This is a genomic window from Paracoccus subflavus, from assembly GCF_004310345.1.
In the GTDB taxonomy this organism is placed as follows: Bacteria; Pseudomonadota; Alphaproteobacteria; order Rhodobacterales; family Rhodobacteraceae; genus Paracoccus; species Paracoccus subflavus.
In genome coordinates, this window is record NZ_SISK01000001.1 from 110,149 (window position 1) to 335,023 (window position 224,875).

The window sequence follows — 224,875 nt, forward strand, 5'->3', positions numbered from 1 at the left end:
GGTCGCCGGGGCCATGTCCATGGCAGCCGGAGAATATGTGTCGGTCAGCTCGCAAGCCGATACCGAAGCCGCCGACATCGCCCGCGAAAGGCGGGAGCTTGCCGATGAACCGGCATCGGAACTGTCCGAACTGACCGCGATCTATATCAAAAGGGGCGTCCATCCCGATCTGGCACAGGCGGTCGCCGAACAGATGACGGCCAAAGACGCGCTTGGCAGCCATTTGCGGGACGAATTGGGCCTTTCCGAGATCGCGAATGCCGCCCCGGTGCAGGCGGCCCTGGTTTCGGCGGCGACCTTCGCGGCCGGAGCCGCCGCACCGGTCGCCATCGCGGCCCTGGCGCCCGCCGCAACGATCATTGTCTGGGTCATGGCGGGGACCATCGTTGCCCTGGCCGCCTTGGGCGCCCTGGGGGCCGCGGCCGGTGGCGCTTCCCGCTTTCGGGGAATGGTCCGGGTCGTGTTCTGGGGCGTGCTGGCCATGGCGATCACCGCAGGGGTGGGCCGGGTCTTCGGCACGATAACCGGATGAGGCTTCCGCATCCGCGTTATGTGGGGTTCTTTGCGGTCTTCGCCGTCTGCACGCTGGCGTCGTCTCGTCTGCTGTCGATCGAGGAAGCCACGATCCTCGGCTTCGATCTGGCGGCCGCCGCCTTCATCCTGACCTGCCTGCCGCTCTGGCACGGGGACAGGGTCGATGCGGCCCGCGCCCGCGCCGCGCGCGACGATGGCGGGCGGTTTTTCCTGCTCGTCTCGGCGGTCGCGGTGATCGCAGCGATCCTGCTGGCGCTTGGCCGGCTGGTAGGGGGGAGAAACACCCTGACAGGGGTCGATTTCGCAGCCGTGGCGGGAACACTGGTCCTGGCCTGGCTGTTCTTCAATCTGATCTACGCCTTCCATTACGCGCATCTCTATTATGACCAGCACCGGACAGGCGATGCGGGCGGCATCATCTTTCCCGAGGGCGGCGAGCCTGTCTTTGCCGATTTCGTCTACTTCGCCTTTGTCATCGGCATGACCTGCCAGACCGCAGACCTCGACATTTCCGCGCGGGCGATCCGGCGGGTGGTGACCGGGCACGGGGTTCTGGCGTTCTTTTTCAATCTGGGCGTGCTGGCGATGACCATCAACGTGCTCTCAGGCGTCATCTGACGCCAGCGGCGGGACGCCGACCGTTCCTGCGCCAAAAGGCTCCGGCTCGGCACGATTACAGGAATTTAATGCGGCGGACAGGCGGCTGCATCCATTCCTGCCCAGATGATGTGATGGAAACGCTATCAAAGGGAAAAATACCATGATCCGCAAACTCAGATCGTTCGCCGCCCGCAGCGTGCTGCTGGTTGTGATGGTTGTCGGGCTTGGCTTCGGCCTCATCGCTGCCGCGATGGGGGCAGTCATCGGCGGCCTTCTGCTTGTCGGTGTCCGGCTTGCGCAGGTGCAAGACGCGCCGGTCATGCCCAACACGCCCGATCAAGCCGCAGCAGCGGCCGGTGCCGCCGGGGACCAGGGGGCAATCTCGGCCTGACCGGCAGCCTCGATCCTTGTCATCCGGTCCGCAGGCTTTCCGGATCGCGCGCAGAACCCTAAGCTGTGCGCGTCCGGCTTTCAGGAAGGCATTCCACGCATGAAACTCTTGGTCATCGAGGACGACCGTGCCACGGCCGATTATGTCGCGAACGGACTTCGGCAGGAAGGGCATGTCGTCGATCATGTCGTCGACGGGCGCGAGGCGCTGGGGCAGGCCATGAGCGGGGGCTATGATGCGCTTGTCGTCGACCGAATGCTGCCCGGTCTGGACGGGCTGTCGCTGGTCAAGGCGCTGCGGGCGGCAAAGGTGACGACGCCCGTGATTTTCCTGACCACCGTCGGGGGGGTGGACGACCGGATCGAGGGGTTGCAGGCCGGAGGAGACGACTATCTCGTGAAGCCCTTTGCCTTTGGCGAGTTGTCGGCCCGAATACAGGCCTTGGCCCGACGCCCGGCCGCCGCCATCCAGGAAAGCGTCCTGACGGCTGGAAACCTGTCGATGGACCTGCTTCGACGCAAGGTCACGCGCGCCGGACAGGAGATCGACCTTCTGCCCCGTGAATTCGCGCTGCTGGAACATCTTCTGCGTCGGAAAGGGCGCGTGCAAACCCGCACCATGCTGCTCGAGGCGGTCTGGGACATCAGCTTCGATCCCCAGACCAATGTCGTCGAAACCCATATCAGCCGCCTGCGGGCCAAGATCGACAAGCCCTTCGACAAGGAACTGATCCAGACCGTCCGGGGTGCGGGATACCGGGTCGATGGGTAAGCCGGGGCGCTTGACGCCCCTGTCCCGTCTGCTCGGCTCCACCCCTATCAGGCTGGCGGTCGGGCTGATCGCCGTTTTCGCCACCGTCAACATCCTCAGCCTCGGGTTCGCATGGCTGCAACTTCGCAGCAATGTCGAAAAGCAGATCGCCACCAACCTCGACCAGCAGATTGCCGGATTCCGGATGGCCGACGATCCCGGAACGCTTGCCGCACGGGTTGACACCGAAGCGATGGCCGTCGATCCCGAAACACGCATCCTGGTCTTTGTCGCGCCGGGCGGCGAGAGCTTTGGCAATGCTCGGGTCCAGATGCGCGGCCGCGAGATCGACCTGGAGGAACGCGAGGGGGGCCGCGACCTGGGGGACGACGGCTACAGGCTGCGCAGCGTGGCCATGGCGCAGGGCCTTCTGGTGGTCGGAGAGAGCCTGGCCCCGATCAGGGACATGGAGGAAACGTTTCTGGGGCTTCTTGTCCTCAGCATCATCCCGACCCTGCTCATCTCGCTTGGGGCGGGTGTCTGGATGGCGCTCGCCTCTGCACGGCGGGTGGGGCATGTCGAGGCTACGCTGGAGCAACTGGCGCGAGGAAACCTTTTTGCGCGGGTCGCTGACGATGGCCGCGACGATGACCTGTCCCGGATCGGAGCCGGGATCGATCGCATGGCCGAGGCGCAAGGCGCGGCCATGTCGGCGCTGCGGCAGGTGTCCACCGACATTGCGCATGATCTGAAAACGCCGATCCAGCGGATGTCCGTCCTTCTTTCCGACCTTCGGGCAAGGCTTGCCGAGGGTTCTGCCGAGGCCGGGATTGCCGATCAGGCGGTCGCCGAGGCCGATCATGCGGCATCCGTGTTTCAGTCCCTCTTGATGATCGCCCAGATCGAGGGAGGGAGCGCGAAGTCGCGCTTTGTGTGCGTCGACCTGGCCCAGGTCGCGGCAACCTTTGCCGAGATCTATACGCCCGCCGCCGAGGACAGCGGGTATCACCTGACATTGGAGCCATTGCCCGGGGGGCCGGTGCCGGTGCGAGGGGACAAGGTGCTTCTGGGCCAGTTGATCGCCAATCTGATCGAGAACGCGCTCCGGCACACTCCGACCGGGTCGCGGATCGTGCTGGGGATCGCGCGCGATTCCCAGGACGTGGTGTTGACCGTCAGCGACGACGGGCCGGGAATTCCCGCGCCCGAACGTGCGAACGTGCTGCGGCGTCTGTACCGTCTTGAACATTCGCGCACGACGCCGGGAAACGGGCTTGGCCTGTCGCTGGTCCAGGCCGTCGCAGACCTCCACGACGCGCGGTTGATTCTGCGGGACAACCATCCTGGTCTGCGGGTCGAGGTCCGTTTCCCGGTCCCTGGGGCCAAAGGGGTCGGAATCGCGGGCTCTTTCCAAAAGGATGATCCACCCCCCACGGACCGGCGTCAGTGACGAGCCCCGGTCGCGGGCCTGATGAACCCGGCGGCGCGGCATTGCCGGCGGGGGACCAGCAACAGGCCAAGGCGGTCCCTTTCGGTCAGATCGAAGCCCTTGTCGCGGCGGGATCGGGCCCGCGCGGTGCAGCGACCGCACCAGCGGCAAGACGGTCAGCAGAGCATCGACGGACCAAGCCAATCGCAGACCGGCAGGTCAGCCCAGCATCCGGCGTATCTTTGGGATGGTATAGCGCCGATCCTCGTGGAAATCGACGATGCCGCCGAAACGCCCGTCCCGATGGAACAGGAACACGCCGGCAGTGTGGTTCATCGTATAGTCCTCACCCTCGCGCGGGACCTTTTGATAGGTCACACGAAAGCCTTCGGCTGCGGACCCGACCTGATCGGACGTTCCGGTAAGCCCGGTGATCCGCGGGTCGAAGTTCGCGAGATAGTCGGCCAGCACCTCGGGCCTGTCACGCTCCGGGTCCACGGTGATGAGCGCGACGGTCAGGTCGTCGGCATCGGAACCGAGCTCTTCGAGCCAGTCCGAAATATCCAGAAGCGTCGTCGGGCAGACATCCGGGCACCAGGTGAAGCCGAAAAACACCATCGCCGGACGCCCGATCCAGTCGTCGGGGGAAACCGCGTTGCCGCGATGGTCGGTCAGGCGCCAGTCCATCAGCGAAAGCGGCAACGGCAGGCGCGGGTCCTGTCGGGCCAAGACACCCTCTCGCGAGCGCCAGGCGCCAAGACCCAGCGTGAACGCCGCCGCGCTGGCGGCGCCCCCCAGTCCCAGAAGGATCACTGACCGTCGTCGCATTCCGGTCCCTCGGCCCTCATCGACAGGACTTGGACGGGGATCGTGATTTCGCCCGCAGTGGCGAATGTCAGCGTGACGGGGAATGTCGCGCCTTCCTCAAGCGGTCCGGTCAGACCCATGAGCATTCCGTGATAGCCGCCGGGGCGAAGTTCCACCGTCTCACCGGCCGGCACCGGAACCTGCATCACATGGGGCATCGAGGCGATACCGTCCGAAACCACCGTTTCGTGCAGCATGGGAGTCTCGGCCGCCGGGGTCGAAACCGCTGTCAGGGCGTCATCGGCGGGCCCGTCGTTGCGGATCGTCAGATAAAGAACGCCCGGCCGCTGCGTGCCGATCGACACGCGCGACCAGGGCTGCTGCACGGTTATTCCGCCCACCGAGACGGATTCGCACGCAAAGGCGGCCGGCGCGGCCCCAAGAAGAACGAAGGCTAGGATCAGGGTTTTCATGGTTTTCTCACAATCGCGATTCGAGATCCGCCAGTATTTCGGCGGCTGGCGTGCCGTAGGTGAACTGCTTGATCCAATTGCCTTCGGGTCCGATCAGATACAAGGCCGGGCTGTGCGACATGCTGTAGCCATCGGGGGCCGCGGCATCGTCGTTGCGCTCGAAGAAGATCTTGAAGCTTTCGGCAGCGGCCCGCGTTTCCTGAACCGTGCCCGCAAGGCCAAGGATCGAGGGATGAAACGCCGTGGTGAATTCGGCAAGCCCCAACCGGCGGTCGCGTTCGGGGTCGATGGAAATGAACAGCGGCTGCACGCGGGCCGCGTCCCCGCCAAGGTCATCCATGACCTGCGCGACTTCTGACAAGGTGGTCGGGCAGACGTCCGGACAGTTTGTGAACCCGAAAAACACAAGAAGGTATTGCCCTCGGAATTCCTCGACCGTGCGGGTGCGTCCCTCGGCATCGGCAAGGGCAAAGACGGGCTGAAAGGTCGCGTCGGTGACAGGCTCGCCGTCTCGCGCCTTGATCGTCAGCCCCAGATAGCCCAGCAGGGCCACGGCCACCGCGGCCCACAAAACGATTTGCACTTTCCTCAGCGACATTCTTTCCGTCTCTTCTTGTCTCTCTCGGGGGCAATAGGACGCGAATTGCCCGGGGTTGAAGCCTGGAACCGCGCTCTCACGCAGTTGTCACCCCTCGGGTTCGGGGCATTCGCGCCGGTTCGCCAATGTGCACAGCCTCACCGAAAGTCCCTCCTCGCGACGCAGGCTTGTTTCCGCTGAATCGGCAGCCTAATCTCTCTAGCAGCTAGAGGTTCAAGAGGCATCTGATGCTCATGATCGGAAAATCGGCCGATGCCGCCGGGGTGCAGGTCGGGCTTTTGTCACAGCCGGGGCAGGGCGCCAGAGCGGTCGGGCGTCATCCGATGACGGCACCCCGATGACCGGGCCGGGACCGCGGCCCCTGCGGCTGTTCGCGTCGGCCGCCCTGCTGATGGGGCTGTTGCCGCAGCCTGCGGCGGCGTTCCTGCACGCCGCCACGGCGGCTGCGGGATCGGGTCGCGCGCTTTACGTCGAATATTGCGCGGCCTGCCACGGCGCCGAGCTTGAGGGGCAACCGGACTGGCGCAGCCCCGATGCCAACGGCCTTTATCCCGCGCCCCCCCATGACGAGACCGGTCACACCTGGCACCACGACGATGCGATGCTGACCGACTATATCGCCCGCGGCGGTCAGGCCGTTCTGGACGACATGGGCGTGACCTTCGACTCGGGGATGCCGGGCTTTGGGTCCGTGCTGGACGCGCGTGAAATCAAGGCCGTTCTGGACTATATCAAGTCGACCTGGCCCGAACGCATCCAGGCCCTGCAGGCGCAGAGATCGGCCGCCGGGGCCGAGTGACGGCGCCCTGACGCTTGTCAGATCTTCTGGAAGAGCCCGAAATGGAACCGCTGCACGCGGCCCCGGGGCGTGCGGTGATCGTGCATCAGGGACCGGCGCAGCAGGTAACCGGGGCCAAGCCGTTGCGCCAGAACGGCGGCATCGTAGCGCACGACCGGCAGGCCGCTGCACGAGGCCGGCCCGCCGGGCGCGAAGGTTCCGATGACGGCATGGCCGCCGGCAAGCAGGGCGCGATCCATAACCTTCAGATAGGTGTCCTGATCGGCGGCTTCGGTCAGGAAGTGGAACGTGGCCCGATCATGCCAGACATCGAAACCGCCGGAGGGTTGCCAGCGCAGGACGTTCGCGACCACCCATTCGACCGGCGCATCCCCAGGCAATCGCGCGCGCGCCTTTGCAAGAGCCGCTTCCGACAGGTCCAGCACGGTGATCCGGCGAAAGCCCTGACCCAGCAGGCAATCCACCAGCCGCGACGCTCCTCCGCCCACATCGACGATGGCTGCATCAGGGCCTATGCCCGTCGCGGCGATCAGGTCGAGCGACACCTGCGGTCGTGCCTCGAACCAACTGGCCTCGGCCTCCTCCTTGCTTCGGTGGATACCCTCCCAAAGATCCGCTTCCATGGCACCATCCTTTTACATCCTGATCCACCGCAGGCGCAGCGCGGGGCTGATCGCCGGGGCGGACGCCGGATTCATCGCTGCCGCCACGATCATCGGCGACAGCGACATTCCGGTGAAGGGGTAAAGCGGCGCCGCTGCGACGGGCGCCCCAACGCGGTCCGATGGACTTTGCCTTGCACCTGGTCCATCGGAACCTGCCGGCGACTGCGGGGGAATGTGGTGCGCGGCGAGGGACTCGAACCCCCACGCCGAAGCGGTTGGACCTAAACCAACTGCGTCTACCAGTTCCGCCAGCCGCGCACGCGCCCAGCCTTACGGCAGGACGGGCAGGGGGGTCAACGGGTCATCGCGATGGCGATCCGCGCGGCAAGGCGGGCATTGTTCAGCACCAGGTCGATGTTGGATCGCAATGAGCGGCCATCGGTCAGTTCGAAGATTCGTTGCAGCAGGAACGGCGTCACCTCCTTGGCGGCGATGCCCTGGGCCTCGGCCTCGGACAGGGCCTGTTCGATGACCGGCATGATCTGGTCGCGCGGGATTTCGGCATCGGGCGGGATCGGGTTGGCGACAAGCTGGCCGCCCTTCAGTCCCAGGCGCGCGCGCATGCCGGCGGCGGCGGCGATTTCGGCGGCACTGTCCATGCGCAGGGGCGCCCGGATGCCGCTGCTGCGCGACCAGAAGGCGGGCAGGTCGTCCTGGCCATAGGCGATGACCGGCACGCCCAGCGTTTCCAGCACCTCCCAGGTCTTGGGCAGGTCCAGGATCGCCTTGGCGCCCGCCGCCACCACCGTCACCGGGGTCTGCGCCAGTTCCTGAAGGTCGGCGGAAATGTCGAAGCTGGACTCGGCCCCCCGATGCACGCCGCCGATGCCGCCGGTCGCAAAGACGCGAATCCCCGCCAGATGGGCGCAGATCATGGTGGCGGCGACGGTCGTGGCCCCGGTGCGCCCGTTGGCCAGGCAGACGGCCAGATCGGCGCGCGACAGCTTCATCGCCTGACCGGGCGGGGTCTGCGCCAGCGTTTCCAAGGCCTCATCGGTCAGTCCGACATGAATCTGCCCGCCCATCACGGCGATGGTGGCGGGCACGGCGCCGTTGTCGCGGACCGTGCCCTCGACCCGGCGCGCCATGTCGAGGTTCTGCGGCCAGGGCATCCCGTGGGTGATGATGGTCGATTCCAGCGCCACGACCGGGCGCCCTGCGGCCAGGGCATCCGCGACTTCGGGGGAATGGGTCAGGGGGGCGGTCATGGCCAGGGTCATGGGACATCCTTTCCGGAAACATGGGCGGCGGCGGCATCCACCGCGCGGCGCAGGGCCGCATCGCGCGGCTGGCCCGCCAGTTCGGCGGCCAGATGGGCGGCCAGGAAGCAATCGCCGGCGCCGGTCACGCGGGCCACGGTGACGGCGGGCGGGGCGACGGTCAGGGTGGGGCCGCCCGATATGGCCTCGGCCACGGGGCGGGGTCCGTCGGTCACAAGGACGCGGGCCGCGCCGCGCGCCACCACGGCCTGCGCGGCGGTGGCGGCGTCGGGACAGGCGCGTCCGGCCAGGATCTCGGCCTCGAGCCGGTTGAGGTAGAAGCAGCCCCGGCGGGCGGCGATCAGCGGTTCCAGCCGTTCGGCCTTGCCGGGGCTGGCGGGCACGACGCGCAGGTCGGCGCGCGACAGGCGCGGATCGCGGGATACCGTGGCCAGCAGATCCTCGGTCAGGTTGCCGTCCAGCACCACGGGGGCGGTCCAGTCGGCCAGGGCGGCGTCCAGGGCTGCCAGAATCGCGGTGCCCGCGTCTTCCAGGCTGTGGACATCGGCGACGGCGGCGATCAGACCCTCGCTGTCCTCGATCCCCATATAGGTGTCGGTGGGCAGGCCGGTGTCGCGGGCCAGATGCGCGGTGATGACGCCCAGCCGTTCTGCCTCGGCCACCAGGGCCTCGCCCTCGGGGTCGCGGCCCACGGCGGACAGGACGGCGGGGCGCAGTCCCCGGCGGGCAAGTGCGACCGCCACGTTCAGCGCCACGCCGCCGGGGATGTGGCGGATCCGGCCCGGCACGTCGGCGCCGGGCGCCATGCGGCGCGGCGCGCGGCCGATCACGTCCCACAGCATCGCGCCGATGCACAGGATGTCGGGACGGCCCGTATCCGCGGGGTCGGTCATTCGCGGGTCCAGTCCTGCATCTCGGCCATCAGAAAGCGTTCGAAATCGTCCAGATCGACCGGATCGAACTGCCCGAACCCCCCCATCCAGACCGAGGCCGCGCGCATCCCGTCGGGGTCCAGCTTGCACCAGGTGATCCGGCCCCGCCGTTCCTGCCGGATCAGCCCCGCCGCCGCAAGCACGGACAGGTGCTTGGAAATCGCCGCAAGGCTCATGTCAAAGGGCGCCGCCACGTCGGTCACGGCCATGTCGTCCTCGAGCAGCATCGACAGCACCCGCCGCCGCGTGGGGTCGGCCAGGGCCGCAAAGATCAGGTCCAGCCGGTCGGGCGATGGGGCGGTCATAGGGCTCCATGCCGCCAAATCGCGGCAATGGTCAACCACGCGGTTGAATGATCTGAAAAGAGGGCCGGGGGACGCAGGCCGCAGGGCGAGGTCACACAATCCGGAATAGACCGCGTTTTCAGCGGCTTGTCTGGATATTCCAGTTGCTTGACTTGGCGCCCGATCCACCCTAGACACCGCGCCAACCGAATGACGGGGGCGTGACAGATGGCCGAAGGGCCTCGGGACGACAGCAGGGATGCGGATGCAGCCCGGTTGCGCGAACTGGAGAACCGGCTGTCCAGGCTGACCGAAAAGCCAGAGGCGAACATGCCGATGGCGGGCTATGACAAGGCGCATGTCGCCTGGCGCATGGTGACAGAGATCGTGACGGGCATCCTGATGGGTGCCGGGATCGGATACGGGTTGGATTGGCTGTTCGGCACGCTGCCGGTGATGCTGATCCTGTTCATAATGATCGGCTTCGTGGCCGGCATCAAGGTGATGATGCGCACGGCGGCCGAACTTGGCAGAACCTCCGGCCCCGCGCCGGGCACCGACAAGAGGGATTGATCGTGGCGACAGAAGCGCAAGGCGAGGCAACCGACCTGTCTTTCCACCCGATGGACCAGTTCATCGTGCGCCCGCTGTTCAGCGACGGCCCGGTCCACTGGTACACGCCGACCAATGTGACCCTGTGGCTGTTCCTGATCGTTCTGGCCACGCTGGGCCTGCTGGTGCTGGGCACCCGGGGCCGCGCCATCGTGCCGACCCGCGGCCAGTCCATCGCCGAAATGGCCTATGGCCTGGTCCACAAGATGGTATCCGACATCGCGGGCAAGGACGGGCTGAAGTATTTCCCCTATGTCATGACGCTGTTCATGTTCATCGTGTTCGCAAACTTCCTGGGCCTGCTGCCCATGGCCTTCACCGTCACGTCGCATATCGCGGTGACGGGCGTCTTGGCGCTGTCGGTGTTCCTGACGGTCACCGCCATCGGCTTTATCAAGAACGGCGCGCATTTCCTGGACCTGTTCTGGGTCCGGTCGGCGCCCCTGGCGATCCGGCCGGTGCTGGCGGTGATCGAGGTCATCAGCTATTTCGTGCGTCCGGTCAGCCACTCCATCCGACTTGCCGGCAACATGATCGCCGGTCACGCGGTCATCAAGGTGTTCGCGGGCTTCGCGGCCATCGCCGCCGTAGCCCCCGTCGCGATCGTCGCGGTGGTCGGCATGTATGCCTTTGAAATCCTGGTGGCCTTCATCCAGGCCTATGTGTTCACCATCCTGACCTGCGTTTACCTCAAGGACGCGCTGCACCCGTCGCACTGACGCGGCAGCCCTAGGGCGGCGCCGATCCGCGCCGCCGTCACACCAATCCACAACTTCCAACCGCAAGGAGCATCATCATGGAAGGCAATATCGGAGATCTGGGCCAGTACATCGGCGTCGGCCTGACCGCCATCGGCATGGGCGGGGCCGCCATCGGGGTGGGCAACGTCGCCGGCAACTTCCTGGCGGGCGCCCTGCGCAATCCGTCGGCCGCCGCCGGCCAGACCGCCACGCTGTTCATCGGCATGGCCTTTGCCGAAGCCCTGGGGATCTTTTCGTTCCTCGTCGCGCTTCTGCTGATGTTCGCGGTCTGATCCCACGCCATTCCTTGCGGCGGGGTGGGGGTTCGCCCCCGCCCCTTCGTGACTTGCAGGGCCTGGGGGTTTGGACATGATCAGCCTGTTGGAAGTGGCCGCCACCGTCGCGGCCGACGAATATACCGAAAGCGTGGCGAGTTCCGTCGCCTATGGCGAGAGCGAGACGGCAACGGGCCTGCCCCAGTTGGATCTCTCGACCTTCGGAAACCAGATCTTCTGGCTGATCATCAGCCTGCTGGTTCTGTACTGGGTGGTTGCCAAGATCGCCCTGCCGCGCATCGGCGCGGTCCTGTCGGACCGCCAGGGCGCCATCACCGGCGACCTGATGGCGGCCGAGGAGTTCAAGCTGAAGGCCAAGGAGGCCGAGGCCGCCTATGACAAGGCCCTGGCCGACGCCCGGGCCGAGGCCGGCAAGATCGTTGCGGCGAACCGTGCCGAGATCCAGAAGGACCTGGATGCGGCCATCGCCCATGCCGATGCCGAAATCGCGGCGCGCGCCTCGGAATCGGAGGGGCGTATCCGCCAAATTCGCGATTCTGCCGACAGCGATGCGCGCGACGTCGCCCGCGACGTGGCGGCCGAACTGGTGCGTGCCTTTGGCGGCACCACCGATCAGGCCGCCATCGACCAGGCGGTTGACCGCCGCATGAAAGGGGTTCTGCAATGAGGATGATTGCCGCGATTGCCGCCCTGGCCGTCGGCGCTGGTCCCGCGCTGGCCGCGACGGGGTCCTTTGTGTCGCTGCGGAACACCGATTTCATCGTCCTGATCGCCTTTCTGGTGTTCGTCGGGGTGCTGCTGTACTTCAAGGTGCCCGCGATCGTGGGCAACCTGCTGGACAAGCGGGCCGAGGGCATCCGCCGCGACCTGGACGAGGCCAAGCGCCTGCGCGAAGAAGCGCAGGAGATCTATGCCAGCTATGAACGCCGTCAGCGCGAGGTGGCGACCCAGGCCGACCAGATCGTCGCCAATGCCAAGCGCGAGGCCCAGGCGCAGGCCGCCAAGGCCCAGGCCGACCTGAAAACCTCGATCGAACGTCGCCTGAAGGCGGCCGAGGACCAGATCGCCAGTGCCGAAGCCGATGCGGTGCGCGCCGTGCGCGACCGGGCGGTGCAAGCGGCGGTCGCCGTCGCCTCGGAAATGTTGATGGCGCAGGTCGGATCGGGCCAGCGTTCGGCGGGCATCGACGACGCTATCGACGATGTGGCCAGACGCCTGAACTGACGGGCGCAAGCCGGATTTCCAGGGACGATATTTCCAGGAACAATGCAAAACCCCCGCCGCGTCAAAGCGGCGGGGGTTTCGTGTTGGCGGACCCGAGGTTCGGCCGGCGTCAGTTGGTCGGACGGATCAGGATCTCGACCCGGCGGTTCTGGGCGCGGCCGGCGGCCGTGTCGTTCGAGGCGACCGGCTGGCTGAAGCCCGCGCCCCGCGCCACCAGGCGCGATGACGACACCCCTGCCGCCGACAGGATGCCCGCGACCGACTGGGCGCGGCGCTGGGACAGGTCGGCGTTCAGCGCGGCGCTGCCGGTGTTGTCGGTATGGCCCACCACCTCGACCAGGCTGTTGGGATACTGGTTCAGGTTCTGCGCCACGGCATACAGATCGTTCTGCGCGGCGCCGGATACGGCCGCCGATCCGGTGGCGAACAGGATCCCCTCGGGCATGACGACCTGGAGATAGGAGCCGCGGTTGATCACCTGGATGTTCGGGTTGGACAGCGACTGCTGCAACGCCTGCGCCTGGCGGTCGAGGACGTTGCCCGCAACGGCCCCCGCCGCAGCCCCCAGGATCGCACCCCGCGCCGCATCGCGGCCTTCGTTGTTGCTGTCGCTGTCGCGGGTGGCGCCCAGAACGGCGCCGACCGCAGCCCCGGCAAGCGCGCCCTGCTGGGTGCGGCTCATCCCGGCCGTGCCGGTGCCGTCGGTGGGCGCGCAGGCGCCAAGGGCGACCAGGCCCGATGCGGCCAAAAGGGTGATGACACGGAGGTTCATGGAATTTTCCTTTCCTCGACTGCGGTATTCCCGGCTACCGCTCAACGTCCCGATGCTGGCGCAGTTCCGGGGGAAAGAAAAGTCACGGCTGCGTGGAAGCCGCTGGATTGGCGTAAAAATCCCCCTGCGCCCGGCCGGGCTTGCAATGCCGGGCGGGGCCGGTCAAAAGCGGGGCGCCATGGTCCGGACCCGCCGCGTGAATCAGCCCTTGCCCTTTGCCCAGCAGGTCGCGATCTTCTCGCGTCTGGCCGCGGCGAATCCGGTGCCCGTGACCGAACTGGAATTCACCACTCCCTTTACCCTGGTCGTTGCGGTCGCCCTGTCCGCGCAGGCGACGGACGTGGGCGTGAACAAGGCCACCAGGGGGTTGTTCGCGGTGGCCGACACGCCGCAGAAGATGCTGGCGCTGGGGCTGGACGGCGTGACCGAGCATATCCGGACCATCGGCCTGTTCCGCCAGAAGGCCAGAAATGTCATCGCCCTGTCGCGCATCCTGGACGAGGAATTCGGCGGCGAGGTTCCCGACAGCCGAGCCGCGCTGATGCGCCTGCCGGGGGTGGGTCGCAAGACCGCGAACGTGGTGCTGAACAGCGCCTTCGGCCATCCCGCGCAGGCCGTCGATACGCATATCTTTCGCGTCGGCAACCGCACCCGCATCGCCCCCGGCCGCGACGTGGACGAGGTGGAGCGCGCCATCGAGGACAATGTGCCGGTCCGGTTTCAGGACCATGCCCACCACTGGCTGATCCTGCATGGCCGATACATCTGCCAGGCCCGCCGGCCGCGCTGCGCGGTGTGCCCTGTCCACGACCTGTGCCCCTTCGAGGAGAAGACCCCATGACCACCCCCTATGTGATCGGCATCGGCAATGCGGTGATGGATGTGATCTCTCCCACCGATGATGCACGGCTGGCGGCCCTGGGCGTGCGGAAGGGCATCATGCAGTTGATCGAGCGCGAGCGGTCGGAATACCTGATGGCCGCGCAGGCCGATGACCATGGGCCGGGCCGTGCGCAATCGCGCCTGGTGCCGGGCGGGTCGGTCGCCAACACCCTGGCGGGCATCGGGATGCTGGGGCTGCGCACGGCCTTTATTGGGCGGGTGGCCGATGACGCCCTGGGCCTGTCCTATGCCGAACAGACCGAGGCGGCGGGCACGGTGTTCGTCAACCCGCCGGTCGGCGGGGATCAGTTGCCGACCTCGCGCAGCATCATCTTTGTGACGCCGGACGGCGAGCGGTCGATGAACACCTATCTGGGGATTTCCGCCGAACTCGGGCCGGAGGACGTGAATCCGTCGGTCTTTCAAGGGGCTGGGTGGCTTTTCCTGGAAGGTTATCTGTTCGACAAGCCGAAGGGAAAAGAAGCGTTCCTGAAGGCCGCGCGGTCCTGCCATCAGGCGGGCGGGCAGGCGGGGATCGCCCTGTCGGACCCGTTCTGCGTGGACCGTCATCGCGAGGATTTCCGCCGTCTGGTCGCCGGACCGATGGATTACGTGATCGGCAATGTCCACGAATGGGAATCGCTCTATCAGGTCACGGATCTGGAGAAGGCGCTGCGGCTGGCATCCGCCGATTGCGGAACGGTGATCTGCACGCGGTCCGGGAATGACGCGATCCTGATCCGGGATGGGGAACGGGTGACCGCGCCGGTTCACCGGATCGTGCCGGTGGATGCGACCGGGGCGGGGGACCAGTTCGCGGCGGGGCTGATCTATGGCCTGGCCCTGAACCTGCCGCTGGCGGTGGCAGGGCGGATGGGCTGCATCGCGGCGGCCGAGGTGATCGGGCATGTGGGGCCGCGGCCCGAACGGGATCTGCGGGCCGATTTCCGGGCCGAAGGGCTGACCTGAGGCGCGACGCCGCACAAGGCCCCAAGCGGGCCATGCCCCCGGCGTTGCGCCGTTCTGCCGCCGCGTGTATCAGGGCCGGAACGAACGGGCAGCGAAAAGGACATCGTGGATGCGCAGGGTTGTTGTCACCGGGTTGGGGATGGTCACGCCGCTGGCCTGCGGCGTCGAGGCGACGTGGGAACGGCTGCTGGCGGGGCAATCCGGCGCCGGGCCGATCACGCGGTTCGATTCCAAGGACGTGGTGACAAAATACGCCTGCGAAATTCCCCTGGGCGACGGCAGCGACGGCACCTTCAATCCCGACGACTGGATGGAGCCGAAAGACCGGCGCAAGGTCGATGATTTCATCCTGTACGGGATGGCCGCGGCCGAGCAGGCCGTGAAGGATTCCGGCTGGGAGCCGCAGACCGAGGAGGACCGCGAGCGGACGGGCGTGATGATCGGGTCGGGGATCGGCGGGCTGACCTCGATCGCGGAAACGGCGGTGCTGATCAAGGAGCGCGGCCCCAAGCGGGTGTCGCCGTTCTTCATTCCCGGCGCGCTGATCAACCTGGTGTCGGGGCAGGTGTCGATCCGCTTCGGGTTCAAGGGTCCGAACCATGCGGTCGTCACGGCCTGTTCGACCGGCGCGCACGCGATCGGCGATGCGGCGCGGCTGATCGCGCTGGGCGATGCCGACGTGATGGTCGCGGGCGGCGCGGAAAGCCCGATCAGCGAGATCGGCATCGCGGGCTTCAATGCCTGCAAGGCCTTGTCCACCAAACGCGACAACGATCCGCAGGCGGCCTCGCGGCCCTATGACGCGGACCGCGACGGGTTCGTCATGGGCGAGGGCGCGGGCTGCGTGGTGCTGGAGGAATACGAGCACGCCAAGGCGCGCGGGGCGCGGATCTATGCCGAGATCCTGGGCTATGGCCTGTCGGGCGACGCCTATCACATCACCGCGCCCAGCGAGGATGGCGATGGCGGGTTCCGGGCGATGAAAAACGCGCTGCGGTCTGCGGGACTGGAGCCGTCGGCGGTGGATTACATCAACGCACATGGCACCAGCACCATGGCCGACACCATCGAACTGGGCGCGGTGGAACGCCTGCTGGGCGATCATGCGGGTAACGTGGTGATGTCATCCACCAAATCCAGCATCGGCCACCTGCTGGGCGCGGCCGGCGCGGTCGAGGCGATCTTCTGCGTGCTGGCGATCCGCGACCAGATTTGCCCGCCCACGATCAACCTGGACAACCCGGCGGTGGAGCCCAGGCTGGATCTGGCCGCCAATGCCGCCGTCCGGCGGCGGGTCGATGTGGCGCTGTCCAACAGCTTTGGTTTCGGCGGCACGAATGCGTCGCTGGTTCTGGGGGCGGTCCGCGGATGATGTGGCGCAACATCGCCTCGAATTTCCTGACGCTGCTGATCGTGCTGCTGATCGCCGCCGCGGCGGCGGTGGCCTGGGGCAAGCATCAGTTCAGCGGGCCGGGGCCAAGCGCGGTTGCCCAGTGTGTGCAGGTGTCGCGCGGCGCCAGCCTGAACGCCGTCAGCCAGCAACTGGTGGAACAGGGGGCGATCAGCAATGCCTATGTCTTTCGGGCCGGAACCGACTATCTGGACAAGGCGCGGGACCTGAAGTTCGGCAGCTATCTGGTGCCGCCCGCCGCCAGCATGGCGCAGATTGTCGAGGCGATCACGGCGGGCGGGCCTTCGACCTGCGGGACCGAGGTTCTGGTCCGCGTGGGCGTGCGCGAGAACACCGTGCTGCTGCGCGACCTGAATCCCGACACCGGCGCGTTCGAGGAAATGGCGCGCTATGACCCGGCGACCGAAACCGCGCCCGAGGCGATCCTGGCGGCGGTGGACCGCCCCGGTGCCCGGCTGCGCGTCGCCATGGCCGAGGGCGTGACAAGCTGGCAGGTGGTCGAGGCGCTGAAGGCCGCGTCGTTCCTGACGGGCGAGGTCGATGACATCCCTGCCGAAGGCAGCCTGGCGCCCGACACCTATGAGGTCGAGAAGGGCAGCGACCGCAACGCGTTGCTGGCCGAGATGGCGCAGCGGCAGGCGACGATTCTGGCCGAGGAATGGGAGGCGCGCCCCTTTGGCCTGCCCTACGAGTCGCCCGAGGAGGCGCTGATCATGGCGTCCATCGTGGAAAAGGAAACCGGCGTCCCCGAGGAACGCCCGCAGGTCGCCAGCGTCTTTGTCAACCGGCTGGAGCGGGGGATGCGGCTGGAAACGGACCCCACGGTGATCTATGGCATCACGAACGGGCAGGGCATCCTGGATCGCGGGCTGCGGCGATCCGAACTGGCGGCCACGACGCCCTATAACACCTATCGCATCGACGGCCTGCCGCCCACGCCGATCGCCAATCCGGGGCGGGCGGCGATCCAGGCGGCGCTGAACCCGGATACCACGGACTATATCTTTTTCGTGGCGGACGGGACCGGCGGGCACGCGTTCTCGCGCACGCTGGAGGAACACAACGCCGCCGTTGCCCGCTGGCGCGAGATCGAGCGTCAGCAGGGCGGCGATCCGTCCAGTCCCGTGCAGGGCGACGGCTGAACCGCAAGCCGTTCAAAGGGTTTGACAAAGCCCGCCCCCGGTCGCAGGCTTGCGGCAGAGGGCGGGCTTTTGCGATCCGGCCCGGCGACCATTGCAGGAGGATGAGCCATGAAACTGTCGGACATGTTTTCCACGCTGGCCGAAAACGCGCGCACCTATGAGCAGCGCATGGCCGAGTGGCAGGACCAGATGAACGCCCGCAACGAGGAAATGATGGCCGGCGCCCGCAAGTGGCAGGAAACCACCATGCAACGCCAGGACGAGATGAACCGTCAGATCCGCAGCTATTTCGAGGAAGCCGGGGAAAATGTCCGCAACCAGTGGCAGACCATGCAGTCCGCCTGGGAGGATCAGTTCCAGAAGATGCGCGAGAAGGGCGAGGAAATGCGGGCGGCGGCGATGAAATCGGGGCATTTCCCCGAATGGGCCGAAGCCTATGCGGCCCAGATGGTCGGCTTTGCCCAGAAGATGCAGGACGAGGCGGCAAACGCGATCGCGACCGCCACCGAGGCCCACAGCAAGCCCAAGGACAACAACAACAAGACCGGATGATTCCCCCTTCCCATGGGGCGCGGACGGTCGGGAAACAGGGCTGACGCATCCGTCCGACCCTTGGTGTTGCGCGGGTGTTGCGCCATTTAGGGCTTTGTTCTGAAAGGTGAATATACTGCAACCTGTGCGCGCCATGGTTTAGTGATTGACTAACCGAACGCCCTCAGGTAGAACATACCTATGCTGGGAAAGTTGAACGAGCGGCCGGGGGCGACCCCAAGGCCGCTTTTTCGATTTTCGGCTCGTGCGGACAGGACACGAGGCGGGACAGTTTGCATGAACGATATGGAATGGCGCGGGGTCGGTGATCCCGAGGGACCGTTCGTGGCCGGGCACGACCGGGTTCGGGCGGATACAGTGCCGATTGCCAGTGCGGCGGCGGAGATGGACCCAAGCGAGGCCATCGCCGTCGCCGAGGGGTTGTTCTGGTCCTATGTCAAGGATCTGAAGCGTCACGAGGCCGCGTTGGAGGCCAAGCAAAGCGGGGCCGTCGACCCTGCCGAGCTGAAGGAAGCCATGCAAACCGCAAAGGTCGTCCGCGAGGCGGTGGGCCTTTTGATGGCGGAAAGGAACAGGGTTGACAAGCTACGCAAGGATATCGCCGGAGGGGTCGGAGGCGGCAGCCTCGACCTTGACGGGGCAAGAGATGAAATCGGGCGCCGCCTGGCTTGCCTCCGCCGCGCCGGATGAGGTTGACGCATTCCTGGGCGGTCTGTCCGAGAATGCACTGATGGCACTGCCCTGGCTGTTCGAGTTCTGGGCCTTGCCCCACCAGTTGCCCCCCGAGGGCTGCTGGAAGACCTGGGTCATCATGGGCGGACGCGGCGCGGGCAAGACCCGTGCCGGGTCCGAATGGGTGCGGCGGATGGTCGAGGGACCGACCGCCGCCGCACCGGGGAAATGCCATCGTCTGGCGCTGGTGGGGGAAACCTTCGACCAGGTGCGCGAGGTGATGGTGTTCGGTGAATCGGGCATCCTGGCCTGTTCGCCCCCCGACCGGCGCCCGGTCTGGGAGGCCGGTCGGCGGCGGTTGGTCTGGGCCAATGGTGCGACTGCCACCGTCTATTCCGCGCATGAGCCAGAGGCCTTGCGCGGGCCCCAGTTCGACGCGGCCTGGGCCGACGAGCTGGCCAAGTGGAAGAAGTCAGAGGATGTCTGGGACATGCTGCAATTCGCGCTGCGGCTGGGGGATCATCCGCAGCAGGTCGTCACGACGACGCCGCGCAATGTGGGCGTGCTGAAGCGCATCCTGGGCAACGCCTCGACCGTGACGACGCACGCGCCGACCGATGCGAACCGCGCCTATCTGGCGGAAAGTTTCCTGGCCGAGGTGGCATCGCGTTACGGCGGCACGCGGCTGGGGCGGCAGGAACTGGACGGCGTGCTGCTGGACGATGTCGAAGGCGCGTTGTGGACCACAGCGATGCTGGAAGGTGCGCGGATCGAGCGGGCGCCCAAGCTGTCCCGCGTTGTCGTGGCGGTCGATCCTGCCGTGACGGCGGGCAAGGCCAGCGACGAATGCGGGATCGTCGTGGCAGGCGTTGTCACCAATGGTGAGCCGGGCGCCTGGACGGCCTATGTCCTTGAGGACGCCACGATCAAGGGCGGGCCGCTGGACTGGGCGCGTGCCGCCATCGCGGCAATGGATCGCCATGGCGCCGAGCGTCTGGTTGCCGAGGTGAACCAGGGCGGCGATCTGGTCGAGAGCGTGATCAGGCAGGTGGACCCGCTGGTCCCGTTCCGGGCGCTGCGGGCAGGCCGCGGCAAGGGACTGCGGGCCGAGCCTGTTGCGGCGTTGTACGAGCAGGGACGCGTCAAGCACCTGCGGGGCCTGGGCGCGCTGGAGGACCAGATGTGCCAGATGACGGTGCGCGGGTTCGAGGGCCGTGGCAGTCCCGACCGGCTGGATGCGCTGGTCTGGGCGATCCATGAACTGGTGATCGAGCCGGGGGCAAGCTGGCGGCGGCCGCAGATGCGGCGGCTGTAAGAAAGCCGGGGCGCTGCCCCGGACCCCGGGATATTTGGACCAAGATGAAAGGGCTGCCGTTTGGCGGCCCTTTTTCGTTGGCATGGAGGCGAGCTATGGCGTTTCGGTTGTTTTCGCGGGAGGAGAAGCAGGCTTCCCCGCCAGAAAGAAAGGCCAGTGCGACGGGCCGTGTTGTGGCGCTGGCCAGCGGCGCGGGCCGCGCGGTCTGGTCGTCGCGCGATACCGCCAGCCTGACGCGGGGCGGTTTCGTGGGCAACCCGGTCGGTTTTCGCTGCGTCAAGCTGATTGCCGAGGCGGGGGCCGCGGTGCCCCTGATCTGCGAGGATCGCGACCGGCGTTATGACATTCATCCGGTGCTGGATCTGCTGCGGCGGCCCAATCCGGGGCAGGGGCGGGCCGAACTGTTCGAGGCGCTGTTCGGCCAGATGCTGCTGTCGGGCAACGGTTATGTCGAGGCCGCGGGACTGGGCGCGCAGGGTCTGCCCGAGGAACTGCACATCCTGCGTTCCGACCGGATGAGCATCGTGCCGGGCGCGGATGGATGGCCCATCGCCTATGATTATTCGGTGGGCGGGCGCAAGCACCGGTTCGATATGACCGGCAGTCCCGACCCGATCTGCCACGTCAAATCCTTTCATCCGCAGGACGACCATTACGGCCTGTCCCCCATGCAGGCGGCAGCGGTGGCGCTGGACGTGCACAACAGCGCAAGCGCCTGGTCCAAGGCCCTGCTGGACAATGCGGCCCGGCCCAGCGGCGCCATCGTCTATAAGGGCGTGGACGGGCAGGGGGTTCTGTCGCCCGAGCAGTACGACCGGCTGGTGGGCGAGATCGAGATGAACCACCAGGGCGCGCGCAACGCGGGGCGCCCGATGCTGCTGGAAGGCGGGCTGGATTGGAAACCAATGGGGTTTTCGCCCAGCGACATGGAATTTCATGAAACGAAGCTGTCGGCGGCACGCGAAGTCGCACTGGCCTTCGGCGTGCCGCCGATGCTGCTGGGCATTCCCGGTGACGCGACTTATGCCAATTATGCCGAGGCGCACCGGGCGTTCTATCGCCTGACCGTGCTGCCGCTGGCCACGCGGGTGGCGGCGTCAGTCGCCTGGTGGCTGTCCGAGCATCTGGGTGCCGAATTCGAGCTGCGCCCCGACCCCGACCGCATTCCGGCCTTGGCCGAGGAGCGAGACCAGCAATGGGCGCGGATCGGCGCGGCGACATTCCTGACGGATGCGGAAAAGCGGGCGCTGCTGGGCCTGCCGCCGCTGGCCGAGGCGTGATCCCATGGAGGGGTCGCGTTTTGTGAAGGACAGCTTCGGTTGGCACGACCAGCGATTCGAGGCTCAGGAACGGATCATGGCGCTGCAATTCGGCACCGTGGAAAAGCGGCTGGAGCGGATCGAGGCCCTGATCGAAGGGCTGGAGAGGCGCCTGTGGATGACCGTCTATGGCGTCGTGGCCGTGATCCTGACGCAGGCAGTGCAGGGCATTCTTGAATTCGCGCCCAAAGGAGGCTGAGGCATGGTTCCGGGACTTGAGGTGAAATTCGCAGGCGGGGCGCCGGTCCTGACGGATGGACAGATGATCGAGGGCTATGCCAGCCTGTTCGGCCTTACCGATCAGGGAGGGGATGCCGTGGCGCCAGGGGCGTTTGGCGCATCGCTGGCAAGGCTGGCGGCCAAGGGCGACAAGGTGCGGATGCTGTGGCAGCATGATCCGCAAAAGCCCATCGGCGTCTGGGACGAGATCAGCGAGGACGAGAAGGGCCTGTGGGTCAAGGGACGGCTTCTGCCAGAGGTCGCCCTGGCGCGGGAGGCTGCCGCGCTCATCCAGGCGGGCGCGATCGACGGCTTGTCGATCGGCTATCGCACGATCCGCGCCGAGCGCGACCAAAAGGGCCGCCGCGTGCTGGCCGAGGTCGAGTTGTGGGAAGTGTCGCTGGTCACGTTCCCGATGCTGCCCGAGGCCAAGGTGGGTCGCAAGGATTCGGACGATCTGCGCGAATTTGCGGCATTGTTTTCTGCCGCGACCGAGGCGCTGCGGGTTTGATGGTTTCGGGGGGATGAAGCCCCCCCGGTCTGTGGGTTTTGGATCGCCATGGTGGTCCGAAAACAAGGGGCGGGTCGGCCCCGATCATCGCGATGAGGAGAAGATCATGACCGAGGTGAAAGCCGCGGAGGGTGGCGGCACGGCCGTCGACCTGAAGGAAGCCATGCGGGGGTTCGTCGGCGAGCTCAAAGGTTTCCGCAATGACATCCAGACGAAACTTGCTGCACAGGAAGAACGCATGACCATGCTTGAACGCAAGACCATCCGCGGCCGCGCGCCCTTGTCCACCGTGGCCGAGGTCGAGGCGCCGCATCAGAAAGCCTTCAGCGCCTATCTGCGCAGCGGCGACGATGACGGCCTGCGCGGCTTGGTCATCGAGGAAAAAGGGCTGACGGTCGCTGGCGACGGCGGTTTCCTGGCAGCGCCGCAGGTTGCGGAAACGGTCCAGAACGTGCTGCGGTCCGGTGCTTCGCTGCGCAAGCTGGCCAATGTCGTGACCATCGAGTCCGCCACCTATGAGGTGCTGGTCGAGAAGAACGAGATGGGTGCGGGCTGGGCGGACGAGGATTCCGCCGCCGACACGGCACCAGGCAATGTCGAGCGTATCTCGATCCCGCTGCATGAACTGTCGGCCATGCCCAAGGCTAGCCAGCGTCTGCTGGACGACGCGGCCTTTGATGTCGAAGCCTGGCTGGCCGAGCGCATCGCCGACAAGTTTGCCCGGTCCGAGTCGGCCGCATTCGTCGTGGGTGATGGCCAGTCCAAGCCGCGAGGCATTCTTTCCTATCCGACTGCGTCGAATTCGACAGCCGGGGCCAATACCATCGGGGTGATCGAAACGGCTTCGCTTGGCGGCTTTGATGCAGCGGCTCCTGCCGATGCATTGATCGATCTGATCTATGCGCTGGGCGCCGAATATCGGGTCAACGCCAGCTTTGTCATGAATTCGAAGACAGCGGCTGCGATCCGCAAGATGAAGGATGCCGATGGCCGGTTCCTGTGGACCGATGCGCTGGCTGCCGGGCAGACTCCGCAACTGCTGGGCTATCCGGTCATGATCAGCGAAGACATGCCCGACATCGGTCCCGATTCCCTGGCCGTCGCATTTGGCGATTTCCGCGCCGCCTATACCATCGTCGAGCGCCCCGACCTGCGCGTCCTGCGGGATCCCTTCAGCGCCAAGCCGCATGTCTTGTTCTATGCCACCAAGCGCGTGGGCGGCGGGGTGACCGATTTCCGTGCTGTCAAGCTGTTGAAGTTCGCCTGACCCCAAACGACGGGTTCGGGTGAAGGGAAAGACCGCGCGCGGGTGGCCGGCCATCCCGGCTTTGCAACTGTCCGCGCGTGCTGATGGCTGGCGCGCGGGCGCGGTCTTTCCCGTCCTGACACAAGGTCAAGGCCCCGGCCGGGGGCCTTGTTTCGGTGAATGACAGGCGGACAGCAAGACGGGAGGTTCGCGAAATGTTGCTGATCGAGGAAACGGCGCCGGCAGCCGAGGCGCTGCCTGTTGCGGCGCTGCGCGAGCATTTGCGGCTTGGAACGGGGTTCGAGATCGCCCAAGACAACGCCGAGGACGTCGCGTTGGCCGGTTTTTTGCGGGCCGCCATCGCCACGATCGAAGCCCGTACCGGCAAGGTATTGCTGACGCGCCGCTTTCGGATGCAATTGGACGACTGGCGCGACAGGCTGGGCCAGACCTTGCCCCTGGCGCCGGTGATTGCCGTCGAGAAGATCGAGATCGACGATGGAATGGGCACCGTGACAGAAGTGCCGCCGGACAACTGGCGGCTGCTGCCGCATGGACAGAGGCCCATGATCCTGCCCGCTGGCGTGATCCTGCCGCATGTACCCCGCCGGGGTTTGGTCAATGTGACCTTTACTGCAGGATTCGGCGATCGCTGGGATCAGGTGCCTGCTGATCTGGGACAGGCGGTCCTCATATTGGCTGCCCGCTACTATGAAGATCGCGGCATGGACGGAAACAGGGGTGCAATGCCGTTTGGCGTCAGCACACTGATCGAGCGATGGCGTCAGGTGCGCACGCTGGCTGGACGCGGCAGCCGCGAGGCAAGCCGATGAATACACCCCGGCTGAATGTTCAACTGGATCTGGAAACTCCCGTTCGCCAGTCCGACGAGATGGGCGGCTATCGCATCGTCTGGCAGAGGATAGGATCGTTGTGGGTCGAGATGAAAGCGACCACCGGAACGGAACGCGGAGCCGAGGTCGGACCGGAGAGTGTGGTGTTCTGGCGCATCACAACGCGCGGCGCACGATACGGCGATCCACGGCGTCCTGCTGCCGGCCAGAGGCTGCGGATGGGACCACGCCGGTTTGTCATCGAAGCTGTGGCCGAACGTGATCCGACCGGTCTGTGGCTGACCTGCTTTGCCCGAGAAGAGGAACAAACATGAGCTTTGCCGCAAGCGTCGCCCTGCAAGGGGCGGTCTATCAGCAGTTGCGTACCGATCCCGCCCTGCAAGACCTTGTGGGAGATGCGATCTTTGATGCGATGCCGGTAGAAACGCCGAATGGAGTTTTTGTTTCGCTTGGTCCCGAAGAGGTTAGGAATGCGGGTGACGTGACGGCGGCAGGATCGAGACATGATTTCATCGTGTCGGTTCTGTCTGGCGCGGATCAGGGGGTAGGTTTTGCAGCCGTCAAGGCTGCGGCTGCCGCTGTTGCCGATGCACTGGATCAGGCGCAATTGGCGCTAAGCCGAGGGCGACTTACCGCTTTGTGGTTCCTGCGCGCCCGCGCGCGGCGGGTTGAAAACGGGGCTGCGCGTCGGGTCGATCTGACCTTTCGCGCACGGATTGATCTGGCTGAGGAGTAGGGCCAATGGCGGTACAGAATGGACGCGATCTGCTGATCAAGATGGACATGACCGGGAGCGGAGCGTTCGAGACGGTTGCAGGGCTTCGCGCCTCGCGATTGTCGTTCAATGCTGAAACCATCGATGTGACCAGCCTGGAAAGCCAAGGTGGTTGGCGCGAGCTGCTGGGTGGCGCGGGGGTGCGCAGCGCCTCGATTTCCGGGTCGGGGGTTTTTCGCGACGCTAGTACCGATGGCCGTGCACGGCAGATTTTCTTTGACGGAGAAGTGCCTCGGTTCCAGGTCGTTATCCCGGATTTTGGCACGGTCGAAGGACCATTCCAGATCACCGCGCTGGAATATGCCGGGAGCTACGATGGCGAGGCGACCTATGAGGTGACGTTAGCCTCGGCTGGGGCCCTGAGTTTTGTGGCCATGTGATGGCAAACCCGATGCGCGGAGAGGTCGAAGTAGTATTGGACGGCACCCTCCACGTCGCCCGTTTGACGCTGGGCGCCCTGGCAGAGTTAGAGCATGACCTGGGTGCCGACAGCCTGATGGCCATTGCAGAACGGTTCGAACAGGGCCGGTTCAGCAGCCGCGATGTGCTGGCTGTGCTTGTCGCAGGCCTGCGGGGCGGGGGCTGGAGCGGCTCGGCCGCGGAACTTCTGACAGTGGACATCGGCGGCGGGCCGGTGGCGGCGGGCCGTGCCGCTGCCGAACTTTTGGCACGGGCATTTCGGATCCCGGCATGACTGGCGGTCTGGACTGGCCGGGGTTGATGCGGGCCGGGATGCGGGGGCTTGGTTTGCGCCCGGATCAGTTCTGGGCGCTGACGCCCGCGGAATTGGCGCTGATGCTGGGTGTCGAGGCGGGGCCGCCTGCCATGACGCGCAACCGGCTGGCGGAACTGGCGGCGCGCTATCCCGACCGGCCGACGGAAACATCTGGATAAGAGGCGAGGGCGATGGCCAACAAGAACGGGTTCGGCTCTGCGCTGGACGACTTGGACGAGGGACTCGGCAATACCGGGCGCATGACGGCTGCCTTTGAGGCCGAACTGGAGCGGCTGCGCCAATCGGTAACCGTGACGGCGCGCGAGGTCGGATCGCTGAGTTCGGGTATCGAGGGCGGCTTGCGACGGGCCTTTGACGGGCTGGTTTTTGACGGCGAAAAGCTGTCCGAGGCGCTGAAGGGCATAGGTCGTTCGATTGCGGACACCGTGTTTTCGATGGCAATGAAGCCCGTGGAAAATGCCCTGGCCGGATCGTTGGCCCAAGGGATCGGCGGCATGCTGTCAGGAGCAATGCCATTTGCCAATGGCGGGGCTTTTGTCCAAGGGCGTGTGATGCCCTTTGCCAAGGGCGGTGTCGTCAGCCAGCCGACGCACTTTCCCATGCGCGGGGCGACCGGCCTGATGGGCGAGGCAGGTCCCGAAGCCATCATGCCACTGCGCCGGGGGGCGGACGGAAGGCTGGGGGTTGCGTCGGCCGGGGGTGGTTCGCGGCCGGTGAACGTCACGGTGAACGTCTCTACGCCCGATGTTGCGGGCTTTCAGCGCAGCCAGGCCCAGATCGCGGCGCAACTTGGTCGTGTCATGGCCCGTGGCGAACGTAACGGCTGAACACAGGATCGGCTCATGGCTTTTCACGATGTAAGATTTCCGGCCAATCTGTCCTTCGGATCGCTGGGCGGGCCAGAGCGGCGGACCGAGATCGTTGCGCTGGCCAGCGGGTTCGAGGAGCGCAATACCCCCTGGGCCCATGCCCGGCGGCGTTATGACGCCGGAATGGGGCTGCGGTCGCTGGACGATCTGGCGGCCCTGATCGCCTTTTTCGAAGCCCGTGCGGGTCAGTTGCACGGGTTTCGCTGGAAGGATTGGTCCGATTACAAGAGTTGTTTGCCATCGCGCGCGCCGGCCTTTGACGATCAGGTCATCGCCCGGGGGGACGGCGTGCAGAAGGTCTTTGCGTTGACCAAAATCTATTCCTCGGGTCCGGGCAGCTATGTCCGGCCGATCACGAAGCCTGTGCGCGACAGCGTCCGGGCCGGGGTCGGCGGAAGCGAAGTGTTTGCCGGTAGGCATTATTCGGTAGATCACGCAACAGGAGTTGTCAGTTTTGCCGATGCCCCCGAGGCTGGAGCGGAGATAACGGCAGGTTATGAGTTTGACGTACCCGTGCGCTTCGACACCGACCGCATCGCTGTTTCCGTTGCCTCTTTTCAGGCAGGCGAGATCCCCGACATTCCCGTTATCGAGGTGCGGGTATGACTGCGACGACGATTGCGCGGGCCTGGATGGTGCGCCGCGCCGATGGGATGGTGCTGGGCTTTACTGATCATGACGCCAGCCTGACCTTTGAGGGTATCCGATTTCTTCCGGACCATGGCATGTCGGCCCGCGCGCTGGTTCAGGCAACCGGTCTTTCGGTTGACAACTCTGAAGCCGAAGGTGCGCTATCGGATGATGCAATCACCGAAAAGGATGTCCTTGCGGGTCGGTGGGACGGTGCCGAGGTCCGTATGTGGGAGGTAGATTGGACCCGTGTCGCATCACGCCGCCTGATCTTTGCCGGCAGCCTGGGAGAGATTGCTCGTTCCCGTGGCGCCTTCCGGGCCGAACTAAGGGGGCTTTCCGAGCCTCTCAATGCAGCCCGCGGTCTGGTGTTTCATCCGCGCTGTTCAGCACGGCTGGGTGACAGCAATTGCAAGCGTATCCTGACTGGCGCGACGTTCATGACCGAGGCAAGCATTGCAAAAGTCAGCGATGGCAGCGTTTTGGGTTTTACGGCTTTTCCCGCCTACGGCCCCGGCTGGTTCGAGCGGGGCAATATTCTGGTTCTGAGTGGTAAGGCCGAGGGGCTTCATGCCTCAATCAAGGACGACGTTGCCAGCCCGGGTGGACGCCGCGAGATCGCACTGTGGCAGGCTTTGGGCATCTTGCCCGACATCGGCGATCGGGTGCGCATCGTGGCGGGCTGCGACAAGCGTGCGGAAACGTGTCGCAAAAAGTTTGATAATTTCCTGAATTTCCGCGGGTTTCCTCACATACCTTCCGAAGACTGGATCATGGCGCCGCAGACGGGGGGACGACGTGGTTGATGTTGTGCATCTGGCGCAGGCCTGGATCGGAACACCTTATCATCACCAGGCCAGCGTGAAGGGAGTCGCTTGCGATTGTCTTGGGCTGGTGCGGGGCATCTGGCGCGAACGCTATGGGTCCGAGCCCGAGGTTTTGCCCCCTTATACGCCCGATTGGGGCGAGGGAGGCGGCCACGAGGTTCTGTTTTCGGCCGCGCTGCGCCATCTGGTGCCGGTCGCACAGGTGGAACCGACGCGTCCAGGGGATGTATTGCTGTTCAGGATGCGGGCGGGCGCCATTGCCAAGCATCTGGGCGTCATGTCCGCCGTCGGCGAGGCCCCGCGCTTCATTCACGCCTACAACGCCCATGGCGTCATCGACAGCCCCCTGACGATGCCTTGGCAGAACCGGATCGTGGCCCGGTTCCGCTTTCCCTGAATTCAAGACCTTTAGGAGACCGTGATGGCAACCATCGTCCTGTCCGCTGTCGGGGCGTCGCTTGGCGGAAGCTTTGGCGGCGCGGTTCTGGGCCTGTCTGGCGCGGTGATTGGCCGCGCCGTCGGCGCGACGGTGGGCCGGGCGATCGACCAGAAACTGCTGGGCAACGGGTCGCGGGCGGTCGAGACGGGGCGCATCGACCGGCTGCGTCTCCAGACCGGAGGCGAGGGCATGCCCATTCCGCGCATCTGGGGACAGATGCGGGTGCCGGGTCATGTCATCTGGGCCTCGCCCCTCGAGGAAATTGCGCGCTCCGAAGACGCAGGGGGCGGTAAGGGATCGCCCAGATCCACGGTTATGCAGATCAGCTATCGTCTGTCGGCTGCGCTGGCCTTGTGCGAGGGGCGCATCCTGGGGGTGGGCCGAGTCTGGGCCGATGGCGAGGAAATCTCGGCCGACGATCTGAACATGCGGGTCTATAAAGGCGATGAAAATCAATACCCCGATCCGGCCATTGCCGCGCACGAGGGCCAGATGGCACCGGCCTATCGCGGCCTGGCCTATGTGGTGCTGGAGGATCTGAATCTTGAACCCTGGGGCAACCGGATGCCCCAGCTAAGCTTCGAGGTGACGGCGCCCGCGCAGGACGGCAGCGGTCTTTGCCGCGACATTCGGGCGGTTGCGCTGATACCGGGCACGGGCGAGTATTCGCTGGCGACGACGCCGGTCAATCAGGATCTGGGGCTGGGCGAGTTGCGTTCCACGAACGTCAACACGCCGATGGGCGGCACGGATGTCACTGCCTCCCTGAATATTCTGGGGCGGGAACTGCCCAATGTCGGGTCGGTTTCCGTTGTCGTGTCGTGGTTCGGAAGCGACTTGCGCATCAACCATTGCGCCCTGCGTCCCAAGGTCGAGCAGCGCGAGGTGGACGGGGCCGAAATGCCCTGGTCGGTGACCGGCATCCAGCGCGCGGATGCCGCCCAGGTCGCGCGCGTGGATGGCCGCCCGATCTATGGCGGCACGCCGTCGGATCGGTCGGTGATCGAGGGACTCAAGGCAATCGCCCAGTCGGGGCGCAAGGCTGTTTTCTATCCGTTCATCCTGATGGAGCAGTTGTCGGGAAATCGTCTGCCCGACCCCTATGGCGCGACCGAACAGCCGGTCATGCCGTGGCGGGGCCGCATCATCACATCGGTTGCGCCGGGCGGCGGCGGTTCGCCCGACGGGACTGTTGCCGCAACAGAGGAGGTTGCGGCCTTTTTCGGCGCCGCTGCCGTAACGGATTTTGTCCGCGATGGCGACGACGTGCGCTATACCGGGCCAGAGGAATGGTCCTATCGCCGGTTCATCCTGCACTATGCGCATCTTTGTGCCGTCGCAGGGGGGATCGATTCCTTTCTGATTGGGTCAGAGATGGTCTGCATGACGCAGATCCGTGGTGCCGGAAACAGCTATCCCGCAGTCCAGCAATTATGCCGTCTGGCAGCCGATGTGCGGCAAATCCTGGGTCCATCGGTCAAGATCGGATATGCTGCCGACTGGTCGGAATATTTCGGTCATCATCCGGGCAAGGGCGAGCTTTTCTTTCATCTCGATCCGCTGTGGGCCCATCCCGACATCGATTTTGTCGGCATCGACAACTATATGCCGCTATCGGACTGGCGCGATTCCGAGGATCATCTGGACGCCCACTGGGGGCGCATCGGCAATCCAGACTATTTACAGGCCAATGTTTGCGGCGGAGAGGGATTCGACTGGTATTACGCCAGCGAGGCCGATCGGGATGCGCAGGTTCGGACGCCGATCACCGACGGTACCTATGACGAGGCCTGGGTTTGGAAATACAAGGATTTGAAAAGCTGGTGGAAAAACCAGCATTTCGACCGGCCCAACGGAGTCCGGAGCAGCAAGGAGACGGCTTGGCTGCCGGGATCCAAGCCAATCTGGTTCACTGAATACGGCTGCGCTGCACTGGACAAGGCGACGAACCAGCCAAACAAGTTTCTGGATGCGATGAGTTCGGAAAGCACGCTGCCGCATTATTCAAATGGTCAGCGCGACGATGCCATCCAGGCCGCTTACATTTCGGCAGTTAACGCATATTGGTCACAGGCCGCCCACAATCCTGCGATGGCCGACGGTCGGCGCATGGTCGATCTGGGCCGGGCGCATGTCTGGTGCTGGGATGCACGACCGTTCCCTGCATTCCCCGGAAGAACCGATCTGTGGTCGGATGGTCCCGCCTGGCAGCGTGGGCACTGGCTGAACGGTCGGGCGGGGGCCGTTATGCTGGCATCGGTCATTGCCGATATCTGCCGCGAGGCGGGTGTCAGGGATGCCGATGTCAGCGCAGTGACCGGCCTGGTTCGTGGTTATCAGGTTCATGGCGGCGAAACTGCACGCGCTGCCTTGCAGCCCTTGCTTCTGGCCCATGGACTGGATGTTGTAGAACGTGAAGGGCAACTGCGCTTTGTTCATCGCGATGGCCGGATTGCGCGCGACCTTGGTCCCGATGATCTGGCGATCGGAGAAGATATTTCGGGTTTCGAAACGATTCGCCAGCCGCAGGCCGAACTTTCCCAGCGGGTCCGGCTGACGCATATAGAGTCGGGCGCCGACTATGGTGTGGCGACGGTCGAGGTCAGCTTATCCGATACAGGCGGCGATACGGTCAGCAACAGCGAATTTTCGATGTCCCTTACCCGTGCCGAGGGCCGAGCCATCGCCGAGCGCTGGCTGTCAGAGGCACGTGTTTCCGCAGATTCCACACGGTTTTCCTTGCCGCCTTCTGCCGCGGATCTTGGCCCAGGGGACGTGATCCGCATGAACATCGGAAACGCAGAACCCAAGAGATGGCGTATCGACCGGGTCGAGCGCGCAGGTGCCATCACCGTGGACGCTGTGCGGATCGAGCCAAGAGTTTATCGACCTGCCATGTCGAACCCAGATGATGGTATCACCAATCGCTATACGCCTTTGCTGCCGGTCTGGTCGGTCTTTCTGGATCTGCCGCTGCTGAAAGGGGATGAGCAGCCTCATGCACCCTATCTTGCGTCAACGGCCAAGCCGTGGCCGGGTTCGGTCGCGGCCTATGCGTCGATCGAAGCCGAAGGCGGGTTTGATCTGAATACCGTTCTGACACGTCGAGCATTCATCGGGCGGACCGAATCCCCGCTGCGTCGCGCGCGCCCTGCCGTTCTGGACCGTGGGGCACCGCTGCGGCTTCGGATCAAGGATGCAACCTTGCGCTCGGTTGGACAAAAGGCTTTGCTGGCTGGCGCGAACGTCATGGCTGTTGGCGACGGGTCGATGGAGAACTGGGAAGTGATCCAGTTTTCAAAAGCGGTTCCCGTCGAAAGGGACCTGTGGGAGATCAGCGACAGGCTGCGCGGTCAGGCCGGCACGGATGCAATCATGCCGGATGTCTGGCCAGAGGGCAGCATTGTCGTGATAATGGATGGTGCGCCCCGGCAGGTCAGCCTTCCGCCGTCCGCCCGTGGCCAGGAACGGTTCTGGCGGATCGGGCCGGCGAAGCGGGCCTTCGACGATCCAAGTTACCGTACACAAATCACGCAGGCGCGCGGGGTGGGGCTTCGCCCCTATGCCCCTTGCCATCTGCGCGTCGAAAACCGGACGGCGACATGGATTCGCCGCAGCCGGATCGACGGCGACGGCTGGGACGGCCTGGACATACCGTTGGGAGAGGTTCGGGAAAGCTATCGACTTCGGATCATACAAAGCGGGGCGATTCTGCACGCGGCGGATATCGAATCCCCCCGATATGTCATTCCGGACGATATCTGGAATGCCGCCAGGCAGGCCGGAGCCTTTACGCTGGCCGTATGCCAGCTTTCCGACCAGTTCGGCCCCGGGCCCTTTGCCAAGAGGACAATTCATGTCGACTGAAACCGCACGTCTGCAACTGCCGCTTCTCCAGTCAGCGCAGGCCCAGAAGCATGTGACCGTCAACGAGGCGCTGATGCGCCTGGACGGGATGGCGAACATCGTTCTGGAAAGCACTTCCACGCTGAACCCTCCAGAAGCCGTGATCGAGGGTCAATGCTGGGGTGTTCCTTTGGACGCATCGGGCGCCTGGGCTAGACGATCCGGAAAGATTGCCATCGGGGCCAACGGAGGCTGGATCTTTGTTGACCCCACGCGCGGGTTGCGGGCCTTCGTTGCCGATACCGGTTTGCAGGCCATCCATACCGGCCAAGGCTGGTTTCATGGCGGTTCCACCCTGGGCGCCACCGGCGCGGGGCTGGCGCACGGGATGGCCGATGACGAGGTGACGGTGGGAACGGGCACGGTCTTTGACACAAGGATCGCGATCCCCGCCAATGCCATGGTTATCGGGGCCGTGGCCCGTGTGACCCAGACGCTGACCGGCAGCCTGCAAAGCTGGCGGCTGGGCAGCCCCGGATCGGACAATCGCTTCGGGCAGGGTTTGGGCAAGGCCGCCGGGTCTTGGGCAAGAGGAATGCTGGGAACACCAATGACCTATTATTCGGATTCAACCCTGATCATGACGGCTGAAGGGGGCATGTTTGACGGCGGCAATGTCAAGCTGGCCGTGCATTGGATGGAGCTTCGCCTGCCCGACTGACAGGCCTTCTTTCATTGGCCGGAACTTCGCGTTACAACGAGCCATGACTCACGCGGAGCCCGCCATGACTATTCAAGGCAGCAAGAAAGCCCTGGGACTGGATCGCGATGCGATCTGGTCGCAATTGCGCGACGAGGCACGGGCAGCCGTTCGCGACGAACCCCTGCTGGGGGCCTTGATCCATGCCGGGCTTCTGCATCATTCCGATCTGGAATCGGCGCTGGCTTATCGGTTTTCCTTGAAACTGGCCAGCGGCGAGATGAGCGAGCAGATCCTGCGCGAGATCGCGGATCAGGCCTATCGCACTTCGCCCGCGCTTGGGGATGCCGCGCGTGCCGATCTTCTGGCTGTCTATGACCGCGATCCGGCAACGCATCGTCTGTTGCAGCCTGTCTTGTTCTTCAAGGGCTTTCAGGCGTTGCAGGCCTATCGCATGGCTCATTGGCTGTGGCAGCAGGAACGCCGCGATATGGCGTATTTCGTTCAGATGCGGTGCTCGGAATGCTTTGGAGTCGATATCCATCCTGCGGCCACGATTGGAACAGGCGTGATGATCGACCACGCGCATTCCATCGTGATCGGGGAAACGGCGACCGTCGGCAATGACGTGTCGATGCTGCATTCCGTCACGCTGGGCGGCACCGGCAAGGAAGATGGCGATCGCCATCCCAAGATCGGCGATGGTGTCATGATCGGGGCCGGAGCCAAAGTATTGGGCAACATCCGCATCGGCCACCATTCGCGTATTGCCGCAGGATCGGTGGTTCTGCACGATGTTCCTTCGTGCAAGACCGTTGCGGGGGTTCCGGCTCGGGTCGTTGGCGATGCCGGTTGCGCGGAGCCGTCGCATAGCATGAACCAGTTGCTGGGTCTGGGCGAGAATTATTTCTGAGCCCAGTCTGCCGCCCCGCTTCCGCGCAGGTCATTCAGCGTCATTCCCTCGGCCCTCAGCCTGCCGTCCAGTCCGTGCGCAATATGTGCTGCAAGAGACAAGCCGTGGTAAACGAGGGCGGAATAAATCTGAACGGCTGAGGCGCCGGCGCGGATCTTTTCCCAGGCATCCTCTGCAGAACTGATGCCGCCCACCCCGATCAGGGGAATGGCGCCGCCAGTTGCCCGCCATAACTTTGCCAGAACCACGGTTGACCGCATACGCAGCGGTTGCCCTGACAGGCCGCCCGTTTCAGCCGCCTGCGGATCGAGCAGGCCTTCCCTCGACAAGGTGGTGTTGGTGGCGATTATCGCATCGACGCGGCAATCTCTGGCAACCGCCGCAATTTCTTGAATCGCCATGTCATCCAGATCGGGCGCGATCTTCAGAAAGATCGGCGGGCGCTGTTCAAGACTGTCGCGCGTGGCGATTACCCCCTCAAGCAAGGCAGCAAGAGCCTCTGCCCCTTGCAGATCCCTCAATCTTTCCGTGTTCGGAGACGAGACGTTCACCGTCAGGAAATCTGCTACCGGTCCCGCCGTAGCGACGACGCTGGCAAAGTCCGCCGCCCGGTCCCGGCTGTCCTTGTTCGCGCCGATATTGAGCCCGACCGGTATCCCCGCGGGTCTATCTGCCAGACGGGATGCGATGATACGCGCGCCGTCATTGTTGAAGCCGAACCGATTGATGACGGCCCGATCCTTGGCCAGGCGGAACAGTCTTGGCTTGGGGTTGCCCGCCTGGGGATATGGCGTGGCGGCCCCCACCTCGACAAAGCCGAAGCCCGCCTTCATCAGTGACGCGACTGCCTTGGCGTTCTTGTCATAGCCTGCGGCCAGTCCCACCGGGTTGGGAAGATTGAGACCTGCGAGCGTGGATCTCAGCCGCTCGGAAGTGACGGGTCCTCCCTGAAGGGGGACCAGACCCCAGGACAGCGCCTTGATGGACAGGTCATGCGCCCGCTCAGGGTCGATCCGGTGCAAAGCCGCCAAACCGATTTTTTCAAGAACATTCATTCCAGCGGTCCTGTTTCATGACCCCTGGGGGTTCGTGCAACATCGCGCGACCAAGCGATATCGTCCATCGTCAGGGCCCTGTAGAGGTGGGGAAACAGATCCCCGCCACGGGACCGCTCCCAGCGGAGGGCCTCGCCAAGGTCCGCATCGCGGCAGGCCAGCAGGACCAGATCCCCCTCCTTGGAAAAATGCCGGCGTAGCGTTTCCCCAAGCTGCAGCGCGGTGGAGAAATGCACGAAGCCGTCCACCCGGTCGACAGGCGCACCGTGCGTTTGTCCGTCAGACTGGAATTGTGACCATTCCGGGTGGCGCAGAATCTTGTAGATCATCATGACCGCATTTGCCTTTGCCCTGTGCGGCCGGTCAAGGCGCCCCAGTTTCGGATTGCGTCATTTGACCCGCGGAATTGCCTGCGCCATCCTTTTGGCGATCGGCATCCCGGAAAGGAATCAACCATGCCTCTTCGCCTTTTGACCGTTGTGTCCATCGCGGCGCTTTTTGCGGGTTCTGCTCAGGCCGAGACGGTGCTGCACATTCTTCATACGAACGATCTGCACAGCCGGATCGAGGCGATCAACGAATACGACAGCACGTGCGAACAAGAGGCGCGCGATGCCGGCGAATGCTTTGGCGGGGTTGCGCGGCTTGCCGCAAAAGTGCGCGAAATTCGCGACCAGATCCAAGCCGAGGGCGGGAACGTGATCGTGCTGGACGCAGGCGACCAATATCAGGGATCGCTGTTTTACACCACCTACAAAGGCGCAGAGGTCGTGGAATTCATGACCTCTATCGGCTATGATGCGATGGCGGTCGGCAATCACGAATTCGACGATGGGCCCGAGGGGCTGGCCGTACTGGCGGACGGAGCGGATTTTCCGGTCGTTTCGGGCAATCTCGATCTGTCCCGATCCAATGTCCTGAACGGCAAAGTGGGCGATATCGCAATTCTTGATGTCGGCGGCGAACGGATCGGTATCGTTTCGGCCCTGTCCATGGACACCCCTGAAATTGCCTCGCCGGGGCCGGGCGTGATCTTTCAGGACGATGTCGAGAGCCTGAGGGCCGACGTTCAGGAACTGACCGACCAGGGCATCGACAAGATCATCGCGTTGACCCATGTGGGGTATCGTCGCGACCAGTATTTCGCCCGCGAGGTGCCGGGGCTGGATGCGATCATCGGCGGGCATTCCCATACGCTTCTGGGCGACATGGAAGGGGCGGAAGGACCCTATCCTACCCTGGTGGGCGGACCGGGCGGGGTCGAGGTTCCGGTGGCAACCGCCTATGCCTATTCAAAATACCTGGGTCACCTGACGCTGACCTTTGATGACGGGGGCAATCTGGTCAAGGCCGAGGGCCAGCCGATCCTTCTTGACAGTTCGATCCCCGAGGACGAAGCGATTGCCGCGCGTGTGACTGAAATGGCGGCCCCCATCGAAGAATTGCGCCAGACGGTCGTGGCCCAGGCCGCAGCCCCCATTGACGGAGACCGGACGAATTGCCGGGCGCGCGAATGCCAGATGGGCAACCTGGTTGCCGATGCGATGCTGGACCGGGTCAAGGATCAGGGCATCACCATCGCCATTGCCAATGGCGGGGGTTTGCGCGCCTCGATCGACCAGGGGCCGGTGTCGATGGGCGAGATTTATACCGTTCTGCCGTTCCAGAACACGCTGGCAACCTTTCATCTCAGGGGAGCGGACGTGATTGCCGCGCTCGAGAACGGCGCCAGCCAGTATGAGGATGCGGGGGGTCGATTTGCTCAGGTGGCCGGGCTGAAATACACCGTTGATCCGGCGGCCGGGACCGGCAGCCGCATCAGCGACGTCATGGTCATGGACGAGGGCGAATGGAAACCCATCGATCCTGACGCAACCTATGGGGTCGTGTCCAACAACTATATGCGCGGCGGCGGCGACGGCTACGAGGTTTTCGAGACGAGGGCCGAAAACGCCTATGACTTCGGACCCGACCTGGCCGAAGTCGTCGCGGAATATCTGGCCGGTCTGGACGAAAGCTATCGACCCCTTCTGGATGGACGCATCACGGTCAGGCAGTAGGCGATCCCCCGGTGCGGCTGTGGGGCCTATATGGCCTCGACCAGACGACGGGCGCCCCCATTGTGCTGCTGGCGCTGCGCCAACTGACGGGCCTCGCGCCCCGTCAGCAGGCGGCGGGCAGGGGCTGGCGGCCCGCCTGAGGCCAGTTCGGGAAACAGGCCCAGGATTTCGCGACGTGCCGCCGGGGTCAGCGACAGCAGTGCTTGCGGGCCGGTGTAAAGGCTTTCGGTCCAGCAGCCTTCCGACAGGATGATCTCATGCCGGTCGAACAGCAGGTGGTGATAGGTGACACCACCCGGCGGGTCGGCAGCGGCGATGCCCGGCAGGCCGACCAGATGCTTGGCCGCTACCATCACTTCGGCATCCCGAAACAGGCGGTGCGAAATGCGCGACCGGACAAGAACCCGATGCTGCGGCGAAACCAGCAGGTCACGGGCCGGGACATTGGCACCAAGCGCACCTGCACGGATCAGGATCGGCCTGAGGTTCGGGCGTTCCTCCAACCCGGATGCCGACACATGCGCGCCCCCTGCCCACCGAACCGTCTGTACCCCGTGATCGCGCGTCAGAACCAGATCCCCGGGCCGCAGGGTTTCCACCCCGCAGGCCCCGCGGGCCGTCTGGATCAGGGTGCCCGCCGCAAAGCACGGCACCGCCGCGGGCACATAGGGCGTGGCGTTGTCCAGCAGGCCGATGGTCTGCACGCTGGCGAAGGAATAGGGCCGTGAAAGGTCGAAGGTCGGATATGACCCGTCCGGTCGGGCGACAGGCATCAGAAGAACAGCGAATCGCCCCCCAAGCTCGACCCCGATGATACCGGCCTGAAAGTGTCGGGGAAACAACGCCAGGAACTGGTCAAAGCTGCCGTCAGGGTTCGGGGTTCGGATGACGCTGCTGGTGTGAAAGGACAGGGCCGTGCCGGCGGGGGTGGGGGCAGGATCGTTGCCGAAAGTGACGGCTGCGGTCAGGGTCTGGCCCGTTTCCAGAGGGTTGTAGCGTCCCGACTCAAAGGCTTGATCGTCGTCGCGGAGGGTGACTGACGACAGCGTGGCGCCGGGCAGGGCGAGGGTTGCATACGTCTTTTGATCCGCCCACGGCGCCTGTACAGCAGCCCCGGACGTTCCGGTCGTGATCCGCTGGGTGACAGTCAGGAGAGTGAACCGGTGGTCATTCATTTCTGCGGTCCGTCGCAACAGTTGAGCCGGCAGGCCACGGACGAAATGCAAAGCCCGCACAGCAGGCTAGGCGGAAAAGGTCTAATATCCGATTAAGGGGCCAGAAGCCTCAGTCATGATTTTGACGGCTCACGGGCTCCAGCCAAGAAAGTTCCGGATCAGCCGCAGGCCGGTTTCCTGCGACTTTTCCGGGTGAAACTGGGTGCCGACGATGTTGTCGCGTCCGATAACGGCTGTCACCGGCCCGCCGTAATCGACATGGGCCAGCAGGTGGGCCGGATCACGGACCTGAAACTGCCAGCCATGAACGAAATAGGCATGATTGCCCGTTGAAATCCCGTCCAGCACCGGATGCGGCCGGTCGATCACCAGATCGTTCCACCCCATGTGCGGCACCTTCAGCCCCGGTGCAGCAATCGCGGTCACCGCTCCGCCGATCCAGTCGAGGCCCGGCGTTTCGCGGTATTCATGCCCCGTCGTCGCCAGCATCTGCATTCCCACGCAGATCCCCAGGAACGGCACGCCGCGCAGCAGCACGGCCTCGCGAAGGGCCTCGGCCATGCCGTCCACCTCGCCCAGGGCGTGGCGGCAGGCGGGAAAGGCCCCGTCACCCGGCAGCACGATTCGGTCGGCCCGGGCGGCCAGGGACGGGTCCGACGTAACGATCACCTCGGCCCCCGCATCCCGGCCCATCAACTGGAACGCCTTTTCCGCCGAATGCAGGTTGCCGCTGTCGTAATCAATCAGCGCGACCCGCATCACAGCGCACCCTTGGTCGAGGGCAGGACGCCGGCCATCCGGGGGTCGGGCTCGACCGCCTCGCGCAGCGCGCGAGCTACGGCCTTGAAGGCCGCCTCGGCGATGTGGTGGCTGTTGAGGCCATGGAGGCGGTCCACATGCAGTGTGATGCCGCCATGCGTGGACAGCGCCTGAAAGAATTCGCGCACCAGTTGCGTGTCGAAGGCGCCGATTTTTTCGGTCGGAAAATCGACGTTCCAGACCAGGAACGGTCTGGCGGACAGGTCCAGGGCGGCGCGCAGCAGCGCATCGTCCATCGCCAGCAGAAAGCTGCCATAGCGGCGGATGCCCTTTTTGTCGCCAAGGGCGCGGGTCAGGGCCTGTCCGATGGCGATGCCCGTATCCTCGACCGTATGGTGGTCGTCCACATGCCGGTCGCCCTTGGCGCGGATGGTCAGGTCGATCAGCGAATGGCGCGCCAACTGGTCCAGCATGTGATCGAAAAAGCCAACGCCCGTCTGGTTGTCGTAAACCCCCGTCCCGTCAAGGTTCAGCGCGACCTCGATCTGGGTTTCGGCGGTGGTTCGGGTGATGGTGGCTTCACGCATGACAGGTCCTTTCGTCGCCTGCCTTATAGGGCGCGGCGCCCGCAACGCCAAGCCGGCAGGCTTGTCATGAGGCGGTGGCGATGCCACAACCGGCCAAAGGCCACGAAAGGACTGTGGATGAGCGATATCTCGATCAGCGAACGGCGGCTCAGCGCGGCGCTGGATCGCATCGGCCAGTATCTTGACCGGGGGGGCGTGGGGCATGGCCCGGCCGGGTCGGACCTGCGTGCCGAACTGGACGCCGCACATGCGCGGATCGCGGAATTGACTGACCGGATGCCGCATCCCGCAGCGGACGGGGCCGGTGTGGGTGACATGGCCGAACATGCGGCGCGGCTGGCTGCCGCCAACGACAGCCTGTCGGCGGCGAACCGGGCGCTGATCGCCGCGATGGCCGGAGAGGACGACCGGATCGAGGCGGTCAGCCTTGCGCTTGAGGCCGAGATCGAGTCCCTGCGCGCCGCCCGCGCTGCCGAGGCCGCGCAACTGGCCGCCCTTTTGGCCGAGGTCGAGCAGCTTCTGGGCGATGACAGGGATCATTCGGACGCACGGGCCACGGACGATCCGGACCGGGACAGCAGCGATACGGAAAAAGGGGGCATCTGAATGGCCGAAGTCGATTTCACGGTCGGGCACAAGGAATACCGCGTCGCCGCCCAGGATGGAGAGGAGCGCCTGCTGCAACGGGCCGCCGCCCTTCTGGATTCCGAGGCGCAGCAGATCCTGTCGCAGGCAGGCCGCGTCCCTGAACCGCGCCTGCTGCTGCTGGCCGGGCTGATGCTGGCCGACCGGGTAGCGACGCTGGAGGAACGGGCCGAAAAGGCCGAACGCCACCTGAACCGGCTCCAGGCCAATCCCACCAGGGTCGAGGTTCCGGTGATCCCGTCCGACCTCAAGGAAGCCATGGCCGAACTGGCCGCCCGCGCCGAATCGCTGGCCGACCGGTTGCAGGAACAGAACGGGCGCTGACCGGGTCTTCCACGGCCGGGCGCGATAGGGGCGCCATGCGCGGGCCTGCCGTCAGCCCGGCGCCCGGGATGCCGGCGCCTTGCGTCATGGCCTCACCGGCACCGCCCGCTGCGATCGGGTAAGCCGGGGATGCTCAGCCCTCTCCCAGAAAGCCGACAAGGATCTGGGCCACCGCCTGGGGGGCATCGGCGTGCAGCCAGTGTCCGGCCCCCTTGACGCGCACGACCCGCGCCTGCGGAAAATGCTCGCGCAGCGCCGCCTGTCCTGCCTCGGACACGTAATCGGATCGTTCGCCCGCGATCTCGAGCATCGGGCCATCGAAGCTGCCTTTCGGCAGATCGTCCGGCCAGCCGACCAGCCGGTCCATCTGGTCGCGCAAGGCACAGAGGTTCATCCGCCACGCCGCCGGATCGGATTTCAGATCCAGCGATTGCAGCAGAAAGGCGCGGATGCCGGGGTCGTCGACATGCCGCGCCAGGGCCGCATCGGCCGCGCTGCGGCGGTCGATCGCCGACAGGTCCAGCGATTCCATGGCGACAATCAGGCCGATCTGGGAATGCTTATAGGACAGGGGCGCGATGTCCATGACGGCCAGCTTTCGCACCATCCGGGGATGGGTCAGCGCCAGGGCCATGGCCGCCTTGCCGCCCATCGAATGGCCGACCACATCGGCGCGCCCCCCAAGCCCGGCGATGGCATCGGCCAGATCCCCAGCCAGGGCCGGATAGCCGTGGTCGGGATCGTGAAAGCTGTCACCGTGGTTGCGCATGTCCACCACGACAACGCGCCGGCTTTCGGACAGCCTGCGTGCCAGCGCCCCCAGGTTGCGGGCCTGCCCGAAAAGGCCATGCGCCATCAGGATGGGCACCCCTCCCTCGGGGCCGTGGGTCTGGTGACTCAGTCTCATGCCGGCCATTCTAGACGCTCTGGCATGGCCGGACCAGAGCCGCTAGACAGCGGGACATGACACGGCATGCAACCGGCCCCGATGACATACGCGACATGGCGGACGAGGTGTCGCGCCTGATGGCCAGCCGTTTTGGGGGCGCGCGGCGCGGCGAACAGCCGCCGCTGGCCGTCATGCTGCGGCGCCGGGGCGGCGCCCTGCCACGCCGGTTGCGGCGACAGGCTTTGGCCCTGGCCCGCGCCGACCAGATGTCCGCGCAGCCCAAGATCGCCCGGCAACTGGACCTGGCAGGACTGTCCCGCGCCCATGGTGCCCTGACGGCCCATCTGCAGCCACTGGGGGAACTGTCCCGCTGGCGGAACCGTGCCATCGGCTTCGGCGCCTCGGTGGCGCTGGGCCTGCTGGTTCTGGCGGCGGTTGGCGTCTGGATCATGATCCGCCGCGGCTATTTGTGACACTTGCACGGGCTGCAAGGCAGTTCTGCCGGCTTGCGCCTTGTCATTGCCGCAGGGGGTCGTGATGTTGGCGCCATCAGCCACAGGAATGCATCCATGACCGAATCGGGCAATCTTCGTCATGCCATTCTGGCTCTGGCCCTCGGGGCCTTTGCCATCGGCACGTCGGAATTCGCAGCCATGGGGCTGCTGCCCTTTTTCGCGGGCGACCTGGGCATATCCGAGCCACAGGCGGGCCATGTGATCAGCGCCTATGCCCTGGGGGTGGTGATCGGTGCCCCTGTGACGGCCATTCTGGGCGCCCGGTTGCCCCGGCGACGCTATCTGGCGGCCCTGATGGCCTTTTACGGCGTCATGAACCTGGCTGCCGCAGTCCTGCCGGGGCTGGCGGCGCTGACGGGGATGCGCTTTCTGGCCGGCCTGCCGCATGGCGGCTTTCTGGGGGTGGCGATGCTTTATGCGGCTGATGCCCTGCCGCGTGAACATCGTGCGCGCGGTGCGGCCCAGATCATCATGGGACTGACCATCGCCAATATCGTTGGTGTTCCGCTGGCCGGATGGCTGGGGCAGGGGATCGGCTGGCGCTGGGGCTTTGCCCTGCCGGGCGTCATCGCGCTGCTGTCGGCCTGGCTGATCCTGACATTGGCCCCCCGCGTCGGCGGCAATCGCGATGCGCGCCCCTGGGACGAGGTGCAGGCCCTGCGCAACCCCCGCGTTCTGTGGCTGCTGGCGGTGGGGGCGATCGGTTTTGGCGGCCTGTTCGCCGTCTATGCCTTTCTGACCGCCGCCATGATGGCCACCACCGACGCGCCCGACTATGCCATTCCCCTGACGCTGGGATTGTTCGGGGTAGGGGGCACTCTGGGCACCTGGGCCGCAGGCCGGCTGACGGAACGGCTGGGCCAGATCCGCGCGGCCTATGTCAGCCTTGCCGCAATGGCCGCGACCCAGGGCTTTGCGGCGCTGTCCGTGGGCAACTGGCCGATGATGGCGCTGTCGTCGTTCATGATCGCGGCGGGGGCGGGGCTGGTGATCCCCCTGCAGACGCGGCTGATGGATGTCGCGGGCCGGGCGCAGAACATGGCAGCGGCCATGAACCACGCGGCCTTCAACGCCGCCAATGCGCTGGGTCCGTTCCTGGCGGGGCTGGCGCTGGCGGCCGGCTGGGGATGGGCCTCCAGCGGGCTGGTCGGCATGGCGCTTACGGCGGCGGGGGCCGTCGCTCTGACTCTGGCAGTCTGGCATGATCGGGCCAGCGGGGCGGTGGCAGACTGCGCATGATCACCTGCCGCGAGGTCGAAGCGAATTCGCGCCGCCAGGTCACGAACAACACCACACCCGTGCCCGCCACCAGCATCCAGGGTCCGGCCAGCCATCCCAACGATCCGAGCGCGAAATAGACGCTGCGCAGCCCCGCGTTGAAGCTGCGCGCGGCGGTGATGTTCAGATCCGCTGCCTGCATCGCCCGTTCGGGTGCCACGGGATCGTCCGGTTCATTGGGAACCGCTGCCATCATGATCGCGCAGTAGCCGAACAGCCGGTGCGCCCAGACGAATTTCAGAAAGGCATTGACGACAAAGAACATCGTCACCAGCAGCTTCAGTTCCCACAGAACGTCTGCCGTGACCTCCAGCGACAGTTCCTGCACCAGTCCCTGCAACCGGTCGCCATTGCCGATCAGCGCCAGGATGCCGCCCGTCGCGATCATGCAGGCCGAGGCGAAGAACGCCGTTCCCTCGCGCAGGCTGGTCAGGATGTTGCCGTCGAAAATCCGCGGATCGCGAGAGATGAAGCGGGTCATCCACTCGCGCCGGAACCGCTTCATCAGGACCGACACCGACGGCTTGCCGGGCGGAGGCCGCTCGATCAGCCAGCCGATGCCGAACCAGACCGCGAACAGCAGCGCCACGGCTGCCAGATCGGCCAGCGGGATACGGGCGGGAAGGGCAAGATGCAGGTCCATGCCATGGGTTTAGATCGCGCAGACCCGCCATGAAAGCCCTGTTGTCGGTCAGGGGGGATCATCGGCAGATGCTGTCAAAAATGTTTGAAATCCTCTTGAAGGCACTCCGGTCCATCCTAGATTTTCGTCACCGGCGGCCGCCATGGCGCCGGTTCGACCGCCCGCCCGGATTTCGGGGGGCACCTGTGCATCGCTTGTGAAGGATGTGACCAATGCGCAACTTTGACCTGACCCCGCTTTATCGTGCCTCGGTCGGATTCGACCGTCTGGCCGACATGATGGACCGCGCGCTGACCGCCGATGTCTCTGCGCCGACCTATCCGCCCTACAATATCGAAAAGACGGGCGAGGATGCCTATCGCATCTCGATCGCCGTGGCCGGTTTCGCCCCCGAAGACCTGAATGTCGAGGTTCGCGACGGGGCCGTGATCGTGTCCGCCCGCAAGGCCGAGGAAGACGACGGACGCACCTATCTGCACCGCGGCATCGCCACCCGCGCGTTCGAACGCAAGTTCACCCTTGCCGACCATGTCCGCGTCGATGGCGCCAGCCATGTGGACGGGATGCTGCATATCGACCTGGTCCGTGAAATCCCCGAGGCTTTGAAGCCCCGCCGGATCGACATCGCCAAGACCGCGCCTCAGGTCGAAAAGAAGGCCGGAAACAAGGTGGAAAAGCTGGCCTCGTAAGCCGCCTTTCCGCGCCGTTCATGACGCACATGCCCGTCGGATTCCGGCGGGCATTTCTCATGTGAATGGTAGGCCCGGAGGGACTCGAACCCCCAACCAAGGCGTTATGAGCGCCCTGCTCTGACCATTGAGCTACAGGCCCACACAGCGCCTTCGGGTTAATCGTCCACGGCCATTGGGTCAAGCGCCGATCGGCGTTGCCCAGGATGACGGCTTCCGCTATCGGGGGCGCAGCATTCAGCCGGGGGGTCGACATGACACGGAACGGGATCAGCTATCGCGATGCGGGTGTCGATATCGACGCGGGCAATGCCCTTGTGGACCGCATTAAGCCCGCCGCCGCAGCGACCGCACGGCCCGGTGTGATGGATGCCCTGGGGGGCTTCGGCGCGCTGTTCGACCCGCGCGCGGCGGGATACGACGACCCGGTCCTGGTGGCGGCGACCGATGGCGTGGGCACCAAGCTGCGCATTGCCATCGACACCGGCCATCTGGACGGCATCGGCCAGGATCTGGTGGCCATGTGCGTGAACGATCTGGTCTGCCAGGGCGCGGAACCCCTGTTCTTCCTGGATTATTTCGCGACCGGCAAGCTGTCGGTCGATCAGGGCGCGCGCGTCGTCGAAAGCATCGCGCGGGGCTGCAAAGCCTCTGGCTGCGCCCTGATCGGCGGAGAGACGGCGGAAATGCCGGGCATGTATCACGACGGCGACTTCGATCTGGCCGGTTTCGCAGTGGGCGCCCTGCAACGCGGCACGGCGCTGCCTCGGGGCGTGGTCGAAGGCGACATCCTGCTGGGCCTGGCCTCCGATGGCGTCCATTCCAACGGCTATTCGCTGGTCCGCAAGGTCGCGGAACATGCGGGGCTTGGCTGGGACGCGGCTTCGCCCTTTGGCGACGGCAATCTGGGGGGGGCTCTGCTGACGCCCACCCGGCTTTACGTCAAGCCCGTCCTGGCGGCGATCCGGGCGGGCGGGGTTCACGCGCTGGCCCATATCACCGGCGGCGGCATCACGGAAAACCTGCCGCGCGTGCTGCCCGAAGGCCTGGGCGCGGACATCGACCTGTCGTCCTGGCCGCTGCCGCCGGTGTTTCGCTGGCTGGCCCAGGCGGGCGGGATCGATCAGGCCGAGATGTTGAAGACCTTCAACAGCGGCATCGGCATGATCCTGGCGGTCGCAGCCGACCGCGCCGATCCCCTGACCGACCTGCTGAGCGGGCAGGGCGAGACGGTCCACCGTCTTGGCCGCGTCACCGCTGGGCCGGGCGTCCGTTACAGCGGGACGCTTGCATGAAACGCGTCGCCATCCTGATTTCGGGGGGCGGATCGAACATGGTGCGGCTGGTCCAGGACATGCAGTCGGGCGATCATCCCGCGCGTCCGGTGCTGGTCGCGTCGAACGATCCGGCGGCGGCGGGGCTTGCGAAGGCCGCGGCCCTGGGGGTGCCGACGGCCGCGGTCGACCACCGCGCCTATCGCGGCGACCGCGCCGCGTTCGAGGCAGCCCTGCTGGAACCCTTGCTGGACGCGCGGCCCGACATCCTGTGCCTTGCGGGGTTCATGCGCATCCTGACGCCCGGCTTCATCAACCGCTTCGACAGCCGGATGATCAACATCCATCCTTCTCTGTTGCCCAAATACCCCGGCCTGCACACCCACGCCCGCGCCATCACGGCGGGTGATGCCGAAGCCGGCGCCACGGTCCATGAGGTCACGACTGAACTGGATTCAGGCCCGATCCTGGGCCAGATCCGTGTTCCCATCAAAGCGGGCGACACACCGGACAGGCTGGCCGCCCGTGTACTGGAACGCGAACACCGGCTTTATCCCCTGATCCTGCGCCGGTTCGCGGCGGGGATCCGCGACCGCGTCGATCTCTAGCTCCACAGGGCGGACAGGGCCGTTGCCGGATCGTCCTGCGACCAGATTTCCGGCCCGATGGCAACAAAGTCGCTGATCGGGGAAAGTTGCTTCAGCAGTTCGCGCGTGATCGCCCCTTCCGCGACGACCGGCACCTCGACCGTTTCGGACCACCACTGGAACAGGTCCAGGTCCACAGGCTCTCCACGATACAGGGTGGATGCGCCGACCGGGCCAAAGCTGACGTAATCCGCGCCCGCCTCGCCCGCGTTCATGCCGTCGTGGCGCGAGTTGCCGCAAAAGCTGCCGACGATGGCGTCAGGGCCCAGTTCCTTGCGGGCATAGCGCACGGTGCGCGCGCCGTCGGTCAGATGCACCCCGTCCAGCCCGTGCCGCAGCGCCAGCGCGACGTGATCGTCGATCACCACCGCCACGTCGCGGGCGTGCGCTATTTCCCGCGCCAGATCGGCGATGCGGCCCAGCTCGTCCTCCTCGGCGCCGGCACGGATGCGCAGGCAGGCCACCGGAAAGGCATCCATCACCGCCGCCAGCCGCGGCCCCAGGACCGAAGCCTGCACCCCGGCGGGCGTCATCAGGTAAAGCTGCGGGGCATCGGGGGCGGCATCAGGCATGGCGGAACTCCTTTATGCCGCAGATAGCGCAGCTTGCCGCCCGCCGCCAGACGCACTATCTGGCCCCCCATGGAAAGCCACCGCCAGCCCGTCATCATCCTGGTCCGCCCGCAGATGGGCGAAAATATCGGCGCAAGCGCCCGCGCCATGCTGAATTTCGGCCTGACCGAGATGCGTCTGGTCGAACCGCGCGACGGCTGGCCCAATTCCCGCGCCATCGCGATGGCATCGGGCGCGGCGGGGCAGGTGCTGGACCGCGCGCGTGTCTTTGCCACGCTGGCCGAGGCGATGGAGGGCATCGACTTTGCCTTCGCCACCACCGCACGGGGCCGCGAACTGTCCAAGCCCGTCCACACCCCCGCCACCGCGATGGAGATGGCCCGCGCCCATCCGGGACGCTGCGCGATCATCTTCGGCCCCGAACGCACGGGGCTGGAAAACGACGACGTGGCCCGTGCCAATGCCATCGTGACGGTGCCGGTCAACCCCGGCTTTCCGTCCCTGAACCTGGCGCAGGCGGTGCTGCTGATGGGCTACGAATACGGGCGCGACCTGCTGCCCGCCGAACCGTCCCCGCACCACGGCCGCCCCGAGGCGATCCAGCCCGCCGACCGCGTGGAAATCGAAAAACTGGGCGATCATTTCGAAGAGCGGCTGACCCAGGCAGGCTTCTTCTTTCCCGAAACCAAGGCCGCGTCCATGCGGCTGAACCTGCGCAACATGTGGGCGCGGCTGGACCTGACCCGTGGCGACGTGCGCATCCTGCACGGGATGCTGCGCCAGTTGACCCGCCGCTGACCCCCACCTACTGTCCGCCTGAAGGAGCATGCGATGGCCAAGCGCCCCGTTTTCGAGGAAGTCTCGGACCCCACCGCCCCCAGCCGCCCCGTCACCAGAACCGGCATGATCGACGCCGCCCGCAATGGTGCCTCGCGCGGCGCGCGACGGGCGATCCGCATCTGGCTGATGATCCTGTTCGCCATGGTCGTGTCGATGATCGCGCTGGGCGGGGCCACGCGCCTGACCGGATCGGGCCTGTCCATCACCGAATGGGCGCCGGTCACGGGCACGATCCCGCCGCTGTCAGAGGCGGATTGGCAAGCGGAATTCGACGCCTACAAGCAGATCCCGCAATATGCCGAGGTGAACCCTGACATAGACATGGCGGGGTTCAAGCAGATCTATCTGTGGGAATGGGCGCATCGATTGCTGGGCCGTCTGATCGGTCTGGTCTGGGCGGCGGGCTTTGTCTTTTTCATGGCGACCCGGCGCATTCCGACCGGCTGGACGCCGCGCCTGCTGGGCCTCGGCGCTCTGGGCGGGCTGCAAGGCGCCATCGGCTGGTGGATGGTCAGTTCCGGCCTGGTCGAGGGGATGACCCGCGTTGCGTCCTATCGGCTGGCGACGCATCTGGGGCTGGCTTTCGTGATCCTGGGCCTGATCGCCTGGTATGTCCTGCTGCTGGGGCGCAGCGAGGCCGATCTGCTGCGCGCCCGTCGCGCGGGTGAAGCCAAGCTGTTTTCCATGTCCACCGGTCTGATGCACCTGGCCTTTGTCCAGATCCTGATCGGCGCCCTTGTGGCGGGCATCGACGCGGGGCGCACCTATACCGGCTGGCCGACCATGGGCGGCGAATGGATCCCGTCGCTGATCTGGGACGCGGCCCTGGGCTGGCGCAACCTGTTCGAAAACCCCGCGCTCGTGCAGTTCGTGCACCGCATGGTGGGCTATCTTCTTGCGATCTTTGCCGTGGTGGTCTGGATCCGAGCGCGCCGGTCGCCCCATCCGGTGACGCGGGGGGCGTTCACGGTCATGCTGGTGGCGGTGGCGGTCCAGGTGGCGTTGGGTATCATGAACGTCATCCACGCCTCGCCCTTGCCGTTGGCATTGGCCCACCAGATCGGCGCGGTCGCGCTGTTCGCGCTGATCATCCGGGGGCGGCATCATGCACGCTATCCGCATGAAACTTCGGTCAGGGGGACCATCCGATGACGGCCATCAACGACCTGCTTGCCTTTCAGCGCCAGACCGAGGCGCTGTCATCCGTTGCGGAGCGCCTGGGTTGGGACCAGGAAACCGTCATGCCGCGCGGCGCCGTCGAACAACGCTCTGAAGAAATGGCCGCGATCGAATCCGTGCTGCACGAACGCCGCACCGATCCGCGCATCGGCGAATGGCTGGAGGTCGCCGAACCCCGGTCCGAGGCCGAGGCCCGGTCCGTCGAACTGATCGCCCGCGATTTCGGCCGGGCCAGCCGCGTTCCGGCCCGGCTGGCGCAGGAACTGGCGCGCGTCACGTCGCTGTCCCAGGGCATCTGGGCCGAGGCGCGGGCCAATGACGCGCCCGACGATTTCCTGCCGACGCTGGACCAGGTGCTGATGCTGAAGCGCGAGGAAGGGGCGGCCATCGCGGACGGCGGCGATCTGTATGACGCCCTGCTGGACGATTACGAACAGGGCATGACGGGAACCGAGATCGCCGCGCTGTTCGACGCCATGCGGCCGCGCCTGGTGGCCCTGCGCGAACAGGTGCTGGACGCGGATCGTCAGCCGCAGCCGCTGACCGGCCATTTCCCGCAGGAAACCCAGATCCGGCTGGCGCGCACCTGTGCCACGGCCTTCGGTTACGACTGGACGCGGGGGCGTCTGGACATCGCCGTCCATCCCTTCAGCAGCGGCCGTTGGCAGGACAGCCGCATCACCACGCGGGTGGTGGAAACCGATCCGTTCAACTGCATCTATTCCACCATCCACGAGGTCGGCCATTCCAGTTACGAACTGGGCATCGACCCGGATTACGCCTTCACGCCGCTGGGCCGGGGCGTGTCGATGGGCGTCCACGAAAGCCAGAGCCGCATCTATGAAAACCAGATGGGCCGGGGCCGGGCGTTCACGGACTGGCTGTTTCACCGCATGTCGGATGCCTTTGACGGGCTGAACATCGCCGATCCCGATGCCTTCTATGCCACCGTGAACCGCGTCACCCCCGGATTCATCCGCACCGAGGCGGACGAGATCCAGTACAACCTGCACATCATGATGCGCTTCGATCTGGAACGGGATCTGGTTGCCGGACGCCTGGACACGGACGATCTGGTCGAGGCGTGGAATGCCCGTTTCCAACGCGACTTCGGCGTGGCGGTGGACCGCCCGGCCAACGGCGTCTTGCAGGACGTGCATTGGGCGGTGGGGCTGTTCGGCTATTTCCCGACCTATGCCCTGGGCAACGTCTTCGCGGGCTGCCTGGACCGGGCCATGCGCGACGCCGTGCCGGACCTGGATAGCGCCCTGACTGCGGGCGACGCCGCGCCCGCCGTCGAATGGCTGCGCGAGAACGTGCAGCGCCACGGCGGCCTCAAGCGCCCCCGCGCCCTGATCGAGGAGGCGAGCGGCGGCGACGTGTCGCCCGAGCCGCTGCTGGCCTATCTGGAGGACAAGTTCGGCCGGATCTACGATCTGTAAGGGCAATGGCCGGGCGCGTTGCCCGGCCATTGCCTACCGGTTCGGCGCCTACCGGTTCGGCCACAAGGGCGCGTGGCGGTTCACATCCTTGTAGAGCAGGTATCGGAACGGCCCCGGCCCGCCCGCGTAACACGCTTGCGGACAAAAGGCGCGCAGCCACATGTAATCGCCCGGCCCCACCTCGACCCAATCCCGGTTCAGGCGATAGACGGCCTTGCCCTCCAGCACGAACAGGCCGTGCTCCATCACATGCGTTTCGGCAAAGGGGATCGAGCCGCCGGGTTTGAAGGTTACGACCGTGATGTGCATGTCGTGGCGCAGATCGGCCGGGTCCATGAAGCGGGTGGTGCCCCAGGCGCCGTCGGTGTCGGGCATCATCGAGGGCGCGATGTCCTGTTCCTGAGCGATGATCGGATCGGGCCGGTCCACCCCGTTGCAGGGCTGCCACCGCTTGCGCCACCAATGAAAACCGGTATTGCCCGGCGTGGTATTGCGCACCGACCAGGGGGTGCCGGGGGGGACATAGGCGAACCCGCCGGGCCGCAGCAGGTGTTCGGTGCCGTCGATGGTGACGGACATTTCGCCCCCGGTGACGAACAGGGCGTGCTGGATTTCCGGGTCGTCGTCGGGGTTGTCCGCGCCGCCTCCTTCGGCCAGTTCGACGATGTACTGGCTGAAGGTCTCGGCAAAGCCCGACAGGGGCCGGGCGATCATCCACATCCGCATTCCCGTCCAGCCCGGCAGATAGCTGGTCACGATGTCGCGCATCACCGTTCGCGGAATGACCGCATAGGCTTGGGTAAAGACCGCCGTGTCGGTGGTCATGCCGGTCTGCGGCGGCAGGCCCGCGACGGGACTGGCATAGGGGATGCGCCGGGTTTCCGGCTGCGGAACGGGGGCGATGTCGCCGGTGGGGGCGCCGGCGGGCGGTTGGTCGGGGGACAGGTCGGTCATGTCAGGGCCTCGTTCAGGCGAAGTTCCGCGATGCGCATCACCTGGCGTTCGGCCTCGGCGCGCTCGGTCAGAGTGTCGTTCTGGGCGCGGGCCTGCATGGCGGCCATGATGCCCGGCTTGTCGTGGTCGCGCACGGCGATGATGAAGGGAAAGCCGTGCTTGGCGACATAGGCATCGTTGAGCCGGGTGAAGGTCGCGCGTTCGTCGTCGGTCAGGCTGTCCAGACCCGCGCTGGCCTGTTCGGCGGTGCTCTCCGCCGTCAGCCGTTTCGCCTGCGCCAGCTTGCCCGCCAGGTCGGGATGGGCCACCAGCACGCCCAGCCGTTCTTCGTCGCTGGCAGCGCGGAACACCTGCGCCATGCGCGCGGCAAGGCCCGCAGGGCTGTCATGAACCGCGCCCATTTCCCCGTCCCAGACGCGCTCGGCGATGAAGGGGGAATGTTCATAGATGCCGCCGAACCTGTGCACAAAGTCGTCGCGGTTCATCTGCGAGGGTCGCAAGCGGGACCGATAGGGATGGACCCTGGCCCAATGGCGCGCGATATCCAGGCGCGAGGCGAACCAGACGCCCTCATGCTGGCGGCAGTGATCCAGGAACCGCTGGATCGCCATGGCCCGGCCCGGCCGTCCGGCCAGACGGCAATGCAGGCCGATGGACATCATCTTGGGCGCGCCCGCCGCGCCCTCGGCATACAAAACGTCGAAGCTGTCGCGCAGGTAGTCCAGGAAATCCGTGCCCGTGCCAAAGCCCTGTCCGCTGGAAAAGCGCATGTCGTTGGCATCCATCGTATAGGGCACCATCAGTTGCGGCTTGCCGTCGTGGACATGCCAATAAGGCAACTCGTCCGCGATCGTGTCGGACAGATACTCGAACCCGCCTTCCTCGCAGCCAAGCGCCACCGTGTTCATCGAACAGCGGCCCTGATAAAATCCGCGCGGGCGTTCCCCGGTGACGCGGCTGTGCAACTCGACGGCCTGGGCGATGTGGTCGGCCTCGATTTCTCGCGGAATGTCGCGATAGTCGATCCATTTCAGGCCATGGGTCGCGATCTCCCACCCCGCGGCCTTCATCGCCGCCACCTGTTCAGGGCTGCGTTCCAGGGCGGTCGCCACGCCATAGACGGTCACGGGAATGCCCCTCAGCATCCGGTGCAGGCGCCAGAAGCCCGGCCGCGCGCCATAGTCATAGATCGATTCCATGTTCCAGTGCCGCTTGCCCGGCCAGGGCTGGGCGCCGATGATCTCGGACAGGAACGCCTCGCTGGCCGCGTCGCCGTGTTCGATGCTGTTCTCGCCGCCTTCCTCATAGTTGACGACGAACTGGACCGCGATCCTTGCGCCGCCGGGCCATTGCGGGTCGGGGGTGTGCTCTCCATATCCTCGCAGGTCGCGGCTGTAGCGCATCGGGCATCCTTTCCGTGGCAGTGCGGGCACAGGAAAGCGCGTGCGGACCTGCGCGGCAAGCGGGCAGAGGCAGAATTCTGTATCAAGGAATCGGAAAAGATCGCCTGCGGTTTCAAGCGGCCATTGAAAGACTTGCGGGCTGGCACCGATTGTTGAGGCGATCGCGGTCCCCATAAGCTGCGCGGAGTGCGGCCAGAGGAGCCGCGGGAGGGAACCCATGGAACGCTACTTCAAGCTGGCCCGGCATGGCACGACCGTCAGGACCGAGGTGATCGCCGGGATCACCACCTTCCTGACGATGGCCTATATCATCTTCGTCAACCCCGACATCCTGTCCACCACCGGCATGGACCGCAACGCCGTGTTCGTCGCGACCTGCCTGGCCGCCGCCATCGGATCGGCGGTGATGGGGCTGTGGGCCAACTGGCCCATCGGCATGGCGCCCGGCATGGGGCTGAACGCGTTCTTCGCCTTTACCGTCGTGGGCGCCATGGGCTTTACCTGGCAACAGGCGCTGGGCGCGGTCTTTATCAGCGGGCTGATCTTTCTGTTCCTGTCGGCCACGGGCATCCGCCGCTGGCTGGTGGCGGGCATTCCGGTGTCGATGCGCAGCGGCGTCGCGGCCGGGATCGGGATGTTCCTGGGCATCATCGCGCTGCAATCGTCGGGCATCGTGGTGGACAGCCCGGCCACGCTGGTGACGCTGGGCGACCTGACCGCGCCCGGCACGCTGCTGACCATCGCGGGCTTTTTCATCATCGTGGCGCTGGATGCGCTGCGGGTCACGGGCGCGATCCTGATCGGCATCCTGGTCATCACCGTCGCCGCCATCGGGCTGGGCGTCAGCCAGTTCGGCGGCGTGGTGTCGATGCCGCCCTCCATCGCGCCCACGCTGCTGCAACTGGACGTCTGGGGCGCGCTGGGGTTCGGCATCGCCCAGGTTATCCTGGTGATGGTCCTGGTCGAGGTGTTCGACGCCACCGGCACCCTGATCGGGGTCGCGAAACGCGCGGGCCTGCTGAACGAAGGACCGGCCCACACCAATCCCGGTCTGTCGCGCGCGCTGATGGCGGATTCGACCGCGATCACCGTGGGGTCGATGCTGGGAACCTCATCGACAACCGCCTATGTCGAAAGCGCATCGGGCGTGCAGGCGGGCGGGCGCACCGGCCTGACCGCGCTGGTGGTGGCCGTTCTGTTCCTGCTGGCGATGTTCTTTGCCCCCCTGGCCGGGTCGGTGCCCGCCTATGCCACCGCGCCCGCGCTGCTGTATGTGGCGACCCTGATGGTGCGCGAACTGTCCGAGATCGCCTGGGACGACGTGACCGAGGCTGCCCCCGCCGTGCTGACCGCCCTGGTGATGCCCTTCACCTATTCCATCGCCAACGGCCTGGCATTCGGGTTCATCAGTTATGCGGCGATCAAGCTGCTGACCGGCAAGGCGTCACAGGTCCATGCCGCGACCTGGATCGTGGCGGCGCTGTTCGTCATCAAGTTCGCGTTCTTCGGCGGGCATTGACGGATCAGGTCGTGCATGGCGTTTCATGCGGGATCGCCATGCCCCTATGCTGTTCGCTTCCGGAAATCCTGATCGGCTTTCGACCACGATTGAGCAGCTTGTCCCTGCGCGGATCACCGGATGGGGCGATGGGATTTTTCAGGCGTCGGCTGTGAACACCCCCCTCGGGCAGGCGATGCTTCGCGCTGAGGGGCCATCCGGCAAGCCCTTGCGGTCAGTCGCCGATGATTTCGAACCGCGCGACGTCCACCATGCCGCGGTCGGTGATCTTCAGGGCCGGGATGACGGGCAGGGCCAGAAAGGCCAGTTGCAGGAACGGCTCGTCCAGCACGACCCCCAGATCGCGCGCGGCGTGGCGCAGAACCATCAGCGCGTCGCGCACGGCCTCGAAGGGCTCCAGGCTCATCAGGCCGGCGACGGGCAAGGCCAGTTCGGCCACGACACGCCCCTCGGCCGCGACGACAAAGCCCCCCTCGATCCGGGTCAGCCGGTTCGCGGCCAGGGCCATGGCGTCATAGTCCATCCCCACCACGGCGATGTTGTGATGATCGTGGCAGACGGTCGAGGCGATGGCCCCGCGCCGGAGGCCGAACCCTTTTACAAAGCCTGTCGCGATGTTGCCGTTTTTCCCGTGCCGTTCGATCACGGCGATCCGTGCAAGGTCGCGGGCCGGATCGGGACGCTTGTCGCCATCGCGGGGCGGGATGTCGCAGGTCAGGTGTTCGGTGATGATCCGGCCCTCGACGATGCCGATCACGGGCGTTTCCGCCCGGTTTCCGCCGCTACGGAAATCCTGCGGCTTCAGCGGGGGCGCCTTGACCGACTGTCGGCCGATCGGGGGCAGGGCGTCCCGCCCTGCGAATGCCGCGTCATCCGCCACACGCCCCCCGCACAGAACCAGCCGGGCATGGCAGCCCGCCAGACTGTCCACTGCGACGATATCGGCCCGCAGCCCCGGAGCGATCAGACCGCGATCCTTCATCCCGAAGGCCTCGGCCGCCGACAGCGAGGCCGCGCGATACACGGCCAGCAGCGGGGTGCCGCGCCGGATCAGCTCGCGGATCATGTGGTCCAGATGCCCGTGTTCCGCGATGTCCAGCGGGTTCCGGTCATCGGTGCACAGGCACATATAGGGTGCGGTGATGTCGGTCAGCACCGGCTGCAGGGCGGCCAGATCCTTGCTGACCGACCCTTCGCGGATCAGCACGCGCATCCCCTTGCGCAGCTTTTCCAGGGCCTCGGCGGCGGTCGTCGCCTCGTGTTCGGTGCGGATGCCGGCGGCGACATAGGCGGACAGGTCGCGGCCCGACAGTTGCGGGCAATGGCCGTCGATATGGCTGCCCTGGAACAGCCGCAGCTTGGCCATGGCCTGGGGGTCGCGGTGAATCACGGCGGGATAGTTCATGAATTCGGCCAGCCCGATAGCCGACGGGTGGCCCATGACGGCGCGCAGATCCCCCGCCTCGATCCGCGCGCCCGAGGTTTCCATGTCGGTCGAGGGCACGCAGGACGACAGTTGCACCCGCAAATCCATCAGCGTCCGTTCGCTGGCCTGCTGAAACCAGCGGATGCCGTCGAGGCCGATGACATTGGCGATTTCATGCGGGTCGCAGATCGCCGTGGTGATGCCGCGCGGGGTGACGCAGCGGTCGAACTCCAGCGGCGTGACCAGGCTGCTTTCGACATGCAGATGCGTGTCGATAAAGCCCGGCACCAGCGTCAGGCCGGAAACGTCGATGACCCGCGTGCCCTGGCAGGGCTCGCCCACCCCGACGATACGGTCCCCGCAGATGGCGACATCGCCCGCGATCATGGCCCCGGTGATCAGGTCGAAAACCTGTCCCCCCCGCAAAACCAGATCCGCGGGTTCGTCCCCGCGGGCCTGAGCGATACGCCGTTCCAGATCGTCCATGACATCCCCTGCGGTTTTGTCCGACAAGACCCGACAGGCGCGGCATCGTCCAGTGGCCTCGTGCGACGGGCGCTGTCCGGGGCTTGCGGGGTCAGAACACCTTTTTCAGTTCCCGCACGGCAAAATCGGCGAACATCCGCACCTTGGGATCCTGCAGCCGCCGGTGCGGGGTCAGGCATCCGAATTGCGCGGGCAGGGGGCGGTTCCGGGGCAGAACCTCGATCAGGCGTCCGGTCCTGATGTCGTCCGCAACCTCGTACAGGGGCCGATTGGCGATCCCTTCGCCGCCAAGCGCCCAGGTGGTCAGCACATCGCCGTCATCCGTATCGAACCGCCCGCCGACCATCATCTTTTGCGGCCCGTCATCCGACTGCAGCACCCAGTAATATTCGGGGCTGCGAGGATAGCGCAGCAGCAGGCAGTTATGGTCCACCAGATCCTCGGGGACATCGGGTGTGCCATGACGCGCCAGATAGCCGGGCGACGCGACCAGCACCCGTGGGCAATCCGCGATCTTGCGCCATTTCAGGGCGGAATCGGCAGGCTCGCCCAGAAAGAAGGCCAGGTCGATGGCGTCCTCGACGATATTGACGTTGCGGTCCGACAGCCGCAGCCGGAAATCCACGCCGGGATTTTCCGCACAGAATGGCGGGATCAGCGGCGCGATCAGCCGCCGCCCCAGGCCCAGCGGCGCCGTCAGCCGGATCACCCCCTGCGGGCGTCCGGAAAAGCTGGACACCAGTGCCTCGGCCTCGTCCAGGGTCTCGATCACGCGGCGGGCGTTGTCGTAAAAGGCGCGGCCGATCTCGGTGGGGGTCAGCTTGCGGGTGGTCCGGTTCAGCAGCCTGACGCCAAAGCGGTTTTCCAGATCCTTGATGCGATTCGAGGCAACTGCCGGCGAAAGCCGCAGATCGCGGCCCCCGGCGGTGATCGACCCCAGTTCCACCACCCTGACAAAGACGCGCAGGCTTTCAAGATAGGACATGGGTGATAGGCCGTTTTCAAGGATTCGTGTAAAGTCTTCCGGGTCGGCGCCGATTTCGCAACCGTTTTTTTCCGCCTAGGATTCTCATCGGGTCACAGCCACAAAGGAATGCCATGACACCCGCGCTGCGCTTTCTGCTGAACGGTCAGCCGATCACCCTGGCCGAGGTCGGGGCATCCGACACGCTGCTGGATTTCCTGCGCATCGACCGCCGCCTGACCGGCACCAAGGAAGGCTGTGCCGAGGGCGATTGCGGCGCCTGCACGGTGCTGGTGGGGCGTCTGGCCGATGACGGGCTGGTCTATGAGCCGGTGAACGCCTGCATCCGCTTTCTGGCGTCCTGCCACGGCTGCCATGTGGTGACGGTGGAACACCTGCGCGGCCCGGGCGGCGGGCTGCACCCCATCCAGGCGGCGATGGTAGAACACCACGGCAGCCAGTGCGGGTTCTGCACGCCGGGCATCGTGATGGCGCTGTACGCCCTGTGGATGGCCAATCCCGACGCATCCGTCACCGACATCGAGATCGCCCTGCAGGGCAACATCTGCCGCTGCACGGGTTACGAGCCGATCGTCAAGGCGGCGCTTGCGGCGGGCCGGGCGGGCGGTCAGGCCGCCGATGCGCTGGCGGTGGAACGCGAACTGGTGGCCGCAAAGCTGCGCGCCATGCGGGGTGAACGGGTCGAACTGTGCAGGGGCGGCGAACGCGCCATCATCCCCGCCGACGTGGACGATCTGGCCGCCCTGCTGGAGGCGGAACCCAAGGCCACCATCATCGCGGGGGCGACCGACGTGGGCCTGTGGGTGACGAAATTCATGCGCGACATTTCTCCGGCGGTCTTCATCGGGCATCTGATGAAATCGCGCCGGGTCGAAGGCGGGGAAATCCGTCTGGGCGCGGGCGTGACCTATTCCGAGGCCGCGCCGCTGATCCGCGACCATATCCCTGCCGCCTATGACTATTGGCTGCGCATCGGCGGCTGGCAGGTGCGCAACATGGGCACCATCGGGGCCAATATCGCCAACGGATCGCCCATCGGCGACACGCCGCCCTTGCTGATCGCCCTGGGCGCGCGGATCGTGCTGCGCAGGGGGACCGCGCGCCGCGAGGTGCCGCTCGATGCGTTCTTTATCGAATATGGCCGCCAGGACCGCGCGTCGGGCGAATTCGTCGAGGAGGTCATCATCCCCACCCGCCCCGATGCCCGCGTCGCCGCCTACAAGGTCAGCAAGCGCCGCGACAGCGACATCACCGCCGTCGCCGCCGGGTTCTGCCTGACGGTCGAAAGCGGCACCATCGCCGAGGCGCGCGTCTGCTTTGGCGGCACGGCGGGCGTTCCGAAACGCGCCACGGGGGCCGAGGCCGCGCTGACCGGCCAGCCCTTTGCCCGCGATACCTTCGAGGCCGCGGCGCGCGCCGTCGCCGACGACTTCCGGCCCCTGACCGACATGCGCGCCAGCGCCGAATACCGCAGCGCGGTGGCCGCCAACCTGTTCCGCCGATTCTGGCTGGAACAGTCCGAACCCGGCCTGCCCGTCCGCCTGACCCAAGCCGTAGGAGCGTGAGATGAAAGACGACACCACCCTCGGCGGGCAGGCGCATCAGGACACCGTCCACGACAGCGCCATCAAGCACGTCACGGGCCGCGCCGACTATACCGACGACCTGGCCGAGCCTTACGGGCTGCTGCATGCCTATCTGGGCCTGTCGCAATGCGCGCATGGCACGATCACCGGGATGGATTTCACCGAAACGCTGGCCGCGCCGGGCGTGATCGGCGTGCTGACGGCCCAGGACATTCCCGGCGTCAACGACGTGTCGCCCAACGGCAAGAACGACGACCCGATCTTTGCCGAGAAGAAGGTCCTGTTCTGGGGCCAGCCGGTCTTTGCCGTGATCGCGGAAACCCGCGATCAGGCCCGGCGCGCGGCGCACAAGGCGCGCATCAGCTATGACATTCTGCCCCACGCGCTGGACCCCATCGCCGCGCGCGACGCGGGCATGGGCTATGTCACCGACCCCCTGACCCTGCGCCGGGGCGACGCGGATGCGGGCATGGCCGCCGCGCCCCGGCGCATCAAGGGCCGTTTCGCCATCGGCGGGCAGGATCATTTCTATCTGGAAGGCCAGATCGCCATGGCCATCCCCGGCGAAGACGAAGATGTCACGGTCAATGTCTCGACCCAGCACCCGTCCGAGGTCCAGCACATGGTGGCGCATGTCCTGGGATGCCGGAGCAACGCGGTGGTGGTGAACGTGCGCCGCATGGGCGGCGGTTTTGGCGGCAAGGAAACGCAGATGAACCTGTTCGCCTGCGTCGCGGCCATCGCCGCGAAACGCTGGAACCGGGCCGTCAAGATCCGCCCCGACCGCGACGACGACATGACCGCCACCGGCAAGCGGCACGATTTCGTCGTGGATTACGAGGTCGGCTTTGACGACGACGGCACGATCCGCGCCGTCCGGGGCGACTGGTATGCCCGCTGCGGCTTTTCGGCAGATCTGTCCGGCCCGGTGACGGACCGTGCGCTGTTTCACTGCGACAATGCCTATTACTATCCGGATGTGCGCGTCAGCAGCCATCCGATGCGGACCAATACCGTCAGCAACACCGCCTTTCGCGGCTTCGGCGGCCCGCAGGGCGTGATCGTCGCCGAACGCATGATCGAGGAGATCGCCTATGCCCTGGGCCGCGACCCGCTGGAGATCCGCAAGCGGAACCTTTACCGCAACGGCCAACTGACCCCCTATCATCAGGAGGTCACCGACCAGATCCTGCCGCGCATCTTCGAGGAGCTGGAAGCCTCCAGCGACTATCACGCGCGCCGCCAGGCGGTGCTGGACTGGAACGCGAAAGGGGGCGTGATCCGCAAGGGCATCGCCCTGACGCCGGTCAAGTTCGGCATCAGCTTCACCGCGACCTGGTTCAACCAGGCGGGCGCGCTGATCCATGTCTATAACGATGGGTCCATCGCGCTGAACCATGGCGGGACCGAGATGGGGCAGGGGCTGAACACCAAGGTCGCGCAGGTCGTGGCCGAGGCGTTCCAGTGCGACATCGGCAACATCAAGATCACCCGGACGACCACGGAAAAGGTGCCCAACACCTCGGCCACCGCCGCCTCGTCGGGGACGGACCTGAACGGCATGGCGGCGCTGGACGCGGCGGAACAGATCAAGGCGCGGCTGGTCGAATTCGTCGCCGAACGCTGGCAGCAGCCGCGCGAGGATGTGCACTTCGTTCCCGGCCATGTCCGCGCGGGCGACCATCTGATCCCGTTCCGCGACGTGATCGCGGCGGCCTATAGGGCGCGCATCCACCTGTCAGCGGCGGGTTTCTATAAGACGCCCCAGATCCATTGGGACCGGGCGACCGGACGGGGGCGGCCGTTCTATTACTATGCCTATGGCGCGGCCGTGTCCGAGGTGTCTGTGGACACGCTGACGGGCGAATATGTCATCGACCGTTCGGACGTGCTGCACGATGTGGGGCGCAGCCTGAACCCCGCCATCGACAGGGGCCAGATCGAGGGCGCCTTTGTCCAGGGGGCGGGCTGGCTGACGATCGAGGAACTGTGGTGGGACGACAAGGGCCGACTGCGCACGCACGCGCCCTCCACCTACAAGGTGCCTCTGGCGTCGGACCGGCCGCGCGTGTTCAACGTGCGCCTGGCCGACTGGTCCGAGAACAGCGAACGCAGCATCAAGCGGTCCAAGGCCGTGGGCGAGCCGCCCTTCATGCTGGGCATCAGCGTGTTCGAGGCGATCAACATGGCCGTCGCCTCCTTTGGCGATTACCGCGAGCCCGCGCGGCTGGACGCGCCGGCCACGCCCGAGCGCGTGCTGATGGCGATCGAGAGGCTGCGTCACGGATCGGGGCGGGGATGATCCGCGTCCGGATCATGTCGGCCCTGGGTTCCACGCCCCGCGACGCGGGGGCCGAGATGTTCGTCGGCCCCAACCGCGTGACCGGCAGCATCGGCGGCGGCCAGTTGGAATACATGGCCATCGACCGGGCGCGGCAGATGCTGGCATCCGGCGAAGCCGAGGCCCGGATGGATGTTCCGCTGGGCCCAGAAATCGGCCAGTGCTGCGGGGGCAGGGTGGTCCTGCACCTGGATCGCCATGGCCCCACGCCCGAGGATCATCCCGATGTGCTGGTCTTTGGCGCCGGCCATGTCGGGCGGGCGCTGGCGCGGGCCCTGCAGCCCCTGCCGGTCAATGCGGTGCTGATCGACCAGCGACCCGAGGAACTGGCCCTTGCCGCACCCGGCGTCGATACCCGCCTGACCCCCTTGCCCGAGGCCGAGATCCGCGCCGCGCGCCCAGGCAGCGCCGCCGTGATCCTGACCCACGATCATGCCCTGGATTTCCTGCTGGCGGCCGAGGCGCTGTCGCGGACCGACCTGTCCTATGTCGGCATGATCGGCAGCGCCACCAAGCGCGCGCAGTTCACCCGCCTTGCCCGTGAACGCGGACTTGATCCGACGCCGCTGATCTGCCCGATAGGCGCGGGATTTTCCTGCGACAAGCGTCCGGCGGTCATCGCCGCCTTCACCGCCGCCGAACTGATCGGGCGGCTATCTGCCACGTCTTCGTTGAAAAAATACCCATGCAACAGTTGATCCGGGGCCGCGTCCTGTCCTTTTACGCCGACCCGCACGATACCCAGGACAACCACCGCTATTTCGAAAACGGCGCGGTCCTGATCGGGGACGGCCGCATCCAGGCCGTGGACGATTACGCAAAGCTCGCCCGCCCCGACCTGGCCGAGATCGATCACCGCCCGCACCTGATCCTGCCGGGGTTCATCGACACGCATATTCATTTCCCGCAGGTGCAGGTGATCGCCAGTTGGGGCGCGCAGCTTCTGGACTGGCTCAACACCTATACCTTCCCCGAGGAATCGCGCTTTGGCCAGCAGGGTCATGCACCTGCCATGGCCGACGCCTTCCTGAACCTGCTGACCGACCACGGCACCACCACCGCCGTCGCCTTCTGTTCGGTCCACCCGGAATCGGCCGAGGCGCTGTTTTCCGCGGCCCATGCGCGCAACATGGCGATGATCGCGGGCAAGGTGATGATGGATCGCAACGCCCCCCCCGAGGTTCTGGACACGCCCCGGCAGGGATACGACGACAGCAAGGCGCTGATCGACCGCTGGCACGGCACGGGCCGCCAGCGATATGCGATCACGCCGCGCTTCGCCATCACCTCGACGCCCGACCAGATGGAGATGACCGGGCAGTTGGCGCGCGAGCATCCCGATTGCCATGTCCAGACCCACCTGTCCGAGAACCTCGACGAGATCGAGTTCACCCTCGGCCTCTATCCGCAGGCGCGCGACTATCTGGACATCTACGAAACCTACGGCTTGCTGTCCGACAGGCTGCTGCTGGGCCATTCCATCCACCTGCGCCCGCGTGAAATCGCCCGCATGGCCGAAACCGGCAGCCGGGCGGTGTTCTGCCCGACCTCGAACCTGTTTCTGGGGTCTGGTCTGTTCGACGAGGCGGGACTGCGGGCGGCAGGCATCACCAGCGGCATCGCCACCGATGTCGGCGGCGGCACCAGCTATTCCATGCTGCAGACGCTGAACGAGGGATACAAGATCCTGCAATTGCGCGGCCAGAAGCTGACGCCCTTGTCGGCCTTTCACTGGATCACGCGCGGCAATGCCCTCGCCCTGGGAATGGCCGACCAGATCGGCACGCTGGACCCCGGAAGCATGGCGGACCTGGTGGTGCTAGACAGCCGCGCCACCCCGGCGATGGCCCTGCGCATGGCAAGGGCCGAGACGCTGGAACAGGAACTGTTCATTCTGCAAATCATGGGCGACGACCGCAGCATTCGCCAGACCTATGTGGCTGGCCGGCCGATGAAACCTACAGGTTGAACGACGCGCGGCCTTCCCCGCCGCGGCCTGTCGCGCTATCCCTGTGCCGATGCGGACCACAAGGGACAGTTCCATGACCAAGATCACCCCCGTTCTGATGGCCGGCGGATCGGGAACGCGGCTGTGGCCCGTGTCCCGCAAAAGCTTTCCCAAGCAGTTCGCGCCCCTGGTGGGGGATCAGACGCTGTTTCAGGCATCCGCCCGCAGGCTGTCGGGACCGGATTTTGCCGATCCGGTGGTGATGACCAATGCCGATTTCCGCTTCATCGTGGCCGAACAACTGGAACAGGCGGGCATCCGACCCGGCGCCATCGTGATCGAGCCGTCGGGCCGCAACACCGCGCCGGCGATTCTGGTCGCGGCGCTGATGATCGCGGCCAAGGACCCCGAAGGGCTGCTGCTGGTCGCGCCATCCGATCATGTCATTCCCGACGACGCGGCCTTTGCCCGCGCCGTGCGCCACGGTGCCGGCCCGGCCCGCGAAGGCCGGATCGTCACCTTCGGCATCACCCCCGACCGCCCTGAAACCGGCTACGGCTATCTGGAACTGGCGGGGCAGGGCGACGGACCCCAGCCGCTGGCGCGCTTTGTCGAAAAACCCGATGCGGCGACGGCGGCGCAGATGCTGGCTCAGGGCAACTTCCTGTGGAACGCGGGGATTTTCCTGTTCCGCGCGGATGCCATGATCCAGGCGTTTCGCGCCCATGCGTCCGAATACCTGTCGCCTGTTCTGGCGGCCCTGGACGAGGCCAAGGACGACATCGGCTTTCTGCGGCTGGCCAAGGCGCCGTGGAACAGCCTGCCCGACCAGTCCATCGACTATGCGGTGATGGAAAAGGCAGACAACCTGACCGTCGTGCGGTTTTCCGAACGCTGGTCCGACCTGGGCGGCTGGGATGCCGTCTGGCGCGAGGCGCTGTTGGAACGCCCGTCCGACAGCGGCGTGGTCGCTGACGACAATTCGACTGCCATCGACTGCCACGACGTGCTGCTGCGGTCCGACAGCGACGACCTGCAGGTGGTGGGCATCGGGCTGACGGATGTGATGGTGGTCGCCACCGCCGATGCGGTGCTGGTGGCCGACAAGAGCCGCGCGCAGGACGTGCGCCATGCCGTCAGCGCGCTGAAGGCCAGGGGCCGCAAACAGGCCACCGCCTTTCCGCGCGATCACCGCCCCTGGGGCTGGTTCGAGACGCTGGCCCTGGCGGACCGGTTCCAGGTCAAGCGCATTGTCGTCAAGCCCGGCGCGGCGCTGTCGCTGCAAAGCCATGTCCACCGGTCCGAACACTGGATCGTGGTCAGCGGCACCGCCAGGGTCACGGTCGATGACAAGGTGACGCTGGTCACCGAAAACCAGTCGATCTATGTCCCGCTGGGTGCCGTGCATCGGATGGAAAACCCCGGCAAGGTGCCGATGGTCCTGATCGAGGTGCAGACCGGCAGCTATCTGGGCGAGGACGACATCATCCGATACGAGGATGTCTATGCCCGCAGCAGCGCGGACTGAGGCGGGGGCCGACCCCGGCACCCCCTTGGACATTGATGCCGCCACAAGACGGGTTTATCGCGATGCCTCATAATCTTCTGTAGGATTATGAATTTGCCGATACCGGCATAGGCCGCTATATCTGCGCCTTCCTGACGAAGGCGAGACGATGACCGGCAGACTTTCCCCATCCCCCGCATTTGCCGCGCTTGACCGCGCGGCCGCCGACCGGATTCTGATCCTGGACGGAGCGATGGGCACGCAGATCCAGCAGCTTGGGCTGGGCGAGGATGATTATACGGGGCACGGATCGGGCCATGCCTGCCGCCACCATTCCGACCATCCGCAGCAGGGCAACAACGACCTGCTGATCCTGACCCAGCCCCGGGCGGTCGAGGAGATTCATTACCGCTATGCCGTGGCGGGCGCCGATATCGTGGAAACCAACACTTTTTCCGCAACCACCATTGCCCAGGCCGATTACGGGATGGGGGCTGCCGTCCATGACCTGAACGTCGAGGGCGCGCGGATCGTGCGCCGCGCCCTGGATCGTGCCACCGCTCAGGACGGGCGGCCGCGTTTCGTGGCGGGCGCGATCGGGCCGACGAACCGCACCGCGTCGATCAGCCCGGACGTGAACAACCCCGGATACCGCGCGGTGAGCTTTGACGACCTGCGCGCCGCCTATCTGCAACAGGCGCAGGGTCTGATCGAGGGCGGGGCCGACATCCTGCTGATCGAGACGATCTTCGACACGCTGAACGCCAAGGCCGCGATCTTTGCCTGCATCCAAGCGATGCAGGGGCACGGACAGGCGCTGCCGCTGATGATCTCGGGGACGATCACGGATGCGTCGGGGCGCACGCTCTCGGGGCAGACGCCGACGGCCTTCTGGCATTCGGTGCGCCATGCCCGGCCCTGGTCGGTGGGGCTGAACTGCGCGCTTGGCGCCGCCGCGATGCGCCCGCATCTGGCGGAACTGGCGGGTGTCGTCGATACCAAGATCTGCGCCTATCCCAATGCCGGGCTGCCCAATGCATTCGGCCAATACGACGAAGGGCCGGACGACACCGCCGTTCAGGTCGCGGAATTCGCGCGTGAAGGTCTGGTGAACGTGGTCGGCGGCTGCTGCGGCACGACGCCCGACCATATTCGCGCCATCGCCGAGGCGGTCGCCCAGTACAGCCCGCGAAAGGTGCCCGAATATGTCTGATCGCCTGCTGCGCCTGTCGGGGCTGGAACCCTTTGTCCTGACCCCCGACATTCCCTTCGTCAACATCGGCGAACGCACGAACGTCACCGGGTCGGCCAGATTCCGCAAACTGATCACCAACCGCGACTATGCCGCGGCGCTGGAGGTCGCGCGCGACCAGGTGGAAAACGGCGCCCAGATCATCGACATCAACATGGACGAGGGTCTGATCGATTCCAAGGCCGCCATGGTCGAATTCCTGAACCTGCTGGCGGCCGAACCCGACATCGCCCGCGTGCCGGTGATGATTGACAGTTCGAAATGGGAGGTGATCGAGGCGGGCCTGCAATGCGTCCAAGGCAAGCCGGTCGTCAATTCCATCAGCATGAAGGAAGGCGAGGAGCAGTTCCGCCACCAGGCCGGGCTGTGCCTGGCCTATGGCGCGGCGGTGGTGGTCATGGCCTTCGACGAACAGGGCCAGGCCGACAGTTTTGCCCGCAAGACCGAAATCTGCGCCCGCGCCTATCGCATCCTGACCGAGGAGGTGGGGTTCCCGCCCGAGGACATCATCTTCGATCCCAACATCTTTGCCGTGGCGACGGGGATCGAGGAGCACAACAATTACGGCGTCGATTTCATCGAGGCCACGCGCTGGGTCCGGGCGAACCTGCCTCATGCCCATGTGTCGGGAGGCGTGTCGAACCTGTCCTTCAGCTTTCGCGGCAACGAACCCGTGCGCGAGGCCATGCACGCGGTATTCCTGTATCACGCCATCCAGGCGGGCATGGACATGGGCATAGTCAACGCGGGCCAGTTGGCGGTCTATGACCAGATCGACCCCGACCTGCGAGAAGCCTGCGAGGATGTGGTCCTGAACCGCCGTCCTGACGCCACCGAACGGCTGCTGGACATCGCCGAACGCTTCAAGGGCGACGGGGGCGCACAAAAGCGCGAAAAGGATCTGTCCTGGCGCGAATGGACGGTGGAAAAGCGCCTGGAACATGCGCTGGTCAACGGCATCACCGAATATATCGAGGCCGATACCGAGGAGGCCCGGCAATCGGCCGAACGCCCCCTGCATGTCATCGAGGGTCCGCTGATGGCGGGGATGAACGTGGTGGGCGACCTGTTCGGCGCCGGCAAGATGTTCCTGCCGCAGGTGGTGAAATCGGCCCGCGTGATGAAGCAGGCCGTGGCCGTCCTGTTGCCCTACATGGAGGAGGAAAAGCGCCTGACCGGCGGATCCGACCGGGAAACGGCGGGCAGGATCCTGATGGCGACGGTCAAGGGCGATGTCCATGACATCGGCAAGAACATCGTCGGCGTGGTTCTGGCCTGCAACAATTACGAGGTCATCGACCTGGGCGTGATGGTCCCCGCGCAGAAAATCCTGCAGGTCGCGCGGGAACAGAACGTCGATGTGATCGGACTGTCGGGCCTGATTACCCCGTCGCTGGACGAAATGGTGCATGTCGCCAGCGAAATGGAGCGCGAGGGTTTCCGGGTGCCGCTGCTGATCGGTGGGGCCACGACGTCCAAGATCCATACGGCGGTCAAGATCGCGCCGCGTTACAGCAAGGGCGCGGCGGTCTATGTCACCGATGCCAGCCGGGCGGTGGGGGTGGTGTCGGCGCTGCTGTCGCCGTCGCAGCAGGCGGATTACGTGGACGCGATCCGTGCCGAATACCTGGATGTGGCCGAACGCCACGAACGGGCCGAGGCCGCCAAGCAGCGCCTGCCGCTGGCTGCCGCGCGGGCCAATGCGCTGAAGGTGGACTGGTCCGATTATTGCGCCACGCCCCCGCAATTCATCGGCACCCGCGTCATTGAGGACTGGGATCTTGGGGAAATCGCCCGCTATATCGACTGGACGCCGTTCTTCCAGACATGGGAGCTGAAGGGTGTCTATCCCCGCATCCTTGACGACGAAAAGCAGGGTGAGGCGGCGCGGGCGCTGTTCGCCGAGGCGCAGGAGATGCTGGCCCGGATCATCGAGGGCCAGTGGTTCAACCCGCGCGCCGTGGTGGGCTTCTGGCCGGCCAACGCGGTCGGCGACGACATCCGCCTGTTTGCGGACGATGATCGGAAACAGCCCTTGGCGACCCTGCACACCCTGCGCCAGCAGGTGACGAAACGCGGCGGTCGCCCGAATGTGGCGCTGTCCGATTTCGTGGCGCCGGAAGGCCGACCCGATTACGTCGGCGCTTTTGTCGTCACAGCAGGACCGGAAGAATCCGAGATTGCCGCGCGATACGAACGCGCCAATGACGATTACGGCGCGATCATGGTCAAGGCCCTGGCGGACCGCATTGCCGAGGCCATGGCCGAGATGCTGCACGAACGCGTCCGCAAGGAGTTCTGGGGCTATGCGCCTGACGAGGGGTTCGACCCGCAGGATCTGGTCGGCGAACCCTACAAGGGCATCCGCCCCGCGCCCGGCTATCCCGCGCAGCCCGATCATACCGAAAAGCTGACCCTGTTCCGGTTGCTGGACGCGGAAGCCGCCACCGGCGTGCGACTGACGGAAAGCATGGCGATGTGGCCGGGATCGTCCGTGTCAGGACTTTATATCGGCCATCCCGACGCCTACTATTTCGGCGTGGCGAAGATCGAGGAAGACCAGGCCCGCGATTATGCCGCCCGCAAGGGCATGGATCTGGCCGAGGCCGAACGCTGGCTGGCCCCGATCCTGAACTATATCCCACGGAAAAGGCACGAAGCCGCGTAGGCTGTAGGTTTTCGTTTGAATATCCCGCAGGGGGGTCCGGGGGACGTGACGCCCCCCGGTGTCCGGTCAGAACCCGGCCTTGATCTTTTCGAATTCGGCCAATTGCTTCTCGCGCTGCGCGGGGTCGTTGGGGGTCTGGGCCAGGATCGGGGCATCGACCTCGCTCAGACCGTCCTTCACGGCCGGTTCGTCTGCGATGGTCGCCATCGCCTCGGTCGAGGTGTGGCCATAGCCGATCGTGTCCAGCAGCGCCTTGCCTGCGGACGGCTCCAGCCAGGCATTGATGAAGTCATAGGCCTTGTCCTCGCTGCCCGGCCCGTCTTTCATGTTGATGTATCCGCAGAAGAAGGTGGACGATCCTTCCTTGGGCGCCCGCTGGAAGCCCACCGGATAGTTGTCGGCCTGCAGATAGACCACGCCGTCGTTCCAGGACCAGGCGATGTCCACCGCGCCCGACGCCATCAGTTGCGCCTGTTCGGACGGATCCGCCCAATAGGCCGCGACGTTCTGGTGCGCCTGGCGCAGCCAGTCGGCGGCGGCGGCGAACTGTTCGTCGGTCACGTCGGTCCAGTCGGTCGTTCCCGTTGCCAGATAGGCAAGCGCCCACACATCGTCGGACGAATCCGGCAGAGAGGTGCGGCCCTGGTATTTCGGATCGACAAAGACCTGCAATGTCGAGACATCCTCGGCTGGCACGGTTTCCGTGTTATAGGCAATGGCCGTGGCGCCCCAGTCGGTCGGGATGAACCAGACGCCCTCGTCATCGCGGATGGTTTCGGATGCCAGGAATTCCGGCGCGATCTTGTCGAAGTTGGGTATCTTCGACGTATCCCAGGGTTCGATCAATCCGGCATCGCGATATTTGCCGACCATCTGGCTGCACGGATGGACCACGTCGGCCTTGAACCCCGAGGCGATCTTCTGGAACGCCTCGTCGTCGTCGCCGTAAAAGGCATAGGTCGGGCTGTCGCCATGCTTGTCGACATAGGACTGGAAAATCGACGGCTCCTCGAACCCCGCCCAGTCAAAGACGGTCAGTTCCGGATCGGCCGCAAGAACAGGCACGGCAATGGCAGAGGCGAGGGCGGTGGTAGTCAGCAAGCGCATGAAATCGGACCTTCCTGTTGGGCGGATTTGCCTTGAACGCTAACGGGGCGGCCACGGGCGCGCAAGGGTATCGCAGGACGGTGATCGGCAGGGGGGATCGGCAGGGGCACGTCCACAGTGCCGAGGCCGCCGGCATGGGCGCCCGGATTATCGGTCCAGCAATTCCGGCCCGCCTGCAATCGCCATGTCAGGCGTGCCGATTGCCTCTGTGTCCTTGCCCGCGAAATCCACGCCGTTCAGCACGGTCTGGATGGCGGCCAGATGTGCCCGCCGCTTGTCGTCGGACCGGATCACATGCCATGGCGCGACCGGGGTGTGCGACCATGTAAGCGTGTCCCGGATCGCCGCGGTATAGTCGTCCCACCGCAATACGCCGTCCACGTCGATGGACGACAGTTTCCATTGCTTCAAGGGATCGCGTTCCCGGTCGAGGAACCGGCGCATCTGTTCGGCGCGTCCCACATTGAGCCACAGCTTGATCAGGATGATGCCGTCATCGACCAGCATCTGTTCGAACAGGGGAAGCTGGCGAAAGAACACTTGCCGCTGTTGTTCCGTCGAAAACCCGAAGACGCGCTCGACCACGCCCCTGTTGTACCAGCTTCGGTCGAACAGGGCGATTTCGCCCCGGGCCGGCAACCAGTCCGCATAGCGCTGGAAATACCATTGTCCCGCCTCGCGCTCGGTGGGCCGGGGCAGGGCGACGATATAGGCCGAACGGGGGTTCAAATTCTGGCGCATCCGCTCGATGGTGCCGCCCTTGCCGGCGGCGTCGCGGCCTTCGAACAGGACCACCAGCCGCTTGCCGGTCGCCACGACATCATGCATCAGCCGCACAAGCTGCAATTGCAGCCCTTTCATGCGGGTCTTGTACAGGTCCTTGTCCAGCACGGTGCGATAGGGATAGGCCGGGTCGAGGATGTCGTCCTTGTCCGGGCCGTCCAGCACCTTGCGGATATCCCTGGGCGCGGCCGTCAGCGCCTCGGTGATCTTGCCGACAAGCGGCAGGTCGGGGTTGGAGGGCACGGGTCTATCCTTTGCCGATGCGTGACAGGTCGTAATGGGTGGTCTGGTAGATCTCGTTGATCCAGTTTCCGTAGAGCAGATGCGCATGGCTGCGCCAGCGGTTCGCCGGCGCGCGGGACGGGTCATCGCCGGGATAATAGTTCGACGGCACGTTGATCGGCTTTCCTGCGGCAATGTCGCGGTCGTATTCATCCTTGAGCGTGGTGCTGTCGTATTCGAAATGGTTGAACACATACAACGCGCGATTGGCCGGATCTTCCAGCAGGCAAGGGCCGACCTGATCGCTGGCCAGCAGCGTCCGCAGCGCGGGACGGGCATCGACGTCGTCCTGCCGGACCTCGGTCCAGCGGCTGACGGGAACCAGCACATCGTCAGAAAAGCCCCGCAGATAGGGCGAGGCCGGCGCGAGGTTGCGATGGCAGAAACAGCCAAAGGCCTTGCGGTCCAGGGGACGTTTTTCCAGCCGATGAAAATGCCAGGCCATCGCCATGCCGCCCCAGCAGACGCCGAAAGTCGAATGGACATGCCCCTGGGTCCAGTCAAAGAGCCGGGTCAGTTCGTTCCAGTAGGTCACCTCCTCGAACGGCAACTGCTCGACCGGGGCGCCGGTGATGATCAGGCCGTCGAATTTCTCGCCCGTCGCCTCGACCTCGCGGAAGGTCCGATAGAAGCTTTCCATATGGTCGGCCGCCGTGTTGCGGCTTTCGTGGTCCGACATGCGGATCAGTTGGAAGTCGATCTGCAGGGGCGTCGCGCCGACCAGCCGGGCGAACTGGTTTTCGGTCTGGATCTTCTTGGGCATCAGGTTCAGAAGCCCGATCCGCAGGGGCCTGATGTCCTGGGTTGCCGCCCGGCCCGGAGACATGACCATCACGCCTTCGTCCGACAGGATGCGATAGGCGGGCAGGTTCTCGTTCAGGGTGATGGGCATGTCAGGATTCCTTGCGGTCAATGGCACGGGCAATCAGGCGGTCGAAGTCGGCGGGGGTTTTGACCTCGGCCACCTCCTCGGCCAGGATGGTGACGCCGCGCCGGGCCATGGCTTCGTATCGCGGCTGGCGATGGGCCAGGGCGCGGGCATAGGTCCAGCGGATGAAATCGTCGGGGTTCACCTGATCGCCCTCCAGGCCCTTTTCGACACGATAGGAAACCCACGCCTTTTCCAGAAATTCAGGCTGGTAATACATGGGCTTGGGGGCACGGTCAAAACGGCGCACCAGTTCGGCGGTATGGGCGTCCGACCCCTTGATCCAGACCATCAGCAGGTCGCGTTCCAGCGCGGACAGAACCGGATCGGCGGCATCGTCGGGGTCCACCACCTCGCAGATGGACCCGCCGCTGTCGCAGACGAAATGCGGGATGGCATAGATGTCACGGGCGCGGTCCATGAAATGCCGCGTGTCCAGCAGGGCCGCGATTTCGGCCCGGCGGTGCTGGTTCTGGCGCAGGCAATATTCGTCGAAGGGCAGGCCGCCGCGGCTGGGACTGCCGGGCTTGCCCAGATAGGTGGACAGGGGGGCAAGGTTGTCGAAGGTGATGTTGCTGGCGATATAGACGCTGTCCGACAGCAGCAGGTCGCGCAGGAACGGAACCCTCATCGCCTCGCGCTTGAAGTTGTCGGCGATGAATTCCCCCATATAGCGGGTGCCGATGCGGTAATCGACGCTGTAGTGGAACCACTCGCCCGCCTCGCGCAGCATGTTGGCCAGATAGGTCTTGCCCAGCCCCGACATGCCGAACAGCACCACGCGCTTGGCACCCGCTTTCAACCATTCGCCGCCGCTGCCATAGATCATCGGATGCCCCTTCGCTGCAGGCGCATAGGTAATCCCGCCCCCCGGAAAAGCAAAGGCCCCGCCGGGGCGGGGCCTTGCTGGTGCCAGGATGAGCGTCTGTCAGAAGCTGTAGCCGACGCGGACGCCGACGCCCCAGGCATGGTTGTCATCCATCGTGGCAACCCGCGTCTTGTTGCCGGTTTCCCCGATCCCCAGGTCCGAGCCGCCCAGCCTGGTATAGTTGATGCCCGTCGTGACCTTGACATTGTCCATCGTATAGATGGCCGCCAGCGTCACGCCCTTGCGCCCGTTGCTGGGCGCAAGCGGCGAAACCGTGTCCCCTTCGCTGGACTCGTACAGGAACGACAGCGAGCCGGACCAGTTCTCCGTGAACTTGCGGCCGACGCCGATCGTGTAGGTCGTCGTATCCTCGACCTCGACCAGCGGAACCGTGCCGCCTGTCGGGGTCGCGATCGGAAACACGGCGTTGTCCACGATGAATTCGGACCATTTGACCCACCGGATCGAACCGAACACCAGCGTGCCCTCGGCGATGCCTGTCTGACCTTCCAGGGTCCAGCTACGCGGCGTCTTGACCGTGTAGCGTCCCGAAATCGTATCCGTCAGGCCACCGGTAGCACCCAGGATGACCCGCCCCGTTTCGGTCATGTCGAAGTCATGCTCGATAGGAGAGTTGTAGGTCAGCGACACGCGTCCGGCGATTTCGGGTATCTCATAGGCCGCGCCGATGACATAGCCCGTGCCCCATTCATCCTCGATTTCCAGGTCATAGGGCGGTGCGATCCGGCTGTACCCCGCTCCGTCCAGGGTCACGCCGCCATCGGCCTTCGAGGCGCGGATCCCCCCATGGATCGAAAAGTTGTTCTGGAACTTGTAGCGGGCCAGTGCCGTCAGGGTCGTCGAATTGACCTCGACCCGCGTTCCGCCCAAGACAGGAGAGCCGGCCGGCGCCGTCGGATAGAGGATGTCCGCCCCGAACGGCTGCTCGGCGATAACGGCAGCCGACAGGTTGTCGTTGAACTGATGCTTGTAGGACAGGCCGAAAAAGCCATAGCCCTGCGCCACGTCGCCGGTCGGGAATCCGGCGATATCGGTCCCCTCGACCGTCGGATCGACGGCCCCGAAGCTCAGCTCGGCATAATTCCCTTGCTCGAACAGCACGGCCAGCGATTGCGGCGCGCGTTCGATGCCGCCGGCCATGACCGGCGCGGTCGTCATCAGCATCACCGCGCCGCCCGACAGGATCTTGTGCATGAGGTTCCCCCTTCTGAAATTTCTCCGCCCCTCGGGTCAGCTTTAATGCGCATATCCCTTGGATCAATGAAGCATTCATGTGACGCGGCGTCCCCAGGCGCGATAAGGTGTGCCAGTTGCATTAGAGCAACTGGAAATTGCAGAAGGCCTGCCCGGACATTGAACAATTCCGCCCGGCCAGGCTGGACAAACTGCGCTGCTCGTGAAAGGGGAAACTGCCAAACGATGTTGCCGCAAGGACACCCGCCATGCAGATTCGTGAGGCCCTGACCTTTGACGACGTTCTTCTGGTTCCTGCCGCATCGACGGTTCTGCCATCGACCGCGGACGTGACCACGCGCGTGACGCGCGACATCGCCATGAACATTCCGCTGTTGTCATCGGCCATGGATACCGTCACCGAAAGCCGTATGGCCATCGCCATGGCGCAGGCAGGCGGCATGGGGGTTATCCATCGCAACCTGACCACGGATCAGCAGGCCGACGAGGTGCGCCGGGTCAAGCGGTTCGAATCGGGGATCGTCTATAATCCGATCACCCTGCGCCCCGGCCAGACCCTGGCGGACGCCAAGGCCCTTCAGGACCGTTACAACGTCACGGGTTTTCCGGTTGTGGACGAACGGGGCAGGGTAGTCGGCATCGTCACCAATCGCGACATGCGCTTTGCCAGCGACGACCGCACCCCGGTCCGGGCCATGATGACATCCGAAAACCTTGCCGTTCTGCGCGAGCCCGCCGACCGGGCCGAGGCGATCAGCCTGATGAAGGCCCGCCGGATCGAAAAACTGCTGGTGACGGACGGGCAGGGCAAGCTAACGGGATTGCTGACCCTCAAGGATACCGAAAAATCCGTCCTGAACCCGCTGGCGTGCAAGGACGACCTGGGCCGGCTGCGCGTCGCGGCCGCATCGACCGTGGGGGATGAGGGTTTTGAGCGCAGCCAGGCGCTGATCGACGCGGGCGTGGACATGGTCGTGATCGACACCGCCCATGGGCATTCGGCTGGCGTGGCCCGCGCGGTCGAACGGGTCAAGCTGTTTTCGAACCAGGTGCAGGTGGTCGCAGGCAACGTCGCCACGGCCGAAGCGACGCGTGCCCTGATCGATGCGGGCGCCGACGCGGTCAAGGTAGGCATCGGGCCGGGGTCGATCTGCACCACGCGGATCGTCGCGGGTGTGGGCGTGCCGCAACTGACCGCCATCATGGATGCGGCATCGGCGGCCGGCGACGTGCCCATCATCGCCGATGGCGGCATCAAGTTTTCGGGCGATTTCGCCAAGGCCATCGCGGCAGGCGCAAGCTGCGCCATGGTAGGCAGCGCCATCGCCGGCACCGACGAATCCCCGGGCGAGGTGATCCTTTACCAGGGCCGGTCCTTCAAATCCTATCGCGGCATGGGCAGCCTGGGCGCCATGGCGCGCGGATCGGCCGATCGCTATTTCCAGAAGGACGCGGCCAGCGACAAGCTGGTCCCCGAGGGGATCGAGGGACAGGTGCCCTACAAAGGGTCCGCCAGCGCGGTGATCCATCAGCTTGTGGGGGGGCTGCGCGCCGCCATGGGATACACCGGCTGCGCCACGGTCGAGGACATGCGCAAGAATTGCCAATTCGTGCGCATCACGGGGGCCGGACTGAAGGAAAGCCATGTCCATGACGTGCAGATCACGCGCGAAAGCCCGAACTATCGTCTTGGATAAGGTTCCAGAGAAGTTGTCGAGAGGGTGAGAGCTGATGCTGTCAGTTCCGTGATAATCTGTATTATGGAATATAAAGATTGTCAGTTTCGGATCAGAGCTGTAACTGTCGTGCCGCCGTCGTCCCTCATCGAGGGGTAGCAAGCTCATCATTCCCCCGCCCAGCGCCGACGCTTGCCAGGACCTGATTTCCACGACAAGACCTGCGTGCAACGCGCGGCGAGCGTATCTTTGCCACCAGCAAGATTGTGGAGCTTGCCCAGAAGGTGGAAGCAATCGCCACCAAGCGAAGCAGGGTCAAGGCCACCCTGCCCCGTCTCGTCTTGAAGCCGCTTGGTAAGGCGTTATCCGCTGCCACGGCGCTGGCGGCATCGCCTGATGCTACAGCAGTGCTCCAGAAGGCCGGCAACAAGGCAGCTCCGGCTAGCCGTGGCGATGTTTGGAGATGAAAGTGAACCTCCCGCGCGAAAAAGTGGCTGCCTTCCCGAGGATGTTACGCTCCGCACGAAGATGCACGGCCTCTTTCCTCAGCGCTGCGAGCTGGGCCAGATCGGCCCGCGTCTGCCAGTTCCCGGGAAAGGCCGCAGGAGGGGTCGCGGTCAGTTCCCGCATTCAGCGGCGCGACCCGCTCTCCGCCACAAATCTTACGGCCTCGATCCCGAATTCGCGGCTGAACTTCCGTCTCGTCATATCCACTCTCTAGTCCCGTGGTCGGGATCCTGTCTTCATGCCCACAAAACGGGCAGCCGTTCATGCAGGAAAGCCAGATATCCGCTGCACCACGGCGCGCCCCCTCCCCGCTGGCCTGATGATCAAGATATCGCTTAGCTGCCCCTTGCAGACCTGAATATTACATCCATATACCATCCATACGGATGGAAAGGCAGAGGATGTCAGATAAAGTGGTGCCGTTGCGGCCTCCTGTTCCCGAAACCGAGAAGATCACCATCAATCTGGGCTACGTCGATCTTGGTCGGATTGATCTGCTGGTCCAGGAAGGCTTCTTCTCGAACCGGACCGACTTCATCAGGACGGCGATCCGCAACCAGCTGGGCAGTCAGGCCACAGAGGTGTCGCGTTCGATCGAGCGGCACAGGCTGGAGGTCGGCCTTCTGGAACTTGGGACGGTTGAACTGGAGGCCGCAAAGGCTGCCGGCGAAACCCTTCATGTCAGGGTCGTGGGCCTTATCCGCATTGCCCCCGATGTCACACCGGAGCTTGCTCTGCAGACGATCGGCTCGCTGACGGTGCTCGGCGCACTGCAGGCAAGCCGCGAGATCAAGGCCGCATTGGCCTCACGGATCAAATAGCCGCGCGAGCGGCAGGAAAGGTAGACAAAATGACCACTGATTACGTCGCGGAGATCCTCCGCGCGACCGGCACCCTGCGGTCCGGTGATCCGGCCGGCGTGACGGCAATCGTTCAAAACGCCTTGGCACTCGCAGGTCTGAAAGACCCAGGTGCCGGGATCGCTGCCGGTGCCTCGGCCAGGACCACGCCAATGCCGCAGCCGCTGTTGCCGGGCCCAGTGCATACTGACCATCACTCCTTCGGGGCCGGCCGGCTGCGCAAACCCCTGGGCGAGGTCATCCGGGCCTTGCGAGAAGGCGGAAAGGGGCTGAAGCTTGAAGGATTGCCGGGAATGGGCCGTCCCGTGCAGGCTCCAGAACTGCCGTTGCCAGAGGGCGCAAGGTTCCTGGACGAGCGGTATTCCTGCGCGGCTGGCGCGCGCCGCTACCGGCTTTATGTTCCCTCACCTGCGAAAAAAGGCCTGCAGGGTATGATCGTGATGCTGCACGGCTGCACGCAGAACCCGGAAGACTTCGCTGCCGGCACCGGGATGAACGCCCTGGCCGAAGAGCACCGGCTGCTTATCGTCTATCCCGCGCAAACCGGCGGCGACAATTCCATGTCCTGCTGGAACTGGTTCCGCCCCAGCGACCAGATGCGGGATGCGGGTGAGCCTGCGATCATTGCCGGGCTGACCGAAGGTCTTCGCGACCAGTACGCCGTTCCCGCGGACCGGATCTTCGTGGCCGGTCTTTCCGCAGGTGGCGCGATGGCGGTGATCATGGGGGAAACCTACCCAGAGCTTTATGCTGCTGTGGGGGTTCACTCAGGCCTTGCCTACGGCTCTGCCAATGACGTCATGTCGGCCTTTGCGGTGATGCGGGGGCAGGCAAGCCTTGGCGCAGTGCCCTTGAGGAAACCCGGTGCGGGACTGGAGACGGGGCCGCGGATGATCGTGTTTCAGGGCAGCGCCGACACCACGGTCCATCCTTCCAATGCCGAACGGATCATTGCCGGCAAAGGCGCCGGTGCGGGGACGACCTCTCGGGTCGAACCCGGAGCCTCGGAGGGAACCCGCGGATACACGCGCCTTGTCGCCCGGCGCGAGGACGGCACGCATGGGGTCGAGAGCTGGATCATCGAGGGCGCGCAACACGCCTGGGCCGGCGGACACCCAAGCGGCTCCTATACCGATCCGCGCGGACCCGATGCCTCGGCGGCAATGGTGCGCTTCTTCCTTCATGGCGCATCCGAGCTATCCAACGCATGACAATCGCGGCGCCCGACTCTCCAGGCAAATGCCTGGAGAGTTGCGGCGTGGGCGGAAGCGTACTCTATATCCCGTTGAGCATTGCTTCCAACGAAGGGATGCTCGCTGGATCGGCTGGACTGCGGCTGAATGTTTGTCGCTACCAGGCGTCGCGCAGGCGGCAACAATCAGACGTAATCCACCCAGATCCCACCGGCATCGGCGGACCGCACGCAGGTTTCCACCCAGCGAACCCCCTCGACTCCCGCCGCGATGCCGGGATAGCGCAGATCGGCCACGCGGGCGGGATCGCCGTCCTCATGCGCCTCGATGGCCAGGGCAAAACGGTAATGCAGGTTGGCCCAGGCCTCGAACAGTCCTTCGGGATGGCCTGCGCCGATGCGGTCGTCCGCCAAGGACTGCGGGTGCAGATAGGGCATCCCCCGGTCCAGCAGGCGCGCAGGTTCGCCCTGGATTTCCAGGCGCAACTGGTTCGGATGTTCGTCCCACCATTCGATCGATCCCCTGGATCCCACGATCCGCACCTTTTGGCTGTGCATCGCGCCCGCGTTCACGGCCGAGGTCCAGCAGGTGCCCACCGCGCCGCTGTCGTATTCCATCAGCACGGTGGCGTTATCCTCCAACGGCGCGCGCGATGCGACGAAGCTCTGCCGGCTGCACAGCAGCCGCCTGATCTTCAGATCAGGGCAGATCACCTGCGCGATATACAGCGGATGGGTGGCCAGATCGCCCAGCACATAGCTGGGACCGGCGGATGCCGGATCGACGCGCCAGCGGGCGGCGGGGCTGTCCAGTTCCACCGCGGCGCTGTGAAAGCCGTGGGCGAATTGCAGGTTGACGATGCGGATCTCGCCCAGGGTGCCGTCTGCGACAAGCCGGGCGGCTTCCTCGATCATCTGGTGGCCGGAATAGCCATAGGCAACGCCCACGACCAGGCCGCGTTCGGCAGCGATGGCTTGCAAGTCCAGGGCCTCGGCGGTGGTGAAGGTCAGGGGCTTTTCGCAGATAACATGGATGCCCGCCTGCAACGCGGCCTTAGTAATTGGATAGTGCGTGTTGTTGGGCGTGGCGATGGTCACGCAGCGGATGCCGTCCGGGCGCGCGGCCTCGGTCGCGAACATCGCCGCGTAATCGGGATAGCAGCGGTCGGGGTCCAGCCCCAGTTCGACGCCGAAGGCGCGGCCTCGGCCGGGGTCCAGGTCGAATGCCCCCGCGATCAGGTCGAAGTATCCGTCGCGCATCGCGGCCGATCGGTGGACATAGCCGATCTGGCTGCCCTTGCCGCCGCCCGCCATGCCCCAACGGATCGCGGATTTCGTCAGGCGGTTGCTGTCGATCATCCTATGGCCTCCAGGGCGGGGCGGGCAAAGCCCACGGTTTCCAGATAGCGGCGGGATTTCGTCACGTCGGCCAGCGAGCCGCCTGCGTTGCGCGGGTCGCGTTCCTGTTCGACGGTGATAAAGCCCGCATAGCCGCGCCGTTCCAGCAGGGCCAGGATCGCCCGATAATCGATGCAGCCGTCGCCGAGGGGGCACATCACGCCCATCGCGCAGGCATCGAAGAACCGGATCCGGCGGGTCATCACCTGGGCGAATTTGGCCGCGTCGATGTCCTTGAAGTGGATGTAGTCCAGCCGGTCCCAGTATCGGTCCAGCATGGTAACCGGATCCATTCCGGCATAGAGGGTATGGCCCGTGTCCAGGCACAACCCAGCCTCATCGGCAGGAATGCTGCGGGCGATGCGTTCGATCTCGTCGGCGAATTCGACATGGCCGCCGGCATGGGGGTGGATCACCGCGCGGACGCCCCATTCGTCGCGCGCGATGCGGGCGATGGCGCGGATGTTGGCGATCATCCCTGCCCAGGCGGCGTCGTCCAGCCGGGTCGCGCGGTTGGAATGGCCCGCCGCATAGTCGCGCGCGTCGTGGCCCCAGTCCATCACCGTCAGATAGGGCGCGGCGAACCGCTGGCCGGGGGCCATGGGGGGCTTGGGCAGGGCAGAGATCACCGCGCAGATCCGGCGGGCCTGGCATTCCAGGTTCTTGCGATTGGCCGGATCGACCAGATTGTCGAAGATGGTGCCAGCCACGACATACAGCCCGTTCTGTCGCAGTTCGGCGGATACCGCATCACCAACCAGCGGCATATAGCCGTACGGCCCCAGCTCCAGCCCGCCATAGCCTGCCGCCGCGGCCTCCCTCAGGACCAGCCGCCAATCGGGCAAGTGGGGATTGCGAATGTCGTCAACGCCCCAGCAGCAGGGCGCGGTCGTGATGGTGATGGTCATGGGGTTCCTCCGGCTCCATGCAGGATCGTTCGGCAGGCCGCACCACGCAAAGGAAGACTTGAGGGGAAACCATCAATCCGCCACTGTGGCACAGAAAAAGAGGAACCGATGGCCAAGGTGACGCTGGAGGATGTGGCCCAGGCGGCGGGCGTGTCGGTCGCGACCGTGGACCGGGTGGTGAACCGGCGCGGGGGCGTGTCTGCCGACAAGGAGGCCGCGATCCTGCAGGCCGCGCGCCGCCTGGGCCTGGACCGTACCCTGACCGTCAAGCCGACGCTGACCAAGCGCATCGCGATCCTGATCCAGCCGCCGTCCAATCCGTTTCACGATCAGTTGCGGCGCGGCATCGACCAGGCCCGCGCCATCCACCGCGACCTGAACCTGCTGTTCCAGATTGAACAGATCGACCCGGCCCGGCCCGACCGCATCGCCGCCCAGATCGCCCGCGCCGGGACATGGGCCGACGGGATGATCCTGACCGTCCCCGCATCCCCCCAGGTTGTAACAGCGATCGAGGCCCTGCCCCTGCGCATTCCGGTCGTGACCATGGCCGACGATGTACCCACAACGCGCCGGGCCGCCTTCGTCGGTCCCGACGACCGCCAGTCGGGCCGCGTCGCGGGCGACCTGATGGGATACCTGATCGGTCAGGCGGGGGGCGAGGCCTTGGTCCTGATCGGCCGTTTCGACATGCCGGGCCACGGCGCGCGCAGCGGCGGATTCATCGACGTGCTGGCCGAACGCCACCCCGCCATCCGCGTGACCGAGGTTCTGGAAACGCACGAGGACAAGGCCACCGCCGCCGCCATGGCCCTGCGCGCCGCGCGGACAAATCCGGATTTGCGCGGCATATACCTGTGCACCACCGGCTGTTCGGACCTGGTGACGGCGCTTGCATCCCTGCGCAAGTCGCGCCCCATTGCCATCGTTACCCACGAACTGACACCTGAACGCCGGATCATGCTGCGGGACCGCAAGGTTCAGGCGATCATCGACCAGAGACCCATGCTGGAGGCCCGGCTGGCCGTCGAAGCGGTGGCCCGCCTGGTCGGACGGCTGGAGGGCGAGGCCGGGTCCATCGCCACCGAGATCCAGATCGTCATGCCCGAAAGCGTCTGAGGGCGTCCCCCTGGCGTCGGGCAGGGGCAACGGGGACACATGGCGGATATATCGGCTTGGGTGTCATCGGCGCGGGCTACATGGGCAAGGCCCATGCCATCGCCCTGTCGCAGGTCTCGCCCGTTCATGAATCGCCGCGGTGGAGGCGGTGCTGGCCTCTTGCGATGCCCAGGCCTGGGCCAGTGCGACCAAGCGATCCACGGTTCCGACCGGGCGCGATATATGTGCGCCGAGGAGATCGCGTCCGTCTATGCCGTCGGCAATTGCCGGATCGACCCGGCCATCCGGGCGGCAGGCGACATCGACACGCTGGTGGTGACGATGCTGACGGAATCCGGCCGGATGGTCCCGATGACCAACAACCGCCGCGGCCCCTGGGATACGACCAGCGGCTGGCGGCCTTGACGCGGCCCCGCATGATGTGAAACCGTCACGATCCTGACGGATTACATCATGCACGGGGAAACCGATGCGCCGCCCCACCATCGCCGACCTGGCAAAGGAAGCTGGCGTCAGCCTGGCCACCGCCGACCGCGTGCTGAACGGCCGCCTGAAGGTGCGCGAGGAAACCGCCCGCCGCGTTCAGGACGCCGCGCAGCGCATCGGATACCACGGCGCCAACGCAATCCGCGCACGGCTGATGGCGGACCTGCCCGAACGGCATTTCGCGCTGATCCTGCAAAAGGAACGCCACCCGTTCTATCAGGACTTTGCCCGTGAATTCCAGGATCACGCCGCGCAGGTCGCGTCGCACCGGATCCGGGTGACGGTGCGTTTCGCCCAGTCCACCCTGCCGGGCGAACTGGAACAGATGCTGATGTCCCTGGCGGGCAAGGTTGATGCCGTGGCGGCCACCGGGCTGGATCACCACAAGGTCACGGCGGCGGTCAGCGACCTGCGCGCGCGGGGCATCCCGACGTTTTCCCTCCTGTCCGATTTTGCCCAAGGCGTGCGCGAAAGCTATGTCGGAACCAACAACATCAAGGTCGGGCGGTCCGTCGGCTGGCTGATTTCCAAGATCGCGCTCCGCCCCGGCAAGGTCGCGGTGTTCATCGGCGGGCACCGGTTCCATGGGCACGAACTGCGCGAAACCGGCTTTCGTAGCTATTTCCGCGAATACGCGCCGGAATTCGACCTGCTAAGCCCGCAGGTCAACCTGGAAACCCGGCAACTGACCTACGAGGCCGTGACCGAACTGCTGGAACGCCATCCCGACATCGTGGGCATCTATTGCGCGGGTGGCGGGATGGAGGGGGCGATCGCCGCCTTGCGCGAATCGCGCAAGCCCGGCGACGTGACGCTGGTGGTCAACGAACTGACCCCCGACACGCGCGAGGCCTTGCAGGATCGCACCTTGGCCGTCGTCATCAGCACGCCGCTGCGCCAGGTCTGCCAGGAAACCGTTGCGCTGATGATCCAGGCCTGCGACCAGGGCATGACCGACAACCCCGGCCAGCGGTTCCTGCCGTTCCAGATCTGGACGCCGGAAAGCCTTTGACCATGACGTAAAACCATCATTGAACGCATCATTTTGCGTCATGAATGATGGTTTCGCAGGCGACGGGATGATTGACCGGATGGCGCGCATCGGTGATCTTGCCCCTGCGACACGCTGAGGAGACGCGTCGCCGCCTGCCAAGACCGGACGTAACCGAAACCCTGCATTCGCCGGGGTCTCTGCGTGCACCCCGATGTCTGGCACAAGTCAAGGAACAAGGTGCCCACGCACCACCAGTGGAGGACTGACAATGAAGCGACTGCTGACGGCGACCGCAATCTGCGCGGTGATGGGAACGGCGGCCCAGGCCGAAAACATCGGTGTCTCGATGGCGCTGTTTGACGACAACTTCCTGACCGTGCTGCGCAACGGGATGCAGGATCACGCCGCCAGCATGGAGGGCGTGACCTTGCAGATCGAGGATGCGCAGAACGATGTCGGCAAGCAACTGAACCAGATCCAGAACTTCGTGGCCTCGGGCGTGGACGCGATCATCGTCAATCCGGTCGACACCGACGCCACCGTCGCCATGTCGCAGGCCGCCGCCGACGCCGGCATCCCGCTGGTCTACGTGAACCGCGAACCCGTGAACGTGGACACCCTGCCCGAAAAGCAGGCCTTCGTGGCTTCGGATGAAAGGGAATCCGGCACGCTGCAAACCCAGGAAATCTGCCGCCTGCTGAAGGACGCCGGCAAGACCGAGGCCAAGGCCCTGGTGCTGATGGGCGAATTGTCGAACCAGGCCGCGCGGATGCGCACCCAGGACATCAAGGATGTGATCGCCACGCCGGAATGCAGCTTCATCACCATCGTCGAGGAGCAGACCGCCAACTGGTCGCGCACCCAGGCCGCCGACCTGATGACCAACTGGATCACCTCGGGGCTGGAATTCGACGCGGTGATCTCCAACAACGATGAAATGGCCATCGGCGCGATCCAGGCGCTGAAATCGGCGGGCATGTCGATGGACGACCTGATCATCGGCGGCATCGACGCGACGCAGGACGCGCTTGCGGCGATGGAAGCGGGCGATCTGGACGTGTCGGTGTTCCAGAACGCGGCGGGCCAGGGTCAGGGCGCGGTGGACGCGGCGCTCAGCCTGGCGCGGGGCGAAACCGTGGACACCAAGGTCTACGTGCCCTTCGAACTGGTGACACCCGCGAACCTGGCCGACTATCAGGCCAAGAACTGATGCCCTCGCGCCGGGGCGGCCTGCCCCGGCACCCTTTCCCCGACCGGAGGACAAGCGATGGTCAGTGCCAGGACGGCCGCGGCGATCGACCGCGTGAAGGCCATAATCGACCGCGAAGGCGTTCTGTCGATCAGCGGCATCCGCAAGGAATTCCCCGGCGTGCTGGCGCTTGACGACGTGCAACTGCGCATTCGCCCCGGCACGGTCCACGCCCTGATGGGCGAGAACGGCGCAGGCAAGTCCACGCTGATGAAGATCATCGCCGGGGTCTATCAGCCCGACGCGGGCGAAATCCGGCTGCGGGGCCAGGTCGTCGCCCTGAGATCGCCGCTGGACGCGCTGGAGCAGGGGATCTCGATGATCCACCAGGAACTGGCGCTGATGAACTGGATGACGGTGGCGGAAAACATCTGGATTCGCCGCGAACCCAAGAACCGCCTGGGCCTGATCGACCACGCGAAGATGGCGCAGATGACCGCCGACCTGTTCGCCCGGTTGAACATCGGGCTCGACCCGACCGTACAGGTCAGCGAACTGACCGTCGCGCAAAAGCAGATGGTCGAGATCGCCAAGGCGGTGAGCCACAATTCCGACGTGCTGATCATGGACGAGCCGACAAGCGCCCTGACCGAACGAGAGGTCGACCACCTGTTCGCCATCATCCGCGACCTGCGCGAACGCGGCATCGGCATCGTCTACATCACCCACAAGATGAACGAACTGTTCGAGATCGCCGACGAATTCACCGTCTTCCGCGACGGCAAGTACGTGGGCACCCACAACGCATCCGACGTGACCCGCGACGACATCATCCGCATGATGGTCGGGCGCGAGATCACCAACATGTTTCCAAAGGTCGATTGCCCCATCGGCGACACGATTCTGGAGGTGCGGAACCTGACCCTGCCCGGCGTCTACCACGACGTGTCCTTTTCCCTGCGGCGGGGCGAGATTTTGGGCCTGGCGGGTCTGGTCGGGTCCAAGCGGTCTAACGTGGCCGAGGCGCTGTTCGGCGTCCATCCTGCGGAAAGCGGAGAGATCCTGATCGACGGCAAGCCCGTCACCGTCGCCAATCCTGCGCAGGCGATGGCGCATGGCATGGCGTTCCTGACCGAGGACCGCAAGGAAACCGGCTGCTTCCTGACGCTGGACTGCCTTGAAAATATCCAGTCTGCGCTGATCACCCGCAGCCATGTCAGGAACGGCTTCGTCCAGCAGGCCGAGGTCAACCGCCTGGCCGAGGACATGGCCCGCACCCTGCGCATCAAGACCCCGAACCTTCAGGAGACCGTGGAAAACCTGTCGGGCGGCAACCAGCAGAAGCTGCTGATCGCCCGCTGGCTGCTGACCAAGCCGCGGATCCTGATCCTGGACGAACCCACGCGCGGCATCGACGTGGGCGCGAAATCCGAAATCCACCGCCTGATCACCGAACTGGCCGCGCAGGGCGTGGCGGTCCTGATGATCTCCTCGGAACTGCCCGAGGTGCTGGGCATGTCCGACCGCATCATGGTCATGCACGAGGGCCATGTGTCGGGCTTTCTGAACCGCGATGAGGCGGATCAGGTCAAGATCATGTCGCTTGCGGCGAAGTAAGGGAACCATTCGCATGAGCAGCCAAGACATCACCGCCCGCGCCCCGCGCACGCAGCGCAAGCTGCCTTCGGAAGTGAACATCCTTCTGGTCCTGATCGGCATCGCCGTCGTGTTCGAGATCCTGGGCTGGATCTTCCAGGGACAGTCCTTCCTGTTTTCCTGGAACCGCCTCAAGATCATGATCCTGCAGGTCTCGGTCATCGGCATCATCGCCGTGGGGGTGACGCAGGTCATCATCTCGGGCGGGATCGACCTGTCCTCGGGGTCCGTCGTGGGCGCGGTGGCGATGGTCGCCATGTCGTTCGCCCAGGTTTCCACCTATGCCCGCGCGGTCTATCCGGGGCTGACCGACCTGCCGATGATCGTGCCGCTGCTGATCGGGCTTGGCTGCGGGGCCATCGTGGGGCTGATCAACGGCTGGCTGATCGCCTATACCAAGATCCCGCCCTTCATCGCCACGCTGGGCACGATGGTCACGGTGCGCGGGTTCGCCAAGTGGTACACCAAGGGCCAGCCGGTCAGCTTTCCGACCGAAGGCTTCGCCTGGATCGGCAGCGGGATGATGCCGGTCGTCATCTTCATCCTGGTCGCCGCGATCTTCCACGTCGCGATGAAATACACCCGCTATGGCAAGTTCACCTATGCCATCGGCGCCAACGCCCAGGCCGCCCGCGTGTCGGGCATCGACGTGGAACGCCATCTGGTCAAGGTCTATGTGATCGCCGCGATGCTGGCCGCCCTGGCCGGGATGGTGGTCGCCGCCCGCGGCCAGACCGCACAGGCAGGCATGGGCCTGGCCTACGAACTGGACGCCATCGCCATGGCGGTGATCGGGGGCGTGTCGCTGAACGGCGGGCGCGGATCGATCCTGGGTACAGCCATCGGGATGGTCATCTTCGGGGTCATCATCTCGGGTTTCACGTTCCTGCGGCTCGACGCCTATTACCAGGAAATGATCAAGGGCGCGATCGTCGTTGCCGCCGTGGTGGCCGATGTCCATCGTCAGAACAAGCGCCGCAAGACAAGCTGATCCATCGGCGCGGCCCCTGCTGCGGGCCGCCCCCTTCCCCCTGTCCGACAAGGAAACCGCGATGATCCGACTGACCGCCACCACCGCCCTGTGCCTGTCGCTGGCCGTCCCGGCCCTGGCCGACACGCAGATCGGCGTCACCATGACCTCGTTCGACAGCCCGTTCCTGACGATCCTGCTGGACGGCATCCGGTCCGAAGCCGGAAAAACCCAAGGCGTCACCCTGTCGGTCGAGGATGCCTTTGCCCAGCCGGACTGCCCGATCCAGATCATCGAAAAGCAGGTCGCCAACTGGAACCGCGTGCAGGCGCAGGATCGGGTCACGTCCTGGATGACGGCGGGCCTGGAATTCGACGCCATCGTCGCCAACAACGACGAAATGACCATCGGCGCCGCGCAGGCCCTGGCCGCCACCACCGGCCAAGGCAGACAGGTCGAGGCCGAACACGGGATCCCGTTCGAGCCGGTCACGCCCGCCAGCATGGCCGATTACCAGATGTAACCGGCCTTTGCCGGGCGGGGCGTCTTCTCCTCCCCACCCCGCCCGGCCCCTGCCCCCCTTCCCAGAGACGCCCGATGAAACACACCCTCGACCCGCACATGATCCGCCACCTGTCGCTGGAGGATACCGTCCGCAAGGTGGCCGAGCTTGGCTATGACCATGTGGAAATGTCGCCCCGCCCGGACTTCTTTTCCTGGTGGACGCGGCCGAAGCTTTACCCGGAACGGATCAAGTCCTTCAAGCAGGCGCTGCGCGACAACAAGGTGGGCCTGGCCTCGATCCAGCCGATGTATCGCTGGGCCAGCCCCTATCCCGACGAATGGGAGGTGGCGATCGACAACTGGAAGCGCGCCATCGAGTTCGCGGTGGAACTGGAATGCCCGCTGTTCGTCAGCGAGTTCGGCCGCGGCGGCAGCCCCGACCGCAGCCTGAACGACCGATCCGGCCTCCACCGCCCTGAAACCTGCGAGGGCGCGTTCTTCCGGTCCATGGACGTGCTGGTGCCGATCCTGGAACGCGAGGGCATCACCCTGTCGCTGGAAGCCCACCCCGAGGACTGGCTGGAGGAGATCGCCCCCGCCGTCGACATCATCCGCACCATCAACTCGCCCAGGGTGCGCGCATCCTTCATCGCGCCGCATACGTTCTTTTACGGGCCGGACATGGTGGCGAACCTGCGTGCGACCGAAGGGTATCTGGAACACGTCCGGCTGGCCGACACCTATGACCACACCAAGTCGTCGCAACTGCGCTACATCGTCAACCCGCCGGGTTCCAAGGTGCGCGTCCACCAGCACACCGACTTTGGCCAGGGCGAGATCGACTGGGACAGCTTCTTCGCCACCCTGGCCGACATGAAGTTCGACGGCGTGCTGTCGAACTGCGTCTTTGCCTGGGAAGACCGGGCCGAGGACAGCGCCCGCTTCATGCTGTCGGAAACCAAACGATACGTCGAAAAATACTGGAAGTGAGATCCTGAAATGACCGTCAGAATTGGTGTCATCGGCACCGGAGCCATCGGCCGCGACCACGCGCGGCGCATCCAGCAGGTGCTGTCCGGCGGCACCATCACCGCGCTGTCCGACGTGAACCGCGCATCCGCCGAGGCCGTCCGCGCCGACATCGCCCCCGAGGCCACGGTGTTCGACACGGGCGAAGACCTGATCGCCAGCACCGATGTGGACGCCGTCCTGGTCACGTCCTGGGGCGCCACGCATGAACAATACGTCCTGGCCGCCATCGCCGCCGGCAAGCCCTGCTTCTGTGAAAAGCCGCTGGCCACGACCGCCGAAGGCGCCAAGCGCATCGTCGATGCCGAGGTGGCGCACGGCAGGCGCCTGGTGCAGGTCGGCTTCATGCGCCGCTATGACGAAGGCTATGTCGCGCTGAAGGCGGCGCTATCCCAGACCGGCGCCCCGATCATGGTCCATGCCGCGCATCGCAACCCCACCGTGCCGGAAGCATACACCACGCCGATGGCGATCCACGACACGCTGATCCACGAGATCGACGTGTTCCGCTGGCTGCTGGAGGACGACTATGTGTCGGCCCGCGTGACCTTTCCCCGGTCCTGCGCCCGCACACATGCGAAACTGCGCGACCCGCAGATCGTCACGCTGACGACCGCCAAGGGCGTGGTCATCAACACGGAAATTTTCGTGAACTGCCATTATGGCTACGACATCCAGTGTCAGGTCGTGGGCGAGGATGGCGTGGCGTCCCTGCCCGAACCCATGGCGATCCGGATGCGGCTGAATGCCAGCCTGCAAAATCCGATCCTGACCGACTGGAAGGACCGCTTCGTCGCCTCCTACGATGTGGAATTGCAGGATTTCCTGAAGGCTGCCGCGCAGGGCACCGCATCCGGCCCGACCGCCTGGGACGGCTACATGGCGGCCGTCGCGTCCGACGCCTGCGTCCGGGCGCAGGAAGCCGAGGGCGAGGCCATCGCCATCACCTATCCCGACCGTCCCGACCTTTACACTCAAGGCTGACCCCATGCGCTTTGCCCTGAACCACATCGCCGCGCCCACCCTGTCGCTGCCCGACTTCTTCGCCGCGGCCCGCGACCTGGGCGTGACCGAGGTCGAGATCCGCAACGACCTGCCCGACGTGCTGTCCGCGTGGCGCCCCGAGGACGTGAAGGCCGAGGCCGAGAAGGCAGGCGTCACCATCGCGTCGATCAACGCGCTGTATCCCTTCAACGTCTGGGAGGGCGCCCTGCCCGCGCGGGCCGAGGCGATGGCCGATTACGCCGCCGCCTGCGGGGCCAAGGCCCTGGTCATGTGCCCGCTGAACGACGGCACGCCGGTCGCCTTCGACAGCCTGGTCGGCGCGCTGACGGCCATGAAGACGATCCTGGACACGCGCGGGCTGATCGGTCTGGTCGAACCGCTGGGCTTCCCGATCTCGTCCCTGCGAACCAAGCCCGAGGCGATCCGCGCCATCGAGGCGGCGGGGGCCACCGGCACCTACAAGCTGATGCACGACACCTTCCATCATCATCTGGCGGGCGAGACCGAGTTCTTCCCGGACTGGACCGGGCTTGTCCACATTTCGGGCGTGACCGACCCGGACGTGGCGGTGGCGGACATGCTGGACGCGCACCGGGTGCTGGTGGACGGTGCGGACCGGCTGGAAAACCTGCCGCAGATCCGGGCGCTGCTGGACGCGGGCTATGACGGCCCGTTCAGCTTCGAACCCTTCGCCCCCGAGGTGCATGAGGCCGCCGATCCCAAGGGCGCGCTGAAGACCAGCATGGCCTTTGTTTCCGCGCAGCTTTGATCCCAAAGACAAGGACCGATCCGATGACCAAATCCCTTGACCTGATCACCATCGGCCGTTCCAGCATCGATCTTTACGGCGCGCAGGTTGGCGGACGGCTGGAAGACATGGGGTCGTTCCGCAAGTATATCGGCGGAAGCCCGACCAACATCGCCTGCGGGACGGCGCGGCTGGGGCTGCGCTCGGGGCTGATCACGCGCGTCGGCGACGAGCACATGGGCCGCTTCATCCGCGAACAACTGGCGCGCGAAGGCGTGGACGTGCGGGGTGTCAAGACCGATCCAGACCGGCTGACCGCCCTGGTGATCCTGGGGATCCGCGATCAGGAACAGTTCCCGCTGATCTTCTATCGCAGCGACTGCGCCGACATGGCGCTGTGCGAGGACGACATCGACGAAGCCCTGATCGCCGATGCCCGCGCGGTCCTGGCCACCGGCACGCATCTGTCCCATCCCCGCACCGAGGCCGCCGTCATCAAGGCGCTTGATCTGGCCCGCAAGCACGGGGCGCGGACGGCGCTGGACATCGACTATCGCCCGAACCTGTGGGGTCTGGCGGGACATGGCGCGGGCGAAAGCCGCTTTGTCGAAAGCGCGGCCGTGACGGCCAAGCTGCAAGGGACGCTGCATTTCTTCGACCTGATCGTGGGAACCGAGGAGGAATTCCACATTGCCGGCGGGTCGACCGACACGGTCGCCGCCCTGCGCGTGGTGCGGGGGGTGACGGATGCCACGCTGGTCTGCAAGCGCGGTGCTGCGGGCGCGGTGGCCTTTACCGGCGCCATCCCCGACATGCTTGACGAAGGAGAGGCGGGACCAGGCTTTCCCATCGAGGTCTTCAACGTGCTGGGGGCGGGCGACGGTTTCTTTTCCGGGCTGATGAAGGGCTGGCTGGACGACGAGCCATGGCCCAAGACGCTCGAATACGCCAATGCCTGCGGTGCCCTGGCGGTTTCCCGCCACGGCTGCACGCCCGCCTATCCCAGCCTCGCGGAACTGGAATTCTTCCTGAAACGCGGCGTGGTGCGGCCCGATCTGCGCAACGACCCCGAACTGGAGCAGGTCCACTGGGCCACCAACCGCCACCGGCGCACCGGCGGCGACTGGTCGACGATGCGGGTCTTCGCCTTCGATCACCGGATGCAGCTCGAGGACATGGCGGGATACACCCCCGAACGGGGCGGAGCCTTCAAGAACCTGTGCCTGAAGGCCGCCTTGCAGGTCCAGGCGGGCCAGCCCGGCCATGGCATCCTGTGCGACAACCGGATCGGGCGCGACGCGCTGCACGCGGCATCCGGCACCGGCCTGTGGATTGGCCGGCCCGCGGAATGGCCCGGATCGCGGCCCCTGGAATTGGAACCGGAACTGGGCGACGATTGCGGGGGCCTGGAAGGATGGGCGCGCGAGAACGTCGTGAAGGTCTTGTGCTTCTGCCACCCCGCCGACGACGCAGCTATGCGGGCGGGGCAGGAGGAGACGGTCAAGCGCCTGTTCCAGGCCGCACGCCGCAACGACCTGGAGTTCCTGCTGGAGATCATCCCCTCCAAGGTCGGACCCGTCGACAACGAGACCACCGCCACCCTGATCCGGCAGTTCTATGCGGCAGGGATTTATCCCGACTGGTGGAAGCTGGAGCCGATGGTCTCGCCGGTGGCCTGGCGCAAGGCCATCGCCGCCATCGAGGAGAATGACCCTCATACCCGCGGCATCGTGGTGCTGGGCCTGGATGCGCCCGAGGCGGAACTGAAGGACAGCTTCGCCGTCGCGGCGGGCTTTCCGCTGGTCAAGGGTTTCGCGGTGGGGCGCACGATCTTCGGCGCGGTGGCGCGGGCCTGGCTGGACGGCGATCTGACCGACGACGAGGCGGTGGCCGAGATGGCCCGGCGATACGGCCGGTTGTGCGGCCTGTGGGACAAGGCGCGGGCCGGGGCACGGGTGGCGGCATGAACCGTCCCCTGGGCATGGGCGACGGGCGTTGCATCTGGCAGATCACACAAGAGGAACAAAGATGAGCGCAACGATCCGATTGACGGCCGCGCAGGCCATGATCCGCTGGCTGTCGGTCCAGATGACCGAGGACGGCGAACGCTTTATCGAGGGCTGCTGGGCCATCTTCGGCCACGGCAACGTCGCGGGCATCGGCGAGGCGCTGCACGGCATCGGCAACGCCTTCCCGACCTGGCGGGGCCAGAACGAACAGACCATGGCACATGCGGCGATTGCCTATGCCAAGGCAAGCGCGCGCCGCCGCGCCCATGCCGTGACCGCCTCAATCGGGCCGGGATCGACCAACATGGTGACGGCCGCCGCGCTTGCCCATGTGAACCGCTTGCCGGTCCTGTTCATCGCGGGCGATGTCTTTGCCAGCCGCCGCCCGGACCCGGTCTTGCAGCAGGTCGAGGATTTCGACGACGGCACGGTTTCGGCCAACGACTGCTTCCGTCCGGTGGTACGCTATTTCGACCGCATCCAGCGGCCCGAGCAATTGCTGACCGCCCTGCCCCGCGCGCTGCGGGTGATGACCGATCCGGCCAACTGCGGCCCGGTCTGCCTGGCCTTCTGCCAGGACACCCAGGCGGAAGCCTGGGACTGGCCCGAGGCCTTCTTCAAACCCCGCGTCTGGCGCATCCGCCGCCCTGAACCCGACGCGCAGGAACTGGCCCAGGTGGCGGGCATGATGCGCGCCGCGAAACGGCCCGCCATCATCGCGGGCGGGGGCGTGATCTATTCAGGCGCCGAAGCCGCGCTGTCCGCCTTTGCCGCACGCCACGGCATCCCGGTGGCCGAGACGCAGGCGGGCAAGTCGGCGCTGGCGCAGTCCGACCCGATGAACTTTGGCGCATCCGGCGTGGATGGGTCGGCGGCAGCCAATGCGGTGCTGCGGGACGCGGATCTGGTGATCGGCGTCGGCACGCGCTTGCAGGACTTTACCACCGGGTCGCGGACGATGTTCGCGCCCAATGCGAAGCTGGTGGCGATCAACGTGCAGCCCTATGACGCGGCCAAGCATGGTGGGGTATCGCTGGTGGCCGATGCGCGCGTGGCGCTTGAGAAGCTGACGACCTTGCTGGGCGATCACAAGGCGGCCTTCGACCCCGCACCGCGCGCCGACTGGCTGGATGCCGTCGATGCCCATTGCGCCGCGCCCGCGCCGGGGAATGACCTGCCCAGCGACGCGCAGGTGATCGGCGCCGTGCAGCGCGCCGCCCCCGACGCCATCGCCATGTGCGCCGCAGGCACCATGCCCGGTGCGCTGAAGCTGTTGTGGCAGCCCGCCCAAGGCGGATATCACATGGAATACGGCTATTCCTGCATGGGCTACGAGGTCGCGGGCGCCATGGGCATCAAGCTGGCCACCCCCGACCGCGAGGTGATCTGCTTTGTGGGCGACGGCAGCTACATGATGGCCAACAGCGAACTGGCGACGGCGGTGATGCGGCGCATCCCCTTCACGGTCGTGCTGACCGACAACCGGGGCTATGGCTGCATCAACCGCCTTCAGCAGGTATCGGGCGGCGTTCCGTTCAACAACATGTATGTGGACTGCAACGTCGCCGACCAGCCCCGCATCGACTATGTGGCCCATGCGGGGTCCATGGGCGCACACGCGGTCAAGGCGGGCAGCATCGCCGAGCTGGAGGGGCAGATCGCCGCCGCGCGGGGGCGCGACATCCCCACGGTGATCGTGATCGACACCACCGCCAAGGACGGACCGGCCCACGGGCTGACACATGAGGCCGGGCACTGGTGGGACGTGGCCGTCCCCGAAGTGGGCGACACCCCCCGCCTGCGCGAGGCCTACACGACCTATCTGGAAAACGCCGCCCGTGCGCGGCTGGTGAACTGAGGAAAGCACCCATGATCCGCTATGGCACCAACCCCATCGCCTGGGCCAATGACGACGACCAGACGATCGGCGCCCATATTCCGACCGAACAGATCCTGCGCGAGGCGGGCGAGGTGATCGGTTTCGACGGCATCGAGAACGGCCACCGCTGGCCCGACGACCCCCAGGCATTGAAAGACCTGCTCGGCCGCTATGGCCTCCAGTACATCTCGGGCTGGTATTCGACGAACCTGCTGGCCGGATCGGTCGAGGACGAGATCGCGGCGGTCCAGCCGCATCTGGCCAAGCTGAAAGCAAACGACTGCACCGTCTGCATCGCCTGCGAGTGTTCCAATACCGTGCATGGCAGCCCCGACGTGGCCGTGAACGACCGCCCCCGCCTGACGCCCGCCGAGATGGCCGGGTTCGGCGCCAAAGTCGAGGAATTCGCGGCCTACATGGCGTCCCAAGGCATCACATTGGCCTATCATCACCACATGGGCACGGTGGTCGAATCGCCCGAGGAGATCGACGCCTTCATGGCGGCGACCGGACCTGCCACGCATCTTTTGTTCGACGCGGGCCACTGCACCTTTGGCGGCGGCGACCCCGAGGCCGTGCTGCGCCGGCACGCGGGACGTGTAGCGCATTTCCACGCCAAGAATATTCGGCGCGCGGTAACGCAGCGGGTGCGGGCCGAGAACCTGTCCTTCCTGCAGGGCGTCCTCGCCGGCGCCTTTACCGTGCCGGGCGACCCGGAGGGCGCCATCGACTTCGTGCCCCTGTTGCGCATCCTGGCCGAGGCCGGATACGACGGCTGGCTTGTGATCGAAGCCGAACAGGATCCCGACTTGCGCAACCCGCTGGAATACCAGGCCCTGGGGCTGAAGTCGCTGAAGGCTGCGGCAGCCGAGGCGGGGCTGGACCGCGCAGCGGCGGCCTGACGGCGGCGAAGGCCGGGGCGCTGCCCCGGACCCCGCGATATCTAACCTAACGTCCAAAGCAGGAGCAGGCCCGATGAGCCATCTTCTTCGCAAGCCCTTCGGCACCCATGGCGAGGTGCATCGGATCACGCCGCAATCGGCGGGGTGGCGTTATGTGGGCTTCTCGCTCTATCGCCTGCGGCCGGGCGAAACGGCGGCCGAGGCCACGGGCGACAACGAGGCGATCCTGGTGATGGTCGAGGGCCGCGCGCGCATCCACGCTGCCGACCGGGACTGGGGCGAATTGGGCGACCGCATGGACGTCTTCGAAAAGACCCCGCCGCATTGCCTTTATGTCCCCGACGGCCAGGACTGGCGGGCCGAGGCCACGACCGACTGCACCCTCGCCGTCTGCACCGCGCCCGGACGGGGCGGGCATGGCGCGCGGCGGATCGGACCCGACGGCATCGCCCTGATGCAAAGGGGCACAGGGTCGAACACCCGCTGGATCAACAACATCGCCATGGAGGCCGAGGACTGGTGCGACAGCCTGCTGGTGACCGAGGTCTTCACGCCTGCGGGCAACTGGTCCAGTTACCCAAGCCACCGCCATGACGAGGACGACTTTCCTCGCATCACCTATCTGGAGGAAACCTATTACCACCGCCTGAACCCTCCGAACGGATGGGGCGTCCAGAGGGTCTATACCGACGACGGGTCGCTGGACGAGGTGATCGTCGTCAGGGATGGCGAGGTGGTGCTGGTCCCGCGCGGCCACCACCCCTGCGCCGCGCCCCACGGCTTTGAATTGTACTATCTCAACGTCATGGCCGGTCCGCGAAGGGCCTGGAGGTTCGTCGTTGCGCCAGAAATGGAAAGCGTCATCGCCAAGGAGGCGGGCTGAGGCAAGACTCAAGGAGAGGTGAAATGCTGTCGCCGACGCTTCAGCAAGTTCGCTGCCTGGCCTATGCAGGGACGGTTTTCCAGCGTCGCGACCCTGAGCAAGCTTCCTGGGTTTCGGAGGGCTCGCAAGGGGCCTGCCCTATGTTACATACCCATAGACGGGCTTCCCAATCGAAACCTATTGTGATTCCTTCCCTGCAGTCGGCAGGAGGCGATCATGGCGCGTTTCGATCTGACGGATTTCGAGTGGTCTGTGATCCAGCCGCGGCTTCCCACGAAGGTGCGCGGGGTGCCGCGCGCGATGACCGAAAGGTCCCGAACGGCATCTTCTGGGGCTTTGAACGGGTGCGCCATGGGCCGACAGTCCGGCGCGCTACGGTCCGCACACGACCTGCGTAAACCGCTTCAACCGGTGGCGCAGGGCTGGCCACTGGGTGCGCATTCTCGAAGCGGTATCAGCCGCTTGCGACGGCGACGTGCAGATGATCGACCCGTCCTCGATCGGGGTTCACCAGCACGCCGCCAACGGCCAAAAAAAGACCAGCGATCCTGTTGCATGGGTCGCTCGCGCGCCGGCCTGACCACCAAGATTCCTGCGCGTGTCGATGCCGAGGGCCGTCCGATCCGGCTGAAACTGACCGAGGGCCAGCCGACGCCGCCAGGGTCTACAACGACGGGACAATCGGCCTGCGACGATTGGTCGCGCGAATGCGGTGATCTGGCGTCAGACCCGTCGGGAACCATCGCCCAGACCAGACATTCACCTCATGTTCCGACCGGCATCGACGACAGACGTCCGTCGGCGGTTCCTTCGTGAAAAGGAAACCTCATGCATTTTACCCATCTGGCTGCAGCGATCGCATCGCTTGCCCTGGCGGCAACAGGCGCCTCGGCCGACGATCTTGTCAAACTCTATGGACCCGGCGGTCCCGCCCCTGCGATGACCGCTGCGGCCAAAGCCTATTCCGAGGCCAACGGCATCAAGGTCGAAGTTGTGGCCGGTCCCACCGGCAAGTGGGCCGAGGATGCCGCAAAGGATGCCGACATCATCTTCAGCGGTGCAGAAAACATGCTGCCGGGCTATGCCACGGCCATGCCGGGCCTTTTCGACATGGCCGAGGCCCGACCGATCTATCTGCGTCCTTCGGCCATTCTTGTGCGCAAGGGCAATCCCGAGGGCATTACCGGGTTTGCCGATCTGCTGAAGCCGGACATGAAAGTGATGACGGTGGGCGGCGCCGGCCAGACCGGCTTGTGGGAAGACATCGCGGGACGGGCGGGACGCATCGCTGACGTGCAGGCGCTGCGCACGAACCTGATCTTTCCCGAACCCCCGAACAGCGCCGCAGCAAAGGACGTTTGGGCCAGCGACCAGAGTATCGACGCGTGGCTGATCTGGAACATCTGGCAGATCGCCAACCCCGATGTTGCCGACCTTGTCGAGATCGAACCCGAATATCGCATCTACCGTCCGGTTTCCGTGGTCACGACGATCCATTCGGACGACGATGCCGACGCCTTCATCGCCTTTCTGACATCGACCGAGGGACAGCGAATCTTTTCGCAATACGGTTGGGAAACGGGGCAATAGACCTGTCCACTTGCGGGTCATGGTCAGAATACCGTCGCATACCGATTGCACGCGAGCCGCATGGTGGCTAGAACCCCCGCACGACCGTGAGGGAGCCATTCCATGACCAAGACCCGCACCGAAACCGACAGCTTCGGCCCGCTGGAGGTTGATGCCCTCAAGTATTGGGGGGCGCAGACGCAGCGGTCGATCCGGAACTTTCCCATCGGCTGGGAACGCCAGCCGGTGGCGATCATCCGCGCGCTTGGCGCGATCAAGCTGGCAGCGGCGCGGGTGAACCAGATCAACGGCGATCTGGACCCCGCCATCGGCAAGGCCATGGAACAGGCCGCGACCGAAGTGTTCGAGGGCAGGCTTGACGACCATTTTCCCCTTGTCGTCTGGCAGACGGGCTCCGGCACGCAGTCGAACATGAACGCCAACGAGGTCATCTCGAACCGCGCGATCGAGATCTTGGGCGGCGAACTGGGCAGCAAGAAGCCTGTCCATCCAAACGACCATGTGAACATGGGCCAATCGTCGAACGATACCTTTCCCACCGCGATGCATGTCGCGATCGGCATGATGGCGCGCGACACGCTGATCCCCGGACTGGAAAAGCTGCATGCGGCCCTGGACGCCAAGGCCCAGGAATTCAAGAACATCATCAAGATCGGCCGCACCCACACGCAGGACGCGACGCCGCTGACGCTGGGTCAGGAATTCGGCGGCTATGCCCATCAGGTCGCCAAGGGAATCGAACGGGTCAAGGCCTGCCTGGGCGACATCTACGAACTGGCGCAGGGCGGCACCGCGGTCGGCACCGGGCTGAACACGAAAAAGGGCTGGGACACCGCCATCGCGGCCGAGATCGCCGAGATTACCGGCCTGCCTTTCGTGACAGCACCCAACAAGTTCGAGGCCCTGGCCGCGCATGATGCGATGGTCATGTTCTCGGGTGCCTTGAAGACCGTCGCGGCCTCGCTGTTCAAGATCGCCAACGACATGCGCCTGCTGGGATCGGGGCCGCGTTCGGGCCTGGGCGAACTGATCCTGCCGGAAAACGAGCCGGGATCGTCGATCATGCCGGGCAAGGTCAACCCCACGCAGGCCGAGGCGCTGACCATGGTCTGCGCGCATGTGATGGGCAACGACGCGGCAGTCGGCTTTGCCGGGTCGCAGGGCCATTTCGAACTGAACGTCTATAACCCGATGATGTCCTATAACGTCCTGCAATCCATGCAGCTTCTGGGCGACGCGGCGGGATCGTTCACGGACAACATGGTTGTGGGCACCCAGGCGAACGTCGCCCGGATCGACAGGCTGATGAAGGAATCGCTGATGCTGGTGACGGCCCTGGCGCCGACCATCGGTTACGACAATGCGACCAAGGTGGCCAAGACGGCCCACAAGAACGGCACCACCCTGCGCGAGGAGGCGATCAACCTTGGCCTTGTCGATGCCGAAACCTTTGATCGTGTCGTGCGCCCCGAGGACATGATCGGTCCCAGGGATTGAACGTGGCTTGACCGGATCCGGCGGGCGCGCGGTATGATGAACGCGCCCTTCTTGTCCTGGACCCGCATGACCAAGATCATAAACCTGCGACAAGCCCGCAAGCAACACCATCGCGATGCAAAACGCGCGGCGGGCGATGCCAATGCCGCGAAATTCGGCGAAGCGAAACCCGCGCGCGACGCCCGCCAGGCCGAGGCCGACCGCGCCGCCCGTGCCCTGGATGCCCATCGCCGCGACGATCCTCCTGCCGATGATTGACCTGCCGTCCATGACGCCGCCGATCAAGCGGTCGGTGATGATCGACGGGCACCGGACTTCGGTTTCGCTCGAGGATGCGTTCTGGCGCGGCATGGCAGAGGCGGCGCAGGCACGGGGCATCACACGGGCGCAATTGATCGGCCAGATCGACCATGCCCGCCCGCCTGAAGTCGGCCTGGCAACGGCCCTGCGCCTGTTCGTGATTGCCGAGCTGCGGCAACAGGAGTGACTCTGCGCCCGGCATGTCCGGGGTTTCGGCCGCCATCCGGGGGCGCCGAACGAAGATCAGGCGCGCAGGGTGCCTCCGGTGGCCTTTCCGACCTTGTCGATGATCTTCTGACCGACCGCCTCGATTTCAGCATCCGTCAGGGTCTTGTCGCGCGGTTGCAGGCGCGCGGTGATGGCAATGGATTTTCGGCCGTCTTCAAGACCGGTGAACTCGTCAAAGACCGAAACCCTGTCGATCAGGGCCTTGTCGGCTACGGCCGCGGCGTTGACAAGGGTCAGCGCCTCGACATGGGCATCGACCACAAAGGCGAAATCACGCTCGACCGGCTGCAATTCGGATGCCCCGAGGGCGGGACGTGTTGTACTGCGGACCTTGGCAAGCGGAACGTTCGCAATCCTGACCGTAAAGGCCACGGCGGGCCCCTTTACATCGAATGCGCGCAGCACGCGGGGATGCAACTCGCCAAAGGTCGCAAGCGCGTTCGCACCCAGCGCGATGGTCCCTGCCCGCCCGGGATGCCACCACGGGTCCAGCCTGCGGGTGATCTGGGCCTTGGCCGGCGCGCCGATGGCGGCCAGGATGCTTTCCGCATCGGCTTTGGCATCATAAAGATCGACCCTGCGACGGCTGCCAAAGGGATCGCGCGGGGCAGTATGCCCGACCATCAGGCCTGCGATCTGCGTTGCCTGATCGCCTGGCTCTCCGCCTGCGAAAACAGGGCCCAATTCGAACAACGCAAGGTCGGCAAAACCCCGTGCCTGATTGCGTGCAGCAGCCGACAGAAGGCCGGGCAGCAGATCGGGACGAAGATGCGTCATCTCGCTGCTGATGGGATTTTCGATCAGAACCTTTTCGGAACCGCCGCCGAACAGGGCAGCCGATGCGTGGTCGATAAAGCTGTAGGTGACGCATTCGTTATAGCCCAGGGCCGCGGCCTGGCGGCGCGCAGATCTTTCGCGGACCTGCACGGCAGTCAGCACGGGCCGCGGCACGCCGGGCCTGGGCCGCGGCAGCGGCTGGCCCTGCAATCGGGACAGGCTGGCGATGCGGGCGATTTCCTCGACCAGATCGGCCTCGCCCAGGATATCGGGGCGCCAGGATGGCACATGGGCCATATCGCCATCCAGGCGAAACCCCAGATCGGTCAGGGTCTTGCGCTGGGTTTCCGCAGGAATGTCCAACCCTACGAGACGCGCGGTGCGGGCGGTATCCAAGCGATAGGCTCGCGCGGTATCGGGCACAGCGCCCGCCTCGACGACATCCGAGGCCTCCCCCCCGCAGAGATCAAGGATCATCCGGGTCGCGTGTTCCAGTCCGGGTCGTGCAAAGGCCGGATCGACGCCTCGTTCAAAGCGATAGCGCGCATCGCTGTTGATCCTCAGCGCGCGGCCGGCGGACGCGATGGCGATGGGGTTCCAGAAAGCGCTTTCCAGGAAAACATCGGTGGTTGCGTCCGAGCAGCCGGAATGCTCGCCTCCCATGATGCCGGCGATGCTTTCCGGGCCATGGTCGTCGGAGATCACCATCGTGCCTTCGGACAGGGAATGGGTCTTGCCGTCGAGCGCAAGAATTTCCTCGCCCGCGCGGGCGGGACGCACCTTAAGATCACCGGATACCTTTGCCATGTCAAAGACATGCAGCGGCCTGTTCAAGTCATGGGTGAACAGGTTGGTGATATCGACAAGCGTGTTGATCGGGCGAAGGCCGATGGACCTGAGGCGCGACCTCAGCCAGTCGGGCGACGGACCGTTCACGACGCCCCGGATGACCCGGCCGGCGAAATACGGTGCCTTGTCCGCGATGGCCGGGTCGATCGATACTGCCAGGGGACAGGCAAACTGTCCGGGCACCACGACATCCTCCAGCGGCCTCAGCGTGCCGAGCCCACGAGCCGCAAGGTCGCGGGCAATGCCCCGAACCCCCAGGGCATCAGGGCGGTTGGGGGTGATCTTGATGTGGATCATCGGATCGACCTTGGCGGGGTCATTGGCAGCCAGCCAGTCCACGAACCGCTCGCCCACCTCGCCCGAGGGCAGTTCGATGATGCCGTCATGCTCCTCGGACAGGTCCAGTTCCCGTTCGGACGCCATCATGCCGTGGCTTTCGACACCGCGGATCCTGCCGATGCCCAGGGTCACGTCGATGCCTGGGACGTAATCTCCGGGCTTGGCCAGCACCACGGTGATACCCGCCCGCGCGTTGGGCGCCCCACAGACGATCTGCTTTTCGCCCTCGTCCGTCAGGACACGGCATACGCGCAGGCGGTCGGCATCGGGATGCTGTTCGGCTGACATCACGCGGGCCAGGGTAAAGGCGCCCAATCCGGCTGCGGGATCGCGAACCTCCTCGACCTCGAGGCCGATATCCGTCAGCGCCTCGGCAATCTGGTCCACGGTAGCAGAGGTTTCGAGATGCTCTTTGAGCCAGGACAGGGTGAATTTCATGGCGCGGTGTTTCCGTATCGCATCGGGGCGGTTTCCGCCTTGAACCGATCCCCGGGGGAATGGTCAAGCGCCAAGAAGGACCGATACCCTTGTTCCGGGCCTCGGCGATCCTATCTATCGTCGCGACGGCGCGATGATCCGTCAAACGCGAAGGAGATGTTCTTGTCCGACCGAGTCCAGCAGCAACTGCTGATCGAACAGCGGATCGCAAACGAATCGAAGTCCCAGATTGTTGCCTATCTGCTGGCGATCCTGCTTTGGGGCTTTGGCGTGCATCGCATGTATCTGGGTCGCTGGATGAGCGGGCTGCTGATGCTGGCGATGTGGGGGATGGGCTGGCTGACGGCGCCGATCCTGATCGGCTGGGTGCCTATTGCCGCCGTTTGCCTGTGGGCATTTGTCGACCTGTTCCTGATTCCCGGAATGATTCGAAACGATCAGGCCGTGATCCGTCAGCGACTGATGGCAGGACGCCTGTAGGATAAAAGACCGCGCGGCCCCTGCCGACGCGGTCTTCTTGCAAAAGCCCCTATCTGGGGGCAATCATCATGACCATCTGCCGGCCTTCCAGCTTGGGCATGGCTTCGATCTTGCCGGCCTCGCCCACGTCGTCCCTGACCCGGTTCAACAGCTCAAGCCCCAGATCCTGATGGGCCATCTCGCGCCCGCGAAACCGCAGCGTGACCTTGACCTTGTCGCCTTCGCCCAGAAACTTCATCACCGAGCGCATCTTGACATCGTAATCGTGGGTGTCGGTTCCGGGACGGAACTTGATCTCCTTGATCTCGATGATCTTCTGTTTCTTGCGCGCTTCGGCTTCGCGTTTCTGCTGTTCGTATTTGAACTTGCCCAGATCCATGACCTTGCAGACGGGCGGAGCGGCGTTCGGGGAAATCTCCACCAGATCCAACCCGGCGTCCTGCGCCATCTGCAGCCCGACCGACGGCGGCACGACGCCGACATTTTCGCCATCAGGGCCGATCAGACGGATTTCCGACACACGGATGCGTTCGTTGACGCGGGGGCCGGTGTCGCGGGTGGGCGGTGCGTTATGGGGTCGACGGGCTATGGCGATGCTCCTTGATGGCCAAATCGGAATGGACGGAAAATAAGCCTCAAGACGGCGTGATTCAACCGGATTTGCAGCAGCGTGCCCCGGAAACGCATGGTTGACCTGCCTGATGGCTGACTTTTCCACGTGTCCGAGCTGTGTCATACCGTCCTGAGCGATCTGAAAGGATAATCCCGCCATGCGCATTCTCTTGGCTTTTGTTGCGATCCTTGCCGTGGGCCTTGGCGTCTGGTGGATCGGGCAACGCCAGCCCGCCGGGCCGATTCCGGAACAGCCCCCAGCCGAAACCGCGCAGGCCAACGCGGTCGCGACCGAGGCCGCCGCCGACGCTGCCGCCGATGCGGCGGCGATTGCGGCCGATGTGGCGGCCGAGGCTGCACAGGCGTCGCAAGAGGCCAGCGTCGCCCCCGCCAGCGATGCCGCCGCCGAGGCCGAAGCCGCTGCCGAGGCCGCCCTGCAAGCCGCCGATCGCGCCGCCGAGGCCGCCGCAGCCGCAGAGACCGGAACGACCGATGCGGCGGCACGGGACGCGGCCTCGGCTGCCCAGGATGCCGCGGCAGCCACGACCGAGGCCGCCGGCGCGGCCATCGCGGCGACGCAGATCCAGGCCCTTTTGACGCCCGAAGGATTCGACGCCGACAGGGTCGGTCGCATCATCGACACCGCGGCCATCAGCGACCAGCAAAAGGCCACCCTGCGACGGCTGATCGAAACCGCTGGAAACGATCCCGACCTGCTACGTCAGGCCCTGGATCAGGTCAGGGCCGTGATGCCGTGAGGGCGTTTTTGCCTTTGCAAGACTTTCTGCGCAATCGTCCTGCCGTCCTGATGCGCGGTCCGATTGCGATCATCCTGATCGAGGACGGGGCCGTCGTACCGGAAACCCTGCGCCACCATGTCCGGCTGGGGTTTCGCCATGTGCTGGCCCTGTCGGCCCAGCCGATGGAGATCCCCGGCGATCTGACGGCGCATGTCACGAATGTGGCTTGGCACAGCCGCCAGCCGGGCGCCTGTCAGGACGGCGTCAACGCCATCATCCGGGCGGTGCCCGCAGGCACATGGCTGTATGTCTGCTTCAACGCGGAATTCCTGTTCTTCCCCTTTTCGGAAACCCGCAGTGTGGGCGAGCTGCTGGCCTTTCATGCCGAAGAGCGCCGGGATGCCATGCTGTGCTATGCCATGGACCTCTATGCGCCCGATCTGACCATCGCGCCCGATGGCGTCAGCCTGTCCGATGCGATGTTCGACTGCACGGGATATTTCGCCCTGGGTCGCAAGGGCGATGACGGCATCCCGCTGGAACGGGAACTGGACTTCCACGGGGGCCTGCGTTGGCGTTTCGAGGAGCATGTCCCAGCGGCACGGCGCAGGATCAACCGCATCGCACTGTTCCGCGCCGCCCGCGGATTGCGGATGGATGCCGATCACCGCTTTTCCGTTCAGGAATACAACACCCATTCCTGCCCCTGGCATCACAACCTGACGGCGGCGATCGCGTCCTTTCGCGCGGCCAAGGCCTTGGCGACCAATCCCGGTTCGCGCGACGCCATCAGCAGCTTTCGCTGGGCCAATTCGCATCGCTTTGAATGGCGTTCCCAGCAACTGATGGATCTGGGCCTGATGGAACCGGGCCAATGGTTCTGACGGAACCGGAACCCTGACCCGTCCCTGCGGTTGGGTTGCCAGTCCCACAGGAGCATGGCCATGACCGACACCCGCCCCGACCTGTCCTGCGATGTGGCCATCATCGGCGCGGGCACTGCCGGCCTTGCCGCCGAACGGGCCGCCCGGAAGGCCGGGGCACGGACCCTGCTGATCGACGACGGGTTCAAGGGAACCCTGTGCGCGACGACCGGCTGCATGCCGTCCAAGCTGCTGATCGCCGCCGCCCAGGCAGCCGCCGACATCGCCCGCGCAGGCGTGATGGGGATCGAAGCCGGGCCTGCGCGGATCGACGGCAGGCGCGTCATGGCGCGGGTCAGGGCAGAGCGCGACCGATTTGTCGCAGCGACCAAGGAAAGCTACACGGCCCTGCCCGGCGAGACCTGCATCGACGCCCGCGCGCGGTTCCTTGAACGAACCCGTCTGGAACTGGACGATGGCCGAACCGTCGGGGCACGATCCGTCGTGATCGCCACCGGCTCGATCCCGGTTGTTCCAAAGGCGTTCCGGGATCTCGGCCCCCGGGTGCTGACAAGCGATACCATTTTCGCCTTGGACGATCTGCCGGACCATCTTGCGGTCATCGGGTCAGGCCCGCTTGGCGCGGAACTGGCGCAGGCCATGGCGCGGCTGGGCGTCAGGGTGGCGCTGTTCGACAAGGGCGACCGGCTGGTCGGCATCCGCTGCGACAAGGTTCACGACGCCTTCGGGCCGCTGTTCGCGGGCGACGTGACCCTGCATCTGGGATGTTCGCCCGAACCCTCGCCGCTACCTGACGGCATCCGCCTGACCTGGGACGGCGGGCAGGAGGATTTCAGCCATGTGCTGGTCGCCACCGGGCGCAGGCCCGCGCTGGACGACCTGAACCTTAGCGAAACCGGGCTGGATCTGAATGACAAGGGCGTTCCGCGCTTTGACCGGTCCACCATGCAATGCGGCGATTCCTGCATTTTCATTGCCGGTGATGCCGATGCTGACGCCCCCGTTCTGCACGAGGCATCGCTGGACGGCGCGACCGCAGGAACCAATGCCGCGACCTGGCCGGACCTGTCGCCCATCGACCGGCCCCCGATGTTCGCCATCGCCTTTACCGATCCGCCCGTGGCGACGGTGGGCGCATCCCCCCAGGACTGTGCGATCAATGCCTTTCGGGACTATTCGCGACAAGGGCGTGCCCAGGTCGAGGCGCGGGCCGGGGGCATGGCGCGACTGGGCGCCGATGCCCGCGGACGCCTGATCGGCGCCGACCTGGCCGTTCCGGGCGCCGATCACCTGGGGCATCTGCTGGTTCTGGCCATCATGAACGGCGCCAGCGCGGCCGACCTGCTGAACATGCCTTTCTATCACCCCACGCTCGAGGAAGGGCTGAAACCCGCCTTGCGCGAGATTTGCAGGCAGGCAAGTCTGGCTATCCGGAACGACGGTAATCCGCCGGGGGCATGATGACCGAACAGATGATCGACCTGGGCCACGGATTCTGGAACATTCGCGGCAACCTGCGCATGGCAGGCGTCCTGAATGTCGGCACGCATTGTTCGCTGGTCCGGCTGGCAAACGGAGCCTTCGTGTTCCTCGATTCCTATGCCTTCGACGACCCCATCGCGCGGCAAGTCATGGCGCTGACAGACAATGGGCGGGCGGTCCAGGCAATTCTGAACCTGCACCCGTTCCACACCCTGTCCTGCCGATGGATGCACGACCGGTTTCCCGATGCGCTGCTGTTCGGGTCAGAACGCCACCGCCGCAAATGGCCCGACCTGCCGTGGCAGCCCGATCACGTCGAATCGGCTGCCGTGGCCCTGCGCTTTCCCGACCTGTCCTTCGCCTTGCCTGACGGCATCGACTATATCTGCCGGAACGAGCGGGTTCACGCGGGATCGCTGCTGGCCTATCACCCGGCCAGCGGCAGCCTGCATGTGGACGATACCCTGAATGTGCTGCCGATCCCCGGTTTTTTGCGCCGTCTGCTGCGCATGCCCCGGCTGACCTTTCATCCCATGCTGGGGCAGGCGTTGCAGGATCGTCCGGGTGCCGCGCGTGATTTCCGGGACTGGGCGCGCAGGACCGCACGCACCTGGCATGCTGTCCGCACCGTCTGCGCCGCGCATTCCGATATCCTGGACATCCCGCCGGGCAGCTTTCCCGGTTTGATGGAGGCAGCCCTGTCCCGTGCCGAACCGGCGCTGAGACGCGCCGAGATCCGGCAGGCACGAAAGTCAGCCCAGCCGCGCGATCAGCGATGACGTATCCCAGCGCCCGCCGCCCATCCGCTGCACGTCCTTGTAGAATTGGTCCACAAGAGCCGTGACCGGCAAGGATGCCCCCACCTCGTCTGCGGCCGCCAGACAGATGGCCAGATCCTTGCGCATCCAGTCCACCGCGAAACCATGGTCGAAATGGCCCTGCTTCATGGTCTTGTGGCGGTTGACCATCTGCCAGCTTGCCGCGGCGCCCTGACTGATGACCTCGACCACCTCCTCGATATCCAGGCCCGACTTGCGCGCAAAGGCCAGCGATTCGGAAAGACCCTGCACCAGGCCGGCAATGGCGATCTGGTTGCACATCTTGGTGATCTGGCCGGCCCCCGTATCGCCCATGCGGCGGCAGATCCGGGCATAGGCGGCGATGATGGGTGCGGCGCGATCGTAATCCCCGATGGGCCCGCCACACATCACGGACAACTGTCCGTTCTGGGCGCCCACCTGCCCGCCCGACACCGGCGCGTCCACATAGCCCAATCCGGCGGACCGTGCCGACTCGGCCAGTTCACGCGTCACGGCGGCCGACACGGTGGTATGATCGACCAAAATCGCACCCGGTTTCATTCCTGCAAAGGCGCCGTCGGCACCCAGGCAGACCTGGCGAAGATCGTCGTCATTGCCCACGCAGACCATCACGAAATCCGCATCCTCGGCTGCCTTGCGCGGGGTATCGGCCCAGGAACCCCCATGCCTTTCAGACCAGGCCACGGCCTTTTCCACTGTGCGGTTGAACACGGTCACCTTGTGACCGGCCGCGGCCAGATGGCCCGCCATCGGGGCACCCATGACGCCCATTCCCAGAAATGCCACCTTGGCCATAGTCACCCCCCTGCACTGTTCCCGTCCCGCATTGTGCGGCCTGCGTTGAACTGCCGGCGCGCCTGAATTATGCAGCACCCCAGCATCCCGGCGCACCATGGTCAAGCGCCCGTTCATCCCAGAAGCCCAAGGCCAGCGGACTTGTTCATGGAAAATCGCCCGACATGCTGATCCTGTTCCGCTGGCTGCTGCGGCTGACCATCGGGCTGATCCTGATGCTGGTGGCGGCCCTGATCCTGGCCTGGTATTTCGCGGTCCGGTCGCTGCCCGATTACAACGCCACACTGCGCGTGCCGGGCATCTCGGCGCCGGTGGAAATCGTCCGCAGCACCGAAAATGTCCCCCATGTGTTTGGCCAGACGGACGAAGACGTGTTTTTTGCCCTGGGCCTGGTCCACGCACAGGACCGGCTGTTCCAGATGACGCTGCTGCGCCGTGCGGCGCAAGGCCGCCTGTCCGAGGTGTATGGCGCAGGTGCCCTGGCCGCCGACGATCTGGCCCGGCGGCTGGAACTGTACAGGACCGCCGCCGCATCGGTCGAGGCACAGGACCAGGCGACCCAGGCGGCGCTGACCGCCTATGCCCGGGGGGTCAACGAATGGATCGGCCAGGTCAACGCCAGGGCCATGGGCCGCGGGGCGCCGGAATTCTTTGTCCTGCCCCAGGATATCGCTTATTGGCAGCCCGCCGATTCGCTGGCCATTCTCAAGCTGCTCGCGGCGTCCACCAGCAATGCGGTGGCGGACGAGGTGCTGCGCGCCCGCCTGTCGCTGACATGGCCCGAACGGGGGACCGACCTGCTGGCGGAAACGGCCCCCGCCGCTGCCCTGCCCCGCTATGCCGACCTGTTTCCCGGCGCGCGGTTTGCCCCTGTGGAAGCCCGCCTGGACCCAACGCCGGACCGCGACGTCACCCAGATGCTGCGCCCGAATGGCGGACTTGGCGGCAATGTCTTCGCTGCCGAGGCCGGCCGCACGGCGGCGGGCGGGGCCTTGCTTGCCAGCGACCCGCAGGCGCCGCTTGTGGCGCCCTCGCTTTACTATCTCGCCCGGCTGGAACTGACATCAGGCGGGGTGATCGGTGCCACCATTCCGGGGATGCCGGTGATCTTTTCGGGCCGCAATCCGCAGTTGGCATGGGGGATCGCCCCGGCGCCGATGGATGATGCCGACATCGCCATCGAGGAGATCGAGCCGGGCCGGGTAGACCGGTATCGCGGCCCCGATGGCTGGACGGATTTCGCCACCCGGCGCGAAACCATCCGCATCCTGGACGAACCCGCCCGCACCGTGACCCTGCGCGGCAGCCGCAACGGTCCCATCGTGCCCTTGCTGGACCCAGGACTGGCCGACGCCACGCCCAGGGGACATGTGCCGGCGCTTCGCTGGACGGGCCTGTCCACCAGCGATACGACAATGTCGGCCCTGATCGGCATGATGCGGGCGGCCGATACGGGCAGCGCGGCGACCGCCCTTGGCCGCGTCGTTGCCCCGCCGATGGCGGTTGCCTTGGCCGATGAGGACGGCATCCGGCAGATCACCGTGGGCGCGGCCCCTCAACGGGCATCCGATCATCCGACGGGCGGGGCCATGCCCGTTCCCGGCTGGCTGCCCCAAGGCGAATGGAGCGGCCAGTTGTCGGCGGTCATCGACAATCCCACCCCCGACGGAATCGCGTTCGCCACCGAAGAGCGAAGCCCCCTGGGGTTGCGCCGCAGCCGCCTGGGCTGGCTGCTGGGCGACCGCGAGGTTCATTCCCGGGACAGCTTTGTCGCCGCGCAACTGGATATCGTCAGCCCTGCCGCGCGCAGTCTTTTGCCGCTTGTCGGGGCCGACCTGTGGTTCACGGGCGAACCCGCCGCCTCTGGCACGCCCGAACGCCAGCGCCAGGACGTGCTGAACCTGCTGGCCGAATGGGACGGCGCCATGAGCGAGCATCTGCCCGAGCCGCTGATCCATTCCGCCTGGATGGCGGCGCTTCAGGATCGGCTGATCCGCGACGAACTCGGCCCCTTGGCCGATGACATCCGCACCCTCCAGCCCGGCTTTGTCGATGCGGTCTTTCGCAACCGGAACAGCGCGGGGGTCTGGTGCGACATCGTGCAAAGCGCCCCGGTCGAGGATTGCACCACCATCGCCCGGCAGGCGCTGGACCGGGCCATCCTGGACCTGACGCAGCGATTTGGCGCCGATGTCGCCAGTTGGCGGTGGGGCGACGCCCATCAGGCCTATCAGGTCCATCCGGGGCTGGGCCGGATGGCGGTGCTTGGCTGGATCGTGAACCTGTCGCAGCCCTTGTCTGGGGGGGCTTTCTCGGTTTCCCACACGGGGATGATGGCGGCGGGGGCCGAACCCTTCCAGGCGCGGACCGGCCCCGGCTATCGCGGCGTCTATGATCTGGCCGATCCAGACAGTTCGGTCTTTATCCTGTCAACCGGACAGTCGGGACATCCGCTGTCGCGTCATTACGACGATCTGGCCGAATTGTGGCGCCGGGGCGAGTACATCGGCATGTCGCTGGACCCGCAGCTTGCGCGCGCAGCGGCAACCGGGGTGACGGTTCTGCAACCCGTGGAATAAACGTCTATGTCGCCGATAGCCTGCCCCAGCGGTGAAACAGGTCGGGGCCGACCCGGCGGGTTTCCAGCAGTCTGAAACGCGGCGCATCGGCCAGGCGGGGAAAGGACATCCCCCCGACCGAAGGCAGTCCGTCGGCGCCCAGCACCACCCCCGCCGTATAGCCGATGACCTGATCCACAAGCCCGGCTTGCAGCAGCGATGCAGCCAGAACCCCGCCCCCTTCGCAAAAGACCCGCGTGATACCCCGTTCCGCAAGCTGATCCATGGCCTCGGCCACAGGGGCATCGACGACCCACAACGGGCCATGCGACGGCCCCTCGGGCGGCAGGTCCGGCACGGGCCCCGAGGTGAGGATGATCCGCACCGGCTGGCGCGGCGTGGCGAACCCCCTGACGTTCAGCGAAGGCCGGTCGGCCCGCGCCGTCCGCCCCCCCACCATGACGGCATCATGGGCCAGACGCATGGCATGGACATGCAGACGTGCGGCGGGACCGGTGATCCACTGGCTTTCTCCCTGGGCGGTGGCGATCCGGCCATCGAAGCTGCCGGCCAGCTTCAGCGTCAGGAAGGGGCGCCCGCGCCGGATCCGCGACAGGAACCCGGCCTGCATCTGGCGCGCCTGATCCTGACCCACATCCTCAGTCACGGCGATCCCGGCATCGCGCAGGATTTGATGCCCTCGTCCGGCGACGCGGGGGTCCGGGTCGGTCATCGCGGACACGACCCTGGCAATACCGGCCTTTACCAGAGCCTCGGCGCAAGGGGACGTGCGGCCGTGATGGGCGCAGGGCTCGAGCGTGACATAGGCCGTTGCCCCCCGGGCAAGCATCCCCGCCTGATCCAGGGCCATGCGTTCTGCATGGGGCCTGCCCCCGGGCTGGGTCCAGCCGCGCCCCACGATCCGCTCGTCCCGCAGGATCACGCAGCCTACGGCTGGATTGGGCCAGGCATTTCCCAGGCCCCGGCGCGCCAGACGCAGCGCGTGGTTCATGTGGCGCAGATCGTCGTCCTGGGTCACGTCAGTCCGCGGTCGCACCGGGACGCAGCTCGGACACGAACTTGTCGAAATCGTTGGCGTCCTGAAAGTTCTTGTAAACGCTGGCAAAGCGGACATAGGCCACGTTGTCGATGCGCGACAGGGATTCCATGACGATCTCGCCGATCATCTTGGACGGAATATCGGTTTCGCCCGTGCTTTCCAGGCGGCGCACGATGCCGCTGATCATCTGTTCGATCCGCTCGGGTTCGACCGGGCGTTTCTGCATGGCGATGCGGATCGAGCGGGCCAGCTTGTCGCGGTCGAAATCCTCGCGCCGGCCGCTGGACTTGACGACCACCAGGTCGCGCAGTTGCACCCGTTCATAGGTGGTAAATCGTCCCCCGCAAGCGGCACAGAACCGGCGGCGCCGAATGGCGACGTTATCCTCGGCTGGACGGGAATCCTTGACCTGCGTATCGATGTTTCCACAAAACGGGCAGCGCATCCGGTTGTCCCCTTTGTCCGCCGGGATACCGCAACTATAGGAAACCGGGCACGTCTTGGGTAGCGTAATCGTGAAGCCACAAGATGTTTGCGCGGGTCGGATTATCCGGGTGTCTGCCAAACGGGCTGAAAGGCCAGGACCACCTGCCGGCTGTGCGGCGCGCGGCGATGTTCCACCAGAAAAATTCCTTGCCAGGTTCCCAGCATCATGCGTCCAGATGCCACCGGAACGTGCAGGCTTACCGGCAGGATCGCCGCCTTGAGATGCGCGGGCATGTCGTCCGGCCCTTCGTCACGATGGCGCAGCCAGGCCATCGCGGGGTCGTCTGCCGGCGGAGCGATACGGTCCAGCCAGCCCAGCAGATCGGTCTGCACATCGGGATCGGCATTTTCCTGAATCAGCAGCGAACACGAGGTATGGCGCACCATCAGTGTCACCACCCCATCGCCCGCGCCAACCTTGCGCAGCCAGTCGGCCACCCGCCCGGTGATGTCGTGGCAGGCGGGGCCATGGGTGTCGATCGTCAGGCTGGCAATCATTCGGCAGGCTCGGCACTGTCCAGCAGGGGAAGGTCGTCCCCCCCGTCGTGATCGACGGACAGCCGTTTCTGGTTGCGCGCGCCAAGCTGGCGCAGCATCTCGGCCTGGCGGATCACGTTGCCCGGTCCCCGTTTCAGTCGGTCAAGGGCGGTCGCATGGCTTTGCTGCGCCTTGTCCAGAGCGAGGCCCACCTCGTCCATCGCAGCAACGAAGCCGTGCAGCTTGTCGTAAAGATGACCGGCGCGACTGGCGATGGCGGCGGCATTCGATTCCCGGCGCTCGACCGTCCAGATATGATCCACGGTGCGCAGGGTCAGCATCAACGTGGTGGGCGTTGCAATGCCCACACGATTTTCGATGGCATGGCGGGTCAGGTCGGGATCGACCCGCAGCGCCTCGGAAAAGGCGCCCTCGACCGGGATGAACATCAGGACGTAATCGACCGACCCTTCGTCCAGGATATGATAGCCCTTGCCGGCAAGCTGGGCGATATGGGTGCGGATCGACGCCACATGACGACGCAGGGCCAGATCGCAGAGTGCCGGATCTTCGGCGCACACGGCCTCTTCGTAGGCGACCAGGGAAACCTTGCTGTCCACCACCAGCACCTTTTTCTGCGGCATCTTGATGATGACATCGGGTCGCCAGATCCTGCCTTCCTGGTCGCGATGGCTGGCCTGCGTGACGTAATGCGTCCCGGCCAGCAAACCCGAATCCTCGAGGATGCGTTCCAGGATCATCTCGCCCCAGGCGCCACGCTTCTGGCTGTCGCCCTTCAGGGCGCGGGTCAGGTTCACCGCTTCCCTGGAAATGGCCTCGGACCGGCGGTAGAGCCCTTCGATCTGTTCGCGCAGGCGGGCGCGTTCCTCGTCGGTGGCCTTGTTGCGGGCCTGCAATTCGCTCTGAAACCGATGGACCTGATCGCGAAAGGGGGTCAGCATGGCGTTCAACTGATCGCCATGCGCCCGCTGCATCTCGGCGCCCTGGGTCTTCAGCGTCTCATTGGCCAGCAATTTGAACTGACCCGTCATCTCCTCGCGCAGTTCCTTGAGCATGGCAATGTCGCGCCGCGCGGATTCCAGATCCTTCTGCGCCGTCAGGCGGGTCTCAGCCAGGTCCCGTTCCAGGCCCGCGATGGTCTGTCGTTCGGCCTGCAGCGCCTCGTCCAGGGCCTGACGGTCGGCGGTCAGCCGGGACATCGCCTGATGCAGGTCGTCCTGCACCGCGTTCAGGCGGGCGATCTCGCGGCGCTCGGCTGCCAGATCCTTGTCGGCCGCCAGACGAGCCTGCGCCAGATCGCCTTCGATCCGCGCGGCATTCCGACGCTCGGCCTGCAAGGCATCCGACAGCGCGTCCCGCTCGTCCACCACCTCGGCCAACCGGGCCGAGAGGTGTTCCACCCGCGCATCAAGCCGGCCTGCGTTCAGGCGGTGAGTGTCAAGGGCCGCGGCCTGTTCCGCCAGCCTTTGTTCCAGTTCGGCCGTCCGGGCATTGTCACGCCCCGATCCTTCGCCCTTGCGCTGCATCAGAAGCAGCAGAACCAGGGCTGCCAGAAAAACGCAGGCGGCGATCAAGAGGATGTCGGCGGACATGAAGGCACCTTTGGCGATACACGTCCAGCGTTCACGATTTACCCCTGGATTGCAAGACGCAACGACACCGGGCCGCCCCCGCAACGAAAAGGCCGCCCCCTGGCGGCCCCTTCATCATTGATCCAGGAAGGACCGCAGCTTGCGGCTGCGCGAGGGGTGCTTCAGCTTTCGCAGGGCCTTGGCCTCGATCTGGCGGATGCGTTCGCGGGTCACGCTGAACTGCTGGCCCACCTCCTCAAGGGTGTGGTCGGTATTCATGCCGATGCCGAACCGCATCCGCAGCACCCGTTCCTCGCGCGGGGTCAGGCTGGCCAGAACACGGGTCGTGGTTTCCTTGAGGTTTTCCTGAATGGCGCTGTCCAGCGGCAGGACGGCATTCTTGTCCTCGATGAAATCGCCAAGCTGGCTGTCCTCCTCGTCCCCGATCGGGGTTTCCAGGGAAATCGGCTCCTTGGCGATCTTCATCACCTTGCGGACCTTTTCCAGCGGCATCTGCAGCTTTTCGGCCAGTTCCTCGGGGGTCGGTTCGCGGCCGATCTCGTGCAGCATCTGGCGGCCGGTGCGAACCAGCTTGTTGATCGTCTCGATCATGTGCACCGGGATGCGGATCGTGCGGGCCTGATCGGCGATGGATCGCGTGATCGCCTGTCGGATCCACCAGGTCGCATAGGTCGAGAACTTGTAGCCGCGGCGGTATTCGAACTTGTCCACGGCCTTCATCAGGCCGATGTTGCCTTCCTGGATCAGATCAAGGAATTGCAGGCCCCGGTTGGTATATTTCTTGGCGATCGAGATGACCAGGCGCAGGTTGGCCTCGACCATCTCCTTCTTGGCCTGACGCGCCTCTTTCTCGCCGCGCTGGACCTGGGCGACGATGCGGCGGAATTCCTCGATGTCCACGCCGACATACTGGCCCAGCTTGGCCATGTCGTTGCGCAGCTCCTCGACCTTGTCGCGGGACCGTTCGAACAGCGCCTGCCAGCCGCGACCCGACTGTTGGGCCATGCGATCCACCCAGGTCGGGTCCAGTTCCGTCCCGCGATAGGCGTCGATGAATTCGCGGCGATTGATCCGGGCCGCGTCGGCCAGTTTCACCATGCCGCTGTCGATGGTCACGATCCGGCGGTTGATGCCGTAAAGCTGATCGACCAGGGCCTCGATCCGGCTGCTGTTCAAGTGCAGCTCGTTCACCAGGCCCACGATGCGACTGCGCAGAACTTGATAGTCGGTTTCCGCCTTGGCGGAAAAGCTGTTGTCCTCGTTCAGGGTGGCCGACATGCGCTGGTCCTGCATGGCCGCCAGCGATTCGTAGTCGTGGGCGATCAGTTCCAGCGTTTCCAGAACCTTGGGCTTGAGGCTGGCTTCCATCGCGGCCAGCGAAAGGTTGGTTCCGTCGTCATCGTCCTCTTCATCGTCGGCACGCATCGGATTGCCGTCAGCGTCCAGTTCCTCGCGCGTCTGGGATGCGTCCGACTGGACGGTGTCGTCGGACAGGACGTCCTCGCCCTCCTCCTCGTCGTCCAGCGACTGACCGAAGGTCGTTTCCAGGTCGATCACATCCCGCAACAGAATGTCTTCGGCCAGAAGCTCCTCGCGCCACATGGTGATGGCCTTGAAGGTCAGCGGGCTTTCGCAAAGCCCGGCGATCATGGTGTTGCGCCCGGCCTCGATCCGCTTGGCGATGGCGATCTCGCCCTCGCGCGACAACAGCTCGACGCTGCCCATCTCGCGCAGATACATGCGGACAGGATCGTCGGTGCGGTCCAGCTTTTCGGTTTCCGAGGTCGAAACCGCCACCTCGCGCGAACCCGATCCCACCACCGCGACGGCGCCGCCCTCGGTTTCCTCGGCCCCGTCCTCGTCCTCGATCACATTGATGCCCATTTCGGACAGCATGGACATGACATCCTCGATCTGTTCGGACGAGGCATGTTCGGGCGGCAAGGCCGCGTTCAACTGGTCATAGGTGATATAGCCCCGCTCGCGCGCCTCGGCGATCATGCGCTTGACGGCCGCCTGGCTCATGTCCAGGGAATGGGCGTTGTCGTCCTTGTCGGACTTGTCGTGATCGTCGTCCTTGGCGGCCATCCAGGGCTTCCTTTATTCAACGGTGATTCGCGGGCACGGCCGAATCAGTGAATGGAACTTCAGCTTTATCGCGCCGATCGCGCGAATCAAAGAGGAGGCGGGGCGACCGATTCGCTTTGTCGTGAAATCGGGTCCCAAAACCTCAGCGTCGCGGCGGCTTGCGCCAGATATGGTTGGAAAGGAACTCGGACAACTGTCGGGACAATTCGGTCTGATCCTCTCCGAGATCCTTGGTGTCGTTGTCGTCGAAACGCTCGATCCGATGACGCGCCTGGCCAAGCTGACGGAACCGCCAGGTCAATCCTTCGTCCGCCTCGCCGTCCAGATCCGTCTCGGCGCGGGGAACCTCGCGGTCGAAGATTCTTTTGGCTTCCAGGCGATCCAGCACCTCGCGCAGATACGCCCCCGCCTCTCCGACCGTTTTTTGTTCCACCTGCATCGGGACCAGATTGGGATCGGCGCGCAAGGTTTCAAGACCGCGTCGGCCTGCCGCGCTGTCGCGATTGGTCAACAGATCGAACAACAGGGCTGCGCGGTCGGGGTCACGGGGGCCAAGGCGTTCCAGCCTGGTCTCGGCCTCGGACACCAGGGCGGGATGAAGGGCGCAGATCAGCAGGATCGCCCCTTCCAGGAGCGAATCGGCAGCCTGTGCATTTGCCGGAACCGGGGCCACCGGGGGCGCCAGCCGACGTTCACGGACCGTCCTGGTGCGGCCGCCTCCCATCCGTCCTTGGCGCAGATCGCGTCCCGATGATCCGCCGAACAGATCCTGCCGCTTGCGGCGCAGTTCCTGGGCATAATGGGCACGGGTCGATTCGTCGGGAATGCGGCCAATGGCATCGCGAAGACGCTTGTCCAAGGCCGCACGGCGTTCGGGACTGTCAAAAACATGCCCTTCGGTTTCCCGCAGCCAGAGCAGATCGACCAAGGGGCGCGCCGCGTCCAGAAGGGCACGCATGGCCCCGGGTCCGGCCGCCCGTATCAGATCGTCGGGATCCTGCCCGGCTGGCAGCATGACGAAACGCAGGGCCTGCACCGGACCCGTCATGGGCAGCGCCAGATCGATCAAACGCTGCGCCGCGCGCTGTCCGGCCGCATCGCCATCCAGGGCGATCACCGGCTCGGGCGAGACGCGCCACATCAGCCCCAACTGCTCGGGCGTGATTGCCGTGCCCAGCGGGGCCACCGCGCCGGTGAAGCCCGCGCGATCGAGGGCGATCACATCCATGTATCCCTCGGCCACGATCAGCGGCTGACCCCTGGCCACCGCCGCCCGCGCCGGCCCGAGGTTGTAGAGATTCCGGCCCTTGTCGAACAGCGGCGTTTCCGGGCTGTTGAGGTATTTGGCCCGCGCATCGGGGTCCATCGCCCGGCCGCCGAAGCCGATGCAGCGGCCCTGCCCGTCCCGGATCGGGAACATGATGCGCCCCCGGAACCGGTCATAGGGCGTCCCGCCGCCATCGGGCCGCGCCGCCATCCCCGATTCGACGATCAGCGCATCGTCGAAACCCTTGTCGCGCAATGCCTGCATCAGCGCGGTGCGGCTGTCGGGCGCAAAGCCCAGTTCGAACCGATCCTCGGCCTCGCGGTCCAGACCGCGCCGTTTCAGGTAATCGCGGGCCTCGGCGGCAGGCGCGGTCTGCAACTGCAAGCGAAACCAGCGGCAGGCCGCCTCGGTCACCTCCAGCAGCCGGGTGCGCCGGTCGGTCCGTTCCCTGACCCGAGGGTCCGGTTCGGGCATCTGAAGCCCGGCCTCGGCCGCCAGCAGCTTGACCGCGTCGATGAATTCCATCCCCTCGGCCTCGCGCAGAAAGCCGATGGCGTCGCCCTTGGCGTGGCAGCCGAAACAGTAATAGAATCCCTTCTGGTCGTCGCAGTGAAAGCTGGCCGATTTTTCCTGATGAAACGGGCATGGCGCCCACCAGTCGCCCCGCGCCTGGTTCGACTTGCGCAGATCCCATACGACCTTGCGCCCGATCACGCGGCTGATCGGGACACGGTTGCGAATCTCGTCAAGAAAGCCGGGGGGAAGACTCATGGCGGGGATTATCGGGGCTGGGCCATCCGGCGGCAAGCGATCCGTCACACGGCCCTGACGGCGCCCCGCACCAGACCCCAGTAGATCTCGCCGATCCGGCGCCGGTCCAGCCGCCCGCCCTCTCGATACCAGTTGGTCACGCCGGTCAGCATCGCGATCAGCGCCAGGGTGGTCAGCTTGACGTCGTCGATCTGCATCATGCCCGCCGCCACCCCATCCCGCAGGATCGCCGACAGCCTGGCCTCATAGCGGTTGCGCAGGTCGGCGATGCGGGCGAAATTCTCGGGCGTCAGGTTGCGCAGCTCCATATAGGACAGGAACACCGCATCCGGATGGTCCAGGCTGGTGTCGATGTGAAAGCGCACGAAACGTTCCAGCCGCGCCAGCGGGTCGCCGGGGATGTCCTTCCACGCCGCCAGCAGTTCCTGCATGTGGCTTTCCAGCAGATCCAGCAGCAGGGCCTGCTTGTCAGGCGTATAGGCATAAAGCGCGCCCGCCTGCACCCCCACGGCCGAAGCGATCTGTCGCATGGACACGGCGGCATAGCCCTGGCGCGCAAACAGCCGCAGGGCTTCGTCGCGGATCAGGGGGCCGGTGATGTCGGCGCGGGAACCTTGGGTGCGGGCCATGCGGCCTTCTTACTGCGCCGGCCGGTTCCCGGAAAGCCCGTTGCCTCGGGCCATGCACGTCCCTAGTGTCGGCCCATGAAACCCGGTCCGATCCTGATCCTTTGCCTTCTGGTGCCGCCCGGTTGCCAGTCCGAGGGGGACGATTATCCGCGATTGCTGCCGACCGACGTGATCCTGGCAGAGCCTGTTCTTCCCGATCACGCGCCGGCCGCCACCGCGCCGGGTGCCGTCAGGGCGGATACCGCCGCGCGTGCCGATGCGTTGCGGCAAAGGGCCGACGCCCTCCGCGGTCCCGTGATCGAACCCGAAACCCTGGCCCGGATGCAGTGACGGAACAGATTGCCCCGGCCAGCCAATCTTGGTAAAAAATTTTGACCAACCCGCAGTGAGTCCCATGCCCGTCATTACCTCCATCGACGATCTCAAGCGGATGCACCGCGCCCGCACGCCAAGAATGTTCTATGATTATGCCGAGTCGGGCAGCTATACCGAACAGACCTTTCGCGAGAACACCACCGACTTCGCCCGGCTGAAGCTGCGGCAAAAGGTGGCGGTGGACATGTCAAACCGCAGCCTTGCTTCGGACATGGTGGGACTGCCCACAGCCATGCCCGTGGCCCTTGCGCCGGTCGGTCTGACGGGGATGCAGCACGCCGACGGGGAAATCCATGCCGCCCGCGCCGCCGAGAAATTCGGCGTCCCGTTCTGTCTGTCCACCATGTCGATATGTTCGATCGAAGATGTGGCCCAGCATGTGACCAAACCCTTCATGTTTCAGCTTTATGTGATGAAGGATCAGGATTTCCTGGCCGCCATCATCGAGCGGGCGAAAAAGGCCCGATGCAGCGCCTTGGTGCTGACGCTGGATCTGCAAATTCTGGGCCAGAGGCACAAGGATCTGAAGAACGGCCTGTCGGCTCCGCCCAAGATGACGCTGCCGACCATGCTGGATCTGGCGACCCGCTGGCGGTGGGGCATGGGGATGCTGCGGACCAAGCGGCGTTTCTTTGGCAACATCGTCGGCCATGCCAAGGGTGTCGGAGACACATCGTCGCTGATGAGCTGGACGGCCGAGCAGTTCGACGAACGGCTGGACTGGGACAAGATCGCCCGCATTCGGGACATGTGGGGCGGTAAGCTGATCCTCAAGGGAATCCTGGATCCCGACGACGCGCGGATCGCGGCGGATTTTGGCGCCGATGCAATCATCGTGTCGAACCACGGCGGACGGCAGCTTGACGGCGCGCTGTCGTCGATCCGCATGTTGCCGCATATCGTCAAGGCCATCGGCGACAGGGTCGAGGTTCACATGGACGGCGGCATCCGGTCGGGTCAGGACGTTCTGAAGGCTCTGGCGCTTGGCGCCCATTCGACCTGGATCGGACGCGCGTGGCTTCACGGTCTGGGCGCCATGGGCGAGGCTGGCGTGACCAAGGCATTGGAGATTATCCGCAAGGAGCTGGACATCAGCATGGCATTGTGCGGCGAACGCGACATCAAGGCCATCGGCCCGCAGAACGTGATGATCCCGCGCGGCTTTCTGGATGAATACGAGATAGCGGCCCCGATGGGGGCTTCACAAGCCGCGCCTGTTGCCGTATAGGCCGCGACCTGTCGCCATGCACCCTTGGAGGATGGCGAAATCAACAAGGTTAGGAAAACATATCATGGCCAAAGAGATCCCTGATCTGGTGGCCGAGCCGCGCGCGGGGTCAGGCAAGGGGGCCGCCCGCCAAGCTCGCCGCGACGGCAAGGTGCCGGGTGTCGTTTACGGAGACCACAAGGATCCGGTGAACGTCCAGTTCGACTTCAACAAGCTGCTGACCCAATTGCGCGCTGGCCGGTTCATGTCCACGCTGTTCAACCTCAAGGTCGAAGGACAGGAAGACGTGCGCGTCATCTGTCGCGGCGTGCAAAAGGACGTGGTCAAGGATCTGCCGATCCACATCGACTTCATGCGCCTGCGCCGCACGTCCAAGGTGAACCTGTTCATCCACGTGGACTTCATCAACCACGAGCAGTGTCCCGGCCTCAAGCGCGGCGGCACGCTGGTGACGGTGCGCCCCGAGGTCGAGTTGATGGTGACGGCGGGTGACATTCCCGATCACATCACCGTCGATCTGGAAGGTCTGAACGTGGGCGATACGATCCACATCAACGATGTCGTGCTGCCCGAAGGCGCCAAGCCGACCATCGACCGGAACTTCGTGATCGCCAACATCGCCGCGCCGTCCGCCCTGCGTTCGGGTGGGGACGATGAACCTGCCGAGGCCGCAGCCGAGGAGTGATCCGACGGATCTGGCCTGAACACTCTGGCCTGAACACGGGCGGTGCCGCTGGCGCCGCCCTTTTCATTTCCTGGCCGCTTTGCTAGCCCCGTTGCAGGAGGTCCCATGGAACCAGTCCATATCGTCGGCGCAGGCCTTGCCGGGTCCGAGGCCGCATGGCAGATCGCCCGCGCAGGGGTCCCGGTGGTGCTGCACGAGATGCGGCCGGCCAAGGGCACCTTTGCCCACAAGACTGGCGACTGCGCGGAAATGGTCTGTTCCAACAGCTTCCGGTCTGACGACGACGTGATGAACGCCGTGGGCCAACTGCATTGGGAAATGCGCGCCGCCAGCGGTCTGATCATGGCCATGGCCGACCGTCACAAGCTGCCCGCCGGCGGGGCCCTGGCGGTGGACCGCGATGCCTTTTCCGCCGCTGTGACCCAGGCACTGCAGGCTGAACCCCTGATCCGGATCGTTCCGGAAGAGATCACCGAACTGCCCACGACGGGGAATTGGATCATCGCGACCGGGCCGCTGACCTCGGACATGCTGGCCCAGGCAATCCGCAGGGTGACAGGAACCGAGGCGCTGGCCTTTTTCGACGCCATAGCCCCCATCGTGCATGCAGAAACCATCGACATGTCGGTGGCCTGGGAACAAAGCCGCTATGACAAAGGCGAGACCGAGGCAGAACAGCGCGCCTATATCAACTGCCCGATGAACCGCGCGCAATACGAGGCCTTCATCGACGCGCTTCTGGCTGCTGACAAGACCGAATTCCACGAGGGCGAGACAGCAGGCTATTTCGACGGATGCCTGCCAATCGAAGTCATGGCGGAACGGGGGCGCGAAACGCTGCGCCATGGGCCGATGAAGCCGGTCGGGCTGACGAATGCCCACAAGCCCGATGAAAAATCCTATGCCGTGGTTCAACTGCGTCGTGATAACGCTTTGGGCACGCTGTACAATATCGTGGGCTTCCAGACCAAGATGAAATACGGCGCCCAGACCCAGGTGTTTCGCACGATACCCGGCCTTGAAAACGCCAGTTTCGCGCGTCTTGGGGGCATCCACAGGAATTCATTCCTGAATTCTCCCACGCTGCTGGACAACCGGATGCGGCTGCGCCAGCGTCCAAATCTGCGCTTTGCGGGCCAGGTCACGGGGGTCGAAGGCTATGTCGAAAGCGCCGCGATGGGCCTTCTGGCGGGCCGGATGGCGGCGGCCCAGGCAAAGGGCGCCGATGTGCCGTCCCCGCCGCCTACAACGGCCATGGGCGCGCTGGTCAACCACATCACCGGCGGGGCCGAGGCCAGGACCTTTCAGCCGATGAACGTGAACTTTGGCCTGTTCCCCCCGCTGGACGAGGCACGCGGAGGGCGCAAGGGCCGCAAGGACCGCTATCCTGCCTATACGCAGCGCGCCAAGGACGACTTTTCCGCATGGCTGGCTGCGCAATAACCCGGACCCGCTTTGCGCCCTCGCCCACGGGATTGCTGCATCTGGGCCATGCCTATTCCGCCATTCTGGCGCACGATCTTGCCAGCCCCGGGCAATTCCTGTTGCGGATCGAGGATATCGACCGCGACCGCTGCCGCACCGAATACGAAGAGGCCATTCAGGAAGACCTGGCCTGGCTGGGGCTGGACTGGCAGCGACCGATCCTGCGGCAATCCGGGCGCATGGCGGCCTATCGCGCGGCCTTGGCCCGGCTGGCGCCCCTGACCTATCCCTGCCGCTGCCGGCGCGGCGATATCCGGGCCGCGCTGTCGGCCCCGCAAGAGGGCGCCCTGCCCGCCGGACCCGACGGGCTGATCTATCCCGGCACCTGCCGGGGCCGCCCCCTGTCGGATGCGGGCGCCGATGACGTGATTCGGCTGGACGTGGCCGGGGCGTTCGATGCGCTTGGCATCGATCAGGTGGCGTTTCGCGATGCTGCCATCCTTCCCGGCCATGATCATGTCCTGACGCGGGACCAGTTCCTGGCGGGCATTGGCGATGTGATCCTGTCGCGGCGCGGCATGGGAACGTCCTATCATCTGGCGGTGGTGGTGGACGACGCGGCCCAAGGCGTGACGCTGGTCAGCCGGGGAAAGGACCTGTTCGATTCGACCCCTATCCACGTTCTGCTCCAGAAACTTCTGAACCTGCCCACCCCCCTTTATCACCATCACCGCCTGATCCGCGACACCGCCGGGATGCGCCTGGCCAAGCGGGACAATGCCCGCGCGCTCCGTCATTACCGCGAAACAGGCGCCGGCCCGCAGGACATCCGGGCGATGGTCGGACTTTAAAGGGCCGGGGCCATGATCTCGGTTTCGGTTCCGTCGCGCACCGCCGTATAGAAACAGCTTCGCCGATTGGTGTGACAGGCCGGCCCGGTCTGGCGCACCAGCAGCAACAGACAGTCGCGGTCGCAATCCAGACGCAACTCCACCAGCTCCTGCACATGGCCCGAACTTTCGCCCTTGGTCCAGAACGCCTGGCGGGATCGGGACCAATAGGTCGCACGGCCACTGCGCAGGGTTCGGACGATGCTTTCCTCATTCATCCAGGCCAGCATCAGAACCTCGCCGTTGTCGGCATCCTGCGCAATGGCAGGTATCAGGCCGTGGCCGTCGAAACGCAGACTGGCGGGATCGAACATCGGGTTTCCTTTCCGTGATGGCCTTCCTATCTAGAGGCAGGAACCAATGCGGGAAAGAGCGATGGCCGACAGCGATCTGATGCAGCTTTATTCCCGCAGGATATTGGGCCTGACCACCACGATCCCCCATCTGGGCAGCCTGCCGGTCCATGATGGCAAGGCCATGCGCCGTTCGCCGCAATGCGGATCGTCGATCACGGCCTATGTCGTGATGAAAGAGGGCAAGGTGGCCGATTTCGGGCAAGAGGTGCGGGCCTGCGCCCTGGGCCAGGCGTCGGCCTCGGTTCTCGGGCAAGCGGTCATCGGACGCACGGGGGACGAGATTGCCAGTGCACGGCAGGCCCTGTACGCCATGCTGACCCAGGCGGGCGACCCGCCGCCCGCACCCTTTGCCGAACTCGAGGCGCTGCTGCCCGCGCGCGATTATCCCAATCGCCATGCGTCGATCATGCTGGCCTGGGATGCCACGCTGGAGGCGATCAGGAACGCCGCCGCATGAAAAAGGCCGGCCCAGACGGGCCGGCAGGTGCGCGTGCAGGGGGCAGACGGCGCACAGGCGGCAGCGCCGTCATCGCAACGCGGGGCAGAGGTCAGGCTTGCAGGATCGCAGGCAGCCACAACACGATCACCGTCGTGACCGCCAGGGAGGCAACACCCATCACATCGGCAAGAAATTCGCGGGTCATCGGCAACTCCTTTATGTTGCCTCTTTGTTCTCATTTTTGAATCGATTCGTAAAGAACAAATTAAGAACCCCCTATCCCACCGTGACCAGACGTATTGCTTCGTCCTGACTCATCAACCACATCAACAGCCGAATCGCTTGTCCCCGCGGGCTTTCCAGTGTCGGATCGCGTTCCAGCAAGGCGCGGGCGTCCTGGCGGGCGACGGCCATCAGTCCCGACTGGTTTTCCAGATCGGCGATCCGAAAGCGCGGCAGCCCGGATTGCGCCGTTCCGATCACGTCACCCGCCCCCCGCATTTGCAGATCGACCTCGGCAATGCGGAACCCGTCATCGGTGTCGCGCAGGGTGGTCAGGCGCCGGGCGCCGCCTTCATTCAGGGGCGGGTGATACATAAGCAGGCAGGTAGAGGCCCCCTGCCCCCGTCCGACCCGGCCACGCAACTGGTGCAACTGGGCCAAACCAAAACTTTCGGCGCGTTCGATCACCATGATGGTGGCCTGGGGCACGTCAACACCGACCTCGATCACGGTGGTCGCGACCAGCAACTGCGCCCGGCCGCCGGCGAAATCGGCCATCGCGGCGTCGCGCTGATCGGCGGGCATCTGGCCGTGGACAAGGCGCACCGTGTCGCCGAAACGCGCGCGCAGCGACTGGAACCGCGCCTCGGCGGCGGTCAGGTCGGTCACCTCGCTTTCCTCGACCAGGGGGCAGACCCAATAGGCACGCGCGCCCTGATCCAGCGCGCGCTGCAGCCGTGCAGTCACCTCGTCGAAACGCTGGTCGCTGATCATCACCGTGGTGATCGGCTGTCGCCCCGGCGGTTTTTCGTCCAGGATGGAAATATCAAGATCGCCGTATTGCGTCATTGCCAGGGATCGCGGGATAGGGGTCGCGGTCATGATCAGCATGTCGGGCGGCACATCGCCCTTGGCCGACAGTTCCAGCCGCTGCGCCACGCCGAACCGATGCTGTTCATCGATGATCGCCAGCCGCAGGTCATGAAATTCGACCCCTTTCTGGAACACCGCATGGGTGCCCACCAGAATGTCGATCCGCCCCGCCGCCAGATCCTCCAGCAATTGCGCGCGCAATTCGCCCTTGTCCCGCCCGGTCAGGGCAGCCAGCCTGATCCCGGCCGCACGCGCCAGCGGTTCCAGCGCGCGGGCGTGCTGCCGGGCCAGAATCTCGGTCGGGGCCATCAAGACCGCTTGGCCCCCGGCCTCGACCGCAATCAGCGCCGACAGCATCGCCACCAGTGTCTTGCCGGACCCCACATCGCCCTGCAGCAGGCGGTTCATGCGCCGGTCGCTGGCCAGATCGGCGGCGATCTCCTCGACCGCACGGCGCTGCGCGGCTGTGGGGGGCCAGGGAAGGCTGCCCAGAACCGTACGCCGCAGGCGCCCGTCGCCCCGGCTGGGCCTGCCCCGCAGGCGCCGCTTTTCCCGACGCACCAGGGCCGTTGTCATCTGATGGGCCAACAGTTCGTCATAGGCCAGCCGCGCCCGCGCCGGCGCATCGGGCGACAGATCGCGCAGGGATTGCGGATCATGCGCGCGGTGCAGGGCGGTCGCCATGTCGGGCCAGCCGCGCTGAGCGATCACCTGAGGATCGATCCACTCTGCCATCGGGGGCAGACGGGTCAGGGCCGCTGCGACTGCCTTGGCCATCGCCTTGCGGGTCAGCCCTGCGGCCAACGGATAGACCGGCTCGAATTCCGGCAGGGGCGGATCGGTTTCGCGCAGGACATGGTCGGGGTGGACCATCTGGGCAAGGCCGTCGAATATCTCGACCTTGCCGCTGACGACTCGGCGCGCGCCCGTCGGCAGGTGGCTTTCGATCCACTCCTTGCGCGGATGGAAAAAGACCAACATCAGGTCGTTTGCGCCATCGCTGCAATGGACGCGCCAGGGCCGGCCGCGCGTGGCGGGCGGGACATGCTGTCCCACCGTGACCGCGATCGTCGCGATTTCGGGCGGGCGGGCATCGGCGATGCGGTCGATCCGGCGCCGCACCACCCCGCCGGTGGGCAGGGTCAGGATCAGGTCGCGCGGCCTTTCGATGCCCAGTTGGGACAGCGCGGCCCGGCCCCTGGCCCCGATCCCCGGCAGCGTGTCCACATCCGAGAACAAGGGAAACAGCGCCGGGGGGCGGCCCTTTGGTTCCGTCATAAAGCGCCCGCAATGCGCATCCACTCATCCTCGTCGATGACGGTGACGCCCAGTTCAGTGGCCTTTCTGGCCTTGGACCCGGCCCCGGGTCCGGCGATCAGCAGGTCCGTCCTGGCGGATACCGAACCGGCCACCTTGGCCCCCATCGCTTCGGCCCGGGCCTTGGCCTCGGCGCGGGTCATCCGCTCCAGCGTGCCGGTGAACACAAGGGTCTTGCCGCTGATCTCGGTGTCCCGGACGTGGCGGCGGGCGGCGGCAACAACCTCGATCTGCTGGACCAGACGATCCACCACCGCGCGTTCGGCAGGCTGGGTCAGGGTCGTGACGAGAGAGCGGACAAGGACCGCCCCGATCCCGTTGATTGCCGTCATTTCGGCCCAATGAGGGCTGTCGGCCAAAGCCTGCCGCGACACGCGTTCCCCTGCGGCGAAGGCGGGTTCGGCCGCTGCGGCATCGACCGCGGCGATCAGCGCGTCCCAGGTTCCGAAGTGGCGCGCCAGAAGCCCCGCCGCGACTTCGCCAACATGATGAATGCCCAGGGCAAAGATCAGCCGTTCCAACGGGATACGGCGCCTGTCCTCGATGGCAGAGAACAGTTTTTCCACCGAACGGGTACCGAACCCCTCGCGATTCTTCAGCTTGCCGATATTGCGGGCGTCGCGTTCGGCCAGGGTGAAGATGTCGGCAGGCTCTCGGATGGGCAGGATGTCGTCGGCAAAGAACATTTCGATCTGCTTTGCACCCAGACCGTCGATGTCGAAGGCCGCACGGCTGACGAAATGCTTGAGCTTCTCAACCGCCTGCGCGGGACAGACCATGCCGCCGGTGCAGCGGCGCACGGAATCGCCGGGCTCTCGGATGGCGGCCGATCCGCATTGCGGGCAGGTTTCGGGAAAACGGTATGGCTGGCTGTTGGCGGGCCGCCGCGACAGGTCGACATCGGCGATCTTGGGAATGACGTCACCCGCGCGATAGACCTTGACCCAGTCGCCTTCGCGCACGTCGCGCCCTTCGCGGATGGGGTGGCCGGCACTGTCGCGCCCGGCGATGTAATCCTCGTTGTGCAGAGTGGCATTCGAGACGACCACCCCACCGAATGTGACAGGCTCCAGCCGCGCCACGGGCGACAGCGCGCCGGTCCGGCCCACCTGAATCTCGATCCGATCCAGACGGGTCCAGGCGATCTCGGCGGGAAACTTGTGCGCCAGGGCCCATCGCGGAGTGGTGGACCGAAAGCCCAGCCGCATTTGCAGGGCAAGGTCGTTGACCTTGTAGACGACCCCGTCGATGTCATAGCCCAGCGTGGCGCGCTGCTGTTCCAGATCGGCCCAGGCAGCCATCATCTGCGGGACGTCATGGCACAGCCGCGTCAGGGGGTTCGTCTGGAACCCCAGCGATGCAAGCCGCGTGACGGCGCCGATCTGGGTTTCTGCCAGTGGTTCGCTGATTTCGCCCCAGCCATAGGCCAGAAACCGCAGCGGCCGGGACGCGGTCACGGCCGGGTCGATCTGGCGGAGCGATCCCGCCGCCGCATTGCGCGGATTGGCGAACACCCGGCCTCCGTCGGTGGCATTGAGACGCTGGAAATCGGCATGGCCCATATAGACCTCGCCCCGCACCTCGATGATGCGGGGAGCATTGCCAGACAACCGGTTCGGAATGTCGGGAATCGTCCGGGCGTTGGCGGTGACATTTTCGCCGACCGTACCGTCGCCTCGCGTGGCGGCCTGCACCAGGCGACCCTCCTCGTAACGCAGCGACAAGGAGAGGCCGTCAATCTTGGGTTCTGCCGTGAACGCCAGGGGTTGGTCAGAAAGACCTAGAAAGCTGCGAACCCGGGCCACGAAATCGGCAACGTCGGATTCGTCGAAGCCGTTTTCCAGCGACATCATCCGCTGGGCATGGGTGACCTTACCAAAGCCCTCGGCTGGGGCGGCACCGACGCGGGTCGTGGGGCTGTCGGACGCAGCCAGATGGGGAAAAGCCTGTTCCAGAGCCAGCAAGCGCCGCTTCATCACATCGTATTCGGCATCCGGCAGAACCGGCGCATCACGCACATGATAATCGACGTTCGCTTGGGCGATCACCGCCGAAAGCCTGGCAATTTCTTCGCCCGCCTGATGATCGTTCAGGTCGGCTGGCGCCGTAACGGTCTGCGCCTTGTCCTGCTGCCGGTTCGTCATGTCCACCCCTGCCATCGGTCGCCGTATTCTATACGACCCAAGGCAGAGGAGCCCAAGAGCCACGGCGGCATCAGGCCGCCGCAACCGGGCCGATCAGGCGCCGATAGCCAGCCGTTCGGCGTTCGGCGTTGGCTCGCGCAGGACATAGCCGCGCCCCCAGACGGTTTCGATGTGGCTGTCACCGCCGATCGCCTCGGACAGCTTTTTGCGCAACTTGCAGATGAAGACGTCGATAATCTTGAGTTCCGGCTCGTCCATGCCGCCGTAAAGATGGTTGAGGAACATTTCCTTGGTCAGCGTCGTGCCCTTGCGCAGGCTGAGCAGTTCAAGGATCTGGTATTCCTTGCCGGTAAGGTTGACGGCCTTGCCCTTGACCTCGACCGAGCGGGCGTCGAGGTTCACGACGATTTCGCCCGTCTTGATAATGGCTTGGCTATGGCCCTTGGAGCGGCGGATGATCGCCTGGATGCGGGCCTGCAATTCCTCGCGGTTGAAGGGTTTGGTCATGTAATCGTCGGCACCGAAGCCGAAACCGCGCAGCTTGCTTTCGGTGTCGTCCGATCCGGTCAGAATCAGGATCGGGGTATCGACGCGCGCGAGACGCAGATGCCGCAGAACCTCCATCCCGTGCATGTCGGGCAGATCCAGATCCAGAAGGATCAGGTCATAGTCATAGAGCTTTGCAAGGTCGATCCCCTCTTCGCCCATGTCCGTCCGAAAGACGTTGTAGCTGGCGGCGGTCAGCATCAATTCGATGGCGCGCGCCGTGCTCGGATCGTCCTCAACCAACAGAATTCGCATGAAAGTCAGCCCCGATTCGTATTTCCCTGACCCACCATCGGATCATAAGGTTAATATGTCGTTACCTACAGGCTATGACCGGGGTTGCGCAACCTGTGGTTGTCTGAATCGCTGGATTGCCGTCACCTTAAGCGCGGCCCGCCCGTGTTTTTGCACGGCTTTTGTCCAACCTTCGAACTCTTCGTCAGACAGACCATAGCGGCGCAGGGCTTCCTCTCTGTGGATCAGGCCGTAAAGAACGGCATTGACCACGGTTTCCTTGCGGCTGGCGACCCATCGGGTGTTGTCCGGCGGCAGGTCGGCCACGGTCAGGACCCTGCCATCAGGCAGCATCGCGGTTCGCGGAGCATCGGTTTTCTTCAAGAACATCCCACCCGTCCTATGTGGCACGGGACGACATTGCCCCAAAGCTTTTAAAGCCGGATTGAGGATGACGGGATTTCATGCCCTTTGCGGGTTGAGAATATCCAGCATTTGCCTATATTTCGATGCAATCATCACCCGAGACCCTGCCATGACGCTGCATCACCGCACCCCGGTGCGCCCGACCCTGCTGAACAGTCTTGGCTTTGCCAAGCCGCCCGCGCAAACGCGTGTGGTGGTCGCCATGTCGGGAGGGGTGGACAGTTCCGTGGTTGCGGCAAAGCTGATGGCCGAGGGGTATGACGTCGTCGGGGTAACCCTGCAGCTTTACGATCACGGTGCAGCCCTGGCAAAGAAGGGTGCGTGTTGTGCCGGCCAGGACATTCAGGACGCCCGCCGCGTGGCAGAACGGATGGGGTTTCCCCATTATGTGCTGGATTACGAGAACAGGTTCCGGGAATCGGTCATCGAGGAATTCGCCGATGCCTATCTGGCCGGGGCGACGCCAGTGCCCTGCATCCGCTGCAATGAACGGGTCAAGTTCCGCGACCTGTTGCAGACCGCGCGCGATCTGGATGCCGACTGCATGGCGACGGGCCATTACATCCAGCGCAAGGAAGGTCCGCATCGGGCTGAACTGCACATGGCGGCCGATCCCCATCGTGACCAGAGCTATTTCCTGTTCTCGACCACCCAGGAACAGCTCGACTTTCTGCGCTTCCCCCTTGGCCATCTGGCAAGCAAGTCGGAAACGCGCGCCCTGGCCGCCGAATACGGTCTGGCGGTGGCGGACAAGCCCGACAGCCAGGACATCTGCTTCGTCCCGGACAGCAACTATGCCGCGGTGATCGAGAAGCTGCGTCCCGGCGCGGCCGATCCGGGCGACATCGTGGACAGGGACGGAACCGTCCTGGGGCAGCATCGCGGCGTGATTCATTACACCATCGGCCAGCGTCGCGGGCTGGGAATCGGCGGTCTGGGCGATCCGTTGTATGTGGTGCGGCTGGACCCGGACCTTCGGCACGTGGTCGTGGGGCCGAAAGAGGCGCTTGCCACCACCATCGTTCCGGTCAGCGAGGTGAACTGGCTGGGCGATGGACCGTTTGCGGGCGAAATTCCGGTCATGGTGCGTATCCGCTCTACCCGGCCGCCCCGCCCGGCGATCCTGCGCCCCCTCGACGCCACCCGCGCCGAGGTCGAACTGCTGGACCCCGAGGAAGGCGTCAGCCCCGGACAGGCCTGCGTGTTCTATGAACCCGAAAGCACCCGCGTGCTGGGCGGCGGCTGGATCACGCTGCGTCGGCGGAAATCTGTCTGATCCGCTGGATCATCGCCCTCAGCCCGTTCGACCGCTGCGACGACAGGTGTTCGTCCAGGCCCAGCCGTGCCAGTTCTGCCTGCGCGTCGATCTGGCCCACCTGCGCGACCGGCACCCCGGAATACAGCGCGTGCAGCACCGCGATCAGCCCGCGCACGATCATCGCGTCGCTGTCGCCCTGAAAATCGAAGCGACCGTCCTGGATCATGGGCATGATCCAGACCTGGCTGGCGCAGCCCTCGACCTTGGTCGCGGGCACCTGCAGGGCCGGGTCCATGGGGGGCATGGCGCGGCCCAGTTCGATGACATGGCGATACCGCTCCTCCCAGTCATCCAGAAAGTCGAAGGTGTCGGCGATATCCTCGAAGGCTTGGGTGGCCATGGCGCATTCCTTTTGATCCGTGGTTAACGCGCCGGGGCGGCAAGGTCAAAGTGCCTTTATCCGCGCGCCGATTTCGCCTAACAGGGGCCGAAACGCCGAAGGGATGGTGACATGAGCAAACTGACCGCGCCCCTGCTGATCGCCACCATCGCCCTTGTCGGCTGCGGGCGGCTGGGCGACAGCGGCTGGAACCCGCTGTCCTGGGGCGCCGCGCCCCCCCGGACGCTGGAACCCGAGGGGGGCTATGCCCAGGTGTCCGACACCCGCCCCCTGATCCCCCAAATCGCCGCCGCCCGGTGGGAGCCGCTGAACGAAGGCCGCCTGCTGGTGGTCGAGGGGTTTGCCCCGGTGCGCGGCTATTCCTCGGTCGCGCTGGTGACGGCCCAGCCCCAGCCCGGGGGCCGTCTTGCGCCGGATGCCGACGGCGTGCTGCGCCTGCGGCTGGTGGGCGTGCCCCCGGCGCCGGGCAGCCCCGCCGCCCTGCCCGCCCGCCCCGGCGCGGACGAGATCAGAACGGCGATGGCGATCTCGTCGGTCCAACTGGCGCGGATCGCGGCGGTGGAGATCATGAGTGCCGGGAATGTGGTGAGGTTGGGGCGGTAAGCCGGCGCAATTACGCAGACTACGGAAACGTAGGGTGCGTGATTTCACGCATCTTTGTTGGCAGTGAAATGGTGCGTGCAAGCACCTATCCTTTGAAGTGCTATAGTTATTTCATAAAAGGAGATGAAGACAGAAGCTGATCATTGGTCAGATTTGTCTGGCCAAGATTTTCAAGTCTGATGGCTCGCATGGCTTTCAAGATTGCATTATTTACGCTCTCCTGGCGCTGTCCGGAAAAGTGGTCGCTCAGCTCTCCATATGCGGCAACAACTTGGTCGCTACCGACTACCGACAACTTCATTTTTGCTTGCACAAACGCCGCTTGAGCTTCTTTCTCGTCAAAATAACCCATCTTCGCAGCGGCCAACTTCCCTATCGCGTCCATAGCCTCAACGTTTACAGCAAAGTGCTGTGCTATCCTTGACTCCTCGCGATCAACATTCTTCTGAGCAACATAGGCTATAATGCCGAGAGAAGGTACGATGATAGCCGCCAGAATGGCCGCTAATGCTTCTGAAACACCGTTCAGAGCGGGTGAAGCAATAAATGAAAAGGCAATGCCAAATGCAAATGAAATAAGAGTAACTGCGCCTAATATTGCTTGGTTGCCATAGGTCAACTTCACCTACTCAACCCCCCGCTCACGCTCGGCACATCCCCCGCCGCGAACCCATAGTGCCGCAGCCACCGCAGGTCGCTCTCGAAGAACGCCCGTAAATCCGGGATCCCGTATTTCAGCATCGCGATCCGGTCGATGCCCATGCCGAAGGCAAAGCCCTGCCACTGGTCGGGATCGATCCCGCCCGCGCGCAGGACGTTCGGATGCACCATCCCCGACCCCAGGATCTCCAGCCACGACTCACCCTCGCCGATCTTCAACTGGCCGCCGGACCAGTCGCAGCGGATATCGACCTCGGCCGACGGTTCGGTAAAGGGGAAATGGCTGGCGCGGAACCGCAGTTCGACCTGATCCACCTCGAAGAAGGCGCGGCAGAATTCCTCGAGCGTCCATTTCAGTTGCGCCATGGAAATGTCGCGGTCGATGGCCAGGCCCTCGACCTGGTGGAACATCGGCGTGTGGGTCTGGTCCATGTCCATGCGATAGACGCGGCCGGGGCAGATCACCCGGATCGGCGCGCCCTGGTCCTGCATCGCGCGGATCTGGACCGGGCTGGTATGGGTGCGCAGCACATGCGGCGGGCGGGTGTCGCCCGGCGCGCGGTGCATGAAAAAGGTGTCGTGTTCCTGGCGCGCGGGGTGTTCGGGCGCGATGTTCAACGCATCGAAGTTGTACCAGTCCGATTCCACCTGCGGCCCTTCGGCGACCGCGAATCCCATATCGGCAAAGATCGCGGTCACTTCATCCGTCACCTGGCTGATCGGATGGATGGTGCCCTGCGGGCGCGGACGGCCGGGCAGCGTCACGTCCAGCCATTCGCCGGCCAGCCGGGATTCCAGCGCGGCATCCTCAAGCGACAGCTTGCGGGCGCGCAGGGCGGCGTCCAGTTCGTCGCGCAGCTCGTTCAGGGCGCGGCCGGTGGTCTGGCGTTCCTCGGGAGACATGCGGCCCAGTTCGCGCATCTTCAGGCTGATCTCACCCTTCTTGCCAAGGGCGGCAAGGCGCACCTCCTCGATGGCCTGCGGGTCGGCGGCGGCGTTGATGCGGTCAAGCCATTGCTGGCGCAGGGGGTTCAGGTCGTCCATCGTCATGCCTTCGGCCGTGCTTGTTGGGCCTTGCGTTAGCATTTGTGACGGGCCGGGAAAAGCCTTCAGCGCGGCGTGACCCGCAGCCAGACCCCGCCATGGGGCCGCAGGGTCAGGATCATGCGCGGGTCCGGCCGACGGCCCGCAATGGCCTGAAACCTGAACCGGGCCAGCAGCGTCGCCAGGATGATCACCGCCTCGTGCAGGGCGAAACTGGCGCCGATGCAGATGCGCGGCCCCGCCCCGAAGGGCAGAAAGGCATAGCGGTCGGGGGTGGTCAGGAAACGGTCGGGATCAAAGGCATCGGGCCGGTCCCACAGCAGGTGATGGCGATGCAGCGCATAGATCGGCAGCATGACCGTGTCGCCCGGCAGAACCTTGCGCCCGCACAGACGGTCCGCGACCTGTGCGGTGCGCGACAGGAACGCCGCGGGCGGATATAGGCGCAGCGTTTCGTTGACGATGCGCTGGATCAGGGGCAGCCGGGACATGTCACCGGCCGTCGCCGCACGATCACCCAGCACCCCCCGCGCCTCGGCTGCCGCGCGATCCTGGATCGCAGGATCGAAGGCACACAGATACAGCGCCCAGGCCAGGGTCAGCGCGGTCGTTTCGTGCCCGGCCACGATAAAGGTCAGCAGGTTGTCGCGCAGTTCGTCACGCGTCATGGTGCGCCCGGTTTCGGAATCGGAAGCATCCAGCAACAAATCCAGAAGATCCGGAACGCCTCGGGACCGGGGCGAGGCCGCGCGGGCGTCGATGGCCCGGTCGGCGATCTGTTTCATCCGGTTCAATCCCGGGCGGGAAAACAGCCGTCCTGGCCGGGGCAGCCAGCCCGGCAAGCCCATCACGTCCAGCAGCGATACCTTGGCCGTCTGCGCGATATAGCCGTCGATGGCATGATGCACCGCATCGCGGTCAAAGGTCCGGTCGCCCGACAGGGTCACGTCCGAGATCACCTCGAAGGTCGCGGCGACCGTTTCCGCGAACAGATCGACGGGGCCAAACGCCGCTTGCAGGCGGCGGCTGGATGCCTCGGCGGCGGCGGTCATGATGGGACCCAAGCCCTGGACATGGCGCAGGGCAAAGGCAGGGGCCACCGCATGTCGCTGCCATCGCCAGTTCGCGCCTTCGGCAACGAACAGGCTGTCCCCGATCGCCGGTTCCAGGATCAGCTTCGTGACATTGGATTTGGGATAATCGCCGACCCGATCCTTAAGGATGTGCCGCAATGTGGCCGGGTCCATGACCATATGGAAACGGATGCCCGTCTTGCCGGAAACGATGGGCTGCCGGGTGGCGATTTCAGGAATCAGTTCCAGAAGATTGCGGCGTGCGGTCATAACCGTGCCAACCACGCCCAGCGGGCGACGGGCCAAGGCGACCTTCACAGGTTCGGAGGGAGGTGGACGCGACATGAAAAAAGCCTACCCCCTGGCAACGACTGCTGCCAAGGGGCGGACCTGCGTCAGATCGTCTCGATCAGGCTGCGGCCTTGCGGCGGCGCAACACGGCAAACCCGGCGATACCGCCAAGCAGCAGCAGGCCTGCGGCGGGGACCGGCACCGGTTGCGGGGTCAGAGTAATCGAATCGATGTCGTAACCGTCAAAGCTTGTGGTCGACGCGTATTCCCGCGAGGTGACATCGACAAGCTTCAGGTATTCGAAGCTATGCGAGATGTTCACGGTTGCGGTCTTGCTGGTGTTGTAAACGGTTGTCACCAGCTTCATGACACCGCCCATGATGGAATACAGGTCCACAGCCTCGAAATGACGGCTGGAAAGGGGATCCTTGAACGTCACCTCTTCCAGCACCACGGTTGCGCCCCGCGTAAAGACCGCCATGTCGAAGCCGACCGTCAGTTCACCGCCCTTGCCAAGCGAGTAGAACGCCCCGTCGGTTGAGCCAAGCACGTTGGTGATGGTCCGACGGTCATCGGCTGCACAACTCGCGGCAGAACTCGTGCAGACGCCATAGCTGGTCTCATCTTCGATGATCGAGCTTGCCGTATAGGTCGCGGCATGGGCGGTACCGCCAACCATCAACATGGTGCACCCTGCCACGGCGCTTTTCAAAACATTCATTACAGCCCTACCTCTTAACTATGACCTGTCTAGTCGACAGCATAATGATCGAAAGGGGTTTTGGTTCATAACAAACCTGTGGGTAACCCCAAAAAAGACCCAAGCCGCGCAATTTTAGTTAACCCGATACAACCTTTGGATGTCTTTAGGAAACTGATGATCGTTACGCGGGCAATATGGTGACTTTAGATGCAAAAGGCCCGTCTCATGGACAGGCCTTCGATGCCGTGGACACAGCGATCAGGCTGCGGCCTTGGCTTTCTCCACGATTGCGCCGAACGCTTCGGGCTCGTTCACGGCCAGATCGGCCAGAACCTTGCGGTCGACCTCGATCCCGGCCTTTGCCAGCAGATTGATGAAGCGCGAATAGGTCATCTCGGCATCAACCAGGCGAACGGCCGCGTTGATCCGCTGAATCCACAGCGCCCGGAAATTGCGTTTGCGAACCTTGCGGTCGCGGGTGGCGTACTGGTTCGCCTTGTCGACGGCCTGAGTGGCCGTGCGGAAGTTGCGCGAACGGTTGCCGTAATAGCCTTTCGCTGCCTCGAGAACCTTTTTGTGGCGGGCGTGGGTCACCTTGCCGGATTTAACTCGTGCCATTGTTCAGTCCTCGCGATCAGCGGTTGTAGGGCATGTATTTCTTGACGATCTTGGCATCCGCGTCCGAAAGGACCGTGGTGCCGCGCGCGTCGCGAATGAACTTGATCGTGCGCTTGATCATGCCGTGGCGCTTGCCGGCCTGGGCGGATTTCACCTTGCCCGAAGCCGTGAACGAGAACCGCTTCTTGGCGGCCGACTTGGTCTTCATCTTCGGCATTTTCATCTCCTTGATGGACGTGAACGTGCGACTCGGCAATGCCATGGTGGCCGGCCGCACGGATAGGAAGGGCGCCGTATAGGCGTCCCGGGGGATTTTGGCAAGACGTCAGGGCGCGGTCGCAATACCGTCTGTCACCCGGTCCCAGGCCAACGGAAGCTGGTTCAGCGAAAAGGGCTGCGGGTTCAGGTATGCCCCGGCAAAGATCGCGGCAATCCCCAGAACCAGCAGGATCGCCCCCGCCCTCGGAGGCTGGGTCCGCAACAGTTGCACCACGGCGACGATGATCGACATCAGACACAGCAAGACGCCGCCAAGCAGCAAGAGATCAGACATGGTTGTTCCCGTGGTGATGTTATGCCGTTCCGCGCTTATTCCGGATCGGAGGCGAAGATCAAGCGCTCGTCGCAGGGCGCAATGCGCAGGATGTTGGTGCTGCCCGGTACGTTGAAGGGCACCCCCGCGATCACCACGATCTGCCGGGACTCGTCGGCAAAATTGAACTCTCGCGCCGCACGGGTGGCATTGACGACCGCTTCCTTGAAGCGGGACAGTTGCGGGGTGATGACGCAATGGGTGCCCCAGGTCAGGCACATGCGGCGCAGCACCGATTCCACATGCGTCAAGGCGATGATCGGGACGCGCGGCCGTTCACGGGCAACCAGGCTGGCGGTCCGGCCCGACTGGCTGAAGGCGCAGATCGCGGCGATGTCGGTCGTTTCCGCGATCTCGCGCGCGGCGGTCACGATGGCGTCTGCGACGGTGTGCAGCTTGTTCTGGCGCGAGGCCTCGATGATCGCGCGATAGTTGCTGTCGGCCTCGACCGAACGGGCGACGCTGTCCATCGTGCGCACGGCCTCGACCGGATAGGCGCCCGCCGCGCTTTCGGCAGACAGCATCACCGCGTCGGTGCCCTCGTAGATGGCATTGGCCACGTCGCTGACCTCGGCCCGTGTCGGCATGGGGCTTTCGATCATCGATTCCAGCATCTGCGTCGCCACGATCACCGGCTTGGCGGCCGACCGGCATTTGCGGACCAGGCGCTTCTGGATGGGGGGAACCGAGTAAACGGGCAGTTCCACGCCCAGATCGCCGCGTGCCACCATGATCCCGTCCGACACGGCCAGGATGTCGTCAAAGGCATCCACCGCCGCCGGTTTCTCGATCTTGGACAGGATCGCCGCGCGGCCCCGGGCCAGGCTGCGCGCCTCCTCGACATCGGCGGCGCGCTGCACAAAGGACAGGGCCAGCCAATCCACACCCAATTGACAGGCGAATTCCAGATCGGCCCGGTCCTTGTCGGAAAGCGCCGCCAACGGCAGCACCACGTCGGGCACGTTGACGCCCTTGCGGTCGCTGATCGTGCCGGCGACCGTGACCACGCAGTTTGCAAAGTCTGGGCCGCATTCCTCGACCCGCAGGCGGATTTTCCCATCGTTCACCAACAGGTCGCTGCCGGGAACAAGAGCCGCAAAGATTTCGGGATGGGGCAATTGCACGCGGCGGGAATCGCCCGATGCCGGGTCCAGATCGAACCGGAACCGGTCGCCCTCTTCCAGCTCGTGCGCCCCGGCGGTGAACTGTCCCACGCGCAGCTTCGGACCTTGCAGATCCGCCAGAATGGCGATGGGACGCCCCGTCTCGGCCTCGACGGCGCGGATGGCGTCATAGCGGGCCCGGTGATCGTCATGGCTGCCATGGCTCATGTTCAGGCGGAATACATCGGCACCGGCATCGAACAGCGCGCGGATCATCTGATGGGTCGATGAAGCAGGCCCAAGCGTTGCCACGATCTTGACATTGCGGTGTCGTCTCATCCTTGTCGCCCTTTTTCCGTTTGCGCTAACTATGGGTCAGATCGGCGGCGGCCGCAACTGGCGTCCCTGGGCAGCTTGGCATAGACATCCTGCAAGATGAAGGATGACCGACCCATGACAGAGCGTGCCTTCTGGATCGAGGGCGCCGACCGCCCGTCGCGCTGGCTGGTGACCTGCGACCACGCGACGAACCGGGTGCCGCGCTGGATCAACGGCGGCGATCTGGGCATTGCCGCCGAGGACATGGCCCGCCACATCGCCTATGACGTCGGCGCGGCCGGTCTGGCATCGCGACTGGCAACGCTTCTGGATGCGCCTGCGGTTTTTTCGGATTTCTCGCGGCTGGTGATCGACCCGAACCGGGGCGAGGACGACCCGACGCTGCTGATGCGGCTTTATGACGGCACGGTGATTCCCGCGAACAAGAATGCCGGTCCTCATGATCGCCAGCAACGGCTGGAACGGTTGCACAGACCCTATCACACCGCCTTGGCACGCCTGGCCGAGGCGCGTCCCGACCGCTGCCTTTGCGCGATCCACAGCTTTACCCCGCAATTGCGGGGCCGCCCGGCGCGGCCTTGGCAGGTCGGAATCCTGTATTCCTGGCAGGATGTCCGGCTGGGTCCGCCCCTGGTGCGCGCCTGCCGGGCGCATGGCTGGGTCACGGGCGAGAACCAGCCCTATGATGGCCATCTGGAAGGCGATTCCATCGACCGCCATGCCCTGAAACATGGCCGTCCGAACGTCCTGATCGAGGTCCGCAACGACCTGATCGCCGACAAGGCGGGCCAGTCGGAATGGGCGGCGCGGCTGGCGCCGGTGATCGGCGCGGTGCTGGCCGAGACGGGCTTGTGAAGCGGTCGGCCAGTCGGCGCCCAGAGAGATGACGCCGACGCCGCCGAAAGGATGATCGCCTGCTAGGCGGCGGGATAACGGGTGAAAACCTCGGTCGTGCCATCCTTGCGGATCAGAACGACGTCATAAGCCTCGCGCTCGCTCTCGGGGCCCATGCCTGGCGAACCATAGGGCATACCGGGCACGGCAAGACCGATGGCGTCGGGTCGTTCGTCCAGAAGCCGACGAATGTCAGCCACCGGGACATGGCCTTCCAGCATGTAGCCTTGGATGCGCGCCGTATGGCACGAGGCCATCTTCTGGGGAATACCATTCTCTGCCTTATAGCGCATCAGCGCGGTTCCCGCGCGGAGTTCAGTGGTCACCGCGAACCCGGCCGCTTCGACGATCTCGATCCAGGCAGAGCAGCACCCGCAGTCGGGGTCTTTCATGACATGGATCTGATCGGCGCTGCTGCGACCCCTTGCCGGGAATGCGGACAGCGCGAACAGGCCCATGCCTGCGGCCAGGATCGTCCGGCGGGAAAGAATCTCTGTTGTCATGACTTGTCCTTCCGAAGTTTGAAAAAGGCTCAAAGCGCCACCCGCCTGAGCCGGAGAGCATTCGCGATGACCGACACCGATGACAGGCTCATCGCAGCCGCCGCGATCATCGGCGACAGCAGCATCCCGGTCAGCGGATACAACAGTCCCGCCGCGACCGGCACGCCGGCAGCGTTATAGACAAAGGCGAAGAACAGGTTCTGCCGGATGTTGCGCAGCGTGGCCCTGGCCAGCCGCCGGGCACGGACCACGCCCATCAGATCGCCCCCCAACAGCGTCAGACCGGCGCTTTCCACCGCGACATCCGCCCCGGTGCCCATGGCGATGCCGACATCGGCGGCGGCAAGGGCCGGGGCGTCGTTCACCCCGTCGCCCGCCATGGCCACCACGGCGCCATCCCTGCGCAGGGCATCAATGAGGTTCTTCTTGTCTTCCGGCAGAACGCCTGCACGCACATCGTCGATGCCCAATCGGGCGGCGACCGCCTCGGCGGTCCGCTGGTTGTCGCCGGTGGCCATGATGACGCGCAGCCCAAGCTGGTGAAGGGCGCGGATCGCCTCGACCGCCGAGGCCTTGACGGGATCGGCAACGGCGACGATGCCGGCAAGCCGGCCGTCAATGGCCACGAACATGGCGGTCTTGCCGTCGCTGCGCAGCGCATCGGCCTGCGATTCGGCCAGGGAAGCGTCCAGCCCGAGGGCCGTCATCATGGCGGCGTTGCCCAGCGCTGCCTTTCGCCCCTGAACCGTTCCGGACACGCCCTTGCCGGTGATGGCCTGGAAATCCGAAGCGGGCCGGACCTCGGCCCCACGGGTCGCCGCGCCTTCGACAATGGCCTCGGCCAGCGGATGTTCGGATCCCCGCTCCAGCGCCGCGGCCACGGCAAGCAGATCCTGCTGCTCGATGTCTCCCAGGCTGATGACATCGGTCAGCTTGGGTCGTCCCTCGGTCAGGGTGCCGGTCTTGTCCACGATCAGCGTATCGACCGCCGCCATGCGTTCCAGCGCCTCGGCGTCCTTGATCAGGACGCCGGCCTGTGCGCCCCGTCCCGCCGCCGTGGTGATCGAGATCGGCGTGGCCAGACCCAATGCGCAGGGACAGGCGATGATCAGCACGGACACGGCGGCGGCAACCGCAAAGACCAGGGCCGGATCGGGTCCCCAGACCATCCAGGCCGCGAAAGCAAGGATGGCGATCGCCACGACTGTCGGGACAAAGACGGACGACACCCGATCGGCCAGTCCCTGGATCGGAGCGCGGGACCGCCGCGCGTTCGCCACCATCTCGACGATCTGCGCCAGAACCGTATCCGCGCCCACGCGCCGCGCCTCGATCACAAGACTGCCGTTCTTGTTGATCGTGCCGCCAGTCACGGGATCGCCCGGCCCTTTCTCGACCGGAACCGGCTCGCCCGTGATCATGCTTTCGTCCACCGACGACCGCCCGTCGATGACCACCGCGTCCACCGGCACGCTGTCGCCGGGCCGCACGCGCAGCCAGTCGCCCTCAACGATATTTTCCAGGGGGGCGTCGTATTCGGTGCCATCCGCAAGCACCCGGCGGGCGGTCTTGGGCGCAAGATCCAGAAGCGCCCGGATCGCATCACCCGTGCGTTCGCGCGCCCGCAATTCCAGCACCTGACCCACAAAGACCAGCGCCACGATCACCACCGCCGCCTCGAAATAGGTACCGACGCCATGACCCATGCGGTATTCCTGGGGGAAAAGTCCGGGCAGGAAGGTGGCGACGATGGAGTAGAGATAGGCCGCGCCGACCCCCAGCGAAATCAGGGTCCACATGTTGGGCGAGCGGTTCTGAAGGGAATCCCAGCCCCGGCGAAAGAAGGGCGCGGCTGCCCAAAGGATGATCGGCGTGGCCAGAAAGAATTCGATGTATGACGCCAGCCGATGCCCGATCCAGGCCCTGACCGGAAAATTGATCAATTCCCCCATGGTGAGAACGATCAGGGGAACGGCCACTGCGGCGCTGATCCACATCCGGTGCGTGAAATCCGCCAGTTCAGGGCTGGGACCGCCCGTGGGCAGCATCGGTTCCAGCGCCATGCCGCAGATCGGACAGGTTCCGGGCGCATCGCGAACGATCTGCGGATGCATCGGACAGGTCCATTGGGTTCCCGCCGGCTGTACGGCCTTGCGATCCCTGGCCCGCCCGCTGGCATAGAACCAGGGGTCATCGTTGAAAGCCGTTTCGCATTTCGTCGAGCAAAAATAGAATGTCTTGCCGCTGAACTCGGCCCTGCGGGCGTCAGGGCCGGCGGCAACCGTCATGCCGCAAACAGGGTCTGTGGCGGTCTGCCCACCATCTGAAACGACATCTGGACGATGGTGCTGATGTTCCATGTCATTCCTTGTCTTTGGCCCTCAGGTCCGACCGGCGCAACAAGCGTCGGTCAGAGGAGGTGTCTTGGACCGGCTTGGCGGATGCAGGCATCCTGAGCGGTCATAAGGGCGGCCGTGCGGTCAGACCGCACGGCCGGTTCGCATTACTTGGCGTTTTCTGCCAGCCAGGTGGTCATTTCCTCGATCTCGGTGGTTTGCGCCGCGATGATCTCTTCGGCCAGCGCACGCATCGTCTCGTCCTGACCGTATTCGAGCGCGACCTGGGCCATGTCGATGGCCCCCTGATGATGGGCAATCATCCCGCAGGCAAAGGCCACGTCGGCATTCTCGTTCATCATGCCCTGATGCATGGCCGGCATCGTGGCCATCATGCGGCGCATGTTTTCCTGAACATGTTCGGGCATGTTTTCCATCTTCATGTCGCCCATGCCCATCATGCCCATCATGCCGGACCCCATGCCACCGGACATGCTACCCGACTGATTGCCGCTGCCCATGTCAGAGCCCTGCATCCCGCCGGAAGGCATGTTTCCAGAGGCCGCCATCCCACCGGCAGCGGGGCTTGCGCCGCATTGCTCGGGCAGCTGGAACTGTGTGTCCTGCGCAAGAAGCGGCGATGACAGCAGGGAAACGGCAACTGCTGCGATAAAGAGCGTTTTTGAGGAAGTCATCTTGTATCTCCTGGATTGAGGTTTGGTTCGTTTTCAGGTCGTCCTGCGATGTCGACGCCTGCTTGCCGACCGTCCGCACGGTTGCGCCAGGATGGATGATCCCGTTGTCATGCGCATTCGCGGCCGATACCGACAAACCCGGATTCTTGTCATTCGGTTTCCTTGAACAGGCTGGCCTTCGGGGCGGTGCGCTGGCTGCGGCCAGTCCCGGCCCTGTCGTCGATTGCCGTCCTGTTCAGGCGAATGGCATTGCACCTGGTGAGTGCACCGTTAGGTCAGCCGCGGGGACGAATGATTTCCCGAAGGTTGAAGTCCACGTGGAGTTTTCGGGTCAAAGCCTCGGACCCGTCAGCCGCGACAGGCATCGGTCAACCTAGCCGCGCGGGGGACGGCGAAGCCCTTCCGGGACGGTCGGTTCGACCAGCGATCCGGCGCGCATCACGCGCAGGTTCCGGCCGATTTCGACAGACGGCATGACCATGTCAAAAGCAGCGATTGCCGTCGATGGACAGGCATGGGTCTTGCAATGCACGGCATCGGCGGCCGTATCATTGCGGTCTTGTGCCGGGTCGCTATGCGCCATGTGTCCCGACGCAGGGTCTGACACGCCCACAAGATGACCGGAATAATCTTGATTTTCCGAAGCAGCCTGTTTCCCGTGAACATCGGAAACCGCCTCGATCGACGTCATTTCGCAGTCCAGGGCCATCGCCGCCTTGGTCGCCAATACGACCAGTCCGGTCGAGACGATCGTCACGACAAGCACGGCGAGAAGCTGGCGCAGCAGGCTCGACATGGCTCTTTGATAAATCAGCGATGCCCCGGCATCAACCGGTTTCTGCTTTCGCTGTCGGGAACGTTATCCGTCCTGACGACGCCAGGGCCTTTGACAGGGGACAGCACGGGAAACGCCGTTCACGAGGCACGCCAGACCGGCCACTGCCTGTGCAGATCGTCGATGACAAGGGGGTGGTGGTGGCGTCCATTGGCTCCGTGGGCGACCAGATGCGGATGACCGGCCGGCAGGCCCGCATGATCATGACCGATATCGTCCGGATCGCCCTGGGGCCACAGCCGCCATGCCAGGCCCAGACCGGCAGCACCGATCAGGGACATGGCCATGAACGCCGGCCCCATCCCGGCGGTCGCCCCCAGATATCCCGCCAGGGGATAGCAGATCAGCCAGCAGGCATGGGACAGCGCGAACTGCGCGGCAAAGACGGCCGGGCGGTCGGGGGCGTGGGCCGACCGGCGCAGCAGCCTGCCCGAAGGCGTCTGTGCCGTCGAATAGCCAAGGCCCAGAACCAGCCACAAGGCCAAGAGGGCGGCATAGCTGCCCATCGCCGCAACCCCCGCCGCCGTGCCGATGACCAGCACCGCCGCACCCGCCAGCATCACCGGCCGGTCAGAGAGACGATCCAGCACCGAGGGCAGCGCCAGGGCAGCGATCATCGAGCCCGCGCCGAAAGCGGCCAGGGCCAGGGCGACCTGCGGTTCCGCCAGCCCGAACCCGGCCTTGACCAGCACGACCGTGTTGACGATCACCATCGATCCCGCCGCCGCCACGGCCAGGTTGATCGCCAGCAATCCCCGCAGCCGCGGGGTCGCCAGATAGATGCGCATCCCTCGCGTGGTGCGGTCCCAGACACCCCGGCGCGGTCCCGACTGCGGCCCCACCTGCGGCCCCGGCAGGCGCACGCTGAGAACCAGCGCCGCCGACACCAGAAATCCCACCACCGTGCCCGCGAACAGGCTGTGAAAGCTGATGATGCTGAGAAGCGCCGCCGCCAGCATGGGCGAGACGAGGCTTTCCAGATCATAGGCCAGACGCGACAGGGACAGCGCGCGGGTGTAGTCGTTTTCGTCCGGCAGGATGTCCGGGATGGTGGCCTGGAAGGTCGGCGTGAAAGCGGCCGAGGCGGCCTGAAGCACGAAGATCAGCAGGTAAATCTGCCAGATCTCGGAGACGAAGGGCAGGCCCAGGGCGACAGCGCCGCGGATCAGGTCCAACCCGACCAGCAGCGGCCGGCGCGGCAGCCGATCGGTAAAGGCCTGCGCCACCGGGGCCAGGCCGACATAGGCGACCATCTTGATGGCCAGCGCCGTGCCCAGCACTGCCCCCGCGTCCGCCCCCGCCAGATCATAGGCCAAAAGCCCCAGGGCGACGGTCATCAGACCGGTGCCCAGCAGCGCGATCACCTGGGCGGCGAACAAATGGCGATAGGTTCGGTTCCGCAAAATGGCCAGCATCGTAAAATCCTTACAACAGTTTTGTCAGAGCCTTCATCTCGGCCAGGGTGCCGCCGTTGCCGTGGACCAGGCAATGGTCGATATGATCGTGAATCAACACGCGCTTGGCGCCCGTCACGGCGCTTTCCACGGCGGCAAGCTGTCGGGCTATGTCCAGGCAGGGCTGCCCGCCCTCGATCATGCCGATGACATGGCGCAGATGGCCTTCGGCACGTTTCAACCGCTTGATCAGGTCAGGATGGGTTGCATGGACATGGGAATGTGGCATAAACGTCTGGTATCCCCCCGCGGGGGATGAGGCAAGGCCATGCCGACCCACCAGAAGGTCGCAGGCGAACCGAGGGCAGAGCGGATGCGCATTCACGGGGTCCTGGCCCGGTTGATGACGATGGTGACGGCGCTTGCGCTTGCGCTGGCCCCGGCGATCATCGTGGCAACGCATGGTCCCGCAACCCTGGGTCCAGCAACCCTGGACCCAGCAACCCTGGCCGAGGCGGCGCAGACCAAGGCGCATGGACATGCGCACGATGATGACGGGATTCCCTGGCAAGGTCACGACGCCACCGACCATGACCATCAGCACACGGCCGTCCTGACCGGCCGAACCCATGGGCATGACGCCCCTGCCCGGTTCCTGCATGTGTTGAATGCCCGTGCCGCCTATGGGCGGACCGAGGACAGGCCCCGCCGTCCCCCGCGCATCTGAGGATGCCGCCGGGCCGACGCGGCCCTGACCACTCTCGGACATATGGACATCTCAATGACACAGCTTCTTTCGGGGAGCAGGGTCGGACTGCCATGCGGCAAAGGCCGTCTGGCCCTGCTGCTGGCGCTGACCAGCCTGACCCTGATCCTCACGCCCGATTTCGCCCTGGCCCACAACGTCACCGAAGGGGACAAGGGCTATATCCAGGAAATCAGCGGACCCAACCTCATCCCGTTCCTGTACCTGGGAGCCAAGCACATGGTGACGGGATACGACCACATCCTGTTCCTGGCGGGGGTGATCTTCTTTCTCTATCGGCGGCGCGACATTGGTATCTATGTCAGCCTTTTCGCCATCGGCCATTCGACCACCATGCTGCTGGGGGTCATGTTCGACTGGAAGGTGAACGCCTATTTCATCGACATGATCATCGGCCTCAGCGTGGTCTACAAGGCGCTGGACAATCTGGGCGCCTTTCAGCGGTGGTTCGGCTTTCAGCCCGACACCAGGGCGGCGACCCTGATATTCGGCTTCTTCCACGGGCTTGGGCTGGCGACCAAGCTGCTGGATTACAACATTGCGCCGAACGGGCTGCTGGCGAACCTGCTGGCCTTCAATGTCGGCGTCGAGATCGGTCAGCTTCTGGCCCTGTCGGCGATCCTGATCGCGATGGGATACTGGCGCCGCACCGCCGGTTTCTGGCGCCACGCCTATACCGCCAATGTCGTGATGATGAGCCTTGGCTTCATGCTGGCCGGCTATCAACTGGCCGGCCTTCTTCTTGCTTAAATCAAAGGAAAAACACCATGCACAACGCACAGAAACCGACCCTCGATGACCTGCCGACCTCGGCGCAACTGCTGAAATCGACGGCCATCGCCGCAGGGGTCGCGGTCGCGATCCTGGTCACCGTGGTGCTGCCTTCGGAATACAATCTTGACCCCACCGGCATCGGCGAGGTGCTGGGTCTGGCCGAAATGGGCGAGATCAAGCAGCAATTGGCCGAGGAGGCGGAAATGGACCGCCAAACGCAAGAGATGCCGGTTGTCGGACCCCAGACCTCGATCGGTTCGGCCCTGCTGGGACTGATCGTAGGCTCTGCCCATGCCCAAGAGACACAGGCATGGACAGAGACCGTGACCTTTGATCTGGAACCCGGCGAGGGGACCGAACTGAAACTGGTCATGGACGAAGGCGCAGTCGTCCCCTTTGAATGGACCGTTGCGGACGGGGTGGTGAACTACGATCAGCACGCCGACGGATCGGGCAACGAGATCAGCTATGAAAAGGGCCGGGCGGTCGAGGGGCAGTCGGGTGAAATGACGGCAGCCTTTACGGGCAATCATGGCTGGTTCTGGCGCAACCGGGGCGATGCCCCAGTAACCGTCACGTTGAAAATCGGTGGGGATTACAGCGAGATCAAACGCTGAGATAAGGCACGGATGCCGGGTGCTGACCCCCCCGGCATCCTTCTGACGCAACGGTTCCTGCCTCTAGGCGAGTTCATGCACCCGACGCATCCCTGCATTCCGAGGGGGAACGTAAGGCGCCCGCGCAGGTGTTGCGCAGCTCTAGCAAAGGCCAAACCGATCTGCGCGGCGCCAGGACAGATGGCCGCAGCGTCTGGACGGTCAGGCACCGATCTAGCAGGGGGGAATTTCATCCTGGGGGATTCCATGGACCACAGGCTCGGGAAGTTTATCCCGCTGCCACGGGGCGCCGCCGGCCTTCCGCGGACCTGACGTTCCGGTGGCAAAGGGCCGGTCTGATCCCGCCGACCAGCTTTCACGCGGGAGTGATGCCATTTCCTTCACGCCATTTGTGCGACAGCGCCATCACGAACAAAAGATTCCTGAATGATTTCAGGTTCCAGAACAATGCCTGACCTTTGATGTGTTGCAACGCGACACCTTGACTTTCCCCTGGCCGGTCAGCAAAGTTGACCACGTACCTATCTATTTTGTGACAGGCAGCAGGAGGGGTCTTATGAATATCGACCTTTCGCGCCGCGGCTTTCTGAGGCTGGCGGGAGCGGGGGTTGCGGCGACATCGCTGGGGGCCATGGGCTTCGGCGGGGCCGAGGCGGCTGAACAGGCGCATGTGCGCGCCTTCAAGCTGGCCACGACCACGGAAACGCGCAACACCTGCCCCTACTGCTCGGTCGCCTGCGGGATCATCATGTATTCCAAGGGCGACGTGAAGGCGGGCGAAACGGCGGAACTGATCCACATCGAGGGCGATGCGGACCATCCGACCAACCGCGGCACGCTGTGCCCCAAGGGCGCCGCGCTCAAGGATTTCGTCCATGCGCCGACGCGCCTGACCACGCCGCGCTATCGCGCCGCGGGTGCCAGCGAGTTCCAGGAAATCACCTGGGAGGAGGCGCTCGACAAGATCGCCCGCGCGCTCAAGGACGACCGCGACGCCAACTTCATCCAGGCGAACGAGGCGGGCGTGCCCGTCAACCGCTGGACGACGACCGGCTTTCTGGCGGCATCGGCTACGACAAACGAAACCGCATGGCTGACCTACAAGACGGTCCGGTCCATGGGAATCGTCGGATTCGATAACCAGGCGCGCGTCTGACACGGCCCCACGGTGTCCAGTTTGGGCCCGACATTTGGCCGTGGAGCGATGACCAACTCCTGGACCGACATCAAGAACACCGACCTTGTGGTCGTGATGGGCGGCAATGCCGCCGAAGCGCATCCCTGCGGCTTCAAATGGGTCACCGAGGCCAAGGCCAAGCGTGGCGCCAAGCTGATCGTGGTCGATCCGCGCTATACCCGCACGGCCTCCGTGTCGGATTTCTATGCCCCGATCCGTCCGGGCAGCGACATCGCCTTCCTGATGGGGGTGATCCGCTGGTGCATGGAAAACGACAAGGTGCAGTGGGAATATGTCCTGAACTATACCAATGCCGCGTTTCTGGTGAAGGACGAGTTCGGCTGGTCAGACGGCCTGTTCACCGGCTATGACGAGGAAAAGCGCGACTACGACAAGGCAAGCTGGGACTACAAGATCGGCGAGGACGGCTATGTGCTGACCGACCCGACTCTGCAGGATCCGCGCTGCGTCTGGAACCTGCTGCGTGACCATGTGGATGTCTATACGCCGGAAATGGTGGAACGCGTCTGTGGCACACCGCAGGACAAGTTCCTGACGATCTGCCAGATGATCGGCGAATGCTCGACGCCGACCAAGACCATGACCTCGATGTATGCGCTGGGCTGGACACAGCATTCAAAGGGTGCGCAGAACATTCGCGGCATGGCGATGCTGCAACTGATCCTGGGCAATATCGGCGTCCGGGGCGGGGGCATGAACGCGCTGCGCGGGCATTCCAACATCCAGGGCCTGACCGACATTGGCCTGATGTCGAACCTGATCCCCGGATACCTGAACATCCCGACCGAGAAAGAGGCGGACTGGCAGACCTATCTGTCCACCCGCAGCTTCAAGCCGCTGCGTCCCAACCAGATGAGCTACTGGCAGAACTATCCCAAGTTCATGGTCAGCTTCATGAAGGCCATGTGGGGTGATACTGCCACGGCGGAAAACGACTGGGCCTATCACTATCTGCCGAAACTCGACGTGCCCGCCTATGACGCGATGCGCATGTTCGAACTGATGACCCACGGCAAGGTGAACCTGTATTTCTGCCAGGGCTTCAACCCGCTCCTGTCCTTCCCCAACCGGGGCAAGATGACCGAGGCGTTTTCCAAGCTGAAAATGCTGGTGATCATGGATCCGCTGACCACCGAAACCTCGCATTTCTGGCAGAACCACGGCATCTACAACGATGTGGACACCGCGGCGATCCAGACCGAGGTTCTGGAACTGCCCACGACCTGCTTTGCCGAGGACGAGGGTGCCCTGGTCAATTCGGGTCGGTGGCTGCAATGGCACTGGGCGGGGGCGACGCCTCCGGGGCAGGCCAAGCACGACACCTGGATCATGGCGCAGATCTGGACGCGGGTGCGCAAGCTGTATCAGGACGAAGGGGGCGTGTTCCCCGATCCCATCCTGAACCTGACTTGGGACTATGCCGATCCGGGCAATCCGATGCCGGACGAACTGGCCAAGGAAATGAACGGCAAGGCACTGGCGACGGTCTATGACCCCGCCGACCCGACCAAGGTTCTGGCCGAGGCCGGGCAGCAACTGGCCGGGTTCGCGCAGTATCGCGACGATGGCTCGACCATGGGCGGCTGCTGGATCTATGCCGGAAGCTGGACGGAAAAGGGCAACATGATGGCCCGGCGGGACAATTCCGATCCCGACGAAACCGGCGCCTATCTGAACTGGGCCTTTGCCTGGCCTGCGAACCGGCGAATCCTGTACAACCGCGCGTCCTGCGACGTGCAGGGCAAACCGTGGGATCCGTCACGCAAGCTGATCGAATGGACCGGCGAAAAGTGGGAGGGCTATGACGTGCCCGACATCGCACCCACCGCCAAGCCCACCGAGGTCGGCCCCTTCATCATGAACCCCGAAGGCGTATCCCGCCTGTTCAGCCGGGGCATGATGCGCGACGGCCCTTTCCCCACCCATATGGAGCCGTTCGAGGCCCCCATCGCCAACGTGTTCAATCCGCGGATGCGGGGCAATCCGGTGGCGCGGGTGTTCGAATCCGACGCGGAAACCTTTGCGGCGGTCGGTGATCCCGACTTTCCGTTCGTTGCCACCTCCTATCGCCTGACCGAGCATTTCCACTACTGGACCAAGCACAACCCGGTGAACGCCGCGTTGCAGCCCGAGTTCTTCGTGGAGATCAGCGAGGAACTGGCGGCCGAGCGCGGCATCGAACGCGGCGGACGGGTCCGTGTCTGGAGCAAGCGGGGCCAGGTCTGGGCCAAGGCTGTGGTGACCAAGCGGATCAGGCCGATGACCTGTGACGGCAAGATCGTCCATGTGGTCGGCATCCCGCTGCATTGGGGCTTTATGGGCGCCGCGCGCAACGGGTTCGGGCCGAACAGCCTGTCGCCCGCCGTGGGTGACGCCAACGTCGAAACGCCTGAATTCAAGGCCTTCATGGTCAACATCGAACCCGCAGCAGAGGAGCCGGTGGCATGAGCGAAACCGCGCCCCAACCCACCACCGCAGCGGCCAACCCGCCGGTGCAGCCGATCGGATTGAATATGCTGCCGTCCGACGTGGTCCGAATTTCGGCCACGCGCGACGTGCCGCAGCCCGAGCGGCAGTTGACCAAGGTCGCCAAGCTGATCGACGTCAGCAAATGCATCGGCTGCAAGGCCTGCCAGTCGGCCTGCATCGAATGGAACGACACCAAGCCCGAGGTGGAAACCAACGTGGGGGTTTACGAAAACCCCCACGACCTGACGCCCAACATGTTCACCCTGATGCGGTTCACCGAATGGGTGAACCCGGAAACCGACAACCTGGAATGGCTGATCCGCAAGGACGGCTGCATGCATTGCGAAGATCCGGGCTGCCTCAAGGCCTGCCCCGCGCCAGGTGCGATCGTGCAGTATTCCAACGGCATCGTCGATTTCGTGAAGGAAAACTGCATCGGCTGCGGATACTGCGTGAAGGGCTGCCCCTTCGACATTCCGCGCATCAGCAAGGTCGATCACAAAAGCTATAAATGCACGCTGTGTTCCGACCGTGTGGCGGTGGGTCAGGGTCCGGCCTGCGCCAAGGCCTGCCCGACCCAGGCCATCGTGTTCGGCACCAAGGACGACATGATCGCCCATGCCAACACCCGGATCGAGGATCTGAAGTCGCGCGGCTATGCCAATGCGGGAATCTACGATCCGCAGGGCGTCGGCGGAACGCATGTGATCTATGTGCTGCACCATGCCGACAAGCCCGCCATCTATGAGGGATTACCCGAAGATCCGCGCATTTCTCCCGTGGTCGAGGGCTGGAAGGGCGTTACCAAGACCGCCGGTCTGGCGCTGATGGGGGTGACGGCCCTTGGCGCGGCCCTGCACGGCATCTTTGCCCGCGCCAACCGCGTGGACGAGCACGAGGAACAAGAAGCGGCGCGTCTGGTGCGGTCCGATGACCAGGGCGATGCGGGTCCGACCGACAGGGGGTCTGCCTGATGGTGCGAATCCCCTATTCCGAGCCGGGCGACCGGATCGAAAGCACCCGCCCGGTAACGGTCAGCCGTTACCGGGGGATCACCCGGCTAAACCACTGGGTCACGGCGATCTCGCTGATCGTGCTGCTGCTGTCGGGTCTGGCGTTCTTCGATCCTTCGCTCTACTGGCTGACGGGGCTGTTCGGCGGCGGGCAGACCGCACGCTGGCTGCATCCGATCCTCGGGGTGGTGCTGTTCTTCAGCTTTCTTGGCATGTTCATCCAGCTTTGGCGCCTGAACCTGCCTCAGCCCGAGGACAAGGCCTGGGTCAGCCAGATCGGCGACGTGGTTGCCGGGAACGAGGAAAAGCTGCCCGAACTGGGCAAGTACAATGCCGGGCAGAAGTTCATCTTCTGGGCCATGAGCGTTCTGATCGTGGTGCTAATCGTGTCGGGCGTCATGATCTGGGAGGAATTCTTTGCCGGATATGTTTCGATCCCGACGCGACGTTGGGCGGTGCTGACCCATTCCATCGCGGCGGTGGCGATCATCCTGGTGTTCATCCTGCATGTCTATGCGGCCTTCTGGACCCGCGGAACCTTGCGGGCGATGACACAGGGTACCGTCACCGGCGGCTGGGCCTGGCGGCATCACCGCAAATGGCTGCGCGACGTGGCTGGACGGCGCCAGAACGGCCCGGCAGAATAACCTGAAATCCCAGGTGGCCGGTCCGGCCCGGAGACGCGATGAACACCACAATCCAACCCGACCCCTCGGTCATCGGCGGCGTCCCCAAGGCGCCGCTGGCTTTTCTGCCCGATCCCGCTGCCGTGCTGGACAAACGGGCCGGGCGTTTCGCCTGGCTGGCCGGCCATGGCGGCAATCTGGCCCCCTATCTGCGGTTTCTGGCCGACTTGACCGGCGTGCAGGCGCGGCTGGCTCGTGATCTGCCGGCCCTGCCGGCGCCGCCGCCGGATCGGATCGACCTTGCCCGGTCCAGCCGGATGCCCCCGATCGACCGTTCGGTCCTGGCTCACGACCCCGACATGCACGCGACGCTGGATCGGTTCCTTGCAGAGGTTGCGGGGATCGAGATGCCGGAACCGGCGCGCCTGGCCCTGTCGGCCGTGACGGCAGTGGGCATCGCCGACCGGCACTGGCTTTTGGAAAACATCCTGTCCGACACCATTCCCGATGACAGCGTGGCGCCGCATCTGTTCGTGGCGGCGGCCGTCCAACTGCATCTGGCGCGGCTGGCCGCCACGCTGGACGCGGGCAAGCTGGTGCGCATCAGAACCGGCACCTGCCCCGCCTGCGGAGGGCGTCCGGCGACCTCCTCGGTCATGGGCGCGGCGGGCATCGAAAGCACCCGATATGCCACCTGCGGCTGTTGCGCGACGCAATGGAACGAGGTTCGGGTGGTCTGCCTGTGCTGCGGATCGAATGCCGCCATCAGCTATCGCAGCGCCGAGACCGACGAGGCGACCGTCAAGGCCGAGGTCTGCGGCGACTGCAATTCCTGGGTCAAGATCCTGTATCAGGTCAAGAATGCCAGTCTGGACCCGATTGCCGACGACGTGGCCAGCCTGGGCTTGGACATGCTGATGAAGGACACCCCGTTCCGCCGCGGCGGATTCGATCCGTTCATCGCGGGATACTGATGGCGGGGTTCCGCGCCCTGCCCTCGGTCGATCAGGTGCTGCTGTCCGACATGGGCCGGTCGCTGATCGACAGCCACGGCCGCACGGCGGTCACGGCCGCCCTGCGGGCCCGGCTGAACGCCGCCCGCGCGGCCATCAGGGACGGCGCCGACGGAGATGTCGAGGCCGCGCGCCTGCCGCATCTGCTGGCCGCCGATCTGGCCGCCGCCGCGCAGACGCCCCTGCGACCGATGCTGAACCTGACGGGCACGGTGCTGCACACGAACCTGGGCCGGGCGATCCTTGCCGACGAGGCGATCCGGGCGGCATCCAACGCCATGGCCGCGCCGCTGGCCCTGGAATTCGACCTGGAAACCGGCGGGCGCGGGCAGCGCGACGATCATCTGCGCGGCCTGCTGTGCGAGTTGACCGGGGCCGAGGATGCCACCGTCGTCAACAACAACGCCGCCGCCGTGCTGATCGCGCTGAACACATTCGGCCAGGGACGGCAGGCGATCGTGTCGCGCGGCGAGTTGATCGAGATCGGCGGCGCCTTTCGGATGCCCGACATCATGGCCCGCGCCGGCGCCCATCTGGTCGAGGTCGGCACCACCAACCGCACCCATCCCCGCGACTATCAGGATGCGATCACGGCCGATACGGGGCTGATCCTCAAGGTCCATACCTCGAACTACCGGATCGAGGGGTTCACCGCCGAAGTCCCCGCCCCGCAGCTTGCGCAGATCGCGCAAAAGGCGGGCGTGGTGCTGCTGAACGACCTTGGTGCCGGGTCGCTGGTCGATCTGGCCGCTTGGGGGCTGCGCCGCGAACCCACCGTGGCCGAGGCGGTGGCCGAGGGCGCCGATCTTGTTACCTTTTCCGGCGACAAGCTGCTGGGCGGGCCTCAGGCGGGATTTGTCGTGGGTCGCCGCGACCTGATCGCCCGGATCAACAAGAACCCTCTGAAGCGCGCCCTGCGTCTGGACAAGATCCGTATCGCGGCACTGGAAGCCACGCTGCGGCTTTATCGCGACCCCGACCGGCTGGCCGAACGCCTGCCCACGCTGCGATACCTGTCGCGTCCGCAATCCGACATCGCCGTGCAGGCCGCGCGTCTGGCCCCGCCGGTGGCGGCGCTGCTGCCGGATCATGCCGTCGCCCCGACCGACTGCGCCAGCCAGATCGGATCGGGGTCGCTGCCCACCGATACCATTCCGTCCGCCGGCCTGCGGATCACGGGCGCGGGGAGCGATGCCCCCGACCGTCTGGCGGCCCGGTTGCGCGCCCTGCCCCGGCCCATCGTGGGACGCATCCGCGACGGCGCGATGATCCTGGATCTGCGCTGCCTGGATCGGGACGAGGATCTGCTCGAGGCGCTGTCCCCGTCATGATCGTCGGCACGGCGGGGCATATCGACCACGGCAAGACGGCCCTGGTCAAGGCGCTGACCGGCACCGATGCCGACCGCCTGGCCGAGGAAAAGGCCCGCGGCATCACCATCGACCTTGGCTTTGCCTATGCCGATCTGGGCGGAGGGTCCGTCACAGGCTTTGTCGATGTGCCGGGGCACGAACGGCTGATCCACACCATGCTGGCGGGCGCGGGCGGCATCGACATGGCGTTGCTGGTGGTGGCCGCAGACGATGGCGTGATGCCGCAGACGCGCGAGCACATGGCAATCCTTGATCTTTTGGGTATCGGGCGCGGCATCGTGGCGCTGACCAAGGCCGATCTGGCGGACGATGCCCGGCGCCAGGCAGTCGCCGCCGAAATCCGCGAAACGCTGGCAGACACCGTTTTGGCCGATGCGCCGATCCTGCCGGTGTCGTCCCTGACCGGCGAAGGCCTCGACGCCCTGCGCGCGGCGCTGATCGACGCCGAGACGCAGACCGTGGCCCGCCGTGCCGATGGCCCGATGCGGCTGGCGGTGGACCGCAGCTTTACCCTGTCGGGCGCGGGCACGGTGGTCACGGGCACGATGCTGACGGGGCGCGTGGCCCTGGGCGATCAGGTGGTCGTCAGTCCCACCGGCCTGCCCGCCCGGGTCCGTGCCATCCACGCCCAGAACCGCCCCGCGGCGGAGGGTGTTGCGGGTCAACGCTGCGCCCTGAACCTGGCCGGAGAGGCGATCAGCAAGGGCGCAATCCATCGCGGCCATGTCGTGCTGTCGCCTGCCCTGCACGCCCCCACCGACCGTATCGATGCCTGGTTGACGGTGCTGCCGGGCGAACCGAAACCCATCGGCACCTGGTTCCCCGCCCGCCTGCACAGCCACGCGGTCGAGGCAGGCGCCCGCATCGTTCCGCTGGCCGATCCGATCCGGCCCGGACGCGGCGGCCCGGTGCAGATCGTGCTGGACCGGCCCATTGCCGCCGCCGTACACGACCGCTTCATCCTGCGCGACGTGTCCGCCAGCCGCACCATTGGCGGCGGACGCTTTCTGGACCTGCGCCCCCCTGCCCGCAAGCGGCGCAGCCCGGAACGGCTGGCGCTGATCGGGGCCGCGCAGGCGGATGACCCCGCAAAGGCGCTTGCGGCGATGCTGACGGTGACAAGCGTGGACTTGCCGGGTTTCGCCCGCGACCGCAGCCTGTCAGTCCCGGCCATTGCCGCAACGGTCGCGGCCGCCGATGCCGTCACCATCGGCGATCTGGCGATCGGCCGCGATGCCCTGGCCCGTCTGCGCGACGGGCTGACCACCGCCTTGGCCCACTTCCACGAGGACAATCCCGACCTGCCCGGCATGGGCCGCGAGCGCCTGCGGCTGATGCTGCAACCGCGCATGCCGAAGGACGCCTTCCTGGCGTTTCTGCGTACCGAGGCCGATGCAGGCCGCGCGCTGCCGGATGGCGCCTTTGTCCGCCTGCCCGGTCACGAGGTCCGCCTGACGCCCGAGGACGAGGCCCTGTGGCAGCGCATTGGCCCCGCCCTTCTGGGTGAAATGCGCTTTCGCCCCCCCCGCGTGCGCGACCTTGCCACCGACTTCGGCATCGACGAACGCGACGTCCGCAGGGTGCTGAAGCTGACGCAAAGGCTGGGCCGCACCGACCAGATCGCCCACGACCATTTCTTTGCGCGCGCTGTGACGGCGGAAATGGTGGCGATCATCCACGATGTCGCGGCGCAGGCCGAGAATGGCTGGTTCACCGCCCCCGCCTTTCGCGACCGGGTGCAGAACGGCCGCAAGGTCGCCATCGAGATCCTGGACTTTTTCGACCGCCACGGCCTGACCTTGCGCCGGGGGGATTTACGGCGCATCAATCCTCATCGTGCCGACCTGTTCGGCGACCTTGGAAGGGAATCGTCCCCGGTGGGGCGGCCGGTCTTCAAAACCGGTTGGGGCAGCGAGCCTGTCCCGGGTGGGTTCGACTCCCATTCCCTTCCGCCGGAATCCCAGGGGCAGGAATGACCGACTTCGACGACTGGCTGCGGGCGACATTCGCGGAAACCGACGGCTTCACCGTGCTGATCGTGCTGGTCAGCATCGGCGAGGGTCGTGTGGACCTGCTGCGATCCGCCCATCTGCACGTGATCGGCGACGATATCCGCTGGCCGGACATGGCGGCCTATCTGGACGGCTCGGGCACGGCCTGGGATGCGGTTGTGCTGTTCCGCGCCGGGCGCGAGGGGCTGGTCGCTGACGACGTGGCGCGGGACCGGCTGGATCAGCTTGTCCGGGCGCTGAACGGCGACCGCACCCTCATCCGGGACGGCGAGTTCTTCAACCGCGACGGGCTGCGCCTGCGGCTGGACGATGCCGAGCCGCAGATCCCGATGTTCAACTGATCAGCAGCCGGGTTCCTGCATCGACACCGGCTCGGCCCGGCCTGCCAGGTCAAGGCCGCGCGCGGTTGGTGGCTGCCAGGTGGGCGAATCCGGCAGCGCGCCCTGGGCGTTGGTGCCCAGTTGCGACCCGCCAAGCCCCCCGGTCCAGCCGCTGGTGCCGGCATTGGCAGGATCGGTTCCCTCGGCCCCCGGCTGGGGCTGGGTGGCAGGCTGCGCCACCGTGTCGGGGGCCGGGCAGTCGCCTTCGCCCGATTGACCCTGCGCCTGGGTCTGGGCGGCACGGGGCTGGTCCGCCCCGGTGGCCGGGGCGGTCTGCGTCGTGGGTGCCATCTGGGCCAGAGCAGCTCCGGTGGTCAGAAGGCTGACGGCAAGGGCAAGGCGGAAACGGGTCATGGCATTGGCCTGTGACAAGGAAACGGGATGCAATCGAACGCGGCGGCGGCGGGCACAGTTCCGGCCCTGTCCCCCTAATCCGCTTGCAGTAGGCAGCCCCCCCGACTAGAAGGGCGGGAATTTTTCAGGCCGCCTCGCTTGCGGCGGCTCTTATGGCACGAGGACGATGATGCAGGTCAAGGAAACCCGGAACGACGGTCTCAAGCGGGGCTACCAGTTCACTCTGCCCGCAGCCGATCTGGCCGCGACGGTCGATGCGAAACTGAAGGAAGCCCAGCCCGAGGTCGAGATGAAGGGCTTTCGCAAGGGCAAGGTGCCCATGGCCATGCTGAAAAAACAGTTCGGCCCGCGCATCCTGGGCGACGCCATGCAGGACGCCATCGACGGCGCGCTGAAAAAGCACCTGGACGAATCCGGCGACCGCCCCGCGGCCCAGCCCAAGGTCGAGATGGAGAATGGCGACGGCTGGAAGGAAGGCGACGATGTGGTCGTCAATGTCTCGTACGAGGCCCTGCCCCCCATCCCCGAGGTGGACCTGTCCACGCTGACGCTGGAAAAGCTGACCGTTCCGGCCGAGGATGCCGCGATCACCGAGGCTCTGGAGAACCTGGCCAAATCCGCCCAGTCCTTCGAGGATCGCAAGAAGGGCAGCAAGGCCAAGGACGGCGACCAGGTCGTGATCGACTTCAAGGGCTTTGTCGATGGCGAGGCCTTCGAAGGCGGCGCCGGAGAGGATTATCCGCTGGTGCTGGGGTCCAACAGCTTCATTCCCGGGTTCGAGGATCAGTTGGTCGGCGCGAAGGATGGTGACGCCGTGACGGTGACCGTGACCTTTCCCGCCGAATACGGCGCCCCGCAACTGGCGGGCAAGGAAGCGACGTTTGAATGCACGGTCAAGGCCGTCAAGGCGCCCAAGATGGCCGAGATCGACGACGAACTGGCCAAGAAATTCGGCGCCGAGGATCTGGACGGCCTGAAAAAGCAGATCGCCGGCCGTTTGGAACAGGAATATGCCGGGGCCGCCCGCGCCGTGCTGAAGCGCGCGCTGCTGGACCAGTTGGACGAGCGGGTCCAGTTCGACCTGCCGGAATCGCTGGTCGAGGCCGAGGCGAACCAGATCGCACATCAGTTGTGGCACGAGGAAAACCCCAAGGTTCACGACCACAACCACGGCAGCATCGAGCCGACCGAGGAACACAGGAAGCTGGCCGAACGCCGCGTGCGCCTGGGACTGCTGCTGGCCGAGATCGGCCAAAAGGCCGAAGTGACCGTCACCGATCAGGAAATGACCCAGGCCGTACTGCGCGCCGCGCGCCAGTATCCGGGCCAGGAACGTGCCTTCTTTGAATTCGTGCAGCAGAACCAGGCCGTGCAGCAGCAGTTGCGCGCCCCGATCTTCGAGGACAAGGTCGTCGATCACATCGTCGAACAGGCCCAGGTGACGGAAAAGACCGTGACCAAGGAAGAGCTGGAAAAGGCCGTCGAGGCCCTGGACGAGCTGTAAGATTTCTTGCCCGCAAAACCCGAAGGCCGCGCCATCCCGCGCGGCCTTTTCGTTTGGCAGGCGATCTTGTGACCGGCGGGGGCGCCCCCTATCTTGCGGTCATGTCAGCACAACTCCACCTGATGAAGCTTTGCGTCGGCGCCGAGAGCCCCGAGGATCTGGCCCATTGGCAGCGCCGCTTTGGCGACGGCCATGCCGTCCATGTCACCCGCATGTGGCCCAAGCGTCAGGACGAACTGCTGACAGGCGGGTCGATCTTCTGGGTGTTCAAGGGCGTCATGCTGGCCCGCCAGGGGATCGTGCGGCTGGATGAACATGTCCGCGACGACGGCATCCGCCGCTGTGCCCTGATTCTGGATCGCGACCTGATCCCGGTCGTCGCCGTGCCGCGCCGTCCGTTCCAGGGCTGGCGCTATCTGGCGGCCAAGGACGCCCCCGCCGACATGCCGCGCGGCCGCCTGGGCGATGCCGCCCTGCCCCCGCAGATGGCCGCCGCTCTGGCCGAAATGGGGCTGGTCTGACCGCTTGACGCCGCCCGGGCCATCGTTTAGCCAAGACGCCACGCGGGTGTAGCTCAATGGTAGAGCAGCAGCTTCCCAAGCTGAATACGAGGGTTCGATTCCCTTCACCCGCTCCACGGTTTCCGGTGCTTTCGGCGGTCAGGCTCTATTCCCCTGCGCAGGGCCGACTTGTAAAGATTCGACTATCAGCACGGTGATCGAGATCGCGAAAAACGCCAGACGAGGTGTCGGCAATCATTTGACATGCTGCTTTCATGTGCTGCCGAAGCAGGTCTTTTGCCTGCTGCTTGCGCATCTCGGCCATCAGATCATCCGCTTCCGTTTTAACGATATTTTCTCTGCGTTCTTGCTATTCACTGCTTCAAGCCGCTTGATAGCCGCGTCAATATCCTCCTGAATTGAGGACCGTTGTCGCAATCATGCTGTCCAACCGATCTTTGTCCTGTCAAAGCGACGAGGCATCTTTGGCACAGCACCCTGTATCTGCTTTTTGGTCAGGCTTTCGTCATAGCCATTTTTCGCGCAGGCGCGATTCTTGATCCACTGCCGATGGCTTAGCAATAAAAGTCGCAGAAACCGCCGTACCGCCTGCCTCTGCCCGATCAGAACCCGAACGAGAACTTCCGCACGATCCCCAGACGCAGCGACGGCTGGTATTCGTCCTGGACCACCGGCGAATCCGCGGCGTCCCCGATCAGCTTGCCGTATTCGACCTCGCCCAGCAGGGCGGTGCTCTCGGTCAGGGCATAGCGTGCCTCGAAGGTGATTGCGGCCTTGTTGATGCCGCCGCCGATGTCATAGGCGGGGCGGCCGGGGGCAGACTCGGCCGGGTCCACGCCGAAATAGGCGTCGTTGTAATCGCCATTCCCATAGCCCAGGGCCAGGCCCGACCACAGCGACACGCGGTCCGACAGGTCGGTGCGATACTTGGCACCCACCTCTCCGGTCAGCCCTTCGTGACCGTCGAAACCGCGGCGCAGCGAGGCTGATGTCGTTACAGGCCCCATGCCATAGCTGACCCGGAACCCCAGTTCATAGGCGCGGTCCAGATCCTCCATCCCCGTCAGGTCGGGGTTGTCGGACGCCTTGCGTTCGCCCACCGTGCCAAAGGACGGCGAGATCGCAAACCCTTCGCTCTCGTTGGTTCCCGGCTGGCCGAAACCGGCATTGCGCCAGATCAGCCACGGCCCGGCCTCGGCATCGTCGGAACCGGGATAATCGGGGCCGATATCCACGCCGACCCCCAGATCGACCGAAAAGTCGCGGCCTGCGAAACCGAAATCCTGGGCGCGCGCACCTGTGGCAGCAGTTGCGGCAAGAACGGCAAGGGCCAGCGTGATCTTCATGGTCGATCCTTGCAAATGGGGGGGTCGGCGGGATTGCCCCCTTGCTAGGGGCGAATCGCGGCCCGGCACAAGCGGCGACACAGCAACCCGGCGTGATCGGCGGGCTCTGCGGCGCATTTGCGCAACAGCTAGGCCCGCTGTGCACCCCGTTCCGCCCCGTCCAGGCTTTCCAGCGCGGCCATCCACAGATCCTCGGCCCGCGCCATGGCCTGCACCGCCTCGGCCCGCTTGGCGGACCAGCGTTTCGCCTCGTGCGGGTCGTTATACAGCGCGGGATCGGCCAGCTTCACGTCCAGCTTGCCCAGCATCTCGGTCAGCTTCTGCACGCGTTCCTCGGCCCGGCGAACCTCGGCGCGCAGGGCCAGAACCTCGTCGCGGGGGGCGCGTTTCGGGGCCGTTTTCGGGGTTTCGTCCACCCGCTTCGGCTCGTCTCCGCCCAACAGAAAGCGGCGGTAATCGTCCAGATCGCCGTCATAGGGGGCCACCGCGCCGTCACGCACCAGCCACAGCCGGTCGGCCACCAGACCCAGCAGGTGCATGTCGTGGGAAACCAGAACCACCGCGCCGGTATAGTCGTTGAGCGCCTCGGTCAGCGCCTCGCGCGATTCGATGTCCAGGTGGTTGGTCGGCTCGTCCAGGATCAGCAGATGCGGCGCGTCGATAGTGGCGATCAGCAGCGACAGCCGCGCCTTCTGCCCGCCCGACAGTTGCCCGACCTTCGTTTCCGCCTGCGCCTCCATCAGCCCGAAGCCGGCCAGACGGGCGCGCTGTTTGGCCTGCCCCTCGTTCGGGCGCAGGCTGCGGATGTGGTCCAGCGGCGTTTCGTCCAGATGCAGTTCGTCCACCTGATGCTGCGCAAAGTATCCGATGCGCAGTTTCGACGACCGGCTCAGCTTGCCCTCCATCGGCGGCAAGCGTTCGGCCAGCAGCTTGGACAGCGTCGATTTGCCCTGCCCGTTGCGGCCCAGCAGCGCGATGCGGTCGTCCTGGTCGATGCGCAGCGCCAGCTTGCGCAACACCGCGCGCCCGTCATAGCCGACGCTGACCCCCTCCATGGCGACGATGGGGGGCGACAGTTCCTCGGGCTGGGGAAAGCCGAAGCGGAACAGTTTCGCTTCCTCGGGCGCGGTGATCGGCTCCATTTTCGCCAGCATCTTGACACGGGCCTGGGCCTGGCGGGCCTTGCTGGCCTTGGCGCCGAAACGGTCCACGAAGCCTTGCAGGTGGTCGCGCCGGGCCTGCTGCTTCTTCGCCTCGGCGGCCTGCAAGGCGCGGCGTTCGGCGCGCATCCGGGCGAAATCGTCGTATCCGCCGGTGTACAGCGTCAGCTTGCGCGCCTCGAGGTGCAGGATATGGCCCACGGCGCGGTTCAGCAGGTCGCGGTCGTGGCTGATGATGATGACCGTATGCGGATAGCGCGCCAGATAGGTTTCCAGCCACAGCGCGCCTTCCAGATCCAGATAGTTGGTCGGCTCGTCCAGCAGCAGCAGGTCGGGCTGCGCGAACAGCACCCCCGCCAGAGCCACGCGCATTCGCCAGCCGCCCGAGAAATCGGCGGTCGGCCGCACCTGATCGGCGGTGGAAAAGCCCAGGCCGTCCAGGATGGATGCCGCCCGCGCCTCGGCCGACCAGGCGTCGATGTCGGTCAGGCGGGTCTGGATTTCGGCGATGCGATGCGCGTCGGTGGCGGTATGGCTTTCCGCCAGCAGGGCCGCACGTTCCGTGTCGGCGGCCAGCACGGTGTCCAGGACCGAGGTCGCGGTCGCCGCCGATTCCTGCGCGACCCCGCCGATGCGGGCGCGGTTGGGCAGGGTAATGTCGCCCCCGTCAAGGGCCAGTTCGCCCCGGATCAGCCGGAACAGCGTGGTCTTGCCCGCGCCGTTGGGACCGACCAGTCCGACCTTGTGGCCTTCGGGAATGGTCGCGGTCGCGCCCTCGAACAAGGGGCGGCCCTGGATGGAATAGGAGATGTCGTCGATGCGCAGCATGGGCGGGGGATGGCCGATGCCGGGGCGCGCGTCAAGCGGCCTTGGCGCCTCCGGCCGCCATCGCGTCAGTTGGCGGGGGGCGGTGTCCCGCGACTGCCGGAGCCGCACCCTCGACAGACTGGGGCACGGTGTTGTTGGCTTACACCGCCGCCTCGGATGCCGTCTCGGACATGTCGGGCCCCGATAGCATCATCAAGGCGACAAGGATAAGAAAGATCGAGCACAGGCTCACCACGATCAACCATCTCGCCGACATCCTCGCGACCTACAACTTCGCCCGAAGGCTCAAGATCCTCACCCCCTACTAATACATCTGCCAGCTCTGGACTTCAGAGTCCGACAGATTCATCGTCAATCCGATCCACCAGATGCCGGGACTAAACAGTTAGGCACTTATATTTAAGGAGGAAATTTCATAATTTATAAAAACTCTTCATTATATAATCCGGTTGTTATTTACTTTATGAAAATAGGCCGTCTGGAACGAAATTTTTGAATGGTGGTTTTGATGGAGAGAGAACATGAAAGCGATATGGGCAACGACGATTACCGCAAGGCGCAAAGACATTCACCGGCAAACACAGCAAGAAGGGTACGTTGGTTGTAAAGAGGCGAAGTCAGCGATTCCCGCTTCAACCACAAACGCTTGGGCGTCCTCTGAAGCGCGGGAACGACCCGATATTTTCCTGGAACTTTTGCGGTCGGCGATGGCTTTACCATAAGCTAAAAACCAAACACAGAAAGGACGTAAAATGAAGGTATTCACAGCAGGTGTTCTGGGCCTGGCCTTGTTCGGGATCGCTGCTTGCGGCAATTCCGCCACCGAACGCGCCGCCACTGGCGGTCTGGGCGGAGCCGTGGTCGCGGGTCCTGCCGGCGCGATTGTTGGCGGCACGGTCGGCGCGGCGACGGCCGAATAATCTCAGCGTCATCGCAGCTTGGTAGCCGGTTCAGTCCGGCTTCCGGCTGCTCAAATGTTTTAAGTCTGGTCACAGAGCCAAGGCAGCAAAAACCAGCCCATGGGGTTTGCCAGTTTCATTCAAGTATTTTTCGCGGTGTCTGCTCCATAGCGTCCAGGTGCCCTGCCCTTGATCCATGTCTTGCCGGCCTTGCGGGTTGCGGGTCGTTTGCCTACATCTTGGCAAAGAGCCCGAAGGACATCCCATATGCCCATGGAAGCCCATGACATCGAACATATGATCCGCGCTGCGTTCCCCCACGCGCAGATCACCATAACTGACCTGGCCGGCGACGGGAATCACTATGCCGCCGAGGTGATCGACGAAAGCTTTCGCGGCCAGAACCGGGTGCAGCAGCAGCGGGCCGTTTACGCGGCCTTGAAAGACAGCATGGCGGGCAAGGCGGGCGCTCTGCACGCCTTGGCGCTGACCACCAAGGCTCCGGACTAGGCCCTGCCCCCCCTCAAGCAGACAGGATAACAAAAATGACCGAAGTGACCGATACCATCCAAGGCCTCGTCGATGGGGCAGACGTAGTTCTGTTCATGAAGGGCTCGAAGGAAATGCCCCAGTGCGGCTTTTCCAGCCGTGTGGCCGGGGTTCTGAATTATATGGGTATTGATTTCAAGGATATCAATGTATTGGCCGATGACGCCATTCGTCAGGGCATCAAGGACTTTTCAGACTGGCCAACGATTCCGCAGCTTTACATCAAGGGAGAGTTTGTCGGCGGTTGCGATATCATCACGGAAATGACGCTGTCTGGCGAACTGGATCAGTTGCTGGATCAGAAAGGAATTTCCTATGACAAGGCCGCTGCTGACAAGATCCGCGAAGCCAATGCCTGACAAACAATCTTAAAGAAAAGGGCCGCATCAAGCGGCCCTTTTCTTTTACAGGATGTCGTCCTGATAATCGTCGTAATCAGGGTCCCCGCCCCTGAGTTTGGCGGCCAGGGTCACACCGATCGCAAAAGCTCCCAGCAGCTTGGCCACGCTTGCGGCATTGCTGTTGCTTGCCCGCGACAGGGTATGCGTCGCATCCTCGACCTTTGATCTGGCCATCTGGAGGTTGGAGGCCGTCAGCCCTGTGGATTGGGCTACATTGCGCACCGCCCCGTAAACACGTCGTTCGGTGTCATCCGCAAGCTTGTTGGCCTTGTAGGCGGCATCGTCCATCAGGGACGCGACCTTGTTTCCGGCCATGTCCATGAGACGGGCGGCCTCGGCTCGTGCCCTGTCGGCTGCGGCCTCGGCGGCCAGGCTGGCTCTTGCCTCGATCTCTTTTCGAAGATCCTCTTTGGTCGGCATGGAATGCTTGGCCTTCTTGGACATTGCCAGCAAGACGAAGGCGATGACCACGAACAGCACGCCTATGGCAAGCGACGCAAGGGCCGGTCCCCAGTCAAGGTTGTTGGCAAGAAACGACCAAAGGGCGGCAAGCAGGAATCCGAAAGCGATGGCGAGAACGATCCCCGCCACCAGCTTCATTACCGACCGGCGCGCCGTGTCTTTGAGCGCGAGTTGCAGACGCTGCGCGTAGTCGAACATCGTTCATACCTCAGCGGCGGGCCAGAATAAGGCCGATCAGAAAACCAACGCCCGCTGCGATCCCAAGGGCCTGAGCCGGATTGCGGCGCACCATTTCGGATACTTCGTCGTAACGCTCTTCTGCGTAATGGGTCAATTCCGACGCCCGCTGCTGACCTTGATGATACAGCCGCTCGGCCTCCATCTTGGCGCGGCCGGCATATTCTCCGCCTACTTCGCGTGCGCGCTCCACATAGTCATGGGCGGTCTCTTTGGCCGCCTGCACCGCATCGGCACCACGGTCCTTGAGATCCTTGAGCCCCTGGTTGTCCGACAGCTTGTCGGCGGTGTCGCGCACGTTGTCACCGATCTTCTTTGCGCCCTGCTGCAGGTCGTTCTTGGCCTGCTGACCGGCTTGGTTGACGTCTTTCTTGAAGTCGTCGGCGGTAGGGTTGTTCGAATGAGCCATGGTTTATGTCCTCCGGTGTGATTGTCACCATCAGGGGTTAAACCCCCCGAAAACAGCGCGGTTCCGCGAACCTGACGGAATAATTTCAATCGATGCTTGGGGATGGTACCGCCTCCCCGGCTCGAACGGGGGACCTCTAGATCCACAATCTAGCGCTCTAACCGGCTGAGCTAAGGCGGCACGGATGCGTTCTGTAACGCCGGTCAGGGTCCGTTGCAAGCCTGTCTTGAACCGAAAACGGCCCCGGGCTACAGAAAGCGATCACAGCACGGGGCAATCGCCATGGGTATCAACAGCCAGAGTACCATTGCGGCCAATCTGCAGGTCGGCCCGACCGACCAGGGCATGGTGCGCATCTATCTGGAGGCCGACGGGATCGACCTTCCCTTGGATTTCGATCCCGAGGAAGCGACCGAGATTGCCGAGGAACTGCTTGCCGCAGCCGAGGCCGCGCGGCAAATGGCAGAGGGCGGAAAGCCTAGAAAACCCCGGCGCTGACGGCGCCCGGATCGGTCAGGCCGTGCAGCCGCAAGGCTGACACGCGGGCAAAATCCCGCATGATCCTGGATCTTCGTGCTGCCGGCAGCCGGGTTTCCGGAGACATTCTCCGAATGTCCGCGCCATAGGCGTCGGCACGGATCAGGCCCGTATCAGCGGGCAGGAGATCGACGGGAAAGTCGCAATCGACCGCCCAGAAATAGCGGTCGCACCATTCCAGATAGCCCTGCCATTTTCGGTCGCCCATAAAGTCGGCACGGCAGCTCTTGCATTCCACGATCCAGAATTCCCCCTTGGGCCCCATGCTGATCAGATCGACCCGCAGGCCGCGGCTGGGAACGAATTCGGGCAGAACGACATGATCCATGCTGCGCAGCATCCGGGCCACTCCACGGGCAAGCCGCTGTCCAGGCATCAGGGGGAGAGGATGTTCCGGCATGTCCATGCCCTCGTCTATAGAACGAAGAGGAAACATGCTCAACCCGCTTGAACCGGAACGCGGGCCGGACTATCTGGCATGGTGGCGGGTTTCTGCTCTTCTCGCGTGCGGCCATTTTTCCACTGGCCTATAACTTTTCCGAGGGGGCTGGCTCTGGCGTGACCTTGGTCTCGTTACCCGGCGCCCACCTGGTAATCCAGGCTTTCGGGAAATCTTGCGCTGCCGCGGTTGCTGCGGTTCCCGCCACCCGATACCCCTGCCCCGACAATGCGGGCTTCCGATAAAAAAAGGGCGGTCTTTCGACCGCCCTTTTCCCATCCTGTCATTTCCGGGATCAGAACCCGTAAACGATTGCAACGCCCAGCGTGTTGTCGGTGCGGATCTCGCGGTCCGACTGATACTCGGTCAGGTAGCTGACGCGGGTCGCCAGTTGTTCGGACATGCGGAAGTTCACGCCGAATTCGTTGGTCGCGACATCATTGGCATCCGAGGTCAGATAGTCGGTATCGTTGGTGATGAACACCATGTCGTTGAAGCGGTGATACAGACGCGACGACACGATGTAACCGGTTTCCGTATCCGATTCATCGTCGATATACTGTTGACCGGTCTGGGTATAGCGAACACCGACACCGGCCTGGACGCGCCAGGTGGTCGTGTCGCTGTTGATGACCCGATAACCGGGACCGAAGCCCAGGAAGCCATCGCGACGCAGGTCGGTCAGTTCCTCGGACACGTCGTCGCCGGCATAATCGGCTTCGCCATCGACCAGGCTGTCGATCTCGAACCGGCCCAGGGCAAAGGCATAGAACTGATCGTTGAAGTAGTACTGCGCGTCATAGATCGCGCTGACTTCTTCCTGATCCTTGTCGCCGTTCTCGTTTTCGCCGAACTCGATGGCCAGGCCGACGCTTTGGGCAAACGGGGCCTGATTATAGGCCACGCGACCGGCGATCGCCAAATCTTGCGCGTCGGAGTTGCCGGTCGAACCGCTGTATTGCAGCGACATCGAGCCGAACAGCCCCTGACGACGGTCCGCAGGGCCGAACCGGTCGGAATCCGCCGAACGGTCGAAATCGTCGGTCACATCGTCTTCGATATCGGTAATGCGGTCATCGATTGCCGAAACACCGGTTGCATCGGCGCCGGGGGCGATTTCGGTCTGCGCAAAGGCCGGAGCGGAAAGGGCGGTCAACAGCGCAGCGGTGCCGGTCAGCAGCGTCACTTTTTTCATTTTTGTCCTCACAAGCTGAGTTGTTGTTGTTCTGGGGCCGTGTCGGACACCAGAGCATCTCTGCTGAACATGAATTAGGAAGCGGGCCGATGGGTTCAAACGTCCGGCGCGATCCTTGCCACCAGTCTGATACATGCCGCACGTGTGACAATTGCACGGTGCGCAGAAAGTCGCCGAAACATGATCGTGACAGCAGATAAGGAATCAATGATGCCGTTGAAGCAACATCATGATTGTTAACAATTAAAAGCCAGGAAAAGACTTATGCCTGCTGCTTCCTGAATCGCAAAAGTGAAATTCTTTCGTGATTGCATAAAAATTATGCAGCCCGTCTGGGACACGAAAGACTCCTTGTTGTTGCACAAAAGTCACTTGTCGAGACTTCTTTGGCACCGTTCTCAAATCCTTCGGGTAGGTGGGGGCGCTTCTGCCGCGACAGTCAGGGCCGCAGGATGCAATGTCCCTGCCAGCCCTCCTCCTTCTTCCGGTGGTGAGGGTGTATGGGCTTGTCCCATGATCCTGATGGCAAACTGTACCCCGCCGAAAAGAAGGGTGTTGAAGGCGACCAGCATCAAAACAGCCAGACCGCCCGCCTCGTCTGTCAGGACCAAGTGACGAAGATGCGCAACATCCAGGGCAAGCAGCGCCGCGACAAAGCATCCAGCCAGGACCGCGCCTGCCACTGCACTGCGGATATATTCCCGGATCATGGTCGGCATGGCGCCCCTCCTTGCAGGACACCATACGGTATCCGGGCCGGAAATGCATAAGATTCGTCAGAAGGCGTCGGGCCTTGTTTCACGCGCGACATGATCAAGAACGGCATTCACGAATTTCGGCTCGCGGCCCCCGGGATAAAACGCCTCGGCCAAGCGAACATATTCAACGATCACGACCCTTGGGGGGGTTTGCAGGCCGACCAGTTCGGACCCGGCCGCGCGGAACAGGGCGCGCAGCACCGGATCGATCCGGTTGATCGGCCATTTGGCGACCAGACCCCTGTCGGTCGCCTGATCGATACGCGACTGCCAGTTCACGGCCCCATCGACGATCTGGGCAAACAGGGTCTCGTCTGCGGGCACGAACGCCCCGTCTTCGTCTTCGGCACCCAGACGGTGGTTCTCGAACTCGCGCAGGACGCGGTCGGCAGACTGGCCCGCGGCCTCCATTTGATACAACGCTTGGATGGCATAGAACCGCGCGCCGCTGCTCAGCGCCCGCCGGTCGGCCTGCTTGTCACCGGGCTTGTCGTTGTTCGCATTCATGAGATCGGACCCCGCGCAAAGACCGGCTGCAATGGACCGAAAGAAGGCGGGCGTCAAGTCCCGTGCGGCCGGGTTTCGGCCAGGCGCGCGACATAGCGGGCCAGGGTATCGATTTCCAGGTTCACCCGGTCGCCTGCGGCAACGTCCCCCCAGGTCGTGACGTGCCGGGTATGCGGGATCAGGTTGATCCCAAACCAATTTCCATCAACCTCGTTCACCGTCAACGAGGTGCCGTTCAGGGCGACCGAACCCTTTGGAGCGATAAAGCGCGTCAGCGCCGAAGGCGCCTCGAATGTCAGGCGCAGGCTGTCCCCGTCGTTCTGGACGCCCACCACCCGCGCCACGCCATCGACATGGCCGCTGACGATATGGCCGCCCAGTTCGTCGCCCACCCGTAACGCCCGTTCCAAGTTCAGCCGTTTGCCCAAGGGCCAGCCCTGAGCGCCGATATTCGTCTTGGACAGGGTTTCGGCCGAGATATCGACCGCGAAACAATCCGCGCCCTTGTCCACGACCGTCAGACAGACGCCATCGCAGGCGATCGAGGCGCCGATATCGACCGACCCCATGTCATAGCCGCAGCCGATCCGGGCATGCATGTCGCCGCGCAGTTCGACCGACCGCACGGTGCCGATATCGGTGATGATGCCTGTAAACACAGCGTCTCCTTTTTTCAGCCGCTGTTCTAGACCACAGCTTGCCTGCACTCAAGGATATCCGGCTTAAGGGGTTGTTAACGCTATCGTGCTTTGTTGCCCTGACGTGCATGGCCTGGTGCGGAACGCGGATGTTTCACAAGACGATCGACTTTCCCCTCTGCCCCCCGAACGGCCTTCCCGGTCGGCGGGTCTTTTTGCTGCTGCAAGGGCCTCATGGTCCGTTCTTCGACCGGCTGGGACAGATGCTGCGGGCGTCAGGGGCTCAGGTCTGGCGATGCGCCTTCAATGCCGGGGACGAATTCTTCTGGTCCGACAAGGCGCATCTGCTGCGATACACCGGCAGCAGCGGGGAATGGCCCGCACATCTGGCACGGATCATTGCCGAACGGGGGGTGACCGACATCGTGCTTTACGGCGATGTTCGCCCGATCCATGCCGCCGCGCGATCGGCCGCCGATACGCACGGGCTGCGCCTCCACGTATTCGAGGAAGGGTATCTGCGCCCCTACTGGATCACCTACGAACGGGGCGGCTCGAACGGGCATTCCGCGCTTCTGGACATCCCCGTGGGTGAAATGCGCGCCGTCCTGCGCGACAGCATGATCGAGGTTCGCAGACCGCCCGCCCACTGGGGCGACATGCGCCAGCACAAGTTCTATGGGGCTTTTTATCATTTCCTGCTGCTTGTGGCGAATGCGCGCTATCGTCGGTTTGTCAGTCACCGCACCCTGTCGGTCTGGCAGGAATTCTGGCTGAATTTCTGCCGTCTCGTACTCATGCCCCTTCATTGGGTCATCCGGTCCTGCCAGTGGCGGCGTTTTCGGCTTTCGGGCAGACCCTATGTTCTGGTGCCGATGCAGCTTGAACATGACTCGAGCCTTCAGGGTCATTCGCCCTATACCCGGAACCGGCAGTTCGTCGAGGAAGTGATCGCAGAATTCGCGCGCGCGGCGCCGGCCCATCACCACCTGCTGTTCAAGGCCCACCCGCTTGAGGATGGGCGCGCTCGCAACCGCCAGTCGATCAGGGCAGCCGCCGCGCGTCACGGCCTGTCCGACAGGGTCCATTATCTTCGGGGTGGCAGGCTGGCGGCGATGCTGGATCACGCCCGCGCGGTCATCACGGTGAATTCCACCGCCGCGCAGCAGGCGCTGTGGCGCGGGCTGCCGGTCAAGGCCTTGGGCCGTGCGGTCTACAACAAGCCGGGACTGGTGTCGGACCAGTCGCTTGCCGATTTCTGCCGCGATCCGCAGCATCCGGATCTGGCCGCCTGCCGCGTCTTTCGCGCCTATCTTCTGCAAACCAGCCAGGTGCCGGGGGGATTTTATTCGCGACGCTCGCGCGCTCATGCGCTGCGGCTTGTCGCGGACCTGATCCTGGCTGCCGACGACCCCTATCAGGCCTTGGCTCGCGGGCGCGTTCCGCGCCGTCATCAGATCAGCGGAGATCTGGAACGCGCTGCATGAAGATATGGCGTCCTGCCGCGTCAGCCGCTAGATTGCGCCGCAACCGGGCGGCAAGTCCGGGCTGACGAACAGGAGTTTTCAGACGGTGACAGTGAAGCCCTTCCCTGCCCATTCCGCGGCGGGACAGATTTTGCGGCTTGTGGCCATTGCGGCCGTCATGCTTGCGGCGGCCTGCAGCCTGCCCCGCTCTGGCCCCAGCAAGAACGAGATTTATTCGGGTGCCGTCGAAAAGGGCGGAAACACACATGTCCTTTATGTGAACGAACATGTCGCGCGCGCCACGAATTTCACCCCGGCCTACGGATTTTCCGGCAGCTTCCTGCAGGCAGGTCCGGTCGGTGCCGATGAAATCCGCGCGGGCGACGTGCTGGGATTGTCGATCTGGGAAAACGTCGATGACGGCCTGCTGACCTCTCTGGGAACCAGTTCGACGGCGTTGCAGGAAATCCAGGTGGACAGCAGCGGCTATATCTTCGTGCCTTATGCGGGACGCGTCCGGGCCGCAGGCACGACCCCCGATCAACTGCGCCAGATCATCACCGACCGGCTGGCGACCCAGACGCCCGACCCGCAGGTGACGGTGGCCCGCGTCGCGGGGGACGGCGCAACCGTGTCGGTCATGGGCAAGGTCACGGCGCAGGGCGTCTATCCGATCGAACGCCCGACACGGACCCTGTCATCGATGCTGGCCCGCGCGGGCGGGGTGTCGATCGAGCCGGAAATCGCCGTCGTCACGGTCAAGCGCGGCAACGATACCGGCAAGGTCTGGCTGACCGATCTTTACATGAATGCCAGCAACGACATCGCCCTGCGTCCCGGCGACGTGATCTTGGTCGAGGAGGATCAGCGCAGCTTCACCGCCCTGGGCGCCCTTGGCGGCCAGACCCGCGTTCCCCTGGGCAACGAGATGATCAACGCGGTCGAGGCGGTGGCGATGGTGGGCGGCCTCAGCTCCAATCTGGCCGATCCGACCGGCGTCTTCGTCCTGCGCGACGAACCCGAGGCGGTCGCCTCGCGGGTGCTGGGCAAGACGGTGTACGGGACTCAGCGCATGGCCTATGTTCTGGACCTGACCCGGCCGAACGGGCTGTTTCTGGCCCGCGATTTTCTGATCCGCGACGAGGATACGGTTTATGTGACCGAGGCCCCCTATGTCCAATGGCAGAAACGGCTGACCGCCCTGACCGGGCCGATCAATTCGGCCAACACGGTGTCGGCCATCGCCGCGCGCTGACCCGATCGTGGCCGACGCACCCGATGCCGCTGGCCATCGCCAGCGGCTTCATGCCTACAGCCTCGGGTTCTGGCGCGCCCCGCGCATCCGCCGCATCCTCGCCCTTGCAGGATGGGACGTCTGCGCGGGCCTGCCCGGGCCGGGGGGGCGGGTCGGCATCTGGGGTGCAAGCCCCACGGCATGGCGGGGTCGGGCCGTGGCGGATCGCACCGGCGCCGCCATCGTCACCGTCGAGGATGCCTTTCTGAGGTCGGTGCTGCCGGGCCGGGCCAGGGGCCGGATCGCACGGCGCGGCCCCATCGGCCTGCTGATCGACCCATGGGGCCTGCATTTCGACCCGGCCCGGCCTTCGATGATCGAGAGACTGATCCGGGACGAAGCCACCGCGGGGCACCAGGGTCGTGCCCGGCAAGGTATCGCACGGCTGCGCGCCCTGCACCTGTCGAAATACAGCGGTCATCCTCCCGACCTAGTTCCGCCCGATCCCGGCTACGTTCTTGTGATCGACCAGACGCGCGGCGATGCATCGCTGATGGGGGCCGGGCGCAACCGCTTTCTGGCCATGCTGGCCGCCGCGCGGGCCGAACATCCCGGCCGCCGGATCGTGCTGCGCAGTCATCCGGAAACGCGCCAAGGGCTGCGTCCCGGCCATCTGTGCGCCGCCGACCTGCGCATGGACGAGGTGCTGTGCGACACCGACGTTTCGCCCTGGACGATGCTGGAAAACGCCCATGCGGTCTATGCCGTCAGCTCTCAGATGGGATACGAAGCCATTCTGGCAGGGCACCGGCCCCGCCTGTTCGGACAGCCCTTTTATGCCGGATGGGGCCTGTCGCTGGACGAATACCCCCTGCCCCACGGGCGCCGCGGTCCCGCCCCGGCAGATGCCCTGTTTGCCGCCAGCCATCTGATCGCGCCCGTCTGGTACGATCCCTGCCGCGACCGGCTCACCGATTTCGAGGGCGCCGTCGATCAGATCGAGGCCGAGGTCAAGGCGTTCCGCCAGGATCGCGACGGGCATCTGGCCTATGGAATGCGGCTGTGGAAACGGCGCACTCTGGTTCGCGCCTTTGGCGAGGGCAAGGGCGTGCGGTTCACGGATCGCCCCGGCCCGGGCGTTACCCTGGCCTGGGCGAACCGGGCGGAACAGGCCCCTCGGGCGATCCGGGTCGAGGATGGTTTCCTGCGGTCGCGCGGCCTGGGTGCCGAACTGACGCCGCCCCTGTCGCTGGTGGCGGACGACCTGGGCATCTACTACGATCCCACCCGCGAAAGCCGGTTGGAGCGTCTGATTTCCGCCGGACCCCCGCCGGGCGGACGCGAACGGGCCGCGCGCCTGATGGCGGCCATCACGGCGGCGGGGCTGAGCAAATACAATCTTCCTGCGCGTGCCCATGGGACCGCACTGCAAGGACGCAGACGCATCCTGGTTCCCGGCCAGGTGGCGGATGACGCCTCGGTCATGCTGGGGGCGGGGACCGAAAGGACCAGCCTGGACCTGCTGGTCCGGGTGCGGCGCGACAACCCGGATGCCTGGATCATCTTCAAGCCCCATCCCGATGTCGAGGCAGGCTTGCGTCCGGGGGCGGTTCCCGCCCATAGCCTGCAGGGCCTTGCCGACGATATTGCGGTCCGGGCCGATCCCGTGGCCCTTCTGTCGCAGGTAGACGAGGTCTGGACGATCAGCTCGACCCTGGGATTCGAGGCGATGCTGCGCGGCATTCCCGTGACCGTCCTGGGGGCGCCGTTTTATGCCGGCTGGGGACTGACGCGCGACATGGGGCCGATCCCGGCCCGGCGCCGGGCGCGGCCCGACCTTCCCGCGCTGGTTCATGCCTGCCTGATCGCCTATCCCCGCTATGTCGATCCGCTGTCGGGCCTGCCCTGCCCGGTCGAGGTCGCGATCGACCGCCTGCGCGATGGCCGCAGCCCGACCTCTCCTGCCCTGCGGTTGCTGTCCAAGATGCAGGGGGCCTTGGCCGGCCATGCCTGGCTGTGGCGACGGTGAGGCCACCCGCCAGGACATTCGGGCCGCAAAAAAGAATGAAATCGGCGGCCGGGTTGCGCACCCGGACGGATGGTCGCAAGCGACGGCTGTCTCAGGACGGATGCCTTTGGCCCCAGGGGATGCCGTGGAAAAACGTCCCGGCCATTGCCGGCTGGGGGCGACCCTGCCTTTCTTGGCAAGCATCGGGGCCGTCGTTAACTGGCAGTCGGAAACCGAAAGGCTGCCTCATGTCGCTTGTCATTTCGCATCTTGCCCGGCGCTTTGGGCCCACCCCGGTCCTGAGGGGGATCGACCTTGCCGTCGAACAACGCGAACTGATCGCCCTTCTGGGGCCTTCGGGATCGGGCAAGACGACCTTGCTGCGCATCATCGCGGGGCTGGACTGGCCCGATGCGGGCGGCCTGTCCTTTGACGGGGACGACTGGCTGGCACGGTCCGCGGGCGAACGCCGCATCGGTCTGGTGTTTCAGCACTATGCGCTGTTTCCGCACATGACGGTGCGCGACAACATCGCCTTTGGCCTCAGCGTGCGGCCGCGCGGCAACCGCCCGGACAGGGCCGGGATCGCCGACCGGGTGGGCCGGCTGTTGCGCTTTCTTCAGATCGAGGGTCTGGCCGACCGCTATCCCGCCGAACTCTCGGGGGGGCAGCGGCAGCGGGTGGCCCTGGGTCGCGCCATGGCGATCGAACCGCGGGTTCTGCTCTTGGACGAACCCTTCGGCGCCCTCGATGCCCAGGTCCGGCGCGATCTGCGCCGCTGGCTGCGGGGCGTGCATGACAGTACCGGCACCACGACGATCTTCGTGACCCACGACCAGGAGGAGGCCTTTGAACTGGCCGATCGCGTGGTGGTGATGAACGCAGGCATGATCGAGCAGGCGGGCCGCCCGGACGAGATTTACGATCATCCGGCGACGCCCTTCGTGGCGCGTTTTCTGGGCCTGACGGTCGAGGTTCCGGTTGCGATGCGCGCCGGACGGGCCGAGGCGGCGGGCCTTGACCTGACCGCCCTGCCCCGCCGGGCCATTCCGGACGGACCGGCGACGCTGTTCCTGCGCCCTGCCGATATCCAGCCGCTGCCCGATCCAGCCGCCCCCTTTCGGGTGACCGAAATCGTCTCGACCGGCGCGCTGCTGCGGATCATGGCCCGCGACGATGCAGGATGCCGGATCGAGGCAGAAATCCCGCGCCGCGACGGCCGCGACCTGCGCGAGGGCCAGCCTGTCGCCCTGCGCCCCGTGACAGGACAGATCTTTCCCGCCGGCGGCACCCTTGCAGCCCGCGCGCCCGCGACCCCCGTGACCTTGAAGGAGGCCTTTGCGTGAAACCCCGTTTGACCACCGCCCTTGCCGCCACCCTTGCCCTCGGGCTGGGCCTGTCCTCGCCTGCGGCGGCGCAGGATGCGATCCTGAACGTGTCCTATGACATCGCGCGAGAGCTTTTCGCCGAACTGAACCCCGTCTTTGCCCAGAAATGGCAGGCCGACACCGGGCGCAGCGTGACCATCGACCAGTCCCATGCCGGGTCGTCGAAACAGGCTCGCGCCATTCTGGAAGGTCTGCCGGCCGATGTCGTGACGTTCAACCAGGTCACCGATATCGACGTTCTGGCCGAGGGCGGGATGGTGGACGAGAACTGGCGCGAGGCTTTTCCGAATGGCGCCTCGCCCTATTACTCGCTGCCGGCGTTTCTGGTGCGCGAGGGCAATCCCAAGAACATCGACGACTGGGACGACCTGGCACAGGATGGCGTGCAGGTGATCTTTCCCAATCCCAAGACCAGCGGCAATGCGCGCTATACCTATCTGGCGGCCTATGCCTATGCCCTGGACAAGAACAACGGCGACCAGGCCGCCGCGCAGGCTTTCGTCAAGTCCATCTTTGACAACGTGCCGGTCTTCGACCAAGGCGGACGCGCGGCCACCGCGACATTCGCCGAACGCGGCATCGGCGACGTGCTGATCACCTTCGAGGCCGAAACCGGCGGCATCGCCCGGCAATATGCCGATGCCGATCTGGAACGAGTGACCCCGTCCATGTCGATCCTGGCCGAATTTCCCGTGGCAATCGTGACAGAAAATGCCGAGAGCAAGGGCACGGCCGAGGTCGCCAAGGCCTATCTGGATTTCCTGTATTCGCCCGAAGCGCAGCGCATTCTAGCGCAGAACTTCAACCGTGTCCCGGACGAGGCGATCACGGCCGAGTTTGCCGGGAATTTCCCCGAGGTCCGTCTGGTCACGGTCGAGGAGGTGTTCGGCGGCTGGGACAAGGTGCAGGAGGAACATTTCGCCGAGGGCGGCATCCTCGATTCCGTGTTCGTCAACCAATGAGCGTGGCGGCGGTCGCGACAATCCCGGCCGGGCGCCGGAAACGCGTCCTGCCCGGTTTCGGGCTGACCCTGGGCGTGACCCTGACCTATGTCGGGATCATCGTTCTTCTGCCCGTGATCGCCCTGGCGCTGAAGGGGGCCGAGATCGGGCCAGCCCGGTTCTGGGACATCGTGTCCGCCCCCCGCACCCTGGCCGCCCTGCGGCTGACGATCCTGGCCGCGGCGCTGGCGACGGTGTTCAATGCGGCTTATGGCCTGCTGATGGCCTGGGTTCTGGTCCGCTATCGCTTTCCGGGCCGGCGGCTGCTGGATGCGATGGTGGACATTCCCTTTGCGCTGCCCACTGCGGTGGCGGGACTGGCGCTGACGGCCCTGTTTTCCCAGAACGGCTGGTACGGGCAGGTTCTGGCGCCCGCCGGGATCTCGGTCGTTTATACCATCTGGGGGGTGGCGGTCGCGATGTCCTTTACGTCGATCCCCTTCGTGATCCGCACGGTGCAGCCCATTCTCGAGGATCTGGACCGCGGACAGGAAGAGGCCGCCCTGACCCTGGGGGCGTCGCCATTCCAGGTTTTCACCCGTGTGATCTTTCCGGCCATCCTGCCCGCCTACCTCGTCGGTATCACCATCGCCTTTGCACGGTCGCTGGGCGAATTTGGGGCGGTCATCTTCATCGCCGGCAACCTGCCCATGAAGACCGAGATCGCTTCGCTTCTGGCTGTGATCCGGCTCGAGGAATACGACTATAACGGCGCCGCTGCCATTGCGCTGACGCTGGTCGCCATCGCCATGGTGCTGCTGGTCGCGTCGAACTGGATGCAGGCCCGCCTGACCCGGCGGAGGGTTCCGGCATGAACGCCATGACTTCCGGATCGGCCCGACCGGGCCGTCACGTCCCACTCCTGCTGATCGCCCTGGCGATCACCCTGACCGCAGTCGTCGTGGCGGTGCCGCTGGTCTATATCCTGTGGCGCGCCCTGTCCGAGGGGTTCGCGGTCTTTGCCCAGAACATCCTGGCGCCCGACACGCTGCACGCGATCTGGCTGACCACGCTGGTCGCCGTCATCACCCTGCCGGTGAACCTGGCAGTGGGCATCGCGGCGGCCTGGCTGATTGCCCGGTTTACCTTTCCGGGACGCAAGGCGTTGCTGACGCTGATCGAACTGCCCTTCTCGATCTCGCCCATCATCGCGGGGGTCTGCTATCTGCTGCTGTATGGGCGGCAGGGGCTGCTGGGGCCGGCGCTGGCAGAGGCCGATGTGACGGTGCTGTTCGCCCTGCCGGGCATCGTCATGGTCACGCTGTTCGTGACCAGTCCCTTTGTCACGCGCGAGGTGCTGCCGCTGATGCAGGCCCAGGGGTCGGAACAGGAACAGGCGGCCCTGACGCTGGGTGCGACCGGCTGGCAGGTGTTCCGCCGGGTCACGCTGCCCAATATCCGCTGGGCGTTGCTGTATGGCGCGGTGCTGGCGACGGCGCGAGCGGTGGGCGAATTCGGCGCGGTGTCGGTGGTGTCGGGCGCCATCCGGGGCCAGACCAACACCCTGCCCCTGCAGGTCGAACTGCTGTTCAACGACCTGAACACCGTGGGCGCCTTTGCGGCGGCCTCGACCCTGACGGTGATCGCCCTGATCGTGTTGGTGGTGAAAACCTTGGTCGAGGGGCGCGCCCGGACCTGACCATCCCTAGACGACAAAGCGGATGCCCGGGCGCGCCAGGCCGCCTCCCTGTGCCACGACCGTTCCATCCGCCCGCCAGCAGGCCGCGCCGGTGGCCATGCCGTCGCGTGCCAGGTGGATCGCATTCATGCCGCCGCCGATGGCCTTGACCATCCGCACGTCATGGCCCCGCGCGCGCAGGGCATCGGCCGAGGCCGCATAGGCCGGTTCCAGTTCCAGATGTTGTCCGTCGGTCCACAACCGAGGCGCCTCGACCGCCTGCTGCAGGCTCATCCGGTGGTCGATCAGGTTGACGATGGCCTGCATGGCCGAGGGAAAGATGCGCACGCCTCCGGGCAGGCCAAGCGCATAAAGGGGCCAGCCGTCTTGCAGCACCATCATGGGGGCCATGGATGTCGGCACCCGCTTGCCCGGCGCCACGGACAGGGCGCGCCCCGGTCGGGGGTCGAAGTTCACCATATAGTTGTTGGGGATGATCCCTGTCCCCGGCACCATGAACCGCGCGCCCCACAGCCCGTTGACCGTATGGGTGGCGCTGACCACGGTGCCGTCGCCGTCCGCCACGGTGACATGGGTGGTATCGCGGCTTTCCGGGATGGCGCCCACCCACCGCAGCGCGCGGGGGTCGGCCATGCGCCGGCGGGCATAGTCCTTGTCGGTATACAGCGCCACGGGCACCCGGACGAAATCCGGATCGCCCGAGGCCGCATTGCGATCCTGGAACGCCAGGGCCATGGCGCGGGCCATCAGCTCCATGGCGTCGGGATTGCCGAACCCCATGCCGCCCAGGTCGAAAGTTTCCAGCATGTTCAGCATCTGGACGACATGCACCCCCGACGATGCGGGGGGCGGTGGACCGACCACCACATGACCCCGGTAATCGCCCGTGATCGCCGGACGTTCGATGGCCCGGCTGGCGGCAAGGTCGGCCAGCGTCACATGGCCCGCGTCATCACCACCGGTGGCCAGCCGGTCGGCCAAGGCCCGTCCCAGATCGCCGCCGTGCAGCGCCCTGTCGCCCTGGGACTGGATCAATCGCAGGCTGTCGGCATAGTCCCCCATCACCAGCCGCGATCCGGACTGCAGGGGTTCCCCACCCGGCAGCAGCAGGCGTGCGATGACCGGGTCGGCCCGAAGATCGTCCTGATGCTCGCAAATCGCGCCGTGGAGATAGGGGCTGACGGCAAAACCGCGCGCGGCGGCGCGGATGGCCGGTTCGATCACGTCCGCCCAGGGCAGCCGGCCATGGCGCCGCTGCATCGCGAACCAGCCGCGCAGGTTGCCCGGCACGGCCACCGCCGACGGCCCGACGGTATTGCGCCGCCCCTCGGACTCCATCCAGGCATCGGCCATGCCGGGCGCCGGGCGGAACATATCGGCGCGCGCGTCTTGCCCGGCCCAGGACAGGGCATCGACGATGACATGCCGCCCATCGGGCAGCCTGACATGGGCGATGCCCCCACCCGCAATACCGACCATCATCGGTTCCACCACCGTCAGGGTCAGCAGCGCGGCCACCGCCGCATCCACCGCATTGCCGCCGACAGCCAGCATCTCGGCCCCCGCCATGGACCCCAGGGGGGCATTCGTGACCACCACCCCCCGCGACCCCGAGGCCGGGCGTTTTTCACAGCGGAAAGGCAGGCCGGGGCCGGTCACACGCGCGCATCCTCCAGCATCATCCGCGCGGCCTTTTCGGCGATCATCATCACCGGCGCGTTGGTGTTGCCGCTGACGATCGTCGGCATGACCGAGGCGTCCGCGATCCGCAGCCGACCGACCGCCCGTATCCGCAACCGGGGATCGACGACGGATGCCTCGTCCGCGCCCATCCGGCAGGTGCCCACGGGATGAAAGATCGTGGTGCCGATGGCGCCTGCGGCCTTGACCAGATCGTCCTCGGTCTGAAAGGCGATGCCCGGAACATGCTCCTCGGGGTCGAACCGGGCAAAGGCGGGCTGCGCCGCGATCCTGCGGGCCAGGCGGATGGCGCGGACGGCGACATCCCGGTCGCCGGGGGTGGACAGATAGTTCGGGCGGATCGCCGGATGCGCCCTGAAATCGGGGCCGGTCACATGCACCGAACCCCGGCTTTCGGGGCGCAGGTTGCAGACGCTGGCGGTCATGGCCGGAAAAGGGTGAACCGGATCGCCGAACCTGTCGAGGCTGACCGGCTGGACATGGAATTCCAGATCGGCCGTGGCCTTGTCCGGGCCCGACCGGGCAAAGATGCCCAACTGGCTGGGCGCCATCGACATCGGCCCCGACCGCTTCAGCGCATATTCCAGCCCGATCAAGGCCCTGCCCCAGAACCGCGACGCCTTTTCGTTCAGCGTCGGCACGCCCCGGACCTTGTAGACCAGTCGCAGTTGCAGATGGTCCTGAAGGTTCTCGCCCAGCGAGGGAACGTCCACCAGCGGCGCGATCCCCGCGGCCTGCAACACCTCGCCCCGGCCGATGCCGGATTGTTCCAGAACCTGCACCGACCCGATGGCCCCGGCCGCCAGCACGGTTTCGCGGATCGCCCGCACCTCTTGCCGCTGGCCCTTGTGATGGAACACCACGCCGGCCACCTCGCCGTGTTCGATCACAAGGCGTTCGACGGGGGCCTCGGTCAGCACGCGCAGGTTCGGCCTTCCCAAAACCGGGCGCAGGAATGCGCGCGCCGCGCTCCACCGCCAGCCGCGCCGCTGGGTGACATCGAAATAGCCCCCGCCCTCGTTGTCGCCCCTATTGAAGTCCTCCGTGCGCGGCACACCGGCCTGTTCGGCCGCGTCCAGAAAGGCGTCCAGAACGGCCCACCGGACGCGGGCCGTTTCCACCCGCAACTCGCCCCCTGCCCCGTGATGGTCATCGGCTCCGCGATAGTGATCTTCGTGCGCCCTGAAGACCGGCAGAACATCGTCCCATCCCCAGCCGGTGCAGCCCATCTGCCGCCATTGGTCGTAATCGGCGGCCTGGCCGCGCATGTAGATCATGCCGTTGATCGACGAACATCCCCCCAGCACCCGCCCGCGCGGGTACAACAGGGATCGCCCGCCCAAGCCCGGCTCGGCCTCGGTGCGGAAACCCCAATCCGTGCGGGGGTTGCCGATGCAGTAAAGATAGCCCACCGGAATGTGAATCCAGTGATAATTGTCGCGCCCGCCCGCCTCGATCAGCAGGACACGGGTTCGCGGATCGGCAGACAGGCGGTTGGCCAGAACGCAACCCGCGCTGCCCGCGCCGATGATGACATAATCATAGCGTTCCATGCATGTTCCTTGCGCCCGACCAATCCGGCGCATGACAGGATGCCCTTAACCGATCCGTTGAGAAAGGCATAAAGAGCGCAATTTTTCCCCGGCTTTCTCCGATGTGAAGGAGCGGAAGGGGAGAGGGCATAGGGATCGGCGGACCCTGAAAATGGTAACGGTTTTCTGGAGGACTGCCGGAATTATTGATGGTTAACGCGGGCCTGGAACGGGAACCCGACCCGCCTGTCATCTCTTGTATCGCCACATCATGCAGGAGACATGTCATGAAGACCATGCTGACCCTGACCGCCGCTGCCACCTTTGCAGCCAGTGCGGCCCTTGCCCAGACGGTTGTCACCGAAGGCGCCCCCGTGGTGGTGACGACGCCGTCCACGACCGTTGAAACCGTCGAAAGCGATCCCGCGACCACAGGCGGCGGTGCCGCCGGGGGGGCCACATCGGGCGCCATCGCCGGCGCCGTTGTAGGCGGCCCGGTCGGGGCCGCGGTTGGCGGCCTTGCCGGTGCGGTGATGGGCGACATTTCCGAGGACGCCCTGACGCCGGCGACGCGCACCTACATCATGGAAAACCGCACCGAGTCGGTTGTCATCGACGGCGACGCCACTGTCGGAACCGTTTTGCCCGAGACCGTCGAAGTGCAGACCATCCCGGATTCCGAATACCGTTATGTCTATGTGAACGACCGGCCTGTTCTGGTCGAACCGGAAACCCGCAAGGTGATCCACATCATCGAATAAGCTCTGGTTCGACATCAAGGGGCAGGCTGGCCGTCGTGGCCAGCCTGCCCTTTTTCATGAGTCTGGATTGATGGCGATCCCGGAAGGGCTCGAACCCTCAACCTGCCGATTAGAAGTCGGCTGCTCTATCCAGTTGAGCTACGGGACCGTGACCGTCCTTGTGAAGAATCGCTTCGCGATGTTCAAGCCGCTGTTGCGGTGACGGCGGCCGCAAACACCCGTGTCATGGATGTCAGCTCAGTCATGTCAGCCGGCAAGGTCATCGTATCAGATCACCCTGGTCATGAAGACGCTGTTCGGGTCCGGGCGATAATCGCCGAATGGCGGGCATTCGGCGAACCCCATCCGCCGGTAAAGGCCACGGGCTGCCGCAAATCCCGCTTGCGCCCCTGTTTCCAGAAACAGCCGGGTCAATCCCGCAGCCTGCGCATGGGCGATAAGGCGATCCAGCATCAGCCGCGACAATCCGCCTCCTCGTGATTCCGAGAGGACATGCATGGATTTGATTTCGCCCCGACAAGGATCAAGCCGCTTCAAGGCTGCCATGCCGACCGGCCGGCCAGCCTGACGAAGCACGAAGAAATCTATGGCGGGCGACACCAGTGCGCCGCGCGGCATCATGTGGATAGACTCGGGGGGCGTTTCCGCATGCATCTCGGCGGTGTGACGCTGAAACAAGGTGGCAAGGTCGTCGCCCAAAGGCGACTCGACGGAAAAGGAAAGACCGTCGGTCACGTCATCTCCTGTCGGTCGGGAACGCGGAAAGGCGGCCCGCAGAGGCCGCCTTGGGTCAAGGCCAAAGGTCAGGCCGCGCGCGACAGCAAGACTTCCTCGACGCGCTTCTGGGCGGTGTTTTCGTCAAGCCCGTTGACGGCAGCCACCTCGCGGGTCAGACGGTCAAGCGCGGCTTCGTAAAGCTGGCGTTCGGAATAGGACTGTTCGCGCTGGTCGTCATTGCGGTGCAGGTCGCGCACGACCTCGGCAATCGACATCAGGTCGCCCGAATTGATCTTCTGGTCGTATTCCTGAGCGCGGCGCGACCACATGGCGCGCTTGACGCGGGCCTTGCCCTTCAGGGTTTCCAGCGCACGGTCGATCAGATCGGGGCTGGACAGGCTGCGCATGCCAATCTCGGTCGCGCGCGCCGTGGGGACGCGCAGGGTCATCTTGTCCTTTTCAAAGGAAATGACGAACATCTCCAGCCGCAGGCCGGCGACCTCTTGCTCCTCGATGGACACGATGCGGCCGACGCCATGGGCCGGGTAAACAACGAAATCGTCGGGTCGGAACTCGTTTTTCTTGGTTTTCGACATCTGGCTTCCTCTAAAGTGCCTTCGCGGGAAGGACACAAAAAGAACCGAAAGCAGCCATGCCTGCCTTCGGCCTGTTTTCGTTCATGGTGTCTTGCCCGGCAATGACGGGCAGGAATAACGGCAGCACGGGTGCGCTTCCAAAAGGCCTCTCAATTCCTTCTGGATGCGAATGCAACAGCACCATAACACAAAAAAGCCGATAAAAAAAGTATAACGATTGACCTTTACGGCAACCGCAAGGGCTTGCGCCCGATTCAGGCCAGGCGTGACGGCTTTGTCACACCTTGGGAATGCCGCACTGGACCCGGAATTCTGACGCCCGGTTCAGTCGCCTTCACCCGGCGCTTCTGAAAAATACTTCTCAAGCTTTCCGGGCACCCCATCCATGTCGGCTGCCGTCGGCAAAGGCTCTTTTTTCTGGGTGATGACCGGCCAGATCTCGGAATATTTGCGGTTGAATTCGACCCACTGTTCCATCGCCGGCTCGGTGTCGGGGCGAATGGCGTCGGCCGGGCATTCAGGCTCGCACACGCCGCAGTCGATGCATTCGTCGGGGTGAATCACAAGGGTGTTTTCCCCCTCGTAGAAACAGTCAACCGGACACACTTCGACACAGTCGGTATATTTGCACATGATGCAATTATCGGTCACGACATATGTCATTCCACGCTCCTGTCCGTCTTTTGGCTAGTTACGCCCGCCCTCCCGATCATTCAAGGCTGGACCGGGGGAAAAGACCGATGTTCGGAATATCGCGCAGGACGCGCCGGTCTTGTTCGGCGGATCGGACCCGACCGCGAACGGGATCTTTATCCGCCTTCGGCAAGGTCATGGTACAATGCCTGCGCCTCGGTCGAAGGCCCGCGCCGGTGGCCAACTGCCGCCACCTCCAGCACGCGGACCCGGCCCTGGGCCGACACCACCACCCGGTCGCCGGGGCGGACCAGCCGGCCGGGCTTGGCGCAGGGCTGATCGTTGACGCGGATGCCCCCTGCCTCGATCCGTTCGCAGGCCATCGACCGCGACTTGAAGACCCGGGCAAAGAACAGCCACTTGTCCAGACGGACGCCCCCGGGGGCTTCGGTCACTTGCGATCCTTGAGGGCGGCCAGAACGGCGAAGGGACTGTCGGGGTCGGCCTTCTTTTCAGGCCGCGCCGTAAAGGTCTTGGGCGCATCGTGCCGGGGCTTGCCCCCCTTCTTGAAGCCGTCCTTGCCCCGCGGCTTACCGCCGCCCTCGCCGCCATCGCGCTTGTCGCGGCGCTCTCGGTTCGGATGACCGCCTTCGGGGATATTCCGGCGTTCGCCGCGCGGCTCTTGCACAGCGTCCTGCGCCGCATCCCGGCGCGGTCCGCCGCCGCCACGGCGCCCTTGTCCCTCGCCCTGGGGGCGACGGTTTTGACGAGGCTTGGGTGCCCAGCGGAAGGTATAGAACACCTCCATCTCGGGAGCCGCTTCCTCGACCGTCTCGCCGGCGGCTTCGGCCTCGAGACGGCGTTTCTCGGCCTGCTCGGCCTCCCACCGGGCGCGGGTTTCGGCGGCAAGAACGCTTTCTTCCTCGGTCATCGGCGCATCCGAGGCTTCGGAGTCTGGCAGGGCCGCGACCACAGGTACCTCGGCGGTCTTGATCTTGGCCCGCTCGCCCTTCTCGGCGGCATAGCCCAGGCCCTCCATGAGACGCGAGAACTGTTCCAGCGTCATGCCGGTGATCGACAGCATGTCCGGATTGGCCTCGAAGCCGCTGCGGGTGTCCTGGGTGCGCAACAGGTCGGCCAGACGTTCCAGCATGTCGATGCGGATCGCCCGGTCGCCGGCGGGACGATAGCCCGACAGCGTATAATGGTTGTCGGGAACGTCCGTGATATGCGGGATCGTCACCAGACCCGGCGGCGGGCTTTCGGGAAAGGTGTCCAGCCCCTCGGCCAGCGACCACAGCACCAGCCGCAGCCGCGTCGGCGCGGGCTTCAAAAGCGCCGGCATGAAGATCGTGAACTGGCCGAAGCGCACGCCGTGACGGCGAAGGGCGCCCCGCGCGTCCTGATCCAGTTCCTTGACCTCTCCGGCGATCGCATCGCGCGGCAGGATGCCAAGCGCCTCGACCAGGCGAAAGGCAAACCCGCGCGCAAGGCCAGTCAGAGCCTCGTCCTTTTGCAGGGCCAGAAGCGGCTCGAACAGCGCGGCGATCTTGCGGTCGATGAAGTGCTGCAGGCGCCGCTTGACCTTGTCGGCGATCTCGGTCCCCGCCTCCTCGTCCACGAAGACCTCGACACCGGGATGCAGCACGTCGGACCCGCGCACCAGCTTGCCCACGGCCGAGCCACCCCACATCAGCCCGCCCTGTTCGGTATAGTCCAGTTCGGTATCGGGGGCGTTATAGAAGCGGTCGGCGCGCAGGTGAAATTCGGGGCGCAGCGCCTCGTAGCTGGCGCGGTTCAGCATCCGTGCCTCGTCCGCCGATCCGGTCTGATCGGGACGGAAACGGAAACCTTCCAGACGGCCTGCGAACTCGCCCTCGACCGTCACTTCGCCCTTGTCGTTCACTTCGGCCACCAGGCTCTCCTTCTGCTTGAGCCGGCGCAGCAGCACCGAGGTGCGCCGGTCCACAAATCGTTGGGTCAGGGCCGCGTGCAGGGCATCCGACAAGCGGTCTTCTACCGCGCGCGTCTCGCCGCGCCAATGGGTTTCGTCCTGCACCCAGCCGGATCTCTGCGCGACATAGGTCCAGGTGCGGATATATGCCAGCCGCTTGGACAGCGCGTCGATATCGCCCTGGGTCAGGTCGATCCGCTTGACGGCCGTGGCCAGCCAATCGGACGGGATTGCCCCATCCTGAAGAAAGCCGAAGATTCGCGCCAGAAGCGTGGTGTGTTCTGCGGGCGAGATGCCGCGGAAATCCGGGACGCGGCACACATCCCACAGCAGCCGCACATCCTTGCCCCCCTGCACGCGGTCGCGGATTTCGGGCAACTCGCGCAGGGTCTTGAGCGCCTGCACATCATCCGCGTCCCGGCCCCGGCCCAGCAGCGCATGGCCGGACGGAGATTCCAGGCTTTCGACCAGACGATCCATGGTGCCGAATTGCAGATCCGTGTTCCGCCAGGTCAACCGCTGGATGGGGGCAAAGCGATGGTTCTGAATCGCGTCGATCAGGCCTTCGTCCAGGATTTCGGCCTCTCCGGTCACGCCAAAGGTGCCGGATTCGGTATGGCGGCCGGCACGTCCCGCGATCTGGCCCATTTCGTGCGGAAACAGCGGACGGACCCGGCGGCCGTCGAACTTGTGGGTGGCGGAAAAGGCGACGTGGCGAATGTCGAGGTTCAGGCCCATGCCGATGGCATCGGTGGCAACCAGGTAATCGACCTCGCCGGCCTGGTACATGGCAACCTGGGCGTTGCGCGTGCGCGGCGACAGCGCGCCCATGACCACCGCGCAGCCGCCCTTTTGCCGGCGGATCAGTTCGGCCATGGCATAGACGTCATCCACGCTGAACCCGACGATGGCCGACCGGGCGGGCATCCGCGACAGCTTTTTCGATCCTGACCACGACAGCGTGGACAGCCGTTCGCGGCGCTGGAACTGGACCCCGGGAATCAGTTGGGCGATGGCCGGACGCATCGTGTCGCTGCCCAGGAACAGGGTCTCGTGCAGGCCGCGCATCTTCAGCAGCCGGTCGGTGAACACATGGCCGCGTTCGGGATCGGCGCATAACTGGATTTCGTCGATGGCCACGAAATCTGCGGCGATGTCGGGCATGGCCTCGGTCGTGGCGACCCAGTATTGCACGCGGTCGGGGACGATCCGTTCCTCGCCCGTGACCAGGGCCACCACGGAGGGGCCGCGCGCGCGCACGATCCGGTCATAGACCTCGCGCGCCAGAAGGCGCAGCGGCAGGCCGATGACCCCGGTGCGGTGGGCCAGCATCCGCTCGATGGCATAATGCGTCTTTCCGGTATTCGTCGGGCCAAGGATGGCCGTCACCCGACCGCGCTCGTGGATTGTCATGCCTCAGATACCGGTCCCGTCGCGTTGCCGTTCCAGCCGCGCGGTGCCGTCAATGGCCTCTTGCTGATGGGGATGGATGGCCAGGCTCTCGCGATAGGCCTGCAACGCGCGTTCGGTATCGCCGGTTTCCTCGAGCATCGTCCCCAATTGCGTCAGCGCCGGAAAATAACGGGGTTCCAGTTGCAAGACACGGGCAAGATCCTGCAAGGCGGGACCGAACTGTCCCGAAGCGGCATAGGCCACCGCACGGGCATGAAAGCCTGCCGCGAAATCCGGGGCATGGTCGGTCAGGGCCGTCAGGTGGCCGATGGCCTCGGGCAGGTTCCCCTCGTCCAGGGCGGTTTCGCCCCGTTGCAGCAGGAGATCCAGGGCGGCGGAACCCGATTTCGACCATTCACGCAGAATGTCCGATTCGGCGATGCGCCATGCCTCGCCCGAGGGTTCGGCAAGGCGGCGGAACAGGTCGTCCATGTCGGGCCGATCCTGCGCCAGGGCCGGGCCAAGGCCAAGCATTCCGAAAATCATGCAAATCGTCGCGATCCGGTGGCATAGTGCCGCGACGACGTTATGGAAAACATGGCGGTCCGGGCGCATATGAGGGATGTTAGCCAGCCCGGCATCCGGGCGCCAGTCCCATCGAAAGGGGAAAACCAGAAATGAGCAATGTTGTGAACGCCGCCGTCGAGAAACTGAGCGAACGGATCGAAAGCTTCGGTTCGACCGCGAAATTCGTGATCGAGAACGAGGGCGCGATCATGATCGACGAAAACGGCGTTCGCGCAGGCGACGACGAGGCCGAGGTGACCCTGTTTGCATCGCGCGAAACCTTTGAAGGGATCATGAACGGCAGCGTCAATCCCGCGACCGCCTTCATGATGGGCAAGCTCAAGATCGACGGCTCGATGGGTGTTGCCATGCAACTGGGCCAGGCGCTGTCCTGATTGCCGATGACCGGACGGGACGCCCCCTTCCGTCAGTTGCCGGGCGACACGGCACGCCCGGCGCGGGCCTTTTGGATCACCGCCGGGGACGGCATCACGCTGCGGCTGGCGCATTGGCATGGCGCGGCGGACCGCCGGGGCAGCATTCTGCTGTTTCCGGGCCGCACCGAATATGTCGAGAAATATGCCCAAGTGGCCGGTGACCTGACGACGGCCGGCTTTGACGTGCTGGGCATTGACTGGCGCGGACAGGGGCTTTCCGATCGGCTGCTGGCCGATGCGCGTATCGGGCATGTCGGCGACTTTTCCCATTATCAGCGCGACGTGGCCGGGATGGTGGCCGCCGCAACCCGGATGGATTTGCCGCGACCCTGGCATCTGCTGGCGCATTCCATGGGGGGATGCATCGGTCTGGCCGCGCTGCATCGCGACTTGCCCGTTTCATCGGCGGCGTTTTCGGCCCCGATGTGGGGCATCAACCTACGACAGATGCCGCATGGCATGGCCGTCGGCATGGCCTATCTGGCCGGCCGGCTGGGTCGTGGGGGCAGCCCCGCGCCGGGCAGCGGCGGCGCCATGGGAACCTATGTCCTGGATGAAAGCTTCGGCGCCAATCTGCTGACGGCGGATGCCGATGCCTGGTGCCGCATGGTGCGCGAGGCGGCGGCATGGCCGGACCTGACGATTGGCGGGGCCAGTTTCGGCTGGGTCGGCAAGGCCCTGAACGAATGTTCCCGCCTGTCGCGCCTGCCGTCGCCCCCCTTGCCCGCCATTGTGGGCCTGGGGGGTCAGGAACGTATCGTGTCGGCCGCCGCCATCCGCGACCGGCTGGCCCGCTGGCCTGAGGCGTCGATGCTGGACTTTCCCGACGCCCGGCACGAGATCATGATGTGCAAACCCGAACGGCGGGCTGCCTTTCTGGAGGCGGCACTGGCCCTGTTCGGGGCATTGCCCTAGCGGTCGGGCACGGCCCGAGGGAGAGCCGCGGGTTCCGATTTCTCGGCCATCACCGCGGCAGGCAGGCGCAGGCGCACGCGCTTGACGCGGCGCGGATCAGCGTCCACCACCTCGAATTCAGCGCCCGAGGAATGGGAAATCACCTCGCCCTTCAGGGGCAGATGACCCACCAGCATGAAGACAAGCCCGCCAAGGGTGTCGATCCCCTCGTCATTGTTCGTATCGCTCAGCGTCAGCCCGGTTTCCGCCTCGACATCGCTCAGGGGGGCCCGCGCCTGGATCAGCCACTGGCCCGGCTTTTCCAGAACCCACAGACTGCCCTCTGCCTCGTCGTGTTCGTCCTCGATCTCGCCAATCACCTGCTCGATCAGATCCTCGATGGTGACCAGGCCATCGACCCCGCCATATTCGTCGATCACCAGTGCCATGTGGATGCGCTTTTGCTGCATCTGCTGCAACAGCACCCCGATCGGCATGGAGGGTGGAACATAAAGCAGCGGCCTCAGCATGGGACGCAGGTTGAATTCGCCCCCCTGACCGAAGCCATGCTTCAAGGCCAGATCCTTGAGGTGGATCATGCCCAGGGGACTGTCCAGTGTCTCGTCATAAATCGGCAGGCGCGAAAATCCGTGCTCGCGAAACAGCGTCACAAGGTCGTCGATGCTGCTGGTTTCGGGCGCCGCGACCATTTCCGCCTTGGGAACGGCCACGTCGTCGACCCGCATGTTGCGCAGGTTGACCATCCCCGGAACAGAAAACGTCGGCTTTTCCGCGCGGTCCTGCGCATCCTCGTCGGAACCCGTCAGGGCATTCAGAAACCGTCCCAGAAAGCCGCGCGATGCGGGAAGATCCCGGCCCTCGCCTCCGGTGCCATCCGCCTCGGAGGCGGCATCGGCACCCAGGGGGGGGGCGGGTAATCGAGACTCGGAGTTCATCGGACCTTCTCTTGATAAGGGTCGGGGATATTCAGGCGCAACAGGATCGAACGCTCGGCTGCTTCCATGGTTTCCGCATCGGCGTCATTGTCGTGATCGTAGCCCAGCAGATGCAGGGTCGCATGGACCAGCAGATGCGTGACATGGTGGGCCACGGGCTTGCCCTGGGCCTGCGCTTCGGCAAGGCAGGTGTCATAGGCGATGGCGATATCGCCCAGTTCCTCCGCAACCGGCAGTTCGGGGATCGCACCGGGTTCATGGGGGATATGGTCGACCGAAGGCCAGGACAGCACATTTGTTGCCCGCGGCTTTCCCCGGAAATCGGCATTCAGCGCTGCGATGCGGGCATCGTCGCAGCCCATCACGACAACTTCGCCGCCGAGGCCGTGCCGGGACAGCACCGCCTCGACCGCGCGTTCGGCCAGGGATTCAAGCCCCAGCGTCGCCCATCGGTCATCCTCGATGACGCAATCGGTGGATATGTCGTCAGGCATCGCCTCGCATTGCCCGGCGGGGTGCGTATTGTCCGCGCGGTCCCTCTGATTCGCCGCGCGCAAGGGCGGCGGCATCCTCGGCGTCATACGCCGTGATGATGCGCGCGACAAGCGGGTGCCGCACGACATCCTTGGCCGTGAAATAGCTGAAGCTGATCCCCCTGACCCCGTCCAGGATCCGTTCGGCATCAACCAGGCCCGACTGCATCCCGCGCGGCAGGTCGATCTGGGTGCGGTCGCCGGTGATGACCATGCGCGATCCTTCGCCCAGCCGGGTCAGGAACATCTTCATCTGCATGGTGGTGGCATTCTGCGCCTCGTCCAGAACGACGAAGGCGTTGGACAGCGTGCGACCGCGCATAAAGGCCAGGGGCGCGATCTCGATGCGCTTTTCCTCCATCAGCTTCTGCATCTGCTTGGCCGGCAGGAAATCGTTCAGCGCGTCATAGAGCGGCTGCATGTAGGGATCGACCTTTTCCTTCATGTCGCCGGGCAGAAAGCCCAGACGCTCGCCCGCCTCGACGGCAGGGCGGGACAGGATGATCTTGTCCACATGGCCCCCGATCAGCATGGTCACGCCGACCGCGACCGCCAGATAGGTCTTGCCGGTGCCCGCGGGTCCGATGCCGAAGGCCAGTTCGTTCTGGAACAGCGACCGGACATAGGCCTTTTGCGCGTCGGTGCGCGGTTCGACGGATTTCTTGCGGGTGCGAAGCTCATAGTCGCCCGCCGCGAACATCTCGATCTGCTCGGCGGGGGTGGCCGGTGCGGCATCGTCCACGCCCATGCGCAGCGCCGCCTCGACCTCGGCCAGCGAAACCGGGCGGCCCTGTTCCAGGCGGGCATAAAGCCCGCGCAGCAGCAACGCCGCCTCGGCCTGCGCCTCGGGACCGCCGACCACCGCCAACTGATTGCCGCGTCGCAGGATATGGACGCCAAGCGCCTCCTCGATCCGGGCAAGGTGCCGGTCATTGGCCCCGCACAGGTCGATCAGCAGCCGGTTGTCCGGGAATTCCAGCAGGGTTTCGGTCATTGGGGGGGCGACGGGGGGCGAAGGCGTAAGGCCCAAATCTCTCTCCTGCAAAGGGGTCTTGGCTTTCATGGTGACGGGCCAAGGGGATTCGCACAAGGTCATGTTGCGATCCCGCCCCGTGCCGTTCAGGCCATCGGCTAGGATCGCCCCAGGAAACCCGCAAGGGGGGCCGCGCGATCCATCCCGGCAACCGGACCGTCCCAGGCGATGTGTCCGTCCTGCAACAGCGCCACCCGGTCGCCGATGGCCCGGACCGAGTCCATGTCATGCGTGATGGTGATCGCGGTGGCGCCGGTTTCCGTGACGATGCCGCGGATCAGGTCGTTGATGCGCCGCGCGCGGATCGGGTCAAGGCCGGTGGTCGGCTCATCGAAGAAGATCACCTCGGGGTCGTCGGCGATCGCCCGGGCAAGCCCGACGCGCTTGGCCATGCCGCCCGACAGTTCGGCGGGCATCAGATCCGCCGTTTCCGGGCCAAGCCCGACACGGGCCAGCTTTTCGATGGCAAGGGCGCGGGCGCGGGCATCCGGCATCCGCTGGCGCAGGCGAAACCCCACGTTCTGCCAGACCGTCAGGCTGTCGAACAGCGCGCCCCCCTGAAACAGCATCCCGAAGCGGCGAAAGAAATCCGGGCGCGTCGCGGCATCCAGCGGCCGGTCCTGCCAGAACACCTGACCGCCGTCGGGCGCGACCAGGCCCAGGATGCATTTCAGCAGGATCGACTTGCCGGTGCCCGACTGGCCGATCACGCACAGGCTTTCGCCCTGTCCGACCGCCAGATCGACGCCCGCCAGAACGGTCTTGGGACCAAAGGCCTTGTGCAGTCCCACCGTGCGGATCATTCGAAGAACAGCCCCGTCAGCACGAAGTTCGCGGCCAGGATACCCACCGCCGCGGCGACAACGGCGGATTTGGTGGCCCGGCCCACCCCCTCGGCCCCGCGGCCGGACCGCATCCCCCACCAGCAGCCGCTGGCCGCCACGATCAGCCCGAAGGCCGCGCCCTTGATCAGGCCGGACAGCACGTCCCAGCTTTCCAGATAGGCGGCCGAGTTCGCCAGATAGGCGGCCGAGCCGAAGCCCAGCGACCTTGTGCCCACCAGCCAGCCGCCCATGATGCCGATGATGTCGCCCGCCGCGACCAGAACGGGCACCGTCAGGACCGCCGCCCACAGGCGCGGCGTGACCAGCCAGCGCATCGGATCGGTGGACAGGGTGACAAGCGCGTCGATCTGCTCGGTCACCTTCATGGTGCCGATTTCCGCCGCGATGGAGCTTGCCACCCGGGCGGCCACCATCAGCCCCCCCAGCACAGGGCCAAGCTCGCGCACCATGCCGATGGCGACAATGGCGGGCACCACGTCGCTGGCCTGGAAACGCGCACCGCCGGAATGGATCTGCAGGGCAAGCGCCGCCCCCGTGAACAGCGCCGTCAGGCCCACGACGGGCAAGGACAGCCAGCCGATCTGGACCAGTTGGCCGGCAAGGGCGCGTCCGTGGAAGGGATGCAGCCGGAACAGCCCCCGCCCCACGAACAGGGTCACGGCGCCGACAGCGCCGATGATGCGCAGAACGATGCGGCCGACGAGACGGATTGGAGTCACCGATAAACCCGGTCATAGCGCGAACCCAGCGCGGTCAGGATTTCATATCCGATGGTGCCGGCGAAATCGGCCAGCCGGTCGACGGGTTGCGCGGGACAGACAAGGTCAAGCTGCGCGGGGATATCCGGCAGATCCGTCACATCGGCGGTGATCAGATCCATCGAAACCCGGCCCACGATGGGGCAGGCCCGGTCCCCGGAATACAGGCTGGCACCGCTGGAGGACAGCGCGCGCAGGATGCCGTCGGCATAGCCTGCGGCCACCGTGGCGATGCGGCGCGGCCTGTCCGCCGTCCATGTCGCGCTGTAGCCCACGAATTCGCCGGGCCGCACCATCCGGGTCTGGATCACCGGCAGCGACAGCCGGACGACGGGCAGGGCCTCGGCAAAAGGCAGCGCCCCGTAAAGGCCGATGCCGGGACGGATCAGGTCGAAATGATAATCCGGACCCAGCAGCGTGCCGCCCGTGGCCGACAGCGACCGGGGCACATTGCAGCCATCCGTCATGGCGCGAAAGGCCGACAGTTGCATGGCATTGGCGGGGTGGCCGGGCTCATCCGCGCAGGCCAGGTGCGACATGATGAAATCGGGGCCTGCCGCCAGGGCCTCGGCCCGGATCGCCGCCCATTCGCCGGGCTCAAGCCCCAGGCGGTTCATGCCGGTGTCAAGCTGGATCGCAAAGGGCCTGCCGGGGCGCAGGGCACGGTCGCGAAAGAACTGCTCGGCGCTGTTCAGGACCGGGATCAGGCCGCTCAGGTCGGCACCTGCCATATGGCCCGACAGAACATGGATGCGCGCGTCGTCGGGCAGGTGGGGGCGTAATGTGTGCCCTTCGCCGGCAAGGGCCACGAAGAAATCCCGTGCCCCTGCCGCATAGAGCGCCGACGCCACACGGTCGGCCCCCAGGCCATAGGCATCGGCCTTGACCACGGCGGCGGCGCGGGCGCCGGGGGACTTTGCCGCCAGGGCCTTCCAGTTGGCGACGATGGCTTGCAGGTCGATATGCAGGGTCATGGCGGGCGTCCCGTTAGGATTGGGCATCTTCAACCAGAAATCGCCCCGCGCTTCCAGCCCGTCAGACGAACTGTTCGCGCAGCAGCCGTTCCTCGAGGCCGTGGCCCCTGTCGAACAGCAGGCGGTGGCGCACGTCCTGGGCGCTGCGGATCTGGACGCGCACGACATGGCGGGCCGATCGGGAATCGGCGTCGGCCATGACCGGACGGCGTTCGGGATGCAGCACCTCGATTTCGACCGCCGCCGCCTTGGGCAGCAGCGCCCCCCGCCACCGGCGCGGGCGGAACGGGGCAATGGCGGTCAGGGCCAGCACATCAGAGTTGATCGGCAGGATGGGACCATGCGCAGAGTAGTTGTAGGCGGTCGAACCCGCGGGCGTGGCGATCAGGGCGCCGTCGCAGACCAGTTCCTCCATCCGCATCCGGCCGTCCACGTGGATGCGCAGCTTGGCGGCCTGCGGACCCTCGCGCAGCAAACTGACCTCGTTGATGGCCAGGGCTTCCTGCACCGTTCCATCCGACCGGGTCGCGCACATGCGCAGCGGGTTGATGACCGTTTCCTCGGCCGCGGACAGCCGTTCCGCCAGGCCATTCTCGGCATAGCCGTTCATCAGGAAGCCGACGGTGCCCCGGTTCATGCCATAGACCGGCAGGTCACGGCCGGTCAGCGAATGCAGGGTTTGCAGCATGAACCCGTCGCCGCCCAGTGCGACCACCACATCGGCCGCCTCCAGCCCTACGCTGCCGTACCGGTCCGACAGCGATGTCAGCGCAGCCTGCGCAAGTTCGGCCTCGCTGGCGGTGAAGTGGATTCGTGGCGCCATGACTGCATCCTGCCCCCGGGACGGGCAGCATCGGCCGCCCCCCGGCGCAATGCAACCCCCGTTGCCCTCGGTGTCGTGCTGCCAGGGGATGCGTCGCTTTTGTGGCTTTTCGCATGGCCTGCCCTGGGATAAGACGGCCCCGAAACCGCCCCTTGGCAGGAAAGGACGCGCGCCCATGAACGCCCCCACCCGAGAAACCGGCTTTTTCACCGAAACGCTGGCCCATACCGACCCCGAGATTGCCAAGGCGATCGGTCAGGAACTGGGCCGCCAGCGCGACGAGATCGAACTGATCGCGTCCGAGAACATCGTGTCCCGGGCGGTGCTCGAGGCGCAGGGATCGGTCCTGACCAACAAATATGCCGAGGGCTATCCGGGCAAACGCTATTACGGCGGCTGCCAGTATGTCGATGTGGCCGAAACCCTGGCCATCGAACGGGCCAAGCACCTGTTCGATTGCGAATTCGCCAATGTCCAGCCCAACAGCGGCAGCCAGATGAACCAGGCCGTGTTCCTGGCGCTGCTGCAACCGGGCGACACCTTCATGGGGCTGGATCTGAATTCGGGGGGACACCTGACCCATGGATCGCCCGTCAACATGTCGGGCAAGTGGTTCAATGTGGTCAGCTATGGCGTGCGCCAGCAGGATCAGTTGCTGGACATGGAGGAAGTCCGGCAGAAGGCGCTGGAAAACAAGCCCAAGCTGATCGTTGCAGGGGGCACGGCCTATAGCCGCGTCTGGGACTGGGCTGCCTTCCGCCAGATCGCGGACGAAGTGGGCGCATACCTGATGGTGGACATGGCCCATATCGCGGGCCTGGTGGCGGGCGGCGCCCATCCCTCTCCCCTGCCCCATGCCCATGTCGTGACCACGACGACGCACAAATCCCTGCGGGGCCCCCGTGGCGGGATGATCCTGACCAACGACGCCGATCTTGCCAAGAAGATCAATTCGGCCGTGTTTCCCGGCCTTCAGGGGGGGCCGCTGATGCATGTGATCGCCGCCAAGGCCGTGGCCTTCGGCGAGGCATTGCAGCCGTCGTTCAAGGCTTATGCCGCACAGGTCGTGTCAAACGCGCAGGCCATGGCGGACGAGCTGATGCGCGGCGGCATCGACATCGTGTCGGGCGGCACCGACAACCACCTGTGCCTGGCCGACCTGCGTCCCAAGGGCGTGACCGGCAAGGCGACCGAGGCCGCGCTGGGACGCGCCCATATCACCTGCAACAAGAACGGCGTGCCCTTTGATCCTGAAAAGCCGTTCGTCACCTCGGGCATCCGCCTGGGCGCCCCGGCGGGCACGACGCGCGGCTTCAACGAGGCAGAGTTCCGCCAGATCGCGCGCTGGATCGTCCAGGTCGTCGATGGTCTTGCCGCCAACGGCGAGGATGGCAATGCCGACGTCGAAGCAAAGGTCAGGGCAGAAGTCGCGGAGCTTTGCGGGCGTTTTCCCCTGTATGCCGGGATGTAGCTGTCGGTCGCGACAGCCCGCCGAACCCCGCCCGGACGCCGCGGCGGGGTTTCCCTATTGCGCCGGGATCGAAACGGCGGCGTGGCGCAGGCGCGCCTCGCGCCAGGTGATATAGGAAATCGCCCCGATCATCATGCCGCCGCCCAGGATCACCCATTTGTCCAGCGGCTCGCCGAATACCAGCACCCCCAACAGGCTGGCCCAGATCAGTTGCAGAAAGGTGACGGGCTGCGTCACCGTCATCGGCGCCACGGCAAAGGCGCGGGTCATGGTATAATGGCCCGCCGTTGCAAAGACCGCGACAAGCCCCAGCCAGCCGATCTGCCCCCAGGTCGGCGGCACCCAGACCGCCCAGGCCAACGGCGCCAGCCCGACAGCGACCGTCAGCGACATCATGGCCACCACGATGGCAGCCGGCACATGCTCGGTGATCCGCTTGGCCACCAGATAGGATGCCCCAAAGGCCAGGGCGGCCACGATCTGCGACAGGTGGCCGGGATCCAGCGGGCGCAGACCGGGACGCAGCACGATCAGCGCCCCCAGCAGCGCCACGCCGACGGCCGCGATGCGACGGGTGGCCAGCCGTTCGTTCATGAAGAGCGCAGCGCCCACCGTGACGAAGATGGGGTTGAGAAATCCGATGGCCGTAGCCTCGGCCACGGTGATCCGCGACATGGCGTAAAACCAGGTGCAGACGGCCAGCACATGCAGCGCGGCGCGCCACGTCAGCAGGCGCCAGACCGGCGCTGGAAAGCCGCGTTGCAGGGCACCGATCAGCAGCGGCGCCAGAAAGATCAGCCCGAACACGAACCGGATGAACGCCGCCTGGGGGGCCGGCAGCGCCCCGTCCAGCCAGCGCACGATACCGTTCACCGCAACGAAGCAAAGCCCCGTGACCAGCATCCAGCCGATGCCCGCCAGATCGCGCCGTGTTTGCCCGTCAACTTGCATGATGTGCATCTGCGCTGCTTTTTCCGCCCCGTGCAAGGGCTATTCCAGGATCAGACCCAGGGCGATGGACCCCATGACGACGCCGATGGCCGCGTCCAGAATCCGCCAGGCGCCCGGCCGGGACAGGACCGGGGCCAGCAGCCGCGCGCCATAGCCCAGCGCAAAGAAGAACGCGAACGATCCGGTCATCGCGCCCAGGCCAAAGACCAGCGGGTCGGGCCATTGCGCCGACACGGCGCCCAGCAGGATAACCGTATCCAGCCAGACATGCGGATTGAGCCATGTGAGCGCCGCGATGATTGCAAGCGTGCCTGCCAGACCCCGGCTTGCGCCCTCGGGGCGCAAGGCATCGCCCCCCTTCCAGGCGGAACGGAACGACCGCGCCCCGTACCAGATCAGGAACGCCGCCCCCGCCCACCGCATCCCCTCGGCCAGCATGGGCATGGATCGGGTGATCCGTGCCATGCCCGTCACGCCCAGAAGGATCAGCAGGGCATCGGACAGGGCGCAGAATAGGCAGACCCACAGGACATGACGCCGCATGAGCCCTTGTCGCAGAACAAAGGCGTTCTGCGCCCCTATGGCGACGATCAGCGACAATCCGGTTCCGAACCCGGCGGCATAGGACATCATGACTGCACCTCTGTCGCGTCTGTCGCACAAGCCCGCCATCAGCTAAACTGAATTCCGCTGAACCTGATGAAGTGCTGCTTATGCTGGACTATCCCGCCCTTGCTGCCTTGGCCGAGGTGATCCGCCGCAGTTCCTTTGACGGGGCGGCGGCCGCGCTGCATGTCACCCCCTCGGCGATATCGCAGCGTATCCGCACCCTTGAAGAACGAATGGGCGCAGTGCTGATCGACCGGGGTCCGCCGGTCCGCGCGACCGCGCAGGGCTTGCGCCTTGCAGCGCATCTGGATCAGGTCCGACTGCTGGAAGCCGGATTGTCCGACCCTGCGCCGGGCCTGCCCGTGCTGCGCATGGCCGTGAACGCCGACAGCCTGGCGGTCTGGGCCATGCCGGCGCTCGCCTCCGCTCCGGGGCTGGTGGATCTTGTCATCGACGATCAGGATCACGCCCTGGACTGGCTGCGCGCCGGTCTGGTCGTGGCAGCGATCACCAGCGACAGCCGCCCCGTCCCCGGATGCGACAGCCTGCGGCTGGGCGCCATGCGCTATCGCGCGACGGCCAGCCCGGATTTTGTGGCGCGATATTTTTTCGATGGCGTGACGGCAGAAACCCTGGCCGGCGCGCCGTCGCTTTGTTTCAACGGCAAGGACGCCCTTCAGGCCCGCTGGGTTCATGCCCTGACCGGACAGCGGCCTATCCTGCCCATGCACCGCCTTCCCGATCCGCACGCCTTTGCCGATGCGACGCGGCTTGGCCTTGGATGGGGCATGAATCCCGAAACGCTGATCGGTGGCGATGTGGCCCAGGGCCGACTGATCGACCTGGCCCCCGACCATGCCTTGGATGTGCCGCTGTTCTGGCAGTTCAGCCGCATCACCGCCCAGGCCATCGCCCCGCTGACCCAGGCCATGAAAAAGGCCGCCACGGCAAACCTGCTGCCCTGACGGCCCGTTCGATTCTGGCCAAGACGTTTGGGGGCTGGCCGTTGGCGTCGCTAGAGTTGCGCAGCCACTGGTTCCGACAGGTCGAAATTGCCGGTGACGTTCTGGACATCGTCGTCGTCTTCCAGGGTGTCGATCAGCTTCATCAGCTTTTGCGCCGTTTCCAGGTCGGTGATCTCGGTCGGCGCCTGAGGCTTCCAGATCAGCCTGGCACTGGCCGATTCGCCCAATGCGGCTTCGAGCGCCTGCGACACCTCGTTCAGCGCGGTATCGGCGCAATAGATCCAGTGGCCTTCCTCGTCGGTCTGCACATCGTCGGCGCCCGCCTCGATGGCCGCCAGCATGACGGTATCGGCGTCTCCGACCGACAGGGGATACATGATCTCGCCCACACGGTCGAACATGAAGCTGACCGATCCGCTCTGGCCCAGATCGCCGCCGGCCTTGGTGAAATAGCTCCGCACGTTCGAGGCCGTGCGGTTGCGGTTGTCGGTCATCGCCTCGACCACCAGGGCGATGCCGTTCGGACCATAGCCTTCGTAGCGGATTTCCTCGTAATTCTCGGCGTCGCCCCCTTGCGACTTCTTGATGGCGCGGTCGATCACGTCCTTGGGGACGGAATTCGATTTGGCTTCCTTGACCGCCAGCCGCAGACGCGGGTTCTTGTCGGGGTCAGGGTCGCCCATCTTGGCGGCAACGGTGATCTCTTTTGCCAGCTTCGAGAACAGCTTCGACCGGGCTGCGTCCTGGCGGCCCTTGCGATGCTGGATATTGGCCCATTTGGAATGGCCTGCCATGGTTCTTGTCCTTCGCAGTTCACAACCGGATGGGCGCTTTTAGTCCAAGCCCGCTGCCGGTCGCAAGACGGGGGCGGCCCTGGAAAAAGGGGCGCCCGTTCAGCCGCTCGACCTCGATCAGGTTCCAGATCAGGATGCAGGCAGCGCCCGGGGCAAACGTATCGGCCATGCGGAAACTGCTGCGCATGGCACAAAGCTGTTCCCTCCTGCGGGCAACCCTCGGCGGCATGGGACGTGAGGATTGCAGTCAGAGCGTCCAGACCAGGGGAATGGTCAGGCAGGCGACGATACCGCAGATGATGTCCAACGGTACCCCGACGCGAACAAAGTCGCTGAAGCGATACCCCCCCGGCCCATAGACCATCATGTGCGTCTGATAGCCGATGGGGGTGGCAAAGGCGACGGTCGCCGAAAACATCACCGCCACCACATAGGCCCGCGGATCGTGGCCCAGCGATTCCGCCAGCGCGATGGCAATGGGCGTCAGCAGAACGGCCACGGCGTTGTTCGACAGGATTTCCGTCAGCACCAGCCCCAGAAAATAGATCGCGATCAGCGTCACGAAGGGCGGCAGACCCAGCAGCCAGGGCGAGATAACATCCACGATCAGTCCCACCGTGCCGGTATGTTCCAGCGCTTGGCCAAAGGCCAGCATGGCAAAGATCATCGCCAGCAGGCGGGCATCGACAAAGGAAAACGCCTCATCCGCATCTATGCAGCGCGAGATGAGGATGACGGCGGAGGCCAGAAAGGCCAGAACCATGATCGGCGCCACGTCCAGCGAGGCCAGCGTCACCACCGCCAGCAAGGCAATGATGGCAATGGGCGCCTTTTCCCGGCGATAGGCACGGATCGAGGGCCGGCTGACATCCACCAGGCCCATGTCGGCCGCCAGCCGGGCGATATCCTCGGGCGCGCCTTCCAGCAGCAGCGTATCGCCCACGCGAACCACCAGATCGTCAAGCTGCCGCCCCAGGTTCTGGTCGCGGCGGTGGGCTGCCAGCACATAGATGCCATAGCGGCGGCGCAGGCGCATGTCGCCCAGCCGACGCCCGATCAACTGCGCGCCCGGCGAAATCAGCACCTCGACCGTCTGGGTGGCGACCGAGCTGAGCTTGTCCACCACCTGAAGGTTCTTGTTTCCCAGCAGTTCCAGCAGATCGGCCATCTCGGATCGCAGCACCACGCGGTCGCCGGGCTCCAGCACGACATCGGTCAGTTCTCGCCGCAACGACAGATCGCCGCGCAGCACGTCGATCAGGCGGACCGCCTCGCGCTTGAACAACGAAACCTCGACCGCCTTTTGCCCGACAAGGCTGGAATCCTGCGGAACCGCCAGTTCCGTAAAATACTTCATTCCCCGCCGCGCGCCCAGAAACCCGGCCAGAGAGGTCCGGTCCGGCAACAGATGCCTGCCCAGCAGCGCAAAATAGGCGATCCCCGCCAGAGTGACGGCGATACCGACCGGGGCGATCTCGAAAATGCCAAAGGGCTCCATTCCGTGTTCGCGGGCCACCCCGTCCACCAGCAGGTTGGTCGACGTTCCGATAAGCGTTATCATCCCCCCCAGGATGGTAAAATAGCTAAGCGGAATCAGCATCTTGGATGCAGGCATCTTCAGTTGCGCGGCAAGCTGGATGAAGATGGGGATCATGACCGCGACAACCGGCGTGTTGTTCATCACGGCCGACGCGACGATCACGAAGCCGAACAGGGCGCATAGCGTGACCAGGGGACTGCCGGTGGCGCGCGCCATGATCAGGCGGGACATCATGTCCAGTGCGCCTGTTCTGACCAACCCCCCGGTGATCAGAAACATGAAGGCGATGGTCCAGGGCGCCGCGTTCGACAGAACGCCTGCCGCGCTCTCGAAGGGCAGCAATCCCAGCACCAGCAGGACAGCCACCGCACCGATGGCCACGACCTCGGGGGGCTGTTTTTCGCGGATGAACTGGACAAAGGTGATCGTGACCACCACCAGCATCGCAACGGCCGCGTTCGTTCCGGTCAGCTCGATTCCCAGCATGATGTTCCTGTCGATCCGCCGATTCCCGGCCGTTCAGGGCGGATGTAGAATTGTTCTCCGGCGTGCCGCAAGCGAAAGCCGCCGTCAGACGGGCGCGGGATGGGTCTGGGCCAGCCTGCCCCCGTCGCGGACGGGTTCGATGGCGGTGGCGCGTCCGGTCCGGTCGTCGGTGACGATCACGGCGCCCGACAGGGTGGCCTCGCCCTCGGCCGGGGAAAAGCGGTCGCGGGGCATTCCGGTGATGAAGCGGCGCAAGGGCTCGGCCTTGTCCATGCCGATGACGCTGTCATAGTCGCCACACATGCCGGCATCGGACTGATAGGCTGTCCCGCGCGGCAAAATCTGCGCGTCGGCGGTCGGGACATGGGTATGGGTGCCCACGACACCGCTGGCCCGCCCGTCGCAGAAATGCCCGACGGCCATCTTTTCGCTGGTGGCCTCGGCATGGATATCGACAAGCGCGGCCTGCACCATGCCACCGGGCGGATGGGCGCGCAGGACGCCATCCAGGGCCGAGAAGGGGTCGTCATAGGGCCGGGACATGAACACCTGGCCCAGTGCCTGCGTCACCAGCAGCTTGCGCCCGCGCGCGTCGCTGATGATGGCGCTGCCCCTGCCGGGTGCCTCCCTGGCATAGTTTAGGGGCCGGATGACGCGCGGTTCGCGGTCCGCAAAGGCCAGCATGTCCTTTTGGTCAAAGGCATGGTCACCCAGCGTCAGGCAGTCGGCGCCCGATTCCAGCAAAAGCTGTGCATGTCCCGCCGTGCAGCCCCGGCCGCCGCTGGCATTTTCGGCATTCACCACCACCAGATCCGCCCTGAGGCGTCCCCGCAGGGGCGCCAGCCGTTCCACGATCGCGCGCCGGCCGGCACGCCCCATCACGTCACCAAGAAACAGAACTCTCATGCAGGGCTGGTTACGCTTTAGCCCGCCGCGCATCAAGCACCAGTTACCGCCGCCGCTTGGACCGCTTGTTCCCGCCGCGCTGACCGGCCCGCCCCGCGGTGGACCGGCCCGAAGCCTTGACCGCCTCGTCGGCGGCCTCCTCGATCACCGACTGCCGGGCCAGCGGATCGTCGGCCACCGCAAGCTCCACGGCCTCAAGGCGTTTCACCTCGTCGCGGATGCGGGCGGCCTCCTCGAATTCCAGATTCTCGGCGGCCTTGCGCATCTGATTGCGCAACGCATCCAGATGCGCCTGAAGATTCGCGCCGACCATCGGGCGGTCCAGCCTGGCGGTGACGCGCGCCTGATCGGTGTCGCCCTGCCACAGGCCCGCCAGCACGTCCTCGACATTCTTGCGGACGGTCTGGGGGGTGATGCCATGTTCCAGGTTATAGGCCATCTGTTTCTGGCGGCGGCGTTCGGTTTCCGCCATGGCGCGTTCCATGCTGCCGGTGATGCTGTCGGCATACAGGATCACCCGCCCTTCCACGTTCCGCGCCGCCCGGCCGATGGTCTGGATGAGACTGGTCTCAGAGCGCAGGAAGCCTTCCTTGTCGGCGTCCAGAATGGCCACCAGACCGCATTCGGGAATGTCCAGCCCCTCGCGCAGGAGGTTGATGCCGACCAGCACGTCGAAGGCCCCCAGCCGCAGGTCGCGCAGGATCTCGATCCGCTCGATCGTGTCGATGTCGCTGTGCATATAGCGGATGCGGATGCCCTGTTCGTGAAAATACTCGGTCAGATCCTCGGCCATGCGCTTGGTCAGCGTCGTGACCAGCGTCCGCAGGCCTGCCTTGCTGACCTTGCGGATCTCGTCCAGCAAGTCGTCCACCTGCATCTCGACCGGGCGGATCTCGATCTGCGGGTCCAGCAGGCCAGTGGGGCGGATGATCTGTTCGGTGAACACCCCGCCGGTCTGGTCCATCTCCCATTGCGCGGGGGTGGCGCTGACAAAGACCGATTGGGGCCGCATGGCGTCCCATTCCTCGAACTTCAGGGGCCGGTTGTCCATGCAGCTTGGCAGGCGGAAGCCGTGTTCGGCCAGCGTGAACTTGCGCCGGAAGTCGCCGCGATACATGCCGCCGATCTGCGGCACGCTGACGTGGCTTTCGTCGGCAAAGACGATGGCGTTGTCGGGGATGAATTCGAACAGCGTGGGGGGCGGCTCGCCCGGTGCGCGCCCGGTCAGGTAGCGGCTGTAGTTCTCGATGCCATTGCACACGCCGGTGGCCTCCAGCATCTCGATGTCGAAATTGGTGCGCTGTTCCAGCCGCTGTGCCTCCAGCAGCTTGCCTTCGTCCACCAGTTGCTTCAGCCGCCCCTGCAATTCCGCCTTGATGCCCTTGACGGCCTGCTGGAGCGTGGGTCGCGGCGTGACGTAGTGGCTGTTGGCATAAATGCGGATCTGGCGGAAGTTGTCGGTCTTGGCGCCGGTCAGGGGATCGAATTCGGTGATCGCCTCCAGTTCGTTGCCGAAGAAGTCGAACCGCCAGGCGCGATCCTCGAGGTGGGCGGGCCAGACCTCGACCACGTCGCCGCGCACCCGGAACCCGCCGCGCTGAAACGCAGCGTCCAGACGGCGATATTGCTGGGCGACAAGCTGGGACAGGAATTCTCGCTGGTCATAGCTGTCGCCCACCACCATGTCCTGCGTCATGGCCGAATAGGTTTCGACCGACCCGATGCCATAGATGCAACTGACCGAGGCTACGATGATCACGTCGTCGCGTTCCAGCAGCGCGCGGGTGGCCGAATGGCGCATCCGGTCGATGGCCTCGTTGATCTGCGATTCCTTCTCGATATAGGTATCGCTCCGCGGCACATAGGCTTCGGGCTGGTAATAGTCGTAGTAGCTGACGAAGTATTCGACCGCGTTGTCGGGAAAGAAACCCTTGAACTCGCCGTAAAGCTGGGCTGCCAGCGTCTTGTTGGGCGCCAGGATGATGGCGGGGCGCTGCGTCGCCTCGATCACCTTGGCCATGGTAAAGGTCTTGCCGGTGCCGGTTGCCCCCAGCAGAACCTGATCGCGTTCGCCTGCCTGAACGCCCTGGGTCAACTCGGCAATCGCGGTGGGCTGGTCGCCTGCGGGTTCGAAGTCGGTTTTCAGCACAAACCGCCGCCCGCCCTCCAGCTTGGGACGGGTGACTTCGAGAGGGCGCGCGACCGGCGCGTTCGTGTTGTTGTGACCCATCAGGCACCTTCTGTCGGCAGAACCCTGAAGGTGTGTCCTGCCGCGCGAAAGTCAACCGCCAGCCGGCGGAACGCAGCGCCTTACCGCTTGAAGCGGGCGGGATTCATTTCCGCCCAGCCCTGCCCGCCATCCATTTCGTCGGCCAGGATCTCCGCCGTCACAGGGCCAAGCGTAAAGCCCTGATGGCCATGGCCGAAATGCGCCCACAGGTTCGGCTGGTCGGGAACGCGGCCGACCGCCGGCAGCATGTCGGGGATGCAGGGGCGGCGGCCGGTCCAGGGCTCGGCCTCGACCGGGGCACCGATGTCGAACAGCTCGCGCGCGGCCTTTTCGCCGTGTTTCAACTGCGGCGGGGTCAGCCGGGGGTGGCGGGTCAGTTCGGCGGCCGTGGCGATGCGCAGGCCCCGCCGCATCGGCGACAGCACCACCGAGTTGTCGAAGTCCGCGATCGGATGATGGGGCGGCCTCTGGATGCGGTAATGGCGGTGATAGCCGCGCTTGAAGACCATGGGCACGGTCAGACCGAAGCGTTGCAGCAGCATCGGCGACCAGGGGCCAAGCGCCACCACGGCATGTTCGCCCGTCGTCTCATCCACGCGCCAGCCGCTGCCCGCGCGGTGCAGGTCGCCCGCATCGCCGTTGACGATCCGCCCGCCCCGGCGTTCGAACAGGCTGGCATAGGCGGCCACCAGCCCGCCGGGATCGGAACAGGCCCAGGTATCAGACCAATGGGTCGCGCCCTCGACCTCGATCCTGATGGCGGGTTCCAGGGCGCGCAGGGCCCGGCCATCCAGCAGCCTTGCCTCGACCCCGAAGTCATCCCGGAAACGCCGGGCGGTGATGCGGGCCCTTTCCATCCCGGCGGGGGTGCGATGCAGCTCTATATAGCCATCGCGGCGGATGAGGGTGTCGGCACCTGCCGCCGCGATCAGCGGCGCGTGCCGGTCCGTGGACTGGCGGATCAGCCTGCCCCAGGTCAGCGTCGCACGCCTGTGCCCTGCCGGCAGGGAGTTGAGGGCATAAGTCCAGACCGCGCTCACCTGCGACAACAGGCCCGGGACGTTCCACTTCACATCGTATCCCCGGCCAAGCGCGATCTGGATCAGCGCACCGGGCGCCAACGGCATGGCATAGGGTTCCACGGCCTCGGTCTGGATCAGGCCGGCGTTGCCATAGCTGGTTTCGCGCCCCGGCACGCCGCGTTCGACGATCACGACCTGATGGCCCCGCGCCTGCAAGGCTAGCCCGGTCGTGACGCCGACCATGCCCGCACCCAGAACCAGAATCTCTGCCATAGCCTTGCCCTGACCGCTGTCGGGTCAGGGATGCAGACATTCCGAAAGCCCTTCAAGGATTATCGCACGATCTTCGGCGGAGGTGCTGATCTTTGCAAGATTCAGGCGAAAAGGTCGCGGCAGAAGGTCAATCCTTCGACCAATGCGTCCACTTCTGCCGTTGTATTGTACATCGCAAAGGATGCCCGCGCGCTGGCGGTAACCCCAAAGAACTCCATCAGCGGCATGGCGCAATGGCTACCCGCACGCACGGCGATGCCGCGCTTGTCCAGAATGGTGGACAGGTCGTGGGCATGGGCGCCCTGCATGGTCATCGAAAAGATCGCGCCCTTGTCCGGCGCATCGCCCTGGACCTGCAGCCAGTTGAGGCTGCGCAGCCGGTCGCGGGCATAATCGCGCAAGGCCCGTTCGTGAACGGCAATGTTGTCCATCCCCAGGGCCATCAGGTATTCCAGGGCCGCGCCCAGGCCGATCTGGTTGACGATGCCGGGTGTCCCTGCCTCGAACCGCAGGGGGGGATCGGTATAGTCGACGGCGTCGCGCGTTACCGTGCGGATCATGTCGCCGCCACCCAGGAAGGGGCGCATCTCGGCCTGCCGTTCGCGGCGGATCCACATCGCGCCCGACCCCGAGGGGCCGTAAAGCTTGTGTCCGGTGATGCAATAGAAATCGACCCCAAGCGCCGCCAGATCGACCGGCATGTGGACCGCCGCCTGCGACCCATCGGCCAGCACCGGCACGTCGGTGCCCCGCGCGATGGCGCCGACATCGACGATGGTGCCGGTCACGTTCGACATATGGGTCACGGCGATCAGCCTGGTCTTTGGCCCGACAGCCGCCAGCACCTTTTCCGGCGGCAGCGATCCGTCCGGTTCCGGCTCGACCCATTTCAGCACCACCCCCTGCCGTTCGCGCAGGAAATGCCAGGGCACAATGTTGGCATGATGTTCCAGCACCGACAGCACGATTTCATCCCCCGCCTGCAAACGCGGTGCGGCCCAGCCATAGCTGACCAGGTTGATCCCCTCGGTCGAGCCGCTGGTGAAGATCACCTCGTCCTCGTGCGGGGCGTTCAGGAAGCGGGCGATGGTAGCGCGGACGCGTTCGTAATTGTCGGTCGCCAGGTTCGACAGAAAGTGCAGGCCCCGGTGGACATTGGCGTATTCGGCTTCATAGGCGCGGGTGACGGCCTCGATCACCTGGCGCGGCTTTTGCGCGCTGGCGCCGCTGTCCAGATAGACCAGCGGGCGATTGTTGACCTGCCGCGACAGGATCGGGAAATCGGCGCGGACAGCGGTGACATCAAAGCTCATTGCGGCATCTCCGGCAGGATTCCCAACGAGGCTGCGAACAGCGACAAGACAAAGCCTGCGACAAACACGGTTGCTATCAGCCCCAGGGCAACTTTCAGCCCGTTCTGGAAACCGTGCAACGCCTTGGTGAACTGCACGGTCAACCACAGGAACAGGACAATGGCGGCAATGCCCAGCAAGCCCGCCATTCCGGGCAGGATCAGGGCAACCCCAAGCTGCAGAATCTGGACCAGCAGCAGCAGGATCTCGATCCAGACGGTCAGCAGCAGCGCATCCATGAACGTGCCGGTGCCACCGAACAGACGGCCCGCGCCGGACATCAGCCCGGCGGCCAGCACGATGGCGCCCATCTGCGTCACCGCCAGGGCGATCGGCTGCTGAACCAGCATGACGCCATCGGTTCCTGTCGCGGGCGGGGTCGAGAAGAGCGAGGCTGCGATCCAAGTCAGGATCGCGGAAACCGACACCGACGCCAGAAGCGCCATCCAGCGGGCCTGGATTGGCCAGTTCTGACCGATCAGGGTCCGTGCCGCCTGCGCGGGATCACGGAAGGACAGACCGATCAGGCCCTTGAATGCGTCAAACGTCATCTTTGCCTCGACAGAGCCGCAAGACCGGCCCCCCAAATCGCCAGAAAGCCGGCTCCGCACACAACCTGCACCACGGTCAGGGCCGGTCCGGGACCGATCAGACCCGCGACCAGTCCGGCCAGCAGCATCGCCGGCGCAACCGCCAGCAGTGCCCAAAACAGCGCAAGCCGCGAATCTTCCGGGCTCAGGCGCCAGGGGGTCAGGCGCGACAGAAGCGATACCAGACCGGCAAAGGCATAGGCAAGAATCGGCAGCATGAACATGACCGCCAGCAGGGCGCCGCCCATGCGGGCCTCGAACGGGACGGACGGGTCCAGTTGCGCCATGCGCATATTGGCCGGAGCCTGCGCAAGCAGAAGGATGAGCATGGCCGCCATGAGAACAGCCAGCTTGGCCCCTTCCGGCATGGCGGAAAGACCCCGCACCACCCGGCGCGGGGCCCACCAGCTTTGCAGCACGCGGGGAACGATGCCCCCCGGCGCTGCCCTTAATGCACCGCGTTCAGCGTCAGCCACACGTCAAGCCGTTCATAGATTCGGTCGCGAAGCCCCTCGTCCTCGACCTCGGCCAAGGCGTCGGCCAGAAAGGACAGGACCAGAAACACGATGGCCCTTTCACGCGGAACCCCGCGCGAACGCAGATAGAACAGCGCCTCGTCGTCGATCGCGCCGGTGGTCGAACCGTGAGAGCATTTCACGTCGTCGGCATAGATCTCCAGCTCCGGCTTTGCCAGAAACTGGCTGCGTTCGTCAAGCAGCAGCGCCTGGCTGATCTGATAGCCATCGGTCTTTTGCGCGCCGGGCTTGACCAGGATCTTGCCCTGGAACACGCCGGTCGCGCCGTTCTTCAAAACCTTCTTGAACACCTGGCGGCTTTCGCAGCGTTCGGCCCCATGGGTGATGAATACGGTATCGTCGTGATGGAACGGCGCCTGTTCGCCATCGCCCAGAACCGCCGCCGCGATATGGGCCACGGCATCGTCACCGGCGATGTCGATCACCGCCTCGTTGCGCATCACCGTGCCGTTGACCGACAGGGTAAAGGACTTGAACTGCGCCTGCGACGCGATACGGGCGAAAACATGGCTGATGCCGACCTTGGGGTCCACCGCGCGCTTGGACGCGACATGATGGAACTTGCCGCCCCTGGCCACGTCCACCTCGATCACGCCGTTCGACCGGGCACCCGACATGCCGGTTTCCAGCAGGGTCAGTTCGGCGCCCTGTTCGACCCGGATCACGTGGTGCCACATCGCGTCGGCATCGGTCGCGCCGCGCCGATGCACCACATGGATCGGCCTGGAAGGGGTCCGGGTGACGCGGATCAGCACACCGTCACGCGCCGCCGCCGTGTTCAGGGCCGCAAAGGGCCGCTTGACCGGGGTCTGGCCTGCGGATTCCAGCACGCCATACAGGTCCGCCGCCCAGCTTCCGACCGTATCGGCCTGCGCCAGTGTCGCGATCTCGACCCCGTCCAGGGCAAGATCGTCCGACGCCGCCTCGTCGAACGCCCCGTCCACGAACACCAGCGTCAGCTTGTCCAGACCATCGAACAGCGGTGTTTCATCGGCATGGGGGATCGGCAGCGCCTGGGGCACCGGAGCGTTGAAGCCGCGCGGGTCGGTATAGCGCCAGTATTCGTCGCGCGGACCAGGCAGTCCCATGGCGCGCAGCCGTCCCAGGGCATCCTGACGCGCCCGCGCCGAAAACCCGCCCTGCTGCGGCAGGTTCAGCGCCGCCAGGCGGGCGTCGAGCGCCCCGGCAGGTTTTGCCATCCCCTCGGCCATCCCCTCGATCGTCGGGGTCTGGTCCTTGGTCCTGATTGCCGTGTCCGCCATCAGCGGGCCTCCGCCAGCAGGTCGCCATAGCCTTCTTGCTCGACCTGCAGGGCCAGTTCCGGCCCGCCGGATGTGACGATCCGGCCATCGGCCATGATGTGCACGACATCGGGCTGGATGTGATTCAGCAGCCGCTGATAGTGGGTGATGACCAGAAAGCTGCGGTCGGGCGAACGCAGGGCGTTCACGCCATCGGACACCAGCCGCATCGCATCCACGTCCAGTCCCGAATCCGTTTCGTCCATGATGCACATGCGCGGTTCCAGCATGGCCATCTGCAGGATCTCGTTGCGCTTTTTCTCGCCGCCCGAAAAGCCCACATTGACCGGGCGCTTCAGCATGTCCGGGCTGATCTGCAGGTCGGCGGCCTTGGCGCGCACCAGTTTCAGGAAATCGCCCGATGACAGTTCGTCCTGCCCGCGCGCCTTGCGCTGCGCATTCAGGGCGGTGCGCAGAAAGGTCATGTTGCCCACGCCGGGAATTTCGACCGGATACTGAAAGGCCAGGAACAGGCCGGCGGCGGCGCGTTCCTCGGGCTCCATGTCCAGCAGGCTGTCGCCGTCCAGCGTGGCCGTGCCCTCGGTGACGACATATCCGTCGCGGCCCGACAGGACATAGGACAGGGTGGATTTGCCCGACCCGTTCGGCCCCATGATGGCATGGACCTGACCGGCCGGAACCTCCAGCGACAGACCCTTCAGGATCTGCTTGTCTTCTTCCTCAAGCTTGACGTGCAAGTTGTCGATTTTCAGCATCTTATTTTCCCTTGTCTTGCACACCAGATATTCCGTCGAATCCAAAAGGATCTTTATTATCCGTACGACGATCGCGAACTGATGTAATCATTTCATCTTCTGGCACTGTGTTTTCATCTGGATAGATTGAAATGCGATCAAGCGTATTGCTCCAGTGAAAGCCTTTTGCATTCTCAAAGAGCTTCTTAAACACATCAGCTATCGTTGTTGATGGCTCAAAAATATATGTTTTGATTTCCACTGTCCCAACATCTTGTTCGGACTGTGGGAGCTTACGCTGTTCACTAACAACGACGAATTGCGAGGCTTGTGCCGCATTCCTATTGATACTCATTTTACCCTACCGAGCCTTCCAGCGAAATGGCGACCAGCGACTGTGCCTCCATGGCGAATTCCATCGGCAGCGCCTGCAAGACCTCGCGGCAGAAGCCGTTGACGACCAGGGCCACGGCCTCCTCCTCGTCCATGCCGCGGCTGCGGCAATAGAACAACTGGTCGTCATCGACCTTGCTGGTCGTGGCCTCGTGTTCGACGCGGCTACTGGTGTTCTTGACCTCGATATAGGGCACGGTATGCGCCCCGCACTTGTCGCCGATCAGCAGGCTGTCGCACTGGGTATAGTTGCGGCTGTTCGTGGCGCGCGGATGCATCGATACCAGCCCGCGATAGGTGTTCTGCGCATGGCCCGCCGAAATCCCTTTTGAAACAATGCGCGACCGGGTGTTCTTGCCAAGATGGATCATCTTGGTGCCGGTATCGGCCTGCTGCCAGTTGTTGGCGATGGCGATCGAATAGAACTCGCCCTGGGATTCGTCGCCGCGCAGGATGCAGGACGGGTATTTCCAGGTGATCGCCGATCCGGTTTCCACCTGCGTCCACATCACCTTGGCCCGCGCCTCGCGGCAGTCGGCGCGCTTGGTGACAAAGTTGTAGATGCCGCCCTTGCCGTTCTCGTCGCCGGGGAACCAGTTCTGGACGGTCGAGTACTTTACCTCGGCGTCTTGCAGGATCACGATTTCCACGACCGCGGCATGAAGCTGGTTCGTGTCGCGCTTGGGCGCCGTGCAGCCTTCGAGATAGCTGACGTAAGATCCTTGATCGGCAATGATAAGCGTGCGTTCGAACTGGCCGGTGTTTTCCGCGTTGATGCGGAAATAGGTGGACAGCTCCATCGGGCATTTCACGCCCTTGGGGACATAGACGAACGACCCGTCCGAAAACACCGCGCTGTTCAGCGTGGCAAAGAAATTGTCGGACTGCGGCACGACGCTGCCCAGATATTTCTTCACCAGGTCCGGATGCTCTCGGATCGCCTCGGAGATCGAACAGAAGATCACCCCCGCCTTGGCCAGCTCGTCCTTGAACGTCGTGCCCACGGACACGGAATCGAACACGGCATCGACGGCCACCCGGCGGCCCTCGGCGGGGGCATCCTCGGCGCCCTCGACGCCCGCCAGGATCATCTGCTCCTTCAGCGGGATGCCCAGCTTTTCATAGGTTGCCAGCAGCTTGGGATCGACCTCGTCCAGGGACCTGGGCTTGATCTCCATGCTTTTCGGGCGGGCATAGTAATACTGGTCCTGATAGTCGATGACCGGATAGTTCAGCATCGCCCAGCGCGGCTCGGTCATGGTCTGCCAGCGGCGGAACGCCTCTAGCCGCCAGTCCAGCATCCATTCCGGTTCGTCGTTCTTTTGCGAAATCAGGCGGACAATGTCTTCGTTCAGCCCCTTGGGGGCATAGTCCATCTCGATCTCGGTATCCCAGCCGTATTTATAGCTGCCCATGTTCTGCACGGTTTCAACCGTTTCGCGGTCGACACCCTCGCGCACGTCAAGATCGATGGTTGCGTTCATCCTTTGTCCTTCCATTGGCCGGGTCGGCACCTAGCCATTCCGTTCGCGCCAGCGTGAATACGCGCTTTCCCATGCATCCGCAAATCGGTTCACCTGATCGTCGCCCATAGACGGGCTTATCGAAATCCGGATTGCCGATTGCGCGGCCTTATCGTCGAACCCCATGGCTTGCAGCACGCCGCTGGCACGGACCTTGCCCGAAGAACAGGCCGAGCCCGCCGAAATCGCAAAGCCGGCCAGATCCATCTGCATGACCTGGGTTTCACCCTTCCAGCCCGATGTAAGAAGGCAGGTGGTGTTCGGCAAGCGTCTTGCGCCCTTTCCGGCAATCATTGCGCCGGGCGCCGCGGCCAGCAGGCGGTCCTCCAAGGCATCGCGCCGGGCGGCAACCTCGTCCCACAGGCCAGAGTCCAGATCGCGTTGCGCCGCCACGGCCGCGGCGGCAAATCCCAGGATGCCGATCAGGTTCTCGGTCCCGCCGCGACGGCCCCTTTCCTGTCCGCCGCCCCGGATCATGGCCTCGACCTCGGAGCCCTGGCGCAGGATCAGCGCACCGACCCCCTTGGGCCCGCCCAGCTTGTGCGCGCTGACGAACCCCGCCGTGATGCCCAGCCAGTTGAACGCCAGGGGGATCTTGCCGAATGCCTGCGTCAGGTCGCTGGACCCCAGGCCCTGCGGCAGGGCCTGCACAACGCCTGTTTCGTTGTTGGCCAGTTGCAGACTGGCGCGCGCGGGGTCGGGCACCGTCACGATACCGTCGCCGTCCACGGGCAGGTCGGCCGTGCACCATGCCTTGATCGCGCTGTGTTCGACCGGCGCGCACTGAACGTTGCGCCCCGCCAGAACCATGGCTGCCGCCTCGGTCGTGCCCGAGGTGAAGATCACCTCGGCGCCATCCGCCCCCAGGGCCGTGGCGATCTGTTCGCGCGCCTGCTCCATCGCCATCTTGGCCGCGCGTCCCTCGGCATGGACCGAGGACGGGTTGCCGACAAGGTCCATGGCATCATGCATCGCGGCCTTGGCCTCGGCGCGCAGGGGGGTGGTGGCGTTCCAGTCCAGATAGGTTCTCATGCCAGCGCGTCCGCCATCTTCTGGGCCAGTCTGCGGGCCACGGCTTCCTTGGCCATGCGCGGCCATTCCTCGGCGCCATCGGGGGTAATGACCGTCACGGCGTTTTCAGGCCCTCCCATGATCCCTGTGCCTTCGCTCACGTCATTGGCGACGATCCAGTCGCAGCCCTTGCGCAGCCGCTTGGCCGTGGCGTGGCCAAGAACGTCGTCGGTTTCGGCAGCAAAGCCGACCACCAGGCGCGGGCGATGCGCCTCGAGTTGGCTGATCCAGGCCAGGATGTCGGGATTCTCCGTCATCTCCAGCAACGGCGGCTTGCCAGAGCCGTCTTTCTTCATCTTGCGGGCGGACGCGTTCCTGACCCGCCAGTCCGCCACCGCTGCGGCCATCACCGCCGCATCGGCAGGCAGGGCGGCTTCGACCGCGTCGCGCATCTGCCGGGCCGTCTGGACGCGGATCACCGCGACACCGTCGGGCGGGGGCACCTCGGCAGGGCCGGTGATGAAACTGACCCGCGCACCCAGATCGCGCAATGCCGCCGCCAGGGCGGTTCCCTGCGCGCCCGACGACCGGTTGGCGATATAGCGGACAGGATCAATGGGTTCGTGCGTCGGCCCCGAGGTCACGATGATGTGCCTGTCGGCCAGCAGGCCCGACCGAACCTGAGCCTCGGGCAGCAACTTCAGCGGCGCGGTCGGGGACAGTTCCTCGCGGATCGCGGCCAGGATCGCCTCGGGTTCCGACATCCGGCCCGTGCCGTATTCGCCGCAGGCCATGTCGCCATCCTCGGGACCCACGAACAGGATGCCATCGTCGCGGAGCAGGCGCAGGTTGCGCTGCGTCGCCGGATGGTGCCACATGCGCACGTTCATGGCCGGGGCGACAAGCACGCGCTTGTCCGTCGCCAGCAGCAGCGTGGATGCCAGATCGTCCGCCAGTCCCTGCGCCATCTTCGCCAGCAGATCCCCCGTGGCCGGCGCCACGACCACCAGATCCGCCCTGCGCGACAGTTGGATATGGCCGATCTCGGCCTCGGCCGCGATATTCCACAGATCGTCATGCACGGCCTCTCCGGCCAGCACCGACAGGGTCATGGGCGTGGTGAACTGGGCGCCCGCCCGTGTCAGAACCGGCGTGACGGCCGCGCCCTCGGCCCGCAGCAGACGGATCAGATGCGGCACCTTGAAGGCCGCAATGCCGCCTCCGACGATCAGAAGGATGCGCTTGCCGTTCATCTTGACCCTTTCCTGCCGGTGACGGTTCATGGCCCCCACATAGCCCCCGCCCCCTTTTGCCGCAAGCAAGCGTCCGCGTTAATCATTCCTTAAGCCGGTGGCGTTAACCATTTTCCAGACGAAGGAGGCAGCATGGTCGCGATCGCCTATTCGGTCGCGTTCGAGGGCATCGAGGCGCGGCTGGTCGAGGTTCAGTGTTCCGTGGCAGCCGGCTTGCCCGGTTTCGCCATCGTGGGCCTGCCCGACAAGGCCGTGAGCGAGGCGCGCGAACGCGTCAAGGCGGCCTTCGGCGCGCTGGCCATTGCCATGCCGAACCGCCGCCTGACCGTGAACCTGTCACCCGCCGACATGCCCAAGGAAGGGTCGCATTTCGACCTGCCCATCGCATTGGCAATCCTGGCCGCGATTGAAATCATTCCTGCCGATGAACTGTCGCGCTGCGTGGCGCTTGGCGAACTTGCACTCGACGGGCGGCTGGTGTCGGTGGCGGGCGCCCTGCCGGCCGCGATGGCGGCGGCCGAGGATGACAGGGCGCTGATCTGCCCCCGTCCCTGCGGCCCCGAGGCTGCCTGGGTCGATGCCGTCCCGGTGCTGGCCCCCGCCACGCTGCGCGAGGTGATCGACCATCTGACCGACCGCACCCCCATCGCCCGCGCGCGACCCGGCATGATCGACGGCGCGATCACCGGCGGCTGCCTGTCCGAGGTCAAGGGCCAGGAACGCGCCAAGCGCGCGCTGGAAATCGCCGCTGCGGGACGCCATCACCTGCTGATGGTCGGCCCGCCCGGCGCGGGCAAGTCCATGCTGGCCGCCCGCCTGCCCGGCCTGATGCCGCCGCTGGCCCCGGCCGAGGCGCTGGAAACCTCGATGATCCATTCGCTTGCGGGCACCCTGGACGATGGCGGCATTTCCCGCCGTGCGCCGTTCCGCGAACCGCACCACACCGCGTCCATGGCGGCCATCGTCGGCGGCGGGCGCGGCGCCAGACCGGGCGAAATCAGCCTGGCCCATAACGGTATCCTGTTCATGGATGAATTCCCCGAATTCCCCCGGCAGGTTCTGGAAACCCTGCGCCAGCCCATCGAGACGGGCGAGGTCGTGGTGGCCCGCGCCAATGCCCATATCCGCTATCCTTGCCGGTTCCTGCTGGTGGCCGCCGCCAATCCCTGCCGCTGCGGCTATCTGGCGGACGCCGCCCGCGCCTGTTCGCGCGCGCCGAGCTGCGGAGGCGATTACATGGGCAAGATCTCGGGCCCGCTGATGGACCGCTTCGATCTGCGGCTCGAGGTTCCGGCGGTGAGCTTCATGGACCTGGAACTGCCCTCGGGCGGTGAAACTTCGGCCCAGGTGGCGGTTCGGGTCGCGGCGGCGCGGGATGTGCAGGCGGCGCGGTTCCGCGACCATCCGCAGGTACGCGTCAATGCCGAGGCCTCGGGCGGACTTCTGGACCGGATCGCCACGCCTGATGACGAAGGCCGAGCGCTGATCCTGAAGGCGTCCGAACGGCTGGGCCTGACCGCGCGGGGCTATCACCGCATCCTTCGCACCGCGCGCACTATTGCCGATCTGGCGGGATCCGCCGCCGTCCGGGCGCCGCATCTGGCCGAGGCGATCAGCTATCGCCTGCCCTTTGTCGCGGGCGGCTGACGAATTGCGCATCGTGCAGTCCGGCGTTATGGCAAGTCCATCCTGACACGGGATTCGCGACATGCCCCCCCTCAGCGCCCGCATCGGCGGCATCCTGACCGGCCTTGCCCTGCTGGTGACGATCCTACATCAGTACGATGCCGATCCAAGGCTGGCGCTGGCGGCTGCCGGATTGCTGCTGCCAGCCTTGGCGCTGTTTTCGCTGTCTGCGCCGTTGTCGCGGCTGGCCTTTGTCGCGGTGGGAATCGCCCTGACCCTGTGGGCGGCCGCAACACGCGACGACTGGGCGGCGGCGGCGCTGACGGCCCTGTCGCGCGGCGGTTTCATCATTGCGCTGTTCACGGCGTTGTCCGCTCTGCGAAGTGTCGCCATCCGGTCCCGGGACATCCTGGACTGCGGCCGCTTTCTGGCCCGCCAGCCTCCGGGGCGGCGCTATCTGGCCCTGACGGCCGGGGGACATCTGTTCGGACTGATCCTGCTTTATGGGGCGATTTCCCTTTTGGGAACGCTGGCCGCCGAAAGCACGGCCCGCGAAACGGACCCGGATCTGCGGCGGCACCGGCTGCGGCGGATGCTGGTGGCGATCCAGCGCGGTTTCGCCGCGACCTTGTGCTGGTCGCCGATGGCGCTGTCCATGGCCGTGACCCTGTCGGTGGTCAAGGGCGCGTCCTGGCCTGCGGCGGCCGGCCTGTGTCTGGTCAGCACCGGCCTGCTGATGGGAATAGGCTGGGCACAGGATTCGATCTTCAAGCCGGTGCTGGCCACGCCTCCCCCTGCCCGGCCGGTCGAGACGGACGGCTGGCTGCGGCGGCTGCGGCCGCTGCTGGTTCTGCTGGGGATCGTGGTGGGGGGCGTCCTGCTGCTGCATCTGGCGACCGGGGTCGCCGTCACCGGGGCGGTGATGACCGTTGTGCCGCTGATCGCCGCGGCCTGGTCGGCCATCCTGCCGTCCGGTGGCCACGGGCGTCTGCAAGCCCTGGGATTCCGCGCGGCCCAGTTCGCCACCCGCGACCTGGCCGGCTATCGCGGCGAGATCATCCTGCTGTTCATGGCGGGTTTCATCGGCAGCCTGGGGTCGTGGCTGCTGGTTCCGATCATGCAGGCGCATGGACCGGATCTGACCGCCGTCCCGCCCCTGCTGATCCTGGCGGCGATGGTCTGGATCATTCCGCTGACCGGGCAGATCGGCATGAACCCGATCCTGGCGGTGTCGCTGCTGGTGCCCCTGCTGCCCACGCCCGAGGTCCTCGGCCTCCATCCCGCCGCCATGGTGGTGGCCATCACCAGCGGCTGGGCGATCAGCGGCAACACCTCGCCCTTTACGGCATCGGTGCTGCTGGTGGCCTCGCTGGGCGGGGTCGGGGCGCGCCATGCCGGAACGGTGTGGAACGGGCTCTATGCGCTTTTTACCGGCGCGGCACTGACCCTTTGGGTGCTGGTCGCCGCGACCCTTCTTTAGGATCGCGGCTCGGCGTCATTCGATTTCGACCAGCAGATCCTTGGCGTCGATCTGTTCGCCGGGGCGGACGTGGATGGCCTTGATGGTGCCGTCGCGGTCGGCGTGCAGGCCGGTTTCCATCTTCATCGCCTCGATGGTCAAGAGCAGGTCGCCCTGGTGGACCTTGGCGCCTGCCGTGGCCGCGACCGAGGCCACCACGCCCGGCATCGGCGCGCCGACATGGCCCGCATTCGACGGGTCCGCCTTGGGCCGGGCCGCCGCGCCCCCACCGGCCTTGCGGTTCGGCACCCGGACCTGGCGGGGCTGGCCGTTCAGTTCGAAGAACGCCTTGACCTCGCCCTTGTCATTGGTTTCGCCGATGGTCAGAAAGCGGACCTCCAGCGTCTTGCCGGGATCGATCTCGACGCTGATCTCGTCGCCCGGCTCCATCCCGTAGAAGAAGTTCCTCGTGGGCAAGGTGCGCACCGGGCCATAGATGTCGTGCCGGGCCATGTAGTCGGAAAAGACCTTGGGATACATCAGCCAGCCGTTCAGATCCTCGTCGTCGATGGCGACGCCCAGATCGGCCGACAGCTTCTGGCGCGCGGCCTCCAGATCCACGGGGGGCAGATGCGCGCCGGGACGGTCGGTGATGGGCGCCTCGCCCTTCAGGACCTTTCTCTGGATCGCCTCGGGCCAGCCGCCGGGGGGCTGGCCCAGGTTGCCCTTCATCATGTCCACGACGCTGTCGGGGAAGCTGACCTCGGTCGCCGGATCCATCACCTGCTCGGGCGTCAGTCCCTGCGCCACCATCATCAGCGCCATGTCGCCCACCACCTTGGAACTGGGCGTGACCTTGACGATGTCGCCGAACATCCGGTTCACATCGGCATAGGCCTGCGCCACCTCGTGCCAGCGATCCTCCAGCCCCATGCTGCGCGCCTGCGCCTTGAGGTTGGTAAACTGCCCGCCCGGCATCTCGTGGAGGTAAACCTCGGACGCGGGGGCCTGAAGCCCCGATTCGAAGGCCGCGTAATTTTCGCGGACGCGTTCCCAATAGTTGCTGATCGACCGGATCGCCGCGATGTCGAGACCGGTGTCGCGATCGGTCCCCGACAGGGCCTCGACAATGGAACCCAGGGTCGGCTGGCTGGTATTGCCCGACAGGGCGTCCATGGCGCAATCGACCGCGTCCACCCCGGCCTCGGCCGCGGCCAGGATGGTGGCTCCTCCCATGCCGCTGGTGTCATGGGTGTGGAAATGGATCGGCAGGCCGACGTCCTCTTTCAGCGCCCGGATCAGGATACGCGCGGCGGCCGGTTTCAACAGACCGGCCATGTCCTTGACGCCCAGCACATGCGCGCCCGCATCCCGCAGTTCCCTGGCGGTGCGCAGGTAATAGGCCAGGTCGTATTTCGCCCGGTCGGGGTTCAGCATGTCGCCGGTATAGCAGACGGTGCCTTCGCAGATCTTGCCGGTCTCGATGACCGCATCCATGGCGACGCGCATGTTCTCGACCCAGTTCAGACTGTCGAAGACACGAAAGACGTCCACGCCGGTCCGGGCCGCCTGGTGCACGAAGGACTGGACCACGTTGTCGGGATAGTTGGTATAACCCACCCCGTTCGAGGCGCGCAGCAGCATCTGCGTCATCAGGTTGGGCATCCGCGCGCGGATGTCGCGCAGCCGCTGCCAGGGGCATTCCTGCAGGAATCGATAGGCCACGTCGAAGGTCGCGCCCCCCCAGCATTCGACGCTGAACAGACCGGGCAGGTTCGCGGCATAGCTCGGCGCCACGCGGATCATGTCGATCGACCGCATCCGGGTCGCCAGCAGCGACTGGTGCCCGTCGCGCATGGTGGTGTCGGTGATCAGCAATCGTGTCTGGGCGGCCATCCAGTCGGCCACCGCCTGCGCGCCCTTCTCCTCCAGCAGTTGCCGCGTGCCCGGCGCCGGCTCACCCTTCGGCGCGGGCGGGACCGGCGGGCGGGCCTGGGCGGGCGGCATGGGGCGACCCGCCGTCTCGGGGTGCCCGTTCACGCTGATATCGGCCAGATAGGTCAGGATCTTGGTGGCCCGGTCCTGTTTCTTGTCGAAAACGAACAGGTCCGGCGTCGTGTCGATGAACTTTGTCGTATAGGTGTCGTCCAGAAAGGTCGGGTGCTTGAGCAGGTTGATCACGAAGTCGATATTCGTGCTGACCCCGCGCACCCGGAATTCGCGCAGCGCGCGGTCCATCCGCCGGATCGCCCCTTCGGGCGTCTGCGCCCAGGCGGTGACCTTGACCAGCAGTGAATCGTAATAGCGGGTGATGACCCCCCCCGAATAGGCCGTGCCGCCGTCCAGCCGGATGCCGTTGCCGGTGGCGCTGCGATAGGCGGTGATCCGGCCATAGTCGGGGATGAAGTTGTTCAGCGGATCCTCGGTCGTCACGCGGCATTGCAGCGCGTGGCCCGACAGCGTGATCTGGTCCTGGCTGGGCACGCCCGTCGCCTCGGCCAGGGTTGCGCCCTCGGCGATGCGGATCTGCGACTGGACGATGTCGATGCCGGTGACTTCCTCGGTCACGGTGTGTTCGACCTGGACGCGCGGGTTCACCTCGATGAAATAGAACTGCTGGTTGTCCATATCCATCAGGAACTCGACGGTGCCGGCGTTCTGATAGCCCACCGCGCGGCCGATCCTCAGCGCCAGTTCGCAGACCTCGGCGCGCTGCGCATCAGACAGATAGGGCGCGGGCGCGCGTTCGACGACCTTCTGGTTGCGGCGCTGCACGGTGCAGTCGCGTTCGTAAAGGTGATACAGGCCCCCCTGCGTGTCGCCCAGCAGCTGCACCTCGACGTGGCGGGCGCGCAGGATCATCTTTTCCAGATAGCCCTCGCCATTGCCGAACGCCGCCTCGGCCTCGCGGCGGCCTTCGCGCACCTTGTCGATCAGCTCGTCCGGCCCGTTGATCGGGCGCATCCCGCGCCCTCCGCCGCCCCAGGATGCCTTGAGCATCAGCGGATAGCCGATTTCGGCAGCCTCGGCCTTGATCGCCTCGAAATCCTCGCCCAGAACCTCGGTCGCGGGGATCACCGGCACGCCCGCCTCGATCGCCACGCGCCGCGCCGACGCCTTGTCGCCAAGCGCGCGCATCGTGTCGGCGCGCGGGCCGATGAATGTGATCCCCGCGGCCTTGCAGGCATCCACGAAATCGGGGTTTTCCGACAGAAGGCCATAGCCGGGATGGATCGCGTCCGCGCCGCTTTCGCGGGCGACCCGGATGATTTCCGGGATCGACAGATAGGCCGCGACCGGCCCCAGCCCCTCGCCGATCCGGTAGGCCTCGTCCGCCTTGAAGCGGTGCAGGCCCAGCTTGTCCTCCTCGGCATAGACCGCGACGGTCTGCTTGCCCAACTCGTTCGCCGCCCGCATCACACGGATCGCAATCTCGCCACGGTTGGCAACAAGGATCTTCTGAAACATCGCGGTCCCCTTTTCGCAATTGCGCGAGAGACTAGCGATGCCGCAGCGCAGCGCAAGCGCCACGGTGGTCCGACTGCAACAAAAGGTTTACGCAGGGTCTTGTTCGGTTAATGTTCCCATTCAGCGGTTGCTTTTTGACCCGATGCCACTATCTGATGCGCTTGGTCGGCCAGGGACAGATCATGGAACAGAAGTTCATCGAGGTTCGCGGCGCGCGCGAGCATAACCTCAAGGGCGTGGACATGGACATCCCGCGCGACAAGCTGGTGGTCATCACCGGGCTGTCGGGCAGCGGCAAGTCCTCGCTTGCCTTCGACACGATCTATGCCGAGGGACAGCGCCGCTATGTCGAAAGCCTGTCGGCCTATGCGCGGCAGTTCCTGGACATGATGGGCAAGCCCGATGTGGACCACATCACCGGCCTGTCGCCCGCCATCAGCATCGAGCAAAAGACCACCTCCAAGAACCCCCGGTCAACCGTTGGCACGGTCACGGAAATCTATGACTATCTGCGGCTGCTGTTCGCCCGCGCGGGGACGCCCTATTCCCCCGCCACCGGCCTGCCGATCGAGGCGCAGCAGGTCCAGGACATGGTGGACCGCATCATGGAGATGCCCGAGGGCACGCGCGCCTATCTGCTGGCTCCCATCGTGCGGGACCGCAAGGGCGAATACAGGAAAGAGTTCCTGGAGCTTCGCAAGCAGGGCTTCCAGCGGGTCAAGGTGAACGGCCAGTTCCACGAACTGGACGAGCCGCCGACCCTCGACAAGAAGTTCCGCCACGACATCGACGTGGTGGTGGACCGCATCGTCGTGCGCGAGGGACTGGAAACCCGGCTGGCCGATTCGCTGCGCACCGCCCTGGATCTGGCCGACGGCATCGCCATCGTCGAAACGGCGGCCGATGACCCGGAACGGACCACGTTCAGCGAAAAATTTGCCTGTCCCGTCAGCGGATTCACCATCCCGGAAATCGAACCCCGGCTGTTTTCCTTCAACGCGCCCTTTGGCGCCTGCCCCGCCTGCGACGGGCTGGGGGTTGAACTGTTCTTTGACGAACGGCTGGTCGTGCCCGATGCGGCGCTGTCCGTGGACAAGGGCGCCATCGCCCCCTGGGCCAAGTCGAAGTCGGCCTATCTGACCCAGACGGTCAATGCCTTGGCCAAGCATTATGGGTTCGACAAGAAGACGCCGTGGAAAGACCTGCCCGACGACGTGCAGCGCATGTTCCTGCACGGATCGGGCGCCGAGGAGATCGCGTTCCGGTTCGACGATGCGGGCCGGGTCTATAACGTCACCCGGGTGTTCGAGGGCGTGATCCCGAACATGGAACGCCGCCTGCGCGAATCCGACAGCCAGTGGGTCCGCGAGGAGTTCGAGCGTTACCAGAACAACCGCCCCTGCGGCACCTGCCACGGCTATCGTCTCAAGCCCGAGGCCCTGGCGGTCAAGATCGCCGGCAACCACATCGGCGAGGTGGTGGAACTGTCGATCAAGGAGGCCCTGGCCTGGGTCCAGGCCGCGCCGCAGCATCTGTCCAGGCAAAAGAACGAGATCGCCCAGGCGATCCTCAAGGAAATCCGCGAACGGCTGGGTTTCCTGGTCAATGTCGGGCTGGATTACCTGACGCTGAGCCGCGCGGCAGGCACGCTGTCAGGCGGCGAAAGCCAGCGTATTCGGCTGGCGTCCCAGATCGGCAGCGGGCTGACCGGCGTGCTGTATGTGCTGGACGAACCCTCTATCGGCCTGCACCAGCGCGACAACGACCGGTTGCTGGACACGCTCAAGGGCCTGCGCGACCAGGGCAATTCGGTGATCGTGGTCGAACATGACGAAGATGCGATCCGCCATGCCGATTATGTCTTCGACATGGGACCGGGGGCGGGCGTGCATGGCGGCACGGTCGTCAGCCAGGGCACGCCCGACCAGATCGCCGCCGATCCGGCCAGTCTGACCGGGCAATACCTGTCCGGGGCGCGCGAAATCGCGGTGAACGACGAACGCCGCAAGGGCAACGGCAAGGCGGTCAAGGTGGTCAAGGCCACCGGCAACAACCTCAAGGAGGTGACGGCGGAATTCCCGCTGGGCAAGTTCGTCTGCGTGACCGGCGTGTCGGGCGGCGGCAAGTCCACCCTGACCATTGAAACCCTGTTCAAGACCGCCAGCCTGCGCCTGAACGGCGCCCGCCAGACCCCCGCGCCCTGCGAGACGATCAAGGGGCTGGAACATCTGGACAAGGTGATCGACATCGACCAGCGGCCCATCGGCCGCACGCCACGCAGCAACCCGGCCACCTATACCGGTGCCTATACGCCGATCCGCGACTGGTATGCGGGTCTGCCCGAATCCAAGGCGCGCGGCTACAAGCCGGGCCGCTTCAGCTTCAACGTCAAGGGCGGGCGCTGCGAGGCCTGCCAGGGCGACGGCGTCATCAAGATCGAAATGCACTTCCTGCCTGACGTCTACGTCACCTGCGAGACCTGCAAGGGCAAGCGCTACAACCGCGAAACGCTGGAGGTCCAGTTCAAGGGCAAGTCCATCGCCGACGTTCTGGACATGACGGTCGAGGATGCGCAGGGCTTCTTTTCCGCCGTGCCCGCCATCCGCAACAAGAT

The 224,875-nt window shown here is 65.2% G+C and carries 224 protein-coding genes, 6 tRNA genes and 3 pseudogenes (2 of these 233 running past the window's edge); 127 read left to right on the forward strand and 106 right to left on the reverse strand.

The features are described from left to right. The 5 genes from EYE42_RS00565 to EYE42_RS00585 form a co-directional block, all read left to right on the forward strand. Positions 1-532 carry the 3' portion of a VIT1/CCC1 transporter family protein gene (locus tag EYE42_RS00565; RefSeq protein ID WP_130989370.1) on the forward strand. It extends 170 nt beyond the left edge of the window, so only the last 532 of its 702 coding nucleotides appear in the window; its start codon lies beyond the left edge, outside the window; its stop codon occupies positions 530-532. Next, positions 529-1,152 carry a DUF1345 domain-containing protein gene (locus EYE42_RS00570; protein ID WP_130989371.1) on the forward strand — a complete coding sequence of 208 codons (624 nt, stop codon included), beginning with the start codon at positions 529-531 and terminating at the stop codon, positions 1,150-1,152. Before EYE42_RS00565 ends, EYE42_RS00570 begins: the two co-directional genes overlap by 4 nt. A 142-nt stretch (positions 1,153-1,294) precedes the next feature. Further along, a complete protein-coding gene (locus tag EYE42_RS00575; protein WP_130989372.1) occupies positions 1,295-1,525 on the forward strand; it encodes a hypothetical protein in 231 nt (76 codons plus the stop codon). A gap of 99 nt (positions 1,526-1,624) precedes the next feature. Further along, positions 1,625-2,296, forward strand: a complete 672-nt coding sequence (locus EYE42_RS00580; RefSeq protein ID WP_130989373.1) for a winged helix-turn-helix domain-containing protein — start codon at positions 1,625-1,627, stop codon at positions 2,294-2,296. After that, entirely contained in the window at positions 2,289-3,725 is a 1,437-nt protein-coding gene (locus EYE42_RS00585; protein WP_130989374.1) for a sensor histidine kinase, read from the forward strand. The genes EYE42_RS00580 and EYE42_RS00585 overlap by 8 nt, the downstream gene beginning before the upstream one ends. Positions 3,726-3,923: 198 nt before the next feature. On the opposite strand, the gene EYE42_RS00590 is transcribed toward EYE42_RS00585, so the two are convergent. Genes EYE42_RS00590 through EYE42_RS00600 form a run of 3 tightly spaced genes read right to left on the reverse strand, consistent with a single transcriptional unit; the run spans position 3,924 to position 5,582 of the window. Beyond that, the gene (locus EYE42_RS00590; protein WP_130989375.1) at positions 3,924-4,532 is read right to left on the reverse strand and encodes an SCO family protein; all 609 of its coding nucleotides are present in this window, start codon (positions 4,530-4,532) and stop codon (positions 3,924-3,926) included. Continuing rightward, positions 4,514-4,984, reverse strand: a complete 471-nt coding sequence (locus tag EYE42_RS00595) for a copper chaperone PCu(A)C (protein ID WP_130989376.1) — start codon at positions 4,982-4,984, stop codon at positions 4,514-4,516. The genes EYE42_RS00590 and EYE42_RS00595 overlap by 19 nt, the downstream gene beginning before the upstream one ends. Before the next feature lie 7 nt (positions 4,985-4,991). Then, entirely contained in the window at positions 4,992-5,582 is a 591-nt protein-coding gene (locus EYE42_RS00600) for an SCO family protein (protein ID WP_130989377.1), read from the reverse strand. 337 nt (positions 5,583-5,919) lie between these two features. On the opposite strand from EYE42_RS00600, the gene EYE42_RS00605 reads away from it, so the two are divergent. After that, positions 5,920-6,381, forward strand: coding sequence for a c-type cytochrome (locus EYE42_RS00605; protein ID WP_130989378.1), 462 nt, complete (start codon positions 5,920-5,922; stop codon positions 6,379-6,381). A gap of 17 nt (positions 6,382-6,398) precedes the next feature. On the opposite strand, the gene EYE42_RS00610 is transcribed toward EYE42_RS00605, so the two are convergent. Continuing rightward, positions 6,399-7,004: a class I SAM-dependent methyltransferase gene (locus EYE42_RS00610; protein WP_130989379.1), complete on the reverse strand. Its 606-nt coding sequence runs from the start codon at positions 7,002-7,004 to the stop codon at positions 6,399-6,401. Here EYE42_RS00610 and EYE42_RS16470 point away from each other — a divergent pair. Beyond that, positions 7,003-7,128, forward strand: a complete 126-nt coding sequence (locus EYE42_RS16470) for a hypothetical protein (RefSeq protein ID WP_281277792.1) — start codon at positions 7,003-7,005, stop codon at positions 7,126-7,128. The genes EYE42_RS00610 and EYE42_RS16470 overlap by 2 nt on opposite strands. Before the next feature lie 93 nt (positions 7,129-7,221). On the opposite strand, the gene EYE42_RS00615 is transcribed toward EYE42_RS16470, so the two are convergent. From EYE42_RS00615 to EYE42_RS00630, 4 genes are all read right to left on the reverse strand, one after another. Next, positions 7,222-7,304 (reverse strand) — tRNA-Leu (locus EYE42_RS00615). 35 nt (positions 7,305-7,339) lie between these two features. Then, positions 7,340-8,254 (reverse strand): pseudouridine-5'-phosphate glycosidase, encoded by a 915-nt coding sequence (locus EYE42_RS00620; RefSeq protein WP_130989814.1) that lies wholly within the window; start codon positions 8,252-8,254, stop codon positions 7,340-7,342. 8 nt (positions 8,255-8,262) lie between these two features. Next, a complete protein-coding gene (locus EYE42_RS00625; RefSeq protein WP_130989380.1) occupies positions 8,263-9,159 on the reverse strand; it encodes a PfkB family carbohydrate kinase in 897 nt (298 codons plus the stop codon). Then, entirely contained in the window at positions 9,156-9,503 is a 348-nt protein-coding gene (locus tag EYE42_RS00630; protein ID WP_130989381.1) for an ArsR/SmtB family transcription factor, read from the reverse strand. The genes EYE42_RS00625 and EYE42_RS00630 overlap by 4 nt, the downstream gene beginning before the upstream one ends. Before the next feature lie 207 nt (positions 9,504-9,710). Between EYE42_RS00630 and EYE42_RS00635 the strand changes: the two genes are divergently transcribed. The 5 genes from EYE42_RS00635 to EYE42_RS00655 all read left to right on the forward strand — a co-directional run bounded on the left by EYE42_RS00635 (position 9,711) and on the right by EYE42_RS00655 (position 12,354). After that, positions 9,711-10,055 carry an AtpZ/AtpI family protein gene (locus EYE42_RS00635; RefSeq protein WP_130989382.1) on the forward strand — a complete coding sequence of 115 codons (345 nt, stop codon included), beginning with the start codon at positions 9,711-9,713 and terminating at the stop codon, positions 10,053-10,055. 2 nt (positions 10,056-10,057) lie between these two features. Continuing rightward, positions 10,058-10,813, forward strand: coding sequence for a F0F1 ATP synthase subunit A (locus tag EYE42_RS00640; protein WP_246020531.1), 756 nt, complete (start codon positions 10,058-10,060; stop codon positions 10,811-10,813). A gap of 77 nt (positions 10,814-10,890) precedes the next feature. Continuing rightward, a complete protein-coding gene (locus EYE42_RS00645) occupies positions 10,891-11,127 on the forward strand; it encodes a F0F1 ATP synthase subunit C (protein WP_130989383.1) in 237 nt (78 codons plus the stop codon). Between the two features lie 76 nt (positions 11,128-11,203). Then, entirely contained in the window at positions 11,204-11,797 is a 594-nt protein-coding gene (locus EYE42_RS00650) for a F0F1 ATP synthase subunit B' (protein ID WP_130989384.1), read from the forward strand. Beyond that, complete coding sequence (locus EYE42_RS00655; RefSeq protein ID WP_130989385.1) at positions 11,794-12,354, forward strand: F0F1 ATP synthase subunit B; 561 nt, start codon at positions 11,794-11,796, stop codon at positions 12,352-12,354. Before EYE42_RS00650 ends, EYE42_RS00655 begins: the two co-directional genes overlap by 4 nt. Positions 12,355-12,463: 109 nt before the next feature. Here the strand turns inward: EYE42_RS00655 and EYE42_RS00660 are convergent, their stop codons facing one another. After that, positions 12,464-13,126 carry a YiaD family glycine zipper/OmpA-like lipoprotein gene (locus tag EYE42_RS00660; RefSeq protein WP_130989386.1) on the reverse strand — a complete coding sequence of 221 codons (663 nt, stop codon included), beginning with the start codon at positions 13,124-13,126 and terminating at the stop codon, positions 12,464-12,466. Between the two features lie 178 nt (positions 13,127-13,304). Here EYE42_RS00660 and nth point away from each other — a divergent pair, with 178 nt between their 5' ends. From nth to cysE, 24 genes are all read left to right on the forward strand, one after another. After that, positions 13,305-13,967: an endonuclease III gene (nth, locus tag EYE42_RS00665; RefSeq protein ID WP_130989387.1), complete on the forward strand. Its 663-nt coding sequence runs from the start codon at positions 13,305-13,307 to the stop codon at positions 13,965-13,967. Next, positions 13,964-14,977, forward strand: coding sequence for an adenosine kinase (locus EYE42_RS00670; RefSeq protein WP_130989388.1), 1,014 nt, complete (start codon positions 13,964-13,966; stop codon positions 14,975-14,977). The genes nth and EYE42_RS00670 overlap by 4 nt, the downstream gene beginning before the upstream one ends. A 109-nt stretch (positions 14,978-15,086) precedes the next feature. After that, positions 15,087-16,349 carry a beta-ketoacyl-ACP synthase II gene (fabF, locus tag EYE42_RS00675; RefSeq protein WP_130989389.1) on the forward strand — a complete coding sequence of 421 codons (1,263 nt, stop codon included), beginning with the start codon at positions 15,087-15,089 and terminating at the stop codon, positions 16,347-16,349. After that, positions 16,349-17,530, forward strand: a complete 1,182-nt coding sequence (gene mltG, locus EYE42_RS00680) for an endolytic transglycosylase MltG (protein WP_170309486.1) — start codon at positions 16,349-16,351, stop codon at positions 17,528-17,530. Before fabF ends, mltG begins: the two co-directional genes overlap by 1 nt. A gap of 108 nt (positions 17,531-17,638) precedes the next feature. Then, on the forward strand, positions 17,639-18,082 hold the full coding sequence (locus EYE42_RS00685; protein ID WP_130989391.1) for a hypothetical protein: 444 nt from the start codon (positions 17,639-17,641) through the stop codon (positions 18,080-18,082). 276 nt (positions 18,083-18,358) lie between these two features. Then, on the forward strand, positions 18,359-18,772 hold the full coding sequence (locus EYE42_RS00690) for a permease (RefSeq protein WP_246020532.1): 414 nt from the start codon (positions 18,359-18,361) through the stop codon (positions 18,770-18,772). Further along, entirely contained in the window at positions 18,729-20,069 is a 1,341-nt protein-coding gene (locus EYE42_RS00695; protein ID WP_130989392.1) for a DNA-packaging protein, read from the forward strand. Before EYE42_RS00690 ends, EYE42_RS00695 begins: the two co-directional genes overlap by 44 nt. Before the next feature lie 95 nt (positions 20,070-20,164). After that, positions 20,165-21,349, forward strand: coding sequence for a phage portal protein (locus tag EYE42_RS00700; RefSeq protein WP_130989393.1), 1,185 nt, complete (start codon positions 20,165-20,167; stop codon positions 21,347-21,349). A 4-nt stretch (positions 21,350-21,353) separates the two neighbouring features. Beyond that, positions 21,354-21,587 (forward strand): GTA head formation protein, RCAP_rcc01685 family, encoded by a 234-nt coding sequence (locus EYE42_RS00705; RefSeq protein WP_130989394.1) that lies wholly within the window; start codon positions 21,354-21,356, stop codon positions 21,585-21,587. Positions 21,588-21,590: 3 nt separating this feature from the next. Further along, positions 21,591-22,118 carry an HK97 family phage prohead protease gene (locus EYE42_RS00710; protein WP_130989395.1) on the forward strand — a complete coding sequence of 176 codons (528 nt, stop codon included), beginning with the start codon at positions 21,591-21,593 and terminating at the stop codon, positions 22,116-22,118. 106 nt (positions 22,119-22,224) lie between these two features. Continuing rightward, positions 22,225-23,385, forward strand: a complete 1,161-nt coding sequence (locus tag EYE42_RS00715) for a phage major capsid protein (RefSeq protein WP_130989396.1) — start codon at positions 22,225-22,227, stop codon at positions 23,383-23,385. 194 nt (positions 23,386-23,579) lie between these two features. Further along, on the forward strand, positions 23,580-24,197 hold the full coding sequence (locus EYE42_RS00720) for a head-tail connector protein (protein WP_130989397.1): 618 nt from the start codon (positions 23,580-23,582) through the stop codon (positions 24,195-24,197). Continuing rightward, positions 24,194-24,532 (forward strand): head-tail adaptor protein, encoded by a 339-nt coding sequence (locus EYE42_RS00725; protein WP_130989398.1) that lies wholly within the window; start codon positions 24,194-24,196, stop codon positions 24,530-24,532. The genes EYE42_RS00720 and EYE42_RS00725 overlap by 4 nt, the downstream gene beginning before the upstream one ends. Then, positions 24,529-24,954, forward strand: a complete 426-nt coding sequence (locus EYE42_RS00730; protein WP_130989399.1) for a DUF3168 domain-containing protein — start codon at positions 24,529-24,531, stop codon at positions 24,952-24,954. Before EYE42_RS00725 ends, EYE42_RS00730 begins: the two co-directional genes overlap by 4 nt. Positions 24,955-24,959: 5 nt before the next feature. Then, positions 24,960-25,373 carry a phage major tail protein, TP901-1 family gene (locus EYE42_RS00735; protein ID WP_130989400.1) on the forward strand — a complete coding sequence of 138 codons (414 nt, stop codon included), beginning with the start codon at positions 24,960-24,962 and terminating at the stop codon, positions 25,371-25,373. Beyond that, positions 25,373-25,687 carry a gene transfer agent family protein gene (locus EYE42_RS00740; RefSeq protein WP_130989401.1) on the forward strand — a complete coding sequence of 105 codons (315 nt, stop codon included), beginning with the start codon at positions 25,373-25,375 and terminating at the stop codon, positions 25,685-25,687. Before EYE42_RS00735 ends, EYE42_RS00740 begins: the two co-directional genes overlap by 1 nt. Then, positions 25,684-25,887: a rcc01693 family protein gene (locus EYE42_RS00745; RefSeq protein WP_130989402.1), complete on the forward strand. Its 204-nt coding sequence runs from the start codon at positions 25,684-25,686 to the stop codon at positions 25,885-25,887. Before EYE42_RS00740 ends, EYE42_RS00745 begins: the two co-directional genes overlap by 4 nt. A gap of 12 nt (positions 25,888-25,899) precedes the next feature. Then, complete coding sequence (locus tag EYE42_RS00750; protein ID WP_130989403.1) at positions 25,900-26,556, forward strand: phage tail tape measure protein; 657 nt, start codon at positions 25,900-25,902, stop codon at positions 26,554-26,556. 15 nt (positions 26,557-26,571) lie between these two features. Then, positions 26,572-27,204, forward strand: coding sequence for a DUF2460 domain-containing protein (locus EYE42_RS00755; RefSeq protein ID WP_130989404.1), 633 nt, complete (start codon positions 26,572-26,574; stop codon positions 27,202-27,204). After that, complete coding sequence (locus EYE42_RS00760; RefSeq protein WP_130989405.1) at positions 27,201-28,034, forward strand: DUF2163 domain-containing protein; 834 nt, start codon at positions 27,201-27,203, stop codon at positions 28,032-28,034. Before EYE42_RS00755 ends, EYE42_RS00760 begins: the two co-directional genes overlap by 4 nt. Next, the gene (locus EYE42_RS00765; protein WP_130989406.1) at positions 28,027-28,452 is read left to right on the forward strand and encodes an NlpC/P60 family protein; all 426 of its coding nucleotides are present in this window, start codon (positions 28,027-28,029) and stop codon (positions 28,450-28,452) included. The genes EYE42_RS00760 and EYE42_RS00765 overlap by 8 nt, the downstream gene beginning before the upstream one ends. A gap of 24 nt (positions 28,453-28,476) precedes the next feature. Next, entirely contained in the window at positions 28,477-32,361 is a 3,885-nt protein-coding gene (locus EYE42_RS00770) for a baseplate multidomain protein megatron (protein WP_130989407.1), read from the forward strand. Then, a complete protein-coding gene (locus EYE42_RS00775) occupies positions 32,351-33,061 on the forward strand; it encodes a DUF2793 domain-containing protein (protein ID WP_130989408.1) in 711 nt (236 codons plus the stop codon). Before EYE42_RS00770 ends, EYE42_RS00775 begins: the two co-directional genes overlap by 11 nt. 64 nt (positions 33,062-33,125) lie before the next feature. Continuing rightward, complete coding sequence (gene cysE / locus EYE42_RS00780) at positions 33,126-33,953, forward strand: serine O-acetyltransferase (protein ID WP_130989409.1); 828 nt, start codon at positions 33,126-33,128, stop codon at positions 33,951-33,953. Here cysE and EYE42_RS00785 read toward each other — a convergent pair. Both EYE42_RS00785 and EYE42_RS00790 read right to left on the reverse strand, forming a co-directional pair. Further along, positions 33,944-35,008 carry a quinone-dependent dihydroorotate dehydrogenase gene (locus tag EYE42_RS00785; RefSeq protein WP_130989410.1) on the reverse strand — a complete coding sequence of 355 codons (1,065 nt, stop codon included), beginning with the start codon at positions 35,006-35,008 and terminating at the stop codon, positions 33,944-33,946. The genes cysE and EYE42_RS00785 overlap by 10 nt on opposite strands. Further along, positions 35,005-35,340, reverse strand: a complete 336-nt coding sequence (locus EYE42_RS00790) for a DUF952 domain-containing protein (RefSeq protein WP_130989411.1) — start codon at positions 35,338-35,340, stop codon at positions 35,005-35,007. Before EYE42_RS00790 ends, EYE42_RS00785 begins: the two co-directional genes overlap by 4 nt. A 123-nt stretch (positions 35,341-35,463) precedes the next feature. Here EYE42_RS00790 and EYE42_RS00795 point away from each other — a divergent pair, with 123 nt between their 5' ends. Next, on the forward strand, positions 35,464-37,068 hold the full coding sequence (locus EYE42_RS00795; protein WP_130989412.1) for a bifunctional metallophosphatase/5'-nucleotidase: 1,605 nt from the start codon (positions 35,464-35,466) through the stop codon (positions 37,066-37,068). Between the two features lie 26 nt (positions 37,069-37,094). On the opposite strand, the gene EYE42_RS00800 is transcribed toward EYE42_RS00795, so the two are convergent. The 3 genes from EYE42_RS00800 to hisB all read right to left on the reverse strand — a co-directional run bounded on the left by EYE42_RS00800 (position 37,095) and on the right by hisB (position 39,589). After that, complete coding sequence (locus EYE42_RS00800) at positions 37,095-38,243, reverse strand: Hint domain-containing protein (RefSeq protein WP_246020533.1); 1,149 nt, start codon at positions 38,241-38,243, stop codon at positions 37,095-37,097. 129 nt (positions 38,244-38,372) lie between these two features. After that, positions 38,373-39,002: an imidazole glycerol phosphate synthase subunit HisH gene (gene hisH, locus EYE42_RS00805; RefSeq protein WP_130989413.1), complete on the reverse strand. Its 630-nt coding sequence runs from the start codon at positions 39,000-39,002 to the stop codon at positions 38,373-38,375. Beyond that, the gene (gene hisB / locus EYE42_RS00810) at positions 39,002-39,589 is read right to left on the reverse strand and encodes an imidazoleglycerol-phosphate dehydratase HisB (protein ID WP_130989414.1); all 588 of its coding nucleotides are present in this window, start codon (positions 39,587-39,589) and stop codon (positions 39,002-39,004) included. Before hisB ends, hisH begins: the two co-directional genes overlap by 1 nt. A 117-nt stretch (positions 39,590-39,706) precedes the next feature. Here hisB and EYE42_RS00815 point away from each other — a divergent pair, with 117 nt between their 5' ends. Continuing rightward, complete coding sequence (locus EYE42_RS00815; RefSeq protein WP_211657876.1) at positions 39,707-40,195, forward strand: hypothetical protein; 489 nt, start codon at positions 39,707-39,709, stop codon at positions 40,193-40,195. Continuing rightward, complete coding sequence (locus EYE42_RS00820; RefSeq protein WP_130989415.1) at positions 40,196-40,558, forward strand: cell division protein ZapA; 363 nt, start codon at positions 40,196-40,198, stop codon at positions 40,556-40,558. It begins immediately after the preceding gene. A gap of 133 nt (positions 40,559-40,691) precedes the next feature. Here EYE42_RS00820 and EYE42_RS00825 read toward each other — a convergent pair whose 3' ends face one another. Next, positions 40,692-41,465, reverse strand: coding sequence for an alpha/beta fold hydrolase (locus tag EYE42_RS00825; RefSeq protein ID WP_130989416.1), 774 nt, complete (start codon positions 41,463-41,465; stop codon positions 40,692-40,694). A 56-nt stretch (positions 41,466-41,521) separates the two neighbouring features. Here EYE42_RS00825 and EYE42_RS00830 point away from each other — a divergent pair, with 56 nt between their 5' ends. Then, on the forward strand, positions 41,522-41,920 hold the full coding sequence (locus EYE42_RS00830; RefSeq protein WP_130989417.1) for a hypothetical protein: 399 nt from the start codon (positions 41,522-41,524) through the stop codon (positions 41,918-41,920). Positions 41,921-42,016: 96 nt separating this feature from the next. Next, positions 42,017-43,201, forward strand: a complete 1,185-nt coding sequence (locus tag EYE42_RS00835) for an MFS transporter (protein WP_130989418.1) — start codon at positions 42,017-42,019, stop codon at positions 43,199-43,201. On the opposite strand, the gene EYE42_RS00840 is transcribed toward EYE42_RS00835, so the two are convergent. Continuing rightward, on the reverse strand, positions 43,122-43,883 hold the full coding sequence (locus EYE42_RS00840) for a DUF599 domain-containing protein (protein WP_130989419.1): 762 nt from the start codon (positions 43,881-43,883) through the stop codon (positions 43,122-43,124). The genes EYE42_RS00835 and EYE42_RS00840 overlap by 80 nt on opposite strands. A gap of 212 nt (positions 43,884-44,095) precedes the next feature. Here EYE42_RS00840 and EYE42_RS00845 point away from each other — a divergent pair, with 212 nt between their 5' ends. After that, positions 44,096-44,572, forward strand: coding sequence for an Hsp20 family protein (locus tag EYE42_RS00845; RefSeq protein ID WP_130989420.1), 477 nt, complete (start codon positions 44,096-44,098; stop codon positions 44,570-44,572). A gap of 66 nt (positions 44,573-44,638) precedes the next feature. Here the strand turns inward: EYE42_RS00845 and EYE42_RS00850 are convergent. Next, positions 44,639-44,714: transfer RNA gene (locus EYE42_RS00850), tRNA-Ile, on the reverse strand. Between the two features lie 112 nt (positions 44,715-44,826). On the opposite strand from EYE42_RS00850, the gene purM reads away from it, so the two are divergent. Together purM and purN are read left to right on the forward strand one after the other, a co-directional pair. Continuing rightward, positions 44,827-45,867 (forward strand): phosphoribosylformylglycinamidine cyclo-ligase, encoded by a 1,041-nt coding sequence (gene purM / locus EYE42_RS00855; RefSeq protein WP_130989421.1) that lies wholly within the window; start codon positions 44,827-44,829, stop codon positions 45,865-45,867. After that, complete coding sequence (purN, locus tag EYE42_RS00860; RefSeq protein WP_130989422.1) at positions 45,864-46,454, forward strand: phosphoribosylglycinamide formyltransferase; 591 nt, start codon at positions 45,864-45,866, stop codon at positions 46,452-46,454. The genes purM and purN overlap by 4 nt, the downstream gene beginning before the upstream one ends. Here the strand turns inward: purN and EYE42_RS00865 are convergent. Continuing rightward, on the reverse strand, positions 46,451-47,065 hold the full coding sequence (locus tag EYE42_RS00865) for a thiamine phosphate synthase (RefSeq protein WP_130989423.1): 615 nt from the start codon (positions 47,063-47,065) through the stop codon (positions 46,451-46,453). The genes purN and EYE42_RS00865 overlap by 4 nt on opposite strands. A 69-nt stretch (positions 47,066-47,134) precedes the next feature. On the opposite strand from EYE42_RS00865, the gene EYE42_RS00870 reads away from it, so the two are divergent. From EYE42_RS00870 to EYE42_RS00880, 3 genes are read left to right on the forward strand one after another with little or no spacing between them, the layout of a single operon-like run. After that, on the forward strand, positions 47,135-47,863 hold the full coding sequence (locus EYE42_RS00870; protein ID WP_130989424.1) for an RNA methyltransferase: 729 nt from the start codon (positions 47,135-47,137) through the stop codon (positions 47,861-47,863). Positions 47,864-47,896: 33 nt separating this feature from the next. Then, on the forward strand, positions 47,897-49,057 hold the full coding sequence (gene ctaA, locus EYE42_RS00875; RefSeq protein ID WP_130989425.1) for a heme A synthase: 1,161 nt from the start codon (positions 47,897-47,899) through the stop codon (positions 49,055-49,057). Beyond that, entirely contained in the window at positions 49,054-50,526 is a 1,473-nt protein-coding gene (locus EYE42_RS00880; RefSeq protein WP_130989426.1) for a carboxypeptidase M32, read from the forward strand. The genes ctaA and EYE42_RS00880 overlap by 4 nt, the downstream gene beginning before the upstream one ends. A 48-nt stretch (positions 50,527-50,574) precedes the next feature. On the opposite strand, the gene EYE42_RS00885 is transcribed toward EYE42_RS00880, so the two are convergent. Both EYE42_RS00885 and puuE read right to left on the reverse strand, forming a co-directional pair. Then, the gene (locus EYE42_RS00885; protein ID WP_130989427.1) at positions 50,575-51,480 is read right to left on the reverse strand and encodes a bifunctional allantoicase/(S)-ureidoglycine aminohydrolase; all 906 of its coding nucleotides are present in this window, start codon (positions 51,478-51,480) and stop codon (positions 50,575-50,577) included. Further along, positions 51,477-52,883 (reverse strand): allantoinase PuuE, encoded by a 1,407-nt coding sequence (gene puuE, locus EYE42_RS00890; protein ID WP_130989428.1) that lies wholly within the window; start codon positions 52,881-52,883, stop codon positions 51,477-51,479. Before puuE ends, EYE42_RS00885 begins: the two co-directional genes overlap by 4 nt. A 217-nt stretch (positions 52,884-53,100) precedes the next feature. Here puuE and EYE42_RS00895 point away from each other — a divergent pair, with 217 nt between their 5' ends. Further along, a complete protein-coding gene (locus EYE42_RS00895) occupies positions 53,101-54,402 on the forward strand; it encodes an NCS2 family permease (protein WP_130989429.1) in 1,302 nt (433 codons plus the stop codon). A 214-nt stretch (positions 54,403-54,616) separates the two neighbouring features. Here the strand turns inward: EYE42_RS00895 and ade are convergent, their stop codons facing one another. Next, positions 54,617-56,314, reverse strand: coding sequence for an adenine deaminase (ade, locus tag EYE42_RS00900; RefSeq protein WP_130989430.1), 1,698 nt, complete (start codon positions 56,312-56,314; stop codon positions 54,617-54,619). Positions 56,315-56,405: 91 nt separating this feature from the next. After that, positions 56,406-57,299 (reverse strand): LysR family transcriptional regulator, encoded by an 894-nt coding sequence (locus EYE42_RS00905; RefSeq protein ID WP_130989431.1) that lies wholly within the window; start codon positions 57,297-57,299, stop codon positions 56,406-56,408. 113 nt (positions 57,300-57,412) lie between these two features. On the opposite strand from EYE42_RS00905, the gene xdhA reads away from it, so the two are divergent. From xdhA to metH, 7 genes are all read left to right on the forward strand, one after another. Next, positions 57,413-58,864, forward strand: a complete 1,452-nt coding sequence (gene xdhA / locus EYE42_RS00910; protein ID WP_130989432.1) for a xanthine dehydrogenase small subunit — start codon at positions 57,413-57,415, stop codon at positions 58,862-58,864. 1 nt (position 58,865) lies between these two features. Beyond that, positions 58,866-61,187 (forward strand): xanthine dehydrogenase molybdopterin binding subunit, encoded by a 2,322-nt coding sequence (xdhB, locus tag EYE42_RS00915; RefSeq protein WP_130989433.1) that lies wholly within the window; start codon positions 58,866-58,868, stop codon positions 61,185-61,187. Beyond that, complete coding sequence (gene xdhC, locus EYE42_RS00920) at positions 61,184-61,924, forward strand: xanthine dehydrogenase accessory protein XdhC (protein WP_130989434.1); 741 nt, start codon at positions 61,184-61,186, stop codon at positions 61,922-61,924. The genes xdhB and xdhC overlap by 4 nt, the downstream gene beginning before the upstream one ends. Next, on the forward strand, positions 61,912-63,195 hold the full coding sequence (guaD, locus tag EYE42_RS00925) for a guanine deaminase (protein ID WP_130989435.1): 1,284 nt from the start codon (positions 61,912-61,914) through the stop codon (positions 63,193-63,195). Before xdhC ends, guaD begins: the two co-directional genes overlap by 13 nt. A gap of 73 nt (positions 63,196-63,268) precedes the next feature. Further along, positions 63,269-64,702 (forward strand): mannose-1-phosphate guanylyltransferase/mannose-6-phosphate isomerase, encoded by a 1,434-nt coding sequence (locus EYE42_RS00930; RefSeq protein WP_130989436.1) that lies wholly within the window; start codon positions 63,269-63,271, stop codon positions 64,700-64,702. A 148-nt stretch (positions 64,703-64,850) separates the two neighbouring features. Continuing rightward, a complete protein-coding gene (locus EYE42_RS00935; RefSeq protein ID WP_130989437.1) occupies positions 64,851-65,894 on the forward strand; it encodes a homocysteine S-methyltransferase family protein in 1,044 nt (347 codons plus the stop codon). Then, positions 65,887-68,601: a methionine synthase gene (gene metH / locus EYE42_RS00940; RefSeq protein ID WP_130989438.1), complete on the forward strand. Its 2,715-nt coding sequence runs from the start codon at positions 65,887-65,889 to the stop codon at positions 68,599-68,601. The genes EYE42_RS00935 and metH overlap by 8 nt, the downstream gene beginning before the upstream one ends. 66 nt (positions 68,602-68,667) lie before the next feature. Here the strand turns inward: metH and EYE42_RS00945 are convergent, their stop codons facing one another. From EYE42_RS00945 to EYE42_RS00965, 5 genes are all read right to left on the reverse strand, one after another. Beyond that, on the reverse strand, positions 68,668-69,708 hold the full coding sequence (locus EYE42_RS00945; protein ID WP_130989439.1) for an ABC transporter substrate-binding protein: 1,041 nt from the start codon (positions 69,706-69,708) through the stop codon (positions 68,668-68,670). Positions 69,709-69,855: 147 nt separating this feature from the next. Further along, positions 69,856-70,734, reverse strand: a complete 879-nt coding sequence (ppk2, locus tag EYE42_RS00950; protein WP_246020534.1) for a polyphosphate kinase 2 — start codon at positions 70,732-70,734, stop codon at positions 69,856-69,858. Positions 70,735-70,738: 4 nt separating this feature from the next. Further along, a complete protein-coding gene (locus tag EYE42_RS00955) occupies positions 70,739-71,665 on the reverse strand; it encodes a homoserine O-succinyltransferase (protein ID WP_130989441.1) in 927 nt (308 codons plus the stop codon). A gap of 1 nt (position 71,666) precedes the next feature. Beyond that, positions 71,667-72,530, reverse strand: coding sequence for an ATPase (locus EYE42_RS00960; RefSeq protein WP_130989442.1), 864 nt, complete (start codon positions 72,528-72,530; stop codon positions 71,667-71,669). Between the two features lie 99 nt (positions 72,531-72,629). Further along, complete coding sequence (locus tag EYE42_RS00965) at positions 72,630-73,784, reverse strand: OmpP1/FadL family transporter (protein ID WP_130989443.1); 1,155 nt, start codon at positions 73,782-73,784, stop codon at positions 72,630-72,632. A 248-nt stretch (positions 73,785-74,032) separates the two neighbouring features. Between EYE42_RS00965 and guaB the strand changes: the two genes are divergently transcribed. The 3 genes from guaB to EYE42_RS00980 all read left to right on the forward strand — a co-directional run bounded on the left by guaB (position 74,033) and on the right by EYE42_RS00980 (position 78,038). Next, entirely contained in the window at positions 74,033-75,481 is a 1,449-nt protein-coding gene (guaB, locus tag EYE42_RS00970) for an IMP dehydrogenase (RefSeq protein ID WP_130989444.1), read from the forward strand. 887 nt (positions 75,482-76,368) lie between these two features. Further along, positions 76,369-76,788, forward strand: coding sequence for a CopG family transcriptional regulator (locus EYE42_RS00975; protein ID WP_165455672.1), 420 nt, complete (start codon positions 76,369-76,371; stop codon positions 76,786-76,788). Positions 76,789-76,817: 29 nt separating this feature from the next. Then, the gene (locus EYE42_RS00980; protein ID WP_130989445.1) at positions 76,818-78,038 is read left to right on the forward strand and encodes an extracellular catalytic domain type 1 short-chain-length polyhydroxyalkanoate depolymerase; all 1,221 of its coding nucleotides are present in this window, start codon (positions 76,818-76,820) and stop codon (positions 78,036-78,038) included. A gap of 167 nt (positions 78,039-78,205) precedes the next feature. Here EYE42_RS00980 and EYE42_RS00985 read toward each other — a convergent pair whose 3' ends face one another. Then, the gene (locus EYE42_RS00985; RefSeq protein ID WP_211657877.1) at positions 78,206-79,378 is read right to left on the reverse strand and encodes a Gfo/Idh/MocA family protein; all 1,173 of its coding nucleotides are present in this window, start codon (positions 79,376-79,378) and stop codon (positions 78,206-78,208) included. After that, complete coding sequence (locus EYE42_RS00990) at positions 79,375-80,325, reverse strand: TIM barrel protein (protein WP_130989446.1); 951 nt, start codon at positions 80,323-80,325, stop codon at positions 79,375-79,377. The genes EYE42_RS00985 and EYE42_RS00990 overlap by 4 nt, the downstream gene beginning before the upstream one ends. A 108-nt stretch (positions 80,326-80,433) precedes the next feature. On the opposite strand from EYE42_RS00990, the gene EYE42_RS00995 reads away from it, so the two are divergent. The 19 genes and pseudogenes from EYE42_RS00995 to EYE42_RS01085 all read left to right on the forward strand — a co-directional run bounded on the left by EYE42_RS00995 (position 80,434) and on the right by EYE42_RS01085 (position 99,272). Then, positions 80,434-81,444, forward strand: coding sequence for a LacI family DNA-binding transcriptional regulator (locus EYE42_RS00995; protein ID WP_130989447.1), 1,011 nt, complete (start codon positions 80,434-80,436; stop codon positions 81,442-81,444). A 39-nt stretch (positions 81,445-81,483) separates the two neighbouring features. Next, on the forward strand, positions 81,484-81,849 hold the full coding sequence (locus tag EYE42_RS16555; RefSeq protein WP_425466548.1) for a Gfo/Idh/MocA family protein: 366 nt from the start codon (positions 81,484-81,486) through the stop codon (positions 81,847-81,849). 64 nt (positions 81,850-81,913) lie between these two features. Beyond that, positions 81,914-82,942, forward strand: coding sequence for a LacI family DNA-binding transcriptional regulator (locus EYE42_RS01005; protein ID WP_130989449.1), 1,029 nt, complete (start codon positions 81,914-81,916; stop codon positions 82,940-82,942). A gap of 250 nt (positions 82,943-83,192) precedes the next feature. Beyond that, entirely contained in the window at positions 83,193-84,134 is a 942-nt protein-coding gene (locus tag EYE42_RS01010; protein WP_130989450.1) for a sugar ABC transporter substrate-binding protein, read from the forward strand. A gap of 57 nt (positions 84,135-84,191) precedes the next feature. Beyond that, entirely contained in the window at positions 84,192-85,730 is a 1,539-nt protein-coding gene (locus tag EYE42_RS01015; RefSeq protein ID WP_130989451.1) for a sugar ABC transporter ATP-binding protein, read from the forward strand. 13 nt (positions 85,731-85,743) lie between these two features. Further along, entirely contained in the window at positions 85,744-86,760 is a 1,017-nt protein-coding gene (locus EYE42_RS01020; RefSeq protein ID WP_130989452.1) for an ABC transporter permease, read from the forward strand. 61 nt (positions 86,761-86,821) lie between these two features. After that, the gene (locus EYE42_RS01025; protein ID WP_130989453.1) at positions 86,822-87,262 is read left to right on the forward strand and encodes a type 1 periplasmic-binding domain-containing protein; all 441 of its coding nucleotides are present in this window, start codon (positions 86,822-86,824) and stop codon (positions 87,260-87,262) included. Positions 87,263-87,336: 74 nt separating this feature from the next. Beyond that, positions 87,337-88,233, forward strand: coding sequence for a sugar phosphate isomerase/epimerase family protein (locus tag EYE42_RS01030; RefSeq protein WP_130989454.1), 897 nt, complete (start codon positions 87,337-87,339; stop codon positions 88,231-88,233). Between the two features lie 9 nt (positions 88,234-88,242). After that, positions 88,243-89,256, forward strand: a complete 1,014-nt coding sequence (locus EYE42_RS01035) for a Gfo/Idh/MocA family protein (RefSeq protein ID WP_130989455.1) — start codon at positions 88,243-88,245, stop codon at positions 89,254-89,256. A gap of 4 nt (positions 89,257-89,260) precedes the next feature. Continuing rightward, positions 89,261-90,046, forward strand: coding sequence for a TIM barrel protein (locus tag EYE42_RS01040; RefSeq protein ID WP_130989456.1), 786 nt, complete (start codon positions 89,261-89,263; stop codon positions 90,044-90,046). Between the two features lie 23 nt (positions 90,047-90,069). Next, positions 90,070-91,992: a bifunctional 5-dehydro-2-deoxygluconokinase/5-dehydro-2-deoxyphosphogluconate aldolase gene (locus EYE42_RS01045; protein WP_130989457.1), complete on the forward strand. Its 1,923-nt coding sequence runs from the start codon at positions 90,070-90,072 to the stop codon at positions 91,990-91,992. Positions 91,993-92,053: 61 nt separating this feature from the next. Beyond that, the gene (gene iolD / locus EYE42_RS01050; RefSeq protein WP_130989458.1) at positions 92,054-93,892 is read left to right on the forward strand and encodes a 3D-(3,5/4)-trihydroxycyclohexane-1,2-dione acylhydrolase (decyclizing); all 1,839 of its coding nucleotides are present in this window, start codon (positions 92,054-92,056) and stop codon (positions 93,890-93,892) included. A gap of 11 nt (positions 93,893-93,903) precedes the next feature. Continuing rightward, the gene (gene iolE / locus EYE42_RS01055; protein WP_130989459.1) at positions 93,904-94,815 is read left to right on the forward strand and encodes a myo-inosose-2 dehydratase; all 912 of its coding nucleotides are present in this window, start codon (positions 93,904-93,906) and stop codon (positions 94,813-94,815) included. Positions 94,816-94,888: 73 nt separating this feature from the next. Then, positions 94,889-95,698, forward strand: coding sequence for a 5-deoxy-glucuronate isomerase (gene iolB / locus EYE42_RS01060; RefSeq protein ID WP_130989460.1), 810 nt, complete (start codon positions 94,889-94,891; stop codon positions 95,696-95,698). A gap of 216 nt (positions 95,699-95,914) precedes the next feature. Beyond that, a pseudogene (locus EYE42_RS16260) lies at positions 95,915-96,346 on the forward strand (IS5 family transposase); the annotation flags it as partial. A gap of 180 nt (positions 96,347-96,526) precedes the next feature. Further along, positions 96,527-97,288 (forward strand): extracellular solute-binding protein, encoded by a 762-nt coding sequence (locus EYE42_RS01070; RefSeq protein WP_130989461.1) that lies wholly within the window; start codon positions 96,527-96,529, stop codon positions 97,286-97,288. 102 nt (positions 97,289-97,390) lie between these two features. Then, positions 97,391-98,785 carry a class II fumarate hydratase gene (gene fumC / locus EYE42_RS01075; RefSeq protein ID WP_130989462.1) on the forward strand — a complete coding sequence of 465 codons (1,395 nt, stop codon included), beginning with the start codon at positions 97,391-97,393 and terminating at the stop codon, positions 98,783-98,785. Positions 98,786-98,851: 66 nt separating this feature from the next. Then, positions 98,852-99,043, forward strand: coding sequence for a DUF4169 family protein (locus EYE42_RS01080; RefSeq protein WP_130989463.1), 192 nt, complete (start codon positions 98,852-98,854; stop codon positions 99,041-99,043). A gap of 10 nt (positions 99,044-99,053) precedes the next feature. Further along, on the forward strand, positions 99,054-99,272 hold the full coding sequence (locus EYE42_RS01085) for a ribbon-helix-helix domain-containing protein (RefSeq protein ID WP_246020535.1): 219 nt from the start codon (positions 99,054-99,056) through the stop codon (positions 99,270-99,272). A 56-nt stretch (positions 99,273-99,328) separates the two neighbouring features. On the opposite strand, the gene pheT is transcribed toward EYE42_RS01085, so the two are convergent. Further along, positions 99,329-101,716, reverse strand: a complete 2,388-nt coding sequence (gene pheT, locus EYE42_RS01090; protein WP_130989465.1) for a phenylalanine--tRNA ligase subunit beta — start codon at positions 101,714-101,716, stop codon at positions 99,329-99,331. 162 nt (positions 101,717-101,878) lie between these two features. Between pheT and EYE42_RS01095 the strand changes: the two genes are divergently transcribed. Beyond that, positions 101,879-102,196, forward strand: a complete 318-nt coding sequence (locus EYE42_RS01095; RefSeq protein WP_246020536.1) for a TM2 domain-containing protein — start codon at positions 101,879-101,881, stop codon at positions 102,194-102,196. 49 nt (positions 102,197-102,245) lie between these two features. Here the strand turns inward: EYE42_RS01095 and infC are convergent, their stop codons facing one another. Next, on the reverse strand, positions 102,246-102,974 hold the full coding sequence (gene infC / locus EYE42_RS01100; RefSeq protein ID WP_246020537.1) for a translation initiation factor IF-3: 729 nt from the start codon (positions 102,972-102,974) through the stop codon (positions 102,246-102,248). Here infC and EYE42_RS01105 point away from each other — a divergent pair. The 4 genes from EYE42_RS01105 to EYE42_RS01120 are packed head-to-tail and all read left to right on the forward strand — an operon-like array spanning position 102,967 to position 106,693. Further along, positions 102,967-103,566, forward strand: a complete 600-nt coding sequence (locus EYE42_RS01105) for a hypothetical protein (protein ID WP_246020538.1) — start codon at positions 102,967-102,969, stop codon at positions 103,564-103,566. The genes infC and EYE42_RS01105 overlap by 8 nt on opposite strands. Positions 103,567-103,616: 50 nt before the next feature. Beyond that, positions 103,617-104,432, forward strand: a complete 816-nt coding sequence (locus EYE42_RS01110) for a glycosyltransferase family 2 protein (RefSeq protein WP_130989467.1) — start codon at positions 103,617-103,619, stop codon at positions 104,430-104,432. Positions 104,433-104,492: 60 nt separating this feature from the next. Further along, on the forward strand, positions 104,493-105,893 hold the full coding sequence (locus EYE42_RS01115; RefSeq protein WP_211657879.1) for a dihydrolipoyl dehydrogenase: 1,401 nt from the start codon (positions 104,493-104,495) through the stop codon (positions 105,891-105,893). Continuing rightward, complete coding sequence (locus EYE42_RS01120; protein ID WP_130989469.1) at positions 105,893-106,693, forward strand: MBL fold metallo-hydrolase; 801 nt, start codon at positions 105,893-105,895, stop codon at positions 106,691-106,693. The genes EYE42_RS01115 and EYE42_RS01120 overlap by 1 nt, the downstream gene beginning before the upstream one ends. Here the strand turns inward: EYE42_RS01120 and EYE42_RS01125 are convergent. Beyond that, positions 106,667-107,647 (reverse strand): NAD(P)-dependent oxidoreductase, encoded by a 981-nt coding sequence (locus EYE42_RS01125; protein ID WP_342772683.1) that lies wholly within the window; start codon positions 107,645-107,647, stop codon positions 106,667-106,669. The genes EYE42_RS01120 and EYE42_RS01125 overlap by 27 nt on opposite strands. 47 nt (positions 107,648-107,694) lie before the next feature. Between EYE42_RS01125 and EYE42_RS01130 the strand changes: the two genes are divergently transcribed. Then, positions 107,695-110,109 (forward strand): penicillin acylase family protein, encoded by a 2,415-nt coding sequence (locus tag EYE42_RS01130; RefSeq protein WP_130989470.1) that lies wholly within the window; start codon positions 107,695-107,697, stop codon positions 110,107-110,109. Between the two features lie 4 nt (positions 110,110-110,113). Here EYE42_RS01130 and ribD read toward each other — a convergent pair whose 3' ends face one another. From ribD to EYE42_RS01165, 7 genes are all read right to left on the reverse strand, one after another. Beyond that, positions 110,114-111,127, reverse strand: coding sequence for a bifunctional diaminohydroxyphosphoribosylaminopyrimidine deaminase/5-amino-6-(5-phosphoribosylamino)uracil reductase RibD (gene ribD, locus EYE42_RS01135; RefSeq protein ID WP_342772684.1), 1,014 nt, complete (start codon positions 111,125-111,127; stop codon positions 110,114-110,116). 1 nt (position 111,128) lies between these two features. After that, positions 111,129-111,593 carry a transcriptional regulator NrdR gene (nrdR, locus tag EYE42_RS01140; protein WP_130989471.1) on the reverse strand — a complete coding sequence of 155 codons (465 nt, stop codon included), beginning with the start codon at positions 111,591-111,593 and terminating at the stop codon, positions 111,129-111,131. Positions 111,594-111,694: 101 nt separating this feature from the next. After that, positions 111,695-112,132, reverse strand: a complete 438-nt coding sequence (locus EYE42_RS01145; RefSeq protein WP_130989472.1) for a secondary thiamine-phosphate synthase enzyme YjbQ — start codon at positions 112,130-112,132, stop codon at positions 111,695-111,697. Continuing rightward, on the reverse strand, positions 112,129-113,724 hold the full coding sequence (locus EYE42_RS01150) for a DNA recombination protein RmuC (protein ID WP_246020540.1): 1,596 nt from the start codon (positions 113,722-113,724) through the stop codon (positions 112,129-112,131). Before EYE42_RS01150 ends, EYE42_RS01145 begins: the two co-directional genes overlap by 4 nt. A gap of 114 nt (positions 113,725-113,838) precedes the next feature. Then, a complete protein-coding gene (gene rpoD, locus EYE42_RS01155) occupies positions 113,839-115,812 on the reverse strand; it encodes an RNA polymerase sigma factor RpoD (protein WP_130989473.1) in 1,974 nt (657 codons plus the stop codon). Positions 115,813-115,954: 142 nt separating this feature from the next. After that, a complete protein-coding gene (dnaG, locus tag EYE42_RS01160; protein ID WP_130989474.1) occupies positions 115,955-117,850 on the reverse strand; it encodes a DNA primase in 1,896 nt (631 codons plus the stop codon). Positions 117,851-117,894: 44 nt separating this feature from the next. After that, on the reverse strand, positions 117,895-118,479 hold the full coding sequence (locus tag EYE42_RS01165) for a TetR/AcrR family transcriptional regulator (protein ID WP_130989475.1): 585 nt from the start codon (positions 118,477-118,479) through the stop codon (positions 117,895-117,897). Positions 118,480-118,554: 75 nt separating this feature from the next. On the opposite strand from EYE42_RS01165, the gene EYE42_RS01170 reads away from it, so the two are divergent. From EYE42_RS01170 to gluQRS, 5 genes are all read left to right on the forward strand, one after another. Beyond that, the gene (locus tag EYE42_RS01170) at positions 118,555-118,809 is read left to right on the forward strand and encodes a hypothetical protein (RefSeq protein WP_130989476.1); all 255 of its coding nucleotides are present in this window, start codon (positions 118,555-118,557) and stop codon (positions 118,807-118,809) included. A 64-nt stretch (positions 118,810-118,873) separates the two neighbouring features. Next, the gene (locus EYE42_RS01175) at positions 118,874-120,082 is read left to right on the forward strand and encodes an alpha-hydroxy acid oxidase (protein ID WP_130989477.1); all 1,209 of its coding nucleotides are present in this window, start codon (positions 118,874-118,876) and stop codon (positions 120,080-120,082) included. Positions 120,083-120,146: 64 nt separating this feature from the next. Further along, positions 120,147-120,767 carry a 50S ribosomal protein L25/general stress protein Ctc gene (locus EYE42_RS01180; RefSeq protein WP_130989478.1) on the forward strand — a complete coding sequence of 207 codons (621 nt, stop codon included), beginning with the start codon at positions 120,147-120,149 and terminating at the stop codon, positions 120,765-120,767. Between the two features lie 105 nt (positions 120,768-120,872). After that, on the forward strand, positions 120,873-122,210 hold the full coding sequence (trmFO, locus tag EYE42_RS01185; RefSeq protein WP_130989479.1) for a methylenetetrahydrofolate--tRNA-(uracil(54)-C(5))-methyltransferase (FADH(2)-oxidizing) TrmFO: 1,338 nt from the start codon (positions 120,873-120,875) through the stop codon (positions 122,208-122,210). Continuing rightward, a complete protein-coding gene (gluQRS, locus tag EYE42_RS01190) occupies positions 122,192-123,043 on the forward strand; it encodes a tRNA glutamyl-Q(34) synthetase GluQRS (protein WP_130989480.1) in 852 nt (283 codons plus the stop codon). Before trmFO ends, gluQRS begins: the two co-directional genes overlap by 19 nt. Here the strand turns inward: gluQRS and hisI are convergent. After that, positions 123,040-123,396 carry a phosphoribosyl-AMP cyclohydrolase gene (hisI, locus tag EYE42_RS01195; protein ID WP_130989481.1) on the reverse strand — a complete coding sequence of 119 codons (357 nt, stop codon included), beginning with the start codon at positions 123,394-123,396 and terminating at the stop codon, positions 123,040-123,042. The genes gluQRS and hisI overlap by 4 nt on opposite strands. A gap of 61 nt (positions 123,397-123,457) precedes the next feature. On the opposite strand from hisI, the gene EYE42_RS01200 reads away from it, so the two are divergent. Next, complete coding sequence (locus EYE42_RS01200) at positions 123,458-123,895, forward strand: iron-sulfur cluster assembly scaffold protein (protein ID WP_130989482.1); 438 nt, start codon at positions 123,458-123,460, stop codon at positions 123,893-123,895. Positions 123,896-124,153: 258 nt separating this feature from the next. Here the strand turns inward: EYE42_RS01200 and recG are convergent, their stop codons facing one another. The 4 genes from recG to sciP all read right to left on the reverse strand — a co-directional run bounded on the left by recG (position 124,154) and on the right by sciP (position 129,603). Then, positions 124,154-126,250 carry an ATP-dependent DNA helicase RecG gene (gene recG, locus EYE42_RS01205; protein WP_130989483.1) on the reverse strand — a complete coding sequence of 699 codons (2,097 nt, stop codon included), beginning with the start codon at positions 126,248-126,250 and terminating at the stop codon, positions 124,154-124,156. Continuing rightward, the gene (ligA, locus tag EYE42_RS01210; RefSeq protein ID WP_130989484.1) at positions 126,247-128,433 is read right to left on the reverse strand and encodes an NAD-dependent DNA ligase LigA; all 2,187 of its coding nucleotides are present in this window, start codon (positions 128,431-128,433) and stop codon (positions 126,247-126,249) included. Before ligA ends, recG begins: the two co-directional genes overlap by 4 nt. A gap of 93 nt (positions 128,434-128,526) precedes the next feature. Next, positions 128,527-129,234: a response regulator transcription factor CtrA gene (gene ctrA, locus EYE42_RS01215; protein ID WP_130989485.1), complete on the reverse strand. Its 708-nt coding sequence runs from the start codon at positions 129,232-129,234 to the stop codon at positions 128,527-128,529. A 72-nt stretch (positions 129,235-129,306) separates the two neighbouring features. Further along, entirely contained in the window at positions 129,307-129,603 is a 297-nt protein-coding gene (gene sciP / locus EYE42_RS01220; protein ID WP_130989486.1) for a CtrA inhibitor SciP, read from the reverse strand. Between the two features lie 145 nt (positions 129,604-129,748). Between sciP and mnmA the strand changes: the two genes are divergently transcribed. Beyond that, complete coding sequence (mnmA, locus tag EYE42_RS01225; RefSeq protein WP_130989487.1) at positions 129,749-130,915, forward strand: tRNA 2-thiouridine(34) synthase MnmA; 1,167 nt, start codon at positions 129,749-129,751, stop codon at positions 130,913-130,915. Here the strand turns inward: mnmA and EYE42_RS01230 are convergent. Continuing rightward, a complete protein-coding gene (locus EYE42_RS01230) occupies positions 130,887-131,297 on the reverse strand; it encodes a SufE family protein (RefSeq protein ID WP_130989488.1) in 411 nt (136 codons plus the stop codon). The genes mnmA and EYE42_RS01230 overlap by 29 nt on opposite strands. 111 nt (positions 131,298-131,408) lie before the next feature. On the opposite strand from EYE42_RS01230, the gene EYE42_RS01235 reads away from it, so the two are divergent. Next, on the forward strand, positions 131,409-131,900 hold the full coding sequence (locus tag EYE42_RS01235; RefSeq protein WP_130989489.1) for a hypothetical protein: 492 nt from the start codon (positions 131,409-131,411) through the stop codon (positions 131,898-131,900). 106 nt (positions 131,901-132,006) lie between these two features. Here the strand turns inward: EYE42_RS01235 and EYE42_RS01240 are convergent, their stop codons facing one another. From EYE42_RS01240 to pyk, 8 genes are all read right to left on the reverse strand, one after another. Then, positions 132,007-132,525 carry a hypothetical protein gene (locus tag EYE42_RS01240; RefSeq protein ID WP_130989490.1) on the reverse strand — a complete coding sequence of 173 codons (519 nt, stop codon included), beginning with the start codon at positions 132,523-132,525 and terminating at the stop codon, positions 132,007-132,009. Then, the gene (gene pheS / locus EYE42_RS01245; protein WP_130989491.1) at positions 132,522-133,604 is read right to left on the reverse strand and encodes a phenylalanine--tRNA ligase subunit alpha; all 1,083 of its coding nucleotides are present in this window, start codon (positions 133,602-133,604) and stop codon (positions 132,522-132,524) included. Before pheS ends, EYE42_RS01240 begins: the two co-directional genes overlap by 4 nt. Before the next feature lie 65 nt (positions 133,605-133,669). Continuing rightward, positions 133,670-135,022 (reverse strand): cytochrome P450, encoded by a 1,353-nt coding sequence (locus EYE42_RS01250; RefSeq protein WP_130989492.1) that lies wholly within the window; start codon positions 135,020-135,022, stop codon positions 133,670-133,672. A 64-nt stretch (positions 135,023-135,086) separates the two neighbouring features. Next, positions 135,087-135,653, reverse strand: a complete 567-nt coding sequence (locus EYE42_RS01255; protein WP_165455673.1) for a VPLPA-CTERM sorting domain-containing protein — start codon at positions 135,651-135,653, stop codon at positions 135,087-135,089. 276 nt (positions 135,654-135,929) lie between these two features. Beyond that, complete coding sequence (gene rplT, locus EYE42_RS01260) at positions 135,930-136,289, reverse strand: 50S ribosomal protein L20 (RefSeq protein WP_130989494.1); 360 nt, start codon at positions 136,287-136,289, stop codon at positions 135,930-135,932. Positions 136,290-136,305: 16 nt separating this feature from the next. Next, positions 136,306-136,506 (reverse strand): 50S ribosomal protein L35, encoded by a 201-nt coding sequence (gene rpmI / locus EYE42_RS01265; RefSeq protein ID WP_130989495.1) that lies wholly within the window; start codon positions 136,504-136,506, stop codon positions 136,306-136,308. 108 nt (positions 136,507-136,614) lie between these two features. Beyond that, positions 136,615-136,842 carry a hypothetical protein gene (locus tag EYE42_RS01270; protein WP_130989496.1) on the reverse strand — a complete coding sequence of 76 codons (228 nt, stop codon included), beginning with the start codon at positions 136,840-136,842 and terminating at the stop codon, positions 136,615-136,617. 35 nt (positions 136,843-136,877) lie between these two features. Further along, on the reverse strand, positions 136,878-138,323 hold the full coding sequence (pyk, locus tag EYE42_RS01275) for a pyruvate kinase (RefSeq protein ID WP_130989497.1): 1,446 nt from the start codon (positions 138,321-138,323) through the stop codon (positions 136,878-136,880). A 114-nt stretch (positions 138,324-138,437) separates the two neighbouring features. On the opposite strand from pyk, the gene EYE42_RS01280 reads away from it, so the two are divergent. Further along, the gene (locus EYE42_RS01280; protein ID WP_130989498.1) at positions 138,438-139,178 is read left to right on the forward strand and encodes an N-formylglutamate amidohydrolase; all 741 of its coding nucleotides are present in this window, start codon (positions 138,438-138,440) and stop codon (positions 139,176-139,178) included. Positions 139,179-139,240: 62 nt separating this feature from the next. Here the strand turns inward: EYE42_RS01280 and EYE42_RS01285 are convergent, their stop codons facing one another. The 6 genes from EYE42_RS01285 to EYE42_RS01310 all read right to left on the reverse strand — a co-directional run bounded on the left by EYE42_RS01285 (position 139,241) and on the right by EYE42_RS01310 (position 145,269). Next, positions 139,241-139,720, reverse strand: coding sequence for a DUF411 domain-containing protein (locus tag EYE42_RS01285; protein ID WP_130989499.1), 480 nt, complete (start codon positions 139,718-139,720; stop codon positions 139,241-139,243). A gap of 29 nt (positions 139,721-139,749) precedes the next feature. Then, positions 139,750-142,080, reverse strand: a complete 2,331-nt coding sequence (locus EYE42_RS01290) for a heavy metal translocating P-type ATPase (protein WP_130989500.1) — start codon at positions 142,078-142,080, stop codon at positions 139,750-139,752. 143 nt (positions 142,081-142,223) lie between these two features. After that, positions 142,224-142,577 (reverse strand): CopM family metallochaperone, encoded by a 354-nt coding sequence (gene copM, locus EYE42_RS01295; protein WP_246020541.1) that lies wholly within the window; start codon positions 142,575-142,577, stop codon positions 142,224-142,226. 547 nt (positions 142,578-143,124) lie between these two features. Further along, positions 143,125-143,547: a hypothetical protein gene (locus EYE42_RS01300; protein ID WP_130989502.1), complete on the reverse strand. Its 423-nt coding sequence runs from the start codon at positions 143,545-143,547 to the stop codon at positions 143,125-143,127. A 119-nt stretch (positions 143,548-143,666) separates the two neighbouring features. Then, positions 143,667-145,001 carry an MFS transporter gene (locus EYE42_RS01305; protein WP_130989503.1) on the reverse strand — a complete coding sequence of 445 codons (1,335 nt, stop codon included), beginning with the start codon at positions 144,999-145,001 and terminating at the stop codon, positions 143,667-143,669. Between the two features lie 10 nt (positions 145,002-145,011). Continuing rightward, the gene (locus tag EYE42_RS01310; RefSeq protein ID WP_130989504.1) at positions 145,012-145,269 is read right to left on the reverse strand and encodes a metal-sensing transcriptional repressor; all 258 of its coding nucleotides are present in this window, start codon (positions 145,267-145,269) and stop codon (positions 145,012-145,014) included. A 39-nt stretch (positions 145,270-145,308) separates the two neighbouring features. Here EYE42_RS01310 and EYE42_RS01315 point away from each other — a divergent pair, with 39 nt between their 5' ends. Genes EYE42_RS01315 through EYE42_RS01325 form a run of 3 tightly spaced genes read left to right on the forward strand, consistent with a single transcriptional unit; the run spans position 145,309 to position 147,137 of the window. Beyond that, positions 145,309-145,707: a hypothetical protein gene (locus EYE42_RS01315; RefSeq protein WP_130989505.1), complete on the forward strand. Its 399-nt coding sequence runs from the start codon at positions 145,309-145,311 to the stop codon at positions 145,705-145,707. Positions 145,708-145,761: 54 nt separating this feature from the next. Then, on the forward strand, positions 145,762-146,496 hold the full coding sequence (locus tag EYE42_RS01320; protein ID WP_130989506.1) for a HupE/UreJ family protein: 735 nt from the start codon (positions 145,762-145,764) through the stop codon (positions 146,494-146,496). A 17-nt stretch (positions 146,497-146,513) separates the two neighbouring features. After that, positions 146,514-147,137: a transmembrane anchor protein gene (locus EYE42_RS01325; RefSeq protein WP_130989507.1), complete on the forward strand. Its 624-nt coding sequence runs from the start codon at positions 146,514-146,516 to the stop codon at positions 147,135-147,137. A 355-nt stretch (positions 147,138-147,492) separates the two neighbouring features. On the opposite strand, the gene EYE42_RS15890 is transcribed toward EYE42_RS01325, so the two are convergent. Then, on the reverse strand, positions 147,493-147,654 hold the full coding sequence (locus EYE42_RS15890; protein ID WP_165455674.1) for a hypothetical protein: 162 nt from the start codon (positions 147,652-147,654) through the stop codon (positions 147,493-147,495). A gap of 39 nt (positions 147,655-147,693) precedes the next feature. Between EYE42_RS15890 and EYE42_RS16605 the strand changes: the two genes are divergently transcribed. The 9 genes and pseudogenes from EYE42_RS16605 (at position 147,694) to EYE42_RS01365 (ending at position 157,182) form a co-directional block, all read left to right on the forward strand. Further along, the gene (locus EYE42_RS16605) at positions 147,694-148,293 is read left to right on the forward strand and encodes a twin-arginine translocation signal domain-containing protein (RefSeq protein WP_130989508.1); all 600 of its coding nucleotides are present in this window, start codon (positions 147,694-147,696) and stop codon (positions 148,291-148,293) included. A 12-nt stretch (positions 148,294-148,305) separates the two neighbouring features. Next, positions 148,306-150,783 (forward strand): formate dehydrogenase-N subunit alpha, encoded by a 2,478-nt coding sequence (gene fdnG, locus EYE42_RS01335; RefSeq protein WP_211657880.1) that lies wholly within the window; start codon positions 148,306-148,308, stop codon positions 150,781-150,783. Then, positions 150,780-151,778: a formate dehydrogenase subunit beta gene (gene fdxH / locus EYE42_RS01340; protein WP_130989510.1), complete on the forward strand. Its 999-nt coding sequence runs from the start codon at positions 150,780-150,782 to the stop codon at positions 151,776-151,778. Before fdnG ends, fdxH begins: the two co-directional genes overlap by 4 nt. Continuing rightward, the gene (locus EYE42_RS01345; RefSeq protein ID WP_130989511.1) at positions 151,778-152,464 is read left to right on the forward strand and encodes a formate dehydrogenase subunit gamma; all 687 of its coding nucleotides are present in this window, start codon (positions 151,778-151,780) and stop codon (positions 152,462-152,464) included. Before fdxH ends, EYE42_RS01345 begins: the two co-directional genes overlap by 1 nt. Before the next feature lie 38 nt (positions 152,465-152,502). After that, positions 152,503-153,417, forward strand: coding sequence for a formate dehydrogenase accessory protein FdhE (gene fdhE / locus EYE42_RS01350; RefSeq protein ID WP_130989512.1), 915 nt, complete (start codon positions 152,503-152,505; stop codon positions 153,415-153,417). Next, on the forward strand, positions 153,417-154,787 hold the full coding sequence (gene selA, locus EYE42_RS01355) for an L-seryl-tRNA(Sec) selenium transferase (protein WP_130989513.1): 1,371 nt from the start codon (positions 153,417-153,419) through the stop codon (positions 154,785-154,787). Before fdhE ends, selA begins: the two co-directional genes overlap by 1 nt. After that, positions 154,784-156,592, forward strand: a pseudogene (gene selB, locus EYE42_RS01360) (selenocysteine-specific translation elongation factor); the annotation flags it as partial. The gene selA and the pseudogene selB, both read left to right, overlap by 4 nt. A 96-nt stretch (positions 156,593-156,688) precedes the next feature. Further along, positions 156,689-156,781: transfer RNA gene (locus EYE42_RS15895), tRNA-Sec, on the forward strand. Positions 156,782-156,801: 20 nt separating this feature from the next. Continuing rightward, on the forward strand, positions 156,802-157,182 hold the full coding sequence (locus tag EYE42_RS01365; RefSeq protein ID WP_130989515.1) for a hypothetical protein: 381 nt from the start codon (positions 156,802-156,804) through the stop codon (positions 157,180-157,182). On the opposite strand, the gene EYE42_RS01370 is transcribed toward EYE42_RS01365, so the two are convergent. Beyond that, positions 157,183-157,575, reverse strand: a complete 393-nt coding sequence (locus EYE42_RS01370) for a superantigen-like protein SSL4 (RefSeq protein ID WP_130989516.1) — start codon at positions 157,573-157,575, stop codon at positions 157,183-157,185. It abuts the gene before it with no gap. 169 nt (positions 157,576-157,744) lie between these two features. On the opposite strand from EYE42_RS01370, the gene tig reads away from it, so the two are divergent. The 3 genes from tig (at position 157,745) to EYE42_RS01385 (ending at position 159,716) form a co-directional block, all read left to right on the forward strand. Continuing rightward, positions 157,745-159,079: a trigger factor gene (tig, locus tag EYE42_RS01375; protein WP_130989517.1), complete on the forward strand. Its 1,335-nt coding sequence runs from the start codon at positions 157,745-157,747 to the stop codon at positions 159,077-159,079. A gap of 101 nt (positions 159,080-159,180) precedes the next feature. Next, on the forward strand, positions 159,181-159,600 hold the full coding sequence (locus EYE42_RS01380; RefSeq protein WP_130989825.1) for a DUF1489 family protein: 420 nt from the start codon (positions 159,181-159,183) through the stop codon (positions 159,598-159,600). Between the two features lie 42 nt (positions 159,601-159,642). Continuing rightward, a tRNA-Gly gene (locus EYE42_RS01385) sits at positions 159,643-159,716 on the forward strand. A gap of 29 nt (positions 159,717-159,745) precedes the next feature. Here the strand turns inward: EYE42_RS01385 and EYE42_RS15900 are convergent. The 3 genes from EYE42_RS15900 to EYE42_RS01395 all read right to left on the reverse strand — a co-directional run bounded on the left by EYE42_RS15900 (position 159,746) and on the right by EYE42_RS01395 (position 162,934). Next, positions 159,746-159,904, reverse strand: coding sequence for a hypothetical protein (locus tag EYE42_RS15900; RefSeq protein WP_165455676.1), 159 nt, complete (start codon positions 159,902-159,904; stop codon positions 159,746-159,748). 298 nt (positions 159,905-160,202) lie between these two features. Then, positions 160,203-160,946: a MipA/OmpV family protein gene (locus EYE42_RS01390; protein ID WP_165455677.1), complete on the reverse strand. Its 744-nt coding sequence runs from the start codon at positions 160,944-160,946 to the stop codon at positions 160,203-160,205. A gap of 128 nt (positions 160,947-161,074) precedes the next feature. Next, complete coding sequence (locus tag EYE42_RS01395; protein WP_130989519.1) at positions 161,075-162,934, reverse strand: ABC-F family ATP-binding cassette domain-containing protein; 1,860 nt, start codon at positions 162,932-162,934, stop codon at positions 161,075-161,077. Positions 162,935-163,176: 242 nt separating this feature from the next. Between EYE42_RS01395 and EYE42_RS01400 the strand changes: the two are divergent. The 4 genes and pseudogenes from EYE42_RS01400 to grxD form a co-directional block, all read left to right on the forward strand. After that, positions 163,177-163,323: pseudogene (locus tag EYE42_RS01400) on the forward strand (IS481 family transposase); the annotation flags it as partial. Positions 163,324-163,686: 363 nt separating this feature from the next. After that, positions 163,687-163,854: a hypothetical protein gene (locus EYE42_RS15905; RefSeq protein ID WP_165455678.1), complete on the forward strand. Its 168-nt coding sequence runs from the start codon at positions 163,687-163,689 to the stop codon at positions 163,852-163,854. Between the two features lie 246 nt (positions 163,855-164,100). Continuing rightward, positions 164,101-164,343, forward strand: a complete 243-nt coding sequence (locus tag EYE42_RS01405; protein ID WP_130989520.1) for a BolA/IbaG family iron-sulfur metabolism protein — start codon at positions 164,101-164,103, stop codon at positions 164,341-164,343. Positions 164,344-164,378: 35 nt separating this feature from the next. Next, positions 164,379-164,741, forward strand: a complete 363-nt coding sequence (gene grxD / locus EYE42_RS01410) for a Grx4 family monothiol glutaredoxin (RefSeq protein WP_130989521.1) — start codon at positions 164,379-164,381, stop codon at positions 164,739-164,741. Positions 164,742-164,786: 45 nt separating this feature from the next. On the opposite strand, the gene EYE42_RS01415 is transcribed toward grxD, so the two are convergent. From EYE42_RS01415 to EYE42_RS01425, 3 genes are all read right to left on the reverse strand, one after another. After that, on the reverse strand, positions 164,787-165,443 hold the full coding sequence (locus tag EYE42_RS01415; RefSeq protein ID WP_130989522.1) for a phage holin family protein: 657 nt from the start codon (positions 165,441-165,443) through the stop codon (positions 164,787-164,789). A gap of 10 nt (positions 165,444-165,453) precedes the next feature. Next, on the reverse strand, positions 165,454-165,891 hold the full coding sequence (locus tag EYE42_RS01420; protein WP_130989523.1) for an ElaB/YgaM/YqjD family protein: 438 nt from the start codon (positions 165,889-165,891) through the stop codon (positions 165,454-165,456). 103 nt (positions 165,892-165,994) lie between these two features. Next, positions 165,995-166,071, reverse strand: a tRNA-His gene (locus tag EYE42_RS01425). Between the two features lie 102 nt (positions 166,072-166,173). Here EYE42_RS01425 and EYE42_RS01430 point away from each other — a divergent pair. Then, entirely contained in the window at positions 166,174-166,389 is a 216-nt protein-coding gene (locus tag EYE42_RS01430; RefSeq protein ID WP_130989524.1) for a DUF6324 family protein, read from the forward strand. On the opposite strand, the gene EYE42_RS01435 is transcribed toward EYE42_RS01430, so the two are convergent. From EYE42_RS01435 to EYE42_RS01455, 5 genes are all read right to left on the reverse strand, one after another. Beyond that, positions 166,370-166,828: an MmcB family DNA repair protein gene (locus tag EYE42_RS01435; RefSeq protein ID WP_425466549.1), complete on the reverse strand. Its 459-nt coding sequence runs from the start codon at positions 166,826-166,828 to the stop codon at positions 166,370-166,372. The two genes, EYE42_RS01430 and EYE42_RS01435, sit on opposite strands and share 20 nt — an antisense overlap. 334 nt (positions 166,829-167,162) lie before the next feature. Beyond that, entirely contained in the window at positions 167,163-168,062 is a 900-nt protein-coding gene (locus tag EYE42_RS01440) for a DUF481 domain-containing protein (RefSeq protein ID WP_130989526.1), read from the reverse strand. Positions 168,063-168,460: 398 nt separating this feature from the next. Then, positions 168,461-168,781 (reverse strand): hypothetical protein, encoded by a 321-nt coding sequence (locus EYE42_RS01445; protein WP_130989527.1) that lies wholly within the window; start codon positions 168,779-168,781, stop codon positions 168,461-168,463. Between the two features lie 57 nt (positions 168,782-168,838). Beyond that, positions 168,839-169,327, reverse strand: a complete 489-nt coding sequence (gene nusB, locus EYE42_RS01450) for a transcription antitermination factor NusB (RefSeq protein WP_130989528.1) — start codon at positions 169,325-169,327, stop codon at positions 168,839-168,841. A gap of 53 nt (positions 169,328-169,380) precedes the next feature. Then, positions 169,381-169,986 carry a riboflavin synthase gene (locus EYE42_RS01455; RefSeq protein WP_130989529.1) on the reverse strand — a complete coding sequence of 202 codons (606 nt, stop codon included), beginning with the start codon at positions 169,984-169,986 and terminating at the stop codon, positions 169,381-169,383. 128 nt (positions 169,987-170,114) lie between these two features. Here EYE42_RS01455 and EYE42_RS01460 point away from each other — a divergent pair, with 128 nt between their 5' ends. The 7 genes from EYE42_RS01460 to cysW all read left to right on the forward strand — a co-directional run bounded on the left by EYE42_RS01460 (position 170,115) and on the right by cysW (position 178,701). Next, on the forward strand, positions 170,115-171,452 hold the full coding sequence (locus tag EYE42_RS01460) for a capsule biosynthesis protein (RefSeq protein WP_130989530.1): 1,338 nt from the start codon (positions 170,115-170,117) through the stop codon (positions 171,450-171,452). A gap of 157 nt (positions 171,453-171,609) precedes the next feature. After that, positions 171,610-172,686, forward strand: coding sequence for a polysaccharide biosynthesis/export family protein (locus EYE42_RS01465; RefSeq protein WP_130989826.1), 1,077 nt, complete (start codon positions 171,610-171,612; stop codon positions 172,684-172,686). 7 nt (positions 172,687-172,693) lie between these two features. Next, positions 172,694-174,694, forward strand: a complete 2,001-nt coding sequence (locus tag EYE42_RS01470) for a capsular polysaccharide biosynthesis protein (protein ID WP_246020542.1) — start codon at positions 172,694-172,696, stop codon at positions 174,692-174,694. Between the two features lie 227 nt (positions 174,695-174,921). Next, positions 174,922-176,019 (forward strand): sulfate/molybdate ABC transporter ATP-binding protein, encoded by a 1,098-nt coding sequence (locus tag EYE42_RS01475; protein WP_130989531.1) that lies wholly within the window; start codon positions 174,922-174,924, stop codon positions 176,017-176,019. After that, the gene (locus EYE42_RS01480) at positions 176,016-177,023 is read left to right on the forward strand and encodes a sulfate ABC transporter substrate-binding protein (protein ID WP_246020543.1); all 1,008 of its coding nucleotides are present in this window, start codon (positions 176,016-176,018) and stop codon (positions 177,021-177,023) included. Before EYE42_RS01475 ends, EYE42_RS01480 begins: the two co-directional genes overlap by 4 nt. After that, positions 177,020-177,877, forward strand: coding sequence for a sulfate ABC transporter permease subunit CysT (gene cysT, locus EYE42_RS01485; RefSeq protein ID WP_130989532.1), 858 nt, complete (start codon positions 177,020-177,022; stop codon positions 177,875-177,877). The genes EYE42_RS01480 and cysT overlap by 4 nt, the downstream gene beginning before the upstream one ends. Beyond that, the gene (gene cysW, locus EYE42_RS01490; RefSeq protein WP_130989533.1) at positions 177,874-178,701 is read left to right on the forward strand and encodes a sulfate ABC transporter permease subunit CysW; all 828 of its coding nucleotides are present in this window, start codon (positions 177,874-177,876) and stop codon (positions 178,699-178,701) included. The genes cysT and cysW overlap by 4 nt, the downstream gene beginning before the upstream one ends. A 6-nt stretch (positions 178,702-178,707) precedes the next feature. On the opposite strand, the gene ggt is transcribed toward cysW, so the two are convergent. Both ggt and EYE42_RS01500 read right to left on the reverse strand, forming a co-directional pair. Continuing rightward, positions 178,708-180,360 carry a gamma-glutamyltransferase gene (ggt, locus tag EYE42_RS01495; protein ID WP_130989534.1) on the reverse strand — a complete coding sequence of 551 codons (1,653 nt, stop codon included), beginning with the start codon at positions 180,358-180,360 and terminating at the stop codon, positions 178,708-178,710. Beyond that, complete coding sequence (locus tag EYE42_RS01500) at positions 180,357-181,955, reverse strand: GMC family oxidoreductase (protein ID WP_130989535.1); 1,599 nt, start codon at positions 181,953-181,955, stop codon at positions 180,357-180,359. Before EYE42_RS01500 ends, ggt begins: the two co-directional genes overlap by 4 nt. A gap of 266 nt (positions 181,956-182,221) precedes the next feature. Between EYE42_RS01500 and EYE42_RS01505 the strand changes: the two genes are divergently transcribed. After that, positions 182,222-182,695: a DUF1236 domain-containing protein gene (locus EYE42_RS01505; RefSeq protein ID WP_130989536.1), complete on the forward strand. Its 474-nt coding sequence runs from the start codon at positions 182,222-182,224 to the stop codon at positions 182,693-182,695. A 71-nt stretch (positions 182,696-182,766) separates the two neighbouring features. On the opposite strand, the gene EYE42_RS01510 is transcribed toward EYE42_RS01505, so the two are convergent. From EYE42_RS01510 to EYE42_RS01540, 7 genes are all read right to left on the reverse strand, one after another. Continuing rightward, a tRNA-Arg gene (locus EYE42_RS01510) sits at positions 182,767-182,843 on the reverse strand. Between the two features lie 119 nt (positions 182,844-182,962). Beyond that, positions 182,963-183,430: a GNAT family N-acetyltransferase gene (locus EYE42_RS01515; protein ID WP_246020544.1), complete on the reverse strand. Its 468-nt coding sequence runs from the start codon at positions 183,428-183,430 to the stop codon at positions 182,963-182,965. Between the two features lie 68 nt (positions 183,431-183,498). Continuing rightward, positions 183,499-184,008, reverse strand: coding sequence for a CarD family transcriptional regulator (locus EYE42_RS01520; RefSeq protein ID WP_130989537.1), 510 nt, complete (start codon positions 184,006-184,008; stop codon positions 183,499-183,501). 324 nt (positions 184,009-184,332) lie between these two features. Then, positions 184,333-184,671, reverse strand: a complete 339-nt coding sequence (fdxA, locus tag EYE42_RS01525; RefSeq protein ID WP_130989538.1) for a ferredoxin FdxA — start codon at positions 184,669-184,671, stop codon at positions 184,333-184,335. Between the two features lie 146 nt (positions 184,672-184,817). Beyond that, positions 184,818-185,096 (reverse strand): RNA-binding S4 domain-containing protein, encoded by a 279-nt coding sequence (locus EYE42_RS01530; protein WP_130989539.1) that lies wholly within the window; start codon positions 185,094-185,096, stop codon positions 184,818-184,820. Further along, on the reverse strand, positions 185,093-188,008 hold the full coding sequence (locus EYE42_RS01535; protein WP_246020545.1) for a helicase-related protein: 2,916 nt from the start codon (positions 188,006-188,008) through the stop codon (positions 185,093-185,095). The genes EYE42_RS01530 and EYE42_RS01535 overlap by 4 nt, the downstream gene beginning before the upstream one ends. Positions 188,009-188,011: 3 nt before the next feature. Beyond that, on the reverse strand, positions 188,012-188,521 hold the full coding sequence (locus EYE42_RS01540) for a tetratricopeptide repeat protein (RefSeq protein ID WP_246020546.1): 510 nt from the start codon (positions 188,519-188,521) through the stop codon (positions 188,012-188,014). 143 nt (positions 188,522-188,664) lie between these two features. Between EYE42_RS01540 and EYE42_RS01545 the strand changes: the two genes are divergently transcribed. Together EYE42_RS01545 and EYE42_RS01550 are read left to right on the forward strand one after the other, a co-directional pair. Then, positions 188,665-188,949, forward strand: coding sequence for an SCP2 sterol-binding domain-containing protein (locus EYE42_RS01545; protein ID WP_130989541.1), 285 nt, complete (start codon positions 188,665-188,667; stop codon positions 188,947-188,949). A 6-nt stretch (positions 188,950-188,955) separates the two neighbouring features. Then, positions 188,956-189,906: an alpha/beta fold hydrolase gene (locus EYE42_RS01550; RefSeq protein ID WP_130989542.1), complete on the forward strand. Its 951-nt coding sequence runs from the start codon at positions 188,956-188,958 to the stop codon at positions 189,904-189,906. Here the strand turns inward: EYE42_RS01550 and EYE42_RS01555 are convergent. The 7 genes from EYE42_RS01555 to EYE42_RS01585 all read right to left on the reverse strand — a co-directional run bounded on the left by EYE42_RS01555 (position 189,903) and on the right by EYE42_RS01585 (position 195,807). Then, positions 189,903-190,841 (reverse strand): hemolysin family protein, encoded by a 939-nt coding sequence (locus EYE42_RS01555; RefSeq protein ID WP_130989543.1) that lies wholly within the window; start codon positions 190,839-190,841, stop codon positions 189,903-189,905. The two genes, EYE42_RS01550 and EYE42_RS01555, sit on opposite strands and share 4 nt — an antisense overlap. After that, the gene (gene ybeY / locus EYE42_RS01560) at positions 190,838-191,335 is read right to left on the reverse strand and encodes an rRNA maturation RNase YbeY (RefSeq protein WP_130989544.1); all 498 of its coding nucleotides are present in this window, start codon (positions 191,333-191,335) and stop codon (positions 190,838-190,840) included. The genes EYE42_RS01555 and ybeY overlap by 4 nt, the downstream gene beginning before the upstream one ends. After that, entirely contained in the window at positions 191,328-192,368 is a 1,041-nt protein-coding gene (locus tag EYE42_RS01565) for a PhoH family protein (RefSeq protein ID WP_246020547.1), read from the reverse strand. Before EYE42_RS01565 ends, ybeY begins: the two co-directional genes overlap by 8 nt. Before the next feature lie 137 nt (positions 192,369-192,505). Next, entirely contained in the window at positions 192,506-193,210 is a 705-nt protein-coding gene (locus EYE42_RS01570) for an ABC transporter ATP-binding protein (RefSeq protein WP_130989546.1), read from the reverse strand. After that, positions 193,207-193,971, reverse strand: coding sequence for an MlaE family ABC transporter permease (locus EYE42_RS01575; RefSeq protein ID WP_246020548.1), 765 nt, complete (start codon positions 193,969-193,971; stop codon positions 193,207-193,209). The genes EYE42_RS01570 and EYE42_RS01575 overlap by 4 nt, the downstream gene beginning before the upstream one ends. Continuing rightward, positions 193,968-194,984 (reverse strand): alanine racemase, encoded by a 1,017-nt coding sequence (gene alr / locus EYE42_RS01580; RefSeq protein WP_130989547.1) that lies wholly within the window; start codon positions 194,982-194,984, stop codon positions 193,968-193,970. Before alr ends, EYE42_RS01575 begins: the two co-directional genes overlap by 4 nt. Before the next feature lie 61 nt (positions 194,985-195,045). Continuing rightward, on the reverse strand, positions 195,046-195,807 hold the full coding sequence (locus tag EYE42_RS01585; protein ID WP_130989548.1) for an NAD kinase: 762 nt from the start codon (positions 195,805-195,807) through the stop codon (positions 195,046-195,048). A 175-nt stretch (positions 195,808-195,982) separates the two neighbouring features. On the opposite strand from EYE42_RS01585, the gene glyA reads away from it, so the two are divergent. Next, entirely contained in the window at positions 195,983-197,278 is a 1,296-nt protein-coding gene (gene glyA / locus EYE42_RS01590; protein ID WP_165455679.1) for a serine hydroxymethyltransferase, read from the forward strand. A gap of 54 nt (positions 197,279-197,332) precedes the next feature. On the opposite strand, the gene EYE42_RS01595 is transcribed toward glyA, so the two are convergent. Both EYE42_RS01595 and EYE42_RS01600 read right to left on the reverse strand, forming a co-directional pair. Continuing rightward, positions 197,333-198,238, reverse strand: a complete 906-nt coding sequence (locus EYE42_RS01595) for a DMT family transporter (protein ID WP_246020549.1) — start codon at positions 198,236-198,238, stop codon at positions 197,333-197,335. Between the two features lie 30 nt (positions 198,239-198,268). Then, positions 198,269-198,862, reverse strand: a complete 594-nt coding sequence (locus tag EYE42_RS01600; RefSeq protein ID WP_130989550.1) for a LysE/ArgO family amino acid transporter — start codon at positions 198,860-198,862, stop codon at positions 198,269-198,271. Positions 198,863-198,942: 80 nt separating this feature from the next. Between EYE42_RS01600 and EYE42_RS01605 the strand changes: the two genes are divergently transcribed. Further along, a complete protein-coding gene (locus EYE42_RS01605) occupies positions 198,943-199,803 on the forward strand; it encodes a LysR family transcriptional regulator ArgP (protein WP_130989551.1) in 861 nt (286 codons plus the stop codon). Between the two features lie 50 nt (positions 199,804-199,853). Here EYE42_RS01605 and EYE42_RS01610 read toward each other — a convergent pair whose 3' ends face one another. The 15 genes from EYE42_RS01610 to coaBC all read right to left on the reverse strand — a co-directional run bounded on the left by EYE42_RS01610 (position 199,854) and on the right by coaBC (position 215,708). Then, on the reverse strand, positions 199,854-200,597 hold the full coding sequence (locus EYE42_RS01610) for a YebC/PmpR family DNA-binding transcriptional regulator (protein ID WP_130989552.1): 744 nt from the start codon (positions 200,595-200,597) through the stop codon (positions 199,854-199,856). A gap of 19 nt (positions 200,598-200,616) precedes the next feature. Further along, positions 200,617-200,784 (reverse strand): hypothetical protein, encoded by a 168-nt coding sequence (locus tag EYE42_RS15910; protein WP_165455680.1) that lies wholly within the window; start codon positions 200,782-200,784, stop codon positions 200,617-200,619. Between the two features lie 60 nt (positions 200,785-200,844). Then, positions 200,845-202,623 (reverse strand): SLC13 family permease, encoded by a 1,779-nt coding sequence (locus EYE42_RS01615; RefSeq protein WP_130989553.1) that lies wholly within the window; start codon positions 202,621-202,623, stop codon positions 200,845-200,847. 84 nt (positions 202,624-202,707) lie between these two features. After that, on the reverse strand, positions 202,708-203,529 hold the full coding sequence (locus EYE42_RS01620; RefSeq protein WP_130989554.1) for a TIGR00282 family metallophosphoesterase: 822 nt from the start codon (positions 203,527-203,529) through the stop codon (positions 202,708-202,710). Between the two features lie 43 nt (positions 203,530-203,572). Next, positions 203,573-205,759, reverse strand: a complete 2,187-nt coding sequence (gene uvrB, locus EYE42_RS01625) for an excinuclease ABC subunit UvrB (RefSeq protein WP_130989555.1) — start codon at positions 205,757-205,759, stop codon at positions 203,573-203,575. Between the two features lie 80 nt (positions 205,760-205,839). Beyond that, on the reverse strand, positions 205,840-207,054 hold the full coding sequence (locus tag EYE42_RS01630; RefSeq protein WP_130989556.1) for an NAD(P)/FAD-dependent oxidoreductase: 1,215 nt from the start codon (positions 207,052-207,054) through the stop codon (positions 205,840-205,842). A gap of 101 nt (positions 207,055-207,155) precedes the next feature. Next, positions 207,156-208,367, reverse strand: a complete 1,212-nt coding sequence (locus EYE42_RS01635; RefSeq protein WP_130989557.1) for a cysteine desulfurase — start codon at positions 208,365-208,367, stop codon at positions 207,156-207,158. Beyond that, positions 208,364-208,957: a YIP1 family protein gene (locus tag EYE42_RS01640; protein ID WP_130989558.1), complete on the reverse strand. Its 594-nt coding sequence runs from the start codon at positions 208,955-208,957 to the stop codon at positions 208,364-208,366. The genes EYE42_RS01635 and EYE42_RS01640 overlap by 4 nt, the downstream gene beginning before the upstream one ends. After that, the gene (locus EYE42_RS01645; protein WP_130989559.1) at positions 208,954-209,472 is read right to left on the reverse strand and encodes a hypothetical protein; all 519 of its coding nucleotides are present in this window, start codon (positions 209,470-209,472) and stop codon (positions 208,954-208,956) included. Before EYE42_RS01645 ends, EYE42_RS01640 begins: the two co-directional genes overlap by 4 nt. After that, entirely contained in the window at positions 209,445-210,743 is a 1,299-nt protein-coding gene (locus EYE42_RS01650; protein WP_165455695.1) for a SufB/SufD family protein, read from the reverse strand. Before EYE42_RS01650 ends, EYE42_RS01645 begins: the two co-directional genes overlap by 28 nt. 50 nt (positions 210,744-210,793) lie before the next feature. Further along, positions 210,794-211,549 carry a Fe-S cluster assembly ATPase SufC gene (sufC, locus tag EYE42_RS01655; protein ID WP_130989561.1) on the reverse strand — a complete coding sequence of 252 codons (756 nt, stop codon included), beginning with the start codon at positions 211,547-211,549 and terminating at the stop codon, positions 210,794-210,796. A 1-nt stretch (position 211,550) separates the two neighbouring features. Further along, positions 211,551-211,883 (reverse strand): hypothetical protein, encoded by a 333-nt coding sequence (locus tag EYE42_RS01660; RefSeq protein WP_130989562.1) that lies wholly within the window; start codon positions 211,881-211,883, stop codon positions 211,551-211,553. A 1-nt stretch (position 211,884) separates the two neighbouring features. After that, positions 211,885-213,405 carry a Fe-S cluster assembly protein SufB gene (gene sufB, locus EYE42_RS01665; protein WP_130989563.1) on the reverse strand — a complete coding sequence of 507 codons (1,521 nt, stop codon included), beginning with the start codon at positions 213,403-213,405 and terminating at the stop codon, positions 211,885-211,887. Between the two features lie 30 nt (positions 213,406-213,435). Then, positions 213,436-214,476 carry a cysteine desulfurase family protein gene (locus tag EYE42_RS01670; protein WP_130989564.1) on the reverse strand — a complete coding sequence of 347 codons (1,041 nt, stop codon included), beginning with the start codon at positions 214,474-214,476 and terminating at the stop codon, positions 213,436-213,438. Continuing rightward, positions 214,473-215,708 carry a bifunctional phosphopantothenoylcysteine decarboxylase/phosphopantothenate--cysteine ligase CoaBC gene (gene coaBC / locus EYE42_RS01675; RefSeq protein ID WP_130989565.1) on the reverse strand — a complete coding sequence of 412 codons (1,236 nt, stop codon included), beginning with the start codon at positions 215,706-215,708 and terminating at the stop codon, positions 214,473-214,475. Before coaBC ends, EYE42_RS01670 begins: the two co-directional genes overlap by 4 nt. A gap of 132 nt (positions 215,709-215,840) precedes the next feature. Here coaBC and EYE42_RS01680 point away from each other — a divergent pair, with 132 nt between their 5' ends. Further along, the gene (locus tag EYE42_RS01680) at positions 215,841-217,355 is read left to right on the forward strand and encodes a YifB family Mg chelatase-like AAA ATPase (RefSeq protein ID WP_130989566.1); all 1,515 of its coding nucleotides are present in this window, start codon (positions 215,841-215,843) and stop codon (positions 217,353-217,355) included. Positions 217,356-217,416: 61 nt separating this feature from the next. Next, entirely contained in the window at positions 217,417-218,814 is a 1,398-nt protein-coding gene (locus EYE42_RS01685) for a hypothetical protein (RefSeq protein WP_130989567.1), read from the forward strand. Between the two features lie 15 nt (positions 218,815-218,829). On the opposite strand, the gene pyc is transcribed toward EYE42_RS01685, so the two are convergent. Continuing rightward, positions 218,830-222,261: a pyruvate carboxylase gene (gene pyc, locus EYE42_RS01690; protein ID WP_130989568.1), complete on the reverse strand. Its 3,432-nt coding sequence runs from the start codon at positions 222,259-222,261 to the stop codon at positions 218,830-218,832. Positions 222,262-222,440: 179 nt separating this feature from the next. Between pyc and uvrA the strand changes: the two genes are divergently transcribed. Then, positions 222,441-224,875: the 5' portion of an excinuclease ABC subunit UvrA gene (gene uvrA / locus EYE42_RS01695; protein ID WP_130989833.1), read on the forward strand. 421 nt of this gene lie beyond the right edge of the window; 2,435 of the gene's 2,856 nt are visible here — the first part of the coding sequence; the start codon lies at positions 222,441-222,443; the stop codon falls past the right edge of the window.

Bases quoted from the DNA above. Each gene is read 5' to 3' on its own strand.
- EYE42_RS00570 (WP_130989371.1), top strand. From the start codon at position 529: ATGAGGCTTCCGCATCCGCGTTATGTGGGGTTCTTTGCGGTCTTCGCC.
- EYE42_RS00575 (WP_130989372.1), top strand. From the start codon at position 1,295: ATGATCCGCAAACTCAGATCGTTCGCCGCCCGCAGCGTGCTGCTGGTT.
- EYE42_RS00580 (WP_130989373.1), top strand. From the start codon at position 1,625: ATGAAACTCTTGGTCATCGAGGACGACCGTGCCACGGCCGATTATGTC.
- EYE42_RS00585 (WP_130989374.1), top strand. From the start codon at position 2,289: ATGGGTAAGCCGGGGCGCTTGACGCCCCTGTCCCGTCTGCTCGGCTCC.
- EYE42_RS00590 (WP_130989375.1), bottom strand. From the start codon at position 4,532: ATGCGACGACGGTCAGTGATCCTTCTGGGACTGGGGGGCGCCGCCAGC.
- EYE42_RS00595 (WP_130989376.1), bottom strand. From the start codon at position 4,984: ATGAAAACCCTGATCCTAGCCTTCGTTCTTCTTGGGGCCGCGCCGGCC.
- EYE42_RS00600 (WP_130989377.1), bottom strand. From the start codon at position 5,582: ATGTCGCTGAGGAAAGTGCAAATCGTTTTGTGGGCCGCGGTGGCCGTG.
- EYE42_RS00605 (WP_130989378.1), top strand. From the start codon at position 5,920: ATGACCGGGCCGGGACCGCGGCCCCTGCGGCTGTTCGCGTCGGCCGCC.
- EYE42_RS16470 (WP_281277792.1), top strand. From the start codon at position 7,003: ATGGCACCATCCTTTTACATCCTGATCCACCGCAGGCGCAGCGCGGGG.
- EYE42_RS00610 (WP_130989379.1), bottom strand. From the start codon at position 7,004: ATGGAAGCGGATCTTTGGGAGGGTATCCACCGAAGCAAGGAGGAGGCC.
- EYE42_RS00620 (WP_130989814.1), bottom strand. From the start codon at position 8,254: ATGACCGCCCCCCTGACCCATTCCCCCGAAGTCGCGGATGCCCTGGCC.
- EYE42_RS00625 (WP_130989380.1), bottom strand. From the start codon at position 9,159: ATGACCGACCCCGCGGATACGGGCCGTCCCGACATCCTGTGCATCGGC.
- EYE42_RS00630 (WP_130989381.1), bottom strand. From the start codon at position 9,503: ATGACCGCCCCATCGCCCGACCGGCTGGACCTGATCTTTGCGGCCCTG.
- EYE42_RS00635 (WP_130989382.1), top strand. From the start codon at position 9,711: ATGGCCGAAGGGCCTCGGGACGACAGCAGGGATGCGGATGCAGCCCGG.
- EYE42_RS00645 (WP_130989383.1), top strand. From the start codon at position 10,891: ATGGAAGGCAATATCGGAGATCTGGGCCAGTACATCGGCGTCGGCCTG.
- EYE42_RS00650 (WP_130989384.1), top strand. From the start codon at position 11,204: ATGATCAGCCTGTTGGAAGTGGCCGCCACCGTCGCGGCCGACGAATAT.
- EYE42_RS00655 (WP_130989385.1), top strand. From the start codon at position 11,794: ATGAGGATGATTGCCGCGATTGCCGCCCTGGCCGTCGGCGCTGGTCCC.
- EYE42_RS00660 (WP_130989386.1), bottom strand. From the start codon at position 13,126: ATGAACCTCCGTGTCATCACCCTTTTGGCCGCATCGGGCCTGGTCGCC.
- nth (WP_130989387.1), top strand. From the start codon at position 13,305: ATGGTCCGGACCCGCCGCGTGAATCAGCCCTTGCCCTTTGCCCAGCAG.
- EYE42_RS00670 (WP_130989388.1), top strand. From the start codon at position 13,964: ATGACCACCCCCTATGTGATCGGCATCGGCAATGCGGTGATGGATGTG.
- fabF (WP_130989389.1), top strand. From the start codon at position 15,087: ATGCGCAGGGTTGTTGTCACCGGGTTGGGGATGGTCACGCCGCTGGCC.
- mltG (WP_170309486.1), top strand. From the start codon at position 16,349: ATGTGGCGCAACATCGCCTCGAATTTCCTGACGCTGCTGATCGTGCTG.
- EYE42_RS00685 (WP_130989391.1), top strand. From the start codon at position 17,639: ATGAAACTGTCGGACATGTTTTCCACGCTGGCCGAAAACGCGCGCACC.
- EYE42_RS00690 (WP_246020532.1), top strand. From the start codon at position 18,359: ATGAACGATATGGAATGGCGCGGGGTCGGTGATCCCGAGGGACCGTTC.
- EYE42_RS00695 (WP_130989392.1), top strand. From the start codon at position 18,729: ATGAAATCGGGCGCCGCCTGGCTTGCCTCCGCCGCGCCGGATGAGGTT.
- EYE42_RS00700 (WP_130989393.1), top strand. From the start codon at position 20,165: ATGGCGTTTCGGTTGTTTTCGCGGGAGGAGAAGCAGGCTTCCCCGCCA.
- EYE42_RS00705 (WP_130989394.1), top strand. From the start codon at position 21,354: ATGGAGGGGTCGCGTTTTGTGAAGGACAGCTTCGGTTGGCACGACCAG.
- EYE42_RS00710 (WP_130989395.1), top strand. From the start codon at position 21,591: ATGGTTCCGGGACTTGAGGTGAAATTCGCAGGCGGGGCGCCGGTCCTG.
- EYE42_RS00715 (WP_130989396.1), top strand. From the start codon at position 22,225: ATGACCGAGGTGAAAGCCGCGGAGGGTGGCGGCACGGCCGTCGACCTG.
- EYE42_RS00720 (WP_130989397.1), top strand. From the start codon at position 23,580: ATGTTGCTGATCGAGGAAACGGCGCCGGCAGCCGAGGCGCTGCCTGTT.
- EYE42_RS00725 (WP_130989398.1), top strand. From the start codon at position 24,194: ATGAATACACCCCGGCTGAATGTTCAACTGGATCTGGAAACTCCCGTT.
- EYE42_RS00730 (WP_130989399.1), top strand. From the start codon at position 24,529: ATGAGCTTTGCCGCAAGCGTCGCCCTGCAAGGGGCGGTCTATCAGCAG.
- EYE42_RS00735 (WP_130989400.1), top strand. From the start codon at position 24,960: ATGGCGGTACAGAATGGACGCGATCTGCTGATCAAGATGGACATGACC.
- EYE42_RS00740 (WP_130989401.1), top strand. From the start codon at position 25,373: ATGGCAAACCCGATGCGCGGAGAGGTCGAAGTAGTATTGGACGGCACC.
- EYE42_RS00745 (WP_130989402.1), top strand. From the start codon at position 25,684: ATGACTGGCGGTCTGGACTGGCCGGGGTTGATGCGGGCCGGGATGCGG.
- EYE42_RS00750 (WP_130989403.1), top strand. From the start codon at position 25,900: ATGGCCAACAAGAACGGGTTCGGCTCTGCGCTGGACGACTTGGACGAG.
- EYE42_RS00755 (WP_130989404.1), top strand. From the start codon at position 26,572: ATGGCTTTTCACGATGTAAGATTTCCGGCCAATCTGTCCTTCGGATCG.
- EYE42_RS00760 (WP_130989405.1), top strand. From the start codon at position 27,201: ATGACTGCGACGACGATTGCGCGGGCCTGGATGGTGCGCCGCGCCGAT.
- EYE42_RS00770 (WP_130989407.1), top strand. From the start codon at position 28,477: ATGGCAACCATCGTCCTGTCCGCTGTCGGGGCGTCGCTTGGCGGAAGC.
- EYE42_RS00775 (WP_130989408.1), top strand. From the start codon at position 32,351: ATGTCGACTGAAACCGCACGTCTGCAACTGCCGCTTCTCCAGTCAGCG.
- cysE (WP_130989409.1), top strand. From the start codon at position 33,126: ATGACTATTCAAGGCAGCAAGAAAGCCCTGGGACTGGATCGCGATGCG.
- EYE42_RS00785 (WP_130989410.1), bottom strand. From the start codon at position 35,008: ATGAATGTTCTTGAAAAAATCGGTTTGGCGGCTTTGCACCGGATCGAC.
- EYE42_RS00790 (WP_130989411.1), bottom strand. From the start codon at position 35,340: ATGATGATCTACAAGATTCTGCGCCACCCGGAATGGTCACAATTCCAG.
- EYE42_RS00795 (WP_130989412.1), top strand. From the start codon at position 35,464: ATGCCTCTTCGCCTTTTGACCGTTGTGTCCATCGCGGCGCTTTTTGCG.
- EYE42_RS00800 (WP_246020533.1), bottom strand. From the start codon at position 38,243: ATGAATGACCACCGGTTCACTCTCCTGACTGTCACCCAGCGGATCACG.
- hisH (WP_130989413.1), bottom strand. From the start codon at position 39,002: ATGCGGGTCGCGCTGATTGATTACGACAGCGGCAACCTGCATTCGGCG.
- hisB (WP_130989414.1), bottom strand. From the start codon at position 39,589: ATGCGTGAAGCCACCATCACCCGAACCACCGCCGAAACCCAGATCGAG.
- EYE42_RS00815 (WP_211657876.1), top strand. From the start codon at position 39,707: ATGAGCGATATCTCGATCAGCGAACGGCGGCTCAGCGCGGCGCTGGAT.
- EYE42_RS00820 (WP_130989415.1), top strand. From the start codon at position 40,196: ATGGCCGAAGTCGATTTCACGGTCGGGCACAAGGAATACCGCGTCGCC.
- EYE42_RS00825 (WP_130989416.1), bottom strand. From the start codon at position 41,465: ATGAGACTGAGTCACCAGACCCACGGCCCCGAGGGAGGGGTGCCCATC.
- EYE42_RS00830 (WP_130989417.1), top strand. From the start codon at position 41,522: ATGACACGGCATGCAACCGGCCCCGATGACATACGCGACATGGCGGAC.
- EYE42_RS00835 (WP_130989418.1), top strand. From the start codon at position 42,017: ATGACCGAATCGGGCAATCTTCGTCATGCCATTCTGGCTCTGGCCCTC.
- EYE42_RS00840 (WP_130989419.1), bottom strand. From the start codon at position 43,883: ATGGACCTGCATCTTGCCCTTCCCGCCCGTATCCCGCTGGCCGATCTG.
- EYE42_RS00845 (WP_130989420.1), top strand. From the start codon at position 44,096: ATGCGCAACTTTGACCTGACCCCGCTTTATCGTGCCTCGGTCGGATTC.
- purM (WP_130989421.1), top strand. From the start codon at position 44,827: ATGACACGGAACGGGATCAGCTATCGCGATGCGGGTGTCGATATCGAC.
- purN (WP_130989422.1), top strand. From the start codon at position 45,864: ATGAAACGCGTCGCCATCCTGATTTCGGGGGGCGGATCGAACATGGTG.
- EYE42_RS00865 (WP_130989423.1), bottom strand. From the start codon at position 47,065: ATGCCTGATGCCGCCCCCGATGCCCCGCAGCTTTACCTGATGACGCCC.
- EYE42_RS00870 (WP_130989424.1), top strand. From the start codon at position 47,135: ATGGAAAGCCACCGCCAGCCCGTCATCATCCTGGTCCGCCCGCAGATG.
- ctaA (WP_130989425.1), top strand. From the start codon at position 47,897: ATGGCCAAGCGCCCCGTTTTCGAGGAAGTCTCGGACCCCACCGCCCCC.
- EYE42_RS00880 (WP_130989426.1), top strand. From the start codon at position 49,054: ATGACGGCCATCAACGACCTGCTTGCCTTTCAGCGCCAGACCGAGGCG.
- EYE42_RS00885 (WP_130989427.1), bottom strand. From the start codon at position 51,480: ATGACCGACCTGTCCCCCGACCAACCGCCCGCCGGCGCCCCCACCGGC.
- puuE (WP_130989428.1), bottom strand. From the start codon at position 52,883: ATGCGCTACAGCCGCGACCTGCGAGGATATGGAGAGCACACCCCCGAC.
- EYE42_RS00895 (WP_130989429.1), top strand. From the start codon at position 53,101: ATGGAACGCTACTTCAAGCTGGCCCGGCATGGCACGACCGTCAGGACC.
- ade (WP_130989430.1), bottom strand. From the start codon at position 56,314: ATGGACGATCTGGAACGGCGTATCGCTCAGGCCCGCGGGGACGAACCC.
- EYE42_RS00905 (WP_130989431.1), bottom strand. From the start codon at position 57,299: ATGTCCTATCTTGAAAGCCTGCGCGTCTTTGTCAGGGTGGTGGAACTG.
- xdhA (WP_130989432.1), top strand. From the start codon at position 57,413: ATGACACCCGCGCTGCGCTTTCTGCTGAACGGTCAGCCGATCACCCTG.
- xdhB (WP_130989433.1), top strand. From the start codon at position 58,866: ATGAAAGACGACACCACCCTCGGCGGGCAGGCGCATCAGGACACCGTC.
- xdhC (WP_130989434.1), top strand. From the start codon at position 61,184: ATGATCCGCGTCCGGATCATGTCGGCCCTGGGTTCCACGCCCCGCGAC.
- guaD (WP_130989435.1), top strand. From the start codon at position 61,912: ATGCAACAGTTGATCCGGGGCCGCGTCCTGTCCTTTTACGCCGACCCG.
- EYE42_RS00930 (WP_130989436.1), top strand. From the start codon at position 63,269: ATGACCAAGATCACCCCCGTTCTGATGGCCGGCGGATCGGGAACGCGG.
- EYE42_RS00935 (WP_130989437.1), top strand. From the start codon at position 64,851: ATGACCGGCAGACTTTCCCCATCCCCCGCATTTGCCGCGCTTGACCGC.
- metH (WP_130989438.1), top strand. From the start codon at position 65,887: ATGTCTGATCGCCTGCTGCGCCTGTCGGGGCTGGAACCCTTTGTCCTG.
- EYE42_RS00945 (WP_130989439.1), bottom strand. From the start codon at position 69,708: ATGCGCTTGCTGACTACCACCGCCCTCGCCTCTGCCATTGCCGTGCCT.
- EYE42_RS00955 (WP_130989441.1), bottom strand. From the start codon at position 71,665: ATGCCCATCACCCTGAACGAGAACCTGCCCGCCTATCGCATCCTGTCG.
- EYE42_RS00960 (WP_130989442.1), bottom strand. From the start codon at position 72,530: ATGATCTATGGCAGCGGCGGCGAATGGTTGAAAGCGGGTGCCAAGCGC.
- EYE42_RS00965 (WP_130989443.1), bottom strand. From the start codon at position 73,784: ATGCACAAGATCCTGTCGGGCGGCGCGGTGATGCTGATGACGACCGCG.
- guaB (WP_130989444.1), top strand. From the start codon at position 74,033: ATGCAGATTCGTGAGGCCCTGACCTTTGACGACGTTCTTCTGGTTCCT.
- EYE42_RS00975 (WP_165455672.1), top strand. From the start codon at position 76,369: ATGTCAGATAAAGTGGTGCCGTTGCGGCCTCCTGTTCCCGAAACCGAG.
- EYE42_RS00980 (WP_130989445.1), top strand. From the start codon at position 76,818: ATGACCACTGATTACGTCGCGGAGATCCTCCGCGCGACCGGCACCCTG.
- EYE42_RS00985 (WP_211657877.1), bottom strand. From the start codon at position 79,378: ATGATCGACAGCAACCGCCTGACGAAATCCGCGATCCGTTGGGGCATG.
- EYE42_RS00990 (WP_130989446.1), bottom strand. From the start codon at position 80,325: ATGACCATCACCATCACGACCGCGCCCTGCTGCTGGGGCGTTGACGAC.
- EYE42_RS00995 (WP_130989447.1), top strand. From the start codon at position 80,434: ATGGCCAAGGTGACGCTGGAGGATGTGGCCCAGGCGGCGGGCGTGTCG.
- EYE42_RS16555 (WP_425466548.1), top strand. From the start codon at position 81,484: ATGGCGGATATATCGGCTTGGGTGTCATCGGCGCGGGCTACATGGGCA.
- EYE42_RS01005 (WP_130989449.1), top strand. From the start codon at position 81,914: ATGCGCCGCCCCACCATCGCCGACCTGGCAAAGGAAGCTGGCGTCAGC.
- EYE42_RS01010 (WP_130989450.1), top strand. From the start codon at position 83,193: ATGAAGCGACTGCTGACGGCGACCGCAATCTGCGCGGTGATGGGAACG.
- EYE42_RS01015 (WP_130989451.1), top strand. From the start codon at position 84,192: ATGGTCAGTGCCAGGACGGCCGCGGCGATCGACCGCGTGAAGGCCATA.
- EYE42_RS01020 (WP_130989452.1), top strand. From the start codon at position 85,744: ATGAGCAGCCAAGACATCACCGCCCGCGCCCCGCGCACGCAGCGCAAG.
- EYE42_RS01025 (WP_130989453.1), top strand. From the start codon at position 86,822: ATGATCCGACTGACCGCCACCACCGCCCTGTGCCTGTCGCTGGCCGTC.
- EYE42_RS01030 (WP_130989454.1), top strand. From the start codon at position 87,337: ATGAAACACACCCTCGACCCGCACATGATCCGCCACCTGTCGCTGGAG.
- EYE42_RS01035 (WP_130989455.1), top strand. From the start codon at position 88,243: ATGACCGTCAGAATTGGTGTCATCGGCACCGGAGCCATCGGCCGCGAC.
- EYE42_RS01040 (WP_130989456.1), top strand. From the start codon at position 89,261: ATGCGCTTTGCCCTGAACCACATCGCCGCGCCCACCCTGTCGCTGCCC.
- EYE42_RS01045 (WP_130989457.1), top strand. From the start codon at position 90,070: ATGACCAAATCCCTTGACCTGATCACCATCGGCCGTTCCAGCATCGAT.
- iolD (WP_130989458.1), top strand. From the start codon at position 92,054: ATGAGCGCAACGATCCGATTGACGGCCGCGCAGGCCATGATCCGCTGG.
- iolE (WP_130989459.1), top strand. From the start codon at position 93,904: ATGATCCGCTATGGCACCAACCCCATCGCCTGGGCCAATGACGACGAC.
- iolB (WP_130989460.1), top strand. From the start codon at position 94,889: ATGAGCCATCTTCTTCGCAAGCCCTTCGGCACCCATGGCGAGGTGCAT.
- EYE42_RS01070 (WP_130989461.1), top strand. From the start codon at position 96,527: ATGCATTTTACCCATCTGGCTGCAGCGATCGCATCGCTTGCCCTGGCG.
- fumC (WP_130989462.1), top strand. From the start codon at position 97,391: ATGACCAAGACCCGCACCGAAACCGACAGCTTCGGCCCGCTGGAGGTT.
- EYE42_RS01080 (WP_130989463.1), top strand. From the start codon at position 98,852: ATGACCAAGATCATAAACCTGCGACAAGCCCGCAAGCAACACCATCGC.
- EYE42_RS01085 (WP_246020535.1), top strand. From the start codon at position 99,054: ATGACGCCGCCGATCAAGCGGTCGGTGATGATCGACGGGCACCGGACT.
- pheT (WP_130989465.1), bottom strand. From the start codon at position 101,716: ATGAAATTCACCCTGTCCTGGCTCAAAGAGCATCTCGAAACCTCTGCT.
- EYE42_RS01105 (WP_246020538.1), top strand. From the start codon at position 102,967: ATGCGCATTCTCTTGGCTTTTGTTGCGATCCTTGCCGTGGGCCTTGGC.
- infC (WP_246020537.1), bottom strand. From the start codon at position 102,974: ATGCGCATGGCGGGATTATCCTTTCAGATCGCTCAGGACGGTATGACA.
- EYE42_RS01110 (WP_130989467.1), top strand. From the start codon at position 103,617: ATGCGCGGTCCGATTGCGATCATCCTGATCGAGGACGGGGCCGTCGTA.
- EYE42_RS01115 (WP_211657879.1), top strand. From the start codon at position 104,493: ATGACCGACACCCGCCCCGACCTGTCCTGCGATGTGGCCATCATCGGC.
- EYE42_RS01120 (WP_130989469.1), top strand. From the start codon at position 105,893: ATGACCGAACAGATGATCGACCTGGGCCACGGATTCTGGAACATTCGC.
- EYE42_RS01125 (WP_342772683.1), bottom strand. From the start codon at position 107,647: ATGAACGGGCGCTTGACCATGGTGCGCCGGGATGCTGGGGTGCTGCAT.
- EYE42_RS01130 (WP_130989470.1), top strand. From the start codon at position 107,695: ATGCTGATCCTGTTCCGCTGGCTGCTGCGGCTGACCATCGGGCTGATC.
- nrdR (WP_130989471.1), bottom strand. From the start codon at position 111,593: ATGCGCTGCCCGTTTTGTGGAAACATCGATACGCAGGTCAAGGATTCC.
- EYE42_RS01145 (WP_130989472.1), bottom strand. From the start codon at position 112,132: ATGATTGCCAGCCTGACGATCGACACCCATGGCCCCGCCTGCCACGAC.
- EYE42_RS01150 (WP_246020540.1), bottom strand. From the start codon at position 113,724: ATGTCCGCCGACATCCTCTTGATCGCCGCCTGCGTTTTTCTGGCAGCC.
- rpoD (WP_130989473.1), bottom strand. From the start codon at position 115,812: ATGGCCGCCAAGGACGACGATCACGACAAGTCCGACAAGGACGACAAC.
- dnaG (WP_130989474.1), bottom strand. From the start codon at position 117,850: ATGAGTCTTCCCCCCGGCTTTCTTGACGAGATTCGCAACCGTGTCCCG.
- EYE42_RS01165 (WP_130989475.1), bottom strand. From the start codon at position 118,479: ATGGCCCGCACCCAAGGTTCCCGCGCCGACATCACCGGCCCCCTGATC.
- EYE42_RS01170 (WP_130989476.1), top strand. From the start codon at position 118,555: ATGAAACCCGGTCCGATCCTGATCCTTTGCCTTCTGGTGCCGCCCGGT.
- EYE42_RS01175 (WP_130989477.1), top strand. From the start codon at position 118,874: ATGCCCGTCATTACCTCCATCGACGATCTCAAGCGGATGCACCGCGCC.
- EYE42_RS01180 (WP_130989478.1), top strand. From the start codon at position 120,147: ATGGCCAAAGAGATCCCTGATCTGGTGGCCGAGCCGCGCGCGGGGTCA.
- trmFO (WP_130989479.1), top strand. From the start codon at position 120,873: ATGGAACCAGTCCATATCGTCGGCGCAGGCCTTGCCGGGTCCGAGGCC.
- gluQRS (WP_130989480.1), top strand. From the start codon at position 122,192: ATGGCTGGCTGCGCAATAACCCGGACCCGCTTTGCGCCCTCGCCCACG.
- hisI (WP_130989481.1), bottom strand. From the start codon at position 123,396: ATGTTCGATCCCGCCAGTCTGCGTTTCGACGGCCACGGCCTGATACCT.
- EYE42_RS01200 (WP_130989482.1), top strand. From the start codon at position 123,458: ATGGCCGACAGCGATCTGATGCAGCTTTATTCCCGCAGGATATTGGGC.
- recG (WP_130989483.1), bottom strand. From the start codon at position 126,250: ATGACGGAACCAAAGGGCCGCCCCCCGGCGCTGTTTCCCTTGTTCTCG.
- ligA (WP_130989484.1), bottom strand. From the start codon at position 128,433: ATGACGAACCGGCAGCAGGACAAGGCGCAGACCGTTACGGCGCCAGCC.
- ctrA (WP_130989485.1), bottom strand. From the start codon at position 129,234: ATGCGAATTCTGTTGGTTGAGGACGATCCGAGCACGGCGCGCGCCATC.
- sciP (WP_130989486.1), bottom strand. From the start codon at position 129,603: ATGTTCTTGAAGAAAACCGATGCTCCGCGAACCGCGATGCTGCCTGAT.
- mnmA (WP_130989487.1), top strand. From the start codon at position 129,749: ATGACGCTGCATCACCGCACCCCGGTGCGCCCGACCCTGCTGAACAGT.
- EYE42_RS01230 (WP_130989488.1), bottom strand. From the start codon at position 131,297: ATGGCCACCCAAGCCTTCGAGGATATCGCCGACACCTTCGACTTTCTG.
- EYE42_RS01235 (WP_130989489.1), top strand. From the start codon at position 131,409: ATGAGCAAACTGACCGCGCCCCTGCTGATCGCCACCATCGCCCTTGTC.
- pheS (WP_130989491.1), bottom strand. From the start codon at position 133,604: ATGGACGACCTGAACCCCCTGCGCCAGCAATGGCTTGACCGCATCAAC.
- EYE42_RS01250 (WP_130989492.1), bottom strand. From the start codon at position 135,022: ATGTCGCGTCCACCTCCCTCCGAACCTGTGAAGGTCGCCTTGGCCCGT.
- EYE42_RS01255 (WP_165455673.1), bottom strand. From the start codon at position 135,653: ATGTTGATGGTTGGCGGTACCGCCCATGCCGCGACCTATACGGCAAGC.
- rplT (WP_130989494.1), bottom strand. From the start codon at position 136,289: ATGGCACGAGTTAAATCCGGCAAGGTGACCCACGCCCGCCACAAAAAG.
- rpmI (WP_130989495.1), bottom strand. From the start codon at position 136,506: ATGCCGAAGATGAAGACCAAGTCGGCCGCCAAGAAGCGGTTCTCGTTC.
- EYE42_RS01270 (WP_130989496.1), bottom strand. From the start codon at position 136,842: ATGTCTGATCTCTTGCTGCTTGGCGGCGTCTTGCTGTGTCTGATGTCG.
- pyk (WP_130989497.1), bottom strand. From the start codon at position 138,323: ATGAGACGACACCGCAATGTCAAGATCGTGGCAACGCTTGGGCCTGCT.
- EYE42_RS01280 (WP_130989498.1), top strand. From the start codon at position 138,438: ATGACAGAGCGTGCCTTCTGGATCGAGGGCGCCGACCGCCCGTCGCGC.
- EYE42_RS01285 (WP_130989499.1), bottom strand. From the start codon at position 139,720: ATGACAACAGAGATTCTTTCCCGCCGGACGATCCTGGCCGCAGGCATG.
- EYE42_RS01290 (WP_130989500.1), bottom strand. From the start codon at position 142,080: ATGGAACATCAGCACCATCGTCCAGATGTCGTTTCAGATGGTGGGCAG.
- copM (WP_246020541.1), bottom strand. From the start codon at position 142,577: ATGGGCAGCGGCAATCAGTCGGGTAGCATGTCCGGTGGCATGGGGTCC.
- EYE42_RS01300 (WP_130989502.1), bottom strand. From the start codon at position 143,547: ATGTCGAGCCTGCTGCGCCAGCTTCTCGCCGTGCTTGTCGTGACGATC.
- EYE42_RS01305 (WP_130989503.1), bottom strand. From the start codon at position 145,001: ATGCTGGCCATTTTGCGGAACCGAACCTATCGCCATTTGTTCGCCGCC.
- EYE42_RS01310 (WP_130989504.1), bottom strand. From the start codon at position 145,269: ATGCCACATTCCCATGTCCATGCAACCCATCCTGACCTGATCAAGCGG.
- EYE42_RS01315 (WP_130989505.1), top strand. From the start codon at position 145,309: ATGCCGACCCACCAGAAGGTCGCAGGCGAACCGAGGGCAGAGCGGATG.
- EYE42_RS01320 (WP_130989506.1), top strand. From the start codon at position 145,762: ATGACACAGCTTCTTTCGGGGAGCAGGGTCGGACTGCCATGCGGCAAA.
- EYE42_RS01325 (WP_130989507.1), top strand. From the start codon at position 146,514: ATGCACAACGCACAGAAACCGACCCTCGATGACCTGCCGACCTCGGCG.
- EYE42_RS16605 (WP_130989508.1), top strand. From the start codon at position 147,694: ATGAATATCGACCTTTCGCGCCGCGGCTTTCTGAGGCTGGCGGGAGCG.
- fdxH (WP_130989510.1), top strand. From the start codon at position 150,780: ATGAGCGAAACCGCGCCCCAACCCACCACCGCAGCGGCCAACCCGCCG.
- EYE42_RS01345 (WP_130989511.1), top strand. From the start codon at position 151,778: ATGGTGCGAATCCCCTATTCCGAGCCGGGCGACCGGATCGAAAGCACC.
- fdhE (WP_130989512.1), top strand. From the start codon at position 152,503: ATGAACACCACAATCCAACCCGACCCCTCGGTCATCGGCGGCGTCCCC.
- selA (WP_130989513.1), top strand. From the start codon at position 153,417: ATGGCGGGGTTCCGCGCCCTGCCCTCGGTCGATCAGGTGCTGCTGTCC.
- EYE42_RS01365 (WP_130989515.1), top strand. From the start codon at position 156,802: ATGACCGACTTCGACGACTGGCTGCGGGCGACATTCGCGGAAACCGAC.
- EYE42_RS01370 (WP_130989516.1), bottom strand. From the start codon at position 157,575: ATGACCCGTTTCCGCCTTGCCCTTGCCGTCAGCCTTCTGACCACCGGA.
- tig (WP_130989517.1), top strand. From the start codon at position 157,745: ATGCAGGTCAAGGAAACCCGGAACGACGGTCTCAAGCGGGGCTACCAG.
- EYE42_RS01380 (WP_130989825.1), top strand. From the start codon at position 159,181: ATGTCAGCACAACTCCACCTGATGAAGCTTTGCGTCGGCGCCGAGAGC.
- EYE42_RS15900 (WP_165455676.1), bottom strand. From the start codon at position 159,904: ATGGCCGAGATGCGCAAGCAGCAGGCAAAAGACCTGCTTCGGCAGCAC.
- EYE42_RS01390 (WP_165455677.1), bottom strand. From the start codon at position 160,946: ATGAAGATCACGCTGGCCCTTGCCGTTCTTGCCGCAACTGCTGCCACA.
- EYE42_RS01395 (WP_130989519.1), bottom strand. From the start codon at position 162,934: ATGCTGCGCATCGACGACATCTCCTATTCCATCCAGGGCCGCCCCTTG.
- EYE42_RS15905 (WP_165455678.1), top strand. From the start codon at position 163,687: ATGAAGGTATTCACAGCAGGTGTTCTGGGCCTGGCCTTGTTCGGGATC.
- EYE42_RS01405 (WP_130989520.1), top strand. From the start codon at position 164,101: ATGCCCATGGAAGCCCATGACATCGAACATATGATCCGCGCTGCGTTC.
- grxD (WP_130989521.1), top strand. From the start codon at position 164,379: ATGACCGAAGTGACCGATACCATCCAAGGCCTCGTCGATGGGGCAGAC.
- EYE42_RS01415 (WP_130989522.1), bottom strand. From the start codon at position 165,443: ATGTTCGACTACGCGCAGCGTCTGCAACTCGCGCTCAAAGACACGGCG.
- EYE42_RS01420 (WP_130989523.1), bottom strand. From the start codon at position 165,891: ATGGCTCATTCGAACAACCCTACCGCCGACGACTTCAAGAAAGACGTC.
- EYE42_RS01430 (WP_130989524.1), top strand. From the start codon at position 166,174: ATGGGTATCAACAGCCAGAGTACCATTGCGGCCAATCTGCAGGTCGGC.
- EYE42_RS01435 (WP_425466549.1), bottom strand. From the start codon at position 166,828: ATGCCGGAACATCCTCTCCCCCTGATGCCTGGACAGCGGCTTGCCCGT.
- EYE42_RS01440 (WP_130989526.1), bottom strand. From the start codon at position 168,062: ATGAAAAAAGTGACGCTGCTGACCGGCACCGCTGCGCTGTTGACCGCC.
- EYE42_RS01445 (WP_130989527.1), bottom strand. From the start codon at position 168,781: ATGCCGACCATGATCCGGGAATATATCCGCAGTGCAGTGGCAGGCGCG.
- nusB (WP_130989528.1), bottom strand. From the start codon at position 169,327: ATGAATGCGAACAACGACAAGCCCGGTGACAAGCAGGCCGACCGGCGG.
- EYE42_RS01460 (WP_130989530.1), top strand. From the start codon at position 170,115: ATGTTTCACAAGACGATCGACTTTCCCCTCTGCCCCCCGAACGGCCTT.
- EYE42_RS01465 (WP_130989826.1), top strand. From the start codon at position 171,610: ATGCTTGCGGCGGCCTGCAGCCTGCCCCGCTCTGGCCCCAGCAAGAAC.
- EYE42_RS01475 (WP_130989531.1), top strand. From the start codon at position 174,922: ATGTCGCTTGTCATTTCGCATCTTGCCCGGCGCTTTGGGCCCACCCCG.
- cysT (WP_130989532.1), top strand. From the start codon at position 177,020: ATGAGCGTGGCGGCGGTCGCGACAATCCCGGCCGGGCGCCGGAAACGC.
- cysW (WP_130989533.1), top strand. From the start codon at position 177,874: ATGAACGCCATGACTTCCGGATCGGCCCGACCGGGCCGTCACGTCCCA.
- EYE42_RS01500 (WP_130989535.1), bottom strand. From the start codon at position 181,955: ATGGAACGCTATGATTATGTCATCATCGGCGCGGGCAGCGCGGGTTGC.
- EYE42_RS01505 (WP_130989536.1), top strand. From the start codon at position 182,222: ATGAAGACCATGCTGACCCTGACCGCCGCTGCCACCTTTGCAGCCAGT.
- EYE42_RS01520 (WP_130989537.1), bottom strand. From the start codon at position 184,008: ATGTCGAAAACCAAGAAAAACGAGTTCCGACCCGACGATTTCGTTGTT.
- fdxA (WP_130989538.1), bottom strand. From the start codon at position 184,671: ATGACATATGTCGTGACCGATAATTGCATCATGTGCAAATATACCGAC.
- EYE42_RS01535 (WP_246020545.1), bottom strand. From the start codon at position 188,008: ATGACAATCCACGAGCGCGGTCGGGTGACGGCCATCCTTGGCCCGACG.
- EYE42_RS01540 (WP_246020546.1), bottom strand. From the start codon at position 188,521: ATGCTTGGCCTTGGCCCGGCCCTGGCGCAGGATCGGCCCGACATGGAC.
- EYE42_RS01545 (WP_130989541.1), top strand. From the start codon at position 188,665: ATGAGCAATGTTGTGAACGCCGCCGTCGAGAAACTGAGCGAACGGATC.
- EYE42_RS01550 (WP_130989542.1), top strand. From the start codon at position 188,956: ATGACCGGACGGGACGCCCCCTTCCGTCAGTTGCCGGGCGACACGGCA.
- EYE42_RS01555 (WP_130989543.1), bottom strand. From the start codon at position 190,841: ATGAACTCCGAGTCTCGATTACCCGCCCCCCCCCTGGGTGCCGATGCC.
- ybeY (WP_130989544.1), bottom strand. From the start codon at position 191,335: ATGCCTGACGACATATCCACCGATTGCGTCATCGAGGATGACCGATGG.
- EYE42_RS01565 (WP_246020547.1), bottom strand. From the start codon at position 192,368: ATGACCGAAACCCTGCTGGAATTCCCGGACAACCGGCTGCTGATCGAC.
- EYE42_RS01570 (WP_130989546.1), bottom strand. From the start codon at position 193,210: ATGATCCGCACGGTGGGACTGCACAAGGCCTTTGGTCCCAAGACCGTT.
- alr (WP_130989547.1), bottom strand. From the start codon at position 194,984: ATGACCCTGCATATCGACCTGCAAGCCATCGTCGCCAACTGGAAGGCC.
- EYE42_RS01585 (WP_130989548.1), bottom strand. From the start codon at position 195,807: ATGGCGCCACGAATCCACTTCACCGCCAGCGAGGCCGAACTTGCGCAG.
- glyA (WP_165455679.1), top strand. From the start codon at position 195,983: ATGAACGCCCCCACCCGAGAAACCGGCTTTTTCACCGAAACGCTGGCC.
- EYE42_RS01595 (WP_246020549.1), bottom strand. From the start codon at position 198,238: ATGCACATCATGCAAGTTGACGGGCAAACACGGCGCGATCTGGCGGGC.
- EYE42_RS01600 (WP_130989550.1), bottom strand. From the start codon at position 198,862: ATGATGTCCTATGCCGCCGGGTTCGGAACCGGATTGTCGCTGATCGTC.
- EYE42_RS01605 (WP_130989551.1), top strand. From the start codon at position 198,943: ATGCTGGACTATCCCGCCCTTGCTGCCTTGGCCGAGGTGATCCGCCGC.
- EYE42_RS01610 (WP_130989552.1), bottom strand. From the start codon at position 200,597: ATGGCAGGCCATTCCAAATGGGCCAATATCCAGCATCGCAAGGGCCGC.
- EYE42_RS15910 (WP_165455680.1), bottom strand. From the start codon at position 200,784: ATGCGCAGCAGTTTCCGCATGGCCGATACGTTTGCCCCGGGCGCTGCC.
- EYE42_RS01615 (WP_130989553.1), bottom strand. From the start codon at position 202,623: ATGCTGGGAATCGAGCTGACCGGAACGAACGCGGCCGTTGCGATGCTG.
- EYE42_RS01620 (WP_130989554.1), bottom strand. From the start codon at position 203,529: ATGAGAGTTCTGTTTCTTGGTGACGTGATGGGGCGTGCCGGCCGGCGC.
- uvrB (WP_130989555.1), bottom strand. From the start codon at position 205,759: ATGGGTCACAACAACACGAACGCGCCGGTCGCGCGCCCTCTCGAAGTC.
- EYE42_RS01630 (WP_130989556.1), bottom strand. From the start codon at position 207,054: ATGGCAGAGATTCTGGTTCTGGGTGCGGGCATGGTCGGCGTCACGACC.
- EYE42_RS01635 (WP_130989557.1), bottom strand. From the start codon at position 208,367: ATGAGCTTTGATGTCACCGCTGTCCGCGCCGATTTCCCGATCCTGTCG.
- EYE42_RS01640 (WP_130989558.1), bottom strand. From the start codon at position 208,957: ATGACGTTTGACGCATTCAAGGGCCTGATCGGTCTGTCCTTCCGTGAT.
- EYE42_RS01650 (WP_165455695.1), bottom strand. From the start codon at position 210,743: ATGGCCGAGGGGATGGCAAAACCTGCCGGGGCGCTCGACGCCCGCCTG.
- sufC (WP_130989561.1), bottom strand. From the start codon at position 211,549: ATGCTGAAAATCGACAACTTGCACGTCAAGCTTGAGGAAGAAGACAAG.
- EYE42_RS01660 (WP_130989562.1), bottom strand. From the start codon at position 211,883: ATGAGTATCAATAGGAATGCGGCACAAGCCTCGCAATTCGTCGTTGTT.
- sufB (WP_130989563.1), bottom strand. From the start codon at position 213,405: ATGAACGCAACCATCGATCTTGACGTGCGCGAGGGTGTCGACCGCGAA.
- EYE42_RS01670 (WP_130989564.1), bottom strand. From the start codon at position 214,476: ATGAGAACCTATCTGGACTGGAACGCCACCACCCCCCTGCGCGCCGAG.
- coaBC (WP_130989565.1), bottom strand. From the start codon at position 215,708: ATGAACGGCAAGCGCATCCTTCTGATCGTCGGAGGCGGCATTGCGGCC.
- EYE42_RS01680 (WP_130989566.1), top strand. From the start codon at position 215,841: ATGGTCGCGATCGCCTATTCGGTCGCGTTCGAGGGCATCGAGGCGCGG.
- EYE42_RS01685 (WP_130989567.1), top strand. From the start codon at position 217,417: ATGCCCCCCCTCAGCGCCCGCATCGGCGGCATCCTGACCGGCCTTGCC.
- pyc (WP_130989568.1), bottom strand. From the start codon at position 222,261: ATGTTTCAGAAGATCCTTGTTGCCAACCGTGGCGAGATTGCGATCCGT.